The organism is Nonomuraea sp. NPDC048892, assembly GCF_040649735.1.
GTDB lineage: Bacteria > Actinomycetota > Actinomycetes > Streptosporangiales > Streptosporangiaceae > Nonomuraea > Nonomuraea maheshkhaliensis.
Genome location: NZ_JBEZFZ010000012.1, coordinates 1 through 224,547 on the forward strand (window position 1 = coordinate 1; position 224,547 = coordinate 224,547).

Annotated in this window: 207 protein-coding genes and 1 pseudogene (1 of these 208 only partly in view); 78 read left to right on the top strand and 130 right to left on the bottom strand. The window is 71.6% G+C overall.

Annotated elements, in window-relative coordinates; genetic code table 11:
• The first annotated feature begins 361 nt into the window (after positions 1-361).
• On the top strand, positions 362-1,000 hold the full coding sequence (locus AB0C28_RS32850) for a hypothetical protein (RefSeq protein ID WP_358079907.1): 639 nt from the start codon (positions 362-364) through the stop codon (positions 998-1,000).
• A gap of 81 nt (positions 1,001-1,081) precedes the next feature.
• A complete protein-coding gene (locus tag AB0C28_RS32855) occupies positions 1,082-1,327 on the top strand; it encodes a hypothetical protein (RefSeq protein ID WP_358079908.1) in 246 nt (81 codons plus the stop codon).
• Here AB0C28_RS32855 and AB0C28_RS32860 read toward each other — a convergent pair.
• From AB0C28_RS32860 to AB0C28_RS32870, 3 genes are all read right to left on the bottom strand, one after another.
• Positions 1,324-2,307 carry an NAD(P)/FAD-dependent oxidoreductase gene (locus AB0C28_RS32860; protein WP_358079909.1) on the bottom strand — a complete coding sequence of 328 codons (984 nt, stop codon included), beginning with the start codon at positions 2,305-2,307 and terminating at the stop codon, positions 1,324-1,326. The genes AB0C28_RS32855 and AB0C28_RS32860 overlap by 4 nt on opposite strands.
• Positions 2,308-2,771: 464 nt before the next feature.
• Positions 2,772-2,966: a hypothetical protein gene (locus tag AB0C28_RS32865; protein WP_357853528.1), complete on the bottom strand. Its 195-nt coding sequence runs from the start codon at positions 2,964-2,966 to the stop codon at positions 2,772-2,774.
• 178 nt (positions 2,967-3,144) lie between these two features.
• Positions 3,145-4,125: a helix-turn-helix domain-containing protein gene (locus AB0C28_RS32870; protein WP_357853531.1), complete on the bottom strand. Its 981-nt coding sequence runs from the start codon at positions 4,123-4,125 to the stop codon at positions 3,145-3,147.
• A gap of 72 nt (positions 4,126-4,197) precedes the next feature.
• On the opposite strand from AB0C28_RS32870, the gene AB0C28_RS32875 reads away from it, so the two are divergent.
• Complete coding sequence (locus AB0C28_RS32875; protein ID WP_357853534.1) at positions 4,198-4,962, top strand: NAD(P)H-dependent oxidoreductase; 765 nt, start codon at positions 4,198-4,200, stop codon at positions 4,960-4,962.
• Positions 4,963-5,020: 58 nt separating this feature from the next.
• Here the strand turns inward: AB0C28_RS32875 and AB0C28_RS32880 are convergent, their stop codons facing one another.
• Both AB0C28_RS32880 and AB0C28_RS32885 read right to left on the bottom strand, forming a co-directional pair.
• Positions 5,021-5,413, bottom strand: a complete 393-nt coding sequence (locus tag AB0C28_RS32880) for a hypothetical protein (RefSeq protein ID WP_357853537.1) — start codon at positions 5,411-5,413, stop codon at positions 5,021-5,023.
• A gap of 195 nt (positions 5,414-5,608) precedes the next feature.
• Positions 5,609-6,385, bottom strand: coding sequence for a phytanoyl-CoA dioxygenase family protein (locus AB0C28_RS32885; protein WP_357853539.1), 777 nt, complete (start codon positions 6,383-6,385; stop codon positions 5,609-5,611).
• 102 nt (positions 6,386-6,487) lie between these two features.
• Between AB0C28_RS32885 and AB0C28_RS32890 the strand changes: the two genes are divergently transcribed.
• A complete protein-coding gene (locus tag AB0C28_RS32890; RefSeq protein ID WP_357853542.1) occupies positions 6,488-7,357 on the top strand; it encodes an AraC family transcriptional regulator in 870 nt (289 codons plus the stop codon).
• Positions 7,358-7,426: 69 nt separating this feature from the next.
• Positions 7,427-8,689, top strand: coding sequence for an extracellular solute-binding protein (locus tag AB0C28_RS32895; RefSeq protein WP_357853545.1), 1,263 nt, complete (start codon positions 7,427-7,429; stop codon positions 8,687-8,689).
• Positions 8,690-8,719: 30 nt separating this feature from the next.
• On the opposite strand, the gene AB0C28_RS32900 is transcribed toward AB0C28_RS32895, so the two are convergent.
• From AB0C28_RS32900 to AB0C28_RS32945, 10 genes are all read right to left on the bottom strand, one after another.
• Positions 8,720-9,694: an aldo/keto reductase gene (locus AB0C28_RS32900; protein ID WP_358079910.1), complete on the bottom strand. Its 975-nt coding sequence runs from the start codon at positions 9,692-9,694 to the stop codon at positions 8,720-8,722.
• Positions 9,691-10,107, bottom strand: a complete 417-nt coding sequence (locus AB0C28_RS32905) for a MerR family transcriptional regulator (protein WP_358079911.1) — start codon at positions 10,105-10,107, stop codon at positions 9,691-9,693. Before AB0C28_RS32905 ends, AB0C28_RS32900 begins: the two co-directional genes overlap by 4 nt.
• A gap of 268 nt (positions 10,108-10,375) precedes the next feature.
• Positions 10,376-11,266 (bottom strand): alpha/beta hydrolase, encoded by an 891-nt coding sequence (locus AB0C28_RS32910; protein WP_357853554.1) that lies wholly within the window; start codon positions 11,264-11,266, stop codon positions 10,376-10,378.
• Positions 11,263-11,583, bottom strand: coding sequence for a Nif11-like leader peptide family natural product precursor (locus AB0C28_RS32915; RefSeq protein ID WP_357853557.1), 321 nt, complete (start codon positions 11,581-11,583; stop codon positions 11,263-11,265). The genes AB0C28_RS32910 and AB0C28_RS32915 overlap by 4 nt, the downstream gene beginning before the upstream one ends.
• Positions 11,580-11,882: a hypothetical protein gene (locus AB0C28_RS32920; protein WP_346113923.1), complete on the bottom strand. Its 303-nt coding sequence runs from the start codon at positions 11,880-11,882 to the stop codon at positions 11,580-11,582. Before AB0C28_RS32920 ends, AB0C28_RS32915 begins: the two co-directional genes overlap by 4 nt.
• A gap of 8 nt (positions 11,883-11,890) precedes the next feature.
• Positions 11,891-12,883, bottom strand: a complete 993-nt coding sequence (locus AB0C28_RS32925) for an alpha/beta fold hydrolase (RefSeq protein ID WP_358079912.1) — start codon at positions 12,881-12,883, stop codon at positions 11,891-11,893.
• Positions 12,884-12,903: 20 nt separating this feature from the next.
• On the bottom strand, positions 12,904-14,013 hold the full coding sequence (locus AB0C28_RS32930) for an NAD(P)-dependent alcohol dehydrogenase (RefSeq protein WP_358079913.1): 1,110 nt from the start codon (positions 14,011-14,013) through the stop codon (positions 12,904-12,906).
• A gap of 108 nt (positions 14,014-14,121) precedes the next feature.
• Positions 14,122-14,793 (bottom strand): hypothetical protein, encoded by a 672-nt coding sequence (locus AB0C28_RS32935; protein WP_358079914.1) that lies wholly within the window; start codon positions 14,791-14,793, stop codon positions 14,122-14,124.
• A gap of 91 nt (positions 14,794-14,884) precedes the next feature.
• A complete protein-coding gene (locus AB0C28_RS32940; RefSeq protein ID WP_357853567.1) occupies positions 14,885-16,174 on the bottom strand; it encodes a ferritin-like protein in 1,290 nt (429 codons plus the stop codon).
• 13 nt (positions 16,175-16,187) lie between these two features.
• The gene (locus AB0C28_RS32945; protein ID WP_357853570.1) at positions 16,188-17,186 is read right to left on the bottom strand and encodes an alcohol dehydrogenase catalytic domain-containing protein; all 999 of its coding nucleotides are present in this window, start codon (positions 17,184-17,186) and stop codon (positions 16,188-16,190) included.
• 226 nt (positions 17,187-17,412) lie between these two features.
• Here AB0C28_RS32945 and AB0C28_RS32950 point away from each other — a divergent pair, with 226 nt between their 5' ends.
• Positions 17,413-18,720 carry an NDP-sugar synthase gene (locus tag AB0C28_RS32950; RefSeq protein WP_357853573.1) on the top strand — a complete coding sequence of 436 codons (1,308 nt, stop codon included), beginning with the start codon at positions 17,413-17,415 and terminating at the stop codon, positions 18,718-18,720.
• On the opposite strand, the gene AB0C28_RS32955 is transcribed toward AB0C28_RS32950, so the two are convergent.
• The 11 genes from AB0C28_RS32955 to AB0C28_RS33005 all read right to left on the bottom strand — a co-directional run bounded on the left by AB0C28_RS32955 (position 18,645) and on the right by AB0C28_RS33005 (position 33,455).
• A complete protein-coding gene (locus tag AB0C28_RS32955) occupies positions 18,645-19,616 on the bottom strand; it encodes a hypothetical protein (protein WP_358079915.1) in 972 nt (323 codons plus the stop codon). The two genes, AB0C28_RS32950 and AB0C28_RS32955, sit on opposite strands and share 76 nt — an antisense overlap.
• Before the next feature lie 134 nt (positions 19,617-19,750).
• Positions 19,751-22,927: an acyltransferase domain-containing protein gene (locus tag AB0C28_RS32960; RefSeq protein WP_358079916.1), complete on the bottom strand. Its 3,177-nt coding sequence runs from the start codon at positions 22,925-22,927 to the stop codon at positions 19,751-19,753.
• 170 nt (positions 22,928-23,097) lie between these two features.
• A complete protein-coding gene (locus AB0C28_RS32965) occupies positions 23,098-23,895 on the bottom strand; it encodes a helix-turn-helix transcriptional regulator (protein ID WP_357853581.1) in 798 nt (265 codons plus the stop codon).
• A gap of 403 nt (positions 23,896-24,298) precedes the next feature.
• Positions 24,299-25,528 carry a SpoIIE family protein phosphatase gene (locus tag AB0C28_RS32970; protein WP_357853584.1) on the bottom strand — a complete coding sequence of 410 codons (1,230 nt, stop codon included), beginning with the start codon at positions 25,526-25,528 and terminating at the stop codon, positions 24,299-24,301.
• Positions 25,503-25,952, bottom strand: coding sequence for an ATP-binding protein (locus AB0C28_RS32975; RefSeq protein WP_357854495.1), 450 nt, complete (start codon positions 25,950-25,952; stop codon positions 25,503-25,505). The genes AB0C28_RS32970 and AB0C28_RS32975 overlap by 26 nt, the downstream gene beginning before the upstream one ends.
• Positions 25,952-26,257: an anti-sigma factor antagonist gene (locus tag AB0C28_RS32980; protein ID WP_106249939.1), complete on the bottom strand. Its 306-nt coding sequence runs from the start codon at positions 26,255-26,257 to the stop codon at positions 25,952-25,954. The genes AB0C28_RS32975 and AB0C28_RS32980 overlap by 1 nt, the downstream gene beginning before the upstream one ends.
• Positions 26,258-26,277: 20 nt before the next feature.
• Positions 26,278-28,293, bottom strand: coding sequence for an alpha-amylase family glycosyl hydrolase (locus AB0C28_RS32985; protein ID WP_357853588.1), 2,016 nt, complete (start codon positions 28,291-28,293; stop codon positions 26,278-26,280).
• A complete protein-coding gene (locus AB0C28_RS32990; protein ID WP_346113939.1) occupies positions 28,290-28,631 on the bottom strand; it encodes an STAS domain-containing protein in 342 nt (113 codons plus the stop codon). The genes AB0C28_RS32985 and AB0C28_RS32990 overlap by 4 nt, the downstream gene beginning before the upstream one ends.
• Position 28,632: 1 nt before the next feature.
• Positions 28,633-31,026 (bottom strand): AGE family epimerase/isomerase, encoded by a 2,394-nt coding sequence (locus AB0C28_RS32995; RefSeq protein ID WP_357853591.1) that lies wholly within the window; start codon positions 31,024-31,026, stop codon positions 28,633-28,635.
• A 10-nt stretch (positions 31,027-31,036) separates the two neighbouring features.
• The gene (locus tag AB0C28_RS33000) at positions 31,037-32,626 is read right to left on the bottom strand and encodes a thiamine pyrophosphate-binding protein (RefSeq protein WP_357853594.1); all 1,590 of its coding nucleotides are present in this window, start codon (positions 32,624-32,626) and stop codon (positions 31,037-31,039) included.
• Between the two features lie 4 nt (positions 32,627-32,630).
• Positions 32,631-33,455, bottom strand: a complete 825-nt coding sequence (locus AB0C28_RS33005) for a type 1 glutamine amidotransferase domain-containing protein (RefSeq protein ID WP_358079917.1) — start codon at positions 33,453-33,455, stop codon at positions 32,631-32,633.
• 153 nt (positions 33,456-33,608) lie between these two features.
• On the opposite strand from AB0C28_RS33005, the gene AB0C28_RS33010 reads away from it, so the two are divergent.
• Positions 33,609-35,237, top strand: a complete 1,629-nt coding sequence (locus tag AB0C28_RS33010) for an FAD-dependent oxidoreductase (RefSeq protein WP_357853600.1) — start codon at positions 33,609-33,611, stop codon at positions 35,235-35,237.
• Here the strand turns inward: AB0C28_RS33010 and AB0C28_RS33015 are convergent.
• The 8 genes and pseudogenes from AB0C28_RS33015 to AB0C28_RS33050 all read right to left on the bottom strand — a co-directional run bounded on the left by AB0C28_RS33015 (position 35,222) and on the right by AB0C28_RS33050 (position 45,824).
• On the bottom strand, positions 35,222-36,646 hold the full coding sequence (locus tag AB0C28_RS33015) for an ATP-binding protein (protein ID WP_358079918.1): 1,425 nt from the start codon (positions 36,644-36,646) through the stop codon (positions 35,222-35,224). The two genes, AB0C28_RS33010 and AB0C28_RS33015, sit on opposite strands and share 16 nt — an antisense overlap.
• Positions 36,647-37,008: 362 nt before the next feature.
• Positions 37,009-37,857: pseudogene (locus AB0C28_RS33020) on the bottom strand (transposase); the annotation flags it as partial.
• 118 nt (positions 37,858-37,975) lie between these two features.
• On the bottom strand, positions 37,976-39,556 hold the full coding sequence (locus AB0C28_RS33025) for an FAD-dependent oxidoreductase (protein WP_358079919.1): 1,581 nt from the start codon (positions 39,554-39,556) through the stop codon (positions 37,976-37,978).
• Between the two features lie 10 nt (positions 39,557-39,566).
• Positions 39,567-41,084, bottom strand: coding sequence for a GMC family oxidoreductase N-terminal domain-containing protein (locus tag AB0C28_RS33030; RefSeq protein ID WP_358079920.1), 1,518 nt, complete (start codon positions 41,082-41,084; stop codon positions 39,567-39,569).
• On the bottom strand, positions 41,084-41,776 hold the full coding sequence (locus tag AB0C28_RS33035; RefSeq protein ID WP_358079921.1) for an EthD domain-containing protein: 693 nt from the start codon (positions 41,774-41,776) through the stop codon (positions 41,084-41,086). Before AB0C28_RS33035 ends, AB0C28_RS33030 begins: the two co-directional genes overlap by 1 nt.
• Positions 41,777-41,790: 14 nt before the next feature.
• Entirely contained in the window at positions 41,791-43,416 is a 1,626-nt protein-coding gene (locus AB0C28_RS33040) for an FAD-binding protein (protein ID WP_357853615.1), read from the bottom strand.
• A gap of 18 nt (positions 43,417-43,434) precedes the next feature.
• Positions 43,435-44,757 carry a Dyp-type peroxidase gene (locus tag AB0C28_RS33045; protein ID WP_357853617.1) on the bottom strand — a complete coding sequence of 441 codons (1,323 nt, stop codon included), beginning with the start codon at positions 44,755-44,757 and terminating at the stop codon, positions 43,435-43,437.
• A gap of 209 nt (positions 44,758-44,966) precedes the next feature.
• Positions 44,967-45,824, bottom strand: a complete 858-nt coding sequence (locus AB0C28_RS33050) for a siderophore-interacting protein (RefSeq protein ID WP_358079922.1) — start codon at positions 45,822-45,824, stop codon at positions 44,967-44,969.
• 246 nt (positions 45,825-46,070) lie between these two features.
• On the opposite strand from AB0C28_RS33050, the gene AB0C28_RS33055 reads away from it, so the two are divergent.
• Positions 46,071-46,940, top strand: a complete 870-nt coding sequence (locus AB0C28_RS33055) for a hypothetical protein (protein ID WP_358079923.1) — start codon at positions 46,071-46,073, stop codon at positions 46,938-46,940.
• Positions 46,941-47,182: 242 nt separating this feature from the next.
• Here AB0C28_RS33055 and AB0C28_RS33060 read toward each other — a convergent pair whose 3' ends face one another.
• From AB0C28_RS33060 to AB0C28_RS33070, 3 genes are all read right to left on the bottom strand, one after another.
• Positions 47,183-47,503, bottom strand: coding sequence for a plasmid stabilization protein (locus AB0C28_RS33060; protein WP_357853626.1), 321 nt, complete (start codon positions 47,501-47,503; stop codon positions 47,183-47,185).
• Between the two features lie 101 nt (positions 47,504-47,604).
• Positions 47,605-48,972 carry a pyridoxal-dependent decarboxylase gene (locus tag AB0C28_RS33065; protein ID WP_358079924.1) on the bottom strand — a complete coding sequence of 456 codons (1,368 nt, stop codon included), beginning with the start codon at positions 48,970-48,972 and terminating at the stop codon, positions 47,605-47,607.
• A 71-nt stretch (positions 48,973-49,043) separates the two neighbouring features.
• On the bottom strand, positions 49,044-49,529 hold the full coding sequence (locus tag AB0C28_RS33070) for a MerR family transcriptional regulator (protein WP_358079925.1): 486 nt from the start codon (positions 49,527-49,529) through the stop codon (positions 49,044-49,046).
• 254 nt (positions 49,530-49,783) lie between these two features.
• On the opposite strand from AB0C28_RS33070, the gene AB0C28_RS33075 reads away from it, so the two are divergent.
• Positions 49,784-51,175 (top strand): APC family permease, encoded by a 1,392-nt coding sequence (locus AB0C28_RS33075; protein ID WP_357853635.1) that lies wholly within the window; start codon positions 49,784-49,786, stop codon positions 51,173-51,175.
• A 110-nt stretch (positions 51,176-51,285) separates the two neighbouring features.
• Here AB0C28_RS33075 and ilvA read toward each other — a convergent pair whose 3' ends face one another.
• On the bottom strand, positions 51,286-52,566 hold the full coding sequence (gene ilvA, locus AB0C28_RS33080; RefSeq protein WP_358079926.1) for a threonine ammonia-lyase IlvA: 1,281 nt from the start codon (positions 52,564-52,566) through the stop codon (positions 51,286-51,288).
• A 177-nt stretch (positions 52,567-52,743) separates the two neighbouring features.
• Between ilvA and AB0C28_RS33085 the strand changes: the two genes are divergently transcribed.
• Entirely contained in the window at positions 52,744-53,082 is a 339-nt protein-coding gene (locus AB0C28_RS33085; RefSeq protein WP_357853640.1) for a metalloregulator ArsR/SmtB family transcription factor, read from the top strand.
• 47 nt (positions 53,083-53,129) lie between these two features.
• Here the strand turns inward: AB0C28_RS33085 and AB0C28_RS33090 are convergent, their stop codons facing one another.
• Positions 53,130-53,687 (bottom strand): hypothetical protein, encoded by a 558-nt coding sequence (locus AB0C28_RS33090; protein ID WP_358079927.1) that lies wholly within the window; start codon positions 53,685-53,687, stop codon positions 53,130-53,132.
• Between the two features lie 97 nt (positions 53,688-53,784).
• Positions 53,785-54,273, bottom strand: coding sequence for a hypothetical protein (locus AB0C28_RS33095; protein WP_358079928.1), 489 nt, complete (start codon positions 54,271-54,273; stop codon positions 53,785-53,787).
• Positions 54,274-54,460: 187 nt separating this feature from the next.
• Here AB0C28_RS33095 and AB0C28_RS33100 point away from each other — a divergent pair, with 187 nt between their 5' ends.
• Entirely contained in the window at positions 54,461-55,438 is a 978-nt protein-coding gene (locus AB0C28_RS33100; RefSeq protein ID WP_358079929.1) for a VOC family protein, read from the top strand.
• Positions 55,439-55,740: 302 nt separating this feature from the next.
• Entirely contained in the window at positions 55,741-56,961 is a 1,221-nt protein-coding gene (locus AB0C28_RS33105) for an MFS transporter (protein WP_358079930.1), read from the top strand.
• A 23-nt stretch (positions 56,962-56,984) separates the two neighbouring features.
• Here AB0C28_RS33105 and AB0C28_RS33110 read toward each other — a convergent pair whose 3' ends face one another.
• From AB0C28_RS33110 to AB0C28_RS33140, 7 genes are all read right to left on the bottom strand, one after another.
• Positions 56,985-57,458, bottom strand: a complete 474-nt coding sequence (locus AB0C28_RS33110; protein ID WP_357853654.1) for a hypothetical protein — start codon at positions 57,456-57,458, stop codon at positions 56,985-56,987.
• Positions 57,455-57,979 (bottom strand): sigma-70 family RNA polymerase sigma factor, encoded by a 525-nt coding sequence (locus AB0C28_RS33115; RefSeq protein ID WP_357853657.1) that lies wholly within the window; start codon positions 57,977-57,979, stop codon positions 57,455-57,457. The genes AB0C28_RS33110 and AB0C28_RS33115 overlap by 4 nt, the downstream gene beginning before the upstream one ends.
• Positions 57,980-58,078: 99 nt before the next feature.
• Positions 58,079-58,582: a MarR family transcriptional regulator gene (locus tag AB0C28_RS33120; RefSeq protein WP_357853660.1), complete on the bottom strand. Its 504-nt coding sequence runs from the start codon at positions 58,580-58,582 to the stop codon at positions 58,079-58,081.
• 229 nt (positions 58,583-58,811) lie between these two features.
• The gene (locus AB0C28_RS33125) at positions 58,812-59,921 is read right to left on the bottom strand and encodes a hypothetical protein (protein ID WP_358079931.1); all 1,110 of its coding nucleotides are present in this window, start codon (positions 59,919-59,921) and stop codon (positions 58,812-58,814) included.
• Positions 59,921-60,274: a sigma factor-like helix-turn-helix DNA-binding protein gene (locus tag AB0C28_RS33130; RefSeq protein ID WP_358079932.1), complete on the bottom strand. Its 354-nt coding sequence runs from the start codon at positions 60,272-60,274 to the stop codon at positions 59,921-59,923. Before AB0C28_RS33130 ends, AB0C28_RS33125 begins: the two co-directional genes overlap by 1 nt.
• A 117-nt stretch (positions 60,275-60,391) precedes the next feature.
• Positions 60,392-60,742: a hypothetical protein gene (locus tag AB0C28_RS33135; RefSeq protein ID WP_357853671.1), complete on the bottom strand. Its 351-nt coding sequence runs from the start codon at positions 60,740-60,742 to the stop codon at positions 60,392-60,394.
• 91 nt (positions 60,743-60,833) lie between these two features.
• A complete protein-coding gene (locus AB0C28_RS33140; protein ID WP_357853674.1) occupies positions 60,834-61,817 on the bottom strand; it encodes a hypothetical protein in 984 nt (327 codons plus the stop codon).
• Between the two features lie 157 nt (positions 61,818-61,974).
• Between AB0C28_RS33140 and AB0C28_RS33145 the strand changes: the two genes are divergently transcribed.
• Entirely contained in the window at positions 61,975-62,451 is a 477-nt protein-coding gene (locus tag AB0C28_RS33145; protein WP_358080016.1) for a pyridoxamine 5'-phosphate oxidase family protein, read from the top strand.
• Positions 62,452-62,492: 41 nt separating this feature from the next.
• Here AB0C28_RS33145 and AB0C28_RS33150 read toward each other — a convergent pair whose 3' ends face one another.
• From AB0C28_RS33150 to AB0C28_RS33160, 3 genes are read right to left on the bottom strand one after another with little or no spacing between them, the layout of a single operon-like run.
• Complete coding sequence (locus AB0C28_RS33150) at positions 62,493-62,951, bottom strand: hypothetical protein (RefSeq protein WP_357853680.1); 459 nt, start codon at positions 62,949-62,951, stop codon at positions 62,493-62,495.
• Positions 62,944-63,540: a sigma-70 family RNA polymerase sigma factor gene (locus tag AB0C28_RS33155; protein ID WP_358079933.1), complete on the bottom strand. Its 597-nt coding sequence runs from the start codon at positions 63,538-63,540 to the stop codon at positions 62,944-62,946. The genes AB0C28_RS33150 and AB0C28_RS33155 overlap by 8 nt, the downstream gene beginning before the upstream one ends.
• 32 nt (positions 63,541-63,572) lie before the next feature.
• A complete protein-coding gene (locus AB0C28_RS33160) occupies positions 63,573-64,898 on the bottom strand; it encodes a S8/S53 family peptidase (RefSeq protein WP_358079934.1) in 1,326 nt (441 codons plus the stop codon).
• Positions 64,899-65,006: 108 nt separating this feature from the next.
• Here AB0C28_RS33160 and AB0C28_RS33165 point away from each other — a divergent pair, with 108 nt between their 5' ends.
• The 3 genes from AB0C28_RS33165 (at position 65,007) to AB0C28_RS33175 (ending at position 68,766) form a co-directional block, all read left to right on the top strand.
• Entirely contained in the window at positions 65,007-67,706 is a 2,700-nt protein-coding gene (locus AB0C28_RS33165; protein WP_358079935.1) for a CHAT domain-containing protein, read from the top strand.
• A gap of 240 nt (positions 67,707-67,946) precedes the next feature.
• Positions 67,947-68,381 (top strand): ribonuclease domain-containing protein, encoded by a 435-nt coding sequence (locus AB0C28_RS33170; protein WP_358079936.1) that lies wholly within the window; start codon positions 67,947-67,949, stop codon positions 68,379-68,381.
• 7 nt (positions 68,382-68,388) lie between these two features.
• Positions 68,389-68,766: a barstar family protein gene (locus AB0C28_RS33175; RefSeq protein ID WP_357853724.1), complete on the top strand. Its 378-nt coding sequence runs from the start codon at positions 68,389-68,391 to the stop codon at positions 68,764-68,766.
• On the opposite strand, the gene AB0C28_RS33180 is transcribed toward AB0C28_RS33175, so the two are convergent.
• The gene (locus AB0C28_RS33180) at positions 68,763-69,698 is read right to left on the bottom strand and encodes an aminoglycoside phosphotransferase family protein (protein ID WP_358079937.1); all 936 of its coding nucleotides are present in this window, start codon (positions 69,696-69,698) and stop codon (positions 68,763-68,765) included. The two genes, AB0C28_RS33175 and AB0C28_RS33180, sit on opposite strands and share 4 nt — an antisense overlap.
• Positions 69,699-69,806: 108 nt before the next feature.
• Between AB0C28_RS33180 and AB0C28_RS33185 the strand changes: the two genes are divergently transcribed.
• The gene (locus AB0C28_RS33185) at positions 69,807-70,637 is read left to right on the top strand and encodes an SPFH domain-containing protein (protein WP_358079938.1); all 831 of its coding nucleotides are present in this window, start codon (positions 69,807-69,809) and stop codon (positions 70,635-70,637) included.
• A gap of 10 nt (positions 70,638-70,647) precedes the next feature.
• Here the strand turns inward: AB0C28_RS33185 and AB0C28_RS33190 are convergent, their stop codons facing one another.
• Complete coding sequence (locus AB0C28_RS33190; protein ID WP_358079939.1) at positions 70,648-71,139, bottom strand: Rrf2 family transcriptional regulator; 492 nt, start codon at positions 71,137-71,139, stop codon at positions 70,648-70,650.
• 83 nt (positions 71,140-71,222) lie between these two features.
• Here AB0C28_RS33190 and AB0C28_RS33195 point away from each other — a divergent pair, with 83 nt between their 5' ends.
• Positions 71,223-71,978: an NAD(P)H-binding protein gene (locus AB0C28_RS33195; RefSeq protein ID WP_357853737.1), complete on the top strand. Its 756-nt coding sequence runs from the start codon at positions 71,223-71,225 to the stop codon at positions 71,976-71,978.
• 35 nt (positions 71,979-72,013) lie between these two features.
• Entirely contained in the window at positions 72,014-72,898 is an 885-nt protein-coding gene (locus AB0C28_RS33200; RefSeq protein ID WP_358079940.1) for a LysR family transcriptional regulator, read from the top strand.
• Between the two features lie 8 nt (positions 72,899-72,906).
• On the opposite strand, the gene AB0C28_RS33205 is transcribed toward AB0C28_RS33200, so the two are convergent.
• Complete coding sequence (locus AB0C28_RS33205; RefSeq protein WP_358079941.1) at positions 72,907-74,178, bottom strand: aspartate aminotransferase family protein; 1,272 nt, start codon at positions 74,176-74,178, stop codon at positions 72,907-72,909.
• 212 nt (positions 74,179-74,390) lie between these two features.
• Here AB0C28_RS33205 and AB0C28_RS33210 point away from each other — a divergent pair, with 212 nt between their 5' ends.
• Entirely contained in the window at positions 74,391-79,115 is a 4,725-nt protein-coding gene (locus tag AB0C28_RS33210; protein ID WP_358079942.1) for a GH92 family glycosyl hydrolase, read from the top strand.
• A 91-nt stretch (positions 79,116-79,206) separates the two neighbouring features.
• On the opposite strand, the gene AB0C28_RS33215 is transcribed toward AB0C28_RS33210, so the two are convergent.
• From AB0C28_RS33215 to AB0C28_RS33225, 3 genes are read right to left on the bottom strand one after another with little or no spacing between them, the layout of a single operon-like run.
• Positions 79,207-80,550 (bottom strand): extracellular solute-binding protein, encoded by a 1,344-nt coding sequence (locus tag AB0C28_RS33215; RefSeq protein WP_357853749.1) that lies wholly within the window; start codon positions 80,548-80,550, stop codon positions 79,207-79,209.
• A gap of 31 nt (positions 80,551-80,581) precedes the next feature.
• Positions 80,582-81,478 carry a carbohydrate ABC transporter permease gene (locus tag AB0C28_RS33220; protein ID WP_357853752.1) on the bottom strand — a complete coding sequence of 299 codons (897 nt, stop codon included), beginning with the start codon at positions 81,476-81,478 and terminating at the stop codon, positions 80,582-80,584.
• Positions 81,479-81,481: 3 nt separating this feature from the next.
• Positions 81,482-82,366: a sugar ABC transporter permease gene (locus AB0C28_RS33225; RefSeq protein ID WP_357853755.1), complete on the bottom strand. Its 885-nt coding sequence runs from the start codon at positions 82,364-82,366 to the stop codon at positions 81,482-81,484.
• A gap of 356 nt (positions 82,367-82,722) precedes the next feature.
• On the opposite strand from AB0C28_RS33225, the gene AB0C28_RS33230 reads away from it, so the two are divergent.
• Positions 82,723-83,715, top strand: a complete 993-nt coding sequence (locus AB0C28_RS33230) for a LacI family DNA-binding transcriptional regulator (protein WP_357853758.1) — start codon at positions 82,723-82,725, stop codon at positions 83,713-83,715.
• A gap of 18 nt (positions 83,716-83,733) precedes the next feature.
• Here the strand turns inward: AB0C28_RS33230 and AB0C28_RS33235 are convergent, their stop codons facing one another.
• Positions 83,734-84,918: an FAD-dependent monooxygenase gene (locus tag AB0C28_RS33235; RefSeq protein ID WP_358079943.1), complete on the bottom strand. Its 1,185-nt coding sequence runs from the start codon at positions 84,916-84,918 to the stop codon at positions 83,734-83,736.
• Between the two features lie 29 nt (positions 84,919-84,947).
• On the opposite strand from AB0C28_RS33235, the gene AB0C28_RS33240 reads away from it, so the two are divergent.
• The 3 genes from AB0C28_RS33240 to AB0C28_RS33250 all read left to right on the top strand — a co-directional run bounded on the left by AB0C28_RS33240 (position 84,948) and on the right by AB0C28_RS33250 (position 88,089).
• Positions 84,948-85,661 (top strand): TetR/AcrR family transcriptional regulator, encoded by a 714-nt coding sequence (locus AB0C28_RS33240; protein ID WP_358079944.1) that lies wholly within the window; start codon positions 84,948-84,950, stop codon positions 85,659-85,661.
• 34 nt (positions 85,662-85,695) lie between these two features.
• Positions 85,696-86,727 (top strand): oxidoreductase, encoded by a 1,032-nt coding sequence (locus AB0C28_RS33245; RefSeq protein WP_358079945.1) that lies wholly within the window; start codon positions 85,696-85,698, stop codon positions 86,725-86,727.
• A 171-nt stretch (positions 86,728-86,898) separates the two neighbouring features.
• Complete coding sequence (locus AB0C28_RS33250; RefSeq protein ID WP_357853768.1) at positions 86,899-88,089, top strand: FAD-dependent monooxygenase; 1,191 nt, start codon at positions 86,899-86,901, stop codon at positions 88,087-88,089.
• 117 nt (positions 88,090-88,206) lie between these two features.
• On the opposite strand, the gene AB0C28_RS33255 is transcribed toward AB0C28_RS33250, so the two are convergent.
• The gene (locus tag AB0C28_RS33255) at positions 88,207-89,355 is read right to left on the bottom strand and encodes a hypothetical protein (RefSeq protein ID WP_358079946.1); all 1,149 of its coding nucleotides are present in this window, start codon (positions 89,353-89,355) and stop codon (positions 88,207-88,209) included.
• Positions 89,356-89,450: 95 nt separating this feature from the next.
• Here AB0C28_RS33255 and AB0C28_RS33260 point away from each other — a divergent pair, with 95 nt between their 5' ends.
• Positions 89,451-90,089 (top strand): TetR/AcrR family transcriptional regulator, encoded by a 639-nt coding sequence (locus AB0C28_RS33260; protein WP_357853774.1) that lies wholly within the window; start codon positions 89,451-89,453, stop codon positions 90,087-90,089.
• Here the strand turns inward: AB0C28_RS33260 and AB0C28_RS33265 are convergent.
• The 4 genes from AB0C28_RS33265 to AB0C28_RS33280 all read right to left on the bottom strand — a co-directional run bounded on the left by AB0C28_RS33265 (position 90,086) and on the right by AB0C28_RS33280 (position 93,943).
• Complete coding sequence (locus tag AB0C28_RS33265) at positions 90,086-90,313, bottom strand: hypothetical protein (RefSeq protein WP_357853777.1); 228 nt, start codon at positions 90,311-90,313, stop codon at positions 90,086-90,088. The genes AB0C28_RS33260 and AB0C28_RS33265 overlap by 4 nt on opposite strands.
• Before the next feature lie 13 nt (positions 90,314-90,326).
• Entirely contained in the window at positions 90,327-91,667 is a 1,341-nt protein-coding gene (locus tag AB0C28_RS33270) for a TRAP transporter large permease subunit (RefSeq protein ID WP_357853780.1), read from the bottom strand.
• A gap of 72 nt (positions 91,668-91,739) precedes the next feature.
• The gene (locus AB0C28_RS33275) at positions 91,740-92,759 is read right to left on the bottom strand and encodes a CoA ester lyase (protein ID WP_358079947.1); all 1,020 of its coding nucleotides are present in this window, start codon (positions 92,757-92,759) and stop codon (positions 91,740-91,742) included.
• Entirely contained in the window at positions 92,756-93,943 is a 1,188-nt protein-coding gene (locus tag AB0C28_RS33280) for a CoA transferase (protein WP_358079948.1), read from the bottom strand. Before AB0C28_RS33280 ends, AB0C28_RS33275 begins: the two co-directional genes overlap by 4 nt.
• A gap of 68 nt (positions 93,944-94,011) precedes the next feature.
• Here AB0C28_RS33280 and AB0C28_RS33285 point away from each other — a divergent pair, with 68 nt between their 5' ends.
• Positions 94,012-94,665, top strand: coding sequence for a GntR family transcriptional regulator (locus tag AB0C28_RS33285; RefSeq protein WP_358079949.1), 654 nt, complete (start codon positions 94,012-94,014; stop codon positions 94,663-94,665).
• Positions 94,666-94,735: 70 nt separating this feature from the next.
• Here AB0C28_RS33285 and AB0C28_RS33290 read toward each other — a convergent pair whose 3' ends face one another.
• Positions 94,736-95,575 carry a DUF5753 domain-containing protein gene (locus AB0C28_RS33290; protein ID WP_358079950.1) on the bottom strand — a complete coding sequence of 280 codons (840 nt, stop codon included), beginning with the start codon at positions 95,573-95,575 and terminating at the stop codon, positions 94,736-94,738.
• A gap of 135 nt (positions 95,576-95,710) precedes the next feature.
• Between AB0C28_RS33290 and AB0C28_RS33295 the strand changes: the two genes are divergently transcribed.
• The gene (locus AB0C28_RS33295) at positions 95,711-96,451 is read left to right on the top strand and encodes a hypothetical protein (protein ID WP_357853795.1); all 741 of its coding nucleotides are present in this window, start codon (positions 95,711-95,713) and stop codon (positions 96,449-96,451) included.
• Entirely contained in the window at positions 96,448-97,140 is a 693-nt protein-coding gene (locus AB0C28_RS33300; RefSeq protein WP_358079951.1) for an HAD family hydrolase, read from the top strand. Before AB0C28_RS33295 ends, AB0C28_RS33300 begins: the two co-directional genes overlap by 4 nt.
• Before the next feature lie 11 nt (positions 97,141-97,151).
• On the opposite strand, the gene AB0C28_RS33305 is transcribed toward AB0C28_RS33300, so the two are convergent.
• Positions 97,152-97,925 carry an inositol monophosphatase family protein gene (locus AB0C28_RS33305; protein ID WP_357853800.1) on the bottom strand — a complete coding sequence of 258 codons (774 nt, stop codon included), beginning with the start codon at positions 97,923-97,925 and terminating at the stop codon, positions 97,152-97,154.
• Positions 97,926-98,020: 95 nt separating this feature from the next.
• Here AB0C28_RS33305 and AB0C28_RS33310 point away from each other — a divergent pair, with 95 nt between their 5' ends.
• Positions 98,021-98,761, top strand: a complete 741-nt coding sequence (locus AB0C28_RS33310) for a GntR family transcriptional regulator (RefSeq protein WP_346104932.1) — start codon at positions 98,021-98,023, stop codon at positions 98,759-98,761.
• Here AB0C28_RS33310 and AB0C28_RS33315 read toward each other — a convergent pair.
• The 3 genes from AB0C28_RS33315 to AB0C28_RS33325 form a co-directional block, all read right to left on the bottom strand.
• Positions 98,728-99,417: a DedA family protein gene (locus tag AB0C28_RS33315; protein WP_358079952.1), complete on the bottom strand. Its 690-nt coding sequence runs from the start codon at positions 99,415-99,417 to the stop codon at positions 98,728-98,730. The genes AB0C28_RS33310 and AB0C28_RS33315 overlap by 34 nt on opposite strands.
• Positions 99,418-99,484: 67 nt before the next feature.
• Complete coding sequence (locus AB0C28_RS33320) at positions 99,485-100,474, bottom strand: aldo/keto reductase (protein ID WP_358079953.1); 990 nt, start codon at positions 100,472-100,474, stop codon at positions 99,485-99,487.
• A 31-nt stretch (positions 100,475-100,505) separates the two neighbouring features.
• Complete coding sequence (locus tag AB0C28_RS33325; protein ID WP_358079954.1) at positions 100,506-101,033, bottom strand: hypothetical protein; 528 nt, start codon at positions 101,031-101,033, stop codon at positions 100,506-100,508.
• A 180-nt stretch (positions 101,034-101,213) separates the two neighbouring features.
• Between AB0C28_RS33325 and AB0C28_RS33330 the strand changes: the two genes are divergently transcribed.
• The 9 genes from AB0C28_RS33330 to AB0C28_RS33370 are packed head-to-tail and all read left to right on the top strand — an operon-like array spanning position 101,214 to position 111,912.
• Positions 101,214-103,145 carry a beta-L-arabinofuranosidase domain-containing protein gene (locus AB0C28_RS33330; RefSeq protein ID WP_357853812.1) on the top strand — a complete coding sequence of 644 codons (1,932 nt, stop codon included), beginning with the start codon at positions 101,214-101,216 and terminating at the stop codon, positions 103,143-103,145.
• Entirely contained in the window at positions 103,142-104,830 is a 1,689-nt protein-coding gene (locus AB0C28_RS33335) for an ABC transporter substrate-binding protein (RefSeq protein ID WP_357853815.1), read from the top strand. Before AB0C28_RS33330 ends, AB0C28_RS33335 begins: the two co-directional genes overlap by 4 nt.
• The gene (locus tag AB0C28_RS33340; RefSeq protein ID WP_358079955.1) at positions 104,831-105,763 is read left to right on the top strand and encodes an ABC transporter permease; all 933 of its coding nucleotides are present in this window, start codon (positions 104,831-104,833) and stop codon (positions 105,761-105,763) included.
• On the top strand, positions 105,763-106,758 hold the full coding sequence (locus AB0C28_RS33345) for an ABC transporter permease (protein ID WP_357853820.1): 996 nt from the start codon (positions 105,763-105,765) through the stop codon (positions 106,756-106,758). The genes AB0C28_RS33340 and AB0C28_RS33345 overlap by 1 nt, the downstream gene beginning before the upstream one ends.
• A complete protein-coding gene (locus AB0C28_RS33350; RefSeq protein WP_357853823.1) occupies positions 106,755-107,555 on the top strand; it encodes an ABC transporter ATP-binding protein in 801 nt (266 codons plus the stop codon). Before AB0C28_RS33345 ends, AB0C28_RS33350 begins: the two co-directional genes overlap by 4 nt.
• A complete protein-coding gene (locus AB0C28_RS33355) occupies positions 107,552-108,367 on the top strand; it encodes an ATP-binding cassette domain-containing protein (protein WP_358079956.1) in 816 nt (271 codons plus the stop codon). Before AB0C28_RS33350 ends, AB0C28_RS33355 begins: the two co-directional genes overlap by 4 nt.
• Complete coding sequence (locus AB0C28_RS33360; protein WP_357853828.1) at positions 108,364-109,653, top strand: alpha/beta fold hydrolase; 1,290 nt, start codon at positions 108,364-108,366, stop codon at positions 109,651-109,653. Before AB0C28_RS33355 ends, AB0C28_RS33360 begins: the two co-directional genes overlap by 4 nt.
• Positions 109,646-111,025 carry an aminopeptidase P family protein gene (locus tag AB0C28_RS33365; RefSeq protein WP_358079957.1) on the top strand — a complete coding sequence of 460 codons (1,380 nt, stop codon included), beginning with the start codon at positions 109,646-109,648 and terminating at the stop codon, positions 111,023-111,025. Before AB0C28_RS33360 ends, AB0C28_RS33365 begins: the two co-directional genes overlap by 8 nt.
• Positions 111,022-111,912, top strand: a complete 891-nt coding sequence (locus AB0C28_RS33370) for a dihydrodipicolinate synthase family protein (protein ID WP_357853834.1) — start codon at positions 111,022-111,024, stop codon at positions 111,910-111,912. Before AB0C28_RS33365 ends, AB0C28_RS33370 begins: the two co-directional genes overlap by 4 nt.
• A 45-nt stretch (positions 111,913-111,957) precedes the next feature.
• Here AB0C28_RS33370 and AB0C28_RS33375 read toward each other — a convergent pair whose 3' ends face one another.
• Both AB0C28_RS33375 and AB0C28_RS33380 read right to left on the bottom strand, forming a co-directional pair.
• Positions 111,958-112,731, bottom strand: coding sequence for a neutral zinc metallopeptidase (locus tag AB0C28_RS33375; RefSeq protein WP_357853837.1), 774 nt, complete (start codon positions 112,729-112,731; stop codon positions 111,958-111,960).
• 83 nt (positions 112,732-112,814) lie between these two features.
• Positions 112,815-114,890 carry an alpha-galactosidase gene (locus tag AB0C28_RS33380; RefSeq protein ID WP_357853840.1) on the bottom strand — a complete coding sequence of 692 codons (2,076 nt, stop codon included), beginning with the start codon at positions 114,888-114,890 and terminating at the stop codon, positions 112,815-112,817.
• 252 nt (positions 114,891-115,142) lie between these two features.
• Here AB0C28_RS33380 and AB0C28_RS33385 point away from each other — a divergent pair, with 252 nt between their 5' ends.
• Entirely contained in the window at positions 115,143-116,018 is an 876-nt protein-coding gene (locus tag AB0C28_RS33385; protein ID WP_357853843.1) for a siderophore-interacting protein, read from the top strand.
• Positions 116,019-116,143: 125 nt separating this feature from the next.
• Here the strand turns inward: AB0C28_RS33385 and AB0C28_RS33390 are convergent, their stop codons facing one another.
• Positions 116,144-117,385 carry a hypothetical protein gene (locus tag AB0C28_RS33390; protein WP_358079958.1) on the bottom strand — a complete coding sequence of 414 codons (1,242 nt, stop codon included), beginning with the start codon at positions 117,383-117,385 and terminating at the stop codon, positions 116,144-116,146.
• Positions 117,386-117,539: 154 nt separating this feature from the next.
• Here AB0C28_RS33390 and AB0C28_RS33395 point away from each other — a divergent pair, with 154 nt between their 5' ends.
• The 3 genes from AB0C28_RS33395 (at position 117,540) to AB0C28_RS33405 (ending at position 120,195) form a co-directional block, all read left to right on the top strand.
• Positions 117,540-118,124, top strand: coding sequence for a TetR family transcriptional regulator (locus tag AB0C28_RS33395; protein WP_357853848.1), 585 nt, complete (start codon positions 117,540-117,542; stop codon positions 118,122-118,124).
• Between the two features lie 224 nt (positions 118,125-118,348).
• Positions 118,349-118,672, top strand: coding sequence for an STAS domain-containing protein (locus AB0C28_RS33400; protein WP_357853850.1), 324 nt, complete (start codon positions 118,349-118,351; stop codon positions 118,670-118,672).
• A 107-nt stretch (positions 118,673-118,779) separates the two neighbouring features.
• Complete coding sequence (locus AB0C28_RS33405) at positions 118,780-120,195, top strand: RNB domain-containing ribonuclease (protein WP_357854500.1); 1,416 nt, start codon at positions 118,780-118,782, stop codon at positions 120,193-120,195.
• Positions 120,196-120,216: 21 nt separating this feature from the next.
• Here the strand turns inward: AB0C28_RS33405 and AB0C28_RS33410 are convergent, their stop codons facing one another.
• Positions 120,217-120,792, bottom strand: a complete 576-nt coding sequence (locus AB0C28_RS33410; protein ID WP_358079959.1) for a helix-turn-helix domain-containing protein — start codon at positions 120,790-120,792, stop codon at positions 120,217-120,219.
• On the opposite strand from AB0C28_RS33410, the gene AB0C28_RS33415 reads away from it, so the two are divergent.
• Positions 120,792-120,950, top strand: a complete 159-nt coding sequence (locus AB0C28_RS33415) for a hypothetical protein (RefSeq protein ID WP_357853854.1) — start codon at positions 120,792-120,794, stop codon at positions 120,948-120,950. The two genes, AB0C28_RS33410 and AB0C28_RS33415, sit on opposite strands and share 1 nt — an antisense overlap.
• A gap of 149 nt (positions 120,951-121,099) precedes the next feature.
• Here AB0C28_RS33415 and AB0C28_RS33420 read toward each other — a convergent pair whose 3' ends face one another.
• The 8 genes from AB0C28_RS33420 to AB0C28_RS33455 form a co-directional block, all read right to left on the bottom strand.
• Positions 121,100-122,998, bottom strand: a complete 1,899-nt coding sequence (locus tag AB0C28_RS33420; protein WP_358079960.1) for an ABC transporter ATP-binding protein — start codon at positions 122,996-122,998, stop codon at positions 121,100-121,102.
• Positions 122,999-123,292: 294 nt separating this feature from the next.
• A complete protein-coding gene (locus tag AB0C28_RS33425) occupies positions 123,293-126,016 on the bottom strand; it encodes a DEAD/DEAH box helicase (protein ID WP_357853860.1) in 2,724 nt (907 codons plus the stop codon).
• A gap of 95 nt (positions 126,017-126,111) precedes the next feature.
• Positions 126,112-127,011: a YegS/Rv2252/BmrU family lipid kinase gene (locus tag AB0C28_RS33430; protein ID WP_357853864.1), complete on the bottom strand. Its 900-nt coding sequence runs from the start codon at positions 127,009-127,011 to the stop codon at positions 126,112-126,114.
• Positions 127,012-127,139: 128 nt separating this feature from the next.
• Entirely contained in the window at positions 127,140-127,973 is an 834-nt protein-coding gene (gene tatC, locus AB0C28_RS33435; protein ID WP_357853867.1) for a twin-arginine translocase subunit TatC, read from the bottom strand.
• 92 nt (positions 127,974-128,065) lie between these two features.
• Entirely contained in the window at positions 128,066-128,413 is a 348-nt protein-coding gene (gene tatA, locus AB0C28_RS33440) for a Sec-independent protein translocase subunit TatA (protein WP_357853870.1), read from the bottom strand.
• A gap of 29 nt (positions 128,414-128,442) precedes the next feature.
• Complete coding sequence (locus AB0C28_RS33445) at positions 128,443-128,643, bottom strand: hypothetical protein (protein ID WP_357853873.1); 201 nt, start codon at positions 128,641-128,643, stop codon at positions 128,443-128,445.
• Entirely contained in the window at positions 128,640-129,605 is a 966-nt protein-coding gene (locus AB0C28_RS33450) for a WYL domain-containing protein (protein ID WP_346104885.1), read from the bottom strand. Before AB0C28_RS33450 ends, AB0C28_RS33445 begins: the two co-directional genes overlap by 4 nt.
• 67 nt (positions 129,606-129,672) lie before the next feature.
• A complete protein-coding gene (locus AB0C28_RS33455; RefSeq protein ID WP_357853876.1) occupies positions 129,673-130,623 on the bottom strand; it encodes a WYL domain-containing protein in 951 nt (316 codons plus the stop codon).
• Between the two features lie 38 nt (positions 130,624-130,661).
• Between AB0C28_RS33455 and AB0C28_RS33460 the strand changes: the two genes are divergently transcribed.
• The gene (locus AB0C28_RS33460; protein WP_357853879.1) at positions 130,662-131,729 is read left to right on the top strand and encodes a DUF3866 family protein; all 1,068 of its coding nucleotides are present in this window, start codon (positions 130,662-130,664) and stop codon (positions 131,727-131,729) included.
• Here AB0C28_RS33460 and AB0C28_RS33465 read toward each other — a convergent pair.
• From AB0C28_RS33465 to prcB, 8 genes are all read right to left on the bottom strand, one after another.
• Positions 131,675-132,154, bottom strand: a complete 480-nt coding sequence (locus AB0C28_RS33465; protein ID WP_357853882.1) for a DUF3291 domain-containing protein — start codon at positions 132,152-132,154, stop codon at positions 131,675-131,677. The two genes, AB0C28_RS33460 and AB0C28_RS33465, sit on opposite strands and share 55 nt — an antisense overlap.
• 17 nt (positions 132,155-132,171) lie before the next feature.
• A complete protein-coding gene (locus AB0C28_RS33470; RefSeq protein WP_357853885.1) occupies positions 132,172-132,828 on the bottom strand; it encodes a helix-turn-helix domain-containing protein in 657 nt (218 codons plus the stop codon).
• A gap of 124 nt (positions 132,829-132,952) precedes the next feature.
• Positions 132,953-133,852: an FKBP-type peptidyl-prolyl cis-trans isomerase gene (locus tag AB0C28_RS33475; protein ID WP_358079961.1), complete on the bottom strand. Its 900-nt coding sequence runs from the start codon at positions 133,850-133,852 to the stop codon at positions 132,953-132,955.
• Between the two features lie 109 nt (positions 133,853-133,961).
• The gene (locus tag AB0C28_RS33480) at positions 133,962-134,912 is read right to left on the bottom strand and encodes an FKBP-type peptidyl-prolyl cis-trans isomerase (RefSeq protein WP_357853891.1); all 951 of its coding nucleotides are present in this window, start codon (positions 134,910-134,912) and stop codon (positions 133,962-133,964) included.
• Positions 134,913-135,223: 311 nt separating this feature from the next.
• Positions 135,224-136,582: a Pup--protein ligase gene (pafA, locus tag AB0C28_RS33485; protein ID WP_106250081.1), complete on the bottom strand. Its 1,359-nt coding sequence runs from the start codon at positions 136,580-136,582 to the stop codon at positions 135,224-135,226.
• 125 nt (positions 136,583-136,707) lie between these two features.
• Complete coding sequence (locus tag AB0C28_RS33490) at positions 136,708-137,232, bottom strand: hypothetical protein (protein WP_358079962.1); 525 nt, start codon at positions 137,230-137,232, stop codon at positions 136,708-136,710.
• A gap of 656 nt (positions 137,233-137,888) precedes the next feature.
• Positions 137,889-138,695 (bottom strand): proteasome subunit alpha, encoded by an 807-nt coding sequence (gene prcA, locus AB0C28_RS33495; protein WP_357853898.1) that lies wholly within the window; start codon positions 138,693-138,695, stop codon positions 137,889-137,891.
• A gap of 21 nt (positions 138,696-138,716) precedes the next feature.
• Positions 138,717-139,565 carry a proteasome subunit beta gene (prcB, locus tag AB0C28_RS33500; RefSeq protein WP_357853901.1) on the bottom strand — a complete coding sequence of 283 codons (849 nt, stop codon included), beginning with the start codon at positions 139,563-139,565 and terminating at the stop codon, positions 138,717-138,719.
• A gap of 429 nt (positions 139,566-139,994) precedes the next feature.
• On the opposite strand from prcB, the gene AB0C28_RS33505 reads away from it, so the two are divergent.
• Positions 139,995-141,053: a DNA polymerase IV gene (locus tag AB0C28_RS33505; RefSeq protein ID WP_358079963.1), complete on the top strand. Its 1,059-nt coding sequence runs from the start codon at positions 139,995-139,997 to the stop codon at positions 141,051-141,053.
• 93 nt (positions 141,054-141,146) lie between these two features.
• Here the strand turns inward: AB0C28_RS33505 and AB0C28_RS33510 are convergent, their stop codons facing one another.
• Positions 141,147-142,388, bottom strand: coding sequence for an MFS transporter (locus tag AB0C28_RS33510; RefSeq protein WP_357853907.1), 1,242 nt, complete (start codon positions 142,386-142,388; stop codon positions 141,147-141,149).
• Between the two features lie 71 nt (positions 142,389-142,459).
• On the opposite strand from AB0C28_RS33510, the gene AB0C28_RS33515 reads away from it, so the two are divergent.
• Positions 142,460-142,753 (top strand): type II toxin-antitoxin system Phd/YefM family antitoxin, encoded by a 294-nt coding sequence (locus AB0C28_RS33515; RefSeq protein WP_357853910.1) that lies wholly within the window; start codon positions 142,460-142,462, stop codon positions 142,751-142,753.
• 270 nt (positions 142,754-143,023) lie between these two features.
• On the opposite strand, the gene AB0C28_RS33520 is transcribed toward AB0C28_RS33515, so the two are convergent.
• From AB0C28_RS33520 to AB0C28_RS33555, 8 genes are all read right to left on the bottom strand, one after another.
• Entirely contained in the window at positions 143,024-144,028 is a 1,005-nt protein-coding gene (locus AB0C28_RS33520; protein ID WP_358079964.1) for an endonuclease domain-containing protein, read from the bottom strand.
• A gap of 36 nt (positions 144,029-144,064) precedes the next feature.
• A complete protein-coding gene (locus AB0C28_RS33525) occupies positions 144,065-144,274 on the bottom strand; it encodes a ubiquitin-like protein Pup (RefSeq protein WP_346104859.1) in 210 nt (69 codons plus the stop codon).
• A 271-nt stretch (positions 144,275-144,545) separates the two neighbouring features.
• Positions 144,546-146,060 carry a depupylase/deamidase Dop gene (dop, locus tag AB0C28_RS33530; protein ID WP_357853916.1) on the bottom strand — a complete coding sequence of 505 codons (1,515 nt, stop codon included), beginning with the start codon at positions 146,058-146,060 and terminating at the stop codon, positions 144,546-144,548.
• 86 nt (positions 146,061-146,146) lie between these two features.
• Complete coding sequence (locus AB0C28_RS33535; protein WP_358079965.1) at positions 146,147-147,226, bottom strand: acyltransferase; 1,080 nt, start codon at positions 147,224-147,226, stop codon at positions 146,147-146,149.
• A 67-nt stretch (positions 147,227-147,293) separates the two neighbouring features.
• On the bottom strand, positions 147,294-148,322 hold the full coding sequence (locus AB0C28_RS33540; protein WP_358079966.1) for a pyridoxal-phosphate dependent enzyme: 1,029 nt from the start codon (positions 148,320-148,322) through the stop codon (positions 147,294-147,296).
• Positions 148,323-148,332: 10 nt separating this feature from the next.
• Positions 148,333-150,660: a carbamoyltransferase HypF gene (hypF, locus tag AB0C28_RS33545; protein ID WP_358079967.1), complete on the bottom strand. Its 2,328-nt coding sequence runs from the start codon at positions 150,658-150,660 to the stop codon at positions 148,333-148,335.
• A 181-nt stretch (positions 150,661-150,841) separates the two neighbouring features.
• Complete coding sequence (gene arc, locus AB0C28_RS33550) at positions 150,842-152,605, bottom strand: proteasome ATPase (protein ID WP_106250101.1); 1,764 nt, start codon at positions 152,603-152,605, stop codon at positions 150,842-150,844.
• A 204-nt stretch (positions 152,606-152,809) separates the two neighbouring features.
• Positions 152,810-153,661 carry a tRNA (adenine-N1)-methyltransferase gene (locus tag AB0C28_RS33555; protein WP_346104848.1) on the bottom strand — a complete coding sequence of 284 codons (852 nt, stop codon included), beginning with the start codon at positions 153,659-153,661 and terminating at the stop codon, positions 152,810-152,812.
• 55 nt (positions 153,662-153,716) lie between these two features.
• Between AB0C28_RS33555 and AB0C28_RS33560 the strand changes: the two genes are divergently transcribed.
• The 4 genes from AB0C28_RS33560 to AB0C28_RS33575 all read left to right on the top strand — a co-directional run bounded on the left by AB0C28_RS33560 (position 153,717) and on the right by AB0C28_RS33575 (position 160,684).
• Positions 153,717-154,838, top strand: coding sequence for a GNAT family N-acetyltransferase (locus AB0C28_RS33560; RefSeq protein ID WP_358079968.1), 1,122 nt, complete (start codon positions 153,717-153,719; stop codon positions 154,836-154,838).
• Positions 154,839-155,057: 219 nt separating this feature from the next.
• The gene (locus tag AB0C28_RS33565) at positions 155,058-155,555 is read left to right on the top strand and encodes a hypothetical protein (RefSeq protein WP_357853933.1); all 498 of its coding nucleotides are present in this window, start codon (positions 155,058-155,060) and stop codon (positions 155,553-155,555) included.
• Positions 155,556-155,939: 384 nt separating this feature from the next.
• Positions 155,940-159,374: an AAA family ATPase gene (locus tag AB0C28_RS33570; protein WP_358079969.1), complete on the top strand. Its 3,435-nt coding sequence runs from the start codon at positions 155,940-155,942 to the stop codon at positions 159,372-159,374.
• A gap of 452 nt (positions 159,375-159,826) precedes the next feature.
• The gene (locus tag AB0C28_RS33575) at positions 159,827-160,684 is read left to right on the top strand and encodes a sugar nucleotide-binding protein (protein ID WP_357853939.1); all 858 of its coding nucleotides are present in this window, start codon (positions 159,827-159,829) and stop codon (positions 160,682-160,684) included.
• A gap of 240 nt (positions 160,685-160,924) precedes the next feature.
• Here the strand turns inward: AB0C28_RS33575 and AB0C28_RS33580 are convergent, their stop codons facing one another.
• Positions 160,925-162,430, bottom strand: coding sequence for an FHA domain-containing protein (locus AB0C28_RS33580; protein ID WP_358079970.1), 1,506 nt, complete (start codon positions 162,428-162,430; stop codon positions 160,925-160,927).
• Between the two features lie 339 nt (positions 162,431-162,769).
• Positions 162,770-163,906 carry a site-2 protease family protein gene (locus tag AB0C28_RS33585; protein ID WP_357853945.1) on the bottom strand — a complete coding sequence of 379 codons (1,137 nt, stop codon included), beginning with the start codon at positions 163,904-163,906 and terminating at the stop codon, positions 162,770-162,772.
• Positions 163,907-164,022: 116 nt separating this feature from the next.
• Here AB0C28_RS33585 and AB0C28_RS33590 point away from each other — a divergent pair, with 116 nt between their 5' ends.
• The 3 genes from AB0C28_RS33590 (at position 164,023) to AB0C28_RS33600 (ending at position 166,884) form a co-directional block, all read left to right on the top strand.
• Entirely contained in the window at positions 164,023-164,883 is an 861-nt protein-coding gene (locus AB0C28_RS33590; RefSeq protein WP_357853948.1) for a RecB family exonuclease, read from the top strand.
• Positions 164,884-165,001: 118 nt separating this feature from the next.
• Positions 165,002-166,204, top strand: a complete 1,203-nt coding sequence (locus AB0C28_RS33595) for a sensor histidine kinase (protein ID WP_357853951.1) — start codon at positions 165,002-165,004, stop codon at positions 166,202-166,204.
• A complete protein-coding gene (locus AB0C28_RS33600; RefSeq protein WP_106250117.1) occupies positions 166,201-166,884 on the top strand; it encodes a response regulator transcription factor in 684 nt (227 codons plus the stop codon). The genes AB0C28_RS33595 and AB0C28_RS33600 overlap by 4 nt, the downstream gene beginning before the upstream one ends.
• Positions 166,885-166,984: 100 nt before the next feature.
• Here AB0C28_RS33600 and AB0C28_RS33605 read toward each other — a convergent pair whose 3' ends face one another.
• From AB0C28_RS33605 to metH, 8 genes are all read right to left on the bottom strand, one after another.
• Entirely contained in the window at positions 166,985-168,046 is a 1,062-nt protein-coding gene (locus AB0C28_RS33605) for a dipeptide ABC transporter ATP-binding protein (protein WP_357853954.1), read from the bottom strand.
• On the bottom strand, positions 168,007-169,032 hold the full coding sequence (locus AB0C28_RS33610) for an ABC transporter ATP-binding protein (protein WP_357853957.1): 1,026 nt from the start codon (positions 169,030-169,032) through the stop codon (positions 168,007-168,009). The genes AB0C28_RS33605 and AB0C28_RS33610 overlap by 40 nt, the downstream gene beginning before the upstream one ends.
• On the bottom strand, positions 169,029-170,042 hold the full coding sequence (locus tag AB0C28_RS33615) for an ABC transporter permease (protein WP_357853960.1): 1,014 nt from the start codon (positions 170,040-170,042) through the stop codon (positions 169,029-169,031). The genes AB0C28_RS33610 and AB0C28_RS33615 overlap by 4 nt, the downstream gene beginning before the upstream one ends.
• An 87-nt stretch (positions 170,043-170,129) precedes the next feature.
• Entirely contained in the window at positions 170,130-171,893 is a 1,764-nt protein-coding gene (locus tag AB0C28_RS33620; RefSeq protein WP_357853963.1) for an ABC transporter substrate-binding protein, read from the bottom strand.
• A 42-nt stretch (positions 171,894-171,935) separates the two neighbouring features.
• Positions 171,936-172,928, bottom strand: a complete 993-nt coding sequence (locus AB0C28_RS33625; protein ID WP_358079971.1) for an ABC transporter permease — start codon at positions 172,926-172,928, stop codon at positions 171,936-171,938.
• A 231-nt stretch (positions 172,929-173,159) separates the two neighbouring features.
• Positions 173,160-173,678 carry a cellulose synthase gene (locus tag AB0C28_RS33630; RefSeq protein ID WP_358079972.1) on the bottom strand — a complete coding sequence of 173 codons (519 nt, stop codon included), beginning with the start codon at positions 173,676-173,678 and terminating at the stop codon, positions 173,160-173,162.
• Between the two features lie 96 nt (positions 173,679-173,774).
• Positions 173,775-174,419: an HAD family phosphatase gene (locus AB0C28_RS33635; RefSeq protein WP_357853971.1), complete on the bottom strand. Its 645-nt coding sequence runs from the start codon at positions 174,417-174,419 to the stop codon at positions 173,775-173,777.
• An 85-nt stretch (positions 174,420-174,504) separates the two neighbouring features.
• Positions 174,505-177,969, bottom strand: a complete 3,465-nt coding sequence (gene metH, locus AB0C28_RS33640) for a methionine synthase (RefSeq protein ID WP_357853974.1) — start codon at positions 177,967-177,969, stop codon at positions 174,505-174,507.
• Between the two features lie 294 nt (positions 177,970-178,263).
• On the opposite strand from metH, the gene AB0C28_RS33645 reads away from it, so the two are divergent.
• From AB0C28_RS33645 to AB0C28_RS33655, 3 genes are all read left to right on the top strand, one after another.
• Complete coding sequence (locus AB0C28_RS33645; protein WP_357853977.1) at positions 178,264-178,722, top strand: universal stress protein; 459 nt, start codon at positions 178,264-178,266, stop codon at positions 178,720-178,722.
• A gap of 456 nt (positions 178,723-179,178) precedes the next feature.
• A complete protein-coding gene (locus tag AB0C28_RS33650) occupies positions 179,179-180,033 on the top strand; it encodes a PAC2 family protein (protein ID WP_357853980.1) in 855 nt (284 codons plus the stop codon).
• 213 nt (positions 180,034-180,246) lie between these two features.
• Positions 180,247-180,750, top strand: coding sequence for a TetR/AcrR family transcriptional regulator C-terminal domain-containing protein (locus AB0C28_RS33655; RefSeq protein WP_357853981.1), 504 nt, complete (start codon positions 180,247-180,249; stop codon positions 180,748-180,750).
• 286 nt (positions 180,751-181,036) lie between these two features.
• Here AB0C28_RS33655 and AB0C28_RS33660 read toward each other — a convergent pair whose 3' ends face one another.
• From AB0C28_RS33660 to AB0C28_RS33670, 3 genes are all read right to left on the bottom strand, one after another.
• A complete protein-coding gene (locus tag AB0C28_RS33660) occupies positions 181,037-181,831 on the bottom strand; it encodes a CbiX/SirB N-terminal domain-containing protein (RefSeq protein ID WP_358079973.1) in 795 nt (264 codons plus the stop codon).
• On the bottom strand, positions 181,828-181,986 hold the full coding sequence (locus AB0C28_RS33665; protein WP_357853987.1) for a hypothetical protein: 159 nt from the start codon (positions 181,984-181,986) through the stop codon (positions 181,828-181,830). The genes AB0C28_RS33660 and AB0C28_RS33665 overlap by 4 nt, the downstream gene beginning before the upstream one ends.
• A 232-nt stretch (positions 181,987-182,218) precedes the next feature.
• A complete protein-coding gene (locus AB0C28_RS33670; protein WP_357853990.1) occupies positions 182,219-183,385 on the bottom strand; it encodes a uroporphyrinogen-III synthase in 1,167 nt (388 codons plus the stop codon).
• Between the two features lie 229 nt (positions 183,386-183,614).
• On the opposite strand from AB0C28_RS33670, the gene AB0C28_RS33675 reads away from it, so the two are divergent.
• Positions 183,615-184,100 (top strand): peptide deformylase, encoded by a 486-nt coding sequence (locus AB0C28_RS33675; RefSeq protein WP_357853992.1) that lies wholly within the window; start codon positions 183,615-183,617, stop codon positions 184,098-184,100.
• Positions 184,101-184,145: 45 nt separating this feature from the next.
• On the opposite strand, the gene AB0C28_RS33680 is transcribed toward AB0C28_RS33675, so the two are convergent.
• From AB0C28_RS33680 to AB0C28_RS33690, 3 genes are read right to left on the bottom strand one after another with little or no spacing between them, the layout of a single operon-like run.
• The gene (locus AB0C28_RS33680; protein WP_357854503.1) at positions 184,146-184,406 is read right to left on the bottom strand and encodes a WhiB family transcriptional regulator; all 261 of its coding nucleotides are present in this window, start codon (positions 184,404-184,406) and stop codon (positions 184,146-184,148) included.
• Between the two features lie 33 nt (positions 184,407-184,439).
• Positions 184,440-185,360 (bottom strand): glycosyltransferase, encoded by a 921-nt coding sequence (locus AB0C28_RS33685; RefSeq protein ID WP_357853995.1) that lies wholly within the window; start codon positions 185,358-185,360, stop codon positions 184,440-184,442.
• On the bottom strand, positions 185,357-185,950 hold the full coding sequence (locus AB0C28_RS33690; RefSeq protein ID WP_357853998.1) for an HAD family hydrolase: 594 nt from the start codon (positions 185,948-185,950) through the stop codon (positions 185,357-185,359). The genes AB0C28_RS33685 and AB0C28_RS33690 overlap by 4 nt, the downstream gene beginning before the upstream one ends.
• 167 nt (positions 185,951-186,117) lie before the next feature.
• Between AB0C28_RS33690 and AB0C28_RS33695 the strand changes: the two genes are divergently transcribed.
• The 9 genes from AB0C28_RS33695 to AB0C28_RS33735 all read left to right on the top strand — a co-directional run bounded on the left by AB0C28_RS33695 (position 186,118) and on the right by AB0C28_RS33735 (position 195,541).
• Entirely contained in the window at positions 186,118-187,749 is a 1,632-nt protein-coding gene (locus AB0C28_RS33695; RefSeq protein WP_358079974.1) for a carbamoyltransferase C-terminal domain-containing protein, read from the top strand.
• The gene (locus tag AB0C28_RS33700; RefSeq protein WP_358079975.1) at positions 187,746-188,768 is read left to right on the top strand and encodes a glycosyltransferase; all 1,023 of its coding nucleotides are present in this window, start codon (positions 187,746-187,748) and stop codon (positions 188,766-188,768) included. The genes AB0C28_RS33695 and AB0C28_RS33700 overlap by 4 nt, the downstream gene beginning before the upstream one ends.
• 173 nt (positions 188,769-188,941) lie before the next feature.
• Positions 188,942-189,961 (top strand): glycosyltransferase family 9 protein, encoded by a 1,020-nt coding sequence (locus AB0C28_RS33705; RefSeq protein WP_357854007.1) that lies wholly within the window; start codon positions 188,942-188,944, stop codon positions 189,959-189,961.
• Positions 189,958-191,148, top strand: coding sequence for a glycosyltransferase (locus AB0C28_RS33710; RefSeq protein WP_358079976.1), 1,191 nt, complete (start codon positions 189,958-189,960; stop codon positions 191,146-191,148). The genes AB0C28_RS33705 and AB0C28_RS33710 overlap by 4 nt, the downstream gene beginning before the upstream one ends.
• Positions 191,149-191,150: 2 nt before the next feature.
• Positions 191,151-191,699, top strand: a complete 549-nt coding sequence (locus tag AB0C28_RS33715; protein WP_357854013.1) for an SIS domain-containing protein — start codon at positions 191,151-191,153, stop codon at positions 191,697-191,699.
• Positions 191,696-193,036, top strand: a complete 1,341-nt coding sequence (locus AB0C28_RS33720; protein ID WP_358079977.1) for a PfkB family carbohydrate kinase — start codon at positions 191,696-191,698, stop codon at positions 193,034-193,036. Before AB0C28_RS33715 ends, AB0C28_RS33720 begins: the two co-directional genes overlap by 4 nt.
• Positions 193,033-193,707 (top strand): SDR family oxidoreductase, encoded by a 675-nt coding sequence (locus AB0C28_RS33725; RefSeq protein ID WP_357854019.1) that lies wholly within the window; start codon positions 193,033-193,035, stop codon positions 193,705-193,707. The genes AB0C28_RS33720 and AB0C28_RS33725 overlap by 4 nt, the downstream gene beginning before the upstream one ends.
• Positions 193,698-194,570, top strand: a complete 873-nt coding sequence (locus AB0C28_RS33730) for a glycosyltransferase family 9 protein (RefSeq protein WP_357854022.1) — start codon at positions 193,698-193,700, stop codon at positions 194,568-194,570. Before AB0C28_RS33725 ends, AB0C28_RS33730 begins: the two co-directional genes overlap by 10 nt.
• Positions 194,567-195,541, top strand: coding sequence for a UDP-glucuronic acid decarboxylase family protein (locus tag AB0C28_RS33735; RefSeq protein ID WP_357854025.1), 975 nt, complete (start codon positions 194,567-194,569; stop codon positions 195,539-195,541). Before AB0C28_RS33730 ends, AB0C28_RS33735 begins: the two co-directional genes overlap by 4 nt.
• On the opposite strand, the gene AB0C28_RS33740 is transcribed toward AB0C28_RS33735, so the two are convergent.
• The 6 genes from AB0C28_RS33740 to AB0C28_RS33765 all read right to left on the bottom strand — a co-directional run bounded on the left by AB0C28_RS33740 (position 195,538) and on the right by AB0C28_RS33765 (position 200,556).
• Complete coding sequence (locus AB0C28_RS33740; RefSeq protein ID WP_357854028.1) at positions 195,538-196,503, bottom strand: NAD(P)-dependent oxidoreductase; 966 nt, start codon at positions 196,501-196,503, stop codon at positions 195,538-195,540. The two genes, AB0C28_RS33735 and AB0C28_RS33740, sit on opposite strands and share 4 nt — an antisense overlap.
• Before the next feature lie 127 nt (positions 196,504-196,630).
• On the bottom strand, positions 196,631-197,854 hold the full coding sequence (gene mshC / locus AB0C28_RS33745; protein WP_358079978.1) for a cysteine--1-D-myo-inosityl 2-amino-2-deoxy-alpha-D-glucopyranoside ligase: 1,224 nt from the start codon (positions 197,852-197,854) through the stop codon (positions 196,631-196,633).
• A 10-nt stretch (positions 197,855-197,864) separates the two neighbouring features.
• On the bottom strand, positions 197,865-198,515 hold the full coding sequence (locus tag AB0C28_RS33750; RefSeq protein ID WP_358079979.1) for an NRDE family protein: 651 nt from the start codon (positions 198,513-198,515) through the stop codon (positions 197,865-197,867).
• 32 nt (positions 198,516-198,547) lie between these two features.
• Complete coding sequence (locus tag AB0C28_RS33755) at positions 198,548-199,315, bottom strand: SCO1664 family protein (RefSeq protein WP_346115252.1); 768 nt, start codon at positions 199,313-199,315, stop codon at positions 198,548-198,550.
• Positions 199,312-199,860, bottom strand: a complete 549-nt coding sequence (locus AB0C28_RS33760) for a DUF3090 domain-containing protein (protein WP_358079980.1) — start codon at positions 199,858-199,860, stop codon at positions 199,312-199,314. The genes AB0C28_RS33755 and AB0C28_RS33760 overlap by 4 nt, the downstream gene beginning before the upstream one ends.
• Before the next feature lie 9 nt (positions 199,861-199,869).
• Positions 199,870-200,556, bottom strand: coding sequence for an MSMEG_4193 family putative phosphomutase (locus AB0C28_RS33765; protein ID WP_358079981.1), 687 nt, complete (start codon positions 200,554-200,556; stop codon positions 199,870-199,872).
• A 64-nt stretch (positions 200,557-200,620) separates the two neighbouring features.
• On the opposite strand from AB0C28_RS33765, the gene AB0C28_RS33770 reads away from it, so the two are divergent.
• Together AB0C28_RS33770 and AB0C28_RS33775 are read left to right on the top strand one after the other, a co-directional pair.
• Positions 200,621-201,568, top strand: coding sequence for an aldo/keto reductase (locus AB0C28_RS33770; RefSeq protein ID WP_357854047.1), 948 nt, complete (start codon positions 200,621-200,623; stop codon positions 201,566-201,568).
• Positions 201,569-201,737: 169 nt separating this feature from the next.
• Positions 201,738-202,574, top strand: a complete 837-nt coding sequence (locus AB0C28_RS33775; protein ID WP_357854050.1) for a hypothetical protein — start codon at positions 201,738-201,740, stop codon at positions 202,572-202,574.
• Positions 202,575-202,656: 82 nt separating this feature from the next.
• Here the strand turns inward: AB0C28_RS33775 and fabI are convergent, their stop codons facing one another.
• Together fabI and fabG are read right to left on the bottom strand one after the other, a co-directional pair.
• Entirely contained in the window at positions 202,657-203,421 is a 765-nt protein-coding gene (gene fabI / locus AB0C28_RS33780; protein WP_357854053.1) for an enoyl-ACP reductase FabI, read from the bottom strand.
• 1 nt (position 203,422) lies between these two features.
• A complete protein-coding gene (gene fabG / locus AB0C28_RS33785; RefSeq protein WP_346113667.1) occupies positions 203,423-204,118 on the bottom strand; it encodes a 3-oxoacyl-ACP reductase FabG in 696 nt (231 codons plus the stop codon).
• Between the two features lie 77 nt (positions 204,119-204,195).
• On the opposite strand from fabG, the gene AB0C28_RS33790 reads away from it, so the two are divergent.
• Positions 204,196-205,689: a TldD/PmbA family protein gene (locus AB0C28_RS33790; protein WP_358079982.1), complete on the top strand. Its 1,494-nt coding sequence runs from the start codon at positions 204,196-204,198 to the stop codon at positions 205,687-205,689.
• Between the two features lie 38 nt (positions 205,690-205,727).
• Here the strand turns inward: AB0C28_RS33790 and AB0C28_RS33795 are convergent, their stop codons facing one another.
• On the bottom strand, positions 205,728-206,969 hold the full coding sequence (locus tag AB0C28_RS33795; RefSeq protein WP_358079983.1) for a transposase: 1,242 nt from the start codon (positions 206,967-206,969) through the stop codon (positions 205,728-205,730).
• 65 nt (positions 206,970-207,034) lie between these two features.
• On the opposite strand from AB0C28_RS33795, the gene AB0C28_RS33800 reads away from it, so the two are divergent.
• On the top strand, positions 207,035-208,405 hold the full coding sequence (locus tag AB0C28_RS33800; RefSeq protein WP_357854062.1) for a metallopeptidase TldD-related protein: 1,371 nt from the start codon (positions 207,035-207,037) through the stop codon (positions 208,403-208,405).
• Between the two features lie 46 nt (positions 208,406-208,451).
• On the opposite strand, the gene AB0C28_RS33805 is transcribed toward AB0C28_RS33800, so the two are convergent.
• On the bottom strand, positions 208,452-209,009 hold the full coding sequence (locus tag AB0C28_RS33805) for a hypothetical protein (protein WP_358079984.1): 558 nt from the start codon (positions 209,007-209,009) through the stop codon (positions 208,452-208,454).
• A gap of 105 nt (positions 209,010-209,114) precedes the next feature.
• Entirely contained in the window at positions 209,115-209,327 is a 213-nt protein-coding gene (locus AB0C28_RS33810; RefSeq protein ID WP_357854066.1) for a dodecin, read from the bottom strand.
• 98 nt (positions 209,328-209,425) lie between these two features.
• Between AB0C28_RS33810 and AB0C28_RS33815 the strand changes: the two genes are divergently transcribed.
• On the top strand, positions 209,426-209,740 hold the full coding sequence (locus AB0C28_RS33815; protein ID WP_357854506.1) for a DUF3099 domain-containing protein: 315 nt from the start codon (positions 209,426-209,428) through the stop codon (positions 209,738-209,740).
• Between the two features lie 306 nt (positions 209,741-210,046).
• Here AB0C28_RS33815 and AB0C28_RS33820 read toward each other — a convergent pair whose 3' ends face one another.
• From AB0C28_RS33820 to AB0C28_RS33830, 3 genes are all read right to left on the bottom strand, one after another.
• A complete protein-coding gene (locus AB0C28_RS33820) occupies positions 210,047-210,304 on the bottom strand; it encodes a DUF6457 domain-containing protein (RefSeq protein ID WP_357854069.1) in 258 nt (85 codons plus the stop codon).
• A 94-nt stretch (positions 210,305-210,398) separates the two neighbouring features.
• Positions 210,399-211,388, bottom strand: a complete 990-nt coding sequence (gene moaA / locus AB0C28_RS33825) for a GTP 3',8-cyclase MoaA (RefSeq protein ID WP_357854072.1) — start codon at positions 211,386-211,388, stop codon at positions 210,399-210,401.
• Between the two features lie 140 nt (positions 211,389-211,528).
• The gene (locus AB0C28_RS33830; protein WP_357854075.1) at positions 211,529-211,897 is read right to left on the bottom strand and encodes a helix-turn-helix domain-containing protein; all 369 of its coding nucleotides are present in this window, start codon (positions 211,895-211,897) and stop codon (positions 211,529-211,531) included.
• A gap of 119 nt (positions 211,898-212,016) precedes the next feature.
• Here AB0C28_RS33830 and AB0C28_RS33835 point away from each other — a divergent pair, with 119 nt between their 5' ends.
• Entirely contained in the window at positions 212,017-212,682 is a 666-nt protein-coding gene (locus AB0C28_RS33835) for an NAD(P)H-binding protein (protein ID WP_358079985.1), read from the top strand.
• 77 nt (positions 212,683-212,759) lie between these two features.
• Here AB0C28_RS33835 and AB0C28_RS33840 read toward each other — a convergent pair whose 3' ends face one another.
• From AB0C28_RS33840 to AB0C28_RS33850, 3 genes are all read right to left on the bottom strand, one after another.
• Positions 212,760-213,257: a hypothetical protein gene (locus AB0C28_RS33840; protein WP_357854081.1), complete on the bottom strand. Its 498-nt coding sequence runs from the start codon at positions 213,255-213,257 to the stop codon at positions 212,760-212,762.
• A 156-nt stretch (positions 213,258-213,413) separates the two neighbouring features.
• Positions 213,414-214,805 (bottom strand): hypothetical protein, encoded by a 1,392-nt coding sequence (locus AB0C28_RS33845; RefSeq protein ID WP_358079986.1) that lies wholly within the window; start codon positions 214,803-214,805, stop codon positions 213,414-213,416.
• A gap of 79 nt (positions 214,806-214,884) precedes the next feature.
• Positions 214,885-216,720, bottom strand: coding sequence for an AMP-dependent synthetase/ligase (locus AB0C28_RS33850; RefSeq protein WP_357854086.1), 1,836 nt, complete (start codon positions 216,718-216,720; stop codon positions 214,885-214,887).
• Positions 216,721-216,845: 125 nt separating this feature from the next.
• On the opposite strand from AB0C28_RS33850, the gene AB0C28_RS33855 reads away from it, so the two are divergent.
• Genes AB0C28_RS33855 through AB0C28_RS33865 form a run of 3 tightly spaced genes read left to right on the top strand, consistent with a single transcriptional unit; the run spans position 216,846 to position 219,163 of the window.
• Entirely contained in the window at positions 216,846-218,369 is a 1,524-nt protein-coding gene (locus tag AB0C28_RS33855) for an oligopeptide:H+ symporter (protein ID WP_358079987.1), read from the top strand.
• Between the two features lie 11 nt (positions 218,370-218,380).
• Positions 218,381-218,989, top strand: a complete 609-nt coding sequence (locus AB0C28_RS33860) for a trimeric intracellular cation channel family protein (RefSeq protein ID WP_357854092.1) — start codon at positions 218,381-218,383, stop codon at positions 218,987-218,989.
• Between the two features lie 27 nt (positions 218,990-219,016).
• A complete protein-coding gene (locus AB0C28_RS33865; protein WP_357854095.1) occupies positions 219,017-219,163 on the top strand; it encodes a hypothetical protein in 147 nt (48 codons plus the stop codon).
• A gap of 23 nt (positions 219,164-219,186) precedes the next feature.
• On the opposite strand, the gene AB0C28_RS33870 is transcribed toward AB0C28_RS33865, so the two are convergent.
• On the bottom strand, positions 219,187-220,617 hold the full coding sequence (locus tag AB0C28_RS33870) for a PLP-dependent aminotransferase family protein (RefSeq protein ID WP_358079988.1): 1,431 nt from the start codon (positions 220,615-220,617) through the stop codon (positions 219,187-219,189).
• A 62-nt stretch (positions 220,618-220,679) separates the two neighbouring features.
• On the opposite strand from AB0C28_RS33870, the gene AB0C28_RS33875 reads away from it, so the two are divergent.
• The 3 genes from AB0C28_RS33875 to AB0C28_RS33885 all read left to right on the top strand — a co-directional run.
• Positions 220,680-221,282 carry a hypothetical protein gene (locus AB0C28_RS33875; protein WP_357854101.1) on the top strand — a complete coding sequence of 201 codons (603 nt, stop codon included), beginning with the start codon at positions 220,680-220,682 and terminating at the stop codon, positions 221,280-221,282.
• A 77-nt stretch (positions 221,283-221,359) separates the two neighbouring features.
• Positions 221,360-223,117, top strand: coding sequence for a glycoside hydrolase family 15 protein (locus AB0C28_RS33880; RefSeq protein ID WP_358079989.1), 1,758 nt, complete (start codon positions 221,360-221,362; stop codon positions 223,115-223,117).
• 279 nt (positions 223,118-223,396) lie between these two features.
• Positions 223,397-224,547 carry the 5' portion of a sugar ABC transporter ATP-binding protein gene (locus tag AB0C28_RS33885; RefSeq protein WP_358079990.1) on the top strand. It continues 358 nt past the right edge of the window, so only the first 1,151 of its 1,509 coding nucleotides appear in the window; its start codon is at positions 223,397-223,399; its stop codon lies off the right edge, out of view.

The window sequence follows — 224,547 nt, forward strand, 5'->3', positions numbered from 1 at the left end:
CCAGGTTGGTGTCGGCCGCCGCTAGTGCGGCGGGTGGTGGGGAGATGAGGACTCCGGCGAGTAACGCAAGGGCGGCAAGCAGTGCTCTCATGGGGATGGCCCTTCGGGTCAGGCGGATGGCCGAACCATAAGATGTCGAGCAGATAGCCGCAATATTTCGACGAGATTGCGCAAGGAAATAACTGGCCCCGAGCAAGTGATCGACGTCTTGTTCCAGGTAGGCGCAGGCGGCCGTCCTTTCGGCCGGTCCTGACTGGGCGCAAGGGATGACGTCGGATGAGCGCAAACGGCCGCAAGACTTGCGTTCGGCCATGGTCCGATCTTGCGCGCGTTCTCGTGTCCCGCTCCGTACGGTGGAGGCATGTTCTTCGAACCGCCACCCGCGCGGGAAGACGACTCCCCCGCGTCGAGGCCCGGCTTACCCGTCTGGTACGCCCCGCCCGCCGACCAGGCCGGCAGTGTGATGCTGCTCGGCGTGGTGCTGGCCCGCTCCCCCAACGCCGTCATCACCCTGTCGGGGATCACGGCGTTCTCCACCGGTTGCCTGCTGAACGTGGAGATCGCCACGCGGCGGCACACGCTGTCGGCCGACGGCTATCAGGCCCTCCAGATGTCCCTCCTCCCGATCATGGTGCCCGGGTTGACGTCCGGACGGCCGCTCCCGGAGGCTCTGCTGCGCTTCGGCGTGCGCTTCGCCGACGGCACCAAGGCCACCACCGTCGGGCAACGTTTCGAGCGGAGCCGGTTCACGCAGGAGGCGCCGCCGGGGCCCTGCCTGTTCTGGCTGCCCGGCGGCATGTCGATGCGCAGCGGCGACGAGAACGCCGCCTCCGTCACCCCGGTCGGGCTGTGGTTGTGGCCGCTGCCGCCCAAAGAGCACTTCGAGCTCGCCGTGGAGTGGCCGGCCGGCGGGGTCGAGCTGGGCTTCACCTCTCTGGACGGCTCGGCCATCGGGGCCGCCGCCGAACGTTCGGCCCCGTACTGGCCGCCGGAGCCCTGACGGCGCCTGTCGCATCGGGGTGTGGCATGGTGTCCCGATGCGGCGAAATCCCGGACCGGCGGCGGGCGAGCGAGGTCAGGAGTGAACCTGGGAGTCGTCGGGCAGGCGGCGGGCCTGTTCGCGGTCACCAACGTGGACGATCTGCTCATCCTGGCCCTGTTCTTCGCCCAGGGCGCCGGCCGCCGGAGCGCGGCGGCGCGGGTGGTCGCCGGCCAGTACCTGGGGTTCCTGGCCATCCTCGCCGCGCCGGCGGCCCGAAGGCGCCAGCTGCAGGGCCTGAAGAGCGGGCCCTGCATGCCTGGAGAACCTGCGCTCCGGGTCAGCTAGGTGGTCAGTCCCTCTTCGGCGAGCAGAGCGAGCAGACTTTCTGGCGGGTTGTCACCGAAGAGGCTCTCAACGAGTTCGTCGCCCTGGGGAGTTTCGCTCGTGCGCGGGAACATGGCCTGCTCGTACTCGGCGAGTGCGGCGTCGATGTCCTCGGGGTGCGCGGCGATGGCCTTGCCCAGCTCCGCGCCGTCGAACATGGCCAGGTTAGCGCCCTCGCCGTTCGGAGGCACCAGGTGCGCGGCGTCGCCGACCAGGGTCACACCCGGCACATGGTCCCACCGGTGCCCGACCGGCAGCGTATAGAGCGGGCGCAGGATCGGCCCGCTGTCGGCGTCCGTGATCAGCGCGGTGAGCTCCGGCGCCCAGCCGTCGAACTCCTGCACGACCCGGGCCGCGGCTGCGGCGTGATCGGAGAAGTCGATGGCGTCGAACCACTCCAGCGGCCTGGTGAGAGACACGTACGCATGCAGGGTGTTGCCGCTCTCGCGGTGAGCGACGATGGCGTTGCCGGGCGCGGGCGCGAACATCGAGCCGTCGCCGACCGCCCTCGCGGCCAATGGGTGGCGGGTCTCCGCGTCGTACAGGTACGTCTCGACGTACGACTCACCGGTGTACTCGGGGGTGGTGTCGGACAGCAGCCGACGGACCCGGGACCAGGTACCGTCCGCACCGACCAGCAGGCTCGTCTCGACCGTGGAGCCGTCGGCGAAGGTCACCTCGTGACGGCCGCCGCTGAGCGTGCGTACGCCGCTGACCTTGTGTCCCCAGCGGGGGGTTCCAGCCGGGAGGCCTTCCCCGCCGATCACGCCCGGACGCTGGTCGGCAACGCACGGGCCGCGCTCTGCCTGGCCCAGGGCGACGTGCCCGGCACGGAAAAGGCGCTGCGGGAGGCGTACGCGGCCGCGCTCGCCCAGACACGCGGGCGACAGCACTAGTCTGCCGTGCTGCTCGGGGCCGCCGCCCGGCTGCGGGGCGCGCACGACCACACCGATCCGCAGGTCCGCGAGCTCACCCGCCGGGGTCAGGCCGCGCTGGGTAGGGAAGAGTTCGCCGCGGCCTACGCGAAAGGCTGGGAGCTGGATGCTAAGACAGCCGTGACCGCAATTGACCCTGCCTCGGGACCATACGGCACCGTCCAGAGGTAGCTCGATCATCGGAGCCGTGTCGGCATGTCGGTAAGGGCGGCTCCACCAGCCGCCATCCTCGGCCGAGGTGCGCAAAAAGCACCGGGCCCGTCACGGACGCACCGAGACCGCGCCGATTCGCTGACAGATTCTCTGCCGGGGACATGTGAGGTGCGCTCTCCGGGGTGTCGGAATCAGGTGATTTCCCGACACCCCGCACCGCCCAGCAATCCGCGGGCGCCTGCGCCGGGGATGTACTTCGAGGTGCGGGCGGCTGGGCGGATCTCAGGCATTCCCGGCGGTCCCCGGCCTTCGGGGGCCTATCTCCCCCGGAGGCGCCGGAACCCGATGTAGGTGATGACCAGCGCGACGACGAGCACCACCGGGCCGACGACGGCCCAGGTGGTGACGCCGCTCATCGCGCTGCCGCCGACGATGCCCAGCCCTTGGAGCGTCCACAGGACGCCGGTCGCGGCGAGGAGTAACCCGATCGCGACGATGATCCGTGCCTTCATGTCCCTACTCCCAGCTCGCCGATCACCTGTGCGGTGCTCGATACCGGCCACCGGAGCCGTAAGGTACAGCCTGCACCACCGCCCCGGTGCCCGTCCGGCAGCGGGACGGATTCACCGTTAGCAGATCTTCCCGCGGACGCGGTGCCGCCCAGCTCGGGCTCCGCGCCGGTTCGCCGGGTCAGGGGCCGCGGAACGTGGCGCGGTAGGCGCTGGGTGAGACCCCCAGTTCGTCTTTCAGATGCAGGCGCATCGAGCCGGCGGTGCCGAAGCCCGCGGTGACGGCGATCTCGTCGATGGGCAGGTCGGTGCGTTCCAGGAGGGTGCGGGCCCGCTCGATGCGCTGCTGGGTGAGCCACCGCCCCGGCGAGGTGCCGATCTCGTCACGGAAGCGCCGGGTGAACGTCCGCGTGCTGGTCGATTCCTGGGCCGCCAGTTCCTGGAGCGTGACGGGCCGGTGCAGGTTCTCCAGCGCCCACCGGCGGGCCTTGCCGGTCGAGGAGGTCCTCGGGTCCGGCATCGGCCGCTTCACGTATTGGGCCTGGCCGCCCTCGCGGTGTGGCGGGACGACGGAGCCGCGCGCCACGTCGTTGGCGACCGCCGCGCCGTGGTCGCTGCGGACCATGTGCAGGCACAGGTCGATGCCCGAGGCCCCGCCGGCGGAGGTGAGGACGCCGTCGTCGTCGGTGTAGAGGACGTCCAGGTCGAAGGCGACGTCCGGGAATCGCTCGCGGAACCGGGCGGACGAGCGCCAGTGCGCGGTCGCCCGCCGCCCGGCGAGCAGGCCGGCCGCGGCCAGCACGAACGATCCCGAGCAGATCGAGGCGATCCGCGTGCCGGGCCGGATCCGCGCCAGCGCGGCGGCGAGCGAGGGGTCGAGCGGCTCGTTCCGGGGCTCGAAGTCGTCCGCCGAAGCCGGGACGATGACGGTTTCAGCCTCGGCCAGCGCCTCGGGGCCGTGCGCGACGGCGAGGGTGAAGTCGGCGTCGGTGCGGACGTCCCCTGGCTCGGGTGCGCAGGTCACGACCTCGTAGAGCGCGGCGCCGGCGGCCGAGCGCGCCTGGCCGAAGATCCGGTGCACGATGCTGAGCTCGAAGGACAGAACCCGCTCACGGGCCAGGACCGCCACTCGGTGACGCGCGTCACCGGTGAAAACAGCCATGGCCCGATCTTCGCACATGTTGTCCATCAGGCCAGTCGTCGGGGCGGTGCCGCACGGAGCAGCCTTGACGTCATGAACGTTCTCTGGATTCTCGCCCACCCCGAACCGCGCTCGCTCAACGGCTTTCTGGCCACGGAGGGGCAGCGCACGCTCCGTGCCGAAGGTCACCGGGTCGAGGTGTCGGACCTGTACGCGATGGGCTGGAACCCCGTCGTCGACCCCGCCGGCTACGCCCACCACCCGGCGGAGCGGTTCCAGGTCGCCGCCGCCGCGAAGCAGGCGTACGAGAGCGGCGCGCTGGGCGTCGACATCCGGGCCGAGCAGGAGAAGATCGACCGGGCGGACACCATCGTCATCCAGTTCCCGATGTGGTGGTTCGGCATGCCCGCCATCCTCAAGGGCTGGTTCGACCGGGTCTGGCACCAGGGCTACGCGTACGGGTCGCGCGGCCCGAACGGCGAGTGGATCGGCTACGGGGACGGGTTCCTCGCGGGCAAGCGTGCGCTGGCGGTGGTGACCATGGGCGGGCCGGCGTGGTTCTACGGCGAGCGGGGCATCCACGGAGCCGTCGGCGAGCTGCTCTTCCCGTTGCAGCACGGCACCCTGTTCTACGCGGGCGCGGAGGTGCTGCCCCCGATGCTGATCACGGGCGCCGACAGGTTCACGCCCGAGGAGGGCGAGGCGGCGGCCAAGGAGCTGGGCGAGCGCCTGCTGGCGATTCCGGCGACCCGGCCGATCGCGTACCGGAGGCAGAACGGCGGGGACTACGACGACGACTTCGTGCTGCGACCGGACGTGGCACCGGGCCTGACCGGGCTGGGAGCGCATGTGGCCTGACGTCCGGCAGGGGTGTGCGGGCGCCCGTCCCCTGGGCGGGCGCCCGCGGTCCCGGGGGTCAGCAGTTGGTCTTCTTCTTGGTCAGGACGACCTTGTCCGGCATGGAGTAGCCGACCTTCTTCTTGCCGCTGGTCTTCGCGTTGACCCCGACGCACTTCCAGAAGAAGTTGTGGTTCTCCTTGACGAACTTCAGCTCGATCCACCGCTTCTGGTTGCAGTGGTTGTTGAAGTACACGGTGGTGGAGACGTTGCCGTCGCCCCAGGAGACGTTGATCTTGTTTCCCTTGGGCGAGGTGCACGAGGCGGACTTGCGGTGCACACTGAGCGTCCCCGCCTCGGCCGTCGCGGCGGACGAGGACGGGGCGGCGGCGTTCGCCGGGGTGGACACGGTCAGCATCGCGAGGGCGGCGCCGGCTCCGGCCAGCGCGGGAACGAGCTTCGAGTACCTCATGATCATCTTCCTGTCTCGGTGACGTGGCGATCCGGGCCCCGGACCGGCTTCGCCTGCCGCTCCCGTCGGGCGGCGACCTCGGCTACGGGGCTCGTTCACCACGCTGACCGCCGGCTCCGCGAGACGGCAAGGGATCTTTGTCCGGAGTACATCCAGCGAACTCTGGACGAACTCCGGACATTTCAACCGCGCACGTCAGCGGGCTCCGGCTCCGGCGAAGGGCATGTGGACGCCCGGCACGTACGCGGGGAAGGGCTGGTAGACGTTCACGCCCGGGTCGCCGCGCAGCAGCAGGGCGGAGACGAACGGCTGCTCCTCGCTGGTGATCCTGGTCGAGGTCGGGATGTAGCGGATGGTCAGGCCGCAGCGGCGCCTGGGCGAGGTGTTGGCGTTGGAGGCGTGCAGGATGTTGGGGTGGTGCACCTCCACGTCGCCGGGCGCCAGCACCAGGTCCACCGCCTTCGACTCGTCCACCGTCACCGCGCTCTCCGAGCCGAGCACGTTGTCGACGTCGTCGCGCGGGCGCAGCTCGTGCAGGTCCTGCCGGTGCGAGCCGGGGATCACGCGCAGGCAGCCGTTCTCGGTCGTCGCCTCGTCCACCGCCAGCCAGAGCGTGACCACGCGCATCGGCTCCAGCGGCCAGTACGCGCCGTCCTGGTGCCACAGGACGGGTTTGCCGGACAGCGGCGGTTTGCTGATGTAGTGCGAGGCGAACAGCGCGATGTCGGGGCCGACGAAGAGCTCGGCCAGGTCGAGCAGCCGCGGGTCGCTGACGAGGCGCACCCAGAAGGGGTCGCCGGCGACGAGTTCGGTGCCCAGGTCCTCGCCGTGCCTGTCGGGGTGCCTGGCCTGCAGCCAGGAGACGTGCTCGCTCGCCTCGGCGACGAGATCCCGGTCGAGTACGTCGCGGAAGATCGTGTAGCCGTCGCGGTCGTAGTCCTGGAGGGTCCGGTCGACTTCCGTGATCACCATGTGCTCCTCTGGAGGCCGTGGGCAGGGCGTCCATCCGGATTCTTCGGTCTCCGCGGCCCGCGTTACTAGTACTCGGCGCTCCATAACTATTAATTTCCTGGCATGTCGACGATCCTGCGCTGGGCCGAGTTCGCCGCGGGACTGCCGTACCACGCGGCCCTCGTACCGGTGACCGGAGGCCGCCGCGACCGGCCCGAGCCGCACACGCACGCCGACTTCCACGAGCTGGTGCTCGTCACGGCGGGGGCGGGCGCGCAGCGGGTGGGCGAGACGGAGATGCCGCTGCGCGCGGGCGATCTCGCCCTGGTACGCCCCCAAGACCGGCACGAGTTCACCGCCACGGCCGCGGGCATGCGCTTCGTCAACATCGCCTTCCCCAGCGAGCGCTGGCGCGCCTTCGCCGACCTGGCCGGGCTGGCGGGCACGGCGGAGTGGGACCGGCGCGGCCTGCCGCTGGTCGCGCGGACGGACCTGGACGGGCCGGTCGCCGCGGAGTTCGCCCGGATGCTGGGCGCCTACACCGGCACGCCGCGCGTGCTCGACCTGGTCACACTCTGGACGGCGGTGGTCCCGGTGCTGGAGCGGGCGGACGGCACGGCCGTGGACCGGCGGCCCGGCTGGCTGGTATCGGCCTGCGTGGCGATGAGCCGCGAGGAGAACCTGCGCGAGGGGCTGCCCCGGCTGCTGGCGCTGACCGCGGTCAGCGCGGGCCATCTGGCCCGCTCGATGCGCCGCCACTACGGCTGCACTCCGGTCGCGTTCGTGGCCGGGCGCAGGCTGGAGCACGCGGCCCTGCTGCTGACCACGACGACGGAGGGCATCGGGCGGATCGCCCAGCGCTGCGGCTTCTCCGGCCAGTCGTATTTCGGGCGGCTCTTCCAGCGGAGATACGGGATGGCGCCGCGCGACTACCGGGAGGCGGCGCGGCGGGCGGTGGTCCCCGCGGCTATGGACAGCCAAGATATCAAGTGATTAGATGACTCGCCACGGGCCCGTTTCACCCCCACCGTGAGCACGTTGTGAGCGAACAGGAGGCCGGGCATGAGCCGGTCGCGTCCCTTGCTTGCCGCCGCCCTCGTCTCCCTCCTCCTTGCCGGCTGCTCCTCCGGCGGCGGCACACCGCAGGCCGCCAGGACGGAGCTGAGCCTCTACAACGACAAGGGCGCGTGGAGCAAATACTTCGACGAGATGGGCGCGCTGTCCAAGCAGCAGATCGGCCTGTCCATGAAGCCGGTCGGCTACACCGACGAGCCCACGTACCAGGCGTTCATCAAGGCCTCCTTCCGCACCGACGTCAAGCCCGACCTGTTCACCTGGACCACCGGAGGGCGGCTGGCGGAGATCGTCGCGCAGAAGCAGGTGGCGGAGACCACGTCGTTGTGGCAGGAGGCGATCAGGAGCGGGGACCTGCCGGCCGGCCTCGCCGATTACTACACCGTCGGCGGCAAGCAGTACTGCGTGCCGCTGAACGCGGCGTACTGGGGGATGTTCTACAACAAGAAGGTCTTCGACAAGTACGGGCTCAAGCCCCCGCAGACCTGGGACGACCTGGTCGCCACCGCCGAGACGCTGAAGAAGAACGGCGTCAAGGCGTTCTACCACACCAGCGTGCTGTTCTCCTTCGTCTGGTTCGAGCAGCTCCTCGCCGGCACCGACCCCGACCTGTACGATCGCCTGTCAACCGGCCAGGCCAAGTACACCGACCCCGGCGTGGTCCAGGTGATGCGGCGGTGGAAGTCGATGATCGACGCCGGCTGGTTCACCAACCCCGGCGACAAGACCGATCCGGCCGACCTGCTCAAGTCCGGCAAGGCGGCGATGGTGTCGTCCGGCACCTGGTTCAACACGAGCATGACCCAGCGCAACATGAAGGCGGGCACCGACTACGGCTTCTTCGTGATCCCGAACGTCAACCCGGCGCTGCCCAAGACCTCGATGATCTTCGAGAGCGGCCCGCTCTGCTCGCTGGCCAAGGCGCCCGACCCGGCGGCCAGCATGAAGTACCTCAAGTGGTGGGTGGGCGCCTCCGCGCAGGAGAAGTGGGCCACGGCCAGGGGCGACGTCTCGGCCAACCCGAAGGTCGCCATCGCCGACCAGGCCATCGCCGAGATCGGCCGGGCGGCGGGCAGAGGCGAGCACCGGCTGGTCAACCGCTACTTCGAGGCCGCGCCGCCCCCGGTGCTGACGGCCGCGCTCGACGGCTTCAGCGCCTTCGTCGTCGACCCGGCCGGCTACCCGGAGGTCCTGACCGGCATCCAGGCCGCCGCCGACGAGTACTGGAGCACCCACAAACCGGGCGACTGACCTGGTGATCGGCTCCCGGCGCCGGGCGGTCTAGCGGTCGGCGCCCGCGGGGACCGGGGTGAAGTCGCGGTGGCCCACCACGTCGGCGGCGGCGGAGGCGAGGTGGTCGAGGTCGCCTGGGGTCAGCTCGACGCCGAGGGCGGCCACGTTCTCGTCGAGCCGCTCGCGCCGGCGGGTGCCGGGGATCGGCACGACCCCCTGAGCCAGCAGCCAGGCCAGGGCGAGCTGGGCGACGGTGATCCCCTTGGCGGCGGCGAGGGCCTCGATCCGGTCCACCAGGGCGCGGTTGGCGGCGAACGCTTCGGGCTGGAAGCGGGGCAAACCCCTGCGGGCGTCGTCGGGGGCCAGCTCGTCCAGGCTGCGCAGGCCGCCGGTGAGCACGCCGCGCCCGAGCGGGGAGAAGGCGACGAAGCCGATGCCGAGCTCGTCCATGACCGCCTTCTCGCCGTTGTGCAGCACGTCCGGCGAGAAGAGGGAGAACTCCGACTGCACGGCGGCGAGGGGGTGCACCGCGTGCGCCCGCCTGATGGTCGCCGCCGAGGCCTCCGACAGCCCGATGTGGCGGACCTTGCCGGCCTGCACCAGCTCGGACATCGCACCGACCGACTCCTCGATCGGCACGTCCGGGTCCACCCGGTGCAGGTAGTACAGGTCGATGACGTCGGTGCCGAGGTGGCGCAGCGACCGGTCGGCGGCGCGCCTGATGTAGGCGGGGGTGCCGTTGCGGCCGTGCACGGTGCCGTCGTCGTCGGTCTCCGCGGACGCCTTGGTGGCCAGGACGATCTCGTCGCGGCGGTCGCCGAGGGCGCGGGCGATCAGCTTCTCGTTCTCGAACGGCCCGTACGCCTCCGCCGTGTCGATGAAGGTGACGCCGGAGTCGACGGCGTGCCGCAGGGTCGCGATGGACTCCCGCTCGTCGGTGCCGCCGTAGAAGGCGCTCATGCCCATCGCGCCGAAGCCGAGCGCGGACACGGTCAGCCCGTCGCCGAGTGGGGTGGTTCTCATGGGTTCTCCTGTTCGGTGACCGCCCGGTAGGCGGCGATCTTGGCGTCGATGGCGGCGAGATGGCGTTTGGTACGTTCCAGCCGTTCGATCACGCGCTCCCGGTGCCGGGACAGGAACGCCAGCCGTTCCGCCTCGGTCCCCTCGCGCCGGCTCAGCTCGGCGATCACGCGCATGTCGGCGATGGACATCCCCGTCTCGCGCAGCATGACCAGGCCGGCGATCCAGGCGAGGTCGCCCGCGCGGTAGCGGCGCCGGCCGCCGGGGTCGCGCGGAGCTGGATCGAGCAGGAGGCCCTCGCGCTCGTAGTAGCGCAACGCCTCGATGCCGACGCCGGTCACCCGCGCGACCTCGCCGATCGAGAGCCCCTCTGGCGGGATCTCGACGTCGAGCTGGGGAAGCAGCAACTCGCTCATGTCCCCATCGTGCGACCTGTAGCGCGCTACAGGTCAAATCGCCCCGCCGCCGGTCCGCACCCGCAGGCGACAGCCTCGACGTTCCCGGCCCCGAGCCTCGGCGTTCCCGCCCCGGGCCTCGGCGTTCCCGGCCCCGCGCAAGCGGAGGCGCGGCCGCGACCTTCCGATCGCGACCGCGCCTGTGACCGCAGGTGCCTCCCGCACCTCGGTGGTGGCCACCCGCCCGGCCGCCAGTCCGTCCGGCCGGTGAGCGGGTGCCGGAGCGCCGTCACATGGGATGACGCTTGAGGAACGTGTGCGCCGCCTCCCCCACGGCCAGCGGGTTCATGCTCTGCAGCCCGTGCGTGGCGTTCGGGATGCCGCAGCGCTCGGCCTGCGGGAGCCAGTCCATGAGGAAGCGCTGCGTCGCGCGGAAGCCGGGCATCGCGGACTCGCTGTCCAGGCCCATCACGGCGAGTACGGGCATGGCCGGCTTCCGCTCGACCAGCCGGTCGGCCTCGGAGGGCTTGAAGCCCCACTGGGAGATCGCCGGGAAGTCCACGGTGAACGTCGTGTCGACGCACTCCTCGACCCGGTCCCACACGTCGAGCGGGCCGGTCATCTCGACGGCGGGCAGGAAGCTGGGCCCGCACACCGCCTCCATGTAGAGCTGCGCCGCGCCGAGCTTGTCGCCCGTCTCGTACACCTTCATGGCGTTCATGAAGGCGTCGACGTTGGCGGTGATCGCGTCGGGCTCCTCGCGCGGCAGGTACGGCTCCAGCAGGATCGCGCTGTGCGCCCGCTCGGGGTGGGACAGCAGGAACTGGAAGGCGATCACCCCGCCGAAGGAGAAGGCCATGATGTGGGCCTTGTCGATGCCGAGGTGGTCGAGCAGTTCGCGGACGTGCTCGGCGCCGCCCTCGATGCTGAGGGCGTCGCCGTCCAGGGTGCTGCCGTTGTAGCCGGCCCGGTAGTAGCTGATGAGCTGGTAGTCGTTCAGCAGCGGCGGGTAGAACCGCATGGGCGTGATGAGGCTGTCGGCGATGCTGGTGCCGTGGATGCACAGCACGGGCTCGCCCTCGCCGAGCACCGCGTACCTGAGCTCGCCGCCGGTGACCTTGGCCCGGCGGTCGTGCTCGACGTTCCATTCGCGCCCGATGTACAACGCGTCTCGCATCATGTCGTGGGCTCCAATCCGACCAGGAGGCCGGTCTCGTCGAGGCTGGGGACGAGGTCGAAGACGAGGAATTCGAGGTAGTGGCGGCCCCACAGCAGGTCCCAGAGCGGGAAGCGCTCGTTGAACTCCTCGCCGCGCTCGCGCGCCAGCCGCTCCTCCAGGTCCCAGATGAGCGTGTTGAACTCCTGGGCGGTGAACGGGTAGCCGGCTCCGGCCGCGGCGGCGATGACCTCGTCCTTGGGCTTGTCCTTGAGCCGTTCGCACAGTTCCGGCCGCTGCGCCAGGGCGCGCAGGAAGTCGACGACGTTCGTCTCGCTCACGACAGCTCCTCGCCGGTGTATCGGGCGGCCACGTGGTGGACCAGGTAGTCGAGGTACCGGGTGCCCCACATGTGCCGCCACAGGGTGGCGTCCCCGTCGAACGCCTCCCTGTCCTTCTCGATGATCACGCCCGCCTCCAGCCGGCCCACGACCCGGTCCGCGTCCGCCTCGGTGAAGTCGAAGCCCTCGTTGCGGGCGTGGAACAACATCCGGGACAGGTCCATGGGCGAGTAGCGGGCCAGGAACTCGGGGCTCGACCCCGCGGTCTTGAGAAAGCGGACGAACTCCACCTCGGACACGGGATCTCCTAGCTGTCCAGAGCGTGCCTGATCACGTCGTCGACGGCCTTCACGTCCTGCTCGGACAGGCCGAAGGTGGCCAGGTGGCCGAAGATGCTGTCGATCTCGCGGAACGTGGCGCCGGGGATCGCCTCGGCGTACCGGCTGAGCTCGCCGGGCGGGAAGAGGGCGTCGCCGGTGAAGGCGGCGATCGTGGTGGCGGGCCGCACCCGCCCGAGCATGTCCTCCAGCGACTCGCCCGGCTTTCCCGGCCAGGCCGCGCGTGCCTTGCGGGCCTGGGCGACCACGTCGTTCGGGTCCTGCGGGAGCCAGAAGTTCTCCCAGAAGCCGGCCACGAACGCGTCCACGCTGTCGAAGCCGAGGTTGCGCCAGACCTCGGCGCTGTCGTAGTAGAACGTGCGCGGCGGGGCGGTGAGCGCGGACGCGTGCCCGACTCGGGCCAGGCCGCCGCGCACGCTGGCCGCGTCGGCATAGGTGCCGCCGGCGAAGTTCGGGTCGGAGGTGATGGGCTCCTCCACCACGGTCTTGAGCCAGAGCTTGGTCCAGGCGGGCGGGGTGGGGGCGCCGGCGATGGGGGCGATGGCGCGGACGCGGTCGCCGAAGCGCAGCGCCCACTCGTACACCTGGATGCCGCCGATCGACCAGCCGAGCACCAGCTTGACCTCGTGCACCCCGAACTCCTCCGCCAGGAGGCGCTGCTGGGCGATGACGTCGTCGGCGATGGAGACCTCGGGGAAGGGGCCGGGGGTGTTGCTCGGCGCCGACGACGGCGGCAGGCCGAAGTGTCCCGGCAGCACGATGAAGCAGGTACGGGGGTCGAGCGCGCGGTTCTCGCCGATCCACCCGTTGAGCACCTCGGGGGGCGCGCCGAGGAAGGTCGGGAAGACGACCACGTTGTCCTTGGCCGCGTTGAGCTCGCCGAAGGTCTGGTAGGCCAGTTTGGCGCCGGGAAGGGTGGCGCCCGAGGTGAGCTGGAAGTCGCCGAGCTCGAAGGTGTTCATGCGGGGGGCTCCAAACGTCTTCACGTGTCGAATCGGAGGATGGTCTTGATGTTCCTGCCTGCTCTGAAGTCCTCGGCCGCCCGCTGGATGTCGGTGAAGGCGTACTCCTTGATCAGCGGCTGGACGGGGAGCCGGCCGCCGCGGATCAGGCGGGCGAGGAGCGGGATCAGGCGGTCGGGGTCGCTGTCGCCCTCGCAGACGCCGAGCACGCGGCGGCCGGGCAGCAACCGGTGCACGTCCACGGAGACCTCCACCCCGTACGGGGGCGCGCCCACGACGGCGACGGCGCCGCGCGGCGCGAGCGCGTCGATGCCGGCCTTCAGCACGTCGGGGTTGCCGACGGCCTCGACGACGTAGTCGACGCCGGCTCCGCCGGTGGCCTCGCGCAGGGCGGCGGCCAGGTCCACGCCGGTGGAGTCGATCGTGCGGGTGGCGCCGATCTTGGCGGCCAGCTCCAGCTGGGAGGCTCGGCGGCCGACGGCGATGATCTCGTTGACGGGGGTGAGCGCGGCGCCCATGACGGCGGCCAGGCCGACGGCGCCTACGCCGATCACGGCGATCGAGGTGCCTGGCTCGGGCCGCAGCGTGTTCCAGACCGCGCCGGTGCCGGTCTGGACGCTGCAGGCCAGCGGGGCGAGCAGCTCGAACGGCACGTCGTCGGCGATCTTGACGACGCTGCGTTCGTCGGCGATGGAGTGGCGGGCGAAGGACGACTGGCCGAAGAAGCGGCCGCCGAGCGCGACGCCGTTCCTGCTGATCGGGGAGGTGCCGTCCGCGCGTTTGCCGCCGATGAGGTTCTGCGGGATCCAGGTGGTGCAGTAGGCCGGGTGGCCGAGGCGGCAGGAGGCGCAGGCGCCGCACGAGGTGAACGTGAGCACGACGTGGTCGCCGGGGGCGACCTTCGTCACGCCGGGCCCGACCTCCTCGACGACGCCGGCGCCCTCGTGGCCGAGCACGCCGGGCAGGGGGAAGGGGATGTGGCCCGCGGCTATGGTCAGGTCGGTGTGGCAGATGCCGGCCGCCTCCATGCGGACCAGGACCTCTCCCGGGCGGGGGGGGTCCAGCTCGACGTCCTGAAGGGTGAAGGGCGCACCGGGCGATTCGACGACGGCGGCTTGGGTGGTGGTCACGGGGTCCTCCGATCGGCGAAGGCCAGGGGGTGGGCGGTGGTCACGGCGTGCGCCGACGGGCGGATGCGGGGGCGGGGGCGGGGGCGGGGGCGGTTGGACGGCCGGTGGTCACGGCGCGCCCCGGCCGGCGGGGGTGCCTTGAGGGCTGATGGTGTAGGCGCTCGTGACGCGGAACCACTCGCCGGGGCCCCACTCCGCGCCGTGCCCGATCGGCGGGGGCGTGCCCACGACGCGGGTGACGTAGTAGTCGAGCAGGCCGGGGGCGCGGCGGGTCCAGATCGAGCCGAGCTCGTCGTGGTGCCGCTGGCCGAAGTAGAGCCGGTCGGCGCTGCGGTCGCGCGAGCGGGCCAGGCCCAGCAGGTCGTATTCGAGCGGGCACTCGTCCACGCCCGGCAGGTCGAGCGGCGGGCAGCCGCCGTGCGAGACGTCCTGCCACTCGCCGGCGCGCCAGTCGCCGTCCCCGGATTTCGCCTCGTCGGCGGCGGCCACGAGTCCCGGGTCGAAAAGGCGCAGGCAGACTTTGACGCGGGAGAAATCGGCGTCGCGGGCGCCGGGGGTGACCAGGCTGGGCGGGCGCAGCTCGAACATTCCCATGATGATGAGTTCGAAGAGCCGGCCGGCGCAGCCGGGATCCTGGTAGGCGTTGAAGTGAATGGCCCAGAAAGGACTGTGCAGCCAGAAGTCGTCGATGCCGAATATTCCGGGGAACACTTCGGCAGCCTCCGGGCTGCGCCACCGGCCGGACAGTTCGTCGACCGTGAAGTCAGCGCTGATGTTCATCGGACCTCGTATATTCGATTCTTTTCCCGCGACCCCGGCCGACGTCAAGACAATGGCTCGTACAATGGCAAGTCGGCCGGGGTGCGGCGATTCATGAGGGCAGCAGTTCCGGCGGTACGTGGGCGCGTACCTCGGCGGCGAGTTCGGCCACCCGCGCGCCCGCCGCGGCGACCACCGGGCCGCCGCCTGCGCGCCCGGCCTCGCCGCAGCGTTCTACGAGGATGAGCATGCGCTCGTGCAGCAGCGCCCACGCGGGCTCGCGCCAGGGCACGAAGTTGCTCATCGCGTAGTACATCTCGTACGCGAACCCGGCCGTGCGCCCCGGATGCTCGGGCCCGGCGGGCAGCGCGGTCATGGCGTGGGCCAGGGGCCGCAGGACGTCCGCCATCATGCCGATGGACAGCCGGATGAGCAGGCCGAGCTGCTCCTCGCTCTCGTCGGTGTGGGTGAAGAAGCGGGTGAGCGCGTGCAGGACCAGCTCGTAGGCCACCGCCGCCGGCTCGGCGAGCCGCCGGGCCGCGGGGTCGGTGATCAGCGGCTGGGGCGCGGCGATGTCGAACGGCTGCCGCAGGTAGCCGGCCAGCGCGGGCCTGGCGGGCTCGAAGCCCGGGTCGCGGGCGCGCAGGTCGGCGTACTGCTCCCAGATGGCCAGGAATCGGCCGTAGTGAGCCTGCCGCCAGTCGCCGCGCGCGCCCTCGCCCTGCTCGATGATCAGATCGATCGCGGCCTGCGCGGACTTCAGGTCCGTGACCGCGACGAGCTGCGGCCAGCGGAACAGCTCGGGCGTGGCCTGGGCGTGCGGGGAGCCGACGAACACCGCGCGCTCCCCCAGCCGGTCGCACAGGGCGCGCAGCCCCTGCTCCAGGCCCCGGTACAGGTGCCCGATGGTCTGGTACTCCTGGCCGCGCGGCATGAGCTCGGCGGGGTCGAGGCCGGTGCGGGTGGGCGGGATCGGCCGGAACGACTCGGCGTCCTGCAGCTCCATGCCCTCGGGCCGCTCCAGGTAGAGGAAGTGGCGCAGCGCCTGCTCGCCGAAGGGCAGCAGGTCGAGCTGGATGCCGGCGGGGAAGTAGCCGGAGCGCTGCGGGAAGTTCGGCCGGCCGAGCGTGGGGGCGGCGCCGATGGCGGCCAGCAGGTTGGTGACCAGCGCCAGGTGCAGCATCTCCTCCACCGCGATGGAGCGCAGCACCCGGCCCCATCCGGCGACGGCCTCGGCCTGCTCGTCGGTGAGCCCCTCCTCCGTCCCGCTCTTCAGGCTGGCCTCGGCGAAGAGATACTGGCACAGGATCATGTGTTCCAGCTGGGAGGCCTCGTTGAGCAGCCACCACAGGTGTTCCCGGTTCGCGACCACGATCGGGGGCTCGATCGGTGGCTGGGACATAGGCGGATCCTCCTCAGTCGTGCTGGAGCACGGCGCGGTAGCGCACCTGGCCGGCCTCGACGCGCTTCAGCACCTCGTTGATCTCGCCGAACGGGTACCGCTCGACCCGCGGCGTGACCTTGCCCGCCGCCATCAGGTTGAGCACCTCGACCAGGTCGGCCCTGTTGTTGTGCGTGCTGCCCTTGATCGAGCACTGCTTGAACAGCAGCGTCATCATGTCGTCGATGCGCAGCGGGCCGGTGACGCCCATGGTGACCAGGCGTCCGCCGTAACGCAGGCCGGACAGCACGCGGGCGACGAGGTCGGCGGAGGTGGTGGTGGCCAGGATGACGTCGGCGCCGCCGGCGTCGGTGAGCGCCTGGCCGGGGTCGTCGGTCACCACGATGCCCTCGGCCGCGCCGAGCTCCTTGGCGTACTCGGCCTTGTCGGGCGAGGTGGTGAGCACCACCGTCTCCAGGCCGTTCGCGGCGGCGAGCTGCACCGCCATGTGCCCGAGCCCGCCGACGCCGAGCACGCAGACGCGCTCGCCCGGCTTGGGGTCGGCGTTGCGCAGGCCGCTCATGGAGGTGAAGCCGGCGCAGAAGGCCACGGCGGCGTCGGCGTAGTCGAGGCCGTCGGGCAGCAGCGTGCACCCGGATTCCCAGGCCAGCATCAGGTCGCTGTAGCCGCCGCCGAGGTCCATCCAGGTCTGCGTGTGCGCGCAGGCGACGGGATGCCAGCTCTGGCAGTGCACGCAGCGTCCTTCGCCGCGCTGCATCCACGCGACGCCGACCCGGTCGCCCACCTTGAGCGTGGTGACGCCGGGGCCGAGCGCGACGACCTCGCCGACCGGTTCGTGCCCCGGCACGATCGGCAGTTGGACGGGCCAGTGGCCGCGGTGGACCAGGACGTCGCTGAAGCACATCCCGCACGCGTGGATGCGTACGACGACCTGGGCGGGGCCAGGGGCCGGATCGGGGAGGTCCTGGAACTCCCACGGTGCGTTGAGTCGGGTGATCACCGCTGCGCGCACGTTCTCCTCCTTCGCGCGGACAGATCAGGAGGCCACGATAAAGAGCTCGCCCGCGTTCCCGGCACCCCGACTTAACGCAGCCGGTGCGTGAATTCGGCGCCCGCCGGTCAGGGTGGTTCCGGGGGCGTGCGGACCTGACGAAATCCCGTCCGAAATGGTTCGCGAGCGGACCGAGAATGGTACGAATGGGGCCACTGGTCGCGTCGGTCGTTTCTGCGGGGATTTCATGCTTGTCGGTATCGCGCTGGCCGGCGGCCGAGGCGTGCGCGCCCGGCCGCTCACTCTTGAGGGACCCGGGCACATTCGGAGCAAGGCGGCCGTCTCCTTTCTCGGACGGCCGCTCATCGAATGGCTCGTGATGGCATTTCGGGCCCAGGGGATAACGAGCTTCCACCTGGCCGCCAATGGCCGGGAGAATCGTTATCAGGTCAAGGAGGCGGTGGGTTACGGCGAGCGTTTCGGCGTGTCCGTACGCTATTCGCGCCCCCGCTCCGACCGGCTCAACACCGGCTCGGGACAGGCCACCCTGGCCATCCTGGACGAGCACGACCTGCGCGGCCACGCCGTGGTGTTCCCCACCGACTCGCTGTTCGAGCTGGACCTAGCGGCGCTGGCGCGCGAGCACGTGGCGAGCGGCGCCGTCGTCACGGTCGGCACGGTGTACCGGACGGCGGAGCAGGTGGCCGGCACCTACGGCACGCTGATCGCCGACGAGTCGGGCCGGATCGAGCGGTTCGTGGAGAAGCCGGGGATCGAGACCGTGGCGTCGATGTTCGCCGACCTGTCCCGGGTGCCGATCAACTCCGGCCTGTACGTGATCGACTGCGCGCGGCTGCGCGGCCTGGGCGCGACGGCTGAGCTGGCGGCGCTGGCCCGTCACGGCCTCGACTGGGGCGGCGACCTGCTGCCGTGGCTGGTCGCGCACGGCGAGCTCGTCCGGTGCGTGCCGATCGCGAAGGCGGGCGATCTGGGCAACCCGCGCGACTACCTGCTCACCATGGCCGAGGCGATGGCCGGGGGCCATCCCAGCCTCGACCTGCCCCGCGCGCCGGTCATCCACCCCTCCTCGCTGGCGCGGCGCGACGAGGTCAGCGGGCTGACGCTGGCGGAGAAGCTGGCCGGCGGGCTCGTGCACATCGGTCCCGGCGCGTGGATCGGCAGGGACGTGGAGATCGGTCCTGGGGTCGTGCTGCGCGACTCGTACGTCGGCGACGAGGCCGATCTGCACTCCTGGTGCCGCCTGGAGCGGGTGGCCTGCCTGGACGGCGCGATCATCGGCCCCGGCGCCAGGCTGAGCGACACCCACGTGGGCCTGATGGGGCGGGTGGAGTCGTCGCTGCGGCGGCCCACCGTCATCGACGGCTTCAGCGCGCTCGGTCACGAGGCGCGGGTCATGGAGGGGGCCCGGTTGAGCGGGGTCATCGCGCTCCCGGGCGAGATCGTGGCGGCGGCGCTGCTTCAGCCGCCCACCGCACCCGGCTCGTCGGCCTCGTCGGGCTCCTCGACCTCGTCGGGCTCGTCCAGCCGGTCGTAGCGCAGGCGGGTCTCGATCGCGTACGCGTGCGGCGCGTACGCGGTGCGCAGGCCCTGGAAGACCGTCCACGCCTCCTGCGGGTCGCGCTCGGTGGGCAGGCCCGCCTCCATCGCCACCCGCAGCGTGTCGGAGAAGTTGCGTTCCTCGCGTCCCTGGAGGCTGACCACGATGGGCGGCAGCCTGATGCACAGCCCGTCGGCCAGCCGGCGCACGCAGCGGGTGCCCGTGGCCAGCAGGGCGCGGGTGTGCGCGGGCGCCCAGTTCGGCGCGATGGCCTCGGTGAGCGCGGCCACGTCGAGCACGATGACGGCGGCCTTGAGCCAGTCGAGGTCGCCGGCGGGCCGGCGGAAGGTGAGCGCGGGATGGGCCAGGTGCGAGCTCTCCACCTCGGTCATCCAGCCCGTCCATTCGGCGAACAGGGAGTCGAGGTGGTCGCGTGAGCCCGTCCTGAGGTAGACGGCGAGTAGGTTGTCGGCGTCCCTGGGGTTGCAGACGCTGCCGCCGAGCCTGGCGACCAGCCGCTCGCGCCGGCCGTAGGCGTGCATGAAGCGGACGAGGTAGGCGGTGATGGCCGCGAGCATCAGCAGCCTGGAGGTCCATTCGGCCTCGCGCAGCGGCGTGCCGGCCAGCAGGGCGAAGCCGGCGTGCGCGACGCCGAGCCAGATGGCGGCCACGGCGAAGACGGCCAGTGGCCCGCACAGGTCGAGCAGCGGCTCCCGGGTGGCCGGCGGGAAGCGTCCGGAGATCGCGAGGAGGGGCGAGGCGACACCGCGCAGGGTGACGCGGACGAGCCGGGTGGGTCTGCCCCGGGGCGTGAACACGGTCAGCACCACGCTCAGCCAGACGGCTGCCACGAGCGCGACGCCGGCTGAGGCTGTCAAGACGGCTGTCACCATGTGATGTATCCTCCAGCCCCTGACAAACCCACCCAAGAATCAGTTAATGCTGGTAGTCGGAATACTACTTAGCGCGGTATTTCGATATTGGGCAGCATTTTTCGCGATATATGGTTTTCGGGCGGTTTTAACTGTCAGGCGTTCGCCGAAGCGCGCAGCCGGGTGGCGAGGTCGAGCAGGGTGTCCGGGCCCAGCAGGTCGCGCAGGGGGACGTCCACGCCCAGGTCGCGCCTCATCCGCTCCTTGAACCTGGTGGCGAGCACGGAGTCGAGGCCGAGCAGGGTGAGCGGCACGTCGACGCCGATCTCGTGCCCGGGCAGCGACAACACCTGAGCCGCCAGCTCGGCCACCCGCCCGGCCACCTCGCTCTCCGACAGCACGGACAGGTCGGGCTTCGCCCCGGCACCGGCCCTGCCGCCGCCGTCCTCGGCACCGGCGGAACTCCCCGGGACACCACCGGCCTCCGCGCCGATGCCGGCGCCAGTACCGGTGCCGGCGCTGGTCCCGAGGTCGGCGCTGGTGCCGAGGCCGATGCCGACACCTGCGCCGGTGCCGGTAGCGGTGCCGGTAGCGGTGGCGGTGCGTGCCGTCGCTTTGGGACCGTCGGGCCAGAAGCGCCGGTGCTGCCACGGGTAGGCGGGCAGCGGCACGGTGGCGCCGGGCTGGACGCGGTCCCAGCGCGGCCGGCAGCCCAGCTCGTACGCGCGGGCGAGCGCCGCGGTCAGGGCGGCGCACTCGGGTTCGTCCCGGTGCAGCGACGTCACCACGTCGGCCCTGGCGCCCGTGGCCTCGATCTCCTCCTCCAGCGCGGAGCCCAGCACGGGATGCGGGCTCAGCTCGACGAACAGCGTGGGGCGGTCGTCGGCGAGCGCGGCCCCGACGGCGTCGGCGAAGCGGACGGGCAGCCGCAGGTTCTGGAACCAGTAGGAGGCGTCGAGCTCCTCTCCCCCGACGACCCGGTCCCAGGCGCTGGAGTGCACGGGGACCGCGCACGGCCCTGGACGGATGCCGGACAGCTCGCCGAGCAGCCGTTCCCGTACGGACTCCACCTGGGGGGCGTGCGAGGCGTAGTCCACCTCCACCTGGCGGCAGAACACGCCGCGGGCCCGCAGCGGCTCGACGATCCGCTCCAGCGCGGCGGGGTCGCCGGACAGCACCGTGGAGTGCCTGCTGTTGACCACTCCCACGGACGCCTGCCCGGCGTGCTCGCCGATGGCCGCGCGGGCCCGTTCCTCGCCGAGGCCGACCACCCACATGGCGCCGGGGACGTCCAGCCCGCTCAGCACCCGGCTCCTCCTGGCGACGACGGCCGCGCCGTCGGCCACGCTCAGCGCGCCCGCGGTGACCGCGGCCGCGATCTCGCCCATGCTGTGGCCGATGAGCAGGTCGGGCTCGACGCCCCACTCCCGCCACACGGCGGCCAGGGCCACCTGCACGGCCCACAGGGCGGGCTGGATCCGGTCCACGCGGGTCAGCGGCTCGCCGTCGAGCAGCGCGTCCGCGGGTGACCAGCCCAGCTCGGCCTCGACGGCCCGCGAGCATGCGTGTAGGTGCGCGGCGAAGGCGGGCTCGGTGGCCAGCAGCCGCCGCCCCATCCCCGCCCACTGCCCGCCCTGTCCGGGGAAGACGAAGACCACCTTGGGCGCTCCGGTGACGCGGCGCACGTTCTCGCCGTCGCGCACGAACCCGCGCAGGGCCGCCGCCAGCGACCGCCCGTCCTCCCCCGTCACGGCGATCCGGTGATCGTGATGCGAACGCCGCGCCCCCGCGCTGAAGCACACGTCACCGAGATCGGGGACGGGCGGGGCCGCATCTGGCCGGCGGCGGCGCGACGGCTCGCCGGGCTGGGCGACATCAGGCGGATCAGCGGCGACCGGGCCGGGGGCGACCGGGTCGGCGGGTGGGTCGAGGAAGTCGGCGTAGGCGGTGGCCAGGTCGCGGAGTGCGTGCGGGTCGCGGGCCGAGAGCGGGAGCACGCGGCTGGGGCGGGGCCGGGCCGCTTCGGCCGGGGCGGTCTGGGGCGCTTCCGACAGCACGAGGTGGATGTTGGTGCCCGACATCCCGAACGAGCTGACCCCGGCCACCGCCGGCGCCGCCCGGTCCGGCCAGTCCTGCGTGCACAGGGCCAGCTCGATGGCCGTGCCGGGGTCGAGCAGGACCGCGTGCGGCTCCTCGACGTGCAGCGTCGCCGGCACGGTCCGGTGCCGCACCGCCAGGGCCGTCTTGAGCAGCCCGGCCAGCCCGGCCGCGAACTCGGTGTGCCCGATGTTGGACTTGACCGAGCCCACCAGGCAGCGCGTGCCGTCCTCGCGCCCTTCGCCCATGATCGCGTCGAGCGCGGCCAGCTCGGTGCTGTCGCCGGTGTGGGTGCCCGGCCCGTGCGCCTCGACGTAGTCGACGTCGGCCGGCGCGACCCCCGCGTCGCGGTAGGCGGCACGCAGCATCTGCTTGTGCCCTTCGAACCCGGGCGCGACGAGCGAGGGCCCGGTGCGGCCGTCGTGCGTGGCGGCGCCGCCCAGGATCACCGCGTACGGCCGGTCGCCGTCGGCCAGTGCGCGGGACAGCGGCTTGAGGATCATGGACACGACGCCTTCGCTGCGTACGTACCCGTCGCCGGACACGTCGCCGAACCTGCACTTGCCCGAGCCGGAGATCACCCCGGCGTCGCCGAGCGAGAAGTACAGGTCGGGCACGAGCTGCAGGTTGGAGCCGCCCACGATGGCCAGCCCGACCTCGCCGGACCACAGCGCCCTGCAGGCCACGTGCACCGCGAGCAGGGAGGTCGCGCACGCGGCGTCCAGCCCCATGCTGGGCCCGCGCAGGTCTAGCAGGGTGGACACGCGGCCGGGGAAGATCCCGGCGACGGCCGCGCCGAGCGCCGCGTGCATGTCGTACATGCCGGAGCGGCGCAGCAGGTCCCAGTAGCCGGACGGCTGCAGGCTGGCGTAGACCCCGGTGTCGCTGCCCGCCAGGCTCTCGGCCGGGATCCCGGCGTCGTCCAGGGCCTCCCAGATGACTTCGAGCAGGACGCGCTGCTGCGGGTCGAGCCGGAGCGCCTCGAACGGCGTGACGCCGAAGAAGCGCGCGTCGAACCCGGCGACGTCGTCCAGGTAGCCGCCCGCGCCGCTGAGCACGTCGCGGCGCCGCCTGGCGGCGTCGTGCTCGACGTCGAACCGGTCCTGGGGGATCGTGCCGAGCACGTCCCTGCCCTCGCTGACGATCCGCCAGAGCTCACCGGGAGTTCGCGCACCGGGTAACCGGCATCCGGCGCCGACGATGGCGATGGGATCTCGCCCATGTTTGACGTTCATGCGCCCATTCCCATCTGCGCGCGAGACCATCGGAGAATTACCGGCGACGCCCCCGCGCACCCCTGTTGGTCGGGTGTTCACGACATCACCTAAGGTCGGAGCGAGCACCCTTTTTGTCAATTATGAAATAACGCAATGCCGGGTCCTGGACCCGGTTATTCACGTGCCGTTCACAGCGGGCAATGGACGACGAGCCCCACGAGCGGGTCGTCAGGGGTGATCATCAGGGCCATGCGCAGGGTCTGCTCGCCCAGGCGGGGGTGGCGGAAGCGCCGGGTGAGGCTGCGGTGCTCCTGCACGTCGTGCTTGCGCCACAGGCCGGCGAACAGGGGGCTGAGCCGGGCGAATTCGGCGATCTTCTGGGTGACCCGCTCGTCGTGCGGCCATTTGGCCAGCTCGGAGCGCCATCGGGCGATGATGTCGCGGGTGTCGCTCTCCCAGTCGGGCAGCCGTTCCTTGGCCAGCGGGGAGCACAACATCCAGTGCAGCATGTTGCGGTGGCCGGGTGGCAGGCGGGACCAGTCGTCGTACCACTCGGCCGCGGCCTCGTTCCAGGCGAGCAGGTCGCAGTAGATGTCGGTGGCGTAGACCGGATATTCGCTGTGGCCCATCAGCTCGACGACCAGGTCCATCACCCCACCGGTCCAGCCCTGCCCCGCGAGCGGCTGCGGGTTGGTGACCTGGCCGTGGACCAGGGTGTGCATGTAGCGGCGCTCGTCCTCGGTGAGGTCGAGCACCCGCGCCAGGCTGTCGAGCACCTGGACCGAGGGTTTGATGTCCCTGCCCTGTTCGAGGTAGGTGTACCAGGTCGGGCTGAGGCCGGCCAGCACGGCCACCTCCTCCCTGCGCAGCCCCTTCGTCCGGCGCGACGTGCCCGCCGGCAGTCCCACCTGCTCCGGCATGACCCGGGCGCGCCGGCTCTTCAGGAATCGGGCGAGCTCCTGCCGGCTCCAGACGTCCCCTGACACGTAACCCCCGTACGACCCCCTGGGCATCACTGATCGAGTCCGCCCCAGAGTCTAGGAGCCGTACGGGCGATTTGTCACCGTCGCCGCATTTGTTATTCGGGCACGATCTGACTTGATTCGGAAAACGTGAATTCGGCGTGCCTTAACCGCATATTGACATCATCTCCGCGTGACGACGGCATTTCGCCCGCCACCGGTTCGAGGAGGCGATGATTCGGTCGCGATTCCGGGCCGGCCAGTCAAGGCCCCATGACCGGACGTTCACCGGACGTTCCGCGAATGTCCGGTCGAATCGGGCGGCCCAATCACAGCGGCCCAGTCACAGCGGCCCAGTCACAGCGGCCCGGTCACAGCGGCCCGATCACAGCGGCCCGGTCACAGCGGCCCGATCACAGCGGCCCGGTCACAGGGGCGTCCTGCGTAACGCCAGCGTGGTGATGTCGTCGGACTGCTCGGCCGTCCCCACGAAGTGGCGTACGGCGCTGTCCACCGCCTCCAGCAGATCCCCCGCGCCCGCGCCCGGCCTGGCCAGCACCTCCTGCAGCCGGGCGGTGCCGTACAGGCCGTGGTCGGCGTTCCTGGCCTCGACAACGCCGTCGGTGTAGGTGAAGAGCGCGTCGCCGGGCGCGAGCCGCACGTGCCCCAGCGTGTACGAGCTGTCCGGCAGGATCCCCACGGCCGGCCCCGTCGGCGGGAGCAGGCTCTGCCGCCCGTCGGCGCGGACCATGACGGGCGGATTGTGCCCGCCGTTGATGTAGACCAGGTCCCCCGTCCACGGGTCGAGCACGCCGAAGAACATCGTGGCGAAGTAGCCCTGTTTCAGATGGTTGCGGGCCATGTACCGGTTGGTCCCGACCACCGCCTGCACCAGCGGCCCCGCCCCCAGCGACAGCAGCGGCAGCGGCGTCTCGTACGAGGCGCCGCCGACGACGGCACCGAGGTCGTCGCCGGAGAGCTGCACCAGCCCCGTGTGCTCGGCGGTGTGCCGCAGCAGGGTCCTGATCAGCGCCATGAACAGCGCCGCGCCCACGCCCTTGTCGCACACGTCGGCCACCACGAACGCCAGCCGGCGCCCGTTGACCAGGGTGAACACGTCGTAGAAGTCCCCGGCCACCTGCCTGGCGGGCCGGAAGCTGGCCGCGATCTCCCAGCCGTCCAGCTCCGGCATCGACTCGGGCAGGAACCCGGCCTGGATCTCACGCGCGATGCTCAGCTCGCGCTCGTACTCGCGCAGGCTGGCCAGCGCGGCCATCTCCTCCACGGTGCTGCTGAGCTGCCAGCGCTCGAAGCAGGAGTTGACCCGGCTGCGCAGCAGGCTGGGCAGGAACGGCCGGGTGACGTAGTCGAACCCGCCGCGCACGCACTCCTCCAGCGCCCCGATGTCGTCGTCGGGGAAGGCCACCACGGTGGGCGTGCGCCCGTCGACCACGAAGCGCTGGCACAGCAGCGCCACCCGCTGCAGCCCGAGCGCGGCCGAGACGAGCAGCAGGTCGGGATTGGGCCGGTTCCGCATCAGGTCGTCGGGCACGGCGTGCTCGACCTCGAAGCCCTCCAGACGCAGCGCCCCGTCGAGCTCCAGCACGGCCGTGGAGCCGGTGTTGCCCGGCTCAGCGACGACCAGGGCCGTCGGCATCGGTTCCTCCTCGCAGTCGCATGATCAACGTGTTGCGGTTGCGGCCGCCGGCGAACTCGTAGTGGAACTCATCGACCTTGCCCATGGCCAGGAGCAGGCCGTAGCCGCCTTCGTCGCGCTGGTGCGGCGGCACCGACAGGCGCGGCTCCGGGTCGTAGCCTCCGGGGTCGAACGGCGGCGCGTCGTCCTCGATGCGGACCCGCACCTCGTCCTGGTCGACCTCGCCCGCGACGTCCACCACGCCCGCCGCTCCCCGGTAGCCGTGCTGGACGATGTTCGTGGTGATCTCGTCGGTGGCCAGCCGCAGCCAGTAGGTCTGGCGGGGATCGAGCCCCGCCTCCCCCGCCAGCACCTCCACGAAGTCGGCCACCACACCCGCCATGGACGCGTGCTGGCCGTCAATCCTGAGCCGGCAGGCGAGCATCACCGCATCATGATGCTGCGGTCGAAGCCGGTGAGCCGGATGGTCTCGGCGACCTCCGGCTGCGTGCCCACCAGGGTGATCTCCGAGCCGCGCGGCAACTTCTGGTGCGCGAACACCAGGCAGCGCACGCCCGCGGACGACATGTACGTCAGCTCGTCGAGGAGCAGGACCAGCTTGGCCACCTGGCGGCCCACGGCCTGGCTGACCAGGTCGTTGAGCTCGGGCGCCGAGCGGCCGTCCAGTTCGCCGGCCAGCCGGATCGTGGCGGTGTCGCCTTCCACGTTCATGTTGATCTTGAAACTCATGACGGTTCCTCTTCCTCCAACTAGTGCGTGACCAGGATCGCGACGCTTCTGGGGCCGATCACGAACCGCGTCTGGTCGGCCAGGGGCGGCTCGTGCCCCGGCTCGTGGGCGTCGTCGGGCGGCGCGGCGGCGGTGTCGGCGAACAGGTGCCAGGTCAGGCCGCGCGGCGGTGCCGGCAGTTCGAGGGCGTGCGCCTCCCAGTGGGAGTTGGCGGCCACGTACACGCAGTCGTCGCCGCCTCCGTCGAACATGGCGATCAGCACCCGGCAGTGCGCCGACCAGTCAGGCGACCACGCGCGCACCCCGTGCCAGTGCACCGAGCCGGGCGAGCCGCCCCGCAGCACCGGATGGGCGCGCCGGAAGGCGATGGCGCGCCGGGTGAAGCGGAACAGGTCGGCGTTCTGCTCGCGCAGCCCCCAGTCGAGCCAGGTCAGCGGCCCGTCGTGGCAGTAGGCGTTGTTGTTGCCGAGCTGCGTGCGGCCGATCTCGTCGCCGGCCAGCAGCATCGGCACGCCCCTGCTGGCCAGCAGGATCAGCAGCGCGTTCCTGGTCAGGCGGGCGCGGGTGGCCAGCACGGCCGGGTCGTCGGTCTCGCCCTCGTGCCCGCAGTTCCACGAGTGGTTGGCGTCGTCGCCGTCCCTGTTGCCCTCGCCGTTGGCGTCGTTGTGCTTGTGGTCATAGGAGACCAGGTCACGCAGGGTGAAGCCGTCGTGCGAGGTGACGAAGTTGACCGTGGCCGCGGTCCCCCTGCGGCTGTAGAGGTCGGGCGAGCCGACCATCCGGGTGGCCAGCTCGCCGGTGACGCCGAGGTCGCCCTTGATGTACTTGCGGATGGTGTCGCGGTAGCGGCCGTTCCACTCCGACCACCTGCTGTAGTCGGGGAAGCTGCCCACCTGATAGAGCCCGGCGGCGTCCCACGCCTCGGCGATCAGCTTGCAGTCGCGCAGGATCGGGTCGTAGGCCAGCGACTCCAGCAGCGGCGGGTTGTGCAGCAGCTCGCCGTCGGGGCCGCGGCCGAGGATCGCGGCCAGGTCAAATCTGAACCCGTCCACGTGGAACTCACTGGCCCAGTAACGCAGGCAGTCGAGCACGAACCCGCGCACGACCGGATGGTTGCAGTTGAGCGTGTTTCCGGTGCCGCTGAAGTTGTAGTAGTGCCGGTCGGGCGTGAGCATGTAGTACGTGACGTTGTCCAGGCCCTTGAAGCTGATCGAAGGACCGCGTTCGTCGCCTTCGGCGGTGTGGTTGAACACCACGTCCAGCAGCACCTCGATGCCGGCCCTGTGCAGCTCCTTCACCAGGTGCTTGAACTCGTCCACCTGCATGTGCTCGCGCCCGGTCATCGCGTACGACGCCTTCGGGGCGAAGAACCCGATCGGGCTGTAGCCCCAGTAGTTCACACCGGTGAAGATGTTGTCGCTCTCGTCGAACTCGAAGACCGGCATCAGCTCCACGCAGTTGACCCCCAGCTCCCGCAGATAGGGGATCTTCTCCACGAGCCCGGCGTAGGTGCCCGGCGCCGACACCCCCGAGGAGGGGTGCCGGGTGAAGCCGCGCACGTGCAGCTCGTAGATCACCAGGTCCTCGTGCGGCAGGCGCGGCGGGCGGTCGTCCTCCCAGTCGAAGTCGTCGAGGGCGACGCGGGAGCGGTGCCGGTAAGGGCCCGCGCCGGTCAGCATCCGCGCGTACGGGTCGCTGAGCACCTTCGTGGCGTCGAACCTGTGGCCGAGCCAGGGCTGGTGCGGGCCGTCCACGCGGTAGCCGTACTCGAGGTTCTCCACGTCGAGGTCGAAGACGGTCATCGCGTAGACGCTCCCCACCCGGAACGTCTCGGGGAAGGGCAGCTCGGCCATGGGCTCGGCCTCGCCCGAGCGGTACAGCACGAGCGTCACGGAGGTGGCGTGGTTGGAGAAGACGGAGAAGTTGACGCCTCCGGGCACCCGCGTGGCGCCGAACGGCAGCGACCGCCCCGCGCGGACGGGAAACCCGGAGATCCGCTGCGTGGGGTAGGCGTCGATCGGCTCCAGGGTCGTCATACCGTCAACGCCTCCACACCCTCGTCGACGGACTCCACCACGGTGAAGAAGCCGAGGAAGCCCGTCGCGTCCATGATCGCGCGTACGTCGGGGGTGAGCCCGGTGAGCGCGAGGCGCAGCGAGCCGCTCTGCGCGTGCCGGTAGATCAGCAGCAGCACCCGCAGGCCCGCGCTGGACATGTAGACCGTGCCGCTCAGGTCGAGCACGACCTGGCCCTCGCCGGGCAGCAGCGCCCGCAGGTCCTGCTGGACGCGCGGCGCGGTCTCGCTGTCGAGGCGGCCGTCCAGGGTGACGACCGTGACCCCGTTCCTGATCTGGTGCCGCAGTTGCATGCTCATGTCAGTCCTCCACCGGCGCGAGATGCGCGCGCACCGTCACCGGTGCCGCGGAGTCGGGCAGTTTGACGGTCATCGCCGCCGCGTCGAACAGCTGGTACGGCGTGCCGTCCACCTCCACCCAGTCCAGCCGGACCCGGCCGGGCGGCAGCGCGTCGGGCGCCACCCGCAGGACCCGGTCGGTGAACCCGTCGGGCCGCGGGCGGAAGTGCAGCGTCAGCGGCTTCCTGTCCAGCAGCAGCCGCTGGTAGACGGTGGCCAGGAAGCACAGCTCGGCGGCGTGGCACATGCTCATCGAGTGACTGCCCTTGAACCGCTCGGTGCCGAGCAGGTACGGGTGGCCGTCGGCGAGCACGTTGAAGTAGACGCCGCCCTCGTCGTGGTCGAGGAAGAAGGCGTTGTAGAAGGCGGCCGACTCGCGCGCCCGGCGCCGGAACTCCTCCCCGCCGGCCGTCCCGGCCAGGATCTGGTAGGCGAGGATGGCCTGCTCCTGCTGCCACCAGGCCTTCCTGTCGTGCCAGACGAAGCGGTGGATGTGCTCGCCGGGGCCGAGTTTGCGTTCGACCACGTCGTACCAGCCGCCGCGCTGCGGGTCGCTGCCGAAGGGCGGCATCTTCTCGCCGATCTCGACGGCCAGCTCGCGGTAGCGCTCCTTGGGCCTGATGGACATCATCCGCATCAGGTTCCAGGCGATCTTGAGGTTGTGGCCGACGACCGCGCGGTCCTGCTGCCAGTGCCAGGCGGTGTCCGGCGTCCAGTCGGCGTGGAAGCGTTCCTGCACGTACGGGCTGTCCTTGCGCGGCATGTGCTCGGCGATCAGGTCGAACGTCTCCTCCAGCATGTCGGCGTGCCGCTCGTCGCCGGTGGCCAGCAGCAGGTTGATCAGGTACGCGGGCGCGTGGTCGCCGACGGAGTTCCAGTTCTTCCTGGACCGGTTGGGGCCCAGGGACTCGTGGTGCGGGCTGAGCAGGATCGGGTCGATGTGGGAGTAGTAGCCGCCCAGCTCGGGATCGTGGAAGAAGCGCCGGAACAGGCGCAGGGTGCCGTCGATGTCGGACGCGATGCGCGGGTCGCCGGTCAGCCGGTAGAGCTGGGTGGGGCCGGCCAGGGCGTAGATCTGCTCGTACATCGGGATGGCGTCGTAGTCGTCGCCGAACTCGGAGGTGAACAGCTTGCGCTCGGCCCCGTCGCGCACCTCGACGCCGTGGTACCAGTAGACGACGTCCTCGTCGCGGTCCACGAAGCGCATGTGGTCGCGCAGGTAGGCGGCACCCTGCTCGGCGACGTCCAGGAAGTCCTCCTCGCCGGTCAGCATGTACGCTGACGACATGCCGTAGACCATGCGGGAGATCGTGTCGGTCTCCTGCACGACCTGCTCGCCCTTGTCGCCGCCGAGCCGCAGCTGCGTCCGGTAGGCGGCGTAGTCGATCGGGCCGTCGCCGAACTGGGCCTTGCGGTAGAACCGGCCCAGCTCGCGGATCTGGCGCACCCACCAGTCGGGCTGCTCGAAGGTGTACTGTCCCGGCTGCTTGCCGAGGAAGGTCAGCGCCTTGGCCTCGACGGTGTACGCGCCGCCCTCGGGATAGAAGATGCCGTGCGCGAACACGTAGCCGCCCGGGGTGAGCAGCTGGTCGAGGTGGCCGGAGGCGTCGAGATAGGGCTCGGACAGGTTGCGCAGGAACTGGGCGGAGGTGGTGCCGGTGAGCCGGACCTTGACCGCGCGGCCGTCGTTGGTGCGCAGGCCGATCACGCCGTCCGCGAAGCTGGTCACGTATCCGGCCACCAGGTCGGAGAAGGTGAAGTCGGGCCGGTAGGCGCGCTCGGCGGTGGTGTCGGCGGCGACCAGGTCGATGATCATGCGGGCGAACTCGGCGCAGTGGCCGGCGGTGCGGCCGGTGACCAGGTCACGGTCCACCACCACGTCCTGGTCGGTGTAGAGCGCCCCCATGTTGCGGGCGTCGCCGACCAGGTTGTTGTGGCAGGTGACGCGGCGGCCCTTGACCACCTCGGCGATGGGGGCCGCCAGCCACAGGCCGTGGCAGATGATGCCCTTGACGATGCGGCGGTCCGCGAAGGCCGCCTTGAGCAGGCGTACCGCGGGGGCGAGCTCGTGCACGTCCTCGGTGTAGCGCAACCGGTCCGACACCATGCCCGACGGCACGATCAGCACGTCGATGCCGGACAGGTCGGCACGTTCCAGGTCTCCCGTCACGGTGAACGGCTCCTGGAACTCGTGCCCGTGGAAGGTGAGGGCGTCCTGGCCCCACAACCGGGTGAGGAACTCCACCCGCGCGCCCTCCTCGGTGAAGCGCCGCTCGTAGTAGTGCAACTCCTGCTCGACGAAGTCGCTCTCCATCAGGATCGCGACGGTGCGGCCCGCCAGTCGCTTCTCACTCACGGTGTCCCTCTCACGTCGTCATCAAATGCACCAGAAACGGCCCCGGCTCGGTCAGCATGCGCCCGACGGCGGACTCCACCTGGGCGGGTTTGCTCACCTTGATGCCGGGGACCCCGAGGCTCCTGGCCAGCCGGACGAAGTCGATCTCCGGGTGGGCCAGGTCGAAGCCTTCGGGGTGGGGATGCGAGGCGATGCCGCGCTCGCGCCAGTACTGCTCCAAGTTGTCGTCGAGAAGCTGGTAGCGGCGGTTGTCGCAGATCACGAACCGGGCGGCGACGCCGTACCTGGCGGCGCTCCACAGGGCCTGGATCGTGTACATGCTGCCGCCGTCGCCGGTGAAGCCCACCACCTCGCTGCCGGGGCGGGCCAGCTTGATCCCGATCGCGCCGGGCAGGCCGACCCCGAGCGAGCCGCCCCTGGTCTGGAAGTAGGAGCCGGGCCGGCGCGGGGGGAGGTGCCGCAGCAGGGCGGGCGAGGCGGTCAGCGCCTCGTCGAAGAGCACCAGGTCCGCCGGGGCCCGCCGGGCCAGCTCGGCGGCGAACAGGTCCATCATGCCCGCCCCGTACGGCTCCGCCGCCGCCCGCTCGGGCAGGGGGCGCGCCGGGCCGAGCCGGGCGGCCAGGGCCGCCAGGGTGGGCTTCGGGTCGGCGGCCAGGGCGATCTCGGCGGGGAAGTTCTTGGCGATCTCGTAGTCGTCGAGGTCGATGTGCACGATCCGGCACCCGTCCGCGAAGGGGCTGCGCAGCAGCGGGAACACCTCGGGGAAGAGGTAGGTGCCGACGACCAGCACGGCGTCGGCCTCCGCCACCGCGGCGGCGCTGTGCTCGCCGAACATGTGGCCGAGGTCGCCCCGGTGCAGCGGGTGCGTGGTGTCGATGACCAGCTCGGAGCAGTTCACCGTCCACACCGGGGCGCCCAGCGCCTCGGCCACGGCGGCCAGCTCCGGCTGCGCGCCGGACACCGCGACGCCGTCGCCGGCCAGCACGACCGGGCGCCGGGCCGCGCGCAGCACGGCGGCGGCCCGGTCCAGCTCCTGCGGCACGGGCACCGTCGCCCGGCTGGGGATGGTGCTGGGCAGCGCGGGCTCGTCGGTCTCCGCGTCCAGCACGTCCATGGGCAGCGCCACGAAGACCGGGCCGCGCGGCGGCGTCATCGCCGTCTTGACCGCGCGGCGCAGCACCCGCAGCACCGAGCCGGGATGGGTGACCCTGGTGGCGTACTTGGTCACGGGCGCGGCCATCGCCACCAGGTCCACGGCCATCTGGCCGTCCATCGCCTCGTAGCGCACGCCGGCCTCGCCGGCGATCACGACGAGCGGCGAGTGGCCGCGTTTGGCCTGGTAGAGCATACCGACGGCGTTGCCGAGGCCGACGCCGGTGTGCAGCTGGACCAGCGCGGGGCCGGCCGTCGCCCGGGCGTAGCCGTCGGCGATGCCGAGCGCGGCGGCCTCCTGCAGAGCCAGCACGTACCTGAAGCCCGGCACCTCTTCCAGGACGTCGAGGAAGCCCTGCTCCACGGTCCCGGGGTTGCCGAACATCACGCCGATGCCGTCGGCGGCGAACTGCTCGAAGACGGCCCTCTTGGCCGGGCGGCTGCTCACGGATTCACCAGCCGTAGCGGCGCAGGCCGGTTTCGAGCACCTCGACCAGCTTCTCGCCGGACAGGTACGAGTCCGGCGTGGAGCGCCCCGTGACGAACGGGTAGTCGACGATGACCGAGGTCTCCTGGCCCACGTTGCCGTGGTAGCGGCCGTCCGGCGCGGTGGCGTCGCGCAGGATGTACTCCAGGGGGTACGGCGGCGGCCCCATGTTGAAGTCCACGCCGAGGAACCCCGTGCCGTCCTTGTAGTCGTACTCCTTGCAGTGGCCGGTGACGTGCTTGCCCCGCAGGATGCTCATGCGGTCCTCCCAGTCGCGGGCGAAGGCGAGGCAGGCGATGCCGTAGCACTCGGCCAGGATCGGCTTGCCGGCCCGGACGAAGGCGAGGATGAGGTCGTGCACGCGGCCGTTGTTGGCCAGGTCGACGATCGGCCCGCTGCCGCCCACGAGGACGAGGGCGTCGTAGCGGCCGATGTCGCGGTCCAGCCGGCCGAGCTCGCGGTAGTACGCCTCGACCTTGCGCAGATGGCCGTCCTCGCTGTCGTACGGCCGTTCCGGGATCCATTCGGCCAGGCTGAGCGGGTCGTCGAGCCGGTCGGACTCGTCCACCTGCCGGGCGGCGACGGCCACCTCGGGGGTGGTCACCGAGCGGCCGAGCGGCGGGTCCACGTAGCCGGGGTCGAGGCTGGGCGGCAGGGCCTGGGGCCGCTTGCCGGTGGGAGTGGCGAACACGCTCCGGTAACCCTGCCTGTCGAAGGCGGTCAGCGGCCCGACGAGCTCTTCTCCCCAATATCCGAACTCGGAGAGAATAATAAGAATGGTGCGCGTCATACAGCGAATTGAAACAATCGCCGGGATTCACGGACAAGGCCGGCCCGCCTATTCCGTCAAGTCCGGCAAATGACCTGATACTTCGTCAGGTGTCCCGGGTGCGCTTCCCGAAAAAACGGCAGAATGGTCGTCAGCCGATTCTGGAGGGTCGTGATGCCCGAGCAGCACCGGCCGGTCCTGCTGGCCGTGGACGACGACGACCACGTGCTCCGCGCGGTCCGGCGCGATCTGTCCCACGCCTACCAGGAGCGCTACCGCGTCCTCGCGTCGAGATCGCCGGCCGAGGCCGTGCGCCTGCTCGACACGCTGCTCGACCGCCGCGCGGAGGTGGCGCTGATCCTGTCCGACCAGCGCATGCCCGGGATGACGGGGATCGAGTTCCTGGCCGCCGCGGCCGAGCGCTTCCCCACCGCCCGCCGCGTGCTCCTGACCGCCTACGCCGACACCAGCGTCGCGATCTCCGCGATCAACGAGGTGCGGCTCGACCACTACCTCGTCAAGCCGTGGGAGCCACCTGAGGAGCGGCTCTATCCGGTGCTCGACGAGCTGCTGGCCGACTGGGAGTCCGGCTACGAGCCGCCCTACCAGGGCATTCGCCTGGTCGGTCACCGGTTCGCGCCGGCCACCCACCGGCTGCGCGACCTGCTCACCCGTCATCGCCTGCCGTTCAGGTTCGAGGAGGGGCCGCGCGGCGCGGCCGAGCTGCCCGTGGTGGCGCTGCCCGACGGGCGCTCGCTGGTCCGGCCCGGGCACGCCGAGGTGGTCGAGGCGCTGGGCCTGGCCACGGAGCTGAGCCATCCCCACTACGACGTGGCCATCGTCGGCGGCGGCCCCTCCGGGCTGGCCGCCTCGGTCTACGCCGCCTCCGAGGGCCTGGCCACACTGCTGATCGAGGCGTACGTGCCGGGCGGCCAGGCGGGCACCTCCAGCAGGATCGAGAACTACCTGGGCTTCCCGTCCGGCATCTCCGGAGTAGACCTGACCAGCCGGGCGGTCACGCAGGCCCGCAGGTTCGGCGTGGACGTGCTCGCCCCGGTCGAGGCCGAGCGGCTGAGCCGGGCGGGGCGGGCGTGCGTGCTGCACCTGTCCGACGGCAAGGAGATCACGGCGGCCACCGTACTGCTGTCGACCGGCCTGTCCTACCGCAGCCTCGACGCCGCCGGCGCCGGCCGCTTCGAGGGCGCGGGCATCTACTACGGCGCCACGCTGACGGAGACCGAGTCGTGCGTCGGCAAGCCCGTGTGGATCGTCGGCGGCGCCAACTCCGCCGGTCAGGCCGCGCTGCACTTCGCCAAGCACGCCGGCCACGTCACCATGGTCGTCCGCGCCGCGAGCCTGTCCCAAGGGATGTCGGCCTACCTGGTGGACGAGATCGAGGCGGATCCGGCCATCACGATCATGACGAACACGCGGCTGGCCGGCGCCGAGGGCTCCGACCGGCTGGAGCGCATCGTGCTGCGCGACGGCGTGACCGGCGCGCTCAGCACGCACGAGGCCGAGCACCTGTTCGTCTTCATCGGCGCGAGGCCCAGGACCGAGTGGCTGGACGACATGGTGCGCAGGGACGAGCGCGGCTTCGTGCTGACCGGGCCCGACCTGGGGCCGGTCGCCGAGCTGCCCGCGTGGGACCTGCCGCGTCAGCCGCTGCTGCTGGAGACCAGCGTGCCCGGCGTGTTCGCGGCGGGAGACGCGCGGGCGGGCTCGGTCAAGCGGCTGGCCTCCAGCGTGGGCGAGGGCGCGATGGCGGTCTCCATGATCCACCGCTATCACGCGGAGAGCTGATCGTCCTTCCCATCGGGAAGGCGGCTCAGGGGGAGCCTGACCACGAAGCGGGTCTCCCCCGGGCGGGTGGTGACCTCCATCGTGCCGCCGTGCCGCTGCGCCACGATGTCCATGCTGACGTGCAGGCCGAGCCCGGTGCCCTTGCCCAGCTCCTTGGTGGTGGTGAACGGCTGGAACACCGTGGGCAGCACGTCGCCGGGGATGCCGGGCCCGTCGTCGCGGAACTCCACCACGGCGTGGCCGCCCTCGCGGCGGGTGCTGATCGCCAGCTCGCCCTCGCCGTTCATGGCGTCCACGGCGTTGTCGATGAGGTTCGTCCAGACCTGGTTGAGCTCGCTGGGGAACGCCTTCATGTCGGGCAGGTCGGCGTAGTCGCGGCGCACCCGTACGCCGCGCAGCTTCGGCGCCATGAGCGCGAGCGTGGCCTCCAGCCCCTCGCGCAGGTCCACGTCGCGTTCCGGCGCCCGGTCGAGGTTGGCGTAGGCGGAGGTGCGCCCGACCAGCTCCACCACCCGCCGGCCCGCCTCGGCCGCGTCGCGCGTGAGCGAGGCCGCCCGCAACACCCTGGTCAGGTACGTCAGCGCCGGGCCGAGCGCCTCCGCCCGCAGCCCCGCGGCCAGCTCGTCGAGCCGGGCGGGGCACGCGCCGTGCTCGGCCAGGACGTCGCTCAGGTCGGCGGCCTCGGCGAGCCCGCGCGCCTCCAGCCAGTCGGCCACCTCGTCCGCCGCCTCCGCCTCGGCCAGCGGGTCCAGCGGCACCCTGGGCGTGAGCTCGCCCTGGATGCGGGCGACCAGCCGCCACTCGGTGTCGTCGCAGGCCCGGCCCCACGCGACCGCGGCCTCGGCGAGCCGCGGCGTCAGGTCGCGCAGGTCGCGGGTGGCCCGCATGGCGGCCGCGGCCGGGTTGTTCAGCTCGTGCGCCAGCCCGGCGGCGAGCATGCCGAGCCCTTCCAGCATGCGGCTGCGCCCGGCCTGCCGTTCCATGGCGTTGATCCGCCCGGCCAGCACCGGGAGCAGCACCCTGGACACCGGCGGGCAGCGCTCCAGCATCTCGAAGAAGCCGTCCCTGTCGTAGGCGACGACCCGGGCGGGGCCCACGGCGAGCGCGCTGGCCAGGTACTCGCCGCTGGTGAGCAGCGGCAGCTCGCCGATGAACTGGTGCTCGATGCTGTCGCCGGTGTGCCTGGCCAGCACCTGCTCCCTGCCGCCGACCAGCTTGGTCACCACGATCTGGCCGCCGAGCAGCACGTAGAAGGCGTCGGCAGGCTCGCCCTCGGAGAACAGCGCGTCCCCGTCGGACAGCTCCATGAACCGGCCCGTGCGCGCCACCCAGTCGAGCTGCTCGGCGTTCAGGCCGCGGAACAGCTCGACGCCGCACAGCCGCTCGGTCACCCATGCGGGGACAGGCACAGGTCCTCCGCCTTCCTTCCGTCGCGGCCGCGCAGCAGCCGGTAGGCGTGGGCGGCGGACACCAGCGTGACGTGGTGGTGCCAGCCCTGGAAGGAACGGCCTTCGAAGTGGTGCAGGCCCGACTCCCTGGACACCGCGGACAGCTCGGACACCGCCCGGTTGCGCAGCTTGATCAGCCCCGCCAGGTCGGGCACGCGGTGGCGGCCCAGGTCGGTCAGCCACATCGAGCGATTGCCGACGCTGCGCCAGCTGTGCACCGGCTCGTACGGACGCGGCAGCGCCCGCCCCGACACCACCTGCAGCCGGGGCCTGGCGGGCTCCAGCACCGGGCGGACCACGGCGCCGGGGCCGATCGAGGGCATGGTGTGCCGCGAGACCCTGACCAGGTAGGGCAGCCCGCGCTCCACCAGCCCGCCGAGCAGCGACTCCACGCCCGGCATCGCCCTGGCGTCGGCCACGATGGGCGCGGGCGGCAGGCCCCAGTCGATCACCATCTCGTCGATCGCCTGAAGCAGGTGCCGCCAGGCCGGCCGGCTGCGCTCCCGCTCGGGGAGGCGAGCGCCGCTGCGCAGCTCCTCGTCGTCGTCCCACGAGCGCGGCAGCAGCAGCCGCCAGTTGACCGGGCAGCCGCCCTCATCGCCCACAAGTACGACCGCCAGGCCGAGCTGGCAGTTGACCAGCCGGCCGGCGGAGTGCACGAACTGCCTGGCCACGCCCACCGACTTGGAGCCGTTCTTGGGGAAGACGACCTCTTCGAGCACCCACGCCTTGGGGCGGACGGCCTGGACGAGGATCTGCGCCAGGCGCTGCCGGACGAGCCGCCAGTCCCAGGGGCTCTGGTTGACGAACTGCTGCAGGCACTGGTCGACGGGCCGTCCCGTCACCTGCTCGGAGATGCGCCGGATCGATTTGCGGCCGGGCACCGAGAGCAGTCCTTGAACGTACACCTCGCCCCAGCGGCGCTGGTCGGAACGGAGGAAGGAGGAGAAGAGATCCTCACAGAATGGTGAGAGCCATATCTCCTGCGAGTCCAATTCCGTATAGATGGTCATACGACCAACCCCTAAATATTTCGAGCTTTCCCCCTTTTCATCATTAATTATCGGAATCTCCGGGGCGGGGTGACAGGACGAGCTTATGCTGGCACTGCCACTTCTATATATGACGGTCAGATGTCGTCCCGCCAACAAGACGTCCGGCCGGACGGACATCCGGCGGCAAGACGTCTCACCGGCGAAAACGCCTGTCCGGCAAACGTCTCACGGGCACGACGTCGAGCCTCATGGACCGGTCCGGACCATGAGGCTCGACGTGTGGGTGCCGGTGTGTTCAGTCGCCGCCAGTCATGAAGCTAGCGGCACGCTCGGCGATCATCACGACCGTGGTGTGCGGGTGGGCGCTCACCAGCGTCGGCATGACGGAGGCGTCGGCCACCCGCAGGCCCTCGACGCCGCGCACCCGCAGCCGCGGGTCGACCACCGCGCCCGCGTCCGAGCCCATCCGGCACGAGCCGGCGAAGTGGTAGTAGGAGCCGGTGTTGGCCTTCACCCACGTGCGCAGCTCGGCGCGGGTGGTCACGTCAGGGCCCGGCGCGACCTCGGTCAGCCCCCATTCCTCGGTGAACGCCTTGGTCCGGTAGAGGCCCCTGGCGATCTCCACGACGGTGACCGTGCGTTCCAGGTCGTACGGGTCGCCGAGGTAGTCGGCGTTGATCAGGGGGTGGGCGGCGGGGTCGGGGCCGGCCAGGCGGACCCAGCCGCGTGAGACGGGCCGCACCAGCGCGGTGAGGCTGAGGATGACGTGCGGGTCCACCAGCTCCCGTACCGGCGTGATGGGTTTGCCCGTCTGCACGCGGCGCACCACGTTGGCGAAGAACTTCTCGCCGAACGGCGCGCGGTGCACCAGCGCCACCTCCAGATCGGGCACCGGCAGGCCCTCCTCGGACCCGCAGAACACGGCGACCTCGGTCACCTGCCCGCGCGGGTCGTCGCCCGGCTTGGCCATGTAGCCGATCGGCCCGATGACCAGGGGGTGGTCCTGGAAGTTCGCGCCGACTCCCGGCAGGTCGGCCAGCACGGGGATGCCGTGCTCGGCCAGGTGCGCGGCCGGTCCGAGGCCGGACAGCATGAGCAGCTTGGGCGACTGGATGGCGCCCGCGCAGAGCACGACCTCGGCCTCGGCCCGCGCGGTGTGGGTGGCGCCGTCGCGGGTGTACTCGACGCCCGTGCAGCGCCCGCCGTCGAACAGCAGCCTGGTGGCCGGGGCGGCGGTCATGACGGTGAGGTTGGGGCGGCCGAGCGCGGGGTCCAGGTAGGCCTCGCGGGCGCCGTGGCGCAGGCCGTCCTTGATGTTGACATGGTGCCAGCCGGCGCCGAACAGGCCGGCGTTGAAGTCGTCCAGGCGGGGGTGGCCGAGCTCCACGCAGGCGTCGATGAATGTGCGCGAGACCGGATTGCCGGTCTCGGCCGCGTCGGCCACGGTCATGGGGCCGTCCTTGCCCGCCGTGGGGTTGTGCCCGTCCCGCTGCGCCTCCAGGTGCTGGAGGGTCGGCAGGACGTCCTCGAACGACCATCCTGGGCAGCCCTGGTAGGCCCAGGAGTCGTAGTCCTGCGGCCGGCCCCTGGTGTGCATCATGTGGTAGACGTTCGAGCCGCCGCCCAGGCCGCGCCCGGCCGCGCTGTAGACGCGGGATCCGCCGAGGCCCGGCTGAGGCTCGCTCATGTACGCCCAGTCGAGGTCGGTCAGCAGCACCTCGTTCCACCGGTGCGGGGTCCTGACCGCGTCGGTGACCTGCGCGTCGCCGGCCTCCAGCAGCAGCACCGAGGCGCCGGGGTCCTCGCTGAGCCGGGCGGCGAGCACGGAGCCGGCCGCGCCCGCGCCGATGACGATGTACCTGTAGCTGTCTGCCACGGTCGGCTCCTTAGGTGAGCAGGTCGGCCGCGCGCTCGCCGATCATCATCGTGGCTGCGGCGGTGTTGCCTGCGGGGATGGTCGGCATGACGGAGGCGTCGGCGATCCGCAGCCGCTCGGCGCCGTGCACGCGCAGCTCGGGGTCGACCACGGCCATCGGGTCGCGGCCCATGCGGCAGGTGCCCACCGGGTGCCACACCGTGCTCGCCGTCGCGCGGACGTAGGCGCGCAGGTCCGCGCCGTGTCCCGGCGCGCTCTCGCGCTCGCGGAAGGCGGACATCGCCTCGGTGTGCGCCAGCTCCCTGGACAGCTCGATCCCGCGGACCAGCGCCCTGAGGTCCTCCTGGTCGCGCAGGTAGCCGGGATCCACGAGGGGCGGGTCGCCGGGGTCGGCCGAGCGCAGGGTGAGCGTGCCCCTGCTGCGCGGCTGGGCGAGCACGGGCGCGAAGGTGAAGACGGGCCCGTCCACGCGGTAGGAGTCCTCGACGAACTGCACGGGGCCGAACAGCAGTTGCAGGGCCGCGTCGTCCGGCGGGAACAGGCCGGCCTCCGCCAGCAGCTCGGGCGGCGGCAGCTCGGTGCGGCAGGTGTAGGCGACGCCGAGGATGAGGTGGTCGTGCAGATTCGCGCCGACGCCCGGCAGGTCCACGGCGGTGGCGAGCCCGTGGCGGCCGAGGTCGGCGGCGGCACCGATGCCGGACAGCATGAGCAGCTTGGGCGTGGCCAGCGCGCCGCAGGAGACGATCACCTCGGCAGCCGCCTCGGCCCGGTGCGTCACGCCGTCGCGCACGTACTCCACGCCCGTGGCTCTCGTGCCGTCCAGCAGCACGCGGGTGGCCACGGCGCCGGTCTCGACGGTCAGCCGCGGATGGCCCCTGAGCGGGTCGAGGTAGCCGTAGGCGGTGCTCGACCGTTCCTCGTCCTTCGTCCTGGTGGACTGGTAGGCGAACGCGCCCTCCTGGGCCGCGCCGTTGTAGTCCCAGTCCTCGCCGCCGGGGTAGCCGAGCTCGCGGGCGCCCCTGATGAAGGCGCGCGACACCTCCGACATCCGCGACAGGCGGGCGACCTTCATCGGGCCGCCGGTGCCGTGGTAGGCGTCCTGGCCGTGCTCGTGGTCCTCGGCCCGTTTGAAGCAGGGCAGCACCTGCTCGTACGACCAGCCGTCGTTGCCGAGCGCGGCCCAGTGGTCGTAGTCGCGGCGGTTGCCCCGTACGTACAGCATGGCATTGACGCTGGTGCCGCCGCCGAGGGCCTTGCCCTGCGGCAGCGGCACCGAGCGCCCGTCCAGCCCCTGCTGCGGAACCGTGAGGTACGGCCAGGTGACGTCCGGGTCGCCCCACAGGGAGGTCATGCCCGGAATGCCGGTCTGGCGCATCGCGGGGACGTCCGCGCCGCCCCCCGCCTCCAGCAGGAGCACGCGGGCCTGCGTGCGCTCGACGAGCCGAGCCGCGACGATCGCGCCCGCCGCGCCGGCGCCCGCCACGACGTAGTCGTAGCCGTTGTCCGGGCTGTTTTCTGGGCCGGACATCAGCGGCTCTCCGGCCCGATGATCCAGTGCTCGGTGGTGACGAGCCGATGCACGTAACGCGGTTCGACGAACGACTCCATGTCGGCCTCGGCCTTGGCGAACTCGGCCGAGGCGAGCGCCGCGGCCAGGTCGTCGCGGCTGTCGAAGGAGAGCAGGTAGGCGGCGTCCAGCACGGCCTCGCCGATGCCGTACGCGCCGTCCCTGACGTGGCACTGCAGGTAGCGGCGCAGGCCGGGCACCCGCTTGACCAGGTCGGCGTGCGCGCCCAGGCTGCGGCTCCTGAACTCCGCCAGCGGCACGCCTTCCTTCCGCTTGACCAGCACGATCAGCTTCACGCCTGTCGCGCTCGCGAGCTCGGGTCCTGCGACCACCTCGTGGGCGTCGGTGTCGAGCACGACCGTGCGCCAGAAGGCCGCCCAGCGCGGCTCGTCCATGCGCGCGCCCTGCAGGAACTCGGGCGTCTGCAGCGATTCGAGCTGCTCGCGCTCGTCACGCAGCCAGATCTCCGCGACGCCGCTCCACAGCGGCTCGCCCTCGCCCGGCCAGAACGGGATCCGGGTGTCGATGAGGTATTTCCTGATCTGGGGGATCTTGGAGGCGTACTCGACGGCGTGCACGTTCAGCCAGTACTGCTGGAACTCGTGTTCCGTCATTCCCGGCTTGGGGGCAGCGAAGATGAGTTGGTGGATCACGATGTCTTCCTCCGTCACTCGGCCGCAGTGATCGACTGCGCGTGCCTGAAGACGCCGCGCGGGTCGTAGGCCGCCTTGACCCGCTGCAGCCGGGGGTAGTTGTCCTTGTAGTAGAGGGTCTGCCAGGGCACCCCCGAGCGGTTGAACGCCGGGTCGGTGATGTCCGGGTCGGGGTTGTTGATGTAGCAGCCGTCGGCCTGCTCGCCGGGCACCGGATAGCCGCCGGTGGCCGACCAGACCGCGCCGTACAGGTCGCGCAGCCAGCCGATGTTGGCCGCGTCGGCGGCCGGGTCCTGCCACTGCGTCTCGAACAGGGTCCAGAACGCGGCGTCGCGGTGGGCGAGCGCCGTCCGCGTGGACGGCACGGCGTTGATCGCGCCGCCGCTGAACCCGGCCAGCGTCACCGCCCCCGCCGGGTTGGCGAAGTCGGTGCGGGTGAGCGCGTCGTACATCGCGCCCGCCTGGACCGGCATGTACGACTTGCGCAGGTACGCCGACTTCGACGACCCGCGCAGCGTCGGGTTGATGAACGACGGGATGCTGGCCGCGATCAGCCTGACCGCGTGCAGCCAGGGCAGCTTCTGCGCCGGCTGCGCCGCCACCACCGCGTCCACGCCGAGCCCGCTGGTCAGCGCCGCGAGGTAGCCGCTGAGCAGCGCCTCGGCGCCGGGGGCCGCCGCGTCGACCTGGGTGAGCAGGAAGACGTTCTGGGCCGAGCGGTGTGCCAGGGACGCCACCCCGGACAGTGCCTTGGCCGGCGAATTCGGGGCGGCGGCGGATTCGTACCAGGCGCCCCAGTTCGTGACCAGGGCGGTGAACTTGGTCCGGTCCAGCATGCTCCACGGGATGCCGACGGCACTGAGCAGCACGTCCTTCGGCGGGTTGACGAGCAGCCCGCCAGGGTCGGCGCCGGTGCGGCCCGGCGTGCGGAACCAGAACTTCGTGACGACGCCGAAGTTGCCGCCGCCACCGCCCGCGCACGCCCACCACAGGGCGTGGTGCGGGTCGTCCGGGTCCCTGGTGGCCACGATCGCGCGGGCGGTGCGCGAGCGGTCCACGACCACCACCTCGACCGCCGCCAGATGGTCGATCACGGCCCCGAACTGCCGGGACAGGAAGCCGTAGCCGCCGCCGGTGGCGTGCCCGCCGATGCCGACCGTCGGGCACATGCCGCCGGGTATGGTCACGCCCCACTTCTTGTAGAGGGTCTCGTAGACGTTCGACAGCCGGGCGCCGCCCTCGACGGCGAACGCGCCGCGCCGGGTGTCGAAGTAGACGTCGTTCAGCCCGGCGAGGTCGATGACCACCTTGACCTCGTCGTTGAAGACGAACGGGGCCAGGCAGTGGCCGCCGGAGACCACCGAGACGCGCCGGCCCGTGTCCACCGCCTCCTGGACCGCCGCCACCACCTGCTCGGTGGAGCTGACCACGCGGACGTAGTCGGGCCGGCCGACCCAGCGCTGGTTGTAGCCGACGGTCAGTTCCTGGTAGCGGGGGTCGTTCGGGTACACCGTCGCGGGGGCGGCCACCGGGCCTCTGTCCCGTACGGAAGCTCTGGTTTCTGCGGCTTTGTCCACCGCCGCCGCGCCTGCGGCGGCCGCGGCGCCGCCCAATAATCCACGCCTCGACAGGCCTTTCATGGATCGTTCCTCCTCGCCCTATTGGTCGTCCACGAGCCCTTGGCCCAGGTAGCCGTCACGGGCGCCGGGCAGCGCGTAGAAGAAGCCCCCGCCCTCCGGCCGGGTGAACGCCTCCATCGGCTCGCCCCGCAGCCGTTCCTGGGCCTGAAGGAAGTTGACCAGCCTGCGCTGGTAGCTGACGAAGACCAGGCCCTGGTCGAGCAGGCCGTCGGCGTCGAGCCCGCGCGAGTAGTTGAAGCCCCTGCGCAGCATCGCCTTCTCCGGGCCCGCCGTGCGCGGGTTGGCCAGCCTGATGTGCGCGTTCAGCGGAATGCGCTCGCCCCGGGGGTCGTCGGCGTAGCGCGGCAGGTCCGTCTCCTTGGAACCGTCCAGGGGCGCGCCCGAGTCCTTGCGGCGGCCCATCACGCGTTCCTGCGCGGCCAGCGAGGTGCGGTCCCAGCGTTCGACGAACATCCTGATCAGGCGGACGGCCACGTACGTGCCGCCGAGGGCCCAGGCGGGCTCGCCGTCGCCGGCCCCGACCCAGACCGCCCGGTCCATCAGCGCCGCGTTCCCGGCGTCGGGGTTGCCGGTGCCGTCCTTGAAGCCGAGCAGGTTGCGGTTGTCCGTCGCGCCCGCCGTGGCGACCGGGTCGGGGCGGGCGAAGCCGTCCTGGGACCAGGCGAGCCTGAGGCTGTCGCCGGCCGCCATCGTCAGGCGGCGCAATGCGTGCAGGCACACGTCGGGGTGATCGCCCTGCACCAGCACCAGCAGGTCGCCGTGGGTGCGCGCCGGGTCGAGCCGGTCGTTGGCCAGCACGCCCATCGGTCGCAGCTCGGCGGGGCGGCGGTCGGCCAGGCCGTACCTGCCGTCGAAGAGCGAGGCGCCGACGCTGAGCGTCACCAGCGCCGGCTGGTCGCCCTGGCCGAGCAGGAGCGAACTGTCGGACGGGGGCAGCGTGGCGGCGTTGGGGGCCGGGGCGCGCCCGGCCATGAGGGCGTCCATCTCGTCCGACAGCCTTCGTAACGTTCCCGCCAGCACCTGCCGGTCGCGGTCGCGGCAGTGGAACGCGGCCACCAGGCAGGCGAGCGCCGGTCCGGTGAGGACGCCGGGCTGGTGCTCCCCTCGGAACGATCCTCTCGGGACCCGCCCGTTGCCCGCTCCCCCGGCGGGTGCTCGCCCGCCCCAGGCACCGGCGGCGGCCTGACCGCCCGCCGCCGGGCCTGCCGGCGGGCCCGTCCATGGGCCCGTCAGCAGGGTCGCGCCCGCCGCGCCGGCCGCCAGCCCCGCCCCGCCGGTCGCGGCGGCGCCCAGGAACGCGCGCCGCGACGGCCGGCTCCGCTCTCCGTTCTCCTCAGCCATGTCGCATCGACTCCACGTGGTGGCCAGAACCCCCTCATGGTGTCCTGGGCCACGGCGGAGAGCGCCGAAATGGGTTGGAGTCCGTTATCTCCGGCCCGGTCAGGCGGGTGACCTCACGAAGTACCGCGCTCGGCGTTGCCTTTCCGTCCGGCCGATGAGAGATCGCCGGGCGGCCACGGCCCGATCGTGGCGCGCGTCGTGCGGGCGCGTCAGGCGGCCGAGCCGCTCATCGCCTGTGCCTCCTCGTCCTCGACCTGCCGGTTCCACTCCCCCTTCGAGGACTGCCACCCGTCCTCGTCGCGGCCGAGCCGCCAGTAGCCGGAGATCGACAGCTGCTCCAGCGGCACGCCCCGCTCCACCCGCAGGTACCGGCGCAGCTCCTTGACGAAGGTCGCCTCGCCGTGGACGAACGCGTGCACCGTGCCAACGGGGAACTCCGCCGCGCGTACCGCGTCCACCAGCGCCCGGCCCACCTGCCCGCCGGAACGGTGCAACCAGACGATCTCGGTGTCACCGGCGGACGGCAGCTCCTGCTCCTCGGCCGCGTTCTCCACCTCGATGAAGACCTTGGCGGGCGCGCCGGCCGGCAGCCGTTCCAGCGCGACCCCGATGGCGGGCAACGCGCTCTCGTCGCCGGCGAGCAGGTGCCAGTCCGCCTCGGCGCTCGGCGCGTAGGCCCCGCCGGGGCCGAGGAAGCGCAGCACGTCGCCGGGCGCCGCCCGCATCGCCCAGGGCCCAGCCAGGCCCTTGTCCCCGTGGCAGACGAAGTCGATGGTCAGCTCCCGCGTCAGGGGGTCCCAGCCGCGCACGGTGTAGGTCCGCATGACGGGCCAGTGCTCGCGGGGCAGCTCCTCCCGGATCGCGCCCAGGTCGAACGGCTCCGGATAGGTCACCCCCGGCACGGGGAACAGCAGCTTGACGTAGTGGTCGGTGAACTCTCCCGCGGTGAACCCGGCGAGCCCGTCGCCGCCGAGCACCACCCTGATCAGGTGCGGGCTGAGCCGCTCGGTCCGCCGGACCACGCCGGTGGTGCAGGTGGGCGTGCGCCGTGCCGATTCCTTCGCCATGGGGACTCCCCGTCTCGCGGTGATGTCGCAGTAATTAGGTAAGCCTAACTTAACCACTTGGCCGACGCCGGAACATGAGCACCCCTCGCGACATACCCTCACATATCTCCGAAACTTCCCGAAATGTCAGGAGTTTTGACACAGACATGTCACGATCGCGGTAACGATTGGTTGCCATGTCCTCATGCTCTGTTATGGTCCCTCCTTGTCCCCATTTGGGGCAACCTTTACTTCCCTAGGAGGAACATGCGGAACGCGAAGAAGGTAACCGTCCTCACCGCGGCCGTGGCGACCGCCACTGCGCCTTTGCTGGCCCTCGCCACCCCGGCGATGGCCGCTCAGCCCGCCGCGACCGCCACGACCGTCCAGGCCCAGCCGCTGGAATGGCTCTCCCTCGACGCGCTCACCGGCTCCAAGCTGGTGCAGCGGGTCAAGGACCTGCTGGGCAAGGGCTACGTCCCGACGTCCTTGAACGTGACCAACGCGGCCAACCCGCTGTACACGACCCTCTGGACCAAGGACCCCGGTCGCAAGGTCAACGTGCTGCAGGGCATCAAGGGCACCGAGCTGACCAAGCGCATCCAGGAGCAGTTGGCGGCCGGCTACCAGCCCAAGCTGATCAGCGGCACGGGCACCGGCGCCGGCGCGGTCTTCGCCGGGGTCTTCGAGAAGACCACGCAGCTTGTCAAGTCCCAGGTGAGCCTGACCAAGGAGACCTTCACCAAGGTCAACCAGGAGCTCGCCACCGCCGGCTACAGCCTGGCGTCGCTGGACGTGTACGGCACGGTGGAGCGGCCCCTCTACGCGGCCGTCTGGATCGCCGGCGCCGCCACGGGCACCCTCCAGGTGACCCTCGGCCAGACCGTCACGGAGCGCGGCAAGGAACTGCTGACCAAGACGAGGCAGGGTCTGCGCCCCGTCCTCATGGCCGTCGAGCCCGGCAACCTCTACACCACCGTGTGGGGCAAGGGCAGCGTGAGCGGCATCAAGGAGTACCTGAACCTGTCGAAGACGACTTACACCATCAAGTCGGCCCAGATGAAGCTGCTCGGCTACAGTCCGCAGATCCTGAGCGCCGAGGACGGCGTCATCGCGTCGATCTGGACCAAGGGCTAGATGTTCTTCCGGTGACTTCCCGGTGACGTGAGCCCGGACAGCACCCCTCCGCCGTTTTCGCGGTCTCGTCCCGCGGTGAGCCACGCGCGAAAGCCGTCACGGAGGGACGTGCGCCGGTGACTCACGGCACCGGGGAGCATTGGGGAGCATCGAGGAGCGCCGCGACGTCGTCCGGCACGCCCGCCGCCGTGACACCCGGTGTCGCGGCGCCGGCCGCGTTGTGGGGGGTTGGGCGCCCCGGATCATCCGAGGGCTTTCTCCAGCTGCGACTTGCTCATCTTCGAGCGGCCCTTGATGTCGCGCCGCTTGGCCTCGGCGTAGAGCTGGTCCCTGGTCCGGCCGGCCGCCCCGGTGTGCGAGCGCAGCCCGCCCCTGCGGCTCGACGACATGTCCGCGGTGGAGGTCTTGCTGGCGGTACGCGACTCGCCCGCCCTGGCTCGTTCCTTGTTCACCGTACGGGCGGCGATCTCCTTGGCCCGTTTGCCGCTCTCGCCGCGTTTCTTGGCACTGTCCTTGACGTGCTCGTACTGGCGTTCCCGCTTCTTGCTAGAACCGCGAGCCATGGTGTCCCCCATTTCGTGAGATGACGCGTTTGGACGGCATCTACCCACCGGAGCAACACGAAACGGACGGCCCGTATCAAACAGCCGGAACTCTGGCAGCGTCAGGAGGCCAGGCGGGTGATCGCGGCGATCGAGCGGTCGACGTCCGCCTCGGTCGTGGTCGCGTTCGAGACCGAGACGCGCATGTACCGCCGCCCCCGCCAGGTCGTGCCGCCCGCCCAGCAGGTGCCGTCCGCCTGCACGGCGGCCACCGTACGGTCGGTGCGCGCGTCGTCGCCGAAGCGGACCAGCACCTGGTTGAGCACCACCTCGTTCGCCACCTCGAACCCCGCGGCGGACAGCCCGCCGGCGAACCTGCGAGCCAGCGCGCAGCAGCGGTCGACCAGCGCGGCGACCCCGTCGCGGCCCAGCTCCCGCAGCCCCGCCCACACCGCGAACCCGCGGGCGCGGCGCGAGGACTCGGCGGTCAGATCCGCTCCCGCCGGGACGCCACCCGAGCCGACCAGGTACGCGGCGGTGAGGGACATCGCCGCCGCGTGCGCGCCGGGCCTGGCGCAGAACGCGAACGCCGAGTCGTAGGGCAGGTTCAGCCACTTGTGCCCGTCGCAGGCCCAGGAGTCGGCCAGTTCCAGCCCGTCCACCAGGTGCCTGGTCGCGGGGCTGGCCGCGGCCCACAGGCCGAACGCGCCGTCCACGTGCGCCCAGCCGCCGTGCCGGTGCACGAGCTCGCACGCCTCGCGGAGCCGGTCGCAGGCGCCGGTGTTGACGTTGCCCGCCTGGAGGCAGACGACGGTCGGCCCTGCGGCTCCGGCGCGCAGCACCTCGCGCAGCGCCCCGACGTCGATGGCGCCGTCCGGCCCGGCCGGCACCGGCTCCACGACGTCCGTGCCGAAGCCGAGCAGCCGCAGCGACCTGTCGATGGTGGCGTGCCGCTCCGCTCCGGCGATCACCCGGACGGGCGGCGCGCCGGCCAGCCCCCGCCGTTCCACGTCCCAGCCCGCGTCGGCCAGCACCTGGTGGCGGGCGGCGGCGAGCCCGACCGTGTTGGCCGCCTGGCAGCCGGTGACGAATCCCGCCGACGCCTCCCGCGGGATGCCCAGCAGCTCCTTCAGCCAGCCGCCCGCGGCGGTCTCGGCGGCGATGGCCGCCGGGGAGGTGACGGCGTTGGTCGCGATCTGGTCCCAGCCGGCGGCGAGGATGTCGGCCCCGGTCGCCGCCGGCAGCGCGCCGCCGACCACGAACCCGAAGTACCGCGGCCCCGCGCCGGCGACCAGGCCGGGCTCGGCGGCGGCGATCAGGCCGGCCAGCACCCGCTCCGGCGGCGTGGGGCCGGACGGCAGCGGACCGGCGAACGCCTTGGCCAGGGCCTCCTGGTCGACCGGCACCCCGACCGGCCGCTCCGCCAGCGACCGCCGGTATCCGGCCGCGTGATCGGCGGCCGTGCGGAAAAGACGCTCCAACTCCTCCATCGACGCACCATATCTCCGGACATGAGCCGCAGCGAGACCCGGCCGGCCGCCTCCCCTGCGGCGGACGGACCTCAGCGCTGCCCGGCCACCTCCTGCGCCCCGGGCGTACGGTCGCCGGCCTGACCGGGGTCGATCACGCACGCCTCGTCCTGCAGATTCCGCGGCCAGGCCGCGCTCTCCACCATGCGCCGGTAGTCGGGGCACTGGGTGAAGTCGTCGGCGCCGCACTCCATGAGGTGCTCGATCAGCCGCTTGGACGCGGCGATCTCCTCCAGGCGCCGGCCCAGCTCCTCGTGCTGGCGCCGCAGCAGCGCCCGGCGCTCGGCGCGGCCGGCGGCGTCGAGCACGCCGCGGATCTGCTCCAGGCTCAGGCCGCCCGCCTTGGCCCGGATGATCGTCATGACGCGGATGACGTGGTCGTGGGTGTAGCGGCGGCGGCCGTTCACTCTGGTGGCCGGGGTCAGCAGACCCATCGACTCCCAGTGGCGCAGCACGTGCGGCGCCAGGCCGAACCGTTCCGCGAGCTCTCCGATGCGCATCGAGTCGCTTGACTTCATGTTGACATTAACTTGCGAAGCCGCCCTCGCGTCAACCCCTCGGGGGCCGCCCGTCCAGCTCGTCCCTGGAGACACGCAGCGGTGCGTGACGCCCTGTTCACAGATGACTGCGCAGGATCGTAAGGTGTCAGAGTGAAGGTCGAGATCATCCGGCCGGTCTGGCGCCCGCTGCGCACCTGACCGGCGCCCGATGCGCGGGACGTGGCCCCTATCCCTTCAGCCTGCGGGCTGACGCAGACAAGGAACAACCCCCCATGGCTCAGACCAGTCCACCCACTCCCGCCGAGGCGGGAAACGACGGCCAGCCCGCGCTGAAGCGGGTGATGGGCCCCGGCCTGCTGCTGCTGTTCATCGTCGGCGACATTCTCGGCACCGGCATCTACGCCCTGACCGGCCAGGTGGCCGGCGAAGTGGGCGGCGCCGCCTGGCTGCCCTTCGCCATCGCCTTCGTCGTCGCCCTGATCACCGCGTGCTCCTACCTCGAACTGGTGACGAAATATCCGGAGGCGGCCGGCGCGGCCCTGTATGTGCATAAGGCGTTCGGCAAACACGTGCTGACGTTCCTGGTGTGCTTCGCGGTGATGTGCTCGGGCATCACCTCCGCCTCCGCCGCCTCGCGGGCCTTCGCCGCCAACCTCGTCACCGGCTTCGGCCTGGAGGTAGGCAACACGGTCATCCTGCTGATCGCCCTGGCGTTCATGCTGCTGGTGCTGGCGGTCAACCTGCGCGGCGTCGGCGAGAGCGTCAAGGTCAACGTGGTGCTCACCGCGATCGAGCTGTCGGGTCTGCTGCTGGTCATCGTGCTCAGCATGTTCTTCATCCTCGGCGGGCAGGCCGACTTCTCCCGTGTGGTCGCCTTCGAGACTCCCTCGGACAAGAGCGTGTTCCTGGCCGTCAGTGCGGCGACGTCGCTGGCGTTCTTCGCCATGGTCGGGTTCGAGGACTCCGTCAACATGGCCGAGGAGACCAAGGAGCCGTCCCGGATCTTCCCGCGGATGATGTTCACCGGGCTCGGCATCACCGGCGTGATCTACGTGCTGGTGTCCATCTGCGCCGTCGCGGTCGTCCCCGTCGGTGTGCTCGCCGAGAGCGAGACGCCGCTGGTGACGGTGGTGCAGACGGCCACCCCCGGCGTGCCGATCGCCGACCTGCTGCCGTTCATCTCGATGTTCGCCGTCGCCAACTCCGCGCTGATCAACATGCTGATGGCCAGCCGGCTCCTGTACGGGATGGGCAAGCGGGGCGTGCTGCCGCCGTTCCTGGCGAAGGTGAACGCCGTGCGCCGCACGCCGCACGCGGCGATCGTGTTCACCACGCTCCTCGCCATGGGCCTCATCACGTTCCTGTCGCTCGACCCGGAGAGCCCGGTGGTGTCGCTGCTGGGCGGCACGACGTCGCTGCTGCTGCTCGCGGTGTTCGCGTTCGTCAACGTGTCGGTGCTCGTCCTGCGCAGGGAGGACACCGGGGCCGAACACTTCAAGGCCGGCCGCGTCCTGCCCGTGCTGGGCACGATCACCTGCCTCTACCTGGTGCTGCCCTGGTCGTCGGGGCGTCCGGTCGGCCAATACCAGATCGCGGGCGTGCTGCTGGCGATCGGCGTGGTGCTCTGGCTGCTCACCTGGCTGTCACGCAGGAACAAGGTCTGACCGGTCCGGGGCCCGCGAGCCGGGCCCCGGGTCATCAGCCGCGCCGGAACGCGCCCCGCCCGTCAGCCGCTGCGGGCGGGGTTCGTTCCTGTCACATCACCAAGCGCCCGTCACATCACAAAGCGGAAGAGCGGGCTCGACGGGTCGATCTGCTCGATGCGCGGAGGGGCGGCCTCCATCCGCTTCAGCAGGGCCGGCAGGTCGGCGGGGCTCGACAGCTCGATGCCGACCAGCGCGGGGCCGGTCTCGCGGTTGTTGCGCTTGACGTACTCGAACAGGGTGATGTCGTCGTTGGGGCCGAGCACCTCGTCGAGGAAGCGGCGCAGCGCGCCAGGCTCCTGCGGGAACTCGACCAGGAAGTAGTGCTTGCGCTCCTCGTGGACCAGGGCGCGTTCGACGACCTCGGCGTACCGGCTGACGTCGTTGTTGCCGCCGGACAGCACGCAGATGACGGTGGCGCCCTCGGGGATGGCGGCCGTGGACGGGGCGCTGAGCGAGGCGGGCGCGAGTGCGCCGGCCGGCTCGGCGATGATCCCGTCGACCTGGTACAGCGCCAGCATCTCGCTGCAGACGCGGCCTTCCGGCACGGCGACGAGCTCGGCCTTCGAGGCAGCGATGAGCGGAAGGGTGAGGGCGCCGGCGCGGCTGACGGCGGCGCCGTCGACGAAGGTGTCGATGGAGTCGAGGGTGACCGGCTCGCCGGCCGCGATGCCCGCGGCGACGCAGGCGGCTCCGGCGGGCTCGACCCCGACCACCCTCGTCTCCGGGTGCCACTCGCCCAGCCAGGCCACGGAGCCGGCCAGCAGCCCGCCCCCGCCGACCGGGAGCACGACCACGTCGGGCGCGGATCCGAGCTGGCTGACGGCCTCGCGGATCACCGTGCCCTGTCCGGCGATCGTCCTCGGGTCGTCGAACGCGGGCACCAGCGTCGCCCCGGTGGCCTCTGCGTCGGCGACCGCCGCCGCCGAAGCCTCGTCGTACGTCTCGCCGCCCAGCACGATCTCGATCATGTCGCCGCCGAGCGCGCGGATGCGGTCGCGCTTCTGCCGTGGCGTCGTCCTGGGCAGGTAGACCCGGCCGCGTACGCCCAGCGCCGAGCAGGCGTAGGCCACGCCCTGGGCGTGGTTGCCGGCGCTCGCGGCCACCACGCCGGCCCGCCTCGCGGCGTCGTCCAGCTGGGCGATCAGGTTGAAGGCGCCGCGCACCTTGTACGAGCGGACGGTCTGCAGGTCTTCGCGCTTGAGCCAGATGTCGGCGCCGGTCAGCTCGGAGAGCCGGGCGCTGCGCTCCAGCGGGGTCGTCGCCACGATGCCCGCCAGCCGCCGGGCCGCGGCATCGACGGCCGCGGCGTCCACCCGCGCGGCGTCGTCACTTCTACCTCGATCAGCCATGTCGTCGTCCTCTTCAAGCGTCTCGCTCGCTCGTCGCGCGGTGCGGCCTTCGTGCCCGTCGCGCCACCGTCGCGTCACCGCCGAGCCCCAACGCTCCCCCGTCCAGGCGATATCATATCGACGATCCTCGAACCGTCTTAATCGTCCTTAATCGTCACCGAACTCGTCTGGAAGGGCATGACCACCGACACCGCACTTCCGCCGGACTCCGCTCAGCTGCTTGAGGTGTTCAAGGCGCTGGCCAACCCCGTGCGGCTCCAGGTGCTGCGGTGGTTGCGCGATCCGGAGAAGCACTTCCCGGTTGAGCAGGGTATCGCGGATCCGTACGAGGTCGGTGTCTGCGTCAGCCATATCCAGGGCAAGCTAGGGCTCGCGCAGTCGACCGTGTCCGCCTATCTGGCCGTGCTGGAGCGGGCCGGCCTGGTCCGCTCGACCCGGGTGGGCAAGTGGACGCACTACCGGCGCGACGAGGAGAACATCGCCAGGATCGTCGCCGTACTGGGCGAATCGCTGTAGCGGCGACTGCCTTTTCACGCGCCCGATCTGCCCCGCCACCAGGACGTCTACGCCACGATCGTGCCGACGCTTCCGCTCGGCAGGCCGGCGCGGTCGGGCAGCACCCGGGGCAGGCCGCGTAGCCACGTCTCCAGGTCCGCCGGCCACCACCGCCCGGCCACCAGCCGGCCCAGTTCCTGCGCCACCGCCGACGACCACGCGGGCACCGGCACCACCCGTACGGGCGCGGCCCCCGCCAGTACCCCGAGCCACCAGTGCCGCCACGTCTCCGGCATGCCGTCGGGATCGAGCACGAGGTAGTAGTCGGGCAGCACCAGCCGGTCGGCGCGCAGTTCGGCCAGCGCGGCCTCGATGGCCACTTCCAGCCCGCCGACGGGTTCGGTGCCGTCGAAGAAGCCCGTCCACGCCGTGGCCACTCCGGCCAGCGGGTCGGCGTCGTGCACCACGTACGTCGCCGCCGACCGTCCCGCGAGCTCCGTCACCTCGGCCGGTCCGCGCTCGCCGCGCGGGATCGCCCGCACGTTGTGCAGTCCGTCGAGGCCCGCGACCACGTCCCCGGCTCCGTCCCCCGCCACCACGACTACGGTACTGGTCAATCGCCGCATACCGGACAGTCTATGGTCGGAGCTCGGCCGCGGGGATCGAACGGACGCCGGCCAGGTCATCGCCCGGCCGGCTCCCCCACCGCCGGCGGGCGGCGGCTCACTTCGACAGGTAGAGGGTCTTCCAGGTGCCCGCGTACAGGCAGTTCAGCGACGGCTTGGCGGTCTTGAACTCGGAGCAGACCTTCAGCTCGACCTGGTACACGTTGCGGTACTTGAAGGAGAAGTGCTTCGGCGTGCGGTAGGAGCAGTCGATGACGCTGTGGTGCCGGAACGGCAGGTTGTTCCCCTTGCGGTAGGTGATGCGGAAGACCGCCCAGCCGCAGGCGCTGCCGCGGGTGTTGTCGTACACCTTGCCGGTGATCTTGATCTGGCGGGCGGTCGGCAGGGTGGCGTGGTCCTCGCCGACGGCGGACAGGGTGCCCCAGGTCTTCGCGGTGTGCCTGGGGGCGTGGTACGGGCCCCACGCGGAGCCCGCGTCGGCCTGGGCGGCCTGGGCGGCGGGGGCGGCGGCGGCGACGGCGGCGAGCGTGGCGATGGCGGCGGTCGCGGCGGCGGTCAGGCCGGCGAGGGTGCGGGAGATCGACATGGCCGGGAGGTCCTTTCGGGAGGTGTGACCACACTGTGCGCCGGATCGATTTCATGGCGCTTACCAGGGATCGGCGTCCACTTTCAGCCCTCTTGCACGGGACATCCGTTACAACAGCTCGTCATCCGTTCAGAAAATAGGAGTGTACTCTCATAAGAAAGTCAACTCCCATGAAAGGAGAACGGGCATGAGCGGTGACGTCAACGGCCTGCACCATGTCGGGCACATCGTGCGGAGCATCAACGAGGCCATGGAGCTGTATCGCCGGCTGGGATTCTCCGTGTCGGCGCCCGTCCATCCCGTGCTGCCCGGCGCCGCCGAGGCGTTCGGGGTGGCCAACGCGCACGTGCACTTTCCCGGCGACTTCATCGAGCTGGTGACCGTCATCGGGGACGGCTCGCACCTGCCGGCGGGCGCCCGTGCGATCCCGCTGGAGGTGCCGGAGGAAAGGCGGGCGGGGCTGGCGGCCGCGATCCGCGTCGCCGTGGCGAACATCGCCGCCTTCGCCGAGCGGTTCGAGGGGGTGCACATCATGATCGCCGACACTGCCGACCTCGACGGCGTGGCTTCCCGGTTGGCGGCCGGTGGTGTGGTCCATGGCGGCGTGCACGCCGTCCAGCGGCCTGTGGAGACGGGGGCCGGGGTCACGATGGAGGCGGCGCGCTACCTGGAGATCTCCGATCCGGATCTGGGGCCGGGACGGGTGCCGGAGGGCCGGATCGGGTTCGCCGAGAACCTGCCTGAGGGCTCGTCCCTGGCACACGTGGAGCATCCCAACGGGGCGACCGGGCTGGCCGAGTGCGTGCTGTGCGTGGACGACGCCGCGTTGTCCGAGGTGGAACGACGCTACGCCACGTACTTCGGGCGCCGGGCGGCCCCCGGACGGGCCGACGTCGAGCCGGCGGGGGTCACGGTCGTCGCCGCGTCGGCGTTGGATGAGGTGTTGCCCGGCGAGCGTCCGGTCGCGCTGCCGGCGTTCGTCGCGTATGCGGTCACCGTGCGCGACGTGGCCGCGGCCGAGCGGCTGCTGCTCGACAACGGCGTCCCGGTCGCCAGGACCGCCGGCGGGGAGGTGTTCGTCCCGGCCGGCGCCGCACTGGGCGTGGCGATCATCTTCCGCCAGGAAGGTCCCTTTGACCACCCGCCGTCCCGGCACCACCCGTAGTCCGTCACATCACCGACTGGATTCGCCTCAGGCGAGCCGGGGCGGGCGACCACACCGGGGTACGCGAGCCCGCGCGGGCAGCCGTACCGGAGAAAGCCGTGGACGTGGCGCGGTGGCGGCCTCTACGCTCGGGGCGCAAGCAATCAACGTGAGAATTCCGCTCGGTGACGGAGCCGGTGTGGGGCGCGCGTCCCCGTTCCACACCGATACTGGACGGTTCCCGGCGTTGACCACGGGTCGGCACATCAGGACGCCGACGACCCCAGGTGGTCCGTCCCGCTGTGCGGCGAAAGGGACGCGCCGTGCTTCCGGCCACCTATCGCCATCTTCTGCGCACTCCTGGTGCCGCCGCCTTCTTCCTGACCGCCGTCGCCGGCCGGGTCGGCATCGCGATGACCAGCCTCGGCCTGGTCTGGCTGATCCACTCCCGGACCGGCTCCTACGCCGTGGCCGGCCTGGTGACCGGCGGCTTCGCCGTCGCGGAGGCGCTGGCCGGGCCGCAGCTCGGCCGGCTCATCGACCGCTTCGGCCAGGCCCGGGTGCTGCCGCCGGCCCTGCTTGCCCACGCCACGGCGGTGGCCGTCCTGCTCACCCTGGTCGCGTCCGGCAGCCCCGCCTGGCTGCTGACGGCGGCCGGGGTCGCGGCCGGTGCGAGCGTCCCGCAGCTCGGCGCGCTGTCCGGGGCTCGCTGGGCGGCCCTGCTCGGTGGCGGCCGATCCGCCGAGCTGCCCACCGCCTTCGCGCTGGAGTCGCTCGGCAACGGATTCGCCTACCTGGCCGGTCCCGTACTGGTCAGCGTGGCGGGGGCGAGCGGGCATCCGGCCTTCGGCTCGGCGCTGGCGGCGGCTCTGGTGGTGGGCGGCGGGCTGGCGCTCGCCGCCCAGCGCCGTACCGCGCCGCCACCCGCCTCCGAGGCCACGGAACGCCGCCAGGCAGGACGTTCCCTGCTGCGGCCCGGTTTCGCCGTGCTGGCCGGAGTCAACCTGGCCATCGGCGTGTTCTTCGGCGCCATGCAGGTCTCGGTGGCGGCCTTCGCGGTCGAGCACGGCTTCCCCGCCGCCGCCGCGCCGCTCTACGCGGCTTCGAGCTGCGGCGAACTGCTGTCCGGCTGGCTGTACGGGACGCGCCGATGGCGGGTGGCGCCGCGCGTGCAGCTGGCGGTGGGGACGTCTGTACTGGCTGTCTGCTGCCTGTCGTTGCCGGTGACGGACTCGTTCCCGGCGATGGGGGTCGCGGTGACGCTGACCGGGATGACGATTCCGCCGATTCTGGTGATCACTGGCGTACTCACCCAGGCGGCGGTGCACCGCTACGTGCTCACGCAGGCGTTCACCTGGCTGAACTCGGCGAGCGCGGCCGGCTCGGCCATCGCGGCGGCGGCCTCGGGGCGGGCCGTGGACACGTTCGGCGCCGCTGGCGGCTTCACGATCGCCTGCGCGGCCACCATCACGATGACGGTGCTGGCAGTGGCCGGCCTGCACGCACTACGCCCGTCCCCCGGCAAACCCGCCATCGACACCTGACCGGCCCCGTACCGCAGGTGGTGTCAGCCGCCCAGTGTGCGCTTGAGGTGGAGGAGGTGGGTGCGGCGGGTGTGGGCGCGCCAGGCCAGCGTCAGCGACGCCCCCACGAACACCGCCCCGACCGCCAGGGGCGGCAGCGGTCCCGTACCCCGGGTGACGGCGATCGTCGTCACGAGCGCGGTCGCCGTGACCGAGGCGGCCACCGCGATCCAGGCCGCGATCACCCGCTCGGTCGCGAACAGCGGCGCCCTGCGCGTGAGCACCCATCCCCCGTAGCCGGCCCAGGCGAGGCAAACCCCGGTCAGTACGGCGAAGGCCGTACGCGTGCCACCGGGCAGCGGCCCCGGCTCGGTCGCCCACAGGGTGGCGACGAAGACCGCGCCCACCAGGCCGGCCAGCAGCGCCGCCACCGCACGGATCCGCCGGCCCTTCGACAGGGACGACTCAAGCCGTTCGATCATCTCCTGCGCCGAAAGGCGCGGCTCCTCCTGCATCATGGCCGGTACCCCTTCTCCGTCAGATGTGCACGCAACAGGCGACGCGCCCGGTTGAGCCGGGACTTGACCGTTCCGGCGGGAATGCCGCAGATCTGCGCGCATTCCTGCACCGTCAGGTCCTCCAGGTAGAACAGGACGAGGATCTCCCGCTCCAGCACGGGCAGGCCGGCCAGCCCCGCCATGACCTCGGCCCGCTCCACCAGCGCCTCGGCCGGGTCGTCCGCGACCGGCGCCTCCGGCCCCAGGGCCGCCTCGGCCCTGGCGTACTCCGCGCGCAGCCGGTCGTTGACCGAGCGACGGGCGATGGTGAACAGCCACGGCCTGAACCGGGCGGGGTCGCGCAGCCTGGGCAGGCCACGGACGACCGCCAGCCAGATCTCCTGCGACACGTCGTCGGCCCGCTCGGCGTCCAGCATGCGGCGCGCGTACGTCCAGACGGGCATCCGCCACCGCCGCACCAGCTCGGCGACCGCCGCCCGCTCGCCCAGCTGGGCGTTCACCACCAGAAGCTCGTCGGTCATCCCGTCCCTTCCGTCAACCAGCACAGTCGGGCGAGACGGCCCTCAGGTTCACGGTTCGCGAGGTCACGGTACGACGGAGCCCCGTCCGAGTTCCGCGACTCAGACGGGTGGCCAGCCCAGCGGGTACGGCGGTGAGTCCGCCGGAGGCTCGCCGCCCGCCTCGGTGAAGGCGTTCATCGCCGCGACGAGCTCCCGCCGCTGCTCCGGCGACATGCGGGCGACGATGGAGCCGATCTCGCGGCTGCGGTGGGCCATCACCTGGTCCACGATGAGCCGCCCCTCCTCGGTCAGCCGCATCAGGCTCTCGCGCCGGTTGCGCGGGTTGACCTCCCGTACGATCAGCCCGGCGGCCATGAGCCGGTCGGCCATGCGCATGGCCGTGGACGAGTTGACCCCCAGCAGGTCCGCCATGGTGACCAGCTTGGTCTCGCCGTGGGTGGCCAGCGCCACCATCATGCGGAACTGCGGCAGCGTGACGCGGTCCTCGACCGCGCCCAGCGATCGTGCGGCGACGGCGACCAGCAGCCGGGAGCCGGTCAGGACCGCAGAAACGACGGCCGAGAGGTCCTCGCCGTGGACCCGGCGCTCATCGTCTTCCTCCATGGCCACTGTTGTACAGGTCCGCCGGAGTCCTCGGGCTCTCCTTCGGGCCGGAATTCCGCCGCACCACCACCCATCGATGACCTGAAGTCCCGTTTTGCCGCGAAATTTCGGGATTTGGCGGGTGAAGGCTGGATGAGACGCCCAGGCCCTACGCGCCGCCGGTTCCCCAGCCGTGGTCAAGACGACCAGCGGCTGGTCACACATCCGGTTCACCACAGGGGGCTCCCTTTCAGTAGGTGCATCCGGCGCGGCAGCCGGGTGGCACCACGGGGCGAACATCGGTCCAGTACGGCCTTTTGATGATGGTGGCCAGCCACACGGTCTTCTCGGAAAGGCTCGGGTGCGGAGCCACTTGCTGGACGGCCAGCGCCTGCCCGCTCTGCTTGTCGATGACCAACTGGGTCGCGACATCGCCCCGCGCGGGCGGGAACTGCACGATCAGTCCCTGACGGCCGAGCACGTCACCCGCCTCGTCGATCACGCCCGCACCCGGCAGAGCGGCCAGCATCCGGTAACCCGCCGCCCGCGTACCGGGAGTGGCCGGAGTCTGCGCGACCAGCTTGACACCGGCTCCCACCAGCCATTGTTCCCGGCTCAGCTCGGAGCCGGCGGGATAGCTCTCCAGCAGCCGAGCCCGCAGTGCGGTGGCTTCCCGGGGCAGGGCGAGAAGTTCGCCGAGTGTCGGGGTGAGGCCGTCGGCAAGCTTGAGCGCCTGGTCGAGCGGGTGGCGGGCGTAGAAGCGTCCGTTGGGGTCGCAACCTCGCGCCGGGCAGAGCTTGGGCGAACCGGCCTTCTTCCACGCGCGTTCGGCCGCAGGGCCGTAGGGTGCGGCCGACACCGCTTCGTACCAGGTGTATCGGCGGCCGTCGCGCCCGATGACCAGCACGTTGTTACCCCGTTCCTGAACCGGGAAGCCCTTCGCGCCGTCCTTGGTCAGGATGACCTCCTGGGTTTCCAGCCGCCAGTAGCCGCCCGTGGCCGGCGGCTGGGCCGCGAGCCGGTCGGCCGCCGCGCCGAGCACCCCCTGGACAGGAGACACCGCCGATTCCACGCCCGGCTTTCGCACCGCGACCATCGTGATCGTGATCACCAGGACGACCGCCGCCGCTGCCAGCACCGCCATCAGGCCATGTCGACGACGTCCAGCATGTCCACTATGTCCACAATGTCCACCAGAGCCCTGGCGCCTGAGGCCGCCCGCCCGCCGCGCGCGTTCCACCGTGGCCGCATTCGTCTCGTGTGCCGCGCCGAAGACGCGGGCCCGCGCGGCGGCCAGTTGCGCGGGTGAGGCGGCCGGCACGTCCGGCATCACCTCGTCGATGAACTGGATCTCCCTCATCACACCTCCACCCCCAGAGCGTCGCGCAGCTTGGTCCTCGCCCTGCTCAGCCGGGACGCGACCGTCCCCTCGGCGACCCCCAACGCGGCCGCGACCTCGGAATAGCTCAGGTGTCCGTAGGCAGCGAGCAGCGCGCGGTAGTGGCGCAGCTCTGCCCGCCGGTATCGGGCGATGAGCTTGGTCGCGATGCCGTACAGCCATGGGGCGCACGGCCCCTTGGGAGGCGTCGAACGCCTCGCGCCGCTGGAAGGCGACGAGGAAGGTCTCCGCCGCCAGATCCTCCGCCAGATCCTCCGCCATGTCCAGGGGGATCCGGCGGGCGATGTAGCGGCGGATCTCCTCGTCATGGGCATCGAAGACCGCTTCGAACGTGTCAGGGGCAAGTCTCAATCAGGGCTCCAGAATCAGGCCGACATCCCTTCTTGCCCGCTGCCGCCTCACCCTTCCCAACAATCTTGCGAGCGGCTCTCCTACAGGGGAAGGATCGCCGATACGGCCGTCAGAGCAGCCTGAACGATGATGATGCCGACGACCGATCGAAGAAGGATCAGCTTCCAGTGGAGCGCTCCCGCGACCCGCTGCGCCCGTAACCGATCAGTGTCCTCGCGCTCACCGCCGACGGGACCCCGCAGCGACGCCCCCGAGCCAGGCCGGCGCCAGAGCGCCACCACCAGCAGCAGGACAGCGCCGGCCGCACACGCCTGAGCCACGGCGTTCACCACGGTGGACAGCAGCCCATGAGTCGCCACCCCACGAGCGGCCACCAATAAAGCCCCGGTCCCGGCAAGCAGAACGACGGCGACGGCGTCCGCGTACAGCACTCCGCGCCGGCTGCGTGCTGCATCCGAAGGGGACATCGACCCCCATATCAGCGTTCCGAAAGAGACCGCATGAATGGCTTACCACACGACGTCACCCCGTGACATCCGACAAGGGCCGGCGGACCGAGGTCGTGTCGTCGAACGTGACGCCCAAGCGCATGATCATCTGCGGGTACGCGCCCGAGCAGATCTCCCGCCTCAGGAACTCCCGCAGCAGCTCCATCTCCAGCGCCTGCGTGTGAAAGGCCGCGCTGACCCCGTACGCCGCCGCGTGCAGGAGGACGTGCTGCAGCGCCTCCCCCGCGCTGATCCAGTCCGCCCGCCCGTCGCCGGCCGTGGTGAGCAGCGCCACCACCCCGAGCCCCGGGTCGCGGCCGCCCTCGCCGCCCCAGTCGTGGCGCCAGGCGTAGTCGCGTTGCGGGAAGTCGGGATCGGTGCGAACGGCATGCCGGGGGTAGCCCGTGGCGGGCACCCCGTCGTCGCGGCTGCTGCCGGGCGGGCGCGCCCAGCGGATCACTTCCAGGCTGAAGCGCCGGTCCTGGCTCTGCACCCCCTGCGCGGCCCGGGTGAGCGAGGCCAGCACGTCGACCGCCGCCGGCGAGCGTACCGGCGTCAGCTCGGCGCCCTCGGCCGCGGCCGCCTTGACCAGCCGGTCGATCAGCTGATCGGGGACGGGCACGTCGGCGAAGCCGGCGCGGTGGGTGCGCCGCCGCTCGATCTGCTCCCCGAGCAGCCGTACCGTCTCGTCCGGGTTCGTCTCCGCGCCCGGCCTGAGCGTGGCGAGCAGCGACGGGCGGTCCGGGTCGGGCAGGACGCGGACGACGGGCTCGTAGCCGTGGCAGCGCATCGCCGTACGCAGGGTGAACAGGGCCGCGCCGCAGCTGATCGACAGCTCGCGGCCGGAGGCGTCCTCCACCCGCAGCTTCCTGTCGGTGTCGGCCTTGAGGCAGATCTCCTCACCCGACACCGAGAACGCCCACGGCTGGGTGTTGTGCACCGACGGCGCCCAGCGCGCGGCCTCGACCGCGGCCTCCATGGCGCTTTCCAGCGGGTGCTTCGCCGAACGGATGCTCATGGCCGTTCCCCCTCCACCGAACGATGTGCCCAGCACAACACACCGACGAACCTCCTGGTCAGAGGCTTAGGTCCGCACCTTCCCCGACGTCTGGTGGCGAACAGAGGACTTTCGTCCCTGTACGCGGAGGGCCCGCGGTGGGCACGCTGCTGGGGTGATGTACCTTCACGACCAGCCGCCGGAGGCCGATGACACGCGGCGGCTCCAGGAACTGCCCGCGGCCGAGGCGCTGCGGCTGCTGGCCGGCGTGCCGTTCGGGCGGATCGTGTTCACCCGCCAGGCGCTGCCCGCGATCAGGCCGGTGAACCACGTCGTCGTGGACGGGCACATCGTGATCCGCTCCGATCCCGGCACGATCCTCGGCGTCCAGGTGGCGCGGGCGGAGACCGTGGTGGCGTACGAGGCGGACGAGCTGGACGGGCACGAACGCCTGGGCTGGAGTGTGATCGTCACCGGGGTCGCACGCGCGGTGACCGATCCCGGTGAGGTGGCCCGGTTGAAGGGGCTGCTGCGGCCGTGGGTGGCGGGCGGGATGGATCAGGTGATCCGGATCCGTCCGGAGATCACCACCGGATTCCGGCTGGTCCCCGCGCTGGGGGAACCGGGACGTACGGAGGCCGATCTGCGCAAATGACCGATCTGTGCGGATGGCCGGTATCCGGGCACGCGGCTCGCTCAGAGTCTGATCCAGGCGGTCGACACGCTCAGCCCCGTGACGGTGCGGCACTGCAGGCGGAACGGTTCCGGCGGCTTCTCGTTCAGGACGAACACCCCCATCTCATCCACCGCCGCCACGTGCGAGTACCCCGACTCGCTCAGCACGTGGATCCGCCCGGCCTGCGGCGGCACGAGCTGGCCGATCAGCGTGCCTTCGGTGATCTCCAGCTCGATGCTCAGCTCGGCGGCCACGAACGTCAGGGCCCGCAGCGCGGCCGGGTCGGCCCGCAGCAGCGCCGCCTCCTCGTCGTGTTGCAGGCCGGAGTCGTAGGCCAGCTCGGCGAGCTCGGCGTCGATGTTGTGCCAGGCGAAAGCGGTCTTCCCGGCCTCGACGAAGTCGCGTGGGACGGCGTCTGCGGCCGTGAGGGCCACGATGAGGCGAGCGAGTAGTTCCTCGTCGTCCCACACCTCAGACATGATGTTCACCTTCTCTCGATTCCAGGTCCGCCCGCATGACGGCGACCAGGGCGGCGTCCGCACGCAGCCGTGCCAGGCAGCGGGCTCTGGTGGGGCCGATGCTGCCCATGGCCATCCCCAGGCGGCGGCAGATCTCGTTGTAGGGCATCTCTTTCATCAGCAGGCCGAGCAGCCGCCGGCAGTCGGGCGACAGCCGGGCGAAGGCGGCGCGCAGCACGGCGTCGCGTTCGGCGTCCTCCACGACCTGCTCGATCGTGGTGGTGCGGTCGTCCATGGCCATGGCCACGTCGAGCAGCTGCTCGGAGTGGTCCTGCTTGCGTCTCGAGCGGCGTACGCGCAGGCATTCGTGTTTCGTGGTGGTCGCCAGCCAGGCGCCGATCTTGTCGGGGTCGCGCAGGCGGCCGAGGTGCTCCACCGCGCGCATCCACACGTACTGGGCCACGTCGTCGATGTCGCGGCGGTCGAGCCCCTGGTCCCGGCAGATCGACCACAACATCGGGGCGTACCGCTCGACGAGCACGTCCCACGCGCCCTGGTCACCCGCGCGTGCGCGGACGACCAGGGCTCCGACAACGGACTCCTGCGGCATGACCACGCCTCCTCCGGCGGTCCTCGCCCCGGTCAGTTCCTCCTGGGCCGGACCACCTCGATGCCACTGTCGGCGAACCCGTCCAGCTTGACCACACCTTGCCCGCTCAGCAACCGGTCCGCCGCCTCTCCGGCGTCGATTCCCTGGATGTAGGCCTGATGTGCCAGGTAGCCGGCGGTGTACGCGGCCGCGAAAGAGCTGCCGCTCCAGGTGGCGTGGCCGGGGTGCGGGAAGGTCGCCTGCCTGTCGCTCACGACGACTTTGCCGGAGGGTACGTGCAGATCGGCCATCCGAACAACCCCCGGCAGGTACAGTCCGGGCAGATCGACGCCCGGCGCCAGGCAGTCGGTCCACGGGGCCTCCTCAGGCGTGGGCGAGAAGTAGGCCGGCAGGCCGTCCTTGTCCTTCGCCCCGACCGCGATGACCGTGGAGCTGGCGGCGGGCCACATCGGGATGTTCGCCGGCAGGTCGGAGAAGACGGCGCCGGCGGGGGCCCGTTCCTTCGCCTGGCCGTGGTTGCCCAGGGCCGCCACCTTGACGACGCCGGACGTGCGCTCGCAGGCGCGCGCCAGGGTCAGCGGCTCGCGCCCGTCCGCCGCCGCACTGCCCAGGGCGATGATCATGAAGTCGAGGTCGTCGTCCAGGCTCTGCACCAGCCGGGTGGCCAGCGTCCACGAGGTCGTGACGAGCCGCTCGGCGTCCAGCACCGGGTAGATGACGAAGTCGGCGTCGGGCGCCTGCCGCGCGGCCACCGAGGCGACGAAGACGGCGTGCCCGCTGAAGGACACCCACTCCGGGCGCGGGCTCAGCAGGGCGCGCGGGGAGTCGATGACGTAGCGGCCCGCGAGCCCCTCGTGCGGGTACATCGGCGTGTCGAAGACGCCGATGCGCGGCCGCCGCCTGGGGCCGTCGGAGCGGGCGGGGAGCTCGAACGCCGCGACCGGCTTGGGGTCTCCCGCGCTCCCCCCGCTGTACGGCGAGCCCTCGATGTTCTCGTAGACCCGGTTCTTGGCCACGATCGGCTGGTAACCGGCGTGCTTCTGGGCCGAGGTCTCCCGCAGGTGGAACAGCAGCAGGTCCAGCGGCGTGGGCGCCTCCCCCGGCTCGTAGCCGCCCGCGGCCCGCGCCCTGACGCGCTGTTCGAGGTCGGGGCCGAGCCTGGTGACCGCCTCGGCCACGCCGACCAGCCCGTACAGGCTCAGCCCGAGGCCCTTGCTGGACTCGATCGGCTCCGCCTTGATGCCGAGGCCGGACAGTTCGTGGCGGAGGAGGGCCTCGTCCTTCAGATCGACGACGATCTGATCGGGATAGAACGCCTCGATCCGGCGCCGGACCACACCGTAATGACCGGCCGTCATCGCATGTCTCCTTCGCTCGGGTGGTGAAAGCGCGCGCCGACATGCAGAGAACAGTTGTTGCCGGGTTGATACATCACAGACCGCAGTTTTCACGGCACACTCACGAGGGTGAGTGCGAGCCCCCCTGATCTCGCCACCGAGTTGCTCAGGCTGGCCGAGGCCGATCCCGCCCGGCTGACCGGCCTGGCCACGGAGGTCGCCCGCCGGGCGCGCGACGGAGGCGACCTGGAGCTCGCCTCGTCGGCCTGCCGCGCCCTGGGCATCGCCGCCCTGCACGTGACCGACCTGCGCACCGCGGAGCGGCACCTGCGGGACGCGATCCGGCTCGCCGTGCGCGCCGGCTCTCCTGAGCTGGCCGCCGAGGCGCGGCTGCGGCTGGCGTTCGTCCGGTGTGTCCAGGGGCGGATGGAGCAGGCGATCTCCGAGGTGGAGCTGGCGCTGCCCGACCTGCACGGCGCCGGCCGGGCCAGGGCGGAGGCGCAGCGGGCGGTGATCTTCAACCACCTGCGCCGTCCCGAGGACGCGCTGGCCTCCTACCGGCTCGCCGTTCCCTTCCTGAGCCGGGCGGGAGATCATCTGTGGCTGCAGCGGGTCCTGTCGAACCGGGGCATCGTGCACGGTTACCGGCACGAGTTCGCCGCCGCGGAGAGCGACTTCCAGGAGGCCGAACGGCTGTGCCGGCAGCTCGATCTCGATCTGTCGCTGGCCGTCGTGTGGCAGAACCTCGGCTGGCTCAACGCCCTGCGCGGCGAGGTGCCGGCCGCGCTGCGCTACCTCGACCAGGCCGAGCGCCGCTTTCGTGCCCTCGACACCCATCAGTTGTGCTGGACGCTGGCCGACCGCACCGAGCTGCTGCTGTCGGCCGGGCTGATCGCCGAGGCCAGGGAGGCGGCCGAGGAGACGGTGCAGGAGTTCGAGCGCCGCGGGCGCAAGGTGGGGCTGCCGGAGGCGCGGCTGCTGCTGGCCCGCACCGCTTATCTCGTACGCGATCACGAGGAGGCGGTACGCGAGGCCCGCCGCGCGGCGCTCGCCTTCGGCCGCCAGCACCGCCGCGAGTGGGTGGCGGTGGCACGCTTCGTGGCACTGCGGTCCCTGGCGGCGATGAGCGACGACCCAGGACGAGCCCCCGCTGTTGGGCGCGTCGGGCGCGGCGGGCGGGTGAGCGTGCGTCAGATGGAGGAGTGCGCCGCCGAACTGGCCGAGACCGGCTGGCCCGCCCCCGAGGTGGAGGCGCGGATGATCGCCGCCCGGCTGGCCGTGGACGCCGGCCGGCCCAAGCGGGCGGAGCGGCAGTGGGAGATCGCCGGGCGGCGCCGCCACCGGGGCCCGGCCGGTGAACGCATCCACGCCTGGCACGCGGAGGCGCTGTTACGGCTGGCCAGGGGCAACCCGCGCGGCGCCAAGAGCGCGGTCCGCACCGCGTTACGCCTGCACGACGAGTACCGCGCCACGCTGGGGGCGACCGACCTGCGGGCGCACGCGTCGGAGTCCCGGGTGGAGGTGGCCGAGCTGGGGCTGCGGCTGGCGCTGCGGGACGGCGTACCCGCCGACGTCCTGACCTGGGCGGAGCGGGGACGCGCCCGCCATCTGCTGATGAGACCGGCCAGACCCGCCCACGACCGGCACCTGGCCGAGGCGCTCGCGCAGCTCCGCATCACGGTCGCCAGGATCCAGGAGGGCCGGACGGCGGGCGAGGACACCGCGGCGCTGGTGGAGCGGCAGATCACCCTGGAACGCGAGATCCGCGACCACTGCCGCCGCCAGGAAAAGGTCTCCACCGACACCATCCCCACCGCGCCCGTTCCGCTGCGGCGGGTGGTGGAGGCGCTCGGAGAGCAGGCGCTGGTGGAGTTCGTGCAGGTGGACGACACGCTGCACGCGATCACCGTGGTCGACGGGCGGAGCAGGCTGCGCGCGCTGGGACCGCTGGCGCCCGTGCGCACGCTCGTCGACCGCGTGCCGTTCGCGCTGCGACGGCTGGCCCGGCGCACCTCGGTGCCGGGCAGCCAGGCCGCCGCGCTCAACCTCCTGCGTGACACCGTCGCCAAGCTCGACGCGCTGCTCCTGCGGCCGCTCGCCGGCGACCTGCGCGACCGGCCGCTCGTGCTGGTCCCGAGCGGCCCCATCCAGGCCCTGCCCTGGTCGCTGCTGCCGTCCTGCGCGGGCCGCGCGATCTGCGTGTCCCCCTCAGCCACCCTCTGGTACGCCGGCACCCAGGCGGGCCGCGCCCGTACCGAAACCGGCCGGGTCGTGGTGGCCGCCGGCCCAGGACTGCCGGGAGCCCGCTGGGAGGCGGAGGGGGTCGCCTCGATCCACGCGGTGCCGGCCCTGGTCGACGACGCCGCCGGCGCGGAGGCGGTGCTGGCCGACCTGGACGGCGCCGCCCTGGCCCACGTCGCAGCGCACGGCCGCATCCACCCGAGCAACCCGCTGTTCTCCTCCCTGCGCCTGGCCGACGGCCCGCTCACCGTCTACGACCTCGAACGCCTGCACCGGGCACCGGAGATCGTGGTCCTGGCCGCCTGCGACACCGGCCGCTTCGTCGTCCGGCCCGGCGACGAACTGCTCGGCCTCAGCGCCACGTTCCTGGCCCTGGGCACCCGGACGATCGTGGCGCCGGTCCTGTCGATCCTGGACACCGAGAGCACCACCCTCATGATCGCGCTGCACAAGCTGCTGGCTGCCGGCCACTCCACCGCCTCGGCCCTCGCCCAGGCACAGCAGCAGGTGGCCAGGGACAACCTGGAGGCGTACGCGGTCGCGGCCGGCTTCGTCTGCCTGGGCGCCGACTCGACAATGCCGACCTGACCGTCCGTGATCGACAACCGGGCGGCATCCGTACGGCACGCATCCCGGCGCAGGCGGACGCCCAAACGGCGGCGGACGCGAAGACAGTGGCGGAAGCGAAAGACGTGGCCGGTCGGGGCTCCGGTGGGGAGGGCTGTGCGCGAAGTGTTCACCGATCCTTGGCACACTTCGTCTATGTCCGACGGGACACGGCCGGAGATCATGACAATGATGGTCACATCCCCGCAAGGAGGTTGTCCCGTGCCCGTTCCGCCGCACTCCCGGCAAGTTCCGCCGCCTTCCCGGCCCGCCTGGCCGGCCCGGCTCGCCGTCGTCCTCGCCGTCCTGTCGTCCCTCATCGGCCTGGCCGGCGTCGCCCCCGCCAGTGCCGACGTCTACAACTCCTGCACGATCTCCCGCTGCTCCGACGCGCGCTCGGCCAGGGCGACCTGGGCCGGCAAGGGCTTCCCCACCTCCGCCGGCTGGTACTCATGGCCCGACGGCCGCTACAACTACACGGGCGGCCGCTTCTACAACCGCGAGGGCCAGCTTCCGGCCGGCGCCACCTACTACGAGTACGACGTCTACAGCCGGTCGCGCGGCGCCGCGCGGGACGCGTACCGGATCGTCGTGAACCGGAGCACGGGCGCGACGTGGTTCACGCCCGACCACTACACCGACTTCTACCGCCTCTAGGACCGCCATGAGCTCCGCCGCACGCCCGCTGCCGCCCTGGCTGACGGTCTCCACCGGCCCTGCGCCCGTGGTGGTGGACGGGCGGGCCTGCGCGACCCGCGCCGCCTTCTTCGCGGAGGTGGCGCGGGCGCTGCGCCTGCCCGGCTACTTCGGCCGCAACTGGGACGCGCTCACCGACTCACTGCGCGACGCGGGCACGGTCGCCCTGGTGGTGACGCACGCCGAGGAACTGCTGGCCGGCGAGCCTCCCGAGCAGCTCGGCACGCTGCTGGCCGTGTTCGCCGGCGCCGCCGGCGAAGGCGCGACACTCACACTGTGCACCGACCCCGAGCACGAGCCCGCGCTCCGCCGCCGCGTCACCGACCTCACGGAACGCGACTCCTAGGAGGGCCGGCCGGTGAGCTGGGTGGCCAGGTGGTCGGCCAGCTCGGTGAGCGAGTCCAGGCCCTGCCCGCTCCTCGCGATGCCGTAGCCGTGGCGGCGGCCCCAGAACGCGGTCCGCACGGCGTGGAACTGGACCCAGCGCAGCACGCGGTCGTGGTCGAGCTCGGCGGCCTCGGCGAAGACGGCCAGGGCGCGCAGGACGGCCGCGCGCAGGTCGCCGGCCCCCAGGAGCCGGGGCGCGAGCGCCTTGAGCAGCGTGCCTCCGTCGTAGGCGGGATCGCCCGCGTAGCCCTTGGGGTCGACGGCCAGCCAGGGTTCGCGCTCGGCGCGCAGGATGTTGCCCGGATGCAGGTCGCCGTGGATGACGACGTCCGGCTGGAAACGGCCGAGCTCCCGTACCGTCGCGACGGCGGCGTCCACGACGTACGGTGGCATCGTGTGCGCCAGTTCTTCGGCGTCCTTACGCAGTTCCTCCTCCCACTCCCCCGCCCGCTCCCGCAGCCGCGGCAGACCGGGCGGCGCGGGGACCGCCAGCCGCCGGTTGACGCGCCCGGCGACCGTCACCATCTCCTCGACCTCCGCGGCCTGGGCCAGGGTGGAGGTGCCGGCTCGTTCCAGCAGCATGGCGAAGTGCTCGTCGGCGCGCTCGTACAGCAGGACCGCGCCACGCCCGCCCCACGCCGCGAACGCGTCCGGCTCGTGCACGTTGCCCGGATGCGGGAACGACACCTTGATCACGGCGCTGCCGCCGTCCCGCCGGCGCACCGGCACGATGACTCCGACGGCACCGTGCGTGATCTCGCCCTCCTGGACGCAGTCCCAGCGCTCGAAGAGGTGCTCGGTGATGCCGGGCAGCTCGGCGAGCCAGGCGGCTCCCCGCTGCCCCTCACGCTCGGCGGTGCCGCGCGCGAACGCCTCCGGTATCTCGATCATCCGCGCACCCTACCCCGGCCCGATCGGGTCCGCTCCCGCCGTGGAGGCCCCACTATGATCACTGAACTCTCCGTGACCCTCCCACCTTCCCCCTGAGGAGATCTCGAAGTGAAACGCACGCTACCGGGTGTCCTGCTCGCCGCGGCGGCCCTCACGGGCTGCTCGGTGACGAACGTCGAGCCCGACGAGGGCGGCATCGTCTACGACGCGGGCATGTTCAGCAGCACCACCTTCCAGGAGTGCCTCAAGCCGTCCACCCGCGACGTGTCGGGACCGGGCGACGAGGGCTACCGCTACCCGAACGGGCAGCGCACGTACGACTTCACCGGCCGCGCCGAGTCCGAGGGCAAGCCCATCACCTCGGTCAGCAAGGACGGCCAGATCATGACCATGATCGGTGGTCTCACGTTCTACTTCTCGGCCGCCGACTGCAAGAAGCTGCAGGCGTTCCACGAGAACATCGGCAAGAAGTACGCCGCGTACGAGGCGGACGGCTGGACGCGGATGCTGCAGTTCTACATCGGCAACAGCGTCGAGCGGGCGATGGACGAGGCGACGCTGAAGTACAACTGGCGCGAGCTGTACTCCGACCCGGCGAAGAAGGCGCTGTGGGAGCAGGACATGTCCAAGCTGACCAACCAGTACGTCTCCAGCCTGACCCAGGGCGAGTACTTCGAGCGGCTGCAGTTCATCATCCGCCAGCCCGAGCCGCCGAAGTCGATAGTGGACGCCCAGACCGAGACGCAGGCCGCGCAGGAGCGGCAGAAGGCGCAGGAGGCGGAGAACACCCGCGCGCTGACCGAGCTGAAGTCGCTGGAGAAGCTGGCCAAGGTGCTGGGCCCGCAGGGGGCGATCCTGTACAAGGCCATCCAGGACGGCAAGGTCTCCATCGTCCCGGTCCCGACGGGCAGCGCCGTCAACGTCACGCCCAAGCAGTAGGGGCGGGCCCTCAGCGCGGCGGGGCCGGCCGGGCGATGCTCGCGAGGCGCGCGCGGGTGCGGGCCGGGGCCGTGTCGGGCAGCTCGCCGAGGATGCCGGCGAGGGTGACGCCTTCGAGGCTGCGCCGCCAGGCGGCGTGCGCGTCGGCCATCTTGGCGGCCAGGACGCAGATCCGCTCGCACTGCTCGGGCGGCAGCGCGCCCCGCCCCTGCCGGCGGATCTCGCGGCACTCGTACGGCGAGGCCGCGCCGTCGACCGCCTCGACGATGCTCAGCAGCGTGATCTCGGAGGCCGGCCGGGCGAGCCTGAAGCCGCCTCTCGGCCCGGTCGTCGCCGCCAGCACGCCGGACCTGACCAGCGCCTGCAACTGCTTGGCCAGGTAGGGGGCGGGCAGGTCGTAGTAGTCGGCGAGCTGCGCCGCCGACGCGGTGGCTCCCTGGTCGAGCTGCGCCAGCGTCGTGGCGCAGTGCAACAGCCATTCGGTGCTCACAGGCAGCTTCACGCCGTCCAGCCTATCCCAGATATTGAGGATCCGTTTAGTCCGAGATATGGTCGGCGGACAACGTCATCGAGGGGGAGATCATCATGCGGATCGCAGTCGCCGGCGCCACGGGGAACATCGGGGCGCTCACGGTGGCCGCGCTCGGGCGGGCCGGGCACGAGACCGTGGCCATCAGCCGCTCGCTGGGCGTCGACCTGCTGAGCGGCGAGGGCCTCGACGACGTCCTCGCCGGGGCCGACGCCGTCGTGGACGTCATCAACGGCCCGGTGGCCGGCCGGGAGGAGACGGTGGCCTACTTCGGGACCACCACGCGCAATCTGCTCGCCGCCGAGCAGCGGGCCGGGGTGCGCCACCACGTGCTGCTCTCGATCGCCGGACTGCACAGGATCGAGGGCAACGCGCACTACGCCGGCAAGCGGGAGCAGGAGCGCCTGGTCACCGCCGGCCCGGTGCCGTGGACGATCGTGCCGGCCACGCAGTTCCACGACTTCGCGGCCATGGTGGCGAGCTGGACCGAGCGGGACGGCGTGGCGGAGATAGCGCCGCTGCTCGTGCGGCCGATCGCGCCCGCCGACGTGGCCGGCGTCCTCGCGGAGCTCGCCGAGGGCGCGCCGCGGGGCCGGTACGCCGACGTCGCCGGGCCCGAGCAGCAGGACCTCGTGGACATGGCCCGGCGCACCCACCAGGCGCAGGGCAGGAAGGTGAAGCTGGTGCCGACGTGGTCGGGACTGTTCGACCCGTCGATGGCGGGCGACGTGCTGCTGCCCGGCGAAGGCGCCCGCATCACGCCGACGACGTTCGAGGAGTGGCTGACCGGTCTGCATCCCGGCGGTCACTGAGCCGCACGGGGGCGCGAGGGGGCAGAATGCCCCTGATGCTGGATCTCCATCGGTTGCGGCTGCTGCGCGAGTTCCGGCGGCGGGGCACGATCGCCGCCGTCGCGCAGGCGCTGTCGTACAGCCCGTCCACGGTGTCGCACCAGCTCGGCGAGCTGCAGGTCGAGGCCGGGGTACGGCTGCTGGAGCGCGACGGGCGCCGGCTGCGGCTCACCGAGGCGGGGCACGTGCTCGCCGGGCACGCCGAGGTGCTGCTGGCCCGGGTGGAGCAGGCGGAGGCCGAGATGGCCGCGGCGGCGGGGGCCGTGGCCGGGGTGGTGCGGGTGGCCGCGTTCCAGACCGCCGCCGTGCACCTGGTGGCGCCGGCCCTGGCCGCGCTGGCGCGCGATCATCCGGGAGTGCGCGGGGAGATCACCGAGCTGGAGTCGGACCAGGCGCTCGACGCGCTGCTGCGCCGCGAGACGGATCTGGCGATCTGTGACGACCACGACGGTCGGCCGCGGCGGGAGCTGCGCGGGCTCACCTTCGAGGACCTGTACGCCGAACGGGTCCGCCTCGTGGTGCCCCGCGGCCATCCGGCCAGGGAGCTGGCCGACGTGGCGGGGGCCATATGGGCGGGCGGGCACCGCGGCACCAGCCACGAGCGGCTGGTGCGCGACGTCTGCCTGGCCAAGGGCGGCTTCCAGCCGGACCTGCGGCACCGTGCGACCGACCTGCTCGTCCTGCTGGCCCTGGTGGGGGCCGGTCAGGCGGTCACGCTGCTGCCCGATCTGGCCCGGCCGGAGCGGGAGAGCTCGGTGGAGGTGCTCGACATCGGGGTCGGCCGGCGCATCTTCACCGTCGTACGCGACGACGGCCTGAGCCGGCCGGCCCTGGTGGCGACCCGCGCGGCCCTGCGCACGGCCGCCACCCTCTTCACATAGGCCGAGCGTCACCTGCCCAGGCCGGTCAGGGCGTTGTCGATGATCTCGGCGGCCGTGTCGATCTCGTCGTCGCTCACCGTCAGCGGCGGCGCGATGCGCAGGCAGGCGGTCGAGCCGGCGGCCCGGCCCTTGGTGATGTTCAGCGACAGCCCACAGGACAGGCAGGCGTCGGTCAGGGCGTCGCCGAGTTCGGCGGCCGGTTCCCTGCTCTCCCGGTCCTCGACCAGCTCCACCCCCCACAGCAGCCCGAGCCCGCGTACCTCGCCGATGGCCTCGTGCCGCTCCCCCAGCTCCCGCAGCCGGTCGCCGAGCCGTTCGCCCGCCTTGGCGGCGCGGGCGGCGAGGTCGTCGGCCACGACCAGGTCGATCACCGCGAGGGCGGCGGCGGCGGGGAGCGGGTCGGACTGGTGGGAGGTGAAGTACATCAGCCCGCGCTCGAAGGCGGTCTCCTCGATGGCGGCCGTGGTGGTGACGGCGCCGATCGGCAGGCCGCCGCCGAACGTCTTGGACAGCGTCACGAGGTCGGGCACGACGCCGGCCAGGTCCATCGCGAACATGGCGCCGAGCCGGCCGAACCCGGTCTGGGCCTCGTCCAGGATGAACAGCATGCCGCGCTCACGGGCCAGCTCGGCCAGCCTGGCGAGGTAGCCGGGCGGCGGCACCACGACCCCGCCGGACGACAGCACGGGCTCGGCGATGACGGCGGCTCGGGCGCCGGTGGTCTGCTCGTCGTAGAGCTCGAAGCCGACCTCCAGGCAGGTCATGTCGCAGGTGTCCGCGCAGTGCCGGATCGGGCAGCGGTAGGAGTACGGGGCCGGGACGGTGAAGACGCCGGGAATGGTGGGGCCGTGGCCGCGCCGGCCGGCGGAGAAGGTCAGGGCCTGGCTGCCGGCGGTCATGCCGTGCCAGCTCCTGGTCAGCGCGACGACCTCGAACCCGCCGGTGACGAGTTTGGCGATGCGGACGGCGCCCTCGTTCGCCTCGCCCCCGGTGCTGACGAACATCGAGTGGTCGAGCCCCGGCGGCAGCAGGGCTGCCAGCCGTTCGGCGAGCTCCAGCACAGGCGGCGACAGGAAGCGGGAGTTGAGGTGGATCGCGGTGTCGAGGGAGCGGCGGATGGCCTCGGCGATGCGGGGGTGGTTATGGCCGATGGTGGCGCAGATCTGCCCGGAGGTGAAGTCGAGCAGGCGCCGCCCGTCCGTGGTCTCCAGCCAGGAGCCGGAGGCGCGGGCGATCACGTCCGGGGAGAACTCTCCCGAGTAGCGGATCAGAGGTGACATGCGCCGATCGTGCCTCCGCTCGAATCCCCTGGTCCAGCGGAGGTTTTCGACCGATAACCGGGGACGGAACCGAACGGTCGGGCGGCGGTGACGTGAGAGAGCTGACAGCGCTGTCTTGACATGGTGAGTCGGGTTTGCGAGGTTCTATGCAGATCGGGGTTGACAACGTTGTCATGTTCTTACTGGCCGCTGAACCGTACGAGAGGTCCCCGATGAGAAGATCCGTCCTGACCGCACTCTTATCCCCCCTCATCGCTTTAGCACTCGCCGCTCCCGCCACCGCGGCGCTCACCGCGCAGAAAGGCCCGACTCCCATTCCGAATCCCGGCCCTACGGGCACCCCTACCCCAGGCCCCTCCTACAGCCCGCCGCCCGACCCGAAACCGGCCGAACCCGCCGCGCCCGCCGGGGAGGTGAGCAGGGCGGCCCGCGACGGCCAGAGCCTGGCCAAGGCCGAGGGCGCCGCCTTCGCCTCCTCCTTCGAGCCCGGCGATCCGCAGCCGACCTGGGTCAACACCTCCGAGAAGTCGCGTGACGTCACCGGATGGCTGCCCGGCGGCATCGAGGGCACCCTCTCCGACAAGATCACCGCGATTTCGGCCAGCGGCGAGAACACCGGCGGCGGCGAGACGAAGGAGAACCTCGCCGACACCGACGTCAACACCAAGTGGCTGGTCTTCGCCGCCACCGGCTGGGTCCAGTACACGCTGTCGGAGCCGGTGACGGTCGTGCACTACGCCCTGACCTCGGCGGGCGACGTCCCCGAGCGCGATCCGCGCGACTGGGAGCTGCAGGGCTCCCTCGACGGAAGCACCTGGGTGACGCTCGACACCAGGACCGGCGAGACGTTCGACGCGCGCCTGCAGCGCAAGGAGTACCGCTTCGCCGGAACGACCGCCTACCCGCACTACCGGCTCAACGTCACCCGCGTCGGCGCGGGCTCGACGCTGCAGCTGGCCGAGTGGGAGCTGTCGGACGGCAGCACCGGCGCCAAGCCGCCCAGCGCGATGCGCACCCAGGTGGGCAACGGGCCGCACGGCGGCCACGTGTCCAAGCCGCGCGCCGGGTTCTCCGGCCTGCGCGCCCTGCAGTACGCGGGCGGCACCACCTCCGGCAAGGGCGGCCGGGCCACGAACAAGGTGTTCGAGGTGGACATCCCGGTCACGGCCACGACGGAGCTGTCGTACGTGGTCTTCCCCGAGCTCACCGCGGCCGACCTGCGCTACCCCAGCACGTACGTCTCGGTGGATCTGGCCTTCTCCGACGGCACCTACCTCAGCGGCCTGAAGGCGGTCGACCAGCACGGCGTCCGGCTGGCGCCGCGCGAGCAGGGCGAGTCCAAGACGCTCTACGCCGACCAGTGGAACTACAAGCTGTCCCGGATCGGCGAGGTGGCCAGGGGCAAGCGGATCAAGCGCATCCTGGTGGCCTACGACAGCCCGGCCGGGATGGCCGGGTTCCGCGGCTGGGTGGACGACATCAAGATCGTCTCCGAGCGGCGGCGGCAGCCGTACGAGGGGCGCGGCGAGCACAGGTCCGGCCCGTCGCAGTACGTGATCACGACCAGGGGCACCCATTCGACCGGTGGTTTCTCGCGCGGCAACAACTTCCCCGCCACGGCGGTGCCGCACGGGTTCAACTTCTGGACCCCGATGACCAACGCCGGCTCGATCAGCTGGCTGTACGAGTACCACCGGGCCAACAACGCCGCCAACCTGCCCGAGATCCAGGCGTTCACCGCCAGCCACGAGCCGAGCCCGTGGATGGGTGACCGGCAGACGTTCCAGTTCATGCCGTCGGCGGCCGAGGGGGTGCCCGACCCGTCGCGGACCGGCCGGGCGCTGGCCTTCCGCCACGAGCGTGAGGTGGCCCAGCCGCACCTGTACGCGGTCACGTTCGACAACGGGCTGAAGACGGAGATCGCGCCGGCCGACCACGCGGCGCTGGCCCGCTTCACCTTCCCCGGCTCCGCCGCGAAGCTCGTCTTCGACAACGTGAACAACGACGGCGGGCTGAGCCTCGACGTGTCCGGCGGTGTCGTGACCGGCCATTCCGACGTGCGCAGCGACCTGTCCACCGGGGCCACGCGCATGTACTTCTACGCCGTCTTCGACCGCCCGGTCACCGGCGGCGGCAAGCTGACCGGGCAGGGCCGCGACAACGTCCTCGGCTACCTGTCCTTCGACGCGGGCTCCGCGCGCACGGTGAACATGCGCATCGCCTCCTCGCTGATCAGCGTGGAGCAGGCGAAGAAGAACCTGGAGCTGGAGGTCTCCGCCTCCGACACGGTGGAGACGGTCAGCGAGCGGGCGCGCCGCGCCTGGGACGCCAAGCTCGGCGTGATCGAGGTCGAGGGCGCGAGCCGCGACCAGCTCGTCACGCTGTACTCCAACCTCTACCGGCTGTTCCTGTATCCCAACTCCGCCTTCGAGAACACCGGCACCGCCGACGCGCCGGTCTACCGGCACGCCGTGCAGTCGTCGACCAGCACACCGCCGGTCACGCGGGTGGCCGACGGGAAGGTGTACGTCAACAACGGCTTCTGGGACACCTACCGCACCACCTGGCCGGCGTACGCGCTGCTCACGCCGCGCGCGGCCGGGGAGATGGTGGACGGGTTCGTGCGCCAGTACGAAGACGGCGGCTGGATCGCCCGCTGGTCCTCGCCCGGCTACGCCGACCTGATGGTCGGGACGAGCTCCGACGTGGCCTTCGCCGACGCCTACCTCAAGGGCATCACCGGCTTCGACCCGGAGAAGGCGTACGAGGCGGCGCTGAAGAACGCCACCGTCGCCCCGCCCACCCGCCATGTGGGCCGCAAGGGCCTGTCGACCTCCGTCTTCCTCGGCTACACCAGCATCCAGTCCACGGGCGAGGCCATGTCGTGGGCGATGGACGGCTACATCAACGACTTCGGCCTGGCGAACATGGCCAAGGCGCTGGCCGGGCGCGCCACGGGCGCGAAGAAGGCCCGCTACCTGGAGGAGTACGAGTACTTCCGGGACCGGGCGCTGAACTACGTGCACATGTTCGACCCTGCGGTCCGCTTCTTCCAGGGCAGGAACGCCGACGGCTCCTTCCGCCGCAAGCCGGCCGCCTACGACCCGGGCCTGTGGGGCTACGACTACACCGAGACCAACGGCTGGAACATGGCCTTCCACGTCCCGCAGGACGGCCGCGGCCTGGCCAACCTGTACGGCGGCGCGGACGAGCTGGCGGCCAAGCTGGACGCCTTCTTCACCACCCCGGAGAAGGCGCTGTCGCCCGGCTCGTACAACGGGATCATCCACGAGATGACCGAGGCCAGGGACGTGCGCATGGGCCAGTACGGCCACAGCAATCAGCCCTCGCACCACATCGCCTACATGTACGACTACGCCGGTCAGCCGTGGAAGACGCAGGCCAGGGTGCGTGAGGCGCTGTCGCGGCTCTACCTGGGCAGCGAGATCGGCCAGGGCTATCCGGGCGACGAGGACAACGGGGAGATGTCGGCCTGGCAGGTCTTCAGCGCGCTGGGCTTCTACCCGCTGCAGATGGGCAGCCCGTACTACGCGATCGGCTCGCCGCTGTTCGAGAAGGCGACCGTGCGCCTGGAGAACGGCAGGAAGCTGGTGATCAGGGCGAAGGGCAACAGCGCGCGCAACGTGTACGTGCAGGGGCTCACGGTGAACGGCAGGCCGTACGGGAAGACGTACCTGCCGCACGACCTGCTCGCCAAGGGCGGCGAGCTGGAGTTCGAGATGGGGCCGCGGCCGTCGCGCTGGGGCACGGGACCGGACGCCGCGCCGCCCTCGATCACCCGCGACGACCGGGTACCCACGCCGCTGCGTGACGCCACCGGGCCGGGGCGCGGCACCGCGTCGGCGGCCGGCGGCGCGGACGTGAGCGCACTGTTCGACGACGACTCGGCCACCCAGGCGGCGCTGCCCGCGTGGGTCGGCTACGGCTTCGACGGCGAGCGGCGGGTGAGCCACTACACGCTCACCTCGGGCTCCGGCGGGCCCGAGGAGGATCCGACCGGCTGGGTGCTCGAAGGCTCCGCCGACGGCCAGAAGTGGAAGGTGCTCGACGAGCGGACCGGCGAGAGCTTCCCGTGGCGGCGGCAGACCAGGCCGTTCAAGGTGGCGAAGCCGGGCGCATACGCGCACTACCGGCTCACGTTCACCGGCGGCACCTCGCTGTCGGAGATCGAGCTGCTCGCCGCGGCGCCGCCGTCCACCTCACCGCTGGTCGTCGAGGCCGGCGGCGCCTTCGCCTCGCCCGGCGAGAGCGTCACGCTGACCGCGAAGGTCTCCAACCACGCAGAACGGGCCGTCACCGGCAAGCTGACCGCGGCCGTGCCGCAGGGCTGGACCGTCGAGCCGGCGTCCGTGGACTTCGGGCGCCTCGCGCCGGGAGCGTCCAAAACGGTCGAGTTCCAGGTGGCGGTGCCGACGGCGGCCGGTCCCGGGTCCCATCCGGTGCTGCTGTCGGCGGTCTCCGGCCTGGGGACGACCTCGGAACGGGTGACGGTGACGGTGGTCGGCGACACCGTGCAGTTCACGCCGGGCACCCCGGCGGAGGAGCCGTGGCTGCTGGACGAGGGCGGCTCCCAGCTCGACGGCGAGGTGCACGACGGGCGGGCCCGCTTCACCGACGGCAACGCCGCAGCCGTCTACCGGTTCGAGCTGCCGGCCCGGGTGACCGGGGGCACGCTGACGCTGGACATCGGCAACCAGTTCCTGGTCGAGGTCTCGACCGACGACCAGAGCTGGCGGACGGTGCTGCGGGAGGAGGAGAACGTGCGCGATCTGTCCAACCGCGAGGAGCGCACGCTCGACCTGCGCGACGTGCGGGGTGACAGCCGCGGCTTCTCCCTGCGCGTCCGCGACAGCCGGCCGCAGGACGGCTGGGGGTCGTGGCTGGCCAGGGTCCGGCTGGACCTGACCAGCGGGTGAAACAGCGGCCGGTGAACCTGACCGGCGGGTGAAACGGCGGCCGTGCCCGGGGGGATCCCTCCGGGCACGGCCTTCCCGCTCGCCGTGGCTCTTACTGCACGCTGAAGCCTTGCTCCTGCCCGTACTTGACGGAGGCGTCCTGCCACGCCTTGAGCCCGTCGTCCAGCGTGGTCGAGGAGATGTACGCCTTGCCGACGGTGTCGTTGAAGACGCTGTTGGCGTACACCTGGTAGGGCAGGTAAGACCAGCCGGGCACGACCTGGGCGGCCGACTCGGCGAGCACCTGGTTGACCTGCTGGTCGCCGAAGTAGGGGAACTTCTTGTCCTTGAACTCCGCCGCGTTGAGGTGCGCGGTGGTGGCGGGGAACGCGCCCGCGTCGAGGCGGGTCTGGACGCCCTCGTCGACGCCGGCGTACTTCATGAACGCGTAGGCCAGGGTCTTGTTGGCGCTCGCCTCGGGGATGGCCAGCGAGCTGCCGCCGTTCTCGGAGGTGGCCTTGCCGCCGGCCTCCCACTGCGGCATCGGCGCGACCCGCCACTTGCCGGACGCCGCCTTGACGCCGCTCTCGAAGTTGGCCGGCATCCAGGCGCCGATCACGAGGGTGGCGATGGTGCCGTCACCCAGGCCCTTGTACCACTCGTCGCTCCAGCCGTTGATCGGCGCGAGCAGCTTCTCCGAGATGAGCTGCTGCCAGGCGGCGGTGAACTTCTTGGTGCCCTCGTCGGCGAAGTTGATCGCGACCTTGGTCCCGTCGACCTGGTACGGCTTGCCGCCGGCCTGCCAGATCATGCTGGTGGTGAAGCCGGCGTCGCCGGTGTCGCTGGTGATGTACGCCTTCGGGTCGGCCTTGTGCAGCTTCCTGGCGGCCTCGATGTACTCCTCCCAGGTCTCCGGCACCTCGATGTCGTGCTTGTCGAAGACGTCCTTGTTGTAGAACAGGGCCATCGGGCCGGAGTCCATCGGCAGGCCGTAGATGCCGGGGCCGGAGTGGACCGAGTTCCACGGTCCGGGGGTGAAGGTACCTTCGAGCTTGTCCGCGCCGAAGGGCGTCAGGTCGGCGACCGACTTCGACAGCGCGAACTGCGGCAGCGCGTAGTACTCGATCTGCGCCACGTCGGGGACGCCGGAGCCGGCCTTGACCGCGTTCTGCAGGGCGGTGTACTGGTCGTCGCCGGTGCCGGCGTTGACCAGGTTGACCTTCACCTTCGGATACTTGGCCTGGAAGCCGGCGACGACCTGCTTGAGCGTCGGCTCCCACGCCCAGACGGTGATCGTGCCGCCGGCGTTCAGCGCGGCCTCCTGGTCGGTGGCCGACGTGCTCTGGGCCGGGGCCGCCCCCTGCCCGCCGTCTCCCGGCGAGCCGCAGGCGGTGGCGATCAGCGCTACCGACAGGGCCGCGCCCGCTAGCAGAGCACGGCGGCGGATTGTCGTCATGGTTGTCCCTTTCGTGGAGATGCGGCGCCGGTCACTCCTTGACGCTCCCGGCGGCCAGGCCCGACTGCCAGTACCGCTGGAGCAGCAGGAACGCCACGATCAGCGGGACGATGGTGAGCAGGGAACCGGTGATCACGAGGTTGAAGATCGCTTCGCCGCCCGCGGTGGTCGCCTGGGCGTTCCAGGCGCTGAGGCCGAGGGTCAGCGGATACCAGCCGGGGTCCTTCAGCATGATCAGCGGCAGGAAGTAGTTGTTCCACGTCGCGACCACGGTGAACAGCAGCACGGTGACGATCCCGGGAGCCAGCAGCGGCAGGCTGATACGGAAGAAGGTCTGGAACTCCCGCGCCCCGTCCACCCGCGCCGATTCGAGGATCTCGTTCGGGACGGCGTCGCCGGCGAAGGTCCACATGAGGTAGAGACCGAACGGCGAGACCAGCGAGGGGATGATGACCGCCCACGGCGTGTTGGTCAGGCCGAGGCTGGAGAACATCAGGAACGTCGGCACGGCCAGCGCCGTCCCGGGCACCGCGACCGCGCCGATCACGACGGCGAAGACGGCCTTCTTGCCGGGGAAGTCGAACTTGGCCAGGCCGTATCCGGCGATCGTGGCCAGCAGCGTCGCGCCGCCCGCGCCGAGGACCACGTAGAGCAGGGTGTTGAGCAGCCAGCGGGTGAAGATGCCGTCGTCGTAGGTGAAGGCGGCGGCGATGTTGGAGAACAGCGCGAAGTCGTCGTCGAACCACAGGCCGAACGAGCTGAGCAGCCCTTCCTGCGTCTTGGAGGCGTTGATCGCCAGCCAGACCAGCGGGAGCAGCGTGTAGATCAGCATGATCGAGGTCAGCACGGTCAGCGTGACGCTGCGCCGGCGGCGCGGTGAGTGACGGCGGTGGCGGATCACCAGGGGGCCACGGGTGGTGGCGGTCACGTGTCAGACCTCCTTGCGCATGCCGCGCAGCTGGACGGCGTAGGCGACGATCATCGTGATCACGCCCATGACGATCGCGACGGTGGCCGAGTAGTTGTACTGCTGGCCGGCGAAGGACAGCGTGTAGGCGTAGTAGTTGGGCGTGAAGGAGGACGTGATCGCGTTCGGCGCCAGGTTCTTGAGGATCGCGGGCTCGTTGAAGAGCTGGAAGCTGCCGATGATGGAGAAGATCGTGGCGATCAGCAGGGCGCCGCGCAGGGCGGGCAGCTTGATCGACAGGATGATCCGGAACTGGCCGGCGCCGTCGATCTCCGCGGCCTCGTACAGGGACGGGTTGACCACGCGCAGGGCCGAGTACAGGATCAGCATGTTGTAGCCGACGAACTCCCAGGTCACGACGTTGCCGAGGGAGGCCAGGATCAGGTCGGCCGACAGCGGGTCGGGCAGCCGCACGCCGAGGGCGTCGCTGAGGTTGGCGACCAGGCCGAAGCGGGTGCCGTACATGAAGGCCCACATCAGCGTGGCCACGACGGCGGGGACGGCGTAGGGCAGGAACACCGCGATGCGGAAGAAGCTCGCCCCGTACAGCCGGCCGCTGTCGATGGCCAGGGCCACCAGCAGCGCCAGGAACAGCATGATCGGGACCTGCACCACCAGGAAGATCGCCACGTTGCCGAAAGCCGACCAGAACTGCGGGTCGGCCAGCGCCTTGAGGTAGTTGTCCGCGCCGACGAAGGCGGTGCCGCCGATCAGCTGGGTCCTGAACAGGCTCAGATAGATCGAGTACGCGATCGGCGCCAGGAAGACCAGCGCGAACACCGCCATGAACGGCCCGACGAACCGCCAGCCCGCCCAGGACCGACGCGCCCTGGGCACTGTTGCGACCACCCGTGCACTCCTCACTCGCCGCTTCGTCAACGCAAACACCAACTGCGGGGGGAGGCGTGGGATGGCCGCTGACCGAGGGTCGCCGGGGGGTTCCCCACCGTTATGTTTACGTAAACTTCTGTTGCGGTATCGTGGCACCGGCCGTACGGGCCGGTCAAGGCACCCCCCGGGATGCTCGTTGCGGAGGCAGACGGACGATGGCAGTGACGACTGGGCAGGACCCCGCCCCCGAACCCGGCCCCGGGCCCGGGCCCGTTTCTGGGCCCGTATCTGGGCCCGTATCTGGGACTGGGCACGCCGGCGCGCAGCGTGGCGGCTCCGGAGTGCCCGGCGGGCGGCGCAAGCAGCGGGTCTCCATGGCCGACGTCGCCCAGCGGGCGGGGGTCTCCTCGCAGACGGTCTCCCGTGTCTCCAACGGCCATCCCGGCGTGATCGACTCGACCCGCGAGCAAGTGCTGGCGGCGATGCGCGAGCTGGGCTACCGGCCCAACAGCGCCGCCCGCGCGCTGCGTTACGGCCAGTTCAACACCATCGGCGTCATCCTCTTCGGGCTCTCCTCGACCGGCAACAGCCGCACGGTCGAGGCCATCGCCACCCACGCCGCCGCCGAGGGCTACGCGATCACGCTGACGCCCATCGACGTGCCGACCCAGGACAACGTGCTGGGCGCCTTCACCCGGATGGGCGAGCTGGCCGTGGACGCGGTCATCGTCATCATCGAGGTCCACCTGCTCGACGCCGGCACCGTCACGCTGCCGCCCGGGGTGCACGCCGTGGTCGTCGACTCCGACGCCGGCGACCGCTACAGCGTGGTCGACACCGACCAGGCCGACGGCGCGCGGCGGGCCGTGCATCACCTGCTCGACCTGGGGCACCGGACCGTCTGGCACGTGACGGGGCCGCGGACGTCGTACGCGAGCCAGCGCCGGGCCCAGGCCTGGCGCGCCACCCTGGAGGAGGCCGGGCGGCCGGTGCCCGAGCCCCTGCACGGCGACTGGTCGGCCGGGTCCGGCTACGCCGCCGGGCTCACCCTGGCCGCCGAGCCCTCATGCACGGCGGTCTTCGCCTCCAACGACCAGATGGCCCTGGGGCTGCTGCGCGCCTTCCACGAGCGCGGGCGGGCCGTGCCGGGCGACATCAGCGTGGTGGGTTTCGACGACATTCCCGACTCCGCCTATTTCGTCCCGCCGCTGACCACGGTGCACCAGGACTTCGCCGAGGTCGGGCGGCGGTGCGTCCAGCAGGCCCTGGCGCAGATCCGCGACAACGAGGCGTCCCGCCCCGGCACCGACCTCGTCCCGACCCGCCTGGTGGCCCGCGCCAGCACGGCCTCGCCGCGACGGGGCTGAGGGCCGCCGCCCTGGCGCTCAGACGGGCTCGCCGACCGGCTCCTCCCATTCGAGGTGGTGCTCGTAGATCCAGCGGCTGGGGTCGGCCCCGGTCATGGCCGCCAGCTTCATGCCCAGGCTCATGACCAGGTCGCGGGGCACCCTGGCGAGCGGGCTGAGCGCCTTCCAGCCGCCGGTACGGTTGCCCTGCTCGACGACGCGCTCGACCCGCCCCCGGCGCAGCCGCTCGTACGCCGCGAACGCCGCCTCCACCCCCGGGCTGTCGCGCAGGCACTTGGCCAGGACCACGGCGTCCTCGACGGCCATCGCCGCGCCCTGCCCGATCGACGGCGCGGTGGCGTGGGCGGCGTCGCCGATGACGATCATCCGGCCGCGGTGCCATCTCGGCACGCTCGGCACCTCATAGGAGTTCCAGCCCGCGAGAATCTCTCCGGTCGCCGCGATGATGTCGAGGGCGGGGCTCCGGTCGTTCCCGAACAGCTCGCTCAGCCGGTCCCGCCATTCCCGCGCGGTGACGGCGGCCAGCTCGGCGGGGGTGAGCTCGACGGGCTGCGCGGGGTTGGCGGCCCACCACACCTCCCCGTCCGGGTGCGTGGTGTGGACGAAGAAGCAGCGCTTGCCGAAGACGGCCCACATCATGCCGGGCTCCGAGCCGGTCGAGATGCCGCGCGCGTACCCTCCCACGGTGAGCAGGCCGGTGTAGCGCGCGCCCGGCGCGTCCGGATCGATGATCCGGCGCACCGCCGAGCGCAGGCCGTCGGCGCCGATGAGCAGGTCCGCCTCGGCCGTGGTGCCGTCGGCGAAGGTCGCCAGCACGCCGCCGCCCGGGGTACAGGCGGCGGCGGTCAGGCGTTTGCCGTACTCGATGCGCAGGTCGTGCCCGCGCAGGAACCGGTAGAGGTCGGCCCGTTTGACCGTCCTGCTCACCACGCCGCCGTGGGCGTAGGACAGCGCGCCGAGCCGCCTGCCGGAACCGCTGGAGATCGTGATGCCGGGGGTCTCGAAACCGAGCCCGCCGACGTCCAGGTCCAGAGCGCGCAGGGCGTCGAGCGCGTTCGGCGCGAGCGTCAGGAAGGCGCCCGCCTGGTCGGCCGTCCTGTCGTACGCCTCGTGGATCACGGCGTCGACGCCCGCCTTGCGCAGGGCTATCGCGGCCGCCGTGCCCGCTATCCCGCCGCCCGCGATCAATGCTGTGTATGTCATACACCGAGTGTATGACATACACTGCCGGGATGGATCTCTGGGAACGACTCGAACGGCCGGAGCCGGAGCCGAAGACCGGGCTGAGCCTGCCCCGGATCGCGCGGGCGGCCGTGGAGCTGGCCGACGAGGGCGGGCTGGAGGCGGTGTCGATGGCCCGGGTCGCCGCGCGGCTCGGCTTCACCACGATGTCGCTCTACCGGCACGTCAAGAACAAGGACGAACTGCTGCTGCTGATGCTCGACTCGGTCGCGGGCGTGCCCGCCGGGCTCGACGAGCCGTGCGACGACTGGCGCGACGGGCTGCGCCGCTGGTGCCGGGCCCAGTGGGAGATGCTGCGCACCCACACGTGGATCGTGCGCCTGCCGATCACCGGGCCGCCCGCCACGCCCAACCAGCTGGCCTGGACCGACCGGGCGCTGGCCGTGCTCGGCGGAACGGGGCTGGACGAGCGCGACAAGGCCGGCATCGTCCTGCTGGTGGCCACGTACATGCACGCCACCGCCCGGCTGGGCGCCGACCTCGGATCCGCCGCCTCCAGCGCGTCGATCGCCGCCCACAGCGCGCTGCTCGGCTCCCGCGTGGACGCACGGAGGCTGCCGGCCCTGCGCGCCGCCGTGGACGCGGGCGCGTTCGACTATCCGGCCGGCCTGCCCGAGGACGAGCGGCAGCTCGGCTACGAGTTCGGGCTGGAGCGGATCCTCGACGGGGTGGGGGTCCTGGTCGACGCCCGGCGCGCCATTTGACCTGGAGCCGACTCCAGGTCATAGCGTCGCCGACATGAGCACTGAACAGCACAAACTCGGTTCCGGCTTCGGAATCCACAGCACCACGGCCGACGTCCTGCGGGGCATCGACCTGTCAGGGCGGCTGGCCCTCGTCACGGGCGGCTACTCGGGCCTCGGACTGGAGACCACCAGGGCGCTGGTGGAGGCGGGCGCGCGCGTGATCGTCCCGGCCCGGCGTCCCGAGGCGGCGATCGAGGCCCTGGCCGGCCTCCCCGGCGTCGAGGTCGGCGAGCTCCGGGATGCCGCCGGCGCCGACGCCTCCGGCGTCCCCGGGGTCGAGGTCGCCGAGCTGGACCTGGCCGACCTCGACGGCGTGCGGCGCTTCGCGGAGCGTTTTCTCGCCTCCGGGCGCGACCTGCACCTGCTGATCGCCAACGCCGGCATCATGGCCGGCCCCGAGCGGCGGGTCGGCCCCGGCTGGGAGTCCCAGTTCGCCGTCAACCACCTCGGCCACTTCGCCATGGTCAACCGGCTCTGGCCGGCGCTGGCGCGGGGCCGGGCGCGCGTGGTGTCGGTCTCCTCCAACGGCCACCAGCTCTCCGGGATCCGCTGGGACGACGTGCAGTTCGAGCGGGGGTACGACAAGTGGCTGGCCTACGGGCAGGCCAAGACCGCCAACGTGCTGTTCGCCGTGCACCTGGACGCGCTGGGCAAGGAGGCGGGCGTGCGCGCGTTCGCGGTGCACCCCGGCGCCATCGCCGGCACGTCCCTGGCCCGCGACATCCCGCCAGAGGAGTTCGCGGAGCTGAAGAAGACCATCGAGTCCACGCCCGGCAACCCCGGCTGGAAGAGCGTGCAGGAGGGCGCCGCCACCCAGGTGTGGGCGGCCACCTCGCCGCGGCTGGACGGGCTCGGCGGGCTCTACTGCGAGGACGGCGACGTGGCCGACCCTCTCCCGCCCGGCGCGACGCTGGTCGCCGGGGTGGCCGAGTGGGCCGTGGACCCGCGGGAGGCGGCCCGCCTGTGGCGACTGTCGGCCGACCTGACCGGCGTGAACGCCTTCGCGTCGCCCGCCACCGGCTGACGGCACGAACGCCCTCCCGCCACCCATCCGACCCGCGTGAACCCCGTCGGGCCGCCCGCGACAGGCTGACCTGACCTCCCGCGACACGGCTTCTGTGACGGCTGTCTGACTTCACCGACTGCTACTCTCTGTTACATATTGATGACGTTTCGTGTAGTAGGGGGAGCTCTCGTGAAGGTCGTCTGTGTCGGCGGCGGACCCGCCAGCCTGTACTTCTCGATCCTGATGAAGCGGGTGGATCCGTCCCACGACATCACCATCTACGAGCGGAACCCCGCCGGATCCTCGTACGGCTGGGGCGTGACGTACTGGGACGAGCTGTTCCACTTCCTGCACGGCGTCGACCCCGAGTCCGCCCGCGCCATCAGCGAGTGCTCCGTCCGCTGGGACAGCTGGGTCGTGCACCTGCACGACCGGGCCACGATCACGGTGGAGCACGGCGACGAGGGCTCCGGCGTCAGCCGGCGGCGGCTGCTCGACATCTTCACCGAGCGGGCGCGGGCGCTCGGGGTGCGGATCGAGTTCGAGCGGGAGGTCACCGACGAGCGCGAGTTCCCCGACGCCGACCTGATCGTGGCCGGCGACGGCGTCAACAGCGTACTGCGCGAACGCCACGCCGCCCACTTCGGCACCGAGATCGCCGTCGGGCGCAACAAGTACGTCTGGCTCGGCACCACGAAGGTCTTCGACTCGTTCACCTTCGCCTTCACCGAGACCCCGCACGGCTGGATCTGGTGCTACGGCTACCGCTACGACCAGGACCGCAGCACGGTCGTGGTCGAATGCTCGCCGGAGACGTGGCGGGGTCTCGGCTTCCACGAGGCGAACGAGGCCGACAGCCTGGCCCTGATGGAGAAGCTGTTCGCCGACATCCTCGACGGGCACTCGCTCATGGGCCGCACCCAGATCGACGGCAGCGCCCACTGGCTGAACTTCCGCACCGTGACCAACCGCAGGTGGTACCACGACAACGTGGTGCTGCTCGGGGACTCCGCGCACACCACCCACTACTCCGTCGGCGCGGGCACCACCCTGGCGCTGGGCGACGTCGCCTTCCTGGTGGACGCCCTGCACGCCGACCCGCGGCCGGCCGGCGCCCTGGCCCGTTACGAGCGCCAGCGCAGGTCCGTGATCCGGGCCCCGCAGAAGGCGGCGCGCTACAGCGCCCGCTGGTACGAGAACCTGCCGCGCTACATCGACCTCCCGCCGCACCAGATGATCACCCTGCTCGACAAGCGGAACTCGCCACTGGTCGCGCACACCCCGCCGTGGCTGTCCTACGGGATCAGCCGGCTGACCGAGCGGCTGTCCTCATTGACGTCGGGAAGCGGCTCCGCCTGGCGCGCCCGCTCGTCGGAATAGGGCGGTTCGCCTGGTCGGGGCGCCCTCGTCGGACAGCGCGACTCACCGAGCGGAGGACACGCTCCCCGGACAGCGCGCCTCCTCAGGAACAGGGTGTGTTCAGCGGCACAGGGCCGCTCACCAGGGCAGGGCGCGTTCCCGGACGAAGGCCGCGATCTCCTGGGCGGTGCGGTCGTCGGTCTCGATGCGCAGGTCGCCCGACCCCGCGCGTTCCAGCGCCTCCGCCTCGGCCGCGGCCCGTTCGGCGACCCGGTCGAGGTCCTGCGGGCCGAGCCCTTTCAGCTCGTCGCCCGGCAACTGCGGCGCCTGCCCGCCCGCGCGCAGGCGGATGCGCTCGGCGAGGGTGGCCGGGGTGGCGTGCAGGCGGCAGACGGTCAGGTCGATGCCGGGAATCGGGGCGACGCGGTCGCGGATGACGTCGTCGGAGTCGGGCCCGCCGGAGACGATCAGGCAGCGGGCTCCGGCCGCGCGGTGCCCGGCCCAGACGGCGGCGAGGTTGCCCGCCACAAGCTGGCGCACGTCCAGGTCGCCGTGCGGGCCGTCGGGCCGGCCGTCGCGCTGGCCGTCGCGCTGGTCGTCGCGCTGGTCGCCGTGCGGGGCCGGTCGCAGGGCGCCGATCTGCTTCACGTCGATGTAGGCCGCGCGCACACCGGTGCGGACGATCTGGCTGAAGACCTCGTACCCGACCGTGGACTTCCCCGCGGCCGTGGCGCCGGAGAACCACAGCACGGGCACGGGCTCCCCACCGGCCGCCGGCAGGCCGGCGGTGCGGGCCAGGATCAGCCGGGCGGTCTCCTGGACGGTCAGCCCGGTGGTGTCCACGCACAGGTCGGCGTAGTCGGTACGGTCCTGCGCCAGCGCCTCCGCGACGGTCTCGGCGACCAGGTCGGGCCGCCATCCCCGCGCCAGGAAGCGCCGTTCGAGCTCGCCCGCGTCCACCCGCAACCGGCACACGGTGAACGCCACGTCCGGCATGAGCCTCGTGTACACGTCCACCTCGTCCCGCGTGTCCACGAAGCCCGCCAGCACGAGACGGCGCACGCCCGCACGCCTGAAGTTCGGCAGCATCGCGGCGAGATTGCGCGCCCTGATCGCATGCGGGCCGCCGTCGGGGTCCGGGTAGCACAGCCCGATCTGGTCGCCGTCGACGAACGCGGCCGTGACGCCCTCGCGGCTGAGCTGGGCGAACGTCTCCCAGCCCGCCGAGGACTTCCCGACGCCCGACGGCCCGGACAACCACAGCACGGACAGGGGTACGTCGTTCATCCGCCCGAAGGTAGCCGCCGTCCCAGGAGATCCGCGAACGCTTTTTCGCGCCACCTTAGTAGAACGGAACCGTACGTTCCGAGTACACTGGATCTATGAGCAGCCCACCCATGAGCGGCCGCAAGGCACAGGCCGCGCGTAACGACGAGTTGATCCTCCAGGCCGCGCGAGCCGTCTTCACCGCCGACCCCGGCGCCCCCATCGCGGCCGTGGCCGAGAAGGCGGGCGTCGGGATCAGCGCACTGTATCGCCGCTATCCGAGCAAGGAGGCCCTGCTGCAGAAATTGTGCGGCGACGGACTGAAGCTCTACATCGAGGTCGCCGAGCGGGCGCTGGCCGACGACAGCGACCCGTGGGAGTCGTTCGCCGCCTATCTGCGCGGCATCGTCGAGGCCGACAGCAGCTCGCTGACCATCAAGCTGGCCGGCACGTTCACCCCGACGGAGGAGCTGGGCCGCGACGCCGCCAGGGCGTCGGCGCTGGCCGTCGAGGCGCACCGCCGCGCGGTGGCGGCGGGCGTGCTGCGGCCGGACGTGACGCCGGCCGACATCGCGCTGCTGTTCGAGCAGCTCGCCTCGATCAAGCTGGGCGGCGACGAGCGCGCGGGGCAGTTGCGGCAGCGCTATCTGACGCTGGCGATGGACGCGCTGCGGGTGCCGCCCGCCCACCGCGACCTGCCCGGCCCGCCACCGGCGGACGTGGAGCTCGCGGCCCGCTGGCGTCCGCAGGCTTAGTCCTCGCCGGCCTGCCAGTGGTAGAGGTACGACATCAGGAAGCCGAGCAGCCCGGTCACCCCGGCCGACACGGTCATCGCCATGCCGAGCGCCGACACCGCACCGGAGACCAGCGCGGAGCTGCCCGCGATCAGCCCGGCCGCCTGGATCAGCACGACGGCGACGCCGAGCACGAGGAACAGCACGAGGCCGATCTTGAACAGGACCATGGTGAGCTTCTTCATGACGGCTCTCCTCTCAGATCGGCAGCGCGCCGACGGCGATCAGCACGCCCATGACCAGCGTCGGGACGACGAACCAGATGATCAGCCGCCCGAACGTCCTGGCCGGGTCCACCTGGGCGATGCCGCTGGCGATGTAGATCGGGGCCGCTCCGGGCGGCGACGCGCCCTCGGTCGAGGCGAAGACCAGGATCGCGGTGGCCGCGGCGGCCGGGGCGATCCCGGCCGCGGTCAGCGCGCTGAAGGCCACCCCGCCGACGGCGGCGATCGTGGCGGTGCCGGTCAGCGGCGCGGCGATGACGACGAGCAGCAGCCCGACGAGCGTGGCGATGACGACGGCCGGCGCGTCCAGGGCCTGCATGATCGTGGTCAGCTGGTCGACCAGGCCCAGCTCGCCCAGGCTGGCGGCGGCCGCGAAGGCGAAGAACAGGGTCGCGCCGATGACGGCGTAGCGGGGGGCCATCTCGCCGAGCAGTTCGTTCCACGCGCGGCCGGTGCGCGGCAGCCGCCGCCACGCCACCGCGAACGTGGCCAGCACGGTCAGCACCGGGATCCACACGACGATGCTGATGGCGTCGGCCGCCTCCTCGCCCACCCGCGACTCCATCAGCGCCACGCCGAAGTCGAGGGTCATGAGCACCGGTACGAGGATGCCCGCGTACACCAGCAGCGACGTCCACCCGGCGCGCAGGGCCGCGCGCAGGGGCAGGATGTCGGAGGCGTCGGTGGCGGCGATGCGGTGCCTGCGCACCCACACGAACACCACGACGAACCGGTAGGCCACCGTCCACAACCCGCCCACGAGGGCGGGCACGAAGAGCTGGTCGGCGCTGAGCACGGGCGCCACCGCGGCTGAGCCGAGCAGCAGGAACATCGACGAGCTCGGCGGGATCGAGATGCCCAGCCCGGCGTTGCCCGCGACCAGCGAGGCGGCCAGGTCGGGGCGCCAGTTGGAGCGGATCATCCACGGGATCGTCACCGAGCCCACGGACGCGGAGATCCCCGACCCCGAGCCTGAGGGGCCGCCGAGGAGGGCGGCGGCGGAGGTGGAGACGTAGCCGGCGCCGCCGCGCAGGCGGCCGAACACCGAGTTCAGCACGGTGACCTGCTCCTGGATGAGGCCCAGCTTGGTGAGCAGGTAACCCATGAAGACGAAGGCCAGGGCGGCGAAGACGACCTCCTCGGCGAACGCGTCGGCCAGGCCCGCCCAGGCCAGCTCGAAGAAGCGGGTGCCGCCGAAGAGGCACACGCCGGCGAAACCGATGAGCATCGCCTCACCGATGTTGCGTTTCAGCACTCCGTTCCAGACGACGATGATGGCGATGTAGGCGATGAGCGCCCAAACGGCGATTCCCATGGCGAAGGACCTCCAATGGGGGGGGTGGTGCGGGGGTGGTCGGCACGCGCCGGCGTCGGTGGCGGCCTGCGGTCAGGTGGTGACGTCCGGCGGCGGGCCTGAGCGGTGGTACGCGGGGTCGGACGGGCTTTCGGAACGTTCCGCCCGGTCGGGTGGGTTGGCGGGAGGTTCCGCGGGGTCGGGTGGGTCGGCGAGGCGGGCGGCCAGGGTGACGGTGCGGCGGGCCCGGACCACGATGGGGGCGTCCACGAAGCGGCCGTCGGGCAGCGCCACCGCGCCGACGCCGGCCTGTTCGGCGCGTTCCGCCGCCGCGACGATCTCGGCGGCCCTGGCCACCTCTTCCTCCGCCGGACGGAACGCCCGCCTGATGACGGGGATCTGGCGCGGATGGATCGCGGTCCGGCCGAACAGCCCGATGGCGCGGCCGGCCCGGCAGGAGTCGGCCAGCCCCACCTCGTCCTTGACGTCCGGATAGACGGACATGGGCACCGGCGGCAGCCCGGCCGCGGCGGCGGCGAGGACGACCTGGAGCCTGAGCTGGTTCATGGCCTGTTCGTCGGTGACGGCCAGCTCGGCGGCCAGGTCCTGCTCGCCCAGCGCCACGCCCGCCACGCTGGGGTGGGCGGCGATCTCGCGGGCGGCGAGGATCCCGGCCGCCGACTCCAGCAGCGCGTACGCGGGCGCGCCCGTCACGGCGTCGAGCACGGCCGTGGACTCGACCTTGGGCAGCCGTACCCCGTCGGCGAACGGCCCGACGGCGGCCAGGTCGTCGCGTCCGCGGGCGGTGGCCGGGTCGTTGACCCGCACGTGCAGCCGCGGCCACCGGGCAGGCCGCCCGTGCTGGGCGCGCAGGTAGGCGACGGCGTTCCGCCTGGCCTCGTCCTTCTTCGCCGGTGCGACCGCGTCCTCCAGGTCGATGATGACGACGTCGGCGCCGGACGCCACCGCCTTGTCGAACCGCTCGGGCCGGTCCCCGGGAACGTACAGCCAGGTCACGGGCGGCACCGGCACCCCCTCGGCGGCGCCGGGCCGCCTGACGGCGGGCCCGAGGCCAGCCGGCCCAGAGGCGGCGGGCCCGTCGGGGACGCTCATGCGATCACTCCGTCGGCGCGGAGTGCGGCGATGCGGTCGCCGGAGTAGTCGAGCTCGGCCAGCACCTCGTCGGTGTCGCGGCCCAGCCGCCGCCCCGGCCAGCGGATCTCGCCGGGCGTGTCGGAGAGCCGGAAGAGCACGTTCTGCATGGTGAGCGAGCCCAGCTCCTCGTCCGGCACCTCGACGAACGTGTTCAGGGCCGCGTACTGCGGATCCTCGGCCAGGTCGGAGACGTCGTAGATGGGCGCGACCGCGGCCTGCACCTCCTCGAACCTGGCGATGACCTCGTCGGCGTCGCGCTCGGCGATCCAGGAGGCGACCGCCGCGTCGAGTTCGTCCACGTGCTGCACGCGGCCGTGCCCGCTGGCGAACCAGGGCTGCTCGACCAGGTCGGGCCGCCCCACCAGGGTGACCACGCGCTCGGCGATGGGCTGGGCGCTGGTGGAGATCGCCAGCCAGCGGCCGTCGCGGGTGCGGTAGGTGTTGCGCGGCGCGTTGCTGCTGGAACGGTTGCCGGTCCGCTGGGGGACGACGCCGAGCGCCTTGTAGGCAGTCATCTGCGGCCCGAGCAGCCCCAGGATCGGCTCGATGATGGCCAGGTCGATGACCTGCCCCCGGCCGGTCCGCTCACGGGCGCGCAGGGCGACCATGATCGCGTACGACATGGCGAGGCCGGCGATGCCGTCGGCCAGGGCCAGCGGCGGCAGGGTGGGCGGCCCGTCGGGCTCGCCGGTCATGGCCGCGAAGCCGCTCATGGCCTCGGCCAGAGTGCCGAAGCCGGGCCGCTTGGCCATGGGCCCGAACTGCCCGAACCCGGTCATCCGGGCCACGATCAGCCGCGGGTTGAGCTCCAGGAGGTCTTCGGGGGCCAGGTTCCAGCGTTCGAGGGTGCCGGGGCGGAAGTTCTCGATCAGCACGTCGGACCGTTCGGCCAGGCGGCGCAGGATCTCCTGCCCCTCGGCCCGCGACAGGTCCACGGCCGCGCTGCGCTTGTTGCGCGACAGCGTCTTCCACCACAGGCCCACTCCGTCCACGGAGGCGCCGTGCCCGCGCGAGGGGTCGCCCCGGCGCGGATGCTCGATTTTGATCACGTCCGCGCCGAAGTCGCCCAGCATCATGGCCGCGGAGGGACCGGCGAACAGCGTCGCCGCGTCGATGACCCGCAGGTCGTCGAGGCTCGTCATGGGTATGTAACTTATAAGAAATATGTCATAGGTCAACCATGTGACCGTTATGCGAGACACTTAGCGACATGTCACCCAGCGAGCCGCGGCCGCCCATGAGCAAGGCCGACTACGTCTACAGCGTGCTGCTCGACGAGATCCGCACGGGGCGGATCCCGGGCGGGACGGCGCTGCGGGCCGGGGAGGTGGCCAAGCGCCTGGGCGTCTCCGTCACGCCGGTGCGCGAGGCGCTGCGCAGACTGGAGAAGGACCGGCTGATCAGTTACGAGGCGCATCACGGCGCGACCGTGGTGGACCTGGGGGACGAGGCGCTGGCCGAGTACTACGGGTTGCGCGCCGTGGTCGAGGGCCTGGGCGCGCGGCTGGCGGCGGCCAGGATCACTCCGGAGCAGCTGGAGGACCTGCGCGCGCTGCACGCCTCGATGACCGAGGACGCCGCCCAGGGCAGGAACGACCGGCTGGGCGAGCGGAGCAGGCGCTTCCACCTGACTATCGTCGACATCGGCGGCCCCGCCTTCCTGGGCGAGCACGCCAGGTCGGTGCGCAACAGCTTCCCCGTGCCCGCCGAGGCGTCGCTGTGGCTGGACGAGACGCAGGTCAAGGCGCAACTGGAGGCGCACGAGGGCATCCTGGCCGCGCTGGAGGCGGCCGACGGCGACAGTGCGGAACGCATCATGATCGACCACGTCCGGCGCGCCGGCGAGTTCCGCCAGCAGCAATAAGCCGCCCGGCCACCCGCCGCACCCGTCCGCCCGGCCGCGCAAAGCCGCCCGGCCGCGCTCAGCCGGCCGGTCAGCCGAGGAGGGTGGCGCGTAGCTCGTCCAGGACGCCGGAGGTGGCGTCCACGGCGCAGGCCGACAGCGACAGCCGCGCGAACGCCTGCTGGTGCTCCTCCACCCGCCGCCGGTCCTCGACCACGATCGGGGCGTGCAGCAGGTGCAGCACCAGCACGTCGGGCCGGGACGATTCGGGGAAGCGCAGCAGTGTGAACGGCGGCCCCTGGTGGAGGAACCCGCTCTCGGCGCTGGGCCGGGCGACCTGCACGGCGATGTGCGGCTGCTTGGCGGCCATGGCGACCGCGTCGAGCTGGGCGATCCGCTCCTCCGGCCGGTGCAGCGGCGGGTCGAGCAGGGCGGGCCGGTCGAGCACAGCCCACAGGTGCGGCCCGCGCGGCCGGTCGAGCACCTCCTGCCGGACGGCGACGAGCCGTGCCGCGTCGGCGGGCTGCTCGTACGCGGCCCCGCCGGGCAGTCCGGCCGACAGGGCCGCGGCCTGCGCGTACGCGGGGATCTGCAGCAGCGGCGGCACCAGGCGCGGCCCGTAGGTGTAGATCACCTGCGCCCCGTCCTCCAGCTCCAGGTACGCCGACAGCCCCAGCGGCACCCCTGGCGCGTCGTACCAGCCGGGCACCCGCTCCTCACGCAGCAGCGACAGCAGCCGGGGCGCGTGCTCGCCCTGGCCGTACAGCTCCAGCAGGGTGCGCACGGTCGCCTCGCGCGGCGCGACGAGGCCGTGCTCGATACGGAAGATCGTGGAGGTGTTGAGCCCGGCGGCCTGCGCGGCGGCGGCCATCGACATCCCGCTCGCGGCCCGCAGCGAGCAGAGCCGGGCCGCCACGACGCTCAACTGCATACGTCTGTCACAGCCATCTGTGACAAAACTCAGCGTTTACACCTGGTCTCTTGCAAGGGAGTGACGGCTGATGCACGATGGCCACTCTAATGGCCTGACACGTCATGCATACGCCGATCCGAAAGGCTCAACACTGTGGCGGACGCGTGGATCCTCCATCCCGACTACCGGACTCCTCCGGCCCCCACAGACGCGCACTTCCCCCCGGGTCCCTGGCGCCATCCCGACGGCGGCCAGGTCATGAACGGCACCTACGAGCGGCCCCTGCCCAAGCTCAGGACGGAGGTCGTGACCGTCTGGTACGGCTACGCCCTGAGCCGCTGGCGCGGCCCGCGCATGCCCAGGTTCAGCAGCCCGATGGTGTCGGCCTGGAATCCGGTGCTGGCCCAGGGCCTGGCCGCCGCTCCCGGCACGCCGACGCCGTACCGCGACGAGCTGTGGTGCGACCGGTGGATCGCCGAGGCCCTGCTGTACGGGCGCAAGCCGTACGGCGCGTTCACCCTGCCGGCGGACGAGGCGCTGCGCTGGTGCGGCAAGAGCGGCGGGACGAGCCTGATCTACCACGCGCGCACGGAGGACGACGACCTGGTGCGGGTGGTGGCGGGCACGTCGGAGCGTTACGCGCAACTGTTCGACCTCGACGCGCTGATCGCCGACTACCGGGAGGCGCTGCCGGGTGAGCTGGCCGAGCCGGAGGTGCGGGCGCTGGAGGAGCACCGCTCCTGCTCCCCCGCGCTGCGTTACGTGCTGTGCGACGACGCCGAGGCGCTCTTCGCCCAGGCCCCGCTGTCGGTGCGCGGCCTCACGCTCGGCTATCCGCCCCGCGAGACGGCCACCCGCATCGCCGCGCGCGTCACCTCCGGGGCGGCGGCGTGATCGGGGACGTCAAGGGGATCCTGTTCGACCTGGACGGCACCCTGCTCGACCACCGCGGCGCCGCCGACGCCGCCATCACCGCCTGGCTGGAGGCCCGCTCCCCCGGCCATCCGCGGCTGGGTGAGGCGGCCGCGCTGTGGGCCGGGTTCGAGGTGCCGTACCTGGCGATGTGGCAGGCGGGCCGCTGCTCGTGGCAGGAGCAGCGGCGGCTGCGGCTGTCCGCGCTCTGCGCCGAGCTGGCCGTTCCGGTCCCGGCCGACCTGGACGCCGCCTACGAAGACTTCGCCGGCCGTTATCGCAAGGGCTGGGCCGCGTTCCCCGACGTGGCGCAGGCGCTGGCCGGGCTCGGCGGGTTCACGCTGGGGGTGCTGACGAACGGCACGCAGCGCATGCAGGAGGAGAAGGTCCGCGCGATCGGGCTGGACGGCCTGGTCGGGCCGGTGCTGACCGGCGAGGTGCTGGACGGCCGGTTCAAGCCCGCGCCCGCCTGCTACGAGGAAGCCGCGGCGGCGCTCGGGCTGAAGCCGCGGGAGGTGCTGCTGGTGGGCGACGACGTACGCAACGACGTGACGGGGCCGGCGGAGGCGGGGATGCGCTCGGTCTGGCTCGACCGGCTCGGCGCCGAGCCTCCGCCCGCCGGTTTCCCGCGCATCACCTCACTGACCGAGCTGCCCGGCCTGCTCGGCTGACCGCCCTGCGATCACCGGGGCACGACCTCCGCCAGCGCCGACGACTCCAGGTCGAACCCGCTCACGTGCGCCAGATAGTCCCCCTTGACCAGCGGATCCCCCAGGTAGACGCCGCCCGCGGCGCGCACCAGCAGTGCCCCGGCCGCCACGTCCCACGGGTTGGACCTGGTGCCGTACGCGGCGTCCGACCAGCCGGCCGCGACGTGGGCGAGCTTGAGCGCGGCGCTGCCGACCTTGCGTACGGCGGAGAAGGAGCTCAGCAGCCGGCCGTAGCGTTCCAGCGCGAGCTCGCCGCCGGCGTCGAGGTCGAGCGGGGTCGGGTAGCTGGACAGCAGCATGGCCTCCCGGTCGCCGGTCGCCCCTTCGCTGCGCAGCGGCTTGCCGTTGCACCAGGCGCCGTCGGGGGTGGCGGTGAACTCGTCGTCGCGTACGGGGTCGTACACGATGCCCGCCACCAGTTCCCCGCGCACGGCGGCGGCGATGGACACGCAGAAGAACGGCAGGCCGGCGGCGAAGTTGGCGGTGCCGTCGATGGGGTCGACGTACCAGACGAGGTCGCCGGAGCCGGTGGTGCCGCCCTCCTCGCCCACGATAGCGCTGTGCGGCGCGCGCGCCTCGATGACGGCGCGGATGCTCTCCTCGGCGGCGCGGTCGTGCTCGGTGACGGGATCGTGGAAGTCGCGTTTGGTGCTCACCTCGGGCCGGGACCTGAAGGCGGCGCGCAACTGGGGGCCGACGGCACGGGCCGCCTCACAGGCGGTGTCGAGCAGGTCGGTCGCATCCATGCCGTCTCCTCTACCTGCCGCGCGGCCGCGGCACACGCTTGAATGCTACATGACTCATTTGTCAGGACATTCTGACCTGCGTTAAGCTGATCAGCATGACCGCGAACCTGGCCATCGACCTGGATCGATCCAGTCCCGTGCCGCTCTACTTCCAGGTGGCCGAGCAGATCGCCGAGGCGATCCGGCGGGGCGACCTGGCCCCCGGCTCGCGGCTGGACAACGAGATCCTGCTGGCCGACAAGCTCGGCCTGTCCCGGCCCACGATCCGCCAGGCGATCCAATATCTCGTGGACAAGGGCCTGCTGGTGCGCAAGCGCGGCGTCGGCACGCAGGTGGTGCACGGGCAGGTCAAGCGCTCGGTCGAGCTGACCAGCCTCTACGACGACCTGCGCAGGGCGGGCCAGGAGCCGGCCACACAGGTGCTGGCCCTCGACACGCGGCCGGTGGAGGAGGAGATCGCCGCCATCCTCGGCGTGCCGGTCGGCTCCGAGATCCTCTACCTGGAGCGGCTGCGCTTCGCGGCGGGCGAGCCGCTGGCCGTGCTGCACAACTGGCTGCCGACGGGCCTGGCCAAGCTCACCGCCGCCGACCTCGAAGGCCGCGGCCTGTACGAGCTGCTGCGCGGGGCGGGCGTGCGGATGCGGGTGGCCAACCAGCGCATCGGCGCGCGGGCCGCCTCGCAGGCCGAGGCCCGGCTGCTGGAGGAGCGCCGGGGCGCGCCGCTGCTGACGATGCTCCGCACCACCTACGACGACCAGGGCCGGGCGGTCGAGCACGGCTCACACGTCTACCGGGCCTCGCACTACTCGCTGGAGGTCACGCTCATCGAGCGCTGAGGCCCAGCGTCGTCTTCTAGGTCGTCCCCTGTGCCGTCTTCCGCGTCGTCCGCACCCACTACCCGGGCGGCGCGGCGCTTGAGGTAGAGGGTGGTGGCGACGCCGAACAGCACGGCCACCACGAGCCCCGCCCAGGAGAAGCCCTTGAGCCACTTCTCGGCGACGAGCCCGAGACTGTAGACGACCGCGGTGGTGCCGCCCGCCCACACGATGCCGCCGAGCACGTTGGCGACCGCGAACCTCCAGTACGGCATGCGCAGCGCCCCCGCCAGCGGCCCAGCCAGGATGCGCAGCAGGGCGATGAAGCGCCCGAAGAACACCGCCCACATGCCGAAGCGGTGGAAGTACTCCTCCGCCCTGCCCACGTGGCGGGGGCCGAAGTGTTTGGGGAAGCGCCGCCCGAGCCGGGCGAACATGGGCGCGCCGCCCTTGCGCCCGACGGCGTATCCGGCCGAGTCGCCGACGATGGCGCCGGCGCTCGCGCACACGCCCACCCACACCGGGTCCACGACGCCCCTGGAGGCCAGGATCGAGGCGCTGACCAGGACGATCTCGCCCGGCAGCGGGATCCCGAGGCTCTCGAACCCGATCACGAGCGCGACCGTCGCGTACAGCCATCCGGCGGGGATCGCCTGCAGCCACTCGTCGATGTGCATCGGCCAACCCTAGCGCCGCCCAGGGCCTGCTCAGCACGGGACAGCGCTCGTTCCAGGGATGTTCCGCTCAGCGTTCGCTGTCGAGGTCCGCCTGCATGAACTCCGGGTACCGGTCGCCGGCGGCGGCGCCCGCGGGCACGGCGGCCTCGATCGCGGCCAGATCGCCGGCGCTCAGCCGCACGTCGAGCGCGCCCAGCGCCTCGGCCAGCCGCTCGCGGCTGCGCGCGCCGACGAGCGGCACGATGTCCTCACCCTGCGCGAGTACCCAGGCGATGGCCAGTTGCGCCACCGTGACGCCCTTGTCCTCGGCGACCGCCCGCAGCGCCTCCACCAGCGCCAGGTTGTGGGCGAGGTTGTCGCCGGAGAAGCGCGGCGCGTGCGCGCGGAAGTCGGTGGCGCTCAGCTCGCGGTCCTTGCTCCAGTGGCCGCTCAGCAGCCCGCGCGACAGCACGCCGTACGCGGTCACGCCGATCCCGAGCTCGCGGCAGACGGGCAGGATCTCCCGTTCGATGCCCCGTGACAGCAGCCCGTACTCGATCTGGACGTCGCTGATGGGATGCACGGCATGGGCGCGGCGGATGGTGTCGGCCCCGGCCTCGGACAGCCCGATGTGGCGCACGTGGCCCTTGGCGGCCTCCTCGGCGATGGCCCCGATCGTCTCCTCGATGGGCACGGCCGGATCGACCCGGGTGATCCGGTAGACGTCCACGTGGTCGGTGCCGAGGCGGCGCAGCGTGTAGGCGAGGGAGTTCTTCACCGCGACCGGCCGGCCGTCGACGCCGTTCCAGGCGCCGTCGTGGTCGCGCAGCGCGCCGAACTTCACGCTGATCCGCACGGCGTCGCGCGGGCGGCCGCGCAGCGCCTCGGCGATGAGCAGCTCGTTGGCGCCCACGCCGTAGAAGTCGCCGGTGTCGAGCAGGGTGATGCCCGCGTCGAGCGCGGCGTGGATGGTCGCGATCGCCTCGGCTTTGTCGGCCGGCCCGTAGAGGTCGGTCATGCCCATGCAGCCGAGCCCGAGGTCGGACACGGCCAGGCCGTCGGTTCCCAGAGTTCTCATGCAAGAAGTATGCCCGTTGGACTGACAGATTTCAAATTCTGTCAGTCGCCAGTACGCGAGTCGCCTCGGCCGAGGAGGCGACCCGGACGAACCTCAGGTGCGCGTTGGCCGGATCGGCGCTCGCCTGAGCGTAACGCTGCTGGTAGACGGCATGCTGGCGCCACGCCCACCACAGGATCGACTCGTCCTTGTCGAGCAGGAACCGGAAGGACTCCTTGTTGCCGTTCCACAGCTCGGCGCCGGTGGCCATCCGGCGCAGGGTCCTGACCAGCAGCCGGCGCATCACGGTGGGCCTCGGGAGGTCGATCCAGACCACGGTGTCGGCGCGCGACCACACCAGGTCCCGCACGCCGGAGTAGTTGCCGTCCACCACCCAGCCGTCGGCGGCGGTGAACCGCTCGACATCGGCGCGGAACTCCTCCTCCGGCCGGGGCTCCCAGCCGGACATGTGGAAGATCGAGTCGAGTTCGAGCCAGGGCACGCCGAGCCGCCCGGCCAGCGCCGAGGACAACATCGACTTGCCGGAACCGGAGTTGCCCACCACGGATACGCGTTTCACGGCGCAAATCTACTCAGCCGGCGGGCGCCGGCGCCGCCCGGTTTCCGCCGCCCGTTTCCGCCGCCGCCACCTCAGGTTCCGGGGCGGTTACGACCGTTTTCTGTCGCACTCCAACTCTTGGCAACACACCTCCCTGACACCTAAGGTTCAGTGCAATGCCACACATTACTGGGAAGATTCATGACGTCTAAGCAGGTCAAGGCCCTGGCCGGAGCCGTACGCACGGCCTCCGGGGCCGTACGACCGGTGCCGGGAGCGCGCATCACCGGTGGTCTGTTACACCACTGGCAGGCCCGCAACAGCGCGGCCACCGTCCCGCACACCATCGAGCAGCTCCGCGCGGCGGGCAACGTCGCCAACCTGAGCCGCCTCCTGGAGGAGCACCCCGCCCCCTACCGGGGCCGCTACCCCTTCCTGGACACCGACCTGTACAAGACCCTGGAGGGCCTGGCCTACGAGCTCGGCGACGAGCGGGCGGGCGAGCCGGTACGGGAGTTCTACGACGAGGTCGTCGGCCTGCTGGAGCGGGTCCAGGCCGAGGGCGGCTACCTCAACTCCTTCTTCCAGGACCCGGCGGCCGCCAAGAAGCCGTGGGAGGACCTGGCCTGGGGGCACGAGCTGTACAACCTGGGCCACCTCATCCAGGCCGCCGTCGCCGCGGCCCGCCGGATGGGCGACGAGCGGCTGCTGCGCGTGGCCCGCCGCTTCGCCGACCTGGTGGTGGAGCGCTTCGCCGAGCGGGGCCTGTGCGGGCATCCCGAGGTGGAGATGGCGCTGGTCGAGCTGTACCGGGAGACGGGCGTGCGCGCCTACCTCGACCTGGCCGCCACGTTCGTCGACCGCCGCGGCACCGGCCAGATCGAGCACAGCATCTTCCCCGGCGACTACTTCCAGGACCACGTGCCCTTCCGCGAGCTGCCGTCGGTGACGGGGCACGCGGTGCGGATGGCGTACCTGGCGGCCGGAGCGGCCGACGTCTTCCTGGAGACCGGCGACCGGTCGCTGTTCGCGGCGCTGGAGCGGCTCTGGGACGACATGGTCGCGAGCAAGCTCTACCTCACCGGCGGGCTGGGCAGCCGCCACTCCGACGAGGCCGTCGGCGACCGCTACGAGCTGCCGTCCGAACGCTCCTACAGCGAGACCTGCGCGGCCATCGCGGTCATGCAGTGGGCCTGGCGGATGTTCCTGGCCACGGGCGGCGCCAAGTACCTCGACGTGTTCGAGCGCGTGCTCTACAACGCCTACGCCGTGGGCCTGTCGGCGGACGGCAGGGCGTTCTTCTACGACAACCCGCTGCAACGCCGCCCCGACCACGCGCAGCGCAGCGGCGCGGAGCCCGGCGGGGAGCCGCTGCGGCGCGCCTGGTTCGGCTGCCCATGCTGCCCGCCGAACATCGTGCGCTGGATGGCCCAGCTGGCCGACTATGTGGCGGCCGAGCGGGACGGCGCGCTGCTGATCGCCTGCTACACCTCGGCCAGGATCGCCGGCGAGCGGCTCGACGTGACGATGGAGACCTCCTACCCGTGGGACGGCGACGTGCGCCTGACCGTCGGGCGGGCGCCGGAGGAGCCGTACGGGCTCGTGCTGCGCGTGCCGGGCTGGGCCCGCGGCGCGACGGTCACGGTCAACGGCGAACCGCACCCCACCCCCGTCGAAGGGGCGGCCGATGGCTGGCTCTCGATCGAGCGGCGCTGGGCGGCCGGCGACGAGGTGCGGCTCACGCTGCCGATGCCGGTCCGCGCCCACGGCTCGCACCCCCATCTCGACGCCACCAGGGGCGCGCTCGGCCTCGCCCGCGGCCCGCTGGTCTACTGCGTCGAGCAGCAGGACAGCCCGTCGGCGGCGGTGGACGACCTGGTGGTCGGCGTGGCCGACGTCGCCGGCGCGAAGGCAGGGCGGCGCGAGGAGGCCGTCGTGCTCGACGTGACGGCCGGCGCCGCTCCCCCGCCCTCGGAAGAGCTCTACCCCGAACTGCCGCTGGAGCGGGCGGCGACCACGGAGACGGCGGTCACGGCGACCTTCGTCCCGTACTTCCTGTGGGGCAACCGCGGCCCCGAAGCCATGCGGGTCTGGGTCAGGACCCGTACCACCGACGGAAAGAAGGCGACATGAGGAGATCGGCGGCGCTTGCGAGCGTCACCATGACCGGCGTGCTGGCGCTCGCGGCGTGCGGTGGCGGCGGCGCCGCGCCCGCCGGCGGGGGCCCGAGCGGGCCGGCGTCGGCCGCCGCGACGGGCGGCACCGTGCACGTCCTGGCCAACGCGGACTTCTCGCACCTGGACCCGGTCCGCGGCTGGGACGGCGGGGTGAACAACTTCTACCGGCTCATCTACCGGGGGCTGACCACGTTCGGCGCCGGTCCCGGCGAGGAGAGCACGAAGGTGGTCGCCGACCTGGCCACCGACACGGGCACACCGTCCGACGACGCCAAGACGTGGACGTTCACGCTGAAGGACAACGTGTTCTTCGAGGACGGCACGCCGATCACGAGCGAGGCGGTCAAGTTCGGGGCCTCGCGGGCGTTCGACCCGGAGGCGGGGATCGGCTCGCCGTACGGGAAGCTGCTGCTGGACGCGCCCAAGGGCTACAAGGGCCCGTACGAGGACGGCGACCTCGACACGATCGAGACCCCCGACGCCAAGACGGTCGTCTTCCACCTGAAGAAGCCCTTCCCCGACTTCCCGAGCGCGCTGACGCAGCCCAACTTCATCCCCTTCCCCAAGGGCACGGGGGCGGCGGCCGCGTTCGACACCAAGCCGATCGCGAGCGGGCCGTACAAGCTGGAGAGCTACCAGCGCAACGCCTCGCTCAAGCTGGTGCGCAACCCGTACTGGAAGGCCGAGACCGATCCCGTCCGCAAGGCCAGGCCGGACTCCTTCGAGTGGACGTTCGGGCTGGACGCGGCCACCATCGACGAGCGCATGCTGGCCGGTCAGGGCGCCGACGCCGACGCCATCATGGGCACCCCGGCCATCCAGGCCGCGACCGTGGCCAGAGTGCAGGCGCCGCAGATCAAGTCGCGCACGCTGAGCGGGCTCGGCGGCTGCACCACGTACATGTCGCTGAACATGACGAAGAAGAACCTGGACGACGTCAAGGTGCGCCAGGCGATCAACTACGCGGTCGACAAGGACACCGTGGTCGCCGCGCTGGGCGGCTCGCAGCTCGCGCTCAAGGGCACCTCGATCCAGCCGCCCACGATCGTCGGCCGGGCGGACTACGACCTGTACCCGCGCAACGTGGAGACCGCCAAGAAGCTGCTGGCCGAGGCGGGCCTGGCCGGGGGCTTCGAGCTGACGCTGGACACCCGGCCGGTGCCGAAGATGCAGGCGGCCGCGGTGGCGATCCAGGAGGCGCTGAAGCAGGCGAACATCACCGTCAAGATCAACAACATTGACACCTCCACCTTCTACGAGGTGATCGGCACGCCCGCGCAGCAGCACGACGCGGCCATCACCGGCTGGTGCCCCGACTGGGCCTCCGGCGCCACGTTCCTGCCGCCGCTGTTCGACGGCCGCAACATCACCGCCAAGGGCAACCAGAACCTCGCGCAGATCAACGACAAGAAGATCAACGACAGGATCGACGAGATCGCGGTCATGCCCGACGTGCAGGCGGCCAACGCGGCGTACGGCGAGCTGGACAAGCAGATCATGGAGCAGGCGCCGATGGTGCCGCTGGCCTACGAGAAGGTGGTCTCGGTCACGGGGTCGAACATCGCTGGCGCGTACCTGTCGAGCGCCTTCTCCGGCGGCATCGACCTCGTCTCCGTCGGACTGGCGAAGCCGACGAAGTAGATGACCGTCGCAGCTCATCCGCAGCAGGTGGCGGGCGCGCCCGCCACCTCCGGCCGGCGCGTCGCCACCGCGCTGCTCCGCGACCGCGCGGCCGTCCTCAGCACCGTGTACCTCACGCTGATCGTGCTGATGGCGGTGTGCGCGCCGCTGATCAGCGCGGTCACCGGCCACGGACCCAACGAATTCGACACCGCCGCCGTCAACACCGACCTGGGCGGGATCCCGCGCGGGTCGCTGGGCGGGATCAGCGCCGAGCACCTGCTCGGCGTCGAACCGCAGAACGGCCGCGACATCCTGGCCCGCATCGCCCACGGGGCCCGCGTCTCGCTGCTCATCGCGGCCGCGGCCACCGCGCTGACCACGCTGCTCGGCGTGGTGCTGGGCATGCTGGCCGGCTTCTACCAGGGCTGGGCGGATCAGGTGATCTGCCGGGTCATGGACTTCCTGATGGCCTTCCCCGCGCTCATCTTCATGATCGCGATCCTGTCGTCGCTGCCGCAGGGCGACCGGTCGGTGCTGCTGGTCGTGGTGATCAGCGTGTTCGGCTGGCCGTACCTGGCGCGGGTCGTGCGCGGGCAGACGATGACGCTGGTCAATCGGGAGTTCGTGGAGGCCGCGCGGGCTTCGGGCGCCTCCACGGGGGCGCTGGTGTTCAAGGAGATCCTGCCGAACCTGCGCAGCTCCCTGATCGTGATGACCACCCTGGCCGTGCCCGGTTACGTGGGCACCGAGGCGGGCCTGTCGTTCCTCGGCGTCGGCGTGGCGCCGCCCACGCCGTCCTGGGGGCAGATGATCGCGAGCTCGGTCGGCTGGTACGCCGTCGATCCGATGTACTTCGCGATCCCCGGCCTGTTCCTGTTCCTGACGGTGCTGTCGCTGACGGTGCTCGGGGACCGGCTGCGGGCCGCCTTCGACGCGGGGGAGGCGTCCTGATGGCGCGTTACGTGGCCGGACGGCTCGCCGGGGTGGTGCTGATCCTCTTCCTGGTGTGCCTGTTCACGTTCCTCATCTTCTTCACGCTCTCGCCCGACCCGGCGCTGATGATCTGCGGCAAGACGTGCACACCTGAGCGGATCGACCAGATCAGGGACGTGCTCGGCCTGAACCAGCCGCTCCTGACGCAGTTCACCGGCTTCCTCGGCGGCATCTTCGCCGGGCGCGACTACGGTCACGGCGCGAACCTGGTGCACTGCGCCGCGCCGTGCCTGGGCTACAGCTTCCAGACCAACCAGTCCGTGATGGACATGGTGGTGGAGCGGCTGCCGGTCAGCGCCACGGTAGCGATCGGCGCGGCGGTGCTGTGGCTGCTGTTCGGGATCCTCGCCGGGCTGCTCAGCGCGGTCAAGGAGGGCACCTGGTGGGACCGCACCGCCATGGGGCTGGCGCTCGGCGGCTCCAGCATCCCCAACTACGTGCTGGCGCTGGCGCTGCAGTACGTGCTCGTCGTGCAGCTGCAGGTGCTGCCGTTCCCGCAGGCCGTGGCGTTCGGCGACGATCCGGTGCTGTGGTTCCAGTCGTACCTGATGCCGTGGATCGTGCTGGCCACCGGCTACGCCTGCCTGTACGCCCGGCTCACCCGAGCCAACGTGATCGACACCCTGGCGGAGAACTTCATGCGCACGGCCAGGTCCAAGGGCCTCAGCCCGGCCCTGACCATGCGCAGGCACGCGCTGCGACCGGCGCTGACGCCGATCGCGACGATCTTCGGCATGGATTTCGCCGCGCTGCTCGGCGGCGCGCTGATCACCGAGACGGTGTTCGGCCTCAACGGGGTCGGCAAGATGGCCGCCGACTCCATCGCCAAGAACGACCAGCCGGTCATCATGGCGGTGACGCTGCTGGCGGCGTTCTTCGTGGTGATCGGCAACGTGGTGGTGGACCTCGTCTACACGAGGCTGGACCCGAGAGTGAGGATCACGCCCCGATGAGCGACCTGCTTGTGGTGGAGGACCTCACGATCACCTTCCCGACCACGCGCGGCCCGGTGGACGTGGTCAAGGACGTGTCCTTCACGGTCGGCCGGGACGAGACCGTCGGCATCGTCGGCGAGTCCGGGTCCGGCAAGTCCATGACCAGCCTGGCGATCATGGGGCTGCTGCCCAAGGGCGCCAGGACCAGCGGCAGCGTCCGGCTGGACGGCGCCGAACTGCTCGGCCGCCCCGACCGGGAGCTGCGCCGGCTGCGCGGCGACCAGATGTCGATGATCTTCCAGGATCCGCTGTCGTCGCTGAACCCGTACTACACGGTGGGGCTGCAGATCGAGGAGATGTACCGGGCGCACCGCGACAAGTCACGTGGGAACGCGCGCAAGGTCGCGATCGAGGCGCTCGCCCAGGTGGGCCTGCCCGAGCCGGAGCGGCGGGTCGACCACTACCCGCACCAGTTCTCCGGCGGCCAGCGCCAGCGCGTCATGATCGCCATGGCGCTGGTGTGCGGGCCGAAGCTGCTCATCGCCGACGAGCCGACCACGGCGCTGGACGTGACCGTGCAGGCGCAGATCCTGCGCCTGCTGGCCGACCTGCGCCGCAGCAGCGGCACCGGCATGGTGTTCATCACCCACGACCTGGCCGTGATCAGCTCGATCGCGACCCGCGTGCTGGTGCTGCGCCGGGGCGAGCAGGTCGAGTACGGCACCGCCGAGCAGGTCTTCGCCGAACCCCGCCACGACTACACCCGGATGTTGCTGGACAGCATCCCGCGCATCGACGATGAGGTGAGCGCATGACGCCGTTGCTACGGGCCGAGAACCTGACCAAACGGTTCGTCGCGCGCGGTCCCCTGGGCGCCAGGGCCGAGTTCACGGCGGTGGACAAGGTGAGCTTCGAGGTACGGCTGGGCGAGACGCTGGCCGTGGTCGGCGAGTCCGGCAGCGGCAAGTCGACGACCGCCCGCATGATCGCCAAACTGCTGGACCCGACGGAGGGCTCCCTGCACTTCGACGGCGAGGACGTCACCCGCGCCAAGGGGCCCGTGCTGGCCCGCTTCCGCGGCAACGTCCAGGTCGTCTTCCAGGACCCGTTCTCCTCGCTCAACCCCCGCCACACGGTGGAGCGCATCCTCATGGCGCCGCTGGACTACCAGGGCATCGCCCCCGACGGGAGCCGCAGGACGCACGCCAAGGAGCTGATGGAGCGGGTCGGGCTCGACCCCGACCACTCGCTGCGCTACCCCGCCCAGTTCTCCGGCGGGCAGGCCCAGCGCATCGGCATCGCCCGCGCGCTGGCCGTCAACCCCAAGCTGGTGATCTGCGACGAGGCCGTCTCGGCGCTGGACGTGTCGGTGCAGGCGCAGGTGATCGAGCTGCTGCGGCGGCTGCAGCGCGAGAGCGGGTTCAGCTACGTGTTCATCGCCCACGACCTGGCCGTGGTCCGGCAGATCGCCCAGCGGGTGGCCGTCATGAGCAAGGGGCGGATCGTCGAGCTGGGCGACAGCGCCCAGGTGTTCGGCGAGCCGCGGGACGAGTACACGCGCACACTGCTGGCGGCCATCCCGCGCATCGACCCGGAGTGGGACCGCCGCAGGAAGGAGAGGTCTTGATCACCGCTACGTACACGATCCCCGGGATGCGGGTGCGCGACCACGTCGAGCGGGTGCCGCTGGACTGGACGGACCCCGGCGCGACCATCACGGTGTTCGCCCGCGAGCTCGTCGACCCCGCCAGGGACGGCGAGGACCTGCCGTGCCTGCTCTACCTCCAGGGCGGGCCCGGCGGCAAGGGCCCGCGGCCCGTCGGCACGGCGGGCTGGCTGGGGCAGGCGCTGGAGCGCTACCGGGTGATCCTGCTCGACCAGCGGGGCACCGGCCGCAGCTCCCGCCTCGACGGGCGGGTGATGAGCGCGCTCGGCGCCAAGGAGGGCGCCGACCACCTGGCCCTCTTCCGGGCGGACTCGATCGTGGCCGACGCCGAGCACTTCCGCAAGAAGGTCTTCGGCGGGCGGCGCTGGTCGACGCTCGGGCAGAGCTACGGCGGGTTCCTGACGCTGACGTACCTGTCGTACGCGCCGGAAGGGCTCAGCGCCTGCTACGTGACCGGCGGCCTGCCGGCGCTCGACCCGGACGCCGAGGAGGTCTACCGGCGCACCTACCCGCGGGTGGCGGCCAAGAACGCCGCCTTCTACCGCCGCTACCCGCACCACGCGGACACGACCGGCAAGCTGGCCGATCTGCTGGCCGGCGGCGGCGTGCTGCTGCCCGACGGCGACCGGCTCACCGTGCGGCGGCTGCAGTCGCTCGGCATCGACTTCGGCATGAAGCCCGGCTACGAGCGCATGCACTGGCTGCTCGACGAGGCCACGCCGGACGACGAGGGACGGCTGCCGGAGACGTTCCTGCACCAGGTGCTGACCCGTTCCTCCTACGCCGACAACCCGCTGTTCGCCGCGCTGCAGGAGAGCATCTACGGCTCGGGGCCCGGCGCGACCGCGTGGGCGGCGCAGCGCGAGCGCGCCCGCCACCCCGCCTTCGCCGAGGACGCCAGGCCGCTGCTGTTCACCGGCGAGATGATCTATCCCTGGATGTTCGAGGAGATCCGCGCGCTGCGCCCGTTCCGTCCCGCCGTGGAGCTGCTCGCCGAACGGGACGACTGGCCCGCCCTGTACGACCTCGACCGGCTGGCCGCCAACGAGGTACCGCTAGCCGCCGCCGTCTACTACGACGACATGTACGTCGACTCGGGCCTGCAACTGGACACCGCCGCGAGGGTCGGCAACGCCCAGGCCTGGGTCACCAACGAGTACGAGCACGACGGCATCGGCGAGGAACGCGTCTTCGCCCGGCTGAGCGCGCTCGTACGCGACATCGGAGGAGGAATCACCAGTGAGTGACGGCAGGCTGCCCAAGCTGGCGGAGATCCCCGCGTTCGCCGCCTACATCGCGCAGGGCTGGGACGCCCCCGCCCGCACCCCCGGCCTGGTGCCGGGCGCGGCGCGGGCGTCCGCCGCCCACCGCGCCCGCCTGGCCGAGGCGCTGCCCGGCACGACCGTGGTCGTGTCCGCCGGCCGGGCCCCGGTGCGCAGCAACGACACCGCCTACGACTTCCGCGTCGACAGCGACTTCTACTGGCTGACCGGCTGCGTGGCCGAGAACGCGGTGGCCGTGGTCCGCGACGGCGCCGCCACCGTGTACCTGCCGCCGCCGGCCCGCCCCGGCGACACCGGCTTCTTCGCCGACGCCGCCTACGGCGAGCTGTGGGTGGGCCCGTCGCCGTCCCTGGCGGAGTGGTCGGCCGCCTTAGGGGCCGAGGTGCTGCCGCTGCCGGACTTCGCCGGCCCGCCGGACGGCGCCCTCGTGGCCGGCACCCTCATGGCCGGCACCCTCATGGCCGGCGGGGCGGAGCCGTCGCAGGAGGTGCGGCGCGTCCTGGCCGAGCTGCGCATGATCAAGGACGAGTGGGAGGTCGCCCAGCTGCGCGAGGCCGTGGACCGCACGGTCGAGGGCTTCGCCGCCGTGCTGGCCGAGGTGCCCGCCGCCGTCGCGGGCGGCGGCGAGCGCTGGCTGCAGGGCACCTTCGACCGCTACGCCAGGACGTACGGCAACGGCCCCGGCTACGCCTCCATCGTCGGCAGCGGCCCGCACGCCCCCACCCTGCACTGGGTCCGCTGCGACGGCCCCGTCCTTCCCGACGAGCTGCTGCTGCTCGACATGGGTGTGGAGACCCGCGCCCACTACACCGCCGACGTCACCCGCACCTTCCCCGTCTCGGGGGCCTTCTCCCCCGCCCAAAGGCAGGTGCACGACCTGGTGGAGCGGGCGCACCGGGCCGGGCTGGCGCAGGTCGCGCCGGGCCGCCCGTTCACCGCCTTCCACCACGCCGCCATGGAGGTCATCGCGCGCGGCCTGCACGACTGGGGCCTGCTGCCGGTGTCGGTCGACGAGGCGCTGTCGGAGCACGGCCAGCACCACCGCCGCTACCTGATCTGCGGCATCGGCCACCACCTGGGCCTGGACGTGCACGACTGCGCCTCGTCGCGGTACGAGGCCTACCAGGGCGCGCGGATGGCGCCCGGCATGGTGCTGACCGTGGAGCCGGGACTGTACTTCCACGCCCACGACCTGACCGTCCCGCCTGAGCTGCGCGGGATCGGCGTGCGCATCGAGGACGACCTGCTCGTGACGGAGGACGGCGCGGAGAACCTGTCCGCCGCGCTGCCCATCGACGCGACCGGGCTGGAGAACTGGAACAAGGAGAACGTATGACCCGCCCCGTGTGGCACGGCGTGCACGTCGCGACCGCGCTGCCCTTCCACGACGACCTGTCCGTCGACTACGACGGCTACGCCGAGCACGTCCGCTTCCTGGCCGAGGGCGGCTGCGACGGCGTCTGCCCCAACGGCTCGCTCGGCGAGTACCAGACGCTGACGGACGAGGAGCGCGCCCGCGTGGTGCGCACCGCGGTCGAGGCCGCCCCCGAGGGCTTCCACGTCATGCCGGGCGTGGCCGCCTACGGCGCGGCCGAGTCGCGGCGGTGGGCCGAGCAGGCGGCCGAGGCGGGCGCCTCGTCGGTGCTGCTGCTGCCGCCGAACGCCTACCGCGCCGACCGCCGGGCCGTCGTCGGCCACTACCGGGAGGTGGCCAAGGCCGGGCTGCCGGTCGTCGCCTACAACAACCCGATCGACACGAAGGTGGACCTGACCCCGGAACTGCTCGCCGAGCTGCACCACGAAGGGCTGATCGTCGGGGTCAAGGAGTTCAGCGGGGACGTGCGCAGGGCGTACGAGATCGCCGAGCGCGCGCCCGGCCTCGACCTGCTGATCGGCTCCGACGACGTGCTGCTCGAACTCGGCGTCGCCGGCGCGGTCGGCTGGATCGCCGGATATCCGAACATGATCCCCCGCGCCACCGTCGAGCTCTACCGGCTGGCCGTGGCCGGCGACGTGGCCAAGGCGCTGCCCCTCTACCGGGACCTGCACCCGCTGCTGCGCTGGGACTCCAAGACGGTGTTCGTGCAGTCCATCAAGCTGTCGATGGACCTGGCCGGGCGCAGGGGCGGCCCCTGCCGCCCGCCGCGCACCGCCCTCGCGCCCGAGCAGGCCGCCCAGATCACCCGCCAGACGCGGGAGGTGCTGGCCAAGGGCTACCGGTAGGCGGCGTTTGCGGGGCGGCGGGCGCCGCCGCCCCGGCTCGGCCGGCTAGGAGACCTTCTGGGAGGGCGCCGTCCAGGTGTTGCACGCCGCCGGCGAGACCGCACGGAAACCCTTGTCCAGCCAGGCGGCGATGTTGCGGCCCTTGCCGTGGTCGCGCACCTTCGACTGCTCGTCGCCGCTGTGCCGGTTGATGTCGAGCAGCTGCTCCCAGTCGTCGCCGTCGCGGTCGAGCGAGCCCCAGACGCTGCCGATGAAGACGCCGCCCAGGCACTCGGCCTGCAGCTCGTTGCGGCGGAACTGCTCGTTCAGCTCCTTCTTGCCCTTGTACGGATACTGCTCGAACGCGTGGTTGATCCCGGTGACGTTCTGCAGGTGATGCGCGAACTCGTGCGCGGCCAGGCTGAACAGGAACAGGTCGGAGGTCACTTCGAGCAGGTCGTCGTCCAGCAGGATGAGGAAGCGCTTCTCCCGCGCGCAGTAGGCCCCCGACGCGCTGCCCCACGAGCTGCTGCAGAAGCGCCGCGGCTTGGTGATGAAGCCCATCTTCGCCTTGCTGAACGGCAGGCCGGCGCGGGCCAGGTGGGTGCCCCACGAGGTGTTGAGGCAGTCGAGCACCGCCTGCAGGTAGCGCTTGGCCTGGGTGACGTTGTCCGGTTCGATCTTCCGCTCGGGGCACTCGGTGGGTTCGAGTTTGCCGCTGCCGTACAGCTTGTTCGCGGTCAGGGCGCGGTCGCGGATGGGGTACGCGGACGCCTGCGCGGTGTGGGCCGGTAACAGCGTCGCGCACAGGAGAACGGCGACGAGGGCGGAGAGACGCATGACCGGCATTTTAGGGGCAGACCCTACGCGAACGCTGTGCCGATCATGACAACCCCGCCCCCGGTCAGGGGGCGGGGCGCGCGTCAGACCCGTTCGAGCTCGACGATCAGCGCCGACGCCGGGCTCAGCGCCGGGGCGGGCAGGCCCAGCTCGGCCAGCACCGCGCCGGGCACCCGCACCGGGGCGGCGGCCCACTCCGGCAGCACCGCGCGCTCCGGCGCCGGACCCGCCGTGCGCACCTCGTAGGTGGCGGCGGGGTCGAGGCCGGGCAGCCGCAGCGGCGCGGGCGCCATGTCCAGGCGGGAGACCTGCTGCACGTACGCGTACACCGCCCGCTCGGGCAGGACCACCCCGTGCAGCAGCGCCGACGGGTCGGGATGGTCGGCGCGCACCACCCGGCCCGCGTGCAGCAGCGGCCGCAGCCGCTTGTGCAGCGCGATCCAGGTCGCCAGCTCCTCCAGCTCGGCCTCGCTCGCCGAGGTCAGGTCCCACTCCACACCCATGTGCCCGAACAACGCGGTCGCCGCACGGAAGGCCAGCGGCAGCGAACGGCCGGTCACGTGGTCGCCCGGCGCGCCCACGTGGCAGCCCAGCCGCTCCGGCGGGACCAGCAGCCCGGTCCAGCGCTGGATGGCCTGCCGGTCGAGCGCGTCGTTGCTGTCGGAGGTCCACACCCGGTCGGTGCGGGCCAGGATGCCGAGGTCGATCCGGGCGCCGCCGGACGAGCACGACTCGATCTCCAGCCCGGGGTGGCGGGCGCGCAGCTCGTCCAGCAGCCGGTAGGTGGCCAGGGTCTGCGCGTGCACGCCGGGCGCGCCGTCGTGCACGGGCTCGGCGATGTCGCGGTTGTGGTCCCACTTGATGTAGTCGAGCGCGTACTCGCCGACCAGGGCGTCGATGCGTTCCAGCAGGTACGCGTACGCCTCCGGGCGGGCCAGGTCGAGCACCTGCTGGTTGCGGTGCGGCGGCGGCGTGCGCTCGGGCCGGCCGAGGATCCAGTCGGGGTGCTCGCGGGCCAGGTCGGAATCGGGGTTGACCATCTCGGGCTCGAACCACAGGCCGAACTGCATGCCCAGCTTGCGCACCCGGTCGGCCAGCGGGTGCAGGCCGTCCGGCCAGACGTCCTCGTCCACGTACCAGTCGCCGAGGCCGGCCCGGTCGTGGCGGCGGTGGCGGAACCAGCCGTCGTCCAGCACGAACCGCTCGACCCCGGCCGCCGCCGCCCGGTCGGCCAGCTCCAGCAGCCGGTCGAGACCGTGGTCGAAGTAGGTGGCCTCCCAGTTGTTCAGCGTCACCGGCCGCACGGGCAGCGGGCGGGAGCGCAGATGATCGTGCACGCGCGCGCTCACGTCGTCGAGCCCCGTGCCCGACCAGCCGAAGTACACCCACGGCGTGCGATAGGTCTCCCCTTGCGCCAGCACCACTTCGCCGGGTTCGAGCAGCTCACCCGCGGCCAGCAGCGCGACGCCCTCGGGCAGCCGCTCAGCGTAGTGCACGTGGCCGCCGCTCCACCCCGCGTGCACCGCCCACACCTCGCCGGAACGGAAACCGAACCCTCCGGTGCCCGCCACCAGCAGGCCGGTGGCGTCGTGCCCGGTGCGGCCGCGCCGGTTCTCCCTGGACCACACCCCGTAGCCGAACTCGCGCCGCTGCGGCACCTTCTCCAGCCCCCACCGGCCGGTGAAGTCGAGCAGCTCACCCGCCCGCGCGGGCACCGGCAGCGCGCACACCAGCCCCTGCACCCGGTACGGCGACGGTGCGGTGTTCGTCACCGCGTGCCGCATCCGCACCAGGCCGCTCTCGTCCATGACCAGCTCGCTCACCAGGCTCAGCCCGGCCCTGGCGTCGGCGGCCGTCACGGTCACCGTGCCGCCCGGGCCCGGCTCGGCCGGCACCTCCAGCCGTTCCACGCTCCACCGCACCGGCCAGTGCTCGCCGTCCCTGACGCCGGACAGGCCCGGCCGGCCGTACCAGCCGTCCCCCTGGGCGGGCAGCAACGGCGGCGCGGGCGAGGCGAACGCGGGCGCCATCACCGCGGCGGGCACGGGAGCGTCGAGCGGCCCGAGGGCGGCGCCGAAATGCCGCACCCGCGGCAGGCCGGGGCCGGAGTCGTCGAGCACCAGCGCGGCGCCCGCCGCGGAGAGGATCACGGGGGACAAAGGGGCTCCAATCTGGGGCGGGCCGGCTCGCCGGCCTGCGCCTGTCACGTCTTCAGCGCTCCGACGCTATCGCCCTCGATCTCGCCCGCGCCATGGCGGAGCCCCTCCAGAAACGGGCTCGGAGGGCCGGAACGGCTCTTCCATGCCGTAACGCCTGGCAAGCGGCTGCAACTGGCCTAAATCGCCGCGATCCTTTAGGTTAGCCTCACCTAATCTAGACGGGAGACTCCGGGGATGACCCAGCCTTTTCGCATGTTCGACGTACGAGTGGAGCGCCTCGAAAGGCTGAGCCCGTCGTTCCTGCGGGTGACCTTCACCGGCGACGACCTGCACCAGTTCGCCGACAACGGCTTCGACCAGCGGCTCAAGCTCATCCTCCCCCTCCCCGAGCACGGCCTGGCCCACCTGCCGACCGGCCCCGACTGGTACCCCCGCTGGCGCCAGCTCGGCGACGACCGGCGCAACCCGATGCGCACCTACACCGCCAGGCTCGTCCGCCCCGAGGCCGCCGAGGTGGACGTCGACGTGGTCATGCACCCCGACGGCGGCCCCGTCGCCCGCTGGGCCGAGAAGGTGCAGCCGGGCGACGTCGCCGCCCTGTACGGCCCCGACGCCCGCTACGAGGAGCGCCACGGCGGCCTGGAGTTCCACCCGCCCGCCGGCACGGGCTGCGTCCTCATCGCCGGCGACGAGACCGCCGTGCCCGCCATCTGCGCCGTCCTGGAGCGGCTGCCCGCGCATCTGTCGGGCGAGGTGTTCATGGAGGTGCCCTGCTCCGACGACGTCCTGCCGGTGGAGACGGCCGCCTCCGTCAAGATCACCTGGCTGCCCAGGAACGGCGGCGCACGCGGCGCCGAACTCATCCCCGCCGTCAAGACCGCCGCCGGACGCCTCCTGCCGCCGCTGCCCGTCCCCGACACCTTCGACGACGTGGACGTCGACGCCGACGAGCTGTGGGAGGTGCCGCAGGAGGCCACCGACCACGGCCCCCTGTACGCCTGGCTGGCCGGCGAGGCCGCCGTCATCAAGGCACTGCGGCGGCACCTGGTCGCCGAACGGGGGCTGGACCGGCGGGCGGTGGCCTTCATGGGGTACTGGCGCAACGGCCGCTCGGAGAACGAGTCGTAACCACGCGCTTGCCAACGGGGCCCGGCACGTGCACGGCCGCCCAGCCCTTGAGCGGCCGTTCGGGCAGGGCCTGGACATCCGGGCGCCGGCCCATGGTCGCGGGGCCGGCGCCGGTCAGGTCGGTGTCACTCCCAGGAATCGCCCAGCACGGTCCGCAGTTCGGCGGCGGTCGGCGGTCTCGTCCAGGTCAGGCCGGGGCCGCCGTCGGCGATCAGGCGGGGCACCACCTCACGCAGCAGCGCCTCCGCCGCCGCGTCCGGCCGCTTCTCGCGCGCCTCCTGGTAATGGTCGAGCACTCTGGCCAGGTCCACCATCATCGTGTTGGGCTCCCGAGCACCGGTCCCAGCACCGGCCCTCAACCCCGGCTCGGCCCGCACTCCCGGCTCGGCTCCCGTCCCCGGCTCGGCTCCCGCCCCCGGGACGGCTTCCGCCCCCGGCTGGGCTTCCGCCTCGCCATCGGCACTCGTCCCGGCCTCGGCAAGCGTCCCCGCCTCGGCAGCCGTCGCCGCCTCGGTCCCGGCTTCGGACACCTTCGCGGCGACGGCTTGCGGCCCCTGCGGAACCCTGCCGTCCACCCCTGCGCCGGCGACGGTGTCCGTCCCGGCCCGAGCGCCGGTCTCCGCGTTCGCCTCGGCCCGTGGCGCGCCACCCGCCACGCCGTCCGTCTCCGCACCGCTCCCGTTGGCCGTGCCTGGGCCGATCGTGGCCTCCGTGCCGACGCTGGACGTCTCTAGGAGAACCGCGCCTTCCGTCTCCGTTTCCGGTTCATGGGTCCGGTCGGCGGCGGTGGTCACGGTTTTGAGCGGGGTGCCGTTGACGTGGGACAGTCCCGGCTCATTCTTCCCCGCCGCGGCGGGAACGATCACCTGCAACGCTCCAAGGCCGGCCTCGCCCGACCAGGCTCCCGGCCGTACCGCCTCGCCCGTCGCGGCCAGGAAGGCAGCGGCGTCCAGGCCGTCCACCTCACCTTCCAGCCATCCGGGCCGCAGGTGCAGCACCCCGGGCCGTTCGGAGCCGGCGAGCTGCTCCATCAGCTCGGCGACCGTGCCCTGCGGGTCGTGCATCGCGGCGTCCCCCCGGGCCGCGAAAGCGTCCGCGAACAGGTACAGGGAGATCAGCCGCGGCGGTTCGTGCGTCGTCAGCACCCCCCGTTCCCCGTCCACCCGCACGGCGCCGCCGCTCTCGTGGTAGGCCCGCAGGCCCTCCGTGAACGCGGCCCGCGCGTCCTGCGCGAGCGGGAGCTCCCAGCCCCACTTCGCCTCGGTCTCCATCCCGGCGAAGCCCTCGCCGCCGTCCGGATCGCGGCGGAGCCACCAGGCCACCGCGCCCACCACGGCGGCGGCCAGCACTGCGACTGCGACTAACACGATGTTTCCCGTTTTCCCCTCGTCATGACCGCACGTGATGACAGGGCTAGTAGCGTAGTGTGATCGCCGCTCTTAAACCGGGAAATTTCCCCAAATATCACCAGCCGTACCACCAGTGACATCGCACACCGTCACGGCTGACAGAATTGGCAATATGACAGATGGCATCCTGACCTCCGAGCAGATCATCACGGCGGCCCAGGATGTCCTGCGCCGCTACGGCCCCGCCAAGGCCACGGTCGTGGACGTGGCGCGGGCACTGGGCGTCAGCCACGGCAGCGTTTACCGCCATTTCCCCAGCAAGACGGCCCTGCGCGAGGCCGTGACGCACCGCTGGCTCGAGGAGGCCCACGCGGGGCTGGCCGCCGTCATGGCCTCGTCCGCCCCTGCCGACGTCCGGCTGCGCGAGTGGCTGACGACGCTGTCCGCCTCCAAGCGGGCCAAGGCGCTCGACGACCCCGAGCTGTTCGCCACGTACATGGTGCTGGTGAACGAGGCGAGCGAGGTCATCCAGGAGCACATCACCGGCCTCGTCGATCAGCTGGAGGAGATCATCGCCACGGGCGCGGCGCGGGGCGAGCTGGCCACCGCCGACCCCGCCGCCTCGGCCCGCACCGTCTTCCTGGCCGCGAACGCCTTCCACGACCCGGCGCACGCCGCCTCCTGGAGCCGTCCCGAGGTCGAGGACGAGCTGAACGCCCTGTGCGATCTCCTCCTCCTCGGCCTGAAACCGCGCTGAAGGTGTGATTTTTTCAACTGGTAAGCGGAATTGTTCACCTGGGGTGCTTTTCTCTCCTCCGGGACGCGGCTCGGCCCTCTGGCGTGCGCGGACAGAGAGGTACACTCCATTCCGGAAGCGTGTAGTCGCTCTATGTGATACGTCCACGACATCTGTGCCGCAAGGCAAGGGCGGATCCGCGCCACCGACAGATGATCCCGGCCCTGAGACAGCGCGGAGCCGGAATGGATCCACTGCACCTGACCACCAGCCGCCAAGACGGCATCCTGCTGGTGAGCGTGTCCGGAGAGCTCGACATCGCCACGACGGAACAGTTCCGCCGCCACCTGCTCCAGCTGCTCCAGGAGGCCGGCCGCTGCTCCTGCCGCGAGGTGCGGCTGGTGATCGAGCTGAGCCGCCTGTCCTTCATCGACGCGGCCGGCCTCGGCATCCTGGTCTCCGTCCAGAACCAGGCGCTGAGCCAGCACACTCCGATGCACATCGCGAGCGCGCCGCCCGCCATGCGCCGCCTCCTCCGGATCACCGGCCTCGACCGGCACCTGACCTGACCCGCCTAAGGCACGTCTCTCCCCGCCGGTTTCCACCGTCTCGTCGTGACTTTCCGTGAGATCTGGCGCTCCCGATCATGTGCGCCGGTAAGTTGTCCCGTGTGCCGATGATTCAGGTTCCCGATGAGATACCCCTCAAGCTGGAGGACGGTTTCGAGCGGATCGGGCGAGAACTGAAGCTGCCCGGCGGCTTCCCCCGCGCCGTGCTCGACGAGGCCGCCTGGGTGGCCAAGGTGCCGAAGCTGGACGCGAAGGACATGTCCGACGTCCCGTTCGTCACCATCGACCCGCCCGGCTCGATGGACCTCGACCAGGCCGTTCACCTGGAACGGCTCCGCGCCGGATACCGCGTCTGGTACGCCATCGCCGACGTCGGCGCGTTCGTGCGCCCCGGCGGCGTGATCGACGCCGAGGCCCGCGAGCGGGGCGAGACCGTCTACCTGCCTGCGGGCAAGGTGCCGCTGCACCCGCCGGTGCTGTCGGAGGACGCGGCCAGCCTGCTGCCCGGGGCGCTGCGCCCGGCCGTGGTGTGGCGGATCGACCTCGACGCCGACGGCGAGATGGTCGGGGCCGACGTGCAGCGCGCCCTCGTGCGCAGCCGCGAGCGCTACGACTACGCCTACGTGCAGGCGGTGCACGACACCGGCACCGCGGACGGCGTCCTGGAGCTGCTGGCCGAGATCGGCCGGCTCAGGCTGGCGCTCGAACGCGACCGCGGCGGCGTCACGCTGCCCACCCCCGACCAGGAGGTGGTGCGCGACGACGGTGGCTACCGGCTGGAGTTCCGGCTGCCGCTGCCCGCCGAGGCGTGGAACGCCCAGATCTCGCTGCTGACCGGCATGGCCGCGGCCGCCATGATGCTCGACGCCGAGATCGGCATCCTGCGCGTGCTGCCCCGCCCGCAGCCCGGCGACCTGGCCAAGGTGCGCAGGGTGGCGCAGGCGCTGGACGTGCCGTGGCCCGAGGGCGCCGGCTACGGGGCCGTGGTGCACGACCTGGATCCGAAGAACGGCAGGCAGGCGGCGTTCCTGCACGAGTCGAAGGTGCTGCTGCGCGGGGCCGGCTACGTGGCCTTCGACGGCGCGCCGCCCCGGCTGGCCGAGCACTCCGCGGTCGCGGCCCCGTACGCGCACGTCACGGCCCCGCTGCGGCGCCTGGTCGATCGCTACGCGACGGAGGTGTGCCTGGCCGTCGCGGCGGGCGAGCCGGTGCCGTCCGACGTGCGGGCGGGGCTGGCGCTCCTGCCCGGCCTCATGTCCGCCTCGGGGCGGCGCTCGGGATCGGTGGAGCGGGCGTGCGTGGACCTGGTGGAGGCGTTCCTGCTGCGGGAGCGGGTCGGGCAGGCGTTCGAGGCGGTGGTGATCGACGTGGACGAACGCCGCGGCGGCGGGCAGGTGCAGCTCGTGGACCCCGCCGTGATCGCCCGCTGCGACGGCACGCTCCCCTTGGGCGAGCACGTCACGGTACGGCTGACCCGCGCCGACCCGGCCACCCGCGAGGTCCGCTTCGCCCTCGCCGGCTGACCCTCGCCGGCTGACGAGGGGTCAGCTCGTTCTGGCGCGCATCCCGTCGCAGATCACGTCCGTCATCCGCAGCCTGCCGTCTCTGGCCCGGGCCCGGCGCTCGGCGGTCAGGCAGCCGCGCAGCAGGTCGCGTACGTCGTGGGCGGTCAGGTCGGCCCGCACCGCCCCGACCCGCTGCGCCCGCGTCAGCAGGCGGCCCAGCGCGGCGGTGAAGTCGTCCTCCAGCGTGGAGCCCGGCCGCAGGACAGAACCGCTCTCCAGCATGTCGCACAGCGCCTGGTTGGCCACGGCCTGCTCGGTCACCCGCGCGAACCAGGCGAAGAACGCCTTGCCCGCGTCCTCGGCGGTGGCCAGCGCGCGGGCGTCGGCCACGAACCGCTCGATCCGCCCCAGCAGCACCGCCTCGAACAGCGCCTCCTTGGTCGGGAAGTGCCGGTAGACGGTCCCGACGCCGAACCCGGCCCGCCGGGCGATCTCGTCGAAGGAGATGGTCAAGCCGTCGCTGGCCAGCGCCTCCTGCGCGATCTGCAGCACCCGCTCGCGGTTGCGCCGGGCGTCGGCCCGCAGCGGCCTGGCGGAGCTGTGATCGTCGCCCAATGACCTCGACCTCCATCGGCAAACGGAGAGAGCTCTCCGATTCTATCGACGAGATATCCGGATATATGACCCTTCATGCGAGGGTTGAGCCGGTCGTCGGCGAGCGCGTGGACGGGCCGCTCGCGGCGCGGCTCCTCCCCCGCCGGGTGCCGATATGACGGAGGCCTCCGCGATCGGCACAACCCGATCGCGAAGGCCCCCACTCCCCGTCACGCCGGTGACCGCTCCCGCGTCACGCTGATGACCGAGGTTCCCTGTCACGCCGGTGACCGAGGTTCCGTGTCATGTTGGTGACGGCGGTTCCGCGTCACGCCGGTGACAGCGGTTCCGCGGCCTCGTACCGCCGGTGAAGGCGTCCGAGCCCGCGCGTGCCGGCGCGCCGGAAGCGAAGGCGCTGCTCGCGCTCCACCGGCTCCACCTCCACCACGCGCGCCCCCTCCGGCACGTGCCGGGGGTCGTGCGTGACCAGCAGCGTGGTCCGCCCGGCCATGAGCCGCCGCAGCGGCGCCATCACCTGGGCGGCCGTGGCGTCGTCCAGGCCGGTCATGGGCTCGTCCAGCACCAGCACCGGCGTGTCGCGCAGGATCGCCCTGGCGATGGCGATGCGCTGCCGCTGGCCGCCGGACAGCAGCCTGCCCCGCTGCCCCACCGGCGTGTCGTAGCCCTGGGGCAGCAGCTTGACGAAGTCGTGCACGCCGGCCGCCCCCGCCGCCCTGATCACCTCGTCGAGCGAGGCGTCGGGACGGCCGTAGGCGATGTTCTCGCGTACGGAGCCGGAGAACAGCATCGTCTCCTGGTACAGGATCGTGACGTTCTCGCGCAGCGACTCCCGCGTCAGGCGCCGGATGTCGACCCCGTCCAGCAGGATGCGGCCCTCGTCCGGGTCGTAGAAGCGCAGCAGCAACTTGGCCACCGTGGACTTGCCGGCGCCGCTGGGCCCGGCCAGGACGACGACCTCGCCGGGCTCGGCGGTGAACGACATGTCCCGCAGCACCGGCCGGCCCCGTCCCGGATAGGCGAAGCCCACCCCCTCGAAGGCGACCTGGCCCCGTGCGCGCCGTACCGGCTCGGCGTCGGCGGCGTCGTTGACGCCGGGACGCGAACGCAGGATCTCGATGACCCGGTCCGAGCCCGCCGCCGCCTCCGACACCGTCAGCGCCAGCTCACCCAGCCCCTGCACGGCCGGGTAGAGCAGGGCCAGGTAGGCCGCGAAGGCCAGCAGCCCGCCGAGCGTCAGCCGGCCCGCCGCGATCTCCCACGCGCCGAACCCGAGGATGACGATCAGGCAGACGGTCTCGATGAGCTGGACCGCAGGGCCGTAGAGGCCGGCCAGCCAGGCCTGCGTCATGTTCGCGCGCAGCCAGCCGCGGCCCTCCTCGTGCAGCCGCCGCGACTCGGCGCCCTGCCGGTTGTAGGCCTGCACGAGCGGCTGGTTGGCCAGCCCCTCCTCCAGGACGCTGTTCATCGCCCCGTTGCTGGCCCGCTCGCGTGCCGCCGCCGTCCTGAACCTGGACGCGAACACCTTCGAGACCACCAGGAACAGCGGGATCAGCGCCATGGTGAGCAGCGCGAGGTCCCAGCGGATGAAGAACGCCGCCCCCGCGAAGAAGACGACGCTGGCGGCCGTGGTGATCGCGCGGACGAGCCCGGACCCGACGAGCTCCTCGATGGCCTCGACGTCGTCGGTCATGCGTGCCATCAGGTCGCCCAGGCGCCGGTTCTCGGAGAAGTCGGGCGCTAGCGTCTGCAGGTGGGCGTAGACCCGGTCGCGCAGGGCCAGCAGGAACCGTTCCGCGCCCAGCGCGGTGAGGTAGGCCCCCGCGAAGGAGGCCGCCCCGGCGACGGCGGCGAGCCCGAGCCAGGTGAACGCGGGCACCCAGAAGGCGCTCAGGTTCCGGGTCGTGAGCACGGTGTCGGTGATGTGGCCGAACAGGCGGATCGCGGCGACCTCACAGAGCGCGGCCAGGATGGCGAACACCACCCCCGCCGCGAAGAGCCGGCGCAATCCGCGGGTGTCCGGCCAGAACTCGCGGAATGTGCGGCGAAGGGAAATCGCCGGCGCGAGTTCACGGCCGGAGGCGTTCAAAGAGAGCCGGCGGCTCAGCCGCCGGCCCTCTCCGCTGGGGTTACTTAGCACCCCCACCACCTGCGGTGGCCGCAGCAGCTCCACCGGCGATGACAGCGGCGACGCCGACGGCAGCCCCATCCCTGCTGGAAGCCGGCCTGTGAGAGTTTCGTGCTCGCCATGTTTCCTCCCCCGTTGGCGGAACACTGACAAATCGGACGCTAGCACTCGAATTGCGATAAATCATCAGATAATCGACGATTTCAAAAAGACTTGACTGGTAAAACCAGAGGGGAAAGGCGTTGAAGACGCCCGCGTAAAGTCGGCGACCGGCAGGTAAAAGAACCAACCGAACACCACGGAAAAGCAAAAGACGCCCCTGGAAAACAGTTCCCAGGAGCGTCCGTCGCCGACGCCAGGTCAGCTCAGGTCGGATCAGGTCAGCGACGAGTACGCCACCACGCCGCGCCGCATCGCGTCCACCGCCTTGATCGCCGTCTGCTTGATCTTGCTCCCGGGAGGCGCCGCGTTGCCGAGCTGCCCGAGCAGGTCCATCAGCTGCTTCACCCAGCGCACGAAGTCACCGGCCGCCAGCTCGTTGCCGTTGATCCCGTCCATCAGCACCGCGTCCAGCGTGTGACCCTTCGTCCAGCGGAACGCCGCCCACGCGAACCCCAGATCCGGCTCCCTGATCGTGGACAGCCCGTGGTCGGACTCGATGCCCTCCAGCTCCCCCCACAGCCGGATCATCGCCGACAGCGCGTCCTGCGCCCGCCCCGCCGGGATCTTCGGCCGGCGGGTGTCGTCGGAGGCCCGCGACTCGAACACCAGCGCCGACACGCACGCCGCCAGCTCCGCCGGGTCGAGCTCCTCCCACAGGCCGTTGCGCAGGCTCTCGGCGGTCAGCAGGTCCAGCTCGGTGTAGAGGCGCCCCAGCCGGCGGCCTTCGTCGGTGACCGCCTCCTCCTCCAGGTAACCGAGCTGCTCCAGCACCGAGCAGATGCGGTCGAACGTACGGGAGATGACGTGCGAACGGCCCTCCACCCGGCGGCGCAGCCCCTCGGTCTCACGCAGCAGCTTGTAGTAGCGCTCGGCCCAGCGCGCGTGGTCCTCCCGCTCGTCGCACCCGTGGCACGGATGCTGCCTGATGCGCCGGCGCAGCTCGTTGACCTCGTCGTCCTCCACCGTGTGGTCACGCGCCCTGACCGGCTTGCCCAGGTCGCGGTCACCGAGCTTGGCCAGCAGCGTCGAGACCAGGTTGGCGCGCTCCTTCGGCGAGCGGCCGTTGAAGTTCTTCGGGATGCGCAGCTTCTCCAGCGGCTCCACCGGCACCGGGAAGTCCGCCGGGTCGAGCTTCTTGATCTGCTTGCCGATCGTCAGCACCAGCGGGCTCGGCCCGGTCCCGCGCGGATTGCGGCCGGGATCGAGCACGATCGCCAGCCCCGCCCTGCGCCCGCCCGGCACCCGGATCACGTCACCGGGCTGCAACGCCTCCAGCGACTTCACCGCCGCGGCCCGCCGGGCCGCCCCGCGCTGACGCGACAGCTCCGCCTCCCGGTCCGACAGCCGGCGGCGCAGCGCCGCGTATTCCGGGAAGTCGCCCAGATGGCACGTCATGGCCTCCTGGTAGCCCTCCAGGGCCTCCTCGTGCTTGCGCAGCTGCTTGGCCAGCCCCACGACCGCCCGATCGGCCTGGAACTGCGCGAACGACTCCTCCAGCAGCGTCCTGGCCCGCTCCCGCCCGAACTGCCCGACGAGGTTGACCGCCATGTTGTACGACGGCTGGAAACTCGACCGCAACGGATACGTACGCGTGCCCGCCAGCCCCGCCACCGACAGCGGATCCATGCCCGGCTGCCACAGCACCACCGCGTGACCCTCGACGTCGATGCCGCGCCGCCCGGCCCGCCCGGTCAGCTGGGTGTACTCGCCCGGCGTCAGGTCGGCGTGCGTCTCGCCGTTCCACTTGTCCAGCTTCTCGATCACCACGCTGCGCGCCGGCATGTTGATGCCCAGCGCCAGCGTCTCCGTCGCGAACACGGCCTTGACCAGCCCGCGCGTGAACAGCTCCTCCACGACCTCCTTGAAGGCCGGCAGCATGCCCGCGTGGTGCGCCGCCAGCCCCCGCTCCAGGCAGTCGCGCCACTCCAGATAACCCAGCACCGCCAGGTCCTCGTCCGGCAGGTGAGCCGTGCGCTCGTCGACGAGCTGCCTGATCTCGTGCCGCTCCCGGTCGGTGGTGAGCCGGATGCCGGCGTACAGGCACTGCTGCACCGCCGCCTGACAACCGGCCCGCGAGAAGATGAACGTGATCGCCGGCAGCAGCCCCTCGGAGTCCAGCTTCTCGATCACCTGCACCCGGTCCGGCGGGCGCGAGCGCTGCGGCCTGCCGTAACCGCGCCGGCCCCGCCCCGACGTCAGCCGCTCGGCGTCACGCGTCACCCGCATCAGTGTGGGGTTGATCCGCGGCGTCAGGTCGTCGCTGACGAACAGGTCATAGATACGGTTGCCGACCATCATGTGCTGCCACAGCGGCACCGGCCGGTGCTCGTCGACGATCACCGTCGTGTCGCCGCGCACCTCGCCCATCCACTCGCCGAACTCCTCGGCGTTGCTCACCGTCGCCGACAGCGCCACCAGCCGGACCGACTCGGGCAGGTGGATGATGACCTCTTCCCACACCGCGCCGCGGAAGCGGTCGGCCAGGTAGTGGACCTCGTCCATCACGGCGAACCCCAGCCCGGCCAGCGTCGCCGAGCCGGCGTAGAGCATGTTGCGCAGCACCTCCGTGGTCATGACCACGATGGGCGCCTCGCCGTTGACGCTGTTGTCGCCGGTCAGCAGGCCGACCTTGCCGGTGCCGTAGCGTTTGACCAGGTCGTTGTACTTCTGGTTGGACAACGCCTTGATGGGGGTGGTGTAGAAGCACTTGCGGCCCTGCTCCAGGGCGAGGTGGACGGCGAACTCGCCGACGACCGTCTTGCCCGACCCCGTCGGCGCGGCCACCAGCACTCCGTCGCCCGCCTCGAGGGCCCGGCAGGCGTCCAGCTGGAAGTCGTCCAGAGCGAAGTCGTAGAGACCTCGGAACGATCTGAGAGCGGCCCCGTCGTCCCCGTGTGTCTGACGGAAGGCCGCGTAGCGTTCCGCTGGCGTTGTCATACCCGTCAGCCTACCGAAATCGCCTTTCCGGTCCGTCCCGCCCTGTTCCCGCCGGGTCCGAACGCGGTCCGGCCGACGCCTTTACATTGTAGATTTCATACGATGACGCGCAACGCCCCAGGTCGCACCGCACACTCCAGCGGTACCGCGCCCACCCGTTCGCCATCGGCGTAGGCGACCACGTCCTCGCCGGGTGAGTCCACCTCCACCCGCACGCCGCGCACCCGCCGGATCGACACGGCCGGATGGGTCACGTGCGTCCCCCGGTAGACGCCGGGGAACACGCGCAGGAACTCCCGCTTGGACATCGCCCCGATCATCGCCACGTCCAGCAGCCCGTCGTGGGGGCTCGCGTCGGGGCAGACGCGCATCCCGGCCCCGTACGAGTGCGTGTTGGCCACCGCGACCAGCATGGCCTCCCGCTCGACCACCTCGTCGCCGTCGAACGTGACCCGGAACGGGATCGGCCGGAACGAGCGCAGCTCCCCCGCCATCGCCACCAGGTAGCGCGCCATCCCCGGCGGCCAGGTCAGCCGGTTGGCCCGCTCGTTGACGCGCGAGTCGAACCCGCAGCACACCACCCCGGCGAACAGTTCCTCGGCCGTTCCCGCGCGGACGTGCGCGGCGTCCACCTGCCGGGTCCGCATCCGCAGCACGGTCCTGGCGGCGGCGATCGGGTCGGCGCGGTGCAGGCCGAGCGCGGAGGCGATGTCGTTGCCCGTGCCCGCGGGGATGATGCCGAGCGGCACGTCGGTGCCGGCCACGGCCTGGACGGCCAGATGCACCAGGCCGTCGCCGCCGAAGGCGACGAGCGCGTCGGGGCGTTCGGACACGGCGGTGCAGGCGCGCTCCAGGGCGTCGGCGGCGTCGTCGCCGACGATCACCGACAGCTCGGCCCCTCCGGCGCGCAGCCGGCGCGCCACGGGTTCGAGCAGGCGCAGCGTACGCCCGCCGCGGGCGGCGGGGTTGACCAGCAGAGCCAGTTGAGGGGACACGTCCGGAACCTATCGCCTGCGGCACGAATCGGGAATGCCCTGTCGCGCACGTCATCGCCCAGGAATGCCCGATCGTGTGCGGCGCGGGCCGATATGTCCGGAGCGGGCTGATATGCCCCTGCCGCTCCCTATCGCCTGTCGGTGCCGGGCGGCTCCTCGTCGAGCGGCGTGGGATCGTCCGCGGGCTCCGGATCGTCCTGGGCCAGCGGGGACGCCTCGTCGTCGGACAGGTGGGAGAAGTTCTCGGTCGCGGGTGCGCGGCGCTCGCGTATGTACATGACCAGCTCGGCCACGAAGTAGAGGATGATCATCGGCGCGGCCAGCGCCATCATCGTCAGCGGATCGCCACCGGGGGTGATCACGGCGCCGAAGACGAACATCACGAAGATGACCGTGCGGCGGTGCTTCTTCACCGTGCCGTGCGACAGCACGCCGATGAAGTTGAGGAAGACCAGCAGCAACGGCAGCTCGAAGGAGACGCCGAAGATCATCAACATGATCAGGACGTAGTCGAGGTAGTCGTCGATGCCGATGGTGGCGACGGTGCCGTCGAGCGAGAACCCCAGCAGGATGCCGAGGCTGGTGTCCATGATGATGTAGGCCAGCGCGGCCCCGAGCACGAACAGCGGGACGGCCAGCGCCAGGAACGCGATCGAGTAACGCTTCTCGCTGCGATAGAGCGCGGGGGTCACGAACGCCCAGATCTGGTAGAGCCAGACCGGGGAGGCCACCACGAGCCCGATCATCAACGAGACCTTCAGCGTGATGAAGAAGGACTGGAAGATGCCGCTGTAGGTGAGGCTGCACTGCCCGTTGAGCTGACGCGACTGGGCGGTCTCGCAGTAAGGCGCCTTGAGCGCCTCCCACACCGGATCGAAGAAGATCCATCCGATGATGATGCCGACGATGATGGCGGCGATCGCGATGAGCAGCCGGTTGCGCAACTCACGCAGATGGTCCATGAGGGGCATGCGGCCCTCGGGATCAGGTGCGGGCTGGCTCGACCGTTTGAGCAACGCCATCTCAGCAGTCCAGGTGACGAGGAGGGGTGGGGTCAGGCGCGCTTGTCGGCCTGCGCGGCGGCGGAGGCGCGCAGCTTGGCGGCCTGCTCCTCCAACTGGCGGGCCTGCTCCTCGGCCGACGGCACGGGAGCCGGCGCGGCCTGGATCTGCTGCGGCTGCACGGGCTGCGGCTGGGGCGGCTGCGGCTGGGCCGGAGCCTGCGCCTGGGCCTCGACCGTGTGGGTCTCTTCGTCGTCGTCGCGCAGCTTGGCGGTCTCGGCCTTGAAGATCCGCAACGAGCGGCCGATGCCCCGCGCCATGTCGGGCAGCTTCTTGGCGCCGAACAGCAGGACGAGGACCAGCAGGATGATGAGAAGTTCAGGAACCCCGAGGTTCGGCATGAAAGTCCCTTTTCTAGCGAGTGCCGGTTTCAGCCACGATCGTACGCTGCCTGGGGCGTGGTCTCATCCCCCCGGCCCGTCAATCTGGCCCGCCCAGGCTCCAGCTGCGCCTTCGCCCCGGCGATTTCCCTTCTCAGAGTACGTGCCGCCACGACGACGCGAGCACCCGCGAGCCCGACCACGGCCAGCCCGGCGACCCCCAGCGCCGGCCCCAGATAGATCCACGTCATGGGCGGTGAGCGTACAGGGCCAGGGCGCGCTCGGCCTCGCGGCGCACGGTCCGCGCCATGCCGGGCGGCGAGACGACCCGGCCGGTGTCGCCCAGCCGCAGCGCCAGCCGCAGGATCCAGTCCTCGTCGCGCACCCGCAGCGCCACCCGCAGCCGCCCCTCCCCCAGCTCGGTGACCTGCTCGCACGGGTAGTACTCGGCGACCCACCGCCCGGCGGCGCTCAGCTCCAGTTCCACCAGCTCGTCGGTGGGCGAGGGCCGGAAGACGCCGTCGGTGACGTCCCTGGGCTCGGCCCCGGCGGGCGGGTCCGCGGGCACGTCCAGCACCTCGACGCCGAGCACCCGGTCGAGCCGGAACAGCCGCATCGCCTCGGCCCGGTAGCACCAGCCCTCCAGGTAGGCGCGGCCGTCGACGACCACGACCCGCATGGGGTCCACCTCGCGCGGCGTCACCTCGTCGCGGCCCGGCACGTAGTAACGCAGCGACAGCCTGCGCCCCTTGGTGAGCCCCTCGCGCACGCGCGGCAGGGCGTCGGGGGCGGCGTCCACGTCCACGGCGACCTGGCTGCTGACGGTGGCCGCGCCCTCGCCCGCGGCCCGCTCCAGCTTGGCCGTCACGCGCGGCAGGGCGTCGCCGGGCACCTCGGCGAGCTCGGGCGAGGCGGCCAGCATGCGCAGGGCGACCAGCAGCGCGCTGGCCTCGTCGATGCCCAGCCGCAGCGGCCTGGCGATGGTGTCGGCGTTGTCGATGATGATCTCGCCGCCGTCCCAGGAGACGTCGATGAGGTCGCCGGGGGTGTGACCGGGCAGCCCGCACATCCACACGAGCTGCAGGTCGTCGATGAGCTGCTTCTCGCTCAGCCCGAACACCGCCGCCACCTCGCCGACCTGCGCCCCGGGGTGGGACATCAGGTACGGCACCAGCGCCAGCAGCCGCGGCAGCCGGTCGGCCGACCCGCTCATGAGTTCTCCTCCGCCACTGCCCCGTGTCCCCCTTCGACCGGCCGTTCCGCCGCCCCTGCAATTCTTGTCACGCCACGGCCCCCTTCAGGCGGCAGATGACGGCCTCGCGCGCGTCCGGCGGCTCCACCACCTCGACGTCGGCGCCCAGGCTGGCCATCCAGCCGGCCAGCCGTTCGGGGTCGGAGAAGATCAGCTCGGCCTCGTCCCATCCGTCGTCGCCCGCGTGCACGGCCCTGGACAGCTGGCGCAGCCCCTCGCACGTCCCCTGGCGCACGCGGACGACCGCCACCCGCTCCTCCATCGGCTCGTCCGGGAAGCCCACCATGGCCTTCAGGTCGACGCCCTCGGGCACCTCGACCGCGCCCGGCCTGCCGACGGTGGCGACCTGCCCGGTGATGCGGCTGAGCCGGAAGGCGCGCGGGGCGTCCCGGTCGCGGTCGAACCCGGCGAGGTACCAGCGGCCGCGCCTGCTGACCACGCCCCACGGCTCGACGGTGCGGCTGCGCACGGTCTCGCTGCCGGCGCCGCGGTAGTCGAAGCGGACCACGCGCCGGTCGCGCACGGCGTCCCACAGCGCGGGGAAGGCCGGGTCGCGGGTGTCGACGCGCAGCTCCAGCGCCCCGGTGCCGACGGGCTGGTCGGTGGAGACGCCGCCGGCGCGCAGCTTCAGCAGCGCCCCCGAGGCGGCCTCGGCCAGGCTGGCGCGCTGCCACACCTGGGCGGCCAGGCCCAGCACGGCGGCCTCGTCGGGTTCGAGGGTGATCTCCGGCAGCTCGTACGACTGCCGCTCGATCCGGTAGCCCGGCTCGTCCTCCCACGGGTCGCGCACGACGTCGATCGGGATGCCGATCTCGCGCAACTCGTTCTTGTCCCGCTCGAACATGCGCTGGAACGCCTCGTCGCCGTCGCGGTCGTATCCGGGGACGGCTTGGCGGATCTGCTCGGCCGACAGCGGGCGCCGCGTGGCGAGCAGGCAGATCACGAGATTGAGCAGCCGTTCTGTCTTCCGGCGCGACATCTGCCTCACTCCTCCTTCATCGACGCTACCCTGCCCCCGTGATCAGATGGCGCAAGGGCGAGGTCGTACGGATCCGACGCGAGTGGCCGGGAGCGGTGGAGCTGGACGTCTCCGTCCCCGAGGGGGAGTGCCGGGCACTGGCCTATCCGCCGCTGGTGGGCCGCCCGGAACCCGGTGACGAGGTGCTGCTCAACACGACCGCGCTCGCGATGGGTCTCGGTACGGGAGGTTACGCCATGGTGGTGGCCGTCCCGAACCGTTTGCCGCAAGACCCCGACGGTCCCGGGCACCTGGTGAAGGCCAGGTACACCCCGCTGCAGGCCACGGTGCTGGGCGCCGACGAGCAGGATTCGCCGCATCATGCCAGGTTGCGCGAGGCGGACTCGCTGGACGGCATGCCCGTGGTGGTGGCGGATCTGCACTCGGCGCTGGCCCCGATCCTGTGCGGCCTGTACGAGGCGCGGCAGGGCACGCGGGTGGCGTACGTGATGCTGGACGGCGGGGCGCTGCCGGTGTGGTTCTCGATGGCGGCGGCCAGGCTGCGCGAGATCGGCTGGCTGGCCGGCGTGGTGACGGTGGGCCAGTCGTTCGGCGGCGACGTGGAGGCGGTCACCGCCCACACCGGGCTGCTGGCGGCCAGGCACGTGCTGGAGGCCGACGTGGCGATCGTCACGCAGGGGCCGGGCAACCTGGGCACCGGCACCCGGTGGGGCTTCTCCGGCGTCTCGGCGGGCGAGGCGGTGAACGCGGCCGGCGTGCTGCTCGGGCGGCCTGTGGCGGCGCTGCGGGTCAGCGAGGGAGACCTGCGCGAGCGCCACTACGGCGTCTCGCACCACTCGCTGACCGCCTACGGCCGGGTCGCGCTGACGCCGGCCGAGGTTCCGGTGCCGGAGCTGGCGGGCGAGTTCGGGGAGCGGGTCAGGGACCAGGCCGAGCTGCTGGCGGTACGGCACCGCCTGGTCTCGGTGCCGGTGGACGGCCTGCACGAGGCGCTGCGCGCGTCGCCGGTCAAGCTGTCGACGATGGGCAGGGGGCTGGAGGAGGACCTGGCCTACTTCCTGGCCTCGGCGGCGGCGGGCAGGCTGGCGGCCTCGATGCTGCCGTAGGAGTCCTTGAACGTGAACGCCTCGGGTCCTGGCCCTTCGGTCTTGAGGCGTTCGAGCCGTTCCATCGCCTCCGCCAGCGAGGGGACGGTGCCCTCCGGGACCCACCACATCACCATGTACGGCTCCGCGGCGCGCAGGAACCACTCCCTGCGCCGGCGCAGCACGCCCAGATGAGGGCTGCGGTAGACGTAGTTCCACAGCGACTCCAGCGACTCCCACACCGAGAAGTTGACCAGCAGCAGGTCCCCGTAGTCGTGGGTCACGGTCGCGGTGGGGTCGCTCTCGCTCTCCTTGAGCCGCCACACGAAGCCGGGGGCCTCGTCGGCCAGGGCGTTGACGGGTTCGAGCAGGGCGACGAACTCGGCGAGCTCCTCGCTGTCGATGGGCGCGCGCAGATGGGCGATGTTGAGCTGGGCGAGATGCATGTGGCTCAGCACACCATTCAGCCGCCTTCTATGTCAACGCTTATTTGTTTTAGAGAGACGCAGCACTCCCCCGGCCGTGGATCCAGCTCGGCCCGGCCGGGGTCGTCGCCGAGCCCTTCGAGCAGCCCCTGGCACAAAGCCAGGTTCATGGAGCACACGAGCAGCGGCTGCTCCACCGACAGGGCGTGGAACGGGCAGTTGCGCAGCCGCACCACCCCGCCCTCCGCGTACGGCTCGTAGCCGCGCCGCTCCAGCACACTCTCGGCCCGCTCACCGGGGTGCCGCCCGGCGATCTTCGTTCCCGCGGCGCGCGCCGCCCGCTCGGCCTGCTCCTCGGCGCCGAGCGCGTCCACCGCCTCGGCCAGGACGGAGGCGAGGGTGACGTAGTCGCGCGGCGGCACGCTCACCGACCGCTCGCCCCTGGCCCGGCGGTACACCTTGGCCGGCCGGCCGCTGCCCGGCCCCTTCTTCTCCTGCTGACGGAAGCCGCTCTCCAGCAGCCCGGCCTCGACGAGTTTGTCGAGGTGGTGCCCGGCCAGCGTCCTGGACACGCCCGCCGCCTGCGCGGCCTCACCGCGGCCCACGTCGCCGCCTGCGGTGGTGACGGCGGCGTACAGGCTGCGCCGGACGGGGTCGTGCAGGAGGGCCAGCGCCTCGAGGTCGTCGCTACTCACAGCGGGAGTCTACGAGCCCGCCCGCCACCCGCCCTCGTCAAAGGCCCCGGAGCGGCCCTCTGGTGGCGCTGGAGCGGCCCTGGGGGCTTTTGGTGGCCCTGTGACTCGGGGCCCGGGCTCGGCCTCAGTAGGCGGCGATCACGTCCACGACGAAGACGAGCGTGTCGGAGCCCTTGATCCCGTACGCGGGATGCCCGGCCTGGCCGTACCCGTACGCGGGCGGGACGATCATCAGGACGCGGCTGCCCACGGGCACGCCGACCAGCGCCTTGTCCCATGCCTTGATGGTGGTGCCGTCGCCGAGCTTGAACGCCTTGGGCCGGCCCGCCGGCCAGGTGGTGTCGAAGACGCGCCGCCCGGCCCAGACGGCGGCCTCGTACTGGGTGACGACGAGCTGCCCCGCCCGCACCCTGGGCCCGCCACCCCTGGCCAGCACCCTGGCCGCGAACCCGCCCGGCGGCGCGGTGACGGGCACCGCCAGCCCCGGCCGGGGCCCGCCACCGGCCCGCACTCCCGCCAGGGCCCCGGCGGGGGCCTTGACCGAGGCGCCCTTGTGGTGGGCGCCGAGGATGTCGACGACGTAGAACAGCTCGTCACCGGCGCCGACGCCCTTGGGCGGGTTGGCGCCGAAGCCGTCGCCCGGCGGGATCGCGGCGATGACCCTGCTGCCCACCCTGCGGCCGCTCAGCGCCCGTTCCAGCCCGGGGAGCAGCTGCCCCACCGGGAACGCGGCCGGGGTGCCGCGGTTGAAGCTGGAGTCGACCAGGCGGTTGTCCCTGCCGTTCCACACGTGCGCGGTGTACTGGACGATCGCCACGTCGTCGGCGGCCAGCCGTTCGCCGTCGCCGGCGGCCAGCTCGTCCACCTGGAGGCCCGCGGCGGGCTTGCCGCCGGGGAAGACGATCGTCGGCCGCGCCCCGAACGTGCCACCCACCTTCAGGTCCAGCGGCCCCGCCGCCCCGCCCGTACAACCGGCCAGCAGCAGCACCGGCAGCAGGGACAGCGGCACGGCACGGCGGCGCATCGGTCCTCCCAGCGCGGATGGCCCGGCGGCGCTGCGCCACCGGGCCCGGCGATGCTACCGCGCCGGGAGATCGCCCGTCAGCGACTCCCGGCGAGTGCCCCGCGCTACGTCAGTAGGCGGCGAGGACGTCCACCACGAACACCAGCGTGCTCTTGGCCGGGATGCCCTGCTGCTCCTGGTCGCCGTAGCCGAGGTCCGGCGGGATGCTCATCACCACGCGGCTGCCGACGGGCACGCCCGCCAGCCCCTTCTGCCAGCCCTGGATCACCTGGGCGAGCGGGAACTCGGCCGCCTGGCCCCGCTCCCAGCTGGAGTCGAACTGCTTGTCGGTGCCCCAGATCTTGCCCGTGTAGTGCACGGACAGCGTCTGCGTGGCGGCGACCTTCGGTCCTGTGCCCTGGATGACCGTCTTGACGACGAGCTCCTTCGGCGGCTTCTCGCCGGTCTTCGTGGTCAGCGTGGGCGCCTTGTCGCCGCCCGGGTTGCTCACCTTGACGCCCTTGATGCTGTCGCCGGTCTCCTTGCCGGTGGCGGCCTTCAGCGGCGGCGGCTGGGTGCCGACGACGTCGAACACGAACACCTTGGTCGGCTCGGCCGGCGTCGTGGCCTGCTGCTGGGCGACGGAGTCGTTGGCGAGCACGGCCAGCAGCCGGCCGCCGTGCTTGACCTTGGTGAAGCCCTCCCGCAGCACCTGCGGCAACTGCTCGTTGACCTGGATCGTCTCCGGCGCCTTGGTGTCGTAGGAGGAGCCCTGGACCGCGTTGCCCTTGCCGTCCCAGTTGTAGACCGTCAGGTTGACGATCACCCGGTCGCCGGCCTTGACGCCGTCGCCGGCGCCCGGCTGGATCACCTCGTACGACGAGGTCTTCGCGGGCGTACCGGAGGGGAACGTCACGGTGGGCTTGGCGCCCACGCTCCCCGCGACCTTGACCCCGGACGACGCGCCCGGGGACGCCGAAGCGGTGGCCGGGCCGGTGGCGGTGGGGGCGCCGTCGGAGCCGCACGCGGCGGCGAACATGATCATAGGCACAGCGGCCAGTACGGCCAGAGCGCGGCGCATGGGTTTCCCTCGGAAAGACGTCAGGTTCGCGTCACCCTACCCGACTTCCCGGTAGGGCCGAGGTAAACGGACCGCCACATCCCGGGCAGCTCGCCAGCGCTCCGGGCCTCGTCGGGACCGGCCTTCCTCCGGCCTGCGCGCCCGCGGACCCGCGCCATCGGCGACGGGCCCGCACCGGCGTGCACCTTTCACCCGGCACCGGCCTTCCGGCAGAGGTGGCCACCTGTCTGGAGGGGGTGGCCACCTGCCGACTCGGAGGGATGACCACCTGCCGGCTGGGAGAGGTGGCCACGTACCGGCTCGGAGGGTGATTACATGCCGGCGATCAGCTTGTCCACCCGCTCGTCCACGCTCCGGAACGGGTCCTTGCACAGCACGGTCCGCTGCGCCTGGTCGTTCAGCTTGAGATGCACCCAGTCGACGGTGAAGTCGCGCCGCTTCTCCTGCGCCTTGCGGATGAACTCGCCCCGCAGCCGCGCCCTGGTCGTCTGCGGCGGCACCGACTTGGCCTCGAAGATCTTCAGGTCGGAGGCCACCCGCTCCACCGAGCCGCGCTTCTGCAGCAGGTAGAACAGGCCGCGCTTACGGTGCACGTCGTGGTAGGCCAGGTCGAGCTGGGCCACCCTGGGCGACGACAGCGGCAGGTCGTACTTCTTGCGGTAACGCTCGATGAGCTGGTATTTCGTCACCCAGTCGATCTCGCGCGAGACCAGGTCGAGGTTGCCGGTGTCGACCGCGTTGAGCGTACGCTCCCACAGCTCCAGCACCCGGTGGGCGATGGCGTCGCCGCCGCGGCGGTCGACGAAGTCCTTCGCCTTCGACAGGTATTCCTGCTGGATCTCCAGGCTGGAGGCCTCACGCCCGTTGGCCAGGCGCACCCTGCGCCGGCCCGTCATGTCGTGGGAGACCTCGCGGATCGCCCTGATCGGGTTCTCCAGCGACAGGTCGCGCATCACGGTGCCCGACTCGATCATGCGCAGCACCAGGTCGGTGGCGCCGACCTTGAGCAACATGGTGGTCTCGCTCATGTTGGAGTCGCCCACGATGACGTGCAGGCGGCGGAACCGCTCAGCGTCGGCGTGGGGCTCGTCCCTCGTGTTGATGATCGGCCGGGATCGGGTGGTGGCGCTGGAGACGCCCTCCCAGATGTGCTCGGCCCGCTGCGAGACGCAGTAGACCGCGCCACGCGGCGTCTGCAGCACCTTGCCCGCCCCGCACACGATCTGCCGCGTCACCAGGAACGGGATCAGCACGTCGGCCAGCCGCCCGAACTCGCCGTGCCGGCCCACCAGATAGTTCTCGTGACAGCCGTAGGAGTTGCCGGCCGAGTCGGTGTTGTTCTTGAACAGGTAGATGTCACCCGCGATGCCCTCTTCACGCAGCCGCTTCTCGGCGTCCACGAGCAGGCCCTCAAGGATGCGCTCGCCCGCCTTGTCGTGGGTGACGAGCTCGACGACGTTGTCACACTCGGGTGTTGCGTATTCAGGATGGCTGCCCACGTCGAGGTAGAGACGTGCGCCGTTGCGGAGGAAGACGTTGCTCGATCGGCCCCAGGACACGACCCGCCGGAACAGGTAGCGCGCGACCTCGTCGGGGGACAGCCTGCGCTGGCCCCTGAACGTGCAGGTCACGCCGTACTCGTTCTCCAGCCCGAAGATGCGACGATCCATCACCTCACACTATGCCCACGGATCGGCGAGCGGGAGAGATCTTCCCTGGTGTTTTCCCCAGCGGCCCTCTATCACCCGCTTCGTCCCGCGCCCGCCCCCACGGGGCGCGGGTACCGCCGCGCAGGTCAGGGGGTGTAGATCTCCTGAACCTTGACGATCTTCCCCTGGTGAACGGTGATCAGGGCGGGCTGCCCGTGACGGGCGTGCCGCTTGAGCAGCACGCTCCTGGAGCAACTCTTGGCGCCCAGGCCCGTGCTGCGGCTGACGGTCAGATCCGACATCGTCGACCCGCAGCCGAACGCGGACAGGAAGACGACGTCCTTGGCGATGGCGGACCGGTACGCCATCGCGTCACCCTCGGGCGGGCCCACGAAGCGCCCCTCGGTCTTCGTGCCCTTCTTCCACCTGATCGGCTCGTACTCGGCCACGCCACCGCGCAGGTAGGTGATCCAGCCGCGCAGGATGCCGTCGTGGCGAGGGCTGATGCGCTTGGTGAAGTCGTGCTTCGGATCGGCCTGGAACGTGGTGCCGAAGGTCTTCGGCGCCTTGTACCTCGGATAGGCGGTGGCCGCTTCGGCCGCCACACCGGAGGTGAGCATCACGGCCGCCGCGGCACCGGCCGCCAGGAGGCCACGCAAGGGAGTGTTCACGAACAGTAAGATCCTCGATCACCTCGGCGAGTTCGGACAAGCCCGAGTGAAACAGGTCACACCCTCCCCCGGACTGAAGGGGCGACAGACACACCCCCGGGCAGCCGCGCCACCGCCGCCCACCATCACCGCCCACCATCACCGTCGCCGTGCACACCGTCGCCGTCCGCGCCGTCGCCGTCAGCGCCGTCGCCGTCCGCGACTCGTCCAGCCAAGTGAGTGACGCCACACGCGGGACGGTCACCTCCCGATTCAGCCCTCACCCTTCACCCCGCAGGCCCGACGCCTTTACAACGTAGATCACAGCCGACCCCTGCGGACCACCACCCAGAACCGCCCGACCTCCCGCACACCTCGCCCCACAACCCCGGACCACCACTCCCCCCAGACCTCGCCACCAAGCACCCACACCCCCGCGGACCCGGACCTCACCACCAGAGACCCACGCCACCACCACAGCCAACACTTCTCACCGCCACGAGACCCACATCCCCACGGCCCGGACCTCACCACCACGAGGTCCACACCTGCCACGGCAGCAGCCCTCGTACCCGCACCACCAATCCAAGGCCGCACCCGCCCCGTGAACGACGAAACGGGGGCCCGCCGAAGCGAACCCCCGTCTGCGTGCGTGGAATCTCTGCCCGGCTACAGCGCTACAGCGGCGAGGAGCCGTCGTCCACATCGCCCTCCGGGCCCGTGGGAGGCGGGCCGGTGGGTGCGTCGTCCGAGGAGGGCTTCTCCCCCGCGGGCGGCGGGGTGGCGGCCGGCGGGGTGCTGGTCGTCTGGGCGAGCAGCCGCTCCAGCCGCGCCCCGGTCAGCCGGAGGAACTTGCGGTGCTCCCGGTTGCGGTCGAGCACGGCCACCTCGAGCTGCCCCACCGGCGGACGCTCCCCGCCCGGCTCGGTCAGCGCCGCCAGCGCCACCTCCAGCGCGTCGGCCAGCGACATCGACTCGCGGTAACGGTCCTTCAGCCGCCCCGCCACCGCCTCGGCCTGGCCGCCCATGGCCGCGAAGCCGTGCTCGTCGAACACCGACCCGTCGAAGGTCAGCCGGTAGATCGCGTCGCCGTCCTTGGTCTCGCCCACCTCGGCGACGACGACCTCCACCTCCAGCGACTTGATCGACTCGGTGAAGATGCGGCCCAGGTTGGAGGCGTACAGGTTGGCCAGACCGCGCCCGGTCACGTCGGAACGGTCGTAGGTGTAACCGTTGATGTCGGCGTAGCGGATGCCGCCGAGCCGCAGCTCCTCGAACTCGTTGTAGCGGCCGACGGCCGCGAACCCGATCCGGTCGTAGATCTCACTGATCTTGTGCAGCGCCCGGGACGGGTTGGGCGCGACGAACAGGATCCCGTCCACGTATTGCAGCACGACCACGGAACGGCCCCGCGCGATGCCCTTGCGCGCGTAGTCGGCCTTGTCCCGCATGATCTGCTCGGGGGACGCATATCCGAAAGGCATGGACACAGTGGTGATCCTCCGTTAGCGCAGCGGGGCGATGGGACCGTCGGGCGAGATCAGGCGGGCCTCGAGCATCTGCTCCACGTAACCCGCGACCTCCTCCTCGGACAGGCGGCGGAAGCCGTCGGCGTCGATCACGGACACGATCGGCCAGATCTTCCTGGTCACGTCGGGCCCACCGGTCGCCGAGTCGTCGTCGGCGGCGTCGTAGAGCGCCTGGATCAGCGTCATCACCATGTCGTCGGCCGAGGAGCCATCGCGGTAGAGCTTCTTCAGCGACCCGCGGGCGAAGATCGAACCCGAGCCGATCGCGTCGAACCGCTCCCGCTCGTAAGGCCCGCCGGCCACGTCGTAGCTGAAGATGCGCCCCTCGTCGCGATCGGGATCGTAGGCCGCGAACAGGGGCACCACCACCAGCCCCTGCATCGCCATGGCGAGATTGCCCCTGATCATGGTCGCCAGCCGGTTGGCCTTGCCCGCCACCGACATCGTGCGGCCCTCGAGCTTCTCGTAGTGCTCCAGCTCCACCCGGTAGAGCCGGGCCATCTCGATGCCGGTGCTGGCCGTGCCCGCGATGCCCATGCACGAATAGTCGTCGGCGCGGAACACCTTCTCCACGTCACGCTGCGAGATGATGTTGCCCGACGTCGCCCGCCGGTCGCCCGCCATGACCACGCCACCGGCGAAGGTGGCTGCCAGGATCGTGGTCGCGTGCGGAACCTGGTCGCCGATCGGGGTGGCCAGCACCTCGTCCCGCCGCGGCAGCAAGTCTGGCGCATATGAGGTGACGAATTCCGTGAACGAGGAACTCCCGGTGTTTCGGAAGAGCTCGTTCACCAAGCCGGCGGGCAGATCCCTGTGCGATGCCACGCGACTCCCTCCAAACGTTCAGTGTTCCTAGGGCGACCCTACTCATGTTGGGTTGCTGTCTGCACTTCCCACGATCAGCTCACGGCGAACCATCCCCCCGAGATCGCCAGAAACACCCGAATAGTGCAGAAGATCCACGTTCGGAACGTTCCTCTATGACCGGCACCGCCCGCGCCATGGCCGGAACGCCCGCGCACCCTGAACAGAACGCCGCCAGGCACGCGTCCCCCGCCACCCCGCCCCAGCGCCGTCATCAGCGGCACGCCCCCGAGGAGGCCGCCACCGCGTACCAGAGCAAACCCGAGGAGGCCGGCACCACGTACCACAGCGAACCCGAGAAGATCGTCGGCGGCCGACACCCCGGCGCTCCTCCCCGCCACCTCCCCCGACCAGGCCATACGGGACAGCGACCAGGCCATACTGGACACCATGGACAACACGTCCACCCGGCGAGACTGGATACTCCACCTCGACCTCGACCAGTTCATCGCCGCCGTCGAACTCCTGCGCCACCCCGAACTACGCGGCAGACCCGTCGTCGTCGGCGGCTCAGGCGACCCCACCCAGCCCCGCACCGTCGCCGCCACCGCCACCTACGAAGCCCGCGCACACGGCGTCCACTCCGGCATGCCGCTCCGCACCGCCCTCAGACGCTGCCCCGACGCCGTCTTCCTCCCCACCGACCCACCCGTCTACGAAGCCGCCTCAGAACGCGTCATGGCCGTCCTGCGCGACTTCCCCGTCCGCGTCGAGGTCTGGGGCTGGGACGAAGCCTTCCTCGGCGCCACCACCGACGACCCGGAAGCCCTCGCCGCCGACCTCCAGCGAGCCGTGCACACCCGCACCCACCTCGACTGCTCCATCGGCATCGGCGACAACAAACACCAGGCCAAACTCGCCTCCGGCTTCGCCAAACCCGCCGGCGTCTACCGCCTCACCAGCGACAACTGGGCCGCCGTCATGAACGAACGCCCCACCCACGCCCTCTGGGGCATCGGCGCCAGAACCGCCGCCAAACTCGCCGACCTCGGCCTGCACACCGTCGCCCAGCTCGCCGCCGCCGACCCCGCCGACCTCGCCGCCCGCTTCGGCCCCACCAACGGCCCCTGGTACCGCTACCTCGCCCTCGGCAAAGGCGAGGCTGAAATCGTCACCACCCCATGGATCCCCCGCGGCCACAGCCGCGAGACCACCTTCCAGCACGACCTCACCGACCGCGCCGACATCGCCCACCACGTCACAGCCCTGGCCGAACACGTCACCCACGACGCCGTCGAAGCCGGCCGCGAGATCACCAAGGTCACGGTCAAGGTCCGCACAACCCCGTTCCTGACCCGCACCCGCCAAAGCACGCTCCCCACCCCCACGACCGACCCCGCCACCATCACCAGAACAGCCCTCACCATCCTCGACCGCCACGACCTCACCCGCCCGGTCCGCCTCCTCGGCGTGGCCGTCGACTACACCATGCCGCCCGACACCGAATGACCCCGGGCCCGCACGTCCCCGCACCCGCCTCCATATGAGCAGGCGCCCGCCACACCACCGCCGCCCGATCCAGGACGGCACGCCGGACAGCGCTCACCCCGCAGCCACGGCCTCGGCCAGCGGGGGCAACCGCCGGATGGTGCGGCTCAACGTGGCGCCCAAGGCCACGACGGCCATGACGGACGCGATCGACAGCAGGGCGGCCGTCACACCCCAGCGGTCCAGGATCAGTCCCGAGGCGAGCGGCCCAACCGGAGTCACCGCGCTGCCGATGAGGGCGAGGCTGCTGATCACACGGCCCTGCAGATGGTCGGGCGTGATGGCCATCTGGTAGGTGTACAGGATCGCGTTGGCCGCCGGGGCCAGGAAGAACGCCGCGGCCAGCAGCGGTCCGATGGCCCAGGCGGTGGGATGGACGGCCATCGCGGGGATGGCCGCGGCGGCGACCCAGAACATCGCCAGGACGACCGACGCCGGGTTGCGCTGCCGCAACCGGGGGGCGACCAGCGCGCCCAGCAGGCCTCCGGCGCCGCAGACCGCCATCATCAGCCCGATATCAGACGGTGCGGCGCCGCTCTGCCGGGCGGCGACGATGGCGGTGAGAGTCAGCGCGGAGAACACCAGGCTGAAGCCCGCGGCCGTCACCAGCAGGACGCGCAGGAAGCGCTGTCGCCAGGTCCAGCGCAGGCCCTCGGAGATGTCGCGCAGGAGAGTGCGTGACCGGTCCGCGGCCGCGGTGGCGGGCGTCGGGGACTTGGCGGGCGTCGGGGACTTGATGGCGAGGACCGCGGCGAAGGACAGCACGTAGGCCAGGAGCTCTCCGGCAAGGGGGACCGTTCTCCCCAGGTTGAACAGCAGGCCGCCCAGCGGAGGACCGGCGATCGCGGCTCCGTACTGGCGTGCCTCGTTGTGCGCGAGGGCCTGGGGCAGGTGTTCGGCGGGAACCACGCGCCGCAGCATCGCCGTCTCCGCCGGGTGGAAGAACACCCCGCAAGCGCCGCCGATCGCGGCCGCGGCCAGCAGCATCCGCCAGTCGAGCAACCCGAGCAGCGAACCGGCGACGACGACGGCGACGACAGCGGCTTGCACGAGATGGCAGGTGAGCATGGTGCGCCGCCGATCCCACCGATCGACCAGGGCGCCCGCAGGCAGGCGCAGCGCGATGCCGGCGGCCATCGCGGCAGAACCGATCAGCCCGGCGTGCACGGCCGACCCGGTCAGCTCCAGTGCCAGCAGGGGGTAGGCGACGGAGGCGACCTGGGCGCCCAGCGTCGCGGCCGAGGTGGCGCTCCAGAGCAGGACGAAGTCGCGGTTGCGGCGCAGTGGCTCACCCATGATCGCGATTATGTACATTTTTCAAAAAATGTACAACTTCAAGTTGTACAGAACTGCAGTACTGTGCAGACATGGATGCCGACGCAGTGCCCTTCACCGAGGCGCGCGCCCAACTGGCCGACCTGATGGGACGGGTAGCCTACGGCGGCGAGCGGATCGTGCTCAGCCGCCATGGCAAGCCGGTGGTCGCCATGGTGTCGATCGCCGATCTGCAACGGCTTCAGGCGATGGACGACAGCGGCGCCGAGCAGATCATCACCCTGGGGCGGTCGTCGTTCGACCGCGCCGAGCCACCGGCTGCCGTCCCACCACGCCGCCTGGACATCGCGGCACAGGACACTCCGCCGGGCGACGCCTCCCGCTGAACCCCCTCCGCACCGCATGCGCACACGCCGGGCCGTACGGCGGCCCGCTCACCTGCGCTCCGCACCACCGAGATCGCGGAAGGAACGCAGGCCCGCACCGAACTCGGCGTGGGTGAAGGCGTAGCGGCCCAGGAGTTGATGTGCCACGGCGCCGGCAGTGAAGTACTGACCGGCCGATCACTCACCACCGAGTCCCGGTCACTCGCCCTCACAACCCACGCGCACCGCCCGACCGCCGCACCCAGCAGACGCGCCTCCGCACGCAGGACGTCAGCCCACCCGCGTCACCTGTCGATAGAACTCCGACCGGAGCTCCTCCTCAGCCCGTATCAGCGCCTCCAGCTCGGCATCGGACACCTCCGCCTCGGCGACCAGAGCCTCCCCCACATCCCCCGCGCCCGCCTCCACATAGGCAAGCGCCCGCCACACCACCGCGGCATCATCCCGGAACTGCCCGATCCCGGTATTGCACGGCAGGCACAACGCATACCGCACATCACCGGTCCGATGACAATGATCCACATGCTCGGGCGGCCGATCCCAGCACACCACGCACAACCCGTGCTGAGCCGCGACCATCCGTTCCACATCCTCGTGCCGCACCTGATAACGCTGCACCAGGTGATACTCCCGGGTCGGCGGCACCACCCCGCCGTCCCGCTGCTCCGGCAGGACCACGAACTCCGGCCAGAGCACCTCCCCGTCCAGATAGAGCGCGGCCAGCTCCAGCAACACCAGATTGTCGCCGAAGTGCCCGAGCCCGTTGTTGCAGTTGAAACAGAGAATGCCCCGAACCGCGCCGGTCCGGTGACAGTGATCGACGAACGCGCCGGGAACGGCCCGGCAGACGGCGCAGAGCCCGCCCTGCTGGGCGAGCATGCGCTCGAAGTCGTCCTCGGTGATGCCGTAACGGAGCTTCAGCTTGTAATTGCGATCGCTCCCATGATTCTTGATCCGGTTCTCAAGGGTCACCCGCGCATGGCAGGGCCTGCAGTAACTGGTCAGCCCATCCGTCGAGGCACGATTACGGCCGAAGTCGCTCAGCGTCTTGATGTCCGAGCACCTCGGACACCGTTTATGCCCTGCAGGCACCTCAATCGCCTCGCGAACGGTCTTCCCCTGCTCCTCCCTGCGCTTGCGATAGCTCTGAGTGGACCTTCGCCGAAAGCAGGCCTTGCAGTATCGCGCCAGCCCATCGGCCATGCGCTTGTTACGCCCGAACTCGGAGGCCTCCTTCTCCTCCCCACAGTCCGGACACCGCTTGCGCTTTTCCACTCCTCCCCTCCCCGATCACCCAATGTCCGATTTATCCTACTCTCCGCCCTTTTGCACGTAAGAGCGCACGAATTCCTCTGCGTTCTCTTCGAGAACTTCGTCGATTTCGTCCAGAATTGCGTCGACATCGTCGGTGAGCTTCTCCTGCCGCTCCTGCACATCCGGTGCCGCCGAGGCCTCGGTCTCCTCGACCTCGTTCTCGCGGCGTCCGGTCTGCTTCTGGCCGCCGGTGTCCTTGCTCGCCATGTCCTACCTCCGCTTCGGGGGACTGCCTCTAGTGCATATCTTCCCCGAACCGGGCGACATTTCGCGCCGATCGGCCGTCGATCTTGGCGGGTTGGCCAGATAGCGGCACTGCCCGATCGCGAACCCCCGTGCCTGCAGGAGGTTCGCGATGTCCGATCGGCTCCCGAGGAGGCCGGGTGTGCTCCGCATCACAGTGCCCGCACGACTACAGGGGACCGTCCGAGTGGTGACGATCCCCTGAAAGGAAGATGTTCGGCGGCCGGCGGTGTGGTCAGTCGCCGCCGGTGAGGGCGGCGACGAGGTCGGCGGCGGTGCGGCAGCGGTCGAAGAGCTCGCCCACGTGGGCTTTGGTGCCGCGGAGTGGTTCGAGGGTGGGGACGCGCTGGAGGGATTCGCGGCCGGGGATGTCGAAGATGACGGAGTCCCAGGAGGCGGCGGCGACGGATTCGCTGTATTGGCTGAGGCAGCGGCCGCGGAAGTAGGCGCGGGTGTCGCTGGGTGGTTGTTCGACGGCGCGCTGGACTTCGTCTTCGGTGACGAGGCGTTGCATGCGTCCGCGGGCGACGAGGCGGTTGTAGAGGCCGCGGTCGGGGCGGATGTCGGAGTATTGGAGGTCGACGAGCTGAAGGCGGGGGTGGGACCAGGTGAGGCCGTCGCGGCTGCGGTAGCCCTCGAGGAGTTCTAGTTTGGCGACCCAGTCGAGTTCGCGGGAGAGTTGCATGGGGTCTTCGGCGAGGCGGGTGAGGATGGATTCCCAGCGGTCGAGGATGTCTTTGTTCATCTCGTCCTGGGCGGTGCCGCGCTCTTCGACGTATTTGCGGGCTTGTTCCAGGTATTCCATCTGGAGTTGGACGGCGGTGAGCTTGCGGCCGTCGCGCATGGGGATTTCGTAGCGGCAGGTGGGGTCGTGGGAGACGGCCCTGAGTGCTTGTACGGGGTTTTCGACGGCGAGGTCGCGGGTGAGGAAGCCCTCTTCGATCATGGCGAGGACGAGGGCGGTGGACCCGAGCTTGAGATAGGTGGATATTTCCGACATGTTGGCGTCGCCGATGATCACATGCAGCCGCCGGTACTTCTCCGGGTCCGCGTGCGGTTCGTCGCGCGTGTTGATGATCGGCCGCTTGAGCGTGGTCTCGAGGCCCACCTCGACTTCGAAGAAGTCGGCGCGCTGGCTGATCTGGAAGCCTTCGCCGCGGGAGTCCTGGCCGATGCCGACCTTGCCGGCGCCGACGACGACCTGGCGGGAGACGAAGAAGGGGGTGAGGTGCCTGACGATGTCGGCGAAGGGGGTGGCGCGGCGCATGAGGTAGTTCTCGTGGCAGCCGTAGGAGGCGCCTTTGGCGTCGGTGTTGTTCTTGTAGAGCTGGATGGGCGCGTTGGAGGGGATGGCTGACGCGCGGGTGGCGGCGTCGTACATGACGCGTTCGCCGGCTTTGTCCCAGATGACGGCGGCCCGGGGGTTGGTGCACTCGGGCGAGCTGTATTCGGGGTGGGCGTGGTCGACGTAGAGCCTGGCGCCGTTGGTGAGGATGACGTTGGCCAGGCCGAGGTCCTCGTCGGTCAGCTGGGTGGGGTCGGCCACCTCTCTGGCCAGGTCGAAGCCGCGCGCGTCGCGCAGCGGGTTTTCCTCTTCGAAGTCCCATCGTGCCCTGCGCGCGCGGGCCGCCGAGGCGGCCAGGTAGGCGTTCACGACCTGTGAGGAGGTCACCATCGCGTTGGCGCCTGGCTGACCTGGTACGGAGATGCCGTACTCGGTCTCGATGCCCATCACCCGACGCACCGTCATGCAACACCCTCTGTTCGTCCGGGTCTGTCTATCCGCCGTTTATATGCCCGAGCCTATGCCCTTCACAGTGCCCCGGGGCCACAGAGTTATGGCACCGACGCCTTTTCAACCTGTACGCCGGGAGCTGATGGGGTTTGTGTGGATCTGCGTGGCTTGAGGAGCCGCTGGATGGGGCGTTCGGCAAAGGAGTAGACGAGATACGACACCACGATCGCGGTCAGGGTCGTGGCCAGAGCGACGGCCCAGGGCGGCAGGTCCCCGATGAGCAGCGGGATGAGGGCCACCGCGATGACGCTATGGAAGAGGTAAAGCGGGTATGTCGTGCCGCCGAGCGCGGTGAGCGTCCTGGACGGTTTGAGGCGGAGCAGCCCGAGGGCGACGAGGGACGTGGCGAGGTAGATGAGGGTGACGGTGACGACCACGCTGACGCCGGTGACGGGCATGTTCTTGAACCCGGCCAGGTCGATGCGGCGCTGGACGCGGTCGAGCGCGGAGCCGATCGACAGGCCGTAACCGGCGGCGACGTAGAGCCATGGGAGCCAGGAACTGCCGTGTTTGTGGATGAGGTAGAGGGCCATGCCGGCGATGAAGTAGGGCGCGTAGTCGGGCATGACGATCTCGTCGAGGGTGCCGTTCTCGATGATCCTGGCGCCGATCACAGCGGCCAGCCAGACGCCGGAGAAGATCAGTACGCGCCCGTACGTGACGCCGACGATCACCAGGATGGAGATCAGGAGGTAGAAGCGCAGCTCGGCCCAGAGGGACCAGTAGACGCCGCTGGCGTCGGTGAGTTTGAACAGCCGCTGCAACATGGTGACGTTCACCAGGTATTCACCTGGGGAAAGTTTTGGGTCGAGCGCCTTGGCTCCGGTGAGGCCGTAGAGTGCGGCGATGGCGGCCAGGCTGAGCCAGTAGGCGGGGTAGAGGCGGACCAGGCGCGAGCGGGCGAAGGCGCCGAGGCCGCGTCCCCAGACGCTCATCAGGATGACGAATCCGCTGATGATGAAGAAGAGCTCAACGCCTAAGATGCCGAGCCCCGCGACGGGCGCCAGTGCCGGGAAGAGCTCCGCGGGCCTGTCGCCCCACACGGAGGCGTAGGCGACCAGGTAGTGGAAGGCGACGACGGCCAGGGCGGCGAGGAAGCGCAGGAGGTCGAGTTCGGCCAACCGGCCGTTCCCCCGTGCGTGTCGCGGCCGGTTGGGTTGATGCACGCCATCTTTGACGTAAATCTGATCACTTTGGTTCCACTGGTCCCTCTGTTCCCACGAGCAGCACGTGTGAGGTGTGGTCGAGGCCGAGGGTGTGGCGGGCGGAGGGGGTGAGGGCGAGCAGCCCGGCGGCTCCGGCGGCGCCGCAGGCGGACAGGGTGACGCCGGCTCGGGCGAGGTGGCGGGCGGCGTCGGCGGCCTGGTCGTCGGTGATGGTCAGGTAGAGGTCGGCGAGGTGGTTCAGGAGGCGGTGGGCGAGAAGTGAGGGTTCCTTGCAGTCGAGCCTGCCGAGGGTGGTGGGGGCGCCGGGGACGCGTACGGGTGCGCCGGCGCGGGCGCTCTCGATGAGGCAGGGGGCGCCTTCCGGCTCGACGACGACGAGTTTGGGCCGCTCGCCCCAGCGGTCGCGTACGTATCCGGCCGCGGCGGCGGCCAGTCCTCCTACGCCGGCCTGCACGAACACGTGTGTGGGCTCGCCGGCCGGGCCGGTGAGCTCGTCGAACAGGACGGTGTAGCCGCGCATGACGTCCAGGGGGACGTGGGTGTAGCCCTCCCATGAGGTGTCGGCGACGAGCCGCCAGCCGTGCTCCTGGGCGGCGCTGAGGGCCGCCCGCAGGCCGGCGTCGTAGTCGGGGCCGGCGCGCCGTACGTGGGCGCCGAGGTCGCGCAGCCGCGTGGCGAACGTCTCGGGCACGTCCTCGGCGAGGTAGACGTGGCAGGGCAGGCCGGCTTCCGCCGCGCCCGCGGCGACGGAGATGCCGTGGTTGCCGGCGCTGGCGCAGACGACGGGTGTGCCGGTGTCGTCGCGTTCGGCGAGCAGGTGGACGGCGTACGCGCCGCCGAGCGCCTTGAAGCTGCCCAGTCCCATGCGTGCGCTCTCGTCCTTGACGTGGACGGCGGCGGTCCCGGCCAGGCCGGGGATGGTGTGGACGGGGGTGGGCCGGTAGGCGGGGCGCCGGGCGAAGTGGGCGCGGGCGCGGCGGGCGTGCTCGGTCCCGATGAGCTCCCGGTCCTGGCCGGTGTAGGGGGCGCGGGCGGGATTGAGGTACTCCATGATCGCCATGCTAGGCCGGGGTCGCCTCCTGTCCGCGGTCGCGGGCGGCGGCGACGGCGGCTTGGCCGAGGCTGATGCCGCCGTCGTTGGGTGGCACCCGTACGTGCTTGAGCACCCGGAACCCGGCGGCGCGCAGCCGCTGGACCGTGCGTTCGAGCAGAAGCGCGTTCTGGAAGACGCCGCCGGACAGGGCGACGGCGGTGAGCCCGGTGGCCTGGCGCAGGGCGACGCAGGAGCGGCTGATGGCGGCGGCGACGCCGTTGTGGAAGCGTCCGGCGATGACGGCGGGGTCGACTCCGGCGGCGAGGTCGTCGGCGGCGGCGCGGACGAGGTCACCGCCCTCGACGACGAGCGGGCCGTCGACGGAGGCCCCGCTGGCGGCGCCGGTGGTGCCCGAAGTGGTGATGGTGGCGGTGTAGACGCCGGTCTCTGAGGTGTCGGCGCGCTGTTCGAGTTCGATCGCCGCCTGCCCCTCGTACGTGATCGTGTCGCGGATGCCGAGCAGTGCCGAGACGGCGTCGAAGAGGCGGCCGGCGCTGGAGGTGAGGGGCGAGTTGAGTCCGGTGGCGGCGAGCTGGAGGACGGCGGGCCAGCGTTCGGCGTTGCGGCGGGCGACGTCGAGGCTGGGGCGTTCGTCGCGCAGGTAGGCGGCGGTCATGCGCCAGGGCTGCCGGATGGCGGCGGTGCCGCCGGGCATGGGGACCTGGGCGAGGTGGCCGAGGCGTTGGTAGCCGGTCAGGTCGGCGCGCAGGAATTCGCCGCCCCACAGGGTGCCGTCGGGTCCGTGGCCGAGGCCGTCGAAGGCGACGCCGATCACGGGGCCGGGGTCGCCGTTGTCGGCGAGGCATGAGGCGATGTGGGCGTGGTGGTGCTGGACGCCGACGTGTTCGACGCCGGTCTGTTCGAGGGCGTGTCTGGTGGACAGGTAGTCGGGGTGCAGGTCGTGGGCGATGAGTTCGGGGCGGATGCCGAACAGGCCGCAGTAGTGCTCGATGCTCGCGGCGAAGGCGCGCAGGGTGTCGTAGTTCTCCAGGTCGCCGAGGTGGTGGGAGACGAAGGCGCGGCGTCCGTGCAGGAGGCAGAAGGTGCTCTTGAGTTCGGCGCCGCAGCCGAGCACGGGTCTGGGGGCGGGCCGGCGCAGGGCGAGGGGTTCCGGGGCGTAGCCGCGGGCCCGGCGCAGCACGGTGACCTCGCCGGAGGCGGGTTTGACGACGGAGTCGTCGGTTCGGGTGTGGATGGCGCGGTCGTGGAGGAGGAAGGCGTCGGCGACGCCGCCGAGGCGGGTGAGGGCGTCGGCGTCCTCGTAGGCGATGGGTTCGTCGGAGACGTTGCCGCTGGTCAGGACGATGGGTTCGGCGAGTTCCGCGAGGAGGAGGTGGTGCAGGGGCGTGTACGGCAGCATGAGGCCGAGGTTGTGGCTGCCCGGCGCGACGGAGGGGGCGACCCGAGCGGCGGAAGCGTCAGGGGTGTCCCGGCGGCGAGGCAGCAGGACGATGGGACGGGCGCGGCTGGTGAGCAGCGCGGCCGCGGCGTCGTCGATCTCGCACAGCCGGCGGGCCTGGGCGAGGTCGGCGGCCATGACGGCGAACGGTTTCTCCTCTCGGTGCTTGCGGCCGCGCAGGGTGGCGACGGCGCGTTCGTCGGAGGCGGTGACGGCGAGGTGGTAGCCGCCGAGTCCTTTGACGGCGACGACGCGGCCGGCGCGCAGGAGGGTGACGGCGCAGGAGACGGGGTCGCCGCACAGGTCGACGCCGCGGGCGTCGCGCAGCCGGAGCCGGGGGCCGCAGGCGGGGCAGCAGGTGGGCTGGGCGTGGAAGCGGCGGTCGCCGGGGTCGTGGTATTCGCGGGCGCAGTCGTCGCACATGCGGTATCCGGCCATGGTGGTGCGGAGCCGGTCGTAGGGGACGCCGCGCACGATGGTGAAGCGGGGGCCGCAGTTGGTGCAGTTGATGAACGGGTAGCGGTGGCGGCGGCCGGCGGGGTCGGCGAGTTCGCTCAGGCAGTCGTCGCAGGTGGCGGTGTCGGCGGAGACGAGGGCGCGGAGCGGTCCTGAGGGATCGCTGGTGGCGATGGTGAAGCCGCTGTGTCCTGCGGGTTCGGCGCTGACGACGGTGACGCGTTCGATCTCGGACAGGGCGGGCGCGTCGCGTTCGAGGGCGGTGAGGAACTCCTCGACGCCGGCGTGGGCTCCTTCGACCTCGATGTGGACGCCGTTGACGTCGTTGCGGACGCGTCCCGCCAGGCCGAGCCGGTTGGCGAGCGAGTAGACGAAGGGGCGGAAGCCGACCCCTTGGACTATGCCTTCGACGTGCACGTCCACCCGTTTGAGCGTGGTCACAGGCTCAGTGTGCGCCTGATCGGGGTGGCGTGCATGTGTATCGGCCGTGTCGCGCGCGTTCCTGGTGGGATCTTGTATGTGTTACGCCGCGAAGGGGACGAACGGCAGCGGGTGGCAACGTGCCCGCACAAGACGGCAGGGCCGCGCGGCGGTTGTCGCGCGACCCTGCCGTCCAGGGGTGTTACAGGTATTGACCGGTGTTGGCGACGGTGTCGATGGACCGGCCGGCTTCGGTGCCCTGCTTGCCGGAGACGAGGGTGCGGATGTAGACGATCCGCTCGCCCTTCTTGCCGGAGATGCGGGCCCAGTCGTCGGGGTTGGTGGTGTTGGGCAGGTCCTCGTTCTCGGAGAACTCGTCCACGCAGGCCGTGAGCAGGTGCTGCACCCGCAGGCCCTTCTGGCCGCTTTCGAGGAACTGCTTGATGGCCATCTTCTTGCCCCGGTCGACGATGTTCTGGATCATCGCGCCGGAGTTGAAGTCCTTGAAGTAGAGGACTTCCTTGTCGCCGTTGGCGTAGGTCACCTCGAGGAAGCGGTTTTCCTCGCTCTCGGTGTACATACGCTCGACGACGCTCTGGATCATGCCCACGATGGTGGCCTCACGGGAGCCGGAGTGCTCCGTCAGGTCGTCCGGGTGCAGGGGCAGGTCGGAGACGAGGTATTTCGAGAAGATGTCCTTGGCCGCCTCGGCGTCCGGCCGCTCGATCTTGATCTTGACGTCCAGGCGGCCGGGCCGCAGGATCGCCGGGTCGATCATGTCCTCGCGGTTGGAGGCGCCGATGACGATGACGTTTTCCAGGCCCTCGACGCCGTCGATCTCGGACAGCAGCTGAGGGACGATGGTGTTCTCCACGTCGGAGGACACGCCGGAGCCTCGGGTGCGGAAGATCGAGTCCATCTCGTCGAAGAACACGATCACCGGGGTGCCCTCGGATGCCTTCTCGCGGGCCCGCTGGAAGACCAGGCGGATGTGCCGCTCGGTCTCACCGACGTACTTGTTGAGCAGCTCCGGGCCCTTGATGTTGAGGAAGAAGCTCTTGCCGGACTGGCCGGTCTTCTCCGCGACCTGCTTGGCCAGGGAGTTGGCGACGGCCTTGGCGATGAGCGTCTTGCCGCAGCCGGGCGGGCCGTAGAGGAGCACGCCCTTGGGCGGACGGAGTTTGTGCTCGCGGAACAGGTCGGCGTGCAGGTAGGGCAGCTCGATGGCGTCCCTGATCTGCTCGATCTGCCGCATGAGGCCGCCGATCTCCTCGTAGGAGATGTCGGGGACCTCTTCGAGCACGAGCTCTTCGACTTCGGACTTGGGTATGCGCTCGTAGACGTAGCCGGAGCGAGGTTCGAGCAGGAGTGAGTCGCCGGCCCTGATGGGCTGGCCGACGAGCGACTCGGCCAGTCGCACGACGCGTTCTTCGTCGGCGTGCGAGATGACCAGGGCCCGCTTGCCCTCGTCGAGCAGTTCTTTGAGCATCACGATCTCGCCGACCTCTTCGTAGCCGAGTGCTTCGACCACGTTGAGCGCCTCGTTGAGCATGACCTCCTGGCCACGCCGCAGCGAGTCGACGTCGACGGCCGGGCTGACGTTCACACGGAGCTTGCGGCCGCCGGTGAACACCTCGATCGTGCCGTCTTCTCTGGCCTCGAGGAAGGTGCCGAAGCCGGATGGCGGCTGCGCCAGCCGGTCGACCTCCTCCTTGAGAGCGACGATTTGGTCCCGGGCCTCCTTGAGTGTGGCCACCAGGCGTTCGTTCTGGCCCGTCACGGCCGCGAGGTTCGCCTGTGCCTCATGGAGACGCTCTTCGAGGACCCTGGCCTGACGGGGTGACTCGGCCAGCTTCCGCCTCAGCGCGGTGATCTCCTCCTGGAGGAAGGAGACCTGTGTTGAAAGATCAGCGACCTCCCGTTCGCGCTGCGCGGCTCGAGCCTCAGCATCATCGCGAGCTGCCACGCCCCGTCACCTCCTTCCCAGTCGAGAGCGACTACTAAGGACCTTACCTATCTCGGGCCCCTCCGTAACCTGGCCGGGCAGTGTTCGTAGAGTGACATTCAGTATTCGTTGATTAATCCCCAATAGGGCGTTTAATACTCCCAGCATATGAACACGGCGGTCTGTTCCCGTGTCACGCACCAACGCACCCTCGTGGCCAAATTGTCATAGTTCCTCAGTCGTCCCCTTCGGTCGTCGACGGCGCGGCGGCGGGGTCACGCCGTCGGCCATGCGGCGGGCGGCGACGAGGAAACCGGTGTGGCCGATCATCCGATGATCGGGTCTTACCGCGAGCCCTTCGACGTGCCAGTCGCGAACCAGGGTCTCCCACGCATGCGGCTCGGTGAAACACCCGTGATCGCGAATGGCCTCCACGGTCTTGGACATCTGGGTCGTCGTGGCCACGTAGCAGCAGATCACGCCGCCGGGCGTGAGCGCCTTCGCGGCGGCGTCGACGCACTCCCAGGGGGCGAGCATGTCGAGGATGACGCGGTCGACGTCGACCTCGTCGATGGAGGCCACCAGGTCGCCGACGACCAGCCGCCAGTTGTCGTCCATGGGGCCGCCGTAGAACTTCTCCACGTTCTTGCGGGCGACGTCGGCGAACTCCTCGCGCCGCTCGTAGGAGGTCACGTGGCCCTCGGGGCCGACGGCGCGCAGCAGGAAGCAGGTCAGCGCGCCGGAGCCGACGCCGGCCTCGATGACGCGGGCGCCGGGGAACACGTCGGCCATGCCGACGATCATCGAGGCGTCCTTGGGGTAGATCACGGCCGCGCCGCGCGGCATGGCCAGCGTGTAGTCCTGGAGCAGGTGGCGGAAGGCGAGGTACTGCGTGCCGCCCGAGGAGCGCACGACGGAGCCCTCGGGCTGCCCGATCAGGTCGCTGTGCGGGATGGCGCCCTTGTGGGTGTGGAAGACGCCGTCCTCTTTGAGAGTGATCGTGTGGCGCTTGTTCTTGGGGTCGGTGAGCTGCACCTGATCCCCCACCTGGAAAGGCCCATGCCTGCGGAAACCCATGGCGGCAAGGTTATAGGGCTTTCGAGGGCGTCAGGACGCGCGATATCTATGGGGGATGTTTCCGCGTGATGTGCTCTCGACCGGCCCGTTGATCCTCCGTCCCCCGGTGGAGGCGGACGTCGATGAGGTGGTGCGGATGTGCTCGGATCCGGTGACGGCCAGGTTCATGCCGTTGCTGCCCGACCCGTACGAGCCGCAGCACGCGCTGGAGTACGTGAAGAACGCGCCGGCGAAGTGGGCGGACGGCGGGGCCGAGTACGCGATCACCCTGGACGGCCGCTTCGCCGGGGCGGTCGGGGTGCGCCCGCCGGACGAGTGGGGCGTGGCGCGGCTCGGCTACCTGGTGGCGCCGTGGGCCAGGGGCCGTGACGTGGCGGCGACGGCGGCCAGGGCGGTGACGGACTGGCTGTTCGACCAGGGGGTGCGCCGGGTCGAACTGGAGGCCGAGGTGGAGAACGTGGCGAGCCTGCGGGTGGCGTACAAGGCGGGCTTTCGCGAGGAGGGGGTGCGGCGGGAGGCGAGGCGGCTGCGTGACGGGCGCTTCGCCGATTTCGTGCTGTTCGCCCGGCTGCGGGGGGAGCCGGCGGCGGGGGCGGAGCCGTACCTGCCGTTCTTCGAGGGCGGCGAGCTGGGCGACGGCGTGGTGCGGCTGACCCCCGTGGAGCCCGCCGACGCCGGCGACTACCACCGGATGATGAACGAGCCGAGCGTGGCGGCCTTCTCCCTGGGGCACGCCACGTCGCTGGAGGACGACGAGCGCCGCTGCCGCTACACCCGCTACTGGTGGGCATCGGGGCAGCGGATCGAGCTGACGATCAGGGACGCGGCCTCGGGGGCGTTCGCGGGGCACGTGCAGCTGGCGCAGGTGGCGCCGCCGCTGGGGCAGGCGATGATCGGCTACTCGCTGCTGCCCGCCTTCCGCGGCAGGGGGTTCATGACGCGGGCGGTCACGCTGCTGACCGGCTGGGCGTTCGCGAACACGCCGCTGCACCGCATCGTGGCCGGCACCGACGTGGCGAACACGGCCTCGCAGGCGGTGCTACGGCGGGCCGGGTTCGTGCGGGAGGGCGTGCACAGGGAGCTGTTCCCGAAGCCGGACGGCACGCGCGGCGACGACGTGCAGTGGGCGCTGCTGCGCGACGCCCGTGACCGGCGCGGGTGGCTGCGGCTGCGGTGAAGCGTGGGGCCGTCCAGGGGGGAGGCCGTGGACCGGTACGGGGCGGTGCCGGCGTTGCGGCGCGGCCCCTGCGGCCGCCCGGAACGCGCAAAAATCCTGATTTCCTGTTGGGGGGTAGTCAAGGGCGGCGGCGGGGGCGATAGTCAGGGCACCCGCAGGTGAGCGTCGCGTGATCGGGCTGCGCGATCTCGCCTCCCTCCGCTCCGAGGGATCATCGCCATGCCATACAACCGCCTCGATGTCGCCATGCGTGATCTCATCACCTCGTTCTCCTGCCCGGAGGCCGGCGACCTGATCGACCGGCTCGCGCGTGCCGCCGCGGCCGTGGCCGGCACCCCTTACGCGGGGTTCGTCCGGGTGGACGTCCTGCGCCAGGAGGCGAGCTGCGTCCACGTGCACGCCCCGGCCGGCGATCCGCTGCGGCGGTGGCTGGCCGAGTCGGGGGTGATGAAGGAGCTGGCGACGTCGTCGGGGGCGCTGCGGCTGGCGCGGGACGTGTCGGTGGGCGAGCCGGGCTTCCTGGCCACGCCGGTGCCCGTGGTGGCGCGTGACCACACGTTCGTGTGGGTCGCGGGGCGGGGGTTCTGCGACGGGGACGAGCACCTGCTGGGCCGGTTCGCCACGGCGGCGGGGCGGGCGATGGAGGCGGCCTGCGGGATGGAGGCGGCGGTGCGGTTGTTGCGCGGGGTGCGGGCTTTCCGGGCGGCGCAGCACTGAGGTGTTTTTTTGCGTACGGCCGGATCGCGGGAATAGGGATGACCGGTATCGGGTGTGTTTCGCGGTGTTCCTTCGGGGCTGGGGGCGTTTCTTTTCCGAAGAATTTTCCCCATTTACCGGGTTAACCAAGATAATTCCGATATTTCATGAGAAAGCGTAATACGACCTTCACATCCCGCTTCCTGCCGCGCCCGCACCCCCTACCCTGCCGCCGATCCCGCCTTCGCCGTCGCTCCCCCACCCCTCCCTCGGCCCTTGACGAAGGCCCTGACAGGACGGCTCCGGCGGGCCTCAGCTCAACGAGGTTGTCGCCTTTATCCCCGGATGAGTCATAAACGGGGAAATAGATGATCATCTTCTTTGTCGGCGGCGTAACCTCGCATTATGGGGACCAGCTGGCCGTTCGCCGGGAGGGAGCAGGAGCTCGGGCACCTGCTCCGCCTCACCCGCGACCCGACCGCTCAGGGGGTGCTCGTCACGGGGCCGCCGGGGGTGGGCAAGAGCGCGCTCGCGGGACGGCTGGCGGGGCGGCTCGGGGGCGCGTTCACGGTCAGGGCGTCCCGGGCGCTGCGCGACGTACCGGGCGGCTCGCCACTGCCCGCGTACGGGACCGGCTCGGGGTGCGGCGGGGGTGGCGCGTCCTGCGGATGCGGGGGAACTTCTCGTGGCGGAGCAACGGCGTGTGGCGGAGGAACCGGGCATTGCGGCGGGGAGTGCGGAGGGTGCCGGTGCTCCCCCGGCCTCGAAGTCCTGACTCTCGTGGACGACGCCCACCTGCTGGACAGCCACTCGGCCGAGGTCTTGGCCGCCCTCGTACGCGCCGGCCGGATCCGCCTGATCGCGACCGTGTGCTCGGAGGCGAACGCCGGCGGCCCCGTCGTGGAGCTGTGGCGGGACGGACGGCTCAGACGGTTCGACGTGGACCCGCTCGGCAAGGCGGACGTGTCGGCCGTGCTGGCGACGGCGCTCGGCGGACCCGCCGACGACACCACCGTGTCCACGCTGACGGAGCTCACCGGCGGGAACGCGCTGTGGCTGCGCGAACTGATGCACGCCATGCGAGCCTCTCGATCGCTCCAGCACGCGGGCGGGGTGTGGCGGTTGTCCGGTGACCCGCCGCCGGCGCGCGGGGCGGCCGACCTCGTGAACCACCGGGTGGGATCGTTGCCGGAGGGCGCGGCCTCGGTGCTGGAGTACGCGACGTTCGGGGAGCCCGTCGAGGTGGGGACGCTGGCGGGCCTGTGCTCGGAGGCGGCCGTGCTGGAGGCGCTGGAGTTCGGGGTGGTCGAGGTGACGCGCGAATGGCGCGGGGAGGTGGCGCGGCCGGCTCACCCCCTGTACGGGGAGGCGGCCCGCGACCGATGCCCCGCAGAGCGCCGTACCCAGCGGTATGCCGACCTCGTCGCCGCGGTGGAGTCCGAAATGAAGTCCACAGCGGAAACCGCGACCGGGGCCGGGGTGACGCACAGAGGGCAGTTCACGGCACGGGCCGCGGCTGGGACCCCTGTAGAGCCCTCCGCAGAGACGACGATGAGCGCCACCATGAGGGCGGCCTCGGAAGCGACCTTGGCGACGGCGCCAGAGGCGAACCTGAAGGCAACCCCGGAAGCGACCCCGGAGCCCACCGAGGAGACGACCTCGGGCACCACCCCAGGGGCGACCTTGAGTGCCCCCACATCGGGTGCACCGGTCAAAGCCTCACCGGAAGCCGCCGAAGCCCGCAGGCACTGCGACGCTGCCCGGGTCGCGGCGTGGCGGCTGGCGGGCGGGCTGCGGGCGGACGCCGGAACGCTGGTGGGGGCGTGCAAGCTGGCGGAGGCCGTACACGATCACGCGTCGGCCATCCGGCTCGGGCGAGCCGCGATGCGCGAAGGCGGAGGCGCGGGCGCGGCGATCGGGCTGGCGACCGCCCTGAACGGAGCCGGACGACCGGACCAGGCTCTCGCGGTGCTCACCGCAGCGGAGGACGCGTGCCACGCACGAGGCGATGACCAGCAGCGGGTACGCCTGACCCTGGCCAGAGCCCGAACCTTGGCCTGGGGACTCGACCGACTCGGCGACGCCCTCGACCTACTGGCCACCACACGCAAGGAACTGCGCGACCCGGAACCAACCCCCGACACGGACCCAGCGAGGACGTCTCCGGGTCACGTCCCGGCCACCCAACAACCACGCCCTCAAGACGAGACGACCCTCGACCGAGCAGCCAAGCCCCACCACCCGCCCACCGACCGGACAGAACCACCCGACGTGTCGAATTTCGACCGGACAGATGCACCCGACCGAACAGACGTGCCTGATGAGACGAACTCTCACCGGACAGACCTACCTGACGAGACGAACCCCGACCCGGGCAGTCCACTCCACCGACCGGCCACCCAGCAGATGGGACCGCCAGACGGGACGGAGGCCGACCGCGCGACCCCAGGATGGCTACCGGGCCTGGAACGTGCGGCGCTCCGGCATGAGCTGGCCATGGAGAGGGCGAGGCTGCTGGCGGAGGCGGCGCGCCCCGACGAGGCGCTCAGGGCCGTGGAGCATATCTCGTCGAACCCGAACCCACCCCGTGCGAAAGCCCTGCCCCCACAGGGCGCACATCGGCCTCAGACCTCCGGACCGACCACGTCACTCGCCAACCACCACCACTCCCCCGCCGCCGATCCCCTCGCACCGCGAGCGGACGATCACACCCGCCTGACCACCGAACCGACCGCACGAGACCACACAACCGGGGCCATCGCCCGGCCAGCCGACGACCGCGTGTCTCTGGCGCTGGCACTGGCCTTGTGCCACTGGGGGTGGACCAACGAAGCGGTGGCGGTGCTTCGTGACGTCCTGCCCGCCGTGCAAGCCGAGAAGCCCCAGAACCCGCCGAGACCGCAGGAGCCGGGCCTCACCCACGGCTCTTCACAGCACACGCGGGTGCCTGCGCGCGCCACCAGCGCTCTCACCGGGGAAGATCCCGCGCCCCCGTGGACGTCGGCTCACATGACGTGGGCACTGTGCGGATGGTTCACCGGCGACCTGATGGCCGTCGAACGGGCGATCGCCTCCATGGGACCCGGCTGGCCGGGCACGAGCGAGCAGGTACTGGCCCGGGGGCGGCTGGCGGTGCTGAGGGGCGAGCTGGGAGCGGCGCTGTTCCTCCTACGGGCTCCGGTCAGGCATGAGACGCCACTGGCCGCCGCCGAACGCAGGGCGGCGTACGCGATGGCACAGGCCCTGCGCGGGGACGCGGCGGGAGCCCGGGCGTCGCTGGACATGACAGAAACACGGGCATCGGTAGACGCGATAGGCGCGCAGGCAACCCTGGGCGCGACAGAAGCGCAGGAGTCACTGGACGTCACGGGGGCCCAGCCGCCGTTGGGCGCGGAGGCGCGTGTGCCACTGGACGCGGCGAGGGCGCCGGTCACATGGACCGCGCTCCAGCACTGGGTGGCCCTGGCAGAGGCGTGGACGCAGGCCGCGGCGGGATGGCGGGCGCGGGCCGTGGAGCTGGCGCTGGCCCATGCGGAGGAGTGCCGTGATGGCGGGCCGTCGTCGTTCGAGGCGGTGGCGTTGCACGACGCCGTTCGCCTGGGCGCACCCGCCAGCGCGCTCCCCCGGCTGGGCGCGCTCGCGGCGACACACGACGGCCTGCGGGTACGACTGGCGCTGCGCCACGCCCACGCCCTGGCCAGGGGTGACGCGGATGCGCTGACGGCGGTGGCCGCCGACTTCGCCGCCGCGGGGCTCGGGCTCTTCGCGGCCGAAGCAGGAGCACAGGCGGAGGCACTGCGAGCCGGCTCCGCACCGGAGTGGCGCCCCCATTGCGGGTAAGACCGTGAACGCCATATCCGATCAGGTCAGTCAGCACATCTACGCCCTGCCCGCTCAGCGTGACCACATCTACGCCCTCCCCGGTCACGGGTAGCACGTGAGCGCCCTGCCCGCGCGGGAGGCGGTGGGTGGGGAGCGGGGGCTTCTTTGTAGCCGAGTCGACCGAGGTCGATCAGAGTCAGGCGTCTACGCCTTGTCTCGTCAACGGTGGCACGTCAACGCCCTGCCCGGTCACAGGTCAGGACGTGAAGCTCCCCCGGTCTCGGTCCCGCCACCACTTTCGGTGCGGGTCCGGTCCCGGTCGCCGTGTCGGTGCCCCTTTCAGTGCGGGTCCCGACGTCGGTCCCGGGGCGGGGCGAGCTGGCACGAGGCGGGGCAAGGTGAGACGAGGCGAGGCGGGATGCTTTGTCCGATCAATGGGTGCATGTCCGTGTGGAGTAGCGTGGCCGTTCGTGAGAGTGCTCATCGTCGGCGGGAGCGGGTTCCTGGGCCGCGAGCTCGTACGGTTGTGCGCCGCCGCCGGTCATGAGGTGGGCGCGACCTACCTGTCCGGGACCGGCGCGAAGGCAGCGGGAACGGGTGCCGAGTGGCTGCGGGTGGACGTGCGGTCGCGGGCCGGCGTCGCCGGCGTGGTGGGGGCGTTCGGGCCCGAGGTGACGATCAACGCCGCGTACCGGCAGGCCGAGTGGACGATCACGGCCGACGGTGCCGCGCACGTGGCGGCGGCCGTCGCGGCGGCGGGTGGGCGCCTGGTGCACGTCTCCAGTGACGCCGTCTTCTCCGGCAGGGCCTTCTCGTACGACGAGTCCTGCTCCCCCGACCCCGTCAGCCCGTACGGTGCGGCCAAGGCGGCGGCGGAGACGGCCGTCAGGGCCGTGCTGCCGGATGCCGCCATCGCCAGGACGTCGCTGATCGTCGGACGCGGCGAGTCGGCGCACGAGGCGCTGGTGCACGCGCTGGCCTCGGGGTCCCGCACGGGTGTGCTGTTCACGGATGACGTACGGTGCCCGGTGCACGTCTCCGACCTGGCGGCGGCGCTCCTGGAGCTGGCGGTACGGGGATACTCCGGCGTCCAGCACGTGGCGGGTTCCGATGCGGTGAGCCGGTATGAGATGGGGGTGCTCATCGCCCGCCGTGACGGCCTTGACGAGACGCGTCTGTCGACCGGCCGCCGGGCGAACGCCGGGGTGGCCGGGCCGGTGGAGGTGCGGCTGGACTGCTCGGCGACACAAGGGCGGCTCGGGACCCGTCTGCGTGGCGCCCGTGAGTTCCTGACACCCTCCGCCGATCCGACCTCCGCCATCCTTTGATCGACCGCGCGCCCCCGCTCGACACCACCCTCTTCTCGACACCGCCCCCGGCTCAACTGCGCGGGCAAGAGGCGAGGCCGGCCAAAGGGCGAGCCGGCCAAGGGTGGGGCCGATCAAGGGCGGAGCCAGTCGAGAAGTGGGGCCGGCCGAGGAGCGGAGCGGCCGGACCGGCCCTCCGGCAGAACGCCCGCGCCCCGGCGATCATCCGGTACGCGGGCGTCAAGGCAGCGGCTCCCCCGCCTACCCCCGATGCGCCTCGAAGCGCAGTGTCCGGGACACCCCCACGCGCACCGTGGTCCCCGGGGCGATCGTGACGGGCTCGTTCGGTGGGATGTCGTAGAAGTTGGGGTCGCCGGGCGGCTGGATCTGGGTGCCGTTCACCGAACCGAGGTCGACCAGGTTGACGTCCCAGCCGTCGAGCGCCACCCGCAGGTGGCGGCGGGAGACCGAGCCGTCGGGGCTGGTCACCTTGGCGGGCCTGGCGTTGCCGCCGGCCACCTCGGGGGCGCGCTCCGGGTCGCGGCCGAGCAGGTAGTCGCTCTCCAGGGGCAGGGCCGTGCCGTCGTCGAGGATGAGGACACCGAGCGAGGGGCGCGGGCCCTTGTAGGGGACGAGGGTGCGCTGCACGAGGGCGATGCCGCAGACGGCGCAGTAGGGGACGCGGGGGTCGTTGAAGTGGTCGTTCTTGCAGTCGACGCCGTAGACGAGCGGGCGGTCGCCGTGGTCGGCCTGCTGCTGCTCCTGCTGCGGGGGGCCCGGGTCGAAGTGGTCGGGCGGGCCGAGCGGGGGCGGTGCGGGCTGGTCGAAGTGGTCGGGCGGGCCGAGGTGCTGCGGGACCTGCTGGTCGCCGGCGCCGTTGCCGGAGGGCGGCGGCTCGTCGTAGGAGGGGAACTGCTGCGGCTCGGGCAGCGGGGGCGGCTGCTCCTGCTGGTAGGGGGCCTCCTGGTGGAAGGCCGGCTCCTGCTGGTACGGCGGCTCGTGCGGTGCCTGGAACGGCGACTGCTCGGGAGGCTGGTAGGCGGGCTCCTGCGGCGGGAAGTAGGGCGGCTGCTCCGGGGGCTGATATTGGGGCTGCTCGACGGCCGGGGACGCGGGCTGGGGGCCTGAGGGCGGCCCGGCCTGGATCGGCGGCTGGTCGGCGAGGGGGTAGGGGGGCCGTTCGACGGGCTGCTGCGCCGGCGGCTGGATCAGGTCGGCTTCGAGGTGGAAGGCGGTGGCGGGCATCTCGCTGGTGAGCGGCCTGGACGGGGCCGGGGCGGCGGGGGCCGCGGGCTGGTCGGTGAGGTCGCCGACGAGGCCGCCGCCGTGGACGATGCCGCCTTCGAAGCGGACCGCGGGGTGCGGGCTGCCGGCGCCGGGCAGGCTGAGCTCGACGCGTTCGACGGTGCTGGTGACGAGGCGGTCGGCCCATGTCAGGGAGTCGCTGCCGGCCAGCCGCGTCTCGCCGGCGACGGTGCCGATGGTGGCCGCGGCCGAGCCGCTGACCAGGACGGCGACGCCGTCGCCGACGGGCCCGGCGACCGCGCACGTGGTGGGGTCGCCGGCCATGTTGGCGGCGAGCACCTGGGCGGCCCTGCGGGCCAGGGCACGGCCGTCGCCGCCGGCGGCGGCCGTCTCGCGCAGCGCCTCGAGCAGGTCGTCGGCGGCGGGCTCGGCCGGGTCGCACACCAGCAGCAGCCCGCCCACGTAGGCGACCAGCCCGTTTCCAGGAAGCGGACGCACCACTCCGAAGCCTTGGCCGCTCATGCGCCCCTCCTCATGACGACCGTGCTGCGCTCATCGGTGCCCTCGCTGCGCTCGGTCACTCAACTCTCCTCCCCGGAAACCGGCGATGTTACGGCACCCGCACTGCCGTGCCGGCCACCAGCCATACGCATACCCAGACGGCGAGGCCGTGTCGCGGGCCCGCCGTCTCGATTCGATGAACCGTGGACCGCAACAAACCTCTTAACTGTGCAAGTTATGGCCAAACAGCACACTATCGGCCAGTCGTCGCATCGCTGAAATCGCCTGAGGCGGCCCCGGAGCCCGAAACTGCTGGACACGACCCTATCCATGGGTCGCCGCAGAAACGAGTGGGACAAATCAGACGCCCGTGAAAACCCGGTTCACATCGGCCGTCGCCAGCACGCCGAAGATCTCGCCGCCGTCCTCGATGAGCAGGTATTCGCTGCCCGGCGCCTCGCGCATGGCGTCGATGAGCGCCTCGCCCTCCAGGCCGGCCCCGAGCATCATGGCGGGCTCCAGCGACTTGGCCAGGGCGCCGGCGTTCACCCACGGGCGGCGGTGCTCGGGGGTGGCCTGGACGGCGGCCTCGCTGACGATGGCCACGGGCCTGCCCTCGTGGTCGACGACGACGATCGCGCCCGCCCGCTGCTCGCCGGCCTGCCGCAGCGCCTCGGCCAGCGGCGTCTCGGCGGTCACCGGGATGGCCCTGCGGGCCAGGGCGCGCGCGTTGACCTGCGGGATACGCTGGCGGATCTTGGCGACGCGCAGCGACTGGCTCGCGCCCATCCAGATGAACGAGGCCAGCACCAGCGGCCACACCAGGTCGGTGAAGTCCAGGTCGCGCCCGCCGGTCAGCGCGGTCGCGACCGGGAAGATCACCAGCAGCGCGGCCAGCACCCGCCCGCCCCAGGCCGCCACGATGGTGCCGGAGCCGGGGTTGCCGGAGAGCTTCCAGACGCCGGCGCGCAACATCCTGCCGCCGTCGAGCGGCAGCCCCGGCAGCAGGTTGAACACGCCGACGATGAGGTTGGCGAACCATAGCTGCCAGGTGAGCACTTCGAGAATGCCCCCGTCGTTGATCACCCAGACGTCGGCGGCCAGGCCGATGCCGGCCAGCCCCAGCGAGAGCGCGGGGCCGGCGGCGGCGACCATGAACTCCTTGCCCGGCGTCGGCGGCTCCTTCTCGATCTCCGAGACGCCGCCGAGGAGGTAGAGGGTGATCCGGCGGACCGGCAGGCCGTAGGACTTGGCCAGGACGCTGTGGGCCAGCTCGTGCAGCAGCACCGAGACGTACAGCAGCACCGCGAACAGGAACGCGACCCCGTACGCGGCGAACTCGCCGAGGTGGGGCAGCATCTGCCGCATCTGGGGCCCGAACATGACGGTGATGAACGCCGCCACCAGGAACCACGTCCAGGAGACGTAGACCGGAATGCCGAACGGCCTCCCCATCCGGATGCCGGAGAACTCCTGTCGCGGGCTCTGCTCGCTCACCGCACTCCTTGAACGTCCATTTACATGCTGTTGCTGCCTTGATGCTACGCGCCGGATCAGGTGATCCTCGTCCCGCGGGCGTTATTCTGTCGGGCTCTTGACCTAGAGTGCGGTGCATGACGTTGACCGAACCGGTGATCATCGGAGCTCTCTCCCCGTCCCGGGCGGGCGACTTCATGACATGTCCGCTGCTCTACCGCTTCCGGGTGATCGACCGGTTGCCTGAGAAGCCCTCGCAGGCGGCAGTGCGTGGCACGGTGGTCCACGCGGTCCTGGAGCGCCTCTACGACCTGCCCGCGCCCCGCCGTTCGATTCCGGCGGCGCTGGAGCTGCTGGAGCCGCAGTGGCAGCGTTTACTGGCCGAGGAGCCGCACTACGCGCAGATGTTCGCCGACGCGGCCGAGCAGGCGGAGTGGCTGGATCAGGCGCGCGGCATGCTGGAGCGCTACTTCACGCTGGAGGATCCGACCCGGCTGGAACCGGCCGAGCGGGAGCTCTATGTGGAGGCGGTGCTCGACGGCGGGCTGATGCTGCGCGGCTACGTCGACCGGATCGACGTCGCGCCGACCGGCGAGGTCCGTGTGGTCGACTACAAGACGGGCAGCGCGCCCGGGCCCGACTTCGAGGCCAAGGCGCTGTTTCAGATGAAGTTCTACGCGCTGGTGCTGTGGCGGCTGCGCGGGCAGGTCCCGCGGCTGCTGCAGCTGGTCTATCTGGGCGGCCGGGGCGAGGTGCTGCGCTACGCTCCCGACGAGGCCGACCTGCTGGCCACCGAGCGCAAGGTGATGGCGTTGTGGGCGGCGATCGAGCGGGCGCTGGAGTCGGGCGAGTGGCGGGCGCGCAGGAGCCGGCTGTGCGACTGGTGCGATCACCAGGCGCTGTGCCCGGAGTTCGGCGGCACCCCGCCGCCGGTGCCCGACCGGCAGCCGGGCGACACCGTACGCAGCAGCCGCCGCGCCGCGACCGACGAGCTCTGACCGCCCGTCACGGACGGCCGGACGGCCCGCGAACGGACAGCGGGCCAGGCTGCACGGATCACGCTTATCCTCCCGTGGGAGGAGGTTCCGGGCTTTCACCTGGTCTTACAGTGAAGCGGTGCGCATAGATCGGAGCAGGCTCCACGACACGGTTCTCGCCGGGGTGGTGGCCGCGGCCTCCGTGGCGCAGTTCGTGCTCTACGGGCCCGCCCGGCTCCAGGCCGAGGGGCTGCCGGCCGACGGCGTGCGCGCGCCCGACCCGTTCGGCACACTGCTGGTGGTGCTGGCGTGCGCGCCGGTGGCCGTGCGCCGCCGCTGGCCGCTGGCGGCGCTGTGCGCGGGGCTGGTGCCGGAGGCGCTGCTCGACCTGACCGGTTACGGCACGGGCGTGTCCGCGCTGTCCGGCATGGTGCTGCTCTATTCTGTGGCCTCCCACCGGGGGCTGGCGGTGGCGCTGGGCGCGCTGCTGCTGGCGGTGACGACCTACGCGGTCGGCGCGGTGGCGGGCCCGATCAGGGTGTCCGGGCCGAACGAGCACGTGGTCTTCGCGGTGGTCCTGGTGGCGGTGTGGGGGGCGGGCCGCAGCCTGCGGCTGCGGCGGGCGTACCTGGAGGAGCTGAAGGACCGGGCGGCCAGGCTGGAGCGGGCGCACGCGGCCGACACCAGGGCGGCGCGGGCCGAGGAGCGCTCGCGAATCGCCCGCGAGCTGCACGACGTGGTGGCCCACCACGTCAGCGTGATGACCGTGCAGGCCGCGGCGGCCCGGCGGGTGCTGGCCGCCGACCCCGACCTGGCCCGTGAGGCGCTGTCGGCGATCGAGCACACGGGCCGGCTGGCGATGACGGAGATGCGCAACATCGTGGGCGTGCTGCGCACGGACGCGCGCGCGGAGCTGGGCCCGCAGCCGGGCGTGCGGGATCTGCCGTCGCTGGTGGAGCAGATGCGGGAGGCGGGGCTGCCCACGTCGCTGCGGGTGGAGGGCGAGCCGATGCCGCTGCCCGCCGGGGTGGACCTGGCCGCCTACCGGCTGGTCCAGGAGGGGCTGACCAACAGCCTGCGGCACGCGGGGGCGGGGGTGAAGGCGGTGGTGACCGTACGCCACGATCCGGGCGAGCTGGACGTCGAGGTACGGGACGACGGCAACGGCGGCGACCCCAAGGGCGGCAGCAGCAAGGACAGAGACATGTCGCTGCCGTCAGGGCATGGTTTGGTGGGCATTCGCGAGCGCGTTGCCCTCTATGGTGGAATCCTCAGCATCGGTCCGCTACCGGGGGGCGGTTTCGAGGTGCGGGCGAGGTTCCCCTTGAAGGACGGACAATGACGATCAGAGTGCTGCTGGTGGACGACCAGCCGCTGCTGCGCACCGGCTTCCGCCTGATCCTCGAGGCCGAGCCCGACATCACGGTGGTGGGGCAGGCGGGCGACGGCAAGGACGCTCAGGAGCAGACCAGGGCGCTCCTGCCCGACGTGGTGCTGATGGACATCCGGATGCCCGGGGTCGACGGCATCGAGGCGACCCGCAGGATCGTGCGGGAGGCGGCGCCGGCGGCGCACGTGCCGAAGGTGCTGGTGCTGACCACGTTCGACCTGGACGAGTACATCGTGGAGGCGCTGCGCTCGGGCGCGTCGGGGTTCCTGCTGAAGGACGTGCCGCCGGACGAGCTGGTGCAGGCCATCCGGGTGGTGGCGGCGGGTGACGCGATCGTGGCGCCGAGCGTGACCCGGCGGCTGCTGGACCGGTTCGCGGCGCGGCTGCCGTCGGCGTACGAGCAGGCCGCTCCCGCGCGGCTCGACCGGCTGACGGAGCGGGAGCTGGAGGTGCTGCGGCTGATCGCCAAGGGCATGTCCAACGCGGAGATCGCGGCCAAGCTCGTGGTGAGCGAGACGACGGTGAAGACGCACGTGGGCAACGTGCTGACCAAGCTGGGGCTGCGGGACCGCGTGCAGGCGGTGGTGCTGGCGTACGAGACAGGGCTGATCACCCCCGGCGCCATCTCCTGATCACGCCAGACGACGCCATCTCCTGATCACGCCCGCGAGCCCCGCTCGCGCACGGGCCCCACCACCGAGGGGGTGGGGCCGCGGCGTGAGACGTGGTGGGTCAGCCGGCCTTGGCCGGGGCCTCGGGGGCCGCCGGCTCGGTGACGTTCTCCGGGAAGTGGCAGGCCACCTGGTGGCCGCTGGCCAGCTCCGCCAGCGGCGGCTCGACCGTCCTGCAGACCTCCTGCGCCTTCCAGCAGCGGGTGTGGAAGCGGCAGGCGGGCGGCGGGTTGAGCGGGCTGGGCACGTCGCCGGTCAGCCGGATGCGCTCGCGGTCCTTGCGCACCTTCGGGTCGGGCACGGGCACGGCCGACAGCAGCGCGTTGGTGTAGGGGTGCATGGGCGCGGTGTAGAGCTGCTTGCGGTCGGCGACCTCGACGATCTTGCCGAGGTACATGACCGCGACCCGGTCGCTGATGTGCCGCACCACCGACAGGTCGTGGGCGATCACGACGTAGGTCAGGTCCAGTTCGTTCTGCAGGTCTTCGAGCAGGTTGACGACCTGGGCTTGGATCGACACGTCGAGCGCGGAGACCGGCTCGTCGGCGATGATCAGCTTGGGCTTGAGCGCGAGGGTGCGGGCGATGCCGATGCGCTGCCGCTGCCCGCCGGAGAACTCGTGCGGGTAGCGGTTGTAGTGCTCGGGGTTGAGCCCGACCATCTCCAGGATGTCCTGGACGGCCTTCTTGACACCGTGCTCGGTCTTGACGCCCTGGATGCGGAAGGGCGCGCCGACGATGGCGCCCACCGTGTGGCGGGGGTTGAGCGACGAGTAGGGGTCCTGGAAGATCATCTGCATGTCGCGCCGGAGCGGCCGGAGCCGGCCCTGGCTCATGTGCGTGATGTCCTGACCCTCGAAGACGACCTTGCCGGCCGTGGGTTCGAGCAGCCTGGTGACCAGCCGTCCCGTGGTGGACTTGCCGCAGCCCGACTCGCCCACCAGGCCGAGCGTCTCGCCCTTGAACACCTCGAAGCTGATCCCGTCGACGGCCTTGACGGCGCCGACCTGCCTTTTGAGCAGGCCCTTGGTCACCGGGAAGTGCTTCTCCATGTTCTGCACGGACAGAAGCGGCTCATTCTCGCTCACTGGATCTCCAGCACTGGCTTGATCTCGTTCTCCCATAGGCCTTGCCGCTCGCTCCTGCTCATGTGGCAGCGCACCAGGTGGCCTCCCTCGGTCTCGGCGAGGGCGGGCACCTCGGTGAGGGCCTTGCCGCCCGTGTGCTCGGCGTACGGGCAGCGGGGGTGGAAGGCGCAGCCGGGCGGCACGTTGATCAGGGACGGCGGTGAGCCCTTGATCGGCAGCAGCCGTTCGGTGGGCTCGCGGTCGAGGCGGGGCATGGAGCCCAGCAACCCCCAGGTGTAGGGGTGCTCCGGCCGGTAGAAGATGTCGTCGGCGGTGCCGTATTCGACGCACTTGCCGCCGTACATGACGAGGATGTCGTCGGACAGCTCGGCCACCACGCCGAGGTCGTGGGTGATGACGATCAGCGCGGAGTTGAACTCGCGCTGCAGGTCGCGCATGAGATCGAGGATCTGGGCCTGCACGGTCACGTCGAGGGCGGTGGTCGGCTCGTCGGCGATGAGCAGCTCGGGGTCGCAGGAGAGCGCCATGGCGATCATGGCGCGCTGGCGCATGCCGCCGGAGAACTCGTGCGGGTAGCTGTCGACCCGGCCGGCGGGCTCGGGGATGCCGACGCGGCCGAGCATGTCGATGGCGTGTTTGCGGGCCACCTGCTTGGAGACGTCGTTGTGGATCCGGTAGGCCTCCATGATCTGGTGGCCGACCGTGTAGTAGGGGTGCATCGACGACAGCGGATCCTGGAAGATCATCGCCATCTTCTTGCCGCGCAGCCGGCGGACGTGCTCGGCGCTGGCGCCGTTGAGCTCCTCGCCGTCGAGCCAGATCTCGCCGCTGATCCTGGCGCGGCCGCCCTTGTGCAGGCCCAGCACGCCGAGGCTGGTCACGCTCTTGCCGGAGCCCGACTCGCCCACGATGCCGAGGGTCTTGCCGCGTTCGACGGCGAACGACAGCCCGTCGACGGACTTGACGAGACCATCGTCCGTCGGGAAGTGGATCTTCAGATCCTTGACGTCAAGAAAGCTCACGACAACCTCACCCTCGGGTCGACCACCGCGTACAGGAGGTCGACGATCAGGCTCGCGACGACCACGAAGCCGGCGGCCACCAGCACCACGCCCATCACCTGGGGCAGGTCCTGGTTCCTGATGGCCAGGATGGCGAACTGGCCGAGCCCGGGCAGAGTATAGGTGGTCTCGGTGAGGACGGCGCCGCCGATGAGCAGGCCGAAGTCGATGCCGAACAGGGTCAGGATGGGGGTGAGCGCGGCGCGCAGGCCGTGCTTGACCACGACCCGGCCCTCCCGCAGGCCCTTGGCCCTGGCGGTGCGGATGTAGTCCTCGCCCATCGTCTCCAGCATCCCGGCGCGGGTCAGGCGCGCGTATCCGGCGGCGAACAGGAACGCCAGCGTGATCCACGGCAGCAGCAGGTTGAACGCCCATTGCGCCGGGTTGACGGTGAAGTCGGTCCACGCGCCGCCCGGTGGTGTCCAGCCGAGGCCGTAGCTGAAGACGACCAGCGAGATCATGCCGGTGAAGAAGATCGGCAGTGACACGCCCGCGAGCGCCGTGCCCATGGACAGGCGGTCGAAGAAGCTGCCTCTGCGCAGCGCGGAGAGCACGCCCACGCTGACGCCGGCCAGCACCCAGATGATCGCCGCCCCGACGGCCAGGGAGAAGGTCACCGGCAGGCGGTCGACCAGGTCGGGCCAGACGGGTTGCCCGCTGATGAAGGAGTAGCCGAAGCAGGGTGCGGGGCACTGCTCGACGCCCGCGCCGTAGTCGTACTCGGCGCCGGTGAACAGGCCCTTGACGAACCTGCCGTACTGGACGACCACCGGGTCGTTGAAGCCGAGCCGCTCGGCCACCAGGTGGACCGTCTCCGGTGTGGCCGCCCGGCCGACGTAACGCGACGCGAGGGCCTCGGGTGTCGCCCCGGCCCATTGCGGCACGACGAAGAAGATGCCGAACGTGACCATGCTGATCACTATCAGCATGGCGAACGCGCCGATAAGACGCCTGATGATGTATGTGACCACCGCTACCGGCCGAGTGGCCCGCCCGCAGTGGCGGGCGGGCCACTCCTGCCTTCACCTGCCTTCGCTAGATCCCCGAACCTCGCCTGGTCACTCGACGCCGAGCAAGACGTAGTCGTACATGCTCTGGCCCTCGTTGTAGGCGACGTTGGTCACACGCTTGCCGCGCATGAGCAGCGACTTGGCCCACACGACCGGAAGGATGGAGGCGTCCTCCATGACCTTCTTGTCGACGTCGACCCACAGCTTGGCGCGGGCCGTCTCGTCAAGCTCGGACGAAGCCTGGTCGATCAGCTTGTCGACCTCGGGGTTCTTGACACTGAGGTTGTAGTTGCCGGCCTTGCGGATGGTCCGGCTGTCGACGATGGCCTGCATGAAGCCGTATCCGTCGGGCCAGTCGGAGCCCCAGCCGTGGCCGGCCAGGCCGATGCCGTTCTTCTTGACGTAGTCGGTGTTACCCGCGTAATCGGAGAAGTAGCTGGAGCCGGGGAAGCCCTTGAGCTCGACCTTGATGTTGACCTTGGCCAGGGCCTGCTGCATCGCCTCGGCCAGCGCCTTCTCGCGCGGCCGGTCGGAGCGGAAGGCCATGGTGGTGGAGAAGCCGTTGGGCTGGCCGCAGGCGGTCAGCGCCTGCTTGGCCTTCTCGACGTCACCCTTGTTCTCGGGGGTGGCGTACAGGTCGAACTTCTCCTGGCCGACGATGGGCGGCGGCATGACGTTGGTGGCGATGTCGCCGCCGGCCAGCGGGCCTCCGTAGGCGGTCTGGTTGGCGACGCGGTCGGCCGCCCACATCACGGCCTTGCGGCACTCGACGTTGTCAAGCGGCGGGTTGTCCGGGATGACCGAGACGTACCAGAGCCTGGGGATCGTCGGGTTGTCCGTGCGGGCCTTCAGCGCCGGGTCCGGCAGGACCTTGCCCAGGGCGGCCGGCTGCAGGCCGGTGCCGGGGATGTCGAGGTCGATGTCGCCGGAGATGAGCTGGTTGTCCAGGTCGTCGGCGTTGACGTTGAGCTGGACCTCGATCCGGTCCGGCAGCGCCGGGCGGTTGGGGTCGGTCGCCGGGTCCCACTGGTCGTTGCGGACGAGCGTGAAGCGCTTGCCGATCTCGTTCGTCTCGAACTTGTACGGGCCCGAGGAGAGGACCTTCTCCTTGTACTTCGCGCCCGTGTCCTTGTCCTTCGGCACCGGCGCCGTCATCGGCATCTGCACGATGTAGTCCATGGACGCGAACGGCTTCTTCAGGTGGAAGACGACCGTGCTGTCGTCGGTCGCCTCGACGGCCGACTTGTAGTCCGCGTCGGCGGACTTGTAGACGCCCTTGAAGTCCTTCGGCCAGTCGAGCAGCTCGTTGAGGTAGGAGGGGCCGTGCGGGAAGGTCTCCTTGTCGTACGACCTGGCCACCGCGTACGCGACGTCCTTGGCCGTGATGGGAGTGCCGTCCTCGTACTTCAGGCCGCTCTTGAGCTTGTACGTCCAGGTCTTGCCGTCGTCGCTCGGCGTGCCGAGGCCTTCGGCCAGGTCGGGGATGACGGTGTTGCCCTCGGGGCCGGGGCCCGGCTTGTACATCGTCAGCGTCCGCCAGTAGAAGCGGCCGAAGTTGAACGAGTAGCCGTAGTAGGTGTCGCCGGGGTCGAGGCTGTCCCAGTCGGCCGAGTGGGCGGCCTTGAGCGTGCCGCCCTTCTTCGTCGACGGGTTGAACACCTGCGTCAGGCCGGCGTTGAACGCGGGTTGCGCGCCGCCGCCGGCGGCCGTCTGGGCGGGCTGCTGGGACGTACCGCCACCGCCGCCACAGGCGGAGAGCACCAGGGCGAGAACCGCTGTCGCGGCTCCTGCCAGTGCGTGTTTCCTTCTCATTGACTAACCCCTTGATTAGTGAGGTGGGGGATTGAGCGAAGTTCAGCGTGCACGCGGGTCGAAGGCGTCCCTCAGCCCGTCGCCGAACACGTTGAAGGCCAGGACGGTGATGAAGATCGCCAGACCCGGGAAGAGCACGAAGTGGGGCAGCGTGTAGAAGCGGACCGCCTCGGAGAGCATCCCTCCCCAGGTCGGGGTGGGTGGGTTGATGCCGACGCCCAGGAACGAGAGCGCCGCCTCGAACAGGATATTCGTCGGAATGAGCAACGTGGCATAGACCAGGATCGGCGCCAGCAGGTTGGGCAGCACCTCGCGGAAGAGGATGTAGCCGTGGCGGGCGCCCAGGCTCTTGGCCGCGTCGACGAATTCGCGTTCGCGCAGCGACAGGGTCTGGCCGCGGACGATGCGGCCGATGCTGGGCCAGCTGAAGAAGCCGATGATGAAGATCAGCATCGCGATGCGCAGGCCGTTGCCCTCGAGGCCGAAGCCCTTGTCGGGGATGACGCCCGCGAGCGCGATGGCGAAGACCAGCAGCGGGAAGGCCAGGAAGACGTCCATGAGGCGGCCGATGACCTGGTCGACCCAGCCGCCGAAGTAGCCGGCGACGACGCCGAGGGTGGTGCCGATGACCACCGAGAGCAGCGTGGCCAGGAAGCCGATCAGCAGCGAGATCCACGCGCCCGCGACGATCCGGCTGAAGATGTCGCGGCCGTTGACCGGCTCGACGCCGAGCAGGTATTCGCTGCTCATCCCCCCGAAGCTGCCCTTGGGCAGGAGCGTGCTCTGGTCGATCGCGTCCTGGTGGAACTCCAGTGGCGGGTGCCCGAACGCGGCGATGATGGGCCCGGAGAAGATCGCCACCAGGATGAGCAGCACGACGATGAGGCCGCCCCCGAGGGCGACCTTGTCGCGGCGCAGCCGCATCCAGGCGATCCGGGTGAGCGAGCGGCCCTGGATGGCCTTGCCCGCTCCCGCGAGCACCGACTCCGGATGCGCTTCTGCGGCGGAACCGGAAACGTCTAGCGGTGCGGTCATGCCGAATTGCCCCCTGCTGCCCAGACGACGCTCTCTATCGCGTACTGACTGACTTTAGACCGCGAGTCGCGACCTCAGGAGGCAGAATCTATGGCCTGAGCTGCGCTGACTAGTCCCTCAGGGCGCTATGTGGCCGATCTGTGATTGACGCGAAACTCATTCGTATCGATCTTGATGTGAATGTCTACGGCCCGTCCCGGTTACGTCTCGGAACTGTGACATAGCACGAACTCAGCTGATACCGCGGCGTTTGAGGAGTTCTTCGATGTCGGAGAAGTCGTCGTCGGCCTTGGCAGCGGCCTTGCGCGGCGCTGGCTTGGGCAGCGGCTGCGTCGTCTTCTGCCCCACGGCGGGAGCGGCCTGCGCCGGTCGCACGGCCTGCTCCGTCTCGGGCGTGTCGGCGCCCGTCTTCTTCTTCCTGCCCAGGCCCCTGCCCGCGGACAGCTTGCGGCCGCGCATCACGCCCGACACCACGAACAGCACCACCGACAGGCCCGCCACCGCCACGCCGATCCACACGGTCGGGTTGAACACCAGGCTGGTCACGAAGCCCACCACGGCGCTGCCGACCGTCCAGAGCGTCTGCAGCGCTCCGGTGAGGTAGGCGGCCACGGGCAGCAGCGCCCACGCCGTCGTCCGCATGCTGGCCGCCGCTCCCCTGCGCCTGAAGGCCAGGAAGGCCAGCACCAGCCCTGCGATGGTCACCCCGGCGCACAGTGGCAGCCAGGCGATCGCGTTGAAGGTCTCCATCTCGCCGCCCCTTCGTCGTGGCTCTGGATATCCATCCTGGCACGCGGAGGCCCTTGCGCCTCCTCCGTGAGAACCACTTTCCCCTTAGGGGAACGCTCAAGGAGCCACGAGAGTTCTCAGGTCCGCGACCCTGATCTCGGTCAGGGACGAGACGACCAGCCGTCCCGGCGCCTCCTCGACGGGCAGCAGGCTCGGCACGGCCACCACGGCGCAGCCGGCCGCCGTGGCGGCGGCCACGCCGTTCGGGGAGTCCTCAAGGACCACGCAGCGCACCGGCTCCACGCCGAGCAGCTTCGCGGCCGTCAGGTACGGCTCGGGGTCCGGCTTGGTGCGGGTGACGTCGTCGGCGGTGACGACGGCGTCGAAACGTTCTCTGCCGACGCTCTTGAGCACGGCGTCGGTGATCTCGCCGAGTGAGGAGGTGACCAGGGCCACCGGCACCCGTTCGGCGCGCAGGGCGTCGAGCAGCTCGGAGGCGCCGGGCATGACGGTCACGCCGGCGGTCAGCCGGGCCACCATGCCGGTGACCATCCACTCGCGGACCAGCTCCGGCGCCACCGCGGCCCCCGAGACGGCCAGCATGTAGGCGATCGTGCTCTCCATGGACCCGCCGACCAGGTGGGTCTGGTGCTCGGGCGTCCATCGGCCGCCGAGCCTGGCCATGACGCCGGTCTCGATCTCCAGCCAGACCCGCTCGCTGTCGACCAGCAGCCCGTCCATGTCGAAGAAGACCGCGTCCATCCCTGCCCCCGATCGCCCGTACGTACTCGTCGTGTTCACGCGGAACGGGAGGGGCCGCCGGGGCGGGCCCTCCCGTTCGCGGCGGTCAGACGTTGAAGTATTTCGCCTCGGGGTGGTGGACCACCAGCGCGGACGTCGCCTGCTCGGGGTGGAGCTGGAACTCCTCCGACAGCGTCACCCCGATGCGCTCGGGCGCGAGCAGCTCGAACAGCTGCTTCTGGTCCTCCAGGTTGGGGCAGGCCGGGTAGCCGAAGGAGTAGCGGCAGCCCTGGACGTTGACCTTGAGCATGTCGTCGAGCGACTCGTCGCCGCCGATCCCCCACTCCGAGCGGACCCGGGCGTGCCAGTATTCGGCCAGCGCCTCGGTCAGCTGCACCGACAGGCCGTGCAGCTCCAGGTAGTCGCGGTAGGCGTCCTTGGCGAACAGCTCGGCGGTGGCCTCGGAGATCTTCGACCCCATGGTGGCCACCTGGAAGCCGACGACGTCGACCTCGCCGGTGTCCTTGCCGCGGAAGAAGTCGGACAGGCACAGGTGCCGGTCGCGGCGCTGGCGCGGGAAGGTGAAGCGGGTGCGCTCGCCGCCGTCGTCGTCGAGGATGATCAGCGAGTCGCCGTCGGAGACGCACGGGAAGTAGCCGTAGACGACGGCCGCCTCCAGCAGGCCCTCGGTCTGCATGCGCTCCAGCCACATGCGCAGCCGCGGCCGGCCCTCGGTCTCGACCAGTTCCTCGTAGCCGGGCCCGTCGCCGCCCCTGGTGGGCTTGAGCCCCCACTGGCCGAGGAACAGCGCCCGCTCGTCGAGGAAGGCGGCGTAGTCGGCCAGCGAGATGCCCTTGACGACGCGGTCGCCGTGGAAGGGCGCGCGCGGCAGCGGGTTGTCGGCGGCCACGTCGGAGCGGGCGGGCAGCGCCTCGACGGGGGTGCGGGTGAGCACCGCGCCGGTCTTGACCCGCCGCTCGCGCAGCGGCGGCAGCGTCGCGCCCGCCACGCCGCGCTTGACGGCCATGAACGCGTCCATCAGCCGCAGCCCCTCGAACGCGTCGCGGGCGTAGCGCACCTCGCCCTGGAACACGTCGGCGAGGTCCTGCTCGACGTAGGCGCGGGTCAGGGCGGCGCCGCCGAGCAGCACGGGGTAGCGCTCGGCGAGCTTCCTGGAGTTCATCTCCTCCAGGTTCTCCTTCATGATGACCGTCGACTTCACCAGCAGCCCCGACATGCCGATGACGTCGGCCTTCTGCTCGTCGGCGGCCTCCAGGATGGCCGAGACCGGCTGCTTGATGCCGAGGTTGACGACCTGGTAGCCGTTGTTGGACAGGATGATGTCCACGAGGTTCTTGCCGATGTCGTGCACGTCGCCCTTGACGGTGGCCAGCACGATGCGGCCCTTGGTCTCGCCCTCGACCCGGTCCATGTGGGGCTCCAGGTAGGCGACGGCCGTCTTCATCACCTCGGCCGACTGCAACACGAACGGCAGCTGCATCTGCCCGGAGCCGAACAGCTCGCCGACCGTCTTCATGCCGTCGAGCAGCACCTCGTTGATGATCTCCAGGGCGGGCCGCTGGTCGAGCGCGGTGTCGAGGTCGGCCTCCAGGCCCTTCTTCTCGCCGTCGACGATGCGCCGCTTGAGCCGCTCCCACAGCGGCAGCGCGGCCAGCTCCTCGGCCTTGCCCGCGCGCATGACGGCCGCGTCGACGCCCTCGAACAGGTCCATGAACCGCTGCAGCGGGTCGTAGCCCTCTCGGCGGCGGTCGTAGACCATGTCGAGCGCGACCTGGCGCTGCTCGTCGGGGATGCGGGCCATCGGCAGGATCTTGGAGGCGTGCACGATGGCGGAGTCGAGCCCGGCGTTGACGCACTCGTTGAGGAACACCGAGTTGAGCACCATGCGGGCGGCCGGGTTGAGGCCGAAGCTGATGTTGGACAGGCCCAGCGTCGTCTGCACGCCCGGGTAGCGGCGCTTGAGCTCGCGGATGGCCTCGATGGTCTCCAGGCCGTCGCGCCTGGTCTCCTCCTGGCCGGTCGCGATGGGGAAGGTGAGGCAGTCGACGATGATGTCCTCGACGCGCATGCCCCAGTTGCCGGTCAGGTCCTCCACCAGGCGGGTGGCCACGCGCACCTTCCACTCGGCGGTGCGGGCCTGGCCCTCCTCGTCGATGGTCAGGGCGACCACGGCCGAGCCGTGCTCGCGGACGAGCCGCATGATCTTCTGGAAGCGGGAGTCGGGGCCCGCGCCGTCCTCGTAGTTGACGGAGTTGACCGCGGCGCGCCCGCCCAGCATCTCGAGGCCGGCCTGCAGCACGGCGGGCTCGGTCGAGTCGAGCATGATCGGCAGCGTGGAGGCGGTGGCGAAGCGGAAGGCCAGCTCCTTCATGTCGGCGACGCCGTCGCGGCCGACGTAGTCGACGCACAGGTCGAGCATGTGGGCGCCGCCGCGGGCCTGGTCGCGCGCCGTCTCGACGCAGTCGTCCCAGCGGCCTTCCAGCATGGCCTCGCGGAAGGCCTTGGAGCCGTTGGTGTTGCAGCGCTCGCCGATGGCCAGGTAGGAGGTGTCCTGGCGGAACGGGACGCTCTGGTAGAGCGAGGAGGCGCCGGGCTCGGGGTGCGGGCGGCGGCGGGTGACCTCCTTGCCGCGCACCCGCTCGACCACCTGGCGCAGGTGCTCGGGGGTGGTGCCGCAGCAGCCGCCGACCAGGGACAGGCCGTAGTCGCGGGCGAAGGACTGGTGGGCGCCGGCCAGCTCTTCCGCGGTGAGCGGGTAGTAGGCGCCGTCGGCGGTGAGCACGGGCAGGCCGGCGTTGGGCATGCAGGACAGCTTGAGCCGCGAGTGGCGGGCGAGGTAGCGCAGGTGCTCGCTCATCTCGGCCGGGCCCGTCGCGCAGTTGAGGCCGACGACGTCGACGCCGAGCGGCTCGATCGCGGTCAGCGCGGCGCCGATCTCGGAGCCGAGCAGCATCGCGCCGTTGGTCTCGATCGTCACCTGGGCGATGATCGGCACGTCGCGGCCGGCCGCCTCGATGGCCCGCCTGGCGCCCACGACGGCGGCCTTGACCTGGAGCAGGTCCTGGCAGGTCTCGATGATCAGCGCGTCGGCACCGCCCGCGATCAGGCCGGCCGCGTTGTCGCGGTAGGCGTCGCGCAGGCTCGCGTACGGCAGGTGGCCGAGGGTCGGCAGCTTGGTGCCAGGCCCCATGGAGCCGAGCACGAAGCGGGGCTGGTCGGGCGTGGCCCAGTGGTCGGCGGCCTCGCGGGCGATCCTGGCGCCCGCCTCGGAGTATTCGAACACGCGCTCGGGGATGTCGTATTCGCCGAGCGCGGCCAGGTTGGCGCCGAACGTGTTGGTCTCCACGCAATCGACGCCCACGGCGAAGTAGGCGTCGTGGACGCCGCGCACGATGTCGGGACGGGTGACGTTGAGCACCTCGTTGCAGCCCTCGTGACCGCGGAAGTCGTCGAGCGTGGGGTCCTGGGCCTGCAGCATCGTGCCCATCGCTCCGTCGGCGACGACGACGCGCTGGGACAAGACTTCTCGGAAGGACGGGGAGGCGCTCATGAGGTAGAGCTTATCGGGTGCGTCTCCGGAGCCGCCCGCGAGCGGCCGCTCCCCCGGCCCTGCCGTGCTTCCCACCGTACGCGCTCCCCGGCCCCGCCGGGCCTCCCGCCGTCCGCGCTTCCCCGCCCCTGCCGCACCTTCCGCAGGCCGCCCCCGCTCGGCGGCGGCCTTCCGCCGGGCGCCTGCCGCGCTCGCGCCCGCCTTCCGCCGGACGTACTCCGGCTGCTGCGCGGCACGATCGGGGCCGCTATTGTACGTGCTGTCAATTATGGGCGACGTCCGGCAGGAGGCTTCATGGCCTATCGCACCGTCCTCGTCGGGACCGACGGCTCGGCCTCCTCCTTCAGGGCCGTCTCCGCCGCCGCGTCCCTGGCCGCGGCGACCGGGGCCACGCTTGTGCTGGCCTGCGCGTACCTGCCCATGCGGGAGAGCGAACGGGTCGCCGCCGCTGACCGGCTCGGCGAGCTGGCGTACAAGGTGACCGGGTCCACCCCCGCCGACGACGCCCTGCGAGCCGCCCGCGAGCACGCCGTGGCGGCGGGCGCGACCGACGTCGTGCTGACGGCGGATCAGGGGGACGCGGTGGACGTGCTCATCGCCGCGGCCGCCCGGCACCGCGCCGACCTGCTCGTGGTGGGCAACCGGGGGCTCAACAGCCTGGCCGGGCGGCTGCTCGGGTCGGTGCCGTCGGCGGTGACGCATCGGGCCGCGTGCGACGTCCTCGTCGTCCACACCACCGACGGCGGCCGCTGACCATCCGGAGCCGGTGGTTGCCGTACGGGAGTTCGCGGGAAGCGTACGGGCGTTCGCGTGTCGCGAACGGCGGCGGGCCCGTGCGGCGCCCGGCGGGAGTTCGCGTGTCGCGAACGGCGCTCGGGTTTCGCGCCCGGCGGAAACCGGCGGGCGGAGGTGGCCGTCCGATGCCTCGGCGCGAAGCCGTGAGCCCGGCATGGCCCGTTCCAGCAGTCGTTTGACCTGCCGTCACGCGCCGGGCCGGTTTGCCTGGGGCCGTTCCGCGCGCGGGCCCGCGCCGGCCGGCCCGGGCGCTCCCCCGCCGCTCCTTCGCCGTTCCTTCGGCGCTCCTTCGGTGGAACGCGCGCGAACTGGGACGTCGCGGGGTGCGTGGAAGCCCGTGTTCGGGGGGAGATCGGTGACGTTGACGCCGGCTGACCGCATAGGCTTAGCGGGACGATGGAGAGGAGGCGACACGTGATTGAGCTCGAAGGGCTCCCCGAGCTCGTCGACCCGGTGCTCATTGCCGCGTTCGAGGGGTGGAACGACGCGGGCGAGGCCTCCAGCGGTGTGATCGCCCATCTCGAGTCCGTGTGGAAGGCCGAGCCGCTCATCGCGCTCGACCCTGACGACTACTACGACTTCCAGGTCACCAGGCCGGTGGTCGAGATGAACGACGGGCTGACCCAGTCGATCGTCTGGCCGACGACGCGGCTGCTGCGCGCCAGGCCCCCGGGCCTCGACCGTGATGTGGTGCTGCTACGCGGCATCGAGCCCAACATGCGCTGGCGCTCGTTCTGCGCCGACATCATCTACATCTGCCGCGAGCTGGGCATCGAGATGGCGGTGATGCTGGGCGCGCTGCTCAACGACTCGCCCCACACCCGCCCGGTGCCGATCCTCGGCGGCGCCACCAACTCGGGGCTGGCCCGTTCGACCAATCTGGAGCTGAGCCGCTACGAGGGCCCGACGGGCATCGTGGGGGTGTTGCAGCACGCGTTCGGCCAGGCGCAGCTCGACGCGATCTCGCTGTGGGCGTCGGTGCCCCACTACGTCGCCCAGCCGCCCAACCCGAAGGCCACGCTGGCGCTGCTGCGCCGGCTGGAAGACGTGCTGGAGATCCCGATGCCGCTGGGCGACCTCGACGAGGAGGCCAGGGCGTGGGAGCGCGGCGTCGACGAGCTCGCCTCTCAGGACAGCGAGGTGGCCGAATACGTGAAGGAGCTTGAGGAGCGCAAGGACGCGGCCGAGCTGCCCGAGGCCAGCGGAGATGCGATCGCGGCCGAGTTCGAACGGTATCTGCGGCGCAGGGATCGCGACACTGACAGCTAAATTGCAGGGATTGAATCCAACAAATCTCTGTGGTTTGGGGTAATAATCGGGAACCTGTAGAAGGTTGCATCAAGTCGGGCTCCAGGTAGCCCGAGAGGTTCTCGTTCGCACGTAATGCCTGCCAACTCGACCGCGCACGTTAGGCATGCCATGGCGACATCCCACGTTGACCCCCACCAGAGGAGCCAGGACACCAGGCGGCGCATCCTCGAGATGGCCGTCTCGCTCCGGGAGGACCGCACCGGCGGCTCGGTGGATCATTTCCTCGCCCTGCTGCAGGATCGGCTTCCGCTCTGGTTGAGCATTCTTCATGATCTTTCCCATCGCAGTGGGAAAGGGTCTGTCTCCGACAATCTTCTTCCTGTCGCGCTGGCGGGGATCGACTACTACATAGACGTACAGAGTGCTGCGCTGCCCGCCTTCACCTCGCCCAATGTGACCGTCCGCTTCCGGCAGGCCATCCGCGACACCGGGCTCGGGCCGCGTACGGAGACGGCGCCGCTGGCCGCGTACCTGGCGGCCGAGCAGCGGCTGGGGCGGGTGCGAGCCGACGCCGATCCGGAGGCGAGCGCGCGGCTGCTGGTCGCGGGCTGTTTCCACCGCGCCTACATCGAGATGTTCGTCGGCGCCGACGCCGGGCCCAGCCGCGAGGCCAGCGCCCGCGAGATCGTCCGCGAACTGCGCCTCGAACCCGCCGCCGTCGAGCAGCGCGCCTGACCCGAAGGCCCTCTCTCCTGGGCACGTGCCGCCTTCTCCCGGTGCACATGGTGTGAGGTCAGCATCCTGGATGGGCGTGCTGTGGGGCCGGCCTCTTGGGGTGCACGTGGTGTGGGGTTCAGCCTTCCCGGATGCACGCGGTATGAGGCCGGCCTCCCCGGGTGCGAGCGGGACGGGGAGGCCGGGGCGCGGAGGCGAAGGCGAGACGTGCGGCGTCAAGTCTGTCGGCGAGCGGGGCGGCAAAGGTGAGGCGTGCGGCTTCAAACGTGCCGGCTTAGGTGGGATGTCAGGCGTGCCGGCGGTGGAGGGGCTGGGGGCCGGGGGACGTGTGGTCGCGGTGCACGGGCACGGCGTGAGGGCCGGGGACGTCGTGACGTGCCGGGCGAGGGACGGGAGCGGCGTGGTCGCGGCGCAGTGCCTCGTCGTAGCGGTGCCAGATCAGCGCGGCCAGGTCCGGGTCCGCGCCCAGCGGATCGCTCACCAGCTCCGCGCCCGCCGAGGCCAGCCGGTCGTGGAAGAAGCCGGGGGCGAGCACGTACGAGGCGATGGCGACGCGGGCGGCCGGGGTCGAGCGGAGCCGTTCCATGGCCTCCTCGATCGAGGGTGTCCCGGCCGAGGCGAAGGCGGCGGTCACCGGGCGGGCCAGGCGGATGGCGAGCTGGTGGGCGGCGGCGCGCACGTCGGCCAGGGCGGCCGGGTCCGACGAACCGGCGGCGCCGAGCAGGACGGCGTCCGTGCCGCGCAGGCCGGCCCGGGCCAGCTTGCGGGTCAGGGCCGAGGTGAGCAGCCGGTGCGGGCCGAGCCAGCCGGCCACCACCGCGTCCGGGCGGTGCTCGGCGATGACCTCGGGCAGGTCGATGTGCACGTGGTAGCCGCCGGCCAGCAGCAGCGGCACCACGGCCACCGGGCCGCGGACCACCGGCAGCACCTCCGCGAGCAGGGGCGAGCTGATCTCCAGGTAGGTGAGCTCCACCCGCTGCCCTGGCCGGGCTCTGCGGACGGTCTCGGCCAGCGCCGACAGGGTGTGCTCCCCTGCCGAGCTACGCGTCCCGTGCGCGGCCAGGACCAGTGCCGGCCTCACAGGCTCTCCCCGCCGAACGCGACCCCACCGGCCTGCGCGAGGTCGCCGCCTCCCGGACCGGTGCCGGTGGCGTGGCAGGGCCTCACCACGTGCTCCGGGAGGAGGACGGTGGCGGGTGGCAGGGGCTGGACGGGGGACATGGCGCCCCAGGACATGCTGGTCTCCTAGTGGTCGTGTCGGGAAAGCGCGGCCGGCGATCCGGCTCGTGTGAGGCGGTGTCGGAAGGAGGACTGCCGGTGATCCGGCTGGAGCGGATTGGCGTGGGAAGGGGACGGCCGGCGATCTGGGCCCGCGTGGGGTGGGGCTGGGAGGCGCGGACGGTGATTCGGCACGTGCTGGACGGCGGTCCCGCCGTACGAGGACGGTGACCGGGTGCCGGGACGGCGGTCAGAGGCCCGTCTCGTACAGGCAGGCGAGCCGGTACCCGCGTTTGACCACCGTCTCGACGATCCCCCCGGGCCCGAGAGCTCGGCGGAGCCGGGTGATGGCCATCTCCACGGCGTGTTCGGCCGAGTCGCGGGCCACGCTGCCCGGCAGCACCGTACGCAGATCGGCCCGCGACACCACGTGCCCGGGCTTGTCGGCCAGGCGCTTGAGCACCGCCATCGGCGCGGGTGGCAGCGGGCGCAGCTCCCCGTCCACGACGACCGCGTGGCCGCGGATCTCCAGCCGGTGCTCGCCGGCCGTGAGCCGGGTGACGCCGTGCTCGGGCAGGTGCCTGGCCAGGGCGCGGGCGAGCGCGCCGAGCCGTGAGCGGTCGGGTTGCAGGGTGGGCACGCCGCGCGAGGTGAGCGGGTCGGCGGTGACGGGCCCCACGCAGGCGGCCACGACGGGCCCGCCGAACGCGGCCAGCAGCGCCTCCTCCAGCCCTTCCGCCCTGGCGGCGCCGAGCATGGCGTGCACGGCGGGGGCGCTGGTGAAGGCGACGGCGTCGACCGAGCCGGAGATCGTCTGGCTGATGAGGCGGCGCAGGGGCGAGATGTCGCGGTACGGGAGCCAGCGGTAGACCGGGATCTCGATCACCTCGGCCCCGGCGACCCGCAGGTCGTCCACGAACTCCTTGAGCGGTTCGCCGTGCTGCTGCACCGCGATGCGGCGCCCGCGCAGGTCCTGCTCCAGGAGGTATTCCTTGACCTCGGAGCACGATTCGGTGGCGGGGGTCCAGTGGTCGTTGAGCCCGGCGGCGCGCACCGCTCCCCTGGCCTTGGGGCCGCGGGTGAGCAGGCGGGCCTTGGACAGGTGTTCGCTGAGGTCGGCGGACAGGCCCCAGCCCTCGGCGGCGGCCATCCAGCCGCGGAAGCCGACGCCGGTGGTGACCACGACCTCGTCGAGCGGGGCCCGCAGGCTCTCGCGGGTGGCGGCGAGCAGGTCGGAGTCCTCGGCCAGGGGGACGAGGCGGATGGCGGGGGCGCTGACCACGCGGGCGCCGCGGCGTTCGAGCAGCGCGCCGAACTCCTCACGGCGTCTGGTCGCGGTCACCCCGACGGTGAAGCCCGCCAGGGCGTCGGGCGCCGTCTCCGGGGAGGAGCCGCCCTCAACAGGAGCTGCGCTCATGCCTGCACCTCCAGGTAGTCGTCGATGCCTGGCCGGGCCCCGAGCGCCCGGCCAGGCATCACAGGCGCATGTGACGCAAGTGAGATCACCCTCCGATACTCCTTTCGCGTGGTTTCACACCTGGGTCTCTTCTGTTACCGCTGTGCTACAAGGCAGGACCTTCGCGGTTGGCGGGAAGCGCGGCAGGGAAACGTTCATCGTGACGACGCCGCCGATCGGGGAGTGACGGGTGACGGTCCGGCCTATTCGCGTGTTCGACGATCCGGTGCTCCGCTCCGTGGCGGCGCCGGTGCAGGATTTCGATCGGGAGCTGAGGCTGCTGGTGAAGTCGCTGACGGCGACGATGCGGGCGGGCTCAGGCCGCGCCGGTCTGGCTGCTCCGCAGATCGGCGAGCCGGTGCGGGTGCTGGTCTACTCCTACGACGGCAAGTCGGGCCATCTGGTCAATCCGCGGCTGGAGTTGTCACAGCGACGGGTGACGGCCGATGAGGCGTGTCTGTCGGCGCCCGGCGTGTGGTGGCCACTGGAACGTTCCTACATGGTCACAGCGCGTGGCCGTGACATGTTCGGCAAGCCCACGACCGTGCGGGCGCTCGGAGTGCTGGCCAGGGTGCTGCAGCACGAGGCCGATCATCTCGACGGGGTGCTGTTCAGCGATCATCTCGAGGCGGCTGAGCGCGAACGGTTCCTGGCCGAGGCCCTGCCCGCGGTCTGACACCTCAGACGGGATAAAAGGTGCGTCTCGGCCGTGCCGGTCATGTCAGCGCCTCCGGCCGGTGACGGGCTGCGTCTGCGGGCTCATGGCGCGCCGCTGGGCCGGGTCGGTGCCGCCCCAGACGCCGTACGCCTGGTTGGTCTCCAGCGCGTACGCCAGGCACGGCTCGCGCACGGGGCACCTCCCGCACACCTGCTTGGCCCGCTCCACCTGGGAGTGGCTCGGGCCTTCCATGGAGATGGGAAAGAACAGTTCGGGATCAAGGTCGAGACAGGCCGCCCTGCGGGTCCAGCCGAGCATCGTCATCATGCTCCTCGCGCCTACCCACCGCCCCGGGCGTCATACCTCGCCGAGCAGGCGATCCCAGTCGGCCAGGAACCGGCCGAGCCCGTACCGTGACAGCGCGGCGGCCCTGGCGGCCTTGCCGGCCTGGCTCGCGCTCTCCGGATCCCGCGCATAGGCGTGCAGCGCGTCGGCGAGCACGTGCACCTTCGTGGACAGGACGCCGGCCTCGGGCGGGACGGCCTCGATCGCCTCGGTGGCGGCCAGTGCGACCACGGGCAGGCCCAACGTCATGGCCTCGACGAGGGCCAGCCCGAGCGAGGTCCACCGGTAGGGATGCAGGTAGACGCGCCTGCGGGCGAGCTCGGCGTGCATGACGTGCTGGGGCAGGTCCTCGTGGGTCTCGTACGGGAGCCCGTCCACCTTCATCCCGAACACGTCGAGCGGCACCCGCTCGGCGAAGCGGGGCAGCAGGTCGGTGCCGGCGACCCTGGCGCGGCGTACCGGCTCGTTGACCACGACGCCCGCCCTGGGCAGCTCGCCGGTGTAGAGGTGGCCGGGGTCGGGGACGCCGTGCTCGATGACGCGGGTGGGCGCGCGGCCGTTGTCCCAGTACAGCTCGTTGAAGTGGGTGACGTGCACGAGCGTGATGTCGTCGCGGCCGGCCAGCGGGTGGCGGGTGCGGGGCACGTCGCCGGCCGGGGTGTTGTGCTCGACGTAGACGCCGGGCACGTCGCGCCCCAGCCAGTCGCGGGCCAGGTCGATCTCGTGCGGGCGCTGGTAGACGACGACGTCCACGGGTTCGTGGCGCAGCCGGTCCCAGGGCACCTCTCGGGCGCGTTCCGGCCAGTCGTACGTGGCCGCCCGCCCCCGTCCGTCGGGACCACGACCGGGGACGAGCGGCAGCAGATATTCGTGCGAACCCCTGATGAAGGCACTGGTCCACGCGCCGTGCACGTGCCAGATGAGGATCCTCACCAGCGGCTCCAGCCCATGGCCCTGGCCCAGGGCGCCGAGGCGGCCACGACGGGGCTGTCCGTGTCGTTCAGCACGCGGTCCACGACGTCGGCCAGGTCGTCGGCGACCTCGGCGGCCCGCAGGATCTCCGCTTCGAGCGTCTGCGGGGTCGGGACCAGGATGCCCCGGGCGCCCGCGGCCTTGGCGGCCTCCATGTCGCGGCCGATGTCGCCCACGACGACGCAGTCGCGCGGGCTGACGTCCAGCACGGCAGCGGCGCGGATGACCAGGCCGGGGGCGGGTTTGCGGCAGGTGCAGCCGTCGGTGTCGTCGTGCACGCAGATCGCCCACGCGTCGAACGGCCCCAGTAGCTCCTCCACCTTGGCGTTGACCTGGTCCATCTCGTCCGGTGATAGCAGGCCCTTGGCGACGCCCGACTGGTTCGTGACCACGGCCACCGCCACGTCGGCCCGGCGCAGCCTGCCCAGGGCCTCGGCCGCGCCCGGCATGGGCTCCACCAGGGCCGGATCGCCGTTGTACGGCACGTCCCTGATCAAGGTTCCGTCCCGGTCGAAGAGCACGGCGCCGGGACGTCGCTTTTCGAACACCATCCACCTCCGTCGCGTGCCGGGCAGCTACCCGGGCCCCGACTCGGCAAACAACTACCCAGAGTGACAATTTCCCGAGGCCGCGCCTGTTTTCGCACGTCAGAGGCATGGCCAGGTTTGAGGGTCGCTTCTCTCGGTAGCGGTTCCCGGCATCGGCAGCGGGAGGACCCATGAAATTTCTCGGCATCAACGCGATCTTCCACGACCCGGCCGCCGCTCTGGTGGCCGACGGGAGGATCGTCGCCGCGGCGGAGGAGGAGCGCTTCAGCCGGCGCAAGCACGGCAAGCGGCCGCTGGCGTTCTCCGCGTGGGAGCTGCCGGAGCAGGCCGCCGCGTGGTGCCTGCGGCAGGCGGGGCTCTCCCCCGAGGACATCGACGTCGTCGCCTACTCCTACGACCCGTCCCTGGTGACGGGCAGGCCGGAGGACGACTGGGAGGACCTGCGCACCAGGTACGCGGTCCGCGCGCCCGCCTTCCTCGCCACGGCGCTGCCCGGGCTGGACCCCGGCCAGGTCGCCTACGTGCCGCACCACGTGGCGCACGCCGCCTCGGCCGGGCTGGCCTCCCCCTGGCGCGACTGCGCGGTCCTGGTGTGCGACGGGCGGGGCGAGAGCGTATCGCACCTGGCGGGTGTCTACCGGGGCGGCGAGCTGGAGGTGCTGGCCGCGCAGGAGCTGCCGCACTCCCTGGGTCTCATGTACGAGGACGTCACCGAGCACCTCGGCTTCCTGCGTTCCAGCGACGAGTACAAGGTCATGGCGATGGCCTCCTACGGCGATCCCCGCCACCTGGAGGCGCTGCGCGAGGTGATCTACACGACGGGGGACGGCGGGTTCCGCGTCGAGCCGGTCGACTGGAACGTCTACGCCAAGGCGCTGCCGAGGGGCGCCGCCTGGACCTCCGACCACGCCGACCTGGCCGCCGGCGTGCAGGCCCGGCTGGAGGAGGTGCTGCTTGAGCTGGTGCGCTGGCTGTACGAGCGGACCGGCGCGCGGCGGCTGGCCCTGGCCGGCGGGGTGGCGCTCAACTGCGTGGCCAACACCAGACTGCTGGACGAGGGGCCGTTCGCGGAGGTGTGGGTGCAGCCGGCCGCCGGCGACTCCGGCACCGCACTCGGCGGGGCGCTGCACCTGGCGCAGGCGTACGGGGAGCCGGCCGGGCCCATGCCGGGCGCGGCGCTGGGGCGCGGCTTCACCGACGAGGAGCTCGGGGCGTGGCTGGACGTGGCGCGGGTGCCGCACACCCGCCCGGCCGACCTGGCCGCGGCGGTGGCTGCCGAGCTGGCCGCCGACCGGATCGTGGCCTGGTTCCAGGGCCGCTCCGAGTACGGGCCGCGGGCGCTGGGCCAGCGTTCGCTGCTGGCGCATCCGGGTCACGCGCGCAACACCGAGCGGCTGAACGACGTCAAGGGGCGTGAGCAGTTCCGGCCCGTCGCGCCGATGGTGCTGGAGTCGCGGGCGGCGGAGATCTTCGGGCGGGGGCCGGTGCCGTCGCCGTACATGCTGTTCGTCCACGACGTGCGGCCGGGCTGGGCCGAGCGCATCCCGGCGGTCGTGCACGTGGACGGGACCGCCCGCATCCAGACGATCTCGCCTCGGGAGCAGCCGCTGATGGCGCGGGTGCTGATCGAGTTCGAGGCGCGGACGGGGCTGCCGGTGGTGGTCAACACGAGCCTCAACACGGCCGGGCGGCCCATGGTGGACGATCCGCGCGACGCGCTGGAGTGCTTCGGCTCCGCGCCGGTGGACGTGCTGGTCCTGGGGCCGTACCTGGTGCGGCGCGGGGAGGTGTTCGGCGCGTGATCACCGTGGTGATCCCCACCATCGGGCGGGCCACGCTGCGCGCCACCGTGGCGGGCGTGGGGCCCGGCGTGCCGGTGATCGTGGTGGACGACCGGAAGGGCTCTTGCGCTCCGCTCGGGTTGTCTCCTTCCGTACGGGTCGTCCGGTCGGGCGGGCGGGGGCCGGCGGCGGCGCGCAACGCCGGGTGGCGGGCCGCGGGCACGCCGTGGGTGGTGTTCCTGGACGACGACGTGGTGCCCGGGCCAGGGTGGGCCGAGGCGGCCTGGAAGGACCTGGTGGACCTGCCCGACGACGTGGGCGGCAGCCAGGGCCGCATCGTGGTGCCGCTGCCCGCCGGGCGGCGGCCTGCCGACGCCGAGCGGAACACCGCCGGGCTGGCCGGGGCGCTGTGGGCGACGGCCGACATGGCCTACCGGCGCGCGGCACTGGAGGCGGCGGGCGGGTTCGACGAGCGCTTTCCCCGGGCGTACCGGGAGGACGCGGACCTGGCGCTGCGCGTGAGGCGGGCCGGGTGGCGGCTGGTGCGGGGCGGGCGGGTGAGCGAGCATCCGGTGCGGGCCGACGGGTTCTGGGCGAGCGTGCGCTTCCAGCGGGGCAACGCCGACGACGCGCTCATGCGGCGGCTGCACGGCCCCGGGTGGCGTACGGCCATCGGCGACGGCCCCGGCCGGCTCCGCACCCACGCCGCCACGACGGCGGCCGCCCTGACGGCCCTGCTCCTCACCGCCGCCGCTGCCACGCCGCCGGCCCGCGCCTGGCGGCGGCCGGTGCCGGCCGGGGAGGCGCCGGCGCAGGTCCGGCGCTGGAGGCGGTCGCACGTCGCCGCCCGGATCCTGCCCGTGCTGGCGGTGGCGGTCGGGGGTGTTTGGGCGGGGCTGACGGCGGAGTTCGCGTGGCGGCGGATCGCCCCGGGGCCGCGGACTCCGGGCGAGGTGCTGCGGATGGCCGTCACCAGTGTGCTGATCCCGCCGGTCGCCGTCGCGTACCGGCTGCGAGGGGAATGGAAGGTGCGCCGATGAGCCGCCCGGCCTCGGAGCGCAAAGCCCCTGACCCACCGGGAGGGGACAGCACCCCGAACCGCAGCACCGCACCCCAAAGCACCGTGAACCTCAGCCCCGCAACCCCGAGCGCTCCGAGCCGGAGCGCTCGAAGCCGGGCCCGGGCGGGGCGGGCGGGGCGGGAACGGGGGTGTGTGCTGGTGGCGCGGCTGGACGACGCCGGGGACGTGCTGCTGGCCGGGCCGGCGGTGCGGGCCGTGCGGACGCGGGCCCGTGAGGTGGTCTTCCTGGCCGGCCCGAACGGGCGGGCCGCGGCCGAGGTGCTGCCCGGCGTGGACCGGGTGATCACCTGGGACGCCCCGTGGATCGACCACACCCCGCCACCCGTCACCCCAGAGCTGGCCGGCGCGCTCACCGCCCGGCTCGGCGGCGTGGACGAGGCGGTGCTGCTCACCTCGTTCCACCAGTCGGCGCTCCCGCTGGCGCTGCTGCTCCGGCTGGCGGGGGTGGCCAGGATCAGCGCGATCAGCAACGACTACCCGGGCTCGCTGCTCGACGTGCGCCACCAGGTGGACGAGAGCGTGGACGTGCCGGAGGCGGAGCGGATGCTGGCGGTCGCCGAGGCCGCCGGGTTCCGGCTGAGCGACGGCGACGACGGCAAACTCGCTGTTCAACGGCCATTGCCGGATATAGCGAGATTTCTCGGGCATTGGCATGAAGCCGGCGCCGAGGCCGGCGAAGGCGCGTACGTCGTGGTGCATCCGGGGACATCGGCCCCCGCCAGGACCTGGTCCGCCGACCGCCACCGGCGGACGGTCCGGGAGCTGGCGGAGGACGGGCACCGGGTCGTCGTGACCGGAACGGAACGTGACCTCACCGCCTTCGTGGCCGGCGACGTCGCCGTCGACCTGGGCGGCGTGACCACATTCGCGGAACTGGCCGCCGTGATCGAACGCGCCGGCGTGCTCGTGGCGGGCAACACCGGCCCCGCGCACCTGGCCGCGGCGGTCGGCACCCCGGTCGTGAGCCTGTTCTCCCCCGTCGTCCCGGCGGCGCGGTGGGCCCCGTACGGCGTGCCCATGGTGCTGCTGGGCGATCAGCGCGCACCCTGCCGTGGCAGCAGGGCGCGCGTCTGCCCGGTGCCCGGGCACCCGTGCCTGTCCCAAGTGACGAGTGAGCAGGTGGTCAAGGCAGTGAGGGAGCTGACGCGGTGAAGGTCGATCTCATCTCAGAGCACGCGGACCCGCTGGCGGCGATCGGCGGCGTGGACTCCGGCGGCCAGAACGTGCACGTCGCCGGGCTGGCGCTGGCCCTGGCGGATCGGGGGCACACGGTCGTCGTCCACACCCGGCGCTCGTCCGCGTCCCAGCCGGGCTCGGTGCGCCCGGCCCCGGGCGTCACGGTCGAGTACGTCACGGCGGGCCCCGCGGTGACCGTCCCCAAGGACGAGCTGCCCGCGTACATGCCGGAGTTCACCGAGCGGCTGGCCAGGAGCTGGGCCGCCCGGCCGCCGGACGTGGCGCACGCGCACTTCTGGATGAGCGGCCAGGCGGCACTGCGGGCGGCGGGCGGCCGGATCCCGGTGGTGCAGACGTTCCACGCGCTCGGCACGGTCAAGCGCCGCTGGCAGGGCGAGGCCGACACGAGCCCGGCGCACCGGATCGAGACGGAGCGCGAGATCGGCCTGTGCGCCGACGCCGTGCTGGCCACGTGCGGGGACGAGGTGCGCGAGCTGTGCGCGACGGGCGTCCCCGAGCACCGGATCGCGGTGGTGCCGTGCGGGGTGGACCTGGAGGCGTTCCGCCCGGAGGGGCCGGTGGCGCCGCGTACGGAACGGCCGCTCGTGCTCAGCATCGGCCGGATGGTGCCGCGCAAGGGCGTGGACACCGTGCTGCGGGCGATGCGCCGGCTCCCCGGCGCCGACCTGGTGATCGCCGGTGGCGGCCACGGCGACGACGAGTCCGTCCGGCTGCGCGAGCTGGCCGACGGCTACGGGATGGGCGAGCGCGTGCACGTCATCGGCAGCGTGCCGCGCACGCACGTGCCCGCGCTGATGCGCTCGGCCGACGTGGTGGTGTCGGTGCCCTGGTACGAGCCGTTCGGCATGGTGCCGGTGGAGGCCATGGCGTGCGGCGTTCCTGTCGTGGCCTCGGCGGTCGGCGGTCACCTCGACACGGTCGCGGGAGCCGGCGTGCTGGTGCCGCCGCGCCGGCCACGCGCCCTGGCCAGGGCGCTGCAGGAGGTGCTCGGCGACGCCGGCCGGCGGGCCGAACTTGGTGCGGCGGGGGCCCGCCGGGCCCGCGAACGCTACGGCTGGCCACGGGTGGCGGAACTCACCGAGGCCGTGTACACGCGGGTCATCGAAGGCAAGGTCGGCCGGCTGGCGGCCCTGGGGGGTTGAGCATGGATGCCCATCTGGAGAAGCTCTGGAACACCCTGGAGAAGGTCGACGACCACGCGGTCGCCGTCCGGGCCTGGGGTGGCCGGCTGGCCGGGGTGCTGGCCGCCGGCGGCAGGCTGCTGGCCTGCGGCAACGGCGGCTCCGCGGCCGAGGCCCAGCACCTGACGGCCGAGCTGGTCGGCAGGTTCCGGCAGGACCGGCGCCCGTACGCGGCGATCCCGCTGCACGCGGACGGCTCGTCGCTGACGGCGATCGCGAACGACTTCGGCGCCGACGAGGTCTACGCCCGCCAGGTGCTCGCGCACGGGCGTGACGGCGACGTGCTGATCTGCCTGTCCACCAGCGGCGGCAGCCCGAACGTGCTGGCCGCGGCCAGAGCGGCCCGGGGGGCCGGGATGACGGCGTGGGGCATGACGGGGCCGGGGCCGAACCCGCTGTCGGAGCTGTGCGACGAGGCCGTCGCCGTGCCCGCCGCGGAGACCGCCACGGTCCAGGAGGTGCACCTGGCGCTGATCCACCTGCTGTGCGACGCGGTGGAGGCGGCGCTGTGAGCGACGGGCCGCTCGTCGTCATCGGCGACGCCCTGCTCGACGTGGACGTCGAGGGCGATGCCGCCCGGCTGAGCCCCGACGCGCCCGTGCCGGTGGTGGCGGTGTCGGCGGAGCGGGCCCGTCCCGGCGGGGCCGGTCTGGCGGCGCTGCTGGCCGCCAGGGACGGCGCCGGTGTCGTGCTGATCACCGCGCTCGGCGACGACGCCGACGGCCACCGGCTGTGCGGGCTGCTGTCGCAGGAGCTCGACCTGGTCGGGCTGGCGCTGCGCGGCGGCACCGTGCGCAAGACGAGGGTCAGGTCGGGCGGCCAGACGCTGGTCAGGCTGGACACCGGCGACGGCAGGGCGGCTCGGTGTGCGCCCACCCCGCGGGCGGCCGAGGCGATCGCGGCGGCCGGCGCGGTGCTGGTCTCCGACTACGGCAGGGGCGTGGCCGGGATGGCCCGCGAGCTGCTGCGCGACACCGATGTGCCGGTGGTGTGGGACCCGCATCCCCTCGGCGAGCGGCCGGTGCCGGGCTGCGCGCTGCTGACGCCGAGCGAGGCGGAGGCCAGGGCGTGGTGCCGGTCCGGCTACCACGGCCCCGATCAGGCGGCCCGCCACCTGGTACGGGAGCTGCGGGCCGGGGCGGTGGCCGTCACGACCGGCGAGCGCGGGGCCGCGCTGGCCGTGGGGGACGGCGCGCCGACCCGGGTGCCGTCCCCGCTGCGGGCGCGCGGCCGGGACACCTGCGGCGCGGGCGACCGCCTGGCCGGCGCCGTGGCGCTGGCGCTGCTGGCCGGCGCCGGCGTCGAGGAGGCGGTCACGACCGGCGTGGCCGAGGCGTCGCGCTTCGTCGAGCGCGGCGGGGCGGCGTCCGTACGGGTGCGGGAGCAGCGGCTCGGCGACCGGCCGCGCACGGCGCTGGAGGTGGCCGGGCTCACCCGGGCACTCGGCGGCCGGCTGATCGCCACCGGCGGCTGCTTCGACCTGCTGCACGCCGGTCACGTGAGCCTGCTGCGCCGGGCCAGGGCGCTGGGCGACGCGCTCGTCGTCTGCGTCAACTCCGACGACTCCGTACGCCGGCTGAAGGGCCCGGCCAGGCCCGTCGTGGACGTGCACGACCGGGTCGAGGTGCTGCGGGCCCTGGGCTGCGTGGACGCCGTGGCGGTGTTCGACGAGGACACCCCCGCGGCCGTCATCGAGCAGTTGCGGCCCGACGTGTGGGTGAAGGGCGGCGACTACGAGGGGGAGGCGCTGCCCGAGTCCGAGGTCCTCGGCAGGATCGGCGCGGAGATCGTCGTGCTGAGCACGCTGCCGGGGCGTTCGACAAGCAATCTGATCAGGGAGATCCGATGAATGTATTGATCACCGGGGGCGCGTCCGGGCTCGGCCTGGCCACGGCCGAGGCCGTGGAGAAGGAGGGCTGGAAGGCGCTCGTCGTGGACGTGCGCGAGCCCGACCAGCGCTTCGAGCACGTGACGGCGGATCTGGCCGATCGCGGGCAGGCCGAGCGGGCGGTGCGCGAGCTGGCCGAGCGGGCCGGCGGCCTGGACGCCGTCGTGACGGCGGCCGGCATCGACGCGTGCGGGCGGCTGGAGGACGTGCCTGCCGCCGACTGGGAGCGGGTGATCCAGGTGAACCTGCTGGGCACGGCCGCGGTCGTCCGGGCGGCGCTGCCGTACCTGAAGCACACCCGCGGCAAGGTCGTCACCTGCGCCTCGACGCTGGGGCTGCGGCCGCTCAGCGACGCCTCGGCGTACTCGGCCTCGAAGTTCGGCGTCGTCGGCTTCACCAGGGGGCTGGCCATCGAGACGCGCGGGGAGATCGGGGTGACCCTGCTGATCCCCGGCGGCATGCGGACGAGCTTCTTCGACGGCCGTCCTGAACAGTACAAACCGGGTCCTGAGGCCGGGCTGAACGATCCGGCGCATGTGGCCCAAGCCGTGGTGTTCGCGCTGCGGCAGCCGGCGGGTTGCGAGGTGAGAGAGCTCGTGGTCTGCCCGTCCACGGAGACGTCATGGCCCTAGAGCTGCTGGCGCTGCGCGGGCTCGGCCTGGGCGACCTGCTCACGGCCGTGCCCGCCCTGCGGGCCCTGCGCCAGGCCTTTCCCGGGCACCGCATCACGCTGGCCGCCCCGCGCGCGCTGGGCGCCCTGCTGCCGCTGACCGGCGCGGTGGACGACCAGGTGGACGTGTCGGGGCCTGGCCCGGTGCCGTTCGAGCGGCCGGACATCGCGGTCAACCTGCACGGGAAGGGGCCGCAGAGCATCGAGGCGCTGCGGCGTACCGATCCGGGGCGGCTGATCGGCTTCGGCACCGGGCCGCCGTGGCAGGACGGCGTGCACGAGGTGCGGCGCTGGTGCGGCCTGCTGGAGTGGTACGGCATCCCCGCCGACCCGGCGGACCTGACGCTGGGTGTCTCCGACCGTACGGGGCCCGCGATCGTGCATCCGGGCGCCGCGTACCCGGCGCGGCGCTGGCCTCCCGAGCGGTTCGCCGAGGTGGCCGCGGCGCTGGACGACGTGGTCGTCACCGGGAACGAGGCGGAGGTGCCGCTGGCCGCGAAGGTGGCCGAGCTGGCCGGGCTGCCGCCCGAGCGGATGCTGGCCGGGCGCACCCGCCTGGCCGACCTGATCGACCTGGTCAGCAGGTCGAGGCTGGTGGTCTGCGGCGACACCGGCGTGGCCCACTTGGCGACGGCCTTCTGCGTGCCGTCGGTGGTGCTGTTCGGCCCGGTCTCCCCCGCTTTGTGGGGGCCGCCGCCGGGCTGGCGTCATGTGCCGCTGTGGGCGGGCAGGACGGGTGATCCGCACGGGGAGCGGGTGGACCCGGGCCTGTTGAAGATCGAGGTATCTGAAGTGGTCGAGGCTGCCTTGGAGGTCACGTCATGAGGGCTCTGGTCACCGGAGGCGCCGGGTTCCTCGGCTCCTATCTGTGCGAGCGGCTGCTGGAGGAGGGTGCGGAGGTCGTCTGCATGGACAGCTTCCTCACCGGCGGGCCGCGCAACGTCGAGCATCTGCTGGAACGGCCGGAGTTCCGGCTCATCGAGTGCGACCTGACGGGGTACGTGCACGTCCCCGGCCGGCTCGACCTCGTCCTGCACTTCGCCTCGGCCGCCTCGCCGGCCGACTATCTGCGCTATCCGATCGAGACCCTGCGGGTGGGCAGCGTCGGCACGCTGCACGCGCTGGGGCTGGCCAGGGAGAAGGGCGCCAGGTTCGTGCTGGCCTCGACCAGCGAGGTGTACGGCGACCCGCTGGAGCACCCGCAGAAGGAGACGTACTGGGGCAACGTCAACCCGGTCGGCCCGCGCAGCGTGTACGACGAGGCCAAGCGCTTCGCCGAGTCGCTGACCACGGCCTACCGTCAGTCGCGCGGCACCGACACGGGGATCGTGCGCATCTTCAACACCTACGGCCCGCGCATGCGCCCGTACGACGGCCGGGCCATCCCGACGTTCATCCGCCAGGCGCTGACCGGCGAGCCGATCACGATCACCGGGGACGGCTCGCAGACGCGGTCGATCTGCTTCGTCGAGGACACCGTCGCGGGGATCCTGGCCATGGCCCGCAGCGACTTCGCCGGTCCGGTCAACATCGGCAGCCCGGACGAGCTGACCATGCTGGAGCTGGCCACGCTGATCAGGGATCTGACGGGGTCGTCGTCGGAGCTCAGGTTCGTCGACAGGCCCGTGGACGATCCCAAGGTCAGGCGGCCGGACACCGCGCTGGCGGCCGAGCGGCTCGGCTGGCGGGCGCAGGTGCCCGCCGCCGAGGGGCTGCGGCTGACGATCGAGTGGTTCGCGAGCGAGCTGGGCGCCGTCCGGCGGCTCGAACCGGTGGAACGGGTCGAGGTCGTCTAGCGCTCGTTGCCGGCGCGCAGCCAGGCGAGGTAGTCGGCGACCCCGCGCTCGGTGTCGTACGCGGGCTCGAACCCGGTGTCGGCACGCAGCCGGGTGGTGTCGAGCCAGGTGCGGCCCCCGGCCGGGCCGCGGCCCTCGGGGAGGTCGATGTCGGCGCCGGGGACGAGTTTCCTGATCGCCGCGGCGACCTCCCCGTTGGTGGTCAGGCGGCCCGAGGCCACGTTGTAGGTGGGGTGCCGCAGCCGCTCGGCCGTCTGGAGCAGGGCGAGGGCGCGGCCGCAGTCCTTGACGTAGCACAGGTCGATGCCGTCGTCCGCGTGGGCCGTGCCCCCGATCACCGACAGGTCGGGCGCGGTGCCGCGGGCGGCGGCGTGGACGAGCTGGGGCGCGGCGAAGAACGGCGACGGGTTGTGCCCGAGCGGGCCCCAGATGGCACCGATGCGGTAGCTGACGGTCTCCAGGTCGAGGACCTGGCGCAGGTGGTCGGCCAGCAGTTCGGCGATCTTCTTGAAGCCGGGGATGGGGTGGGGCGCGGTCATCGCCAGCGGCTGGTCCTCGGCCAGCGGGCCCTCATCGACGCCGGCGCCGCCGTACACGCCGATGGTGCTGGCCAGGCCGAGGCGGCGCACCTGCCACTCCTGGGCGGCCCGGTAGACGTTGAGCAGGTTCTTGATCGCCCGCTCCGCCCCCTCCAGCGGCTCGTGCCCGCCGGGCGGCCAGGGCATGGAGCCGGCCAGGTGCAGGATGCCGGTGATCTTGTGGCGGTCGCCGACGGCGAGCAGCGCGCGCTCGTCGTGGAGGTCGGCCCGCTCGACGAACAGCCGCTCGCCGGCCTCGGCCGCAAAGGCGGCGGGGATCTCGGCAGGGCGGCGCTGGACGAGCACGCAGGACTCGCCCATGTCGAGCAGGGCGCGGGTGGTGGCCGTGCCGATGAAGCCCAGCCCTCCGGTGATGAGGATCATTGTCAGCCCTTCAAATCATCAGTGACGCTGACAATCAGGCTAGCACGGCAGAACCGGCTCTCGCGCCAAGGCCGTCCCAAAAGAAAAGGCCCGGCCGTCTCCGGCCGGGCCCCGCGGGGGTGATGAGTCAGAGTGCGACGCCGAGCAAGGCGTCGGTGAGGTCCTTGACCAGGGCGGGGGCGGCGGAGTCGGCGCCGCCTTCGGTGAGGGCGCGCTCGGCCCAGGCGTCGATCGCGGCCAGCGCGCCCGGCGAGTCGAGGTCGTCGGCCAGCCGCGCGCGGACCGTCGCCAGCAGCTCCTCGGCCGGCGGCCCCGACGCCAGGGCGGCGGCCGAGCGCCACCGGGCCAGCCTGCGCTCGGCCTCGGTCATCAGCTCCGGCACGTATTCCCAGTCGGCGCGGTAGTGGTGGGCCAGCAGCACGAGCCTGATCGCCATCGGGTCGTGCTCGCGCCGCAGCCGGGAGACGAAGACGAGGTTGCCCTTCGACTTCGACATCTTCTCGCCGTCGAGTGCCACCATGCCGGCGTGGGTGTAGAACTTCGCGAACGGCCACTCGCCGGTCGCGGCGTGCCCCTCGGAGGCGCCGCACTCGTGGTGCGGGAAGATCAGGTCGGAGCCGCCGCCGGCCACGTCGTAGCCGGGGCCCAGGTGGTCGAGGGCGATCGTGGTGCACTCGATGTGCCAGCCGGGGCGGCCCCGGCCCAGCGAGGAGTCCCAGGCGGGCTCCCCCGGCCGCTCGGCGCGCCACAACAGCCAGTCGAGCGGGTCGCGCTTGCCGGGCCGCTCGGGGTCGCCGCCGCGCTCGGCGAACAGGGCGGTCATCTCCGCCTCGTCGTAGCCGGACACCTGGCCGAACTTGGGGGCGTCGGCCACGCTGAAGTAGATGTCGCCGTCGAGGTCGTAGGTGACGCCCTTGGCGCTCAGCTGGGAGATCAGGTCCGCCACCCGGCCGACGACCTCGGTGACGCCGACGTATTCGCGCGGCGGCAGGATGCGCAGCGCCTCCATGTCGCCGCGGAACAGCTCGATCTCGCGCTCGGCCAATTCCTGCCAGTCGATGCCGGTCTGCTCCGCCCGTTCCAGCAGCGGATCGTCCACGTCCGTGGCGTTCTGCGTGTAGTGCACCTCGTGGCCGGCATCACGCCAGACGCGGCCCACGAGGTCGAAGGCGTGGTAGGTGTTGGCGTGGCCGAGGTGGGTGGCGTCGTAGGGGGTGATGCCGCAGACATACATCCTGGCGGTGGGACCGGGATCGGTCTGCCGCACCTGCTTGGCGGAGGTGTCGTAGAGACTCAGCGGAATGCTCTCACCTGGGAGCTTTGGAACGTTCTGGGCAGACCACGATCTCATGCCTTTGAGCCTATCCGTCCCGATCGGCGGTCAGGTCGGTGAAGTCGTACGTGACCTCGCGGGGGTCGATCGCGACCTCCATCACCGACAGGGAGGCGAAGAGCCGGCCGTCGGGCAGCTCGTGCCGGATGATGAGCGCGCCGCGGTCGTCGGACGGCTCCTCCTTGGTCAGCTCGCGCCAGTCGTCGCTGTCGCGGAAGCGGGGCAGGTAGGCGCGCACCCGCTCGCTCTCGGCGTCCAGGCCCGAGTTGACGACCATGCTGGTGCCGGCGGGCAGGTCGGAGTGGACCGCCCGCTCGCCGTCCCAGCTGAGCAGCCGCACCCGGGTCAGGCCGGCGAGCACCAGGTGGAAGGGGTCGTAGCGGGTCAGGTCGCCTTCTGGCAGCTCTCCGGTGTACGCGGCCTTCAGCGCCAGGTCGCCCCGCGAGACCTTGGTCGTCTCCTCGGCCGCCTTGCCGTGCCCGTTGAGCAGCGCCGCCGCGCGGCGGGCCGCCGGATGCACGGCCAGCCAGGTGCCGCCCGCCTTGAGGTCGCGCCCGCCGATCACGCCCGGGTAGTCGGGCCAGTGTTCGCCCGGCCCTTCCCACGGCCGATCGGCGAACTCGTCCCGCACGCCCATGAGCGTCAGCCGGGGCCCGGTCTTCACGATCAGCGTGCACATGGTCAAAGGGTATTAAACGGGTTTGACCTACCTCAGATGGGGGGCCAGGGTATGGCCGGCCACCCCTCCGACGGGTAGGGGTGCACGCCGGTGTCGAGCAGCCGCCTGACCCGGTGCCAGGTGGCCTCGACCTCGGCCAGCGTCAGCAGCTCGCGCAGCCTGCGCCCCAGGGAGCCGGACTCCAGGTCGCGCTCCAGCTTGGCCAGCACCGCCACCGCCTCGCGGGCCAGCGGCTTGCCGCGCCACTGCCACAGCACCGTGCGGAGTTTGTCTTCCGCGGAGAAGCAGACCCCGTGGTCGACCCCGTAGACGTGGCCGGTGGGCAGCGGCAGCAGGTGGCCCCCCTTGCGGTCGGCGTTGTTGACCACCGCGTCGAACACCGCCATCCGGCGCACCACCGGATTGCGGCTCTTGACCAGCCGCATGAGGTCGATCTCGCGCTCGGTGTCGATCCACAGCTGGCACATGCCCGGCCCGAACGGCCCGTCGCGGTAGACCGTGGGCGGCACGATGCGCCAGCCGGTGGCCTGCGAGACCTCGAAGGCGGCCACCTCGCGGGCGGCGAGGGTGCCGTCGGGGAAGTCCCACAGGGGGCGCTCGCCGCGTACGGGCTTGTAGACGCAGGCGGCCGAGCGCGCGCCCAGCTTGACCGAGCAGTAGAGCGTCATGTTGGTCGCCTCGACCAGGCGGCCCGCGACCTCGATGCTCCCGTCGCGGAGCAGCGTCAGCGCCTCCTCGTCCCGCATCAGCTGCGGCTGCTGGGAGTGCTTGACGGCCGGTTCGCTCTCCGGAGCGGTCATGAAGCCGCCTCACCCCCGCGGTAGCCGTTGAGACGGACGCAGACGTGCCCGGCGGCGTCGAGCGGCTGCCCGCACAGAGGGCACGGCGGTCGGCCCGCCGCGACGATCTGCAGGGCTCGCTGGGTGAAGGCCCGCGCCGCGCCCGCGCTGATGCGCACGCGCAGCACCGCGGGATCGGCCCGTTCGAGATCGTCTTCGTCGACGGCCTCCTGCGCCTCGATCACCACTTGCGACTTCTCGGCGTCCCAGGTCAGCGCCATGGTGCCGACGCGGAAGTCCTCCGCGAGCGGCACGTCGAGAGGCGCGTCGTCGGCCAGGTCGGCCGGGGCCAGCGCCGGCACCTGGGCGGTGCCCCCGCTGAGCCGCAGCACCTCGTCGAGCAGCTCGTCCAGCCTGCCCGCGAGTGCGGCCACCTGCAGTTTCTCCAGCGCCACCGTGGTCAGTCTGCCCTCGGCCCTGGCCTGCAGATAGAAGATCCGTGCGCCTGGTTGCCCCAAGGCACCGGCGACGAATCTCTCTGGTGGGTCGTAGTCGAAGACCGGCATAGCCTGACCTTACGTGGTTCCGGGCCCGCCGCCGACGGCGGCATCGCTCCCGGTGATGTTTTCTCCCCCGTCTTTCTCCTCCGAATCCTCAGGAAGCCTCAAATCCCCCATGTCGTTAAGCCTGAGAAGAAAGGGGCGCAAGGGGGCGTAGCGAATGACGGTGAGGGCCGCCGGATCAGCCGTTATGCGCTGAAACTGATCGAGATGGAGGCCCAGGGCGTCCGCGACGATCGCCTTGATCACGTCGCCGTGGCTGCAGACCAGGTAGACACCCTTACTCCCGAGGCGCTGATTCCACTCCCTGACCGCCGCCACGGCCCGGTGCTGCATCACGGCCAGCGACTCCCCCTCGGGGAACGTCGCCGCGCTCGGATGGGCCTGCACGACCTGCCACAGCGGCTCCTCGGCCAGTTCCTTCAGCGGCCGGCCGGTCCACGTGCCGTAACCGCACTCGATGAAACGTTCGTCGATCGAGACGTCCGTGCCGCGTCCTTCCGCGACCGCTTGCGCCGTTTCCCGGCAGCGCTCGAGCGGGCTGGAGACAATGGCGTCGAGCCTGACGCTCGCGACGCGCCCGGCGAGCGCGGCGGCCTGCGCCCTTCCCGCCTCGCTCAGATGCACCCCCGGGGTACGGCCGGCCAGCACCGGCCCGGTGAGGTCCGTCAGCCCGTGCCGGGCCAGAAGCAGCGTGGTCATCACGTAAGTGTCGCAGGCGTCGATCACAACGTTTCATCGGCCTGGACGGTAACCTGGCGGGATCATGGAGCAGCGCTATGTCGGCCTGAGCGGCCTGTCGGTGTCCCGGGTGGGGCTCGGCACGATGACCTGGGGGCGTGACACCGACGCGGACGAGGCCGCCGCCCAGCTCCGCACGTTCCTCGACGCGGGCGGCAACCTGGTCGACACGGCCGACGTCTACACCGGCGGCGACGCCGAGCGGCTGCTCGGCCGGATGTTGCGCGACTCCGTGCCGCGCTCGGAGCTGGTGATCTCCACCAAGGCCGTGGTGACGCCCAACGGCCGGCGCCCGCGCGACGCCTCCAGGCGCCATCTCATCGCCGCGGTGGACGACTCGCTCAACCGCCTCGGGCTCGACTACGTCGACCTGTGGCAGCTGCACACCTACGACGCCGAGGTGCCCCTGGAGGAGACCCTGGCCGCCCTCGACGCGATCGTCTCCTCCGGCCGGGCCGTCTACGCGGGCGTGTGCGACTACGCCGGCTGGCAGCTGGCCGCCGCCTCCGTCACCCAGAAGATGATCCCCGGCCGCATCCCGATCACCGCGGCCCAGGCCGAATACTCGCTGCTGGCCCGCGAGCCCGAGCGCGAGCTGCTGCCCGCCGCGGCCCACCTGGGCGTCGGCGTGCTGGCCTGGTCGCCGCTCGGGCGCGGGGTGCTGACCGGCAAATACCGCACCGGCATCCCCGCCGACTCGCGCGCCGCGACCCCGCACTTCGCCGACTTCGTCCGCCCCTATCTGGACGAACGGTCGCGCCGGGTCGTCGAGTCCGTCATGACCGCCGCCGACGGCCTCGGCGTGTCACCGCTGGCGGTGGCCCTGTCCTGGGTACGCGACCAGCCGGGCATCGCCTCGGCCATCGTCGGGGCCCGTACGCACGCGCAGCTCAAAGGCATCCTCCCCGCGGAGGACGTGGTGCTGCCGATAGAGATCCGAGAGGCCCTCGATGACGTGTCGTCCCTCGACTGACCGGCCGTGCCCCCAGGGCCCCCAGGGCTCTCAGGCGGCCGCCGGGGAACGAGAGACCTTCTCGCGTATCACTAGTCGGTACCGAATCGCAACGTTACCCGCGAAAAGCCTGCGTCTGAGGTCCGATGTCCATAAAGATTTCCTCCAGAAGCGACGCAGGAGGGGACGGATGGGGAGCAGGACCGCGATCTCGGCTGGAGTTCTCGCGGTGGCGCTGGCGGCCGTCCCGGTCGCGGCGCCTGCCGCCTCTGCCGCGGCCCAGGACTGCACGCGCGACGGGGGCCTGCTCGCCGGGGTGACCAACACGCTGTGCGACGTCGTGGGCGCGGTCACCGGCACCGTCGACACGCTCACCGGCGGCGCGACACAGCCGCTCACCGACGGGCTGGACAAGACCACCGACGAGGTGCTCGGCCGCGTGGGCCAGGCGGTCCCCACCACCCGGTCCACCCCCGACGAGCCGGCCACGCCGACCTCGACGCCGCGGCCCAGGTCCGGCCGGACGGCCGATCCCGACGGCTCCGGGCAGGACTGCCTGCCGGTGCTGGCCTGCGCCAACCAGCAGGGCGTCGAACGGCTCACGCCCACGCCTCAGCCGTCGGCCGGGCACAAGCGGCGGCCCCGCCAGGGGGCGGCCACCGCCACGGCGACCGCCTCGGCCCCGGCCCAGCCGCGGGTCACCCGCCCGCAGAGCCCGCCGCCGCAGGCGACCGCCAGACCCACGCCGAAGCAGGTGACGGCCCACGCCGAAGAGCCCCGGGTGGACCTGCTGTGGCCCAACCCGTTCTCGCACGAGCTCGCGGTGCCGATGCAGGATCAGCGGGTCGTGCGGCCCAGCCCGCCCGCCTCCGACGTGCTGGGGACGGTGCTGACGATCGCGTTGCTGGGCTCGGCGGTGCTGGCCACGCGGATCGTGCAGCAGCGGCGGCACCGTACGGAGCCCACGGAGTCGATCCCGTTCGAGCCGGCGCGGGCCGGCTCGAACGGACGCCACCGGCTGGCCTGAGCCGGCGGGCACACGAAGCAAGCCCCGGCGGCGTGAACCGGCCGGGGCTTGAGTGGATCGGGGCTTGAATCGATCGGGCGGGTCAGCCGCCGATGGCGTGGACGCCGCCGTCGACGTGGACGATCTCGCCCGTCGTCGCCGGGAACCAGTCGGACAGCAGCGCCACGCACGCCCTGGCCGTGGGGCCGGTGTCGCCGAGGTCCCAGCCCAGCGGGGCCTTCTCCGGCCAGCTGTCCTCGAACTCGCGGAAGCCGGGGATCGACTTGGCCGCCATCGTCCGCAGCGGGCCCGCCGCCACCAGGTTGACCCGGATGTTCTGCTTGCCCAGGTCGCGGGCCAGATAGCGGTTGCAGGACTCAAGTCCGGCCTTGGCCACGCCCATCCAGTCGTAGACGGGCCAGGCCTTGGAGGCGTCGAAGTCGAGACCGACCACCGCCCCGCCCTCCTTCATCAGCGGCAGGCAGGCCACGGCCAGCGACTTGTAGGAGAAGGTCGAGACCTGCAGCGCGGTGGCGACGTCCTCCCACGAGGTGTTGAGGAAGTTGCCGCCGAGCGCCGACTGCGGCGCGAAGCCGATCGAGTGGACCACGCCGTCGAGCCCGTCGACGTGCTCGCCCACCCGGGCCGCGAGCGTGTCGAGGTGCTCGGTGTTCTGGACGTCGAGCTCCAGCACCGGCGCCGGCTCGGGCAGCCGCTTGGCGATGCGCTCGACCAGGCTGAGCCGGCCGAAGCCGGTCAGGACGACCGTGGCGCCCTCTTCCTGGGCCAGCTTGGCCACCGCGAACCCGATCGAGGCGTCGGTCAGCACGCCGCTCACGAGGATCCGCTTGCCGTCGAGAAGTCCCATGTCAGTGCCCCATTCCAAGTCCGCCGTCGACGGGGATGACCGCGCCGGTGATGTAGGAGGCGTCGTCGCCGGCCAGGAAGCGCACGACGCGCGCCACCTCCTCGGGGGCCGCCTGCCGGCCGAGGGGGATGTTGGCCACGATCGCCTCGGTGTCGAGGTCGGCCGTCATGTCGGTGGCCACGAAGCCGGGCGAGACGACGTTGACCGTGATGTTGCGCGAGCCGTATTCGCGGGCCATGGACCGGGCGAAGCCGATGAGGCCCGCCTTGGAGGCCGCGTAGTTGGTCTGCCCGGCCTGGCCGCTGAGGCCGACGACGGAGGAGACGAGGATCACCCGGCCGCGCTTGAGCCGCATCATGGGCCTGATCGCCCGCTTGGCGACGCGGTAGGCGCCGGTCAGGTTGGCGTCGATGACGTCGGTGAAGGTCTCTTCCTTCATCATCGCCAGCAGCGTGTCCTTGGTGATGCCGGCGTTGGAGACCAGGACCTCGACCGGGCCGTGCTCGGCCTCGACCTTGTCGAAGGCGGCCTCGACGTCGGCGGTGCTGGTGACGTCGCAGCGCACGCCGAACAGGCCCTCGGGCGGCTCCCCCGATCGGTAGGTGACCGCGACGGCGTCGCCTGCCGCGGCGAGTTCACGGGCGATCGCGAGGCCTATGCCGCGATTGCCCCCGGTGACGAGTACAGAGCGTGCCATGGGATCTGACGCTATCCCCTACCGGCGGGTACCGGCTTGTCCGGGTGAGACAAGATCGCAGGGTTAGGATCGTGGACATGCGCCAGATCGACCCCGATTTCCTGGAGCTGCCCCTGCGGCAGCTGGCGGACGCCGCCTTGCAACGTGCTCGCGACCTGGGCGCCGAGCACGCCGACTTCCGGCTCGAACGTGTCAGGGCGGAGACGCTGCGCCTCTACGACGCCCGCCTCGAAGGCTCGCTCGACGCCGACGACCTCGGCTACGCCGTGCGGGTCGTCAAGGGCGGCACGTGGGGCTTCGCGGCCGGCGTGCTGCTGACGCCCGAGGCCGCCGCCGGGGTGGCCGAGCAGGCGGTGCGGGTGGCCGAGGTGAGCGCCCCAATCAACCGCGAGCCCATCGAGCTGGCACCCGAGCCGGTGCACGCCGGCGCGGTGTGGGTCTCGGCGTACGACGTCGATCCGTTCGAGGTGGCCCAGGCCGACAAGGTGAGCCTGCTGGCGGAGTGGTCGGCCGGGCTGCTGAAGGGCGCCGACCACGTCTCGGCGCGGCTGCTGCAGGTCAAGGAGCAGAAGTTCTACGCCGACACGGCCGGCACGTCCACCACGCAGCAGCGGGTGCGGGTGCATCCGGAGCTCAACGCGATGAAGGCGTCGGAGAGCGGGTTCGACGACATGTCGACGCTCGCGCCGCCGGTCGGGCGGGGCTACGAATACCTGACCGGCACCTGGTGGGACTGGCAGGGCGAGCTGGCCAGGCTGCCCGAGCTGCTGGCGGAGAAGCTGGCCGCGCCCTCGGTCGAGGCGGGCGAGTACGACCTGGTGATCGACCCGTCCAACCTGTGGCTGACGATCCACGAGTCGATCGGCCACGCCACCGAGCTGGACCGGGCGCTCGGCTACGAGGCGGCCTACGCCGGCACCAGCTTCGCCACGTTCGACCAGCTCGGCGAGCTCGTCTACGGCTCGCCCGCGATGAACGTGACCGGCGACCGCACCATCACCCACGGCCTGGCCACGGTCGGCTACGACGACGAGGGCGTGCAGGGGCAGAGCTTCGACATCGTCAAGGACGGCATCCTGGTGGGCTACCAGCTCGACCGGCGGATGGCGCGGATGAAGGGGCTCGGCCGCTCCAACGGGTGCGCGTTCGCCGACTCGCCCGGCCACATGCCGATCCAGCGCATGGCGAACGTGTCGCTGGCGGCGGCGCCCGGCGGGCCCTCGACCGACGAGCTGATCGCGGGGGTCGAGCGGGGCATCTACATCGTCGGCGACAAGAGCTGGTCGATCGACATGCAGCGCTACAACTTCCAGTTCACCGGGCAGCGGGCGTACCGGATCACCGGCGGCCGGCTCGACGGGCAGCTCAAGGACTTCGCCTACCAGGCGACGACCACCGACTTCTGGCAGTCGATGGAGGCGGTCGGCGGGCCGCAGACGTACGTGCTCGGCGGCGCGTTCAACTGTGGCAAGGGGCAGCCGGGGCAGGTCGCGCCGGTCAGCCACGGGTGCCCGTCGGCGCTGTTCCGGGGTGTCCGGATCCTCAACACCGTGCAGGAGGGCAGCAATTGACATCCTCCCCGCCCTGAAGGCGGAGATTCCAACGGCAACTACCCCATGAGGAGGAGGTCGTGTTGAGGTTCGCGGTTCACCGGCCCGCCCAGCGGCGAGCCTCCCCGCGCGGCGACGGCATGCCCTGCCGCCGTATCCCTGATGTTCTGGGCCGCGTTGACGTCGGCGTTGTCCTGATGCCCACAGGCGAGGCAGCGGAATCGAGATTGGCTCTGTCTCGACTCCGCCGCGCGATGCCCGCAGGCGTTGCAGGTCTGCGAGGTATAACGCGGGCTGACCTTGCGGACGCGACCGGGAGCCTTGTGCTCCAGCCGCTCGACCAGCCGTCCCCAACCGGCGGCCAGCACGCCCCGGTTGAGCCCGGCCTTCTGGCGCACGTTACGGCCCGGCGCATCAACCGTGCCCCGGGCCGAACGGGTCATACCGGCGATCTTCAGGTCCTCGACGGCGATCACATCGAAGCGGCGGGCCAGATGGGTGGAGGTCTTCTCCACCCAGTCCTTGCGGTGGTCGGTTTCGCGGGCCTTCAGCCGGGCGACGGCCGCCTTGACCTTGGCCCTGCGGCTGGATCCGCGCTGTGCCCTGGCCAGCCTGCGCAGGAGACGCGACAGACGCGCCTTCTCCGTGTCACGCAGGCCGGGAGCTTTCAGCAGCTCGCCCGTGGACAACGCAGCGCTGACGGCAACCCCCCGGTCCACGCCGACCACCTCACCCGTCCCCGGTGCGGGGATCGGTGCGGGGATCGCGGCGAAGGCGACATGCCAGCGGCCCGCTCGGTCCCGGGTCACCCGGTAGGACTTCACCCCTTCGGGGACGGCGCGGGACCAGCGCAACCGCACCCACCCCACCTTCGGGATCTTCACCTCGCCGACGTTGCGCGACAGGCGGCGCACAACACCCGCCTTGACCGCGACGATCCGGAACCCTTCCCCCCGCCCGCGCTTACGCCACGTCGGCCGCCTGTGCGTCTTGCCGAAGAAATTCGCCATCGCCTGCGCGAAGTCCTTGAGCGCCTGCTGCTGGACGACGATGGAACCCGCCCGCAACCACGCGAACTCCGCCCGAGCCTCCGTCAACTGACGGCGCTGCTCGGCGAACCCCGGCGCGCCCTTACGGCCCGGCTTCCAGTGCGCGTGCTGCTCCACCACCAAATTCCACACGAACCGGGCATGCCCGCAATGTTCCAGCAACACCCGCTCCTGCGCAGGCGTGGGCTCAAGCCGGTAACGGGACACGCCGATCAATCTACCGATCAACACCGACACCAGCGGGAGAAACAAGTGCCCGACCGTTCCGCGTATCCTCCCCGCCCTGAAGGACGGGGCTTCCACGCTGTAGGTACATCGTGAGGCCGCAGGAGATGGTGGAGGGGGCGCTGCGGCTCTCCCGCAACGACGGCTGCGTGGTGCTGGTGGACGAGGAGTCCACGGCCAACCTTCGGTTCGCGGGCAACACGCTGACCACCAACGGCGTCGCCCGTACGTCCCGGCTGACCGTGATCTCGATCGCGGGGCAGGGCGTGGGGGTGGTGTCGCGGGCGGCCGTACGCGATGAGCAGCTCGCCGACGTGGTGGCGGCGGCCGACGCGGCGGCGCGCGAGGCGCGGCCGGCCGAGGACGCCCGCCCGCTGGTCGAGGCGGGCGCCGCCGCGCCGCACTGGGACGAGGAGGTCCGGCCGACCGACATCGGGGTGTTCGAGGCGTTCGCGCCCGCGCTCGGTGACGCGTTCGCGGCGGCCGAGTCGGGCGGCAGGAGACTGTACGGGTTCGCCGAGCACTCGCTGACCTCGACGTTCCTCGGCACGTCCACGGGCGTGCGGCTGCGGCACGACCAGCCGACCGGGCGGCTGGAGCTCAACGCCAAGTCCGGCGACCTCAAGCGTTCCGCGTGGGCCGGCGTGTCCACCCCCGACTTCACCGACGTCGACGTCTCCGCGCTCGGCTCCGGGCTGGCGCAGCGGCTGGAGTGGGCGAAGAACCGGGTGGACCTGCCCGCGGGCCGCTACGAGACGCTGCTGCCGCCGAGCGCGGTGGCCGACCTGATGATCTACCTGTACTGGTCGGCGGAGGCCAGGGACGCGCTCGACGGACGGTCGGTGTTCGCCAGGCCCGGCGGGGGCACCCGCGTGGGCGAGCAGCTCGGCGCGCTGCCCGTCTCGCTGTCGAGCGATCCGGGGGCCGAGGGCGTCGCGTGCGCGCCGTTCGTGACCGCGCACGCCTCCAGCAGGGGCAGCTCGGTGTTCGACAACGGGCTGCCGCTGGGGCCGACCGACTGGATCAAGGACGGGCGGCTGGAGGCGCTGCGGCAGACGCGTTACTCGGCCGAGCTGAGCGGCCTGCCGGTGACGCCCGGCGTCGACAATCTGATCATGTCGGCGCCCGGTGACGGGCGTTCGCTGGAGGAGATGATCGCCTCCACGCGGCACGGGCTCCTCCTCACCTGCCTGTGGTACATCCGCCAGGTCGATCCGCAGACGCTGCTGGTGACCGGGCTGACCCGTGACGGCGTCTACCTGGTCGAGCACGGCGAGGTCGTGGGCGAGGTGAACAACTTCCGCTTCAACGAGAGCCCGGTCGACCTGCTGGGGCGGCTGACGGAGGTGGGGGCGAGCGGGCGCACGCTGCCGCGCGAGTGGAACGACTACTTCCAGCGCACGATCATGCCGGCGGTGCGGGTGCCCGACTTCAACATGTCCACGGTGAGCCAGGCCAGCTGACCCCGCTCCCCGGAGTCCCCCCGGCGCGCTCGTGCGGCGGGTCCGTTCAGCGGGGGCCGAGGAGGGCGGCCAGGGCGTGGCTGAGGGACTCGCCGAGCGTCTTGGCGCACGTCTCGTAGCCCTCCGGCGGGCCGCCGTACGGGTCGTACACCTCGGGGCCGGGACGTGCGTCGCGGCGCTCGGCGGCGGACTCGACGATCGCCCGCGCCCGTTCGGCCGTGTCGGAGCGGTAGCGGCGCTGGCTCGCCCCCGCCGCGAGCGCGGCGAACTCCGGCAGCGTGAACGTCCTGCGCGCCGCCGCCGCGTCGAGGCCGACCGCGGTGGCGCGGTGGGCGTTCTCCATGGTCAGCAGCAGGTCGGACGAGCTGACCAGGGCGGGCTCCAGCAGCCTGGCCCGGTGCGCGCGGCCGTCGAGGCCGAGCCGGTCGAGGGCGGCGACGGCGTGCGGCGCCATCGGATGGCCGACGAGCGCGCGCACCCCCGCGCTGCCCGTGACCACGGGCAGGGACGCCGAATGGAGCATCGCCCGTGCGATCACCTCCGCCATGGCGGAACGGCAGATGTTGGCCGTGCACACCAGCAGGATGCGGAACTCACTGCTCACGAGCGTCAATCTAACGGCTCGGGAGCGGCCGCGGGCGGCGGTTGGCGCGAGAGTGCTCACGGGCCGGCGGAGGGGCTGTGCCGGCCCGTCAGCAGGGGGCCGGGGTCAGGAGTCCTCCAGGCGGAAGCCGACCTTCATGCCGACCTGGAAGTGCGCGACCTCTCCCCCGTCCAGGTGGCCCCGGATCTCCGTCACCTCGAACCAGTCGAGGTGCCGCAGTGTCTCGGAGGCCCTCCTGAGGCCGTTGCGGATGGCCTGGTCGACGCTCTCCCCCGAGGTGCCGACGATCTCGGTGACGCGGTACGTACGATCCGTCATCTCCACATCCTCCTTACTCGAAGGCCATGATCGCATGACCCCTGCCCGGGACCGGGCTGCCGTGCCCGGCACGACCCCCTGGGGATACCGTGGAAGACATGAAGGGGTGGCGCAGGAAAGCAGATGTCCACCAGGTCACGGATGCCCGGCCGTCGCTCACGGCCGACATCCGCAAGCGCGAGATCAGCTACCTCATCAAGATGGGGATCCGCACGATCTGCCTGATCCTGGCGGTCGTGGTGCCCGTGCCGTGGCCGTACCGGCTGCTGTTCATCGGGGCGGCGGTCTTTTTGCCATACATAGCGGTAATCGGGGCCAATGAGAGGGGCGAGCCAGGCCCGCCGCCTACCTTTCAGTCCCCCGAAGCTAACCAAAGCGAGATACCGCTGCATCGACGCGAGATCGGGTCGTGACTAAGTCTTGACGCATCCCATGGGTTGTAGGTGTACGCTTTAGCCATAGCGCTCCGGTCCCCCGTCGGAGTGCTGGTGCCGGCGTTCCGGGCCCCCGTCGGAACGCCGATGAAGCGACGCCGGGTGGTTTGCCCCCGTAACCACCCGGCGTCGCCCTTTTCCCGGTAAGTGATTTGATCAGTGCGCCCCGTGTCCGCTCTTGGGTAGGGCTGCTTTCCCGAAATCGTTTACACGAGCTCCCGCCTCGTTATTCACAGGAAATCTTCAGGCGGGAGCCGGGCTTGACTTCAAGAGTTCGTTCGAGTGTCAGTCTTCTGTCAGCTTGGCGCCGCTCTCCCGCTCCCAGTTCTTCGCCAATGTGATCAATCTGGCCACGGCGTCGTCGGAAGCGGTGCCCGATCCCTGGGCCAGGCCGAGCAGATACGCCGTCAGCGGCGCGGCCGGGCGGGCGACGCCGTGGGCGACCTCCTTGGTCAGGTCGAGGATCCGGTCGCGGTCCACGCGGGCCGGGTCGATGCCCAGCTCCTCGCAGGCCAGGGCGGTCCATTCGTTGAGCACGTGCATATGAGCCTCCTCCAGGTGATCCCCCATTGTGTCGCAAAGGTGAGCGATCCCCACGTGTCAGGGCGCCAGGGATCCCGGGGGGCGGTCGCCGGGGTCAGCCGCCGATGGCGGACATCGGCCTGGAGGGCTGCAGGAACGACGGGTCGTCGATGCCGTGGCCCGCGCGTTTGCGTGACACGGCCGCGAGCCAGCGCTCGGCCAGCTCCTCGTCCGACGCGCCCGCCCGCATCGGGGTCTTCAGATCCGACTCCTCGGTGGCGAACAGGCAGTTGCGCACCTGGCCGTCGGCGGTCAGCCTGACCCGGTCGCAGGCCCCGCAGAACGGCCGCGTCACCGAGCCGATCACCCCGACCCTGGCGGGGCCGCCGTCGACCAGGAACCGTTCGGCCGGGGCGCTTCCGCGCTCTTCGAGGTCGTCGGGCGTGAGGTCGAAGGAGCTCGACAGCAGGCGCAGGATCTCGTCGGCGGTCACCATGCCCTCGCGGCTCCAGCCGTGCTGGGCGTCGAGCGGCATCTGCTCGATGAAGCGCAGCTCGTACCCCTGATCGATGCACCAGCGCAGCAGCGCGGCGGCCTCGTGGTCGTTGACGCCGCGCATGAGGACGGCGTTGACCTTGACCGGCCGCAGGCCCGATCCGTCGGCGGCGGCGAGGCCGGCGATCACGTCGGCGTGCCGGTCGCGGTGGGCCAGGCGCTTGAACGTGGCCGGGTCGAGCGTGTCGAGGGAGACGTTGACCCGGTCGAGCCCGGCGGCGGCCAGCGACTCGGCGAGCCGGGCCAGGCCGATGCCGTTGGTGGTGAGCGAGACCTGCGGCCTGGGGGTCAGGGCGGTGGTGCGGCCGACGATGTCGACCAGTTCGCGGCGCAGGAGGGGCTCGCCGCCGGTGTAGCGCACCTCCGTGATGCCGAGCCGCTCGACGCCGATGGTCACCAGGCGGACGATCTCTTCGGCGGTGAGGAGCTGGGCGTTCGGGAGCCAGTCGAGCCCTTCCGGTGGCATGCAGTACGTACAGCGCAGATTGCACTTGTCCGTGAGGGACACCCGAAGATCCGTCGCCACCCGTCCGAACGAGTCTCGCAACATGGGGCGTCACCTCCTGTTCGTATCGCCAGAGGGCCAGCCTACGGCGCGCGGCGACCTGCCCTCAAAATCCGCCACTTCACCACATTCTTCCCTAGATCGATTCTTCCCTCACGCGGGAGGTGGCACGTGGCGGGGCGGTTTCACGTTGTGGAGGCGTACCAGGCGTCGCGGGCGTCCATCAGCTCGGCCAGGTGCCTGCGCGACCACTCGCAGCCGGCGTTCATCGGTTCGAGCAGGCTGCGGCCCAGGTCGGTGAGCTCGTAGACGACGCGGGGCGGGATCTCGTCGTACGCGGTGCGGGTGAGCAGGCCGTCGCGTTCCATGGCGCGCAGCGACTCCGTGAGGACCTTCGGGGTGATGGTGCGCAGGGGCACCTGGAGTTCGGTGAAGCGCCTCGGGCCCTGCTCCAGGCAGCGGATGATCTTCGCGGTCCACTTGTCGCCGACGCGGAACGGCCCCGCGGTCGGTGGGCAGCCGGTGAACATGTCCGGATCCAGAGGCTCTCGCATGGCGTCATCGTAGGTAACTATCGTTGCGGATAGCGACATCTCCCCCTTTACCGTCTGCGAAGGCGTCCGGGCGGTCCGGCCGCCGATCGGGAACGAGCAGAGCGGACGGAGCTGCGCGCATGAGCAGGATCGTGGTGTTCGGGGCCGGCGGGCGCGCCGGGGTGAAGGTGGTCGCGGAGGCGGCCGGGCGCGGGCACGAGGTGACCGCCGTGGTACGGAACCCGGCGGCCCACCCGGACCTGGACGGCGACCGGGGGTCCGGTGGTGGGCCGGTCAGGGTGGTGGCCGGGGACGTGACCGACGCCGGGAGTGTGGCGGAGGTCGCGGCGGGGCACGACGTGGGCGTTCAGGTGGCGGCGCGGCTGGACGTGCCGTCGGAGGAGTTCTACGGGGCGGCCTCGCGGGCCCTGGTGGACGGGCTGGCGCGGGCGGGGGTGACCCGGCTGGTGGCGCTGGGCATCGGCAGCGTGCTGGAGGTCGCGCCCGGGGTCAGGTTCATGGACACGCCCGGCTTCCCTGCCGAGGCCCGGACGTTCTCGCTGGGGCACGTCGCGCAGCTTGAGGTGCTGGAGGGGTCGGCGCTCGACTGGGTCGTGATCGCGCCGCCGCCGGTCTTCCTCGACGGCGAGGCGGCCAGGACCGGGCGGTACCGGTTCGGCGACGGGCGGGTGCCGGAGGTCGCGGAGGGCGAGCCGGTGTTCTCGTACGCGGATCTGGCGGTGGCGCTGGTGGACGAGGCCGACCGGCCGGAACACCACCGGGTCCAGGTCGCCGTCTCCTACTGAGACCCGCGCATCCGGTGGAGACGGCGAACGCCCGGCCGGGTGGGCCGGGCGTTCGGGTGTCGCGTGGGCTGCCGTGACTAGTGGCGGCGGCCGAAGACCTTCAGATAGTCCGTGCCCTCGGAGGGGGCGAGGTACTTGCTGCCCTCGAAGATCGCGCGCCACGTGCCCGACGAGCGGGCCCGTACCTTGATCCCGAAGTAGCCGCTGCCGCTGGTGCGGATCGTGTCCACGTGCTCCCAGCGGCCACTGCCGTTCGGCCGGAAGAGGACGACGATCCGCTTGTACGCCAGGCGGTGCCAGGTCTCCTGCTTCTTGCAGCGGTCGGCGTGGAGCACCGACACGAAGCCGCTGATGTAGTCCTCTTCGCACCGCACGGAGAGCTTGCCCGCGACGGTGATGGGACGGCCCCGCCACGCGGGCTCGGGGTTCACGTCGAGCGAGAGGCTGGTCTCGCCGCCCGCGACATCGGGGTCCAGGCGGCCAGGGTCGTCCGCGAACGCCGGCGAGGCGGCGGTGGCCACCATCGTCGCGCCCACGGCAGCTGCCGCCAGGCCGGCGGCTAGACGTCGCATCATCAAAATCGGAATTCCTTCCCCGTCTGAAAAATGCACCCCAAGCCGGGGCACATCAACGCCATTGACGCGTAAGGGTAAGGAAAAGTTGCGGTAAAGCTGATCACGATTCCGCAACGGCGAGTGCGGCGAGGTTTAGCCTGGCGACTGCTTTATGACCTATCGAGTTATTTGTCGGATTTTCGAGAGGTCGGCCGAGTAGTGCCCCGTTCCGGGGTAACGCACCCGCCATTCACCGGCCGTGCGGCCCTCGATCGTGCCGGCGAACGCGCCCGCCGCGTCCGTGGTCGTCTCCCCCACCGTCTCCCAGGGCGAGTTCGCGTCCGGACGCCACAGGAGCTCCAGCCGCTGCTTGGCGAACGGGCCGAAGTCGGTCAATCCGCGCGGGTCCACGCGGGTGAGCGAGCCGCGCAGGCGCACGCCGTTCGGGCGGGCCGACTTCTCCACCCGTACGGAGGACAGTTTGGCCTGCCGCCTGAGCTCGAACGTGGCGTACTCCGTGACGGTCGTCCCGTCCTTGCCCTTCGCGGTGGCGGTGATCGTCCAGGTGCCCGCCGGGTAGTAGCGGTTCAGCCTCTTGTCCGGCAGGAAGCGCCACGTCTGCCAGCCGTCCGCCATCCGGGCCGGCGGGGCCGTGATCCGCCGCCAGACGATCCTGGGCGGGAGCAGCGGGAACGTGTCCTCCACCGTGACGCCCACCTTGGCCCCAGTACCGGGCGCTGCGCCAGGCGCGGCACCGGGCGCCTGAACGCCGGCGACGGGACGGTCGTACACGGCGGGCTGGCCGTTGACGACGGGTGCCATGGGAACGGGACGCGGGCGCACCAGAACGGGCTGAGCGTCCTCCTTCGGGCTCGTGCCACCAGGAACGGCGGTCGAGGGAACGGAACCGGTCAGCGGAGCCGCGGGCGGCACCGGCCCCGGGGACACGACCGGGGACGGCCGGGCGGCGTGGACGGGCGTGAGCGCGGGATCCCGCGGCATCTTGCCCGGCGCCAGCACCGGTGCCTGGGCCGCGTCCCGGACAGGCGTCTGAGCGTGACCGCCGGCGGCCTCCTGAGCCGGCGCCTGGACCGATCCCTGGGCCGACCCCTGGGCCCCTTCCTGGGCCCCTTCCTGGACCGACTCGTGAGCGGGCCCTGGGGCCGCGTCCTGGTTCGGCCGCACGCCCGGCTCCTGAGCCGGAGGACGCACCTGCTCGTCGGCCGGGGGCCAGAGCTGGTCATGGGCCGGCGGGGCTGCGGGCGGGACTGCGGGCGGGCGGACGGGTGCGGGAGCCTGCGAGACGATCGGCGGCGTCACCGGGCGCGGCTGCGGCTCCCGTACGGGCGGAGCGCCGGGTTCCACCTTGACGGTGACGCCGTCCTTGCCCCGCGCTCCCTTGGCGATCACGTCGATCACGAGCCGGACGGACCCGTGCGCCCCCACGACGGGATCCGATGGACGCACGGTGATGGATCGGATGGCGGGCTCGGTCGCGGCGGAGGCAGCAGGCACGGGCACCGTGAGCGACCCCGCCGCGAGCGAGACGAGAAGAAGGCTTCTGGTCATGATCGAGACGGTAGGAACCGTCCGGTAATGACCAGGACCACAACACACGCCCCGAATGGCAAAACCCGTTCTAAGGCTTCTAGCCCGTATAGAGCCCTTCGATGATGTCGGCGTACTTCGCGTGGATGATCCGCCTCTTGAGCTTGAGGCTGGGGGTGAGCTCCGCGGTCTCGGCCGTCCACTCGACGCCGAGCAGCGCCCACTTCTTGACTTGCTGCACCCTGGCAAGCTTGGTGTTGGCCGCTTCCACGGCCGCCTCCACCTCCTTGAGCACGTCCGGGTGCTCGGCCAGTTCGGCGAGCGAGTCGTAGGTGATGCCGCGCGCCTGGGCCCAGCCGGGCGCCACTTCGGCGTCCAGGGTCAGCACGGCCACGGGGTAGGGCCGGTTGTCGCCGTAGGCGAGGGCCTGGCCGATGAGGCTGTGCTGTTTGAGGTGGTTCTCGATCTCGGCCGGGGAGATGTTCTCGCCGCCGGCGGTGATGATCAGCTCCTTCTTGCGGTCCACGACCCGGTAGAAGCCGTCGTCGTCGACCGTGCCGATGTCGCCGGTGTGCAGCCAGCCGTCCGCGTCGACCAGCTCGGCGGTGGCGTCGGTGCGGTTGAGGTAGCCGCGGGTGTTGAGCGGGCTGCGGGTGAGGATCTCGCCGTCCTCGGCGATGCGGACCTCGACGCCGGGCTCGGCCCTGCCGACGCTGCCGAGGCGGTAGCAGGCGGGACTGTTGCCGGTGAAGGCGCCGGTCGTCTCCGTCATGCCGTACACGTCGATGACCTTGAGCCCGAGGCCGGCGTAGAAGTGCTGCACCTCGGGCGCGAGCGGCGCGGCGCCGGTGGCGGTCCACTCGGCGCGGTCGAAGCCGATCATGCCGCGGATGACGGACAGGAGGGCGGCGTCGGCCTTGTCGTAGGCGGCCTGGATCTCGGGGGTGACGGTGTTGCCGTACTGGCCGGCCTCGACGTACGCGGCGCCGGCGGCCATGGCCTGGCGGACGGCGGCCTGCTGCTCCTCCGGCTGGGTGGCGAGCACGGCGAGCAGGCGGGCCATCATCTTCTCCCACACGCGCGGCACCCCGAAGAACATCATCGGCCTGACCTGCCCGAGCGTGCTGCCGAGGTTGGCCAGGTCGGTGCAGAAGTGCACGTGGGAGACCTTCACCAGGGGCAGGTAGAGGCTGAGGATGCGCTCGGCGATGTGGGCGTAGGTGAGGTAGGAGATCTGGGTGCCGCGCACGGGCAGCGAGGTGAGGCGGTCGGTGGCGGCGACCTCGTAGAAGATGTTGCGGTGGGTGAGCGGCACGCCCTTGGGGGTGCCGGTGGTTCCGGAGGTGTAGAGGACGGTGGCCACGTCGTCCTGGGTGACGGCGCGCCAGCGCGCCTCGACCGTGCCGGGGTCGGCGGCCAGCCGTTCGCGGCCGAGCGCTAAGAAGTCGGCCCAGGACATGAACCGGTCGCCCTCCGGCGCGTCCTCCACCACGATGATCTTGCGCAGGCCGTCCAGCCGGTCCAGCACCGGCTCCCAGCGGGCCAGGTCGGCGGGGCCGCCGAGGACGGCGTAACGGGCGCCCACGTCGCCGGCCACGAACTCGATCTGCTCGGAGGCGAACGTCGAGTAGACCGTGCAGCCGACGCCGCCCGCGTGCACCGCGCCGAGGTCGGCCAGGACGTGCTCGCTGCGGTTGACCATCATGAGGGCCACGGTTTCGCCGGGTTCCAGACCCAGTGCGGCGAACGCGGCCGCGATCTCCAGGACCCGCTCACGGGCCTGGCCGTAGGTCAGCGTGCGCCAGCCGTCGCCCTCGGGATCGGAATAGGCGGGCGCGTCATGGTGCTGCTCGGCCGCCTGTCTCAGTTGCTCGCAGACGGTACGGCCGGTGATCTGCCGCTCGATCTCGGCCCGGACTTCGAGGACTTCGGCCATGGACCCGCCTCCAGTCAGTATTCACTTGCATGAATTGGGATGCATCGCACCACACCCCTCGGGACACCGGCAAGACCTAAAGGAGAAAGATGTGTGTCCTCGTTCACCGTCCTTATTCACGTAGAGTGATCGCCCGAAAGCACGACGTGGTCATCGGGGGCGCGCACATGAGCGACGGCGGCGGCAGGACGTTCTTCGGTCACCCCTGGGGGCTGGCCACGCTGTTCTGCACCGAGATGTGGGAGCGGTTCTCGTGGTACGGCCTGCGCGCGATCCTGGCCACGTTCATGGCCGCCTCGCCGGCGCACCAGGGCCTGGGCCTGTCGCAGGAGACGTCGCAGGCGGTCGTCGGGGTCTACGGGGCGCTCATCTACCTGGTGGCGCTGCCGGGCGGCTGGATCGCCGACCGCGTGCTCGGGGCGCGCAGGTCGGTGTTCTGGGGCGGGCTCGTCATCATGTCGGGGCACATCAGCATGGCGGTGCCGGTGACCTCGCCGGTGTTCGTCTGGCTGGGGCTGCTGCTGATCATCACCGGCACCGGCCTGCTCAAGCCGAACATCTCCGTCATGGTCGGCCGCCTCTACCCCGAGGGGGACGACGGGCGCAGGGACGCCGGGTTCTCGCTGTTCTACCTCGGGATCAACCTGGGCGCCTTCTTCGCCCCCCTCGTGGTGGGCCGGCTGGCCGCCGACGACCGCTGGCACCTGGGGTTCGGCGCGGCGGCGGTGGGGATGGCGCTCGGCCTGATCCAGTACGTGTGGGGCGGGCGCCACCTGCGCGGCGTCGGCGAGCGGCCCGGAGTGCGCCTGTCCCCCTCGGAGCGGCGCCGTTTCGCCGTCATCGCGGGCCTCGGGACGGTGATCGCGCTCGTGGCGCTCGGGGCGTGGGCGGCCACCGGGACGCTCACGGTCGACCGGCTCACCGTGGTGATCACGGTGCTCATCCTCGTCGTGCCGGTCGCGTACTTCGCGTACATCATGCTGGGCAGCCACGACCTGACCGCGGACGAGCGGATCAGGATGAAGGCCTACATCTGGCTGTTCGTGGCCGCGGCGCTCTTCTGGATGATCTACGACTTGGCGCCGAGCAAGCTGCTCTTCTTCGCCGCCGACCACACCGACCTGTCGCTGTTCGGCGTGCCGATCCAGGCCGCCACGACGCAGTCGTTCAACCCGCTGTTCATCATGATCTTCGTGCCGGTGTTCGCGGCGCTGTGGGTGCGGCTGGGCACGCGGGTGAGCACGCCGCAGAAGTTCGGCTTCGCGCTGGTCATGGTGGGGCTGAGCTTCGTGGTCATGGCCGTGGCGGCGGCGCTGGCCGGGGCCGGGCGGGTGTCGGTGTGGTGGCTGGTGCTGGTCTACCTCGTCCAGGTGTTCGGCGAGCTGTCGCTGAGCCCGGTCGGGCTGTCGGTGACGGCGAAGCTCGCGCCCGAGGCGTTCAAGGGGCAGATGCTGGGCGTCTGGTTCATCGCGGTGTCGGTGGGCGACGCGGTCGGCGGGCAGACGGGGCGGCTCGGCCGGGTGCTGTCCGAGCCGGCGTACTACCTGGTGCTGGCGGCGATGGCGGTCGTGGCCGGGATGGCGCTGTTCCTGTTCACCCGGAGGCTGCGGGCGATGATGGCCGAGCACCATGAGCCCGGTATGCGATAGACATTCGTTCCGTGTCCGAAATTCTCGATCTCATGGGCATCTTCGTCTTCGCCCTGTCCGGGGCCCTCATGGGCGTGCGCAAGCGGCTCGACGTGGTCGGGATGGGGGTGCTGGCCGAGATGACCGCGCTGGGGGGCGGGGTCGTGCGCGACCTCATTCTCAACGTGCGGCCCATCGCCTTCCAGAGCCTCGGTTACGTGCTGGTGCCGGTGGTCGCGACGGTGATCGTCTTCTTCTGGCATCCGCACGTGGCCCGGGTGATGCCGGCCATCCTGGTGCTGGACGCGGCCGGGCTCGGCCTGTTCTGCGCGGTCGGCACGGAGAAGGCCCTGGAGTACGGGCTCAACCCGCTGCACGCGGCGCTCCTCGGGGTCGCGACGGCGGTGGGCGGGGGCATGCTGCGCGACGTCCTGGCCGGCGAGATCCCCACGCTCCTGTACGACCGGCAGCTGTACGCGGTGCCGGCCATGCTCGGCTCGGCGGGGATGGCCGGCCTGTACGGTTTCGGGCTGCACGGCTGGCCCGCGACCCTGGCCGCCGCCGTCCTCGCCTTCGGCCTGCGCATCGCCGCCATGCGCCGCAACTGGCGCGCCCCGCTGGCCCGGGGCCTCGGAGAGTGAGAACGGAGAATGAGAACGGAGAATCGCATGAAGGCAGATGACGACGCACGCGAGAGGCCCGTCGCCCGCCCCACGGTCGCGGAGGTCGTCGACCGAGCACTGCGGCGTCCCCGGGAGAACGGCCCGACCAACGACGACATCCTCTCGGCCATCCACGAGAGCCGCGGCGAATAGGCGATCGTAATCGGCGCCTCCGCTCACACCATCGTGACCAGGGGGTCCGGGGGGCGGGGTGGGCCGAGGGGGCCGTGGTCGCGGGCGGCGCGGAGGCGGAGGACGGCGTCCGCCAGGAAGGCGGGTGGCTGGGTGAAGGGGAGGCGGAGGTGGCCCTCCAGCGTGCCCTCCAGGCCGAACCAGGGGCCGGGCGCCAGACGCAGGCCGTGATGGGCGGCCGCCTCGGCCAGGGCGGTCGAGCCGCCGCCGTTCAGGCGGACCCAGAGCGTCCCGCCGCCGCGCGGCAGCTCGTACGTCCACTCCGGCAGGTGCTCGCGCAGCCCCGACACCAGCGCGTCGCGTGAGGCGCGCAGCGTGCGGCGGCGCTCGGCGCGGGTCTCCTCCATGAGGCCGAACAGGCGCGCCACGACGAGCTGCTCCAGCACCGGGCTGGCGATGTCCACCGTCGAGCGGAACATGGCCAGGCGGCGGGCCAGCGCGGCCGTGGTGCGGATCCAGCCGATGCGCAGCCCGCCCCACCACAGTTTGGAGGCCGACCCGATGCTGATCACCCGGCTGTCGGTGTCGAAGGCGGCCATGGGCGAGGTTCTGGGCACCTCGTCCAGGGCGAGCTCGGCCCAGGTCTCGTCCACGAGCAGGACCGTGCCGGAACGCCGGGCGGCGCCGGCGACGGCGGCGCGGACGGGGTCCTCCATGAGGGCGCCGGTCGGGTTGTGGAAGTCGGGCATGAGGTAGGCCAGCCGCGCCCCCGACTGTCGCATGGCGCCGCACAGCAGGTCCTGCGGCCAGCCCTCGTGGGAGATCCCGACCGGGACGATGCGGGCGCCGCGCCGGCGGGCCGCGTCCACGGCGTGCGGGTACGTGGGCGACTCCACCAGCACGGGGTCACCGGGGCCGACCAGCAGGCCCATGACGAGCTGGATGGCGTGCTGGGAGCCGGTGGTGACGACGATCTGCTCCGGCCGGGTGGCCACGCCCCTGGCGGTGTAGCGGGCGGCGATGCGCTCTCTGAGCACGGGCAGGCCCATGGGGTCGTAGCCGTTGCCCATGCCGTAGCGGGGCAGGTCCTCGACCGCGCCCGCCATGGCGCCGGCCAGGGCCGTGGGGGCGGGAGGGGCGGCGGTGTGGAGCTGGAGCAGGCCGTCGCCGCCGGTGCTGAGCCACGGGTTGTCGCGGGTGGTGGCCGGGTCGGGCAGGGCGGTCCAGCTGCCCGAGCCCTGGCGGCTCTCCAGGTAGCCGTCCGCGCGCAGCAGGTCGTAGGCGGAGGTCACGGTGGTGCGGCTGACCTTGAGCGTCTCGGCGAGGTGGCGTTCCGCGGGCATGCGCACGCGTACGGGGATCTGGCCGTCCATGATCAGGCCGCGGACGGAGTCGGCGAGGGCGCGGTAGTAGGGGCGCGCGGCCGGATCGGCGGTGACCAGCCGGGCCACCTGCGGCGCGGACAAGTGCCTCATAAGGCCACTTTTCGCGATTGGCTCTGTTTTGGCAAGCCGGAGGGCGCCACTCTGGGTCCATCATGAGCGAAGCAACCGTCCCCGTACCGAGTTCCCTGCCCGTCCGTCTCGTCCGCCTCTACGGCGGCCTGGCCCTGTACGGCCTGGCCACCGCGCTGCTGCTGGAGTCGGGGCTGGGGAACAATCCGTGGGGCGTCTTCCACCAGGGCCTGAGCCTGCTGACCGGCATGTCGCTCGGAACGGCCATCATCGTGGTGGGCGCCCTGGTCATGCTGCTGTGGATCCCGCTCAGGCAGAAGCCGGGCTTCGGCACCGTCAGCAACGTGATCTTCATCGGTCTCTTCGCGGACGCCTCCATGTACGTCCTGCCCGCCCCCGGGCACCTGGTGATCCAGGCGTTCTACCTGACCGTGGGGGTCGTCGCGCTCGCGCTGGCCACCGTCCTCTACATCGGGGCCGGGCTCGGCCCCGGCCCCCGCGACGGCATCATGACGGGGCTGATGCGGCTGGGCCTGTCGGTACGGACCTCGCGCCTGCTCATCGAGGTCACCGTGCTGATCGCCGGCTGGCTGCTCGGGGGCACGGCCGGCATTGGAACGCTGGTGTTCGCGCTGGCCATCGGGCCGTTGACGCAGCTGTTCACCCGCTGGTTCCCTCTGACGTGATCCCGTGGCCGGGCCGGACTTGACGCGACAGGACCGGCCTGGCCCCGGGATCACCCCGGCACGAGTAGCTTCTAAGCATGCGGATCGAGGATTACGCCCTGATCGGAGACATGCAGTCGGCCGCGCTCGTGGGGAGAGACGGTTCGATCGACTGGCTCTGCCTGCCCAGGTTCGACTCCCCCTCATGTTTCGCGGCGCTGCTGGGCAGCGAACGCAACGGGCACTGGTGGCTCGGGCCCACCGGCAGGAAGCCGGCCACCAGACGCCGCTACCGTCCTGACACTCTCATCCTGGAGAGCGAGTGGGACACCCCCACGGGCACGGTCCGCGTGATCGACTTCATGCCGCCGCGCGACCGCAACCCCGACGTGGTGCGCATCGTCGAGGGCGTCTCCGGCACCGTGGAGGTCTCCACGCAGCTGCGGGTGCGCTTCGACTACGGCCGGATCGTGCCGTGGGTGCGCCGCACGGACGGGCATCTGCAGGCGATCGGCGGGCCCGACTCGGTGTGGCTGCACTCCCCCGTGCCGCTCAAGGGCGGCGACTACGCCCACCGGGCCACGTTCACCGTCAAGGAGGGCGAGCGGCTGCCGTTCGTGTTCACCTGGCACCCCTCGCACGAGCAGATGCCGCCGCAGATCCACTGCGAGGACCAGCTGGCCGACACGGAGGCCTACTGGACGGACTGGGTCTCCAAATGCACCTACCAGGGGCCGCACCGCGAGGCCGTGGTCCGGTCGCTGATCACGCTGAAGGGGCTGACGTACGCCCCGACGGGCGCCATCGTGGCCGCGCCGACCACGTCCCTGCCCGAAGACATCGGCGGCGTGCGCAACTGGGACTACCGCTTCTGCTGGCTGCGTGACGCGACGCTGACGCTGGACGCGCTGATCAGCTCCGGCTACCTGGAGGAGGCGGCCGACTGGCGGGCGTGGCTGCTGCGCGCCATCGCCGGCCGGCCGCAGGACCTGCAGATCATGTACGGCGTCGCCGGCGAACGCCGCCTGCCCGAGCTGCGCCTCGACTGGCTCGACGGCTACGAGGACTCGCGCCCGGTGCGCATCGGCAACGAGGCGGTCAGGCAGCTGCAGCTCGACGTCTACGGCGAGGTGATGAACTGCCTCTACGTCTCGCGCAAGAGCGGCCTGTCGCCCGACGAGCGGGGCTGGACCATCCAGCGCCAGCTGCTCGACTACGTGGAGGACCACTGGCGGGAGCCGGACGAGGGCCTGTGGGAGGTGCGCGGCCCGAGGCGCCACTTCGTGCACTCGAAGGTGATGTGCTGGGCGGCGCTCGACCGGGCCGTCAAGTACGTCGAGAACTTCGGTCGCAGCGGCCCGGTCGACAAGTGGCGCGCGCTGCGTGACGTCATCCACGCGGAGATCTGCGACAAGGGCTTCGACCGGGAGCGCAACACCTTCACGCAGTCGTACGGCTCCTCCGAGCTGGACGCGGCGCTGCTGATGATCCCCATGGTCGGCTTCCTGCCCGCCGACGACCCCCGCGTCGTGGGCACGGTGGCGGCGATCGAGAAGGAGCTGATGTCCGAAGGGTTCGTGCTGCGTTATCCGCTCGCCGAGGACAACAACGTCGACGGCCTGTCGGGCGGCGAGGGCGCGTTCCTGGCGTGCAGCTTCTGGCTGGTGGAGGTGATGGCGATGCAGGGGCGCAAGCAGGAGGCCGAGGAGCTGTTCGAGCGGCTGCTGGCGCTGCGCAACGACGTCGGGCTGCTGGCCGAGGAGTACGACACGCGCTACGACCGCCTGGTCGGCAACTTCCCGCAGGCGTTCAGCCACGTCCCCCTGGTGCACGCCGCCCGCGCGCTGTCGTCCTGAGGCGCCGTCGTTCTGAAGCGCCGTCGTTCTGAAGCGCCGTCGTTCTGAAGCGCCGTCGTTCTGAAGCGCCGTCGTTCTGAAGCGCTGCCCGCGCTGGGGAACTTTCCGCGTCGGCCTGCTTTCCCTCGCCAGCCTGCTTAAAACGTGTCAAAGCCCGAGCATTGCCCGCTTCCCGAGACCTTGACGAGCCCCACGGGAGCAAATTACGGTCCGGGCAAACGGCGGAACGTAAAACGTTTTTTACGTGAAGGGCACAGACATGAAAGCAGGAGCTGTCAGGTGAGCGAGCCGGCGCCGGTCCTGGCGCTGGTCGAGGTGAGCAAGGCGTTCGGCGCGGTGCGGGCGCTCGCGGGCGTGAGCCTGGAGCTGCGCGCGGGCGAGGTGCACGCCCTGGCGGGCGAGAACGGGGCGGGCAAGTCCACCCTGGTCAAGACGTTCGCGGGCGTGCACAGGCCGGACTCGGGGCGGATCCTGCTCGACGGCGAGCCGGTCGTCTTCCACGGGCCGGCCGACGCCCAGCACGCCGGCATCGCGGTCATCTACCAGGAGCCGACGCTCTTCCCCGACCTGTCGGTGGCGGAGAACATCTTCATGGGCCGGCAGCCGCGCGCCGCGCTCGGCCGGATCGATCGCAGGACGATGCACGCGCGGGCCGCCGAGCTGTTCGCCCGGCTGGGCGTCACCCTCGACCCGCGCCGGCCCGCCCGCGGCCTGTCCATCGCCGACCAGCAGGTGGTGGAGATCGCCAAGGCCATCTCGCGGGACGCGAAGGTGCTGATCATGGACGAGCCGACCGCCGCGCTCACCGCGCAGGAGACCGCGCGGCTGTTCTCGGTGGTCAGGGCACTGCGGGAGCACGGCTGCGCGCTGCTGTTCATCTCGCACCGGCTGGAGGAGATCTTCGAGCTGTGCCAGCGGGTCACGACGCTGCGCGACGGGCGGCTGGTGGCCAGTGAGCCGGTCGCCGGACTGACGGCGGACGACCTGGTCAACCGGATGGTCGGCCGCGAGCTCGACCTCTACCCCAAGCAGGACGTCGCCCCCGGCGAGGTGGTGCTGAAGGTGTCGCGGCTGACCCGCGAGGGCGCGTTCGCCGACGTGTCCTTCGAGGTGCGGCGCGGCGAGATCGTCGCGCTGGCCGGGCTGGTCGGCGCGGGCCGCACCGAGGTGGCGCGGGCGATCTTCGGGATCGACCGGCCGGACGCGGGCGAGGTCGTGGTGGACGGGCGGCGGCTGCGGCCCGGCAGCCCCATCGCGGCGATGGCCGCCGGGCTCGCCCTCGTGCCCGAGGACCGCCGCCAGCAGGGCCTGATCATGGAGATGTCCATCGAGCGGAACCTGGGGCTGACCCGCCTGCGCGCGCTGCGCCGGGGCCCGTTCGTCTCGCGGGCGCTCGAACGCGCGCACGCCCGCGACTGGGCGGTGCGCTT

Excerpts from the sequence above, each read along its gene's own strand:
- AB0C28_RS32850 (WP_358079907.1), top strand. The coding sequence starts at position 362 with ATGTTCTTCGAACCGCCACCCGCGCGGGAAGACGACTCCCCCGCGTCG.
- AB0C28_RS32865 (WP_357853528.1), bottom strand. The coding sequence starts at position 2,966 with ATGAAGGCACGGATCATCGTCGCGATCGGGTTACTCCTCGCCGCGACC.
- AB0C28_RS32870 (WP_357853531.1), bottom strand. The coding sequence starts at position 4,125 with ATGGCTGTTTTCACCGGTGACGCGCGTCACCGAGTGGCGGTCCTGGCC.
- AB0C28_RS32875 (WP_357853534.1), top strand. The coding sequence starts at position 4,198 with ATGAACGTTCTCTGGATTCTCGCCCACCCCGAACCGCGCTCGCTCAAC.
- AB0C28_RS32880 (WP_357853537.1), bottom strand. The coding sequence starts at position 5,413 with ATGAGGTACTCGAAGCTCGTTCCCGCGCTGGCCGGAGCCGGCGCCGCC.
- AB0C28_RS32885 (WP_357853539.1), bottom strand. The coding sequence starts at position 6,385 with ATGGTGATCACGGAAGTCGACCGGACCCTCCAGGACTACGACCGCGAC.
- AB0C28_RS32890 (WP_357853542.1), top strand. The coding sequence starts at position 6,488 with ATGTCGACGATCCTGCGCTGGGCCGAGTTCGCCGCGGGACTGCCGTAC.
- AB0C28_RS32895 (WP_357853545.1), top strand. The coding sequence starts at position 7,427 with ATGAGCCGGTCGCGTCCCTTGCTTGCCGCCGCCCTCGTCTCCCTCCTC.
- AB0C28_RS32900 (WP_358079910.1), bottom strand. The coding sequence starts at position 9,694 with ATGAGAACCACCCCACTCGGCGACGGGCTGACCGTGTCCGCGCTCGGC.
- AB0C28_RS32905 (WP_358079911.1), bottom strand. The coding sequence starts at position 10,107 with ATGAGCGAGTTGCTGCTTCCCCAGCTCGACGTCGAGATCCCGCCAGAG.
- AB0C28_RS32910 (WP_357853554.1), bottom strand. The coding sequence starts at position 11,266 with ATGATGCGAGACGCGTTGTACATCGGGCGCGAATGGAACGTCGAGCAC.
- AB0C28_RS32925 (WP_358079912.1), bottom strand. The coding sequence starts at position 12,883 with ATGAACACCTTCGAGCTCGGCGACTTCCAGCTCACCTCGGGCGCCACC.
- AB0C28_RS32935 (WP_358079914.1), bottom strand. The coding sequence starts at position 14,793 with ATGAACATCAGCGCTGACTTCACGGTCGACGAACTGTCCGGCCGGTGG.
- AB0C28_RS32940 (WP_357853567.1), bottom strand. The coding sequence starts at position 16,174 with ATGTCCCAGCCACCGATCGAGCCCCCGATCGTGGTCGCGAACCGGGAA.
- AB0C28_RS32950 (WP_357853573.1), top strand. The coding sequence starts at position 17,413 with ATGCTTGTCGGTATCGCGCTGGCCGGCGGCCGAGGCGTGCGCGCCCGG.
- AB0C28_RS32955 (WP_358079915.1), bottom strand. The coding sequence starts at position 19,616 with ATGGTGACAGCCGTCTTGACAGCCTCAGCCGGCGTCGCGCTCGTGGCA.
- AB0C28_RS32960 (WP_358079916.1), bottom strand. The coding sequence starts at position 22,927 with ATGAACGTCAAACATGGGCGAGATCCCATCGCCATCGTCGGCGCCGGA.
- AB0C28_RS32970 (WP_357853584.1), bottom strand. The coding sequence starts at position 25,528 with ATGCCGACGGCCCTGGTCGTCGCTGAGCCGGGCAACACCGGCTCCACG.
- AB0C28_RS32975 (WP_357854495.1), bottom strand. The coding sequence starts at position 25,952 with ATGCTCGCCTGCCGGCTCAGGATTGACGGCCAGCACGCGTCCATGGCG.
- AB0C28_RS32980 (WP_106249939.1), bottom strand. The coding sequence starts at position 26,257 with ATGAGTTTCAAGATCAACATGAACGTGGAAGGCGACACCGCCACGATC.
- AB0C28_RS32985 (WP_357853588.1), bottom strand. The coding sequence starts at position 28,293 with ATGACGACCCTGGAGCCGATCGACGCCTACCCCACGCAGCGGATCTCC.
- AB0C28_RS32990 (WP_346113939.1), bottom strand. The coding sequence starts at position 28,631 with ATGAGCATGCAACTGCGGCACCAGATCAGGAACGGGGTCACGGTCGTC.
- AB0C28_RS33005 (WP_358079917.1), bottom strand. The coding sequence starts at position 33,455 with ATGACGCGCACCATTCTTATTATTCTCTCCGAGTTCGGATATTGGGGA.
- AB0C28_RS33010 (WP_357853600.1), top strand. The coding sequence starts at position 33,609 with ATGCCCGAGCAGCACCGGCCGGTCCTGCTGGCCGTGGACGACGACGAC.
- AB0C28_RS33030 (WP_358079920.1), bottom strand. The coding sequence starts at position 41,084 with ATGTCCGGCCCAGAAAACAGCCCGGACAACGGCTACGACTACGTCGTG.
- AB0C28_RS33040 (WP_357853615.1), bottom strand. The coding sequence starts at position 43,416 with ATGAAAGGCCTGTCGAGGCGTGGATTATTGGGCGGCGCCGCGGCCGCC.
- AB0C28_RS33045 (WP_357853617.1), bottom strand. The coding sequence starts at position 44,757 with ATGGCTGAGGAGAACGGAGAGCGGAGCCGGCCGTCGCGGCGCGCGTTC.
- AB0C28_RS33050 (WP_358079922.1), bottom strand. The coding sequence starts at position 45,824 with ATGGCGAAGGAATCGGCACGGCGCACGCCCACCTGCACCACCGGCGTG.
- AB0C28_RS33055 (WP_358079923.1), top strand. The coding sequence starts at position 46,071 with ATGCGGAACGCGAAGAAGGTAACCGTCCTCACCGCGGCCGTGGCGACC.
- AB0C28_RS33060 (WP_357853626.1), bottom strand. The coding sequence starts at position 47,503 with ATGGCTCGCGGTTCTAGCAAGAAGCGGGAACGCCAGTACGAGCACGTC.
- AB0C28_RS33065 (WP_358079924.1), bottom strand. The coding sequence starts at position 48,972 with ATGGAGGAGTTGGAGCGTCTTTTCCGCACGGCCGCCGATCACGCGGCC.
- AB0C28_RS33070 (WP_358079925.1), bottom strand. The coding sequence starts at position 49,529 with ATGAAGTCAAGCGACTCGATGCGCATCGGAGAGCTCGCGGAACGGTTC.
- AB0C28_RS33075 (WP_357853635.1), top strand. The coding sequence starts at position 49,784 with ATGGCTCAGACCAGTCCACCCACTCCCGCCGAGGCGGGAAACGACGGC.
- ilvA (WP_358079926.1), bottom strand. The coding sequence starts at position 52,566 with ATGGCTGATCGAGGTAGAAGTGACGACGCCGCGCGGGTGGACGCCGCG.
- AB0C28_RS33085 (WP_357853640.1), top strand. The coding sequence starts at position 52,744 with ATGACCACCGACACCGCACTTCCGCCGGACTCCGCTCAGCTGCTTGAG.
- AB0C28_RS33090 (WP_358079927.1), bottom strand. The coding sequence starts at position 53,687 with ATGCGGCGATTGACCAGTACCGTAGTCGTGGTGGCGGGGGACGGAGCC.
- AB0C28_RS33095 (WP_358079928.1), bottom strand. The coding sequence starts at position 54,273 with ATGTCGATCTCCCGCACCCTCGCCGGCCTGACCGCCGCCGCGACCGCC.
- AB0C28_RS33100 (WP_358079929.1), top strand. The coding sequence starts at position 54,461 with ATGAGCGGTGACGTCAACGGCCTGCACCATGTCGGGCACATCGTGCGG.
- AB0C28_RS33110 (WP_357853654.1), bottom strand. The coding sequence starts at position 57,458 with ATGATGCAGGAGGAGCCGCGCCTTTCGGCGCAGGAGATGATCGAACGG.
- AB0C28_RS33115 (WP_357853657.1), bottom strand. The coding sequence starts at position 57,979 with ATGACCGACGAGCTTCTGGTGGTGAACGCCCAGCTGGGCGAGCGGGCG.
- AB0C28_RS33120 (WP_357853660.1), bottom strand. The coding sequence starts at position 58,582 with ATGGAGGAAGACGATGAGCGCCGGGTCCACGGCGAGGACCTCTCGGCC.
- AB0C28_RS33125 (WP_358079931.1), bottom strand. The coding sequence starts at position 59,921 with ATGAGGGAGATCCAGTTCATCGACGAGGTGATGCCGGACGTGCCGGCC.
- AB0C28_RS33130 (WP_358079932.1), bottom strand. The coding sequence starts at position 60,274 with ATGCCCATGACGAGGAGATCCGCCGCTACATCGCCCGCCGGATCCCCC.
- AB0C28_RS33140 (WP_357853674.1), bottom strand. The coding sequence starts at position 61,817 with ATGAGCATCCGTTCGGCGAAGCACCCGCTGGAAAGCGCCATGGAGGCC.
- AB0C28_RS33145 (WP_358080016.1), top strand. The coding sequence starts at position 61,975 with ATGTACCTTCACGACCAGCCGCCGGAGGCCGATGACACGCGGCGGCTC.
- AB0C28_RS33150 (WP_357853680.1), bottom strand. The coding sequence starts at position 62,951 with ATGTCTGAGGTGTGGGACGACGAGGAACTACTCGCTCGCCTCATCGTG.
- AB0C28_RS33155 (WP_358079933.1), bottom strand. The coding sequence starts at position 63,540 with ATGCCGCAGGAGTCCGTTGTCGGAGCCCTGGTCGTCCGCGCACGCGCG.
- AB0C28_RS33160 (WP_358079934.1), bottom strand. The coding sequence starts at position 64,898 with ATGACGGCCGGTCATTACGGTGTGGTCCGGCGCCGGATCGAGGCGTTC.
- AB0C28_RS33175 (WP_357853724.1), top strand. The coding sequence starts at position 68,389 with ATGAGCTCCGCCGCACGCCCGCTGCCGCCCTGGCTGACGGTCTCCACC.
- AB0C28_RS33180 (WP_358079937.1), bottom strand. The coding sequence starts at position 69,698 with ATGATCGAGATACCGGAGGCGTTCGCGCGCGGCACCGCCGAGCGTGAG.
- AB0C28_RS33195 (WP_357853737.1), top strand. The coding sequence starts at position 71,223 with ATGCGGATCGCAGTCGCCGGCGCCACGGGGAACATCGGGGCGCTCACG.
- AB0C28_RS33200 (WP_358079940.1), top strand. The coding sequence starts at position 72,014 with ATGCTGGATCTCCATCGGTTGCGGCTGCTGCGCGAGTTCCGGCGGCGG.
- AB0C28_RS33205 (WP_358079941.1), bottom strand. The coding sequence starts at position 74,178 with ATGTCACCTCTGATCCGCTACTCGGGAGAGTTCTCCCCGGACGTGATC.
- AB0C28_RS33210 (WP_358079942.1), top strand. The coding sequence starts at position 74,391 with ATGAGAAGATCCGTCCTGACCGCACTCTTATCCCCCCTCATCGCTTTA.
- AB0C28_RS33215 (WP_357853749.1), bottom strand. The coding sequence starts at position 80,550 with ATGACGACAATCCGCCGCCGTGCTCTGCTAGCGGGCGCGGCCCTGTCG.
- AB0C28_RS33230 (WP_357853758.1), top strand. The coding sequence starts at position 82,723 with ATGGCCGACGTCGCCCAGCGGGCGGGGGTCTCCTCGCAGACGGTCTCC.
- AB0C28_RS33235 (WP_358079943.1), bottom strand. The coding sequence starts at position 84,918 with ATGACATACACAGCATTGATCGCGGGCGGCGGGATAGCGGGCACGGCG.
- AB0C28_RS33240 (WP_358079944.1), top strand. The coding sequence starts at position 84,948 with ATGGATCTCTGGGAACGACTCGAACGGCCGGAGCCGGAGCCGAAGACC.
- AB0C28_RS33245 (WP_358079945.1), top strand. The coding sequence starts at position 85,696 with ATGAGCACTGAACAGCACAAACTCGGTTCCGGCTTCGGAATCCACAGC.
- AB0C28_RS33255 (WP_358079946.1), bottom strand. The coding sequence starts at position 89,355 with ATGAACGACGTACCCCTGTCCGTGCTGTGGTTGTCCGGGCCGTCGGGC.
- AB0C28_RS33260 (WP_357853774.1), top strand. The coding sequence starts at position 89,451 with ATGAGCAGCCCACCCATGAGCGGCCGCAAGGCACAGGCCGCGCGTAAC.
- AB0C28_RS33265 (WP_357853777.1), bottom strand. The coding sequence starts at position 90,313 with ATGAAGAAGCTCACCATGGTCCTGTTCAAGATCGGCCTCGTGCTGTTC.
- AB0C28_RS33270 (WP_357853780.1), bottom strand. The coding sequence starts at position 91,667 with ATGGGAATCGCCGTTTGGGCGCTCATCGCCTACATCGCCATCATCGTC.
- AB0C28_RS33275 (WP_358079947.1), bottom strand. The coding sequence starts at position 92,759 with ATGAGCGTCCCCGACGGGCCCGCCGCCTCTGGGCCGGCTGGCCTCGGG.
- AB0C28_RS33280 (WP_358079948.1), bottom strand. The coding sequence starts at position 93,943 with ATGACGAGCCTCGACGACCTGCGGGTCATCGACGCGGCGACGCTGTTC.
- AB0C28_RS33285 (WP_358079949.1), top strand. The coding sequence starts at position 94,012 with ATGTCACCCAGCGAGCCGCGGCCGCCCATGAGCAAGGCCGACTACGTC.
- AB0C28_RS33290 (WP_358079950.1), bottom strand. The coding sequence starts at position 95,575 with ATGCAGTTGAGCGTCGTGGCGGCCCGGCTCTGCTCGCTGCGGGCCGCG.
- AB0C28_RS33305 (WP_357853800.1), bottom strand. The coding sequence starts at position 97,925 with ATGGATGCGACCGACCTGCTCGACACCGCCTGTGAGGCGGCCCGTGCC.
- AB0C28_RS33310 (WP_346104932.1), top strand. The coding sequence starts at position 98,021 with ATGACCGCGAACCTGGCCATCGACCTGGATCGATCCAGTCCCGTGCCG.
- AB0C28_RS33315 (WP_358079952.1), bottom strand. The coding sequence starts at position 99,417 with ATGCACATCGACGAGTGGCTGCAGGCGATCCCCGCCGGATGGCTGTAC.
- AB0C28_RS33320 (WP_358079953.1), bottom strand. The coding sequence starts at position 100,474 with ATGAGAACTCTGGGAACCGACGGCCTGGCCGTGTCCGACCTCGGGCTC.
- AB0C28_RS33330 (WP_357853812.1), top strand. The coding sequence starts at position 101,214 with ATGACGTCTAAGCAGGTCAAGGCCCTGGCCGGAGCCGTACGCACGGCC.
- AB0C28_RS33335 (WP_357853815.1), top strand. The coding sequence starts at position 103,142 with ATGAGGAGATCGGCGGCGCTTGCGAGCGTCACCATGACCGGCGTGCTG.
- AB0C28_RS33340 (WP_358079955.1), top strand. The coding sequence starts at position 104,831 with ATGACCGTCGCAGCTCATCCGCAGCAGGTGGCGGGCGCGCCCGCCACC.
- AB0C28_RS33345 (WP_357853820.1), top strand. The coding sequence starts at position 105,763 with ATGGCGCGTTACGTGGCCGGACGGCTCGCCGGGGTGGTGCTGATCCTC.
- AB0C28_RS33350 (WP_357853823.1), top strand. The coding sequence starts at position 106,755 with ATGAGCGACCTGCTTGTGGTGGAGGACCTCACGATCACCTTCCCGACC.
- AB0C28_RS33355 (WP_358079956.1), top strand. The coding sequence starts at position 107,552 with ATGACGCCGTTGCTACGGGCCGAGAACCTGACCAAACGGTTCGTCGCG.
- AB0C28_RS33370 (WP_357853834.1), top strand. The coding sequence starts at position 111,022 with ATGACCCGCCCCGTGTGGCACGGCGTGCACGTCGCGACCGCGCTGCCC.
- AB0C28_RS33375 (WP_357853837.1), bottom strand. The coding sequence starts at position 112,731 with ATGCGTCTCTCCGCCCTCGTCGCCGTTCTCCTGTGCGCGACGCTGTTA.
- AB0C28_RS33385 (WP_357853843.1), top strand. The coding sequence starts at position 115,143 with ATGTTCGACGTACGAGTGGAGCGCCTCGAAAGGCTGAGCCCGTCGTTC.
- AB0C28_RS33395 (WP_357853848.1), top strand. The coding sequence starts at position 117,540 with ATGACAGATGGCATCCTGACCTCCGAGCAGATCATCACGGCGGCCCAG.
- AB0C28_RS33400 (WP_357853850.1), top strand. The coding sequence starts at position 118,349 with ATGGATCCACTGCACCTGACCACCAGCCGCCAAGACGGCATCCTGCTG.
- AB0C28_RS33405 (WP_357854500.1), top strand. The coding sequence starts at position 118,780 with ATGATTCAGGTTCCCGATGAGATACCCCTCAAGCTGGAGGACGGTTTC.
- AB0C28_RS33415 (WP_357853854.1), top strand. The coding sequence starts at position 120,792 with ATGACCTCGACCTCCATCGGCAAACGGAGAGAGCTCTCCGATTCTATC.
- AB0C28_RS33420 (WP_358079960.1), bottom strand. The coding sequence starts at position 122,998 with ATGGGGCTGCCGTCGGCGTCGCCGCTGTCATCGCCGGTGGAGCTGCTG.
- AB0C28_RS33425 (WP_357853860.1), bottom strand. The coding sequence starts at position 126,016 with ATGACAACGCCAGCGGAACGCTACGCGGCCTTCCGTCAGACACACGGG.
- tatC (WP_357853867.1), bottom strand. The coding sequence starts at position 127,973 with ATGGACCATCTGCGTGAGTTGCGCAACCGGCTGCTCATCGCGATCGCC.
- tatA (WP_357853870.1), bottom strand. The coding sequence starts at position 128,413 with ATGCCGAACCTCGGGGTTCCTGAACTTCTCATCATCCTGCTGGTCCTC.
- AB0C28_RS33445 (WP_357853873.1), bottom strand. The coding sequence starts at position 128,643 with ATGACGTGGATCTATCTGGGGCCGGCGCTGGGGGTCGCCGGGCTGGCC.
- AB0C28_RS33450 (WP_346104885.1), bottom strand. The coding sequence starts at position 129,605 with ATGAGCGGGTCGGCCGACCGGCTGCCGCGGCTGCTGGCGCTGGTGCCG.
- AB0C28_RS33455 (WP_357853876.1), bottom strand. The coding sequence starts at position 130,623 with ATGTCGCGCCGGAAGACAGAACGGCTGCTCAATCTCGTGATCTGCCTG.
- AB0C28_RS33465 (WP_357853882.1), bottom strand. The coding sequence starts at position 132,154 with ATGCATCTCGCCCAGCTCAACATCGCCCATCTGCGCGCGCCCATCGAC.
- AB0C28_RS33475 (WP_358079961.1), bottom strand. The coding sequence starts at position 133,852 with ATGCGCCGCCGTGCCGTGCCGCTGTCCCTGCTGCCGGTGCTGCTGCTG.
- AB0C28_RS33480 (WP_357853891.1), bottom strand. The coding sequence starts at position 134,912 with ATGCGCCGCGCTCTGGCCGTACTGGCCGCTGTGCCTATGATCATGTTC.
- pafA (WP_106250081.1), bottom strand. The coding sequence starts at position 136,582 with ATGGATCGTCGCATCTTCGGGCTGGAGAACGAGTACGGCGTGACCTGC.
- prcA (WP_357853898.1), bottom strand. The coding sequence starts at position 138,695 with ATGCCTTTCGGATATGCGTCCCCCGAGCAGATCATGCGGGACAAGGCC.
- AB0C28_RS33505 (WP_358079963.1), top strand. The coding sequence starts at position 139,995 with ATGGACAACACGTCCACCCGGCGAGACTGGATACTCCACCTCGACCTC.
- AB0C28_RS33510 (WP_357853907.1), bottom strand. The coding sequence starts at position 142,388 with ATGGGTGAGCCACTGCGCCGCAACCGCGACTTCGTCCTGCTCTGGAGC.
- AB0C28_RS33515 (WP_357853910.1), top strand. The coding sequence starts at position 142,460 with ATGGATGCCGACGCAGTGCCCTTCACCGAGGCGCGCGCCCAACTGGCC.
- AB0C28_RS33525 (WP_346104859.1), bottom strand. The coding sequence starts at position 144,274 with ATGGCGAGCAAGGACACCGGCGGCCAGAAGCAGACCGGACGCCGCGAG.
- dop (WP_357853916.1), bottom strand. The coding sequence starts at position 146,060 with ATGACGGTGCGTCGGGTGATGGGCATCGAGACCGAGTACGGCATCTCC.
- AB0C28_RS33540 (WP_358079966.1), bottom strand. The coding sequence starts at position 148,322 with ATGGAGTACCTCAATCCCGCCCGCGCCCCCTACACCGGCCAGGACCGG.
- AB0C28_RS33555 (WP_346104848.1), bottom strand. The coding sequence starts at position 153,661 with ATGGGTTTCCGCAGGCATGGGCCTTTCCAGGTGGGGGATCAGGTGCAG.
- AB0C28_RS33560 (WP_358079968.1), top strand. The coding sequence starts at position 153,717 with ATGTTTCCGCGTGATGTGCTCTCGACCGGCCCGTTGATCCTCCGTCCC.
- AB0C28_RS33565 (WP_357853933.1), top strand. The coding sequence starts at position 155,058 with ATGCCATACAACCGCCTCGATGTCGCCATGCGTGATCTCATCACCTCG.
- AB0C28_RS33570 (WP_358079969.1), top strand. The coding sequence starts at position 155,940 with ATGGGGACCAGCTGGCCGTTCGCCGGGAGGGAGCAGGAGCTCGGGCAC.
- AB0C28_RS33580 (WP_358079970.1), bottom strand. The coding sequence starts at position 162,430 with ATGAGCGGCCAAGGCTTCGGAGTGGTGCGTCCGCTTCCTGGAAACGGG.
- AB0C28_RS33590 (WP_357853948.1), top strand. The coding sequence starts at position 164,023 with ATGACGTTGACCGAACCGGTGATCATCGGAGCTCTCTCCCCGTCCCGG.
- AB0C28_RS33600 (WP_106250117.1), top strand. The coding sequence starts at position 166,201 with ATGACGATCAGAGTGCTGCTGGTGGACGACCAGCCGCTGCTGCGCACC.
- AB0C28_RS33605 (WP_357853954.1), bottom strand. The coding sequence starts at position 168,046 with ATGGGAGAACGAGATCAAGCCAGTGCTGGAGATCCAGTGAGCGAGAAT.
- AB0C28_RS33620 (WP_357853963.1), bottom strand. The coding sequence starts at position 171,893 with ATGAGAAGGAAACACGCACTGGCAGGAGCCGCGACAGCGGTTCTCGCC.
- AB0C28_RS33625 (WP_358079971.1), bottom strand. The coding sequence starts at position 172,928 with ATGACCGCACCGCTAGACGTTTCCGGTTCCGCCGCAGAAGCGCATCCG.
- AB0C28_RS33630 (WP_358079972.1), bottom strand. The coding sequence starts at position 173,678 with ATGGAGACCTTCAACGCGATCGCCTGGCTGCCACTGTGCGCCGGGGTG.
- AB0C28_RS33635 (WP_357853971.1), bottom strand. The coding sequence starts at position 174,419 with ATGGACGCGGTCTTCTTCGACATGGACGGGCTGCTGGTCGACAGCGAG.
- metH (WP_357853974.1), bottom strand. The coding sequence starts at position 177,969 with ATGAGCGCCTCCCCGTCCTTCCGAGAAGTCTTGTCCCAGCGCGTCGTC.
- AB0C28_RS33645 (WP_357853977.1), top strand. The coding sequence starts at position 178,264 with ATGGCCTATCGCACCGTCCTCGTCGGGACCGACGGCTCGGCCTCCTCC.
- AB0C28_RS33655 (WP_357853981.1), top strand. The coding sequence starts at position 180,247 with ATGGCCGTCTCGCTCCGGGAGGACCGCACCGGCGGCTCGGTGGATCAT.
- AB0C28_RS33665 (WP_357853987.1), bottom strand. The coding sequence starts at position 181,986 with ATGTCCTGGGGCGCCATGTCCCCCGTCCAGCCCCTGCCACCCGCCACC.
- AB0C28_RS33670 (WP_357853990.1), bottom strand. The coding sequence starts at position 183,385 with ATGAGCGCAGCTCCTGTTGAGGGCGGCTCCTCCCCGGAGACGGCGCCC.
- AB0C28_RS33680 (WP_357854503.1), bottom strand. The coding sequence starts at position 184,406 with ATGACGATGCTCGGCTGGACCCGCAGGGCGGCCTGTCTCGACCTTGAT.
- AB0C28_RS33690 (WP_357853998.1), bottom strand. The coding sequence starts at position 185,950 with ATGGTGTTCGAAAAGCGACGTCCCGGCGCCGTGCTCTTCGACCGGGAC.
- AB0C28_RS33695 (WP_358079974.1), top strand. The coding sequence starts at position 186,118 with ATGAAATTTCTCGGCATCAACGCGATCTTCCACGACCCGGCCGCCGCT.
- AB0C28_RS33715 (WP_357854013.1), top strand. The coding sequence starts at position 191,151 with ATGGATGCCCATCTGGAGAAGCTCTGGAACACCCTGGAGAAGGTCGAC.
- AB0C28_RS33725 (WP_357854019.1), top strand. The coding sequence starts at position 193,033 with ATGAATGTATTGATCACCGGGGGCGCGTCCGGGCTCGGCCTGGCCACG.
- AB0C28_RS33730 (WP_357854022.1), top strand. The coding sequence starts at position 193,698 with ATGGCCCTAGAGCTGCTGGCGCTGCGCGGGCTCGGCCTGGGCGACCTG.
- AB0C28_RS33735 (WP_357854025.1), top strand. The coding sequence starts at position 194,567 with ATGAGGGCTCTGGTCACCGGAGGCGCCGGGTTCCTCGGCTCCTATCTG.
- AB0C28_RS33740 (WP_357854028.1), bottom strand. The coding sequence starts at position 196,503 with ATGATCCTCATCACCGGAGGGCTGGGCTTCATCGGCACGGCCACCACC.
- mshC (WP_358079978.1), bottom strand. The coding sequence starts at position 197,854 with ATGAGATCGTGGTCTGCCCAGAACGTTCCAAAGCTCCCAGGTGAGAGC.
- AB0C28_RS33750 (WP_358079979.1), bottom strand. The coding sequence starts at position 198,515 with ATGTGCACGCTGATCGTGAAGACCGGGCCCCGGCTGACGCTCATGGGC.
- AB0C28_RS33755 (WP_346115252.1), bottom strand. The coding sequence starts at position 199,315 with ATGACCGCTCCGGAGAGCGAACCGGCCGTCAAGCACTCCCAGCAGCCG.
- AB0C28_RS33760 (WP_358079980.1), bottom strand. The coding sequence starts at position 199,860 with ATGCCGGTCTTCGACTACGACCCACCAGAGAGATTCGTCGCCGGTGCC.
- AB0C28_RS33765 (WP_358079981.1), bottom strand. The coding sequence starts at position 200,556 with ATGACCACGCTGCTTCTGGCCCGGCACGGGCTGACGGACCTCACCGGG.
- AB0C28_RS33770 (WP_357854047.1), top strand. The coding sequence starts at position 200,621 with ATGGAGCAGCGCTATGTCGGCCTGAGCGGCCTGTCGGTGTCCCGGGTG.
- AB0C28_RS33775 (WP_357854050.1), top strand. The coding sequence starts at position 201,738 with ATGGGGAGCAGGACCGCGATCTCGGCTGGAGTTCTCGCGGTGGCGCTG.
- fabI (WP_357854053.1), bottom strand. The coding sequence starts at position 203,421 with ATGGGACTTCTCGACGGCAAGCGGATCCTCGTGAGCGGCGTGCTGACC.
- fabG (WP_346113667.1), bottom strand. The coding sequence starts at position 204,118 with ATGGCACGCTCTGTACTCGTCACCGGGGGCAATCGCGGCATAGGCCTC.
- AB0C28_RS33790 (WP_358079982.1), top strand. The coding sequence starts at position 204,196 with ATGCGCCAGATCGACCCCGATTTCCTGGAGCTGCCCCTGCGGCAGCTG.
- AB0C28_RS33810 (WP_357854066.1), bottom strand. The coding sequence starts at position 209,327 with ATGACGGATCGTACGTACCGCGTCACCGAGATCGTCGGCACCTCGGGG.
- AB0C28_RS33815 (WP_357854506.1), top strand. The coding sequence starts at position 209,426 with ATGAAGGGGTGGCGCAGGAAAGCAGATGTCCACCAGGTCACGGATGCC.
- AB0C28_RS33820 (WP_357854069.1), bottom strand. The coding sequence starts at position 210,304 with ATGCACGTGCTCAACGAATGGACCGCCCTGGCCTGCGAGGAGCTGGGC.
- moaA (WP_357854072.1), bottom strand. The coding sequence starts at position 211,388 with ATGTTGCGAGACTCGTTCGGACGGGTGGCGACGGATCTTCGGGTGTCC.
- AB0C28_RS33830 (WP_357854075.1), bottom strand. The coding sequence starts at position 211,897 with ATGCGAGAGCCTCTGGATCCGGACATGTTCACCGGCTGCCCACCGACC.
- AB0C28_RS33835 (WP_358079985.1), top strand. The coding sequence starts at position 212,017 with ATGAGCAGGATCGTGGTGTTCGGGGCCGGCGGGCGCGCCGGGGTGAAG.
- AB0C28_RS33840 (WP_357854081.1), bottom strand. The coding sequence starts at position 213,257 with ATGATGCGACGTCTAGCCGCCGGCCTGGCGGCAGCTGCCGTGGGCGCG.
- AB0C28_RS33845 (WP_358079986.1), bottom strand. The coding sequence starts at position 214,805 with ATGACCAGAAGCCTTCTTCTCGTCTCGCTCGCGGCGGGGTCGCTCACG.
- AB0C28_RS33850 (WP_357854086.1), bottom strand. The coding sequence starts at position 216,720 with ATGGCCGAAGTCCTCGAAGTCCGGGCCGAGATCGAGCGGCAGATCACC.
- AB0C28_RS33865 (WP_357854095.1), top strand. The coding sequence starts at position 219,017 with ATGAAGGCAGATGACGACGCACGCGAGAGGCCCGTCGCCCGCCCCACG.
- AB0C28_RS33870 (WP_358079988.1), bottom strand. The coding sequence starts at position 220,617 with ATGAGGCACTTGTCCGCGCCGCAGGTGGCCCGGCTGGTCACCGCCGAT.
- AB0C28_RS33875 (WP_357854101.1), top strand. The coding sequence starts at position 220,680 with ATGAGCGAAGCAACCGTCCCCGTACCGAGTTCCCTGCCCGTCCGTCTC.
- AB0C28_RS33880 (WP_358079989.1), top strand. The coding sequence starts at position 221,360 with ATGCGGATCGAGGATTACGCCCTGATCGGAGACATGCAGTCGGCCGCG.